Here is a 190,931-nt window from a genome sequence, read left to right as displayed (position 1 = left end):
CCTTCGGACTCTGGGGCATCGGTCCCGGCCTTTCGACCCGTGGGCTCTCAGCTCCCTGGCCCTTCGTCCCCGGCCCTCGGACTCTGGGGCATCGGTCCCGGCCTTTCGACCCGTGGGCTCTCAGCTCCCTGGCCCTTCGTCCCCGGCCCTCGGACTCTGGGGCATCGGTCCTGGCCCTCCGACCCGCGGGCCCTCAGGCCCCTGGCCCTCCGCCCCCGGGCCCCCAGGACTCTGGGCCATCGGCCCGCCGCCCCCCCCGGTCCCAGGCATTCGCTCTCCACCCCCCCCGGGCTCCCAGGCCCTGGCTCTCCAACCCCCTGGGCTCCCGGTCCTGGCTCTTCCGCCCCAGGCCTTGGTTCGATTCTTCGGCCTCGGGGCGGGAGGTCCGGCCCCGAGGCGGGCTCCAGGGGACCGCGCCTCGGAGCCGGGCCCGGTGGCGAGGGGGCCTGGCCGGTTTCCGTCGCCGGGTTCCGGGCGGGGTTCCGGCCGCCGGACCGAGGCTCCGGCCTCAAGCCGCGGGTCCAAGACCGTCCCGGCGCCGGTGCCACACGTCTCTCACCGCCCCCTCACCCCTCCGGCTCGAGGTCCTCCTCCTCGAAGACCAGGAGCGTGCGGGTGCTGAGGACCTCGGGGATGGCCTGGAGGCGGGTGAGGACCAGTTCGCGGAGGGCCCTGTTGTCGGGGGTGTGCACCAGGAGCAGGACATCGAAGTCGCCGCCCACCAGGGCGATGTGGGAGGCGCCCGGCAGCACCCTGAGCTGCTCACGGACCGTGCGCCAGGAGTTCTGCACGATCTTGAGGGTGATGTACGCGGACGTACCCTGCCCGGCGCGTTCGTGGTCGACGCGCGCCCCGAAGCCGCGGATCACACCGTCCTCGATGAGTCGGTTGATCCGCGCGTAGGCGTTGGCGCGGGACACATGCACCCGTTCGGCCACGGAGCGTATCGAGGCGCGGCCGTCCGCCTGGAGCATCTGCAGGATGTCCTGATCGATGGCGTCGAGCGGACGGGCGGGCGGCGGGACGGGGCCGGCCTCCGACGGCTCGGCCATTTGTTCAGGTGCCATGTCCCCCCGCCTCCCTACCATGGACGTACTGCGTCCATCTCAGGCTGTGCAGAACCGTTTGTCCACAGCCTGGCGGTGCCTGTAGCCAAAATGTGCCGACGACCGAACAATCGGTAGGTGAGGCGCCTCACACCCGTGCAGCGCCCAAGCCGCTCCCACGAGGAGGTGCCGTCATGACGGTCATGGAGCAGCGAGGCGCTTACCGGCCCACGCCGCCGCCCGCCTGGCAGCCCCGCACCGACCCCGCGCCGCTGCTGCCCGACGCGCTGCCCCACCGCGTCCTCGGCACCGAAGCCGCCGCGCAGGTCGACCCGGGCCTGCTGCGCCGTCTGTACGCGGAGCTGGTGCGCGGTCGTCGCTACAACGCGCAGGCCACCGCCCTCACCAAGCAGGGCCGCCTCGCCGTCTACCCGTCCAGCACCGGCCAGGAGGCCTGCGAGGTCGCCGCCGCACTCGTCCTCGAGGAGCGCGACTGGCTCTTCCCGAGCTACCGCGACACCCTCGCCGCCGTCGCCCGCGGCCTCGACCCCGTTCAGGCCCTCACCCTCCTGCGCGGCGACTGGCACACCGGCTACGACCCCCACGAGCACCGCATCGCACCCCTGTGCACCCCCCTGGCCACCCAGCTTCCGCACGCTGTGGGCCTCGCGCACGCCGCCCGTCTCAAGGGCGACGACGTGGTCGCGCTCGCCCTGGTCGGCGACGGCGGCACCAGCGAGGGCGACTTCCACGAGGCGCTGAACTTCGCGGCGGTCTGGCAGGCCCCGGTCGTCTTCCTCGTCCAGAACAACGGCTTCGCCATCTCCGTCCCGCTCGCCAAGCAGACCGCCGCCCCCTCCCTGGCCCACAAGGCCGTGGGCTACGGAATGCCCGGCCGGCTGGTCGACGGCAACGACGCGGCGGCCGTGCACGAGGTCCTGAGCGACGCCGTGCGCCACGCGCGCGCGGGAGGCGGTCCGACGCTGGTCGAGGCCGTGACGTACCGCATGGAAGCCCACACGAACGCCGACGACGCCACCCGCTACCGCGGCGACTCCGAGGTCGAGACCTGGCGGGCGCACGACCCGATCGCCCTCCTGGAGCGCGAGTTGACCGAGCGCGGCCTGCTCGACGACGACGGCATACGGGAGGCCCGCGAGGCCGCCGAGATCATGGCCGCCGACCTGCGCGCCCGCATGAACCAGGACCCGGTGCTCGACCCCATGGACCTCTTCGCCCACGTGTACGCCGAGCCCACACCACAACTGCGCGAGCAGGAGGCGCTGTTGCGCGCCGAGCTCGCGGCCGAGGCCGAGTCGGAGGGTACGGCCCGATGACCACCGTCGCGCTCAAACCCGCCACCATGGCGCAGGCCCTGACCCGCGCGCTCCGCGACGCCATGGCCGCCGACCCGACCGTCCATGTCATGGGCGAGGACGTCGGCACCCTGGGCGGCGTCTTCCGCGTCACCGACGGGCTCGCCAAGGAGTTCGGCGAGGACCGTTGCACGGACACCCCGCTCGCCGAGGCAGGCATCCTGGGGACAGCAGTCGGCATGGCCATGTACGGACTCAGGCCGGTCGTGGAGATGCAGTTCGACGCGTTCGCCTACCCGGCGTTCGAGCAGCTGATCTCGCACGTGGCACGGATGCGCAACCGCACCCGCGGTGCCATGCCGCTCCCGATCACCATCCGGGTTCCGTACGGCGGCGGCATCGGCGGCGTCGAGCACCACAGCGACTCCTCCGAGGCGTACTACATGGCGACTCCGGGACTCCATGTCGTCACGCCCGCGACCGTCGCCGACGCCTACGGGCTGCTGCGCGCCGCCATCGCCTCCGACGACCCGGTCGTCTTCCTGGAGCCCAAGCGCCTGTACTGGTCGAAGGACTCCTGGAACCCCGACGAGCCGACGGCCGTCGACCCGATCGGCCGCGCGGTGGTGCGGCGCGCGGGCCGCAGCGCCACGCTCATCACGTACGGGCCGTCCGTGCCCGTCTGCCTGGAGGCGGCCGAGGCGGCGCGGGCCGAGGGCTGGGACCTCGAAGTCGTCGACCTGCGCTCCCTCGTGCCCTTCGACGACGAGACCGTGGCGGCATCGGTGCGGCGGACCGGCCGCGCCGTCGTCGTGCACGAAGCCGGTGGTTACGGCGGCCCGGGCGGCGAGATCGCGGCCCGCGTCACCGAGCGCTGCTTCCACCACCTGGAGGCGCCGGTGCTGCGCGTCGCCGGATTCGACATCCCGTACCCGCCGCCGATGCTGGAGCGGCACCACCTGCCCGGCGTCGACCGGATCCTGGACGCCGTGGGGCGCCTGCAATGGGAGGCGGACAGCTGATGGCCCAGGTGCTGGAGTTCAAGCTCCCCGACCTCGGTGAGGGCCTCACCGAGGCGGAGATCGTCCGCTGGCTGGTGGAGGTCGGTGACGTCGTCGCCGTCGACCAGCCCGTCGTCGAGGTCGAGACGGCCAAGGCGATGGTCGAGGTCCCCTGCCCCTACGGAGGCGTGGTCACCGCACGCTTCGGCGAGGAGGGCACGGAACTGCCCGTGGGTTCCCCCCTGTTGACCGTAGCGGTCGGCGCGCCACCCTCCGGCGAAGAGACCGAGGGCTCCGGCAACGTGCTGGTGGGGTACGGCACCGGGGCACCGCCGGCGCGACGCAGAAGGGTACGGCCGACCGCCGGGGCGACCACACCGTCCGGGGCGCACACGCAGACCCGGCCCGCGCACCACCCCGTCGCCGACAACCACCCGGGCGCCCCGGCGCACGAACCCAGGCCGGCCCGCGACCACATCGCGTCGCCGGTACGCGCCGACGGCCCCGTACCGGTGATCTCCCCGCTCGTCCGCAGGCTCGCCCGGGAGAACGGCCTGGACCTGCGGACCCTGGTGGGTTCCGGCCCCGACGGACTGATCCTGCGGTCGGACGTGGAGCACGCGTTGCGCTCGGCCGGCACCCCGGTCCGGCAGCCGGAAACCCCGCTCGCCCCCGAACCAACCCCCGTGGCCCCCGCACCTGCCACGGCCGGCACCCGTATCCCCCTCCGGGGCATCCGCGGCACGGTCGCCGACAAACTCTCCCGCAGCCGTCGCGAGATCCCCGACGCGACCTGTTGGGTGGACGCCGACGCGACGGAACTCCTGCACGCGCGCAGGGCGATGAACGCCACCGGCGGTCCCAAGATCTCCCTGCTGGCGCTCCTCGCCCGCATCTGCACCGCCGCACTGGCCCGCTACCCGGAGCTCAACTCCACGGTCGACACGGAAGCCCGCGAGATCGTCCGCCTCGACCACATCCACCTGGGCTTCGCGGCACAGACCGAACGCGGTCTCGTCGTCCCCGTCGTCCGGGACGCCCACACGCGCGACGCGGAATCGCTGAGCGCGGAGTTCGCCCGGCTGACCGGGGCCGCACGCACCGGCACGCTGACACCGGCGGAACTCACGGGCGGCACCTTCACGTTGAACAACTACGGAGTGTTCGGCGTCGACGGCTCCACGCCGATCATCAACCACCCCGAGGCCGCCATGCTCGGCGTCGGCCGGATCGTCCCCAAGCCGTGGGTGTACGAGGGCGAGCTGGCCGTGCGCCAGGTCGTCCAGCTCTCGCTCACCTTCGACCACCGGGTGTGCGACGGCGGCACGGCGGGCGGCTTCCTGCGCCATGTGGCGGACTGCGTCGAACAGCCGGCGGTGTTCCTGCGTTCCCTGTGATCGCGGCGGCACGCATACTCGGGGGATGACCGCGTACGAGCCACCGGGCACCCCCGGCCCCGCCGCCCCGTACGACGCCGTCGTCCTCGCGGGCGGCGCCGCCCGCCGGCTCGGCGGAGCGGACAAGCCCGGTCTGCGCGTGGGCGGGCGCCCGTTGCTCGACCGGGTGCTCGCCGCCTGCACCACCGCCACCACCACGGTGGTCGTCGCCGAGCCCCGAGAGACCGCGCGCCCCGTGGAGTGGGCACGCGAGGAGCCGCCCGGCGGGGGGCCGCTCGCCGCGCTCGACGCCGGCCTGCGGCACATCTCGGCGGAACACGTCGTGGTGCTCTCCGCCGACCTGCCGTTCCTGGATCAGGCGACGGTACGGCGCCTGCTGGACGCCCTGCGGACGGGCGACGCCCCCCAGGATCCGGCGCGACCCGACGGCGTGCTGCTCACCGACCCCGACGGCCACGATCAGCCGCTCGTGGCCGCCTACCGCGCGGACGCCCTGCGCCGGGAGCTGACCGTGCTCACCGTCGCCCACGGCGGAGTCACCGGGCTGCCGCTGCGGCGGCTCACCGCCGCGCTCGACCTCACCCGCATCTCCGACCCCGTCGCGTCCTTCGACTGCGACACCTGGGACGACATTGCCGCCGCCCGGGCCCGCATCAGGGAGCATGGGAACGTGTTGGATGAATGGATTTCCGCAGTCAAGAACGAGCTGGGCATCGACCTGGACGTCGACACCGGCGCTCTGCTCGACGTGGCCCGCGACGCCGCGCACGGTGTGGCCCGGCCCGCGGCGCCGCTGACCACGTTCCTCGTGGGATACGCCGCCGCACAGGCCGGGGGAGGCCCCGAGGCCGTCGCGGAGGCATCCCGCAAGGCCGCGGCACTCGCGCTCCGCTGGGCGGCCGAGGACACCCCCGACGCCAAGCCGACCTCGGGCGCCATGCCGACCCCCGACGCCAAGCCGACCCCCGACGCCGGATGAACGCGCCCCGCGCCCGGCCCCTCGGTCAGGACGCCGACGACCTCGACGTGGAGGAGGCCCTGGCCTTGGTCAAGGACCCCCGAGGCGCGTCCGGCCCCCGGCACGGCCACGGCACCCCCGCGGTCCCCGCGCCCACATCGGAGGGCGAGAGCCGCCCCCACGCCCCCGACAGCGCCAAGGGCAAGGGCGACGGACACAGGGCAACCCCCTGGCCCCAGGCCCGTACGACCGCCGAGCGGGCCGCCCGTTCCGTCCCGCGGCGCGCCCCCGTCTCCGTGTCCCTGGACGCGGCGCTCGGTCTGGTCCTCGCCGCCCCGCTCGCCGCGCTCACCGACCTGCCCTCCTTCGACACCTCCGCGATGGACGGCTATGCGGTAGCCGGACCCGGCCCCTGGGACCTCCGCGAGGAGCGGGTACTCGCGGGCCACGCGAAGCCGGACCCGCTCATCGACGGCGAGGCGGTGCGGATCGCCACCGGCGCGCGCATCCCTCAGGACGCCACCGCCGTGCTGCGCAGCGAGCACGGGCGCCTCGACGACAAGGGGCGGCTGCACGCCACCCGGGAGGCCGTGCACGGGCAGGACATCCGGCCCCGTGGTCAGGAGTGCCGCAGCGGCGACCAGCTCCTGCCGGACGGCGCCCTGGTCACCCCCGCCGTGCTGGGCCTCGCCGCGGCCGCGGGCTACGACACCCTCACCGTGATTCCCCGCCCCCGTGCCGAAGTCCTCGTCCTCGGTGACGAACTGCTCACCGAGGGGCTCCCCCAGGAGGGCTTGATCCGGGACGCGCTCGGGCCGATGCTGCCGCCCTGGCTGCGCTCGCTCGGTGCCGAGGTCCTCGCGGTACGCAGGCTGGGCGACGACGCCAAGGCCCTGCACAAGGCGATCACCCGCTCCGACGCCGACCTGATCGTCACGACCGGGGGCACCGCCTCGGGCCCCGTCGACCACGTTCACCCCACCCTGAGCCGCATCGGCGCCCAACTCCTCGTGGACGGCGTCAAGGTCCGCCCGGGTCACCCCATGGTCCTGGCCCGCACCAAGGAGAACCAGCACCTCGTCGGCCTGCCCGGTAACCCCCTGGCGGCCGTCTCCGGCCTGCTGACGCTCGCCGAGCCCCTCCTGCGCGTCCTGGCAGGGCGGTCGGCACCGGAGCCGTACACGCTGCCGCTCGGGGACACGGTCCACGGGCACCCGTACGACACCCGGCTCATCCCCGTCGTGGTGCGTGCCGACCGGGCCGTGCCGCTGCACTACAACGGTCCGGCCATGCTGCGGGGCATCGCGGCGTCCGACGCCCTCGCGGTCGTACCACCCGGTGGCGCCCGTGCGGGCCAGGAGCTGGAACTCCTCGATCTGCCCTGGGCGTTGGCCGGTATGGGGAATGCCTGAGATGAGTGGGGGCATGAACCGGACGGTGAGCCGGATCGGGGAGTGTTTCACGTGAAACTGCCGGGCCATGACGCGATCGCCCGCCAAGCGGACGAGCATCTCGTGACCCACCGGGTGAACCTGCCGAGAAAAGTCGTGGAACGCCCCATCCGCCAGGTCGTCAAACGCCTGGCGATGGCCTTGTTCGTGCTCGCCGCGACCGCCTTCATCGTCTGGGCCGACCGCGATGGCTACCACGACAACGCGGGTGACGGCGTCGATTTCCTCGACTCCCTCTACTACGCCACCGTCACCCTCTCGACCACCGGATACGGCGACATCACCCCGGTCAGCGACGCCGCCCGGCTCACCAACATCTTCGTCATCACGCCGCTGCGCGTGCTGTTCCTGATCATCCTGGTCGGCACCACGCTCGAGGTCCTCACGGAACGCACCCGCGAGGAGTGGCGATTGAACCGCTGGAGTCAACGCTTTGCTCGATGTGCCACAGAGTCGCGACGCGAAGGACGCCTGCTGACAAGGCTGTGATCGTGCCAAAGACCCGTTGGAACTGCGAGCCCGATGGTTGAGCTGGCCTGGGCCGCTCATCGTGAGGCTTCCCCCGACTCTGCGTCGTTGAGGGATGTCTCCCTTTCGCCAGGATCACGCATGGCCCGGCGCGCACGATGCCATGAGGCGAAGAAGCCAGGGAGGGCATCGAGGAAGTCCTGTAGCTGTTGTACGAAGCCCTTCAACGACCAAATGAAGATAGCGAGCACGCCGAAAACGGCGAGTACTGCCAAAATGAGGAACCCATCCACCAGCTGAGACCTTTCCAAACATGGTGGCCTAGCTGGGGGCATGGCAGACCTCAGCCTTGGCCACTACGTGGACGCGCTTACGCGTACACGTGCGACTAAGAGCTGAGGCTCTGCCGACGCAGAACTTCAGTAGTAGACGACTGAAAGGCAGTCATCTAACTTTTGATCATCGAATCTAGGATGTCGCCCCGGTTGCTTGTGACTTCCGAGACGAAGTCCTGCGACGTTTCCTGTTGCGTCGGCTTCAGGAGTTCGCCGCCAGTGATTATCGGCTCTCGCCGTACTCGGTACTTTAGTGGTATCGGGAGCTTCTACGACGGCCAGGAGCAAAGATTCACCCGTTGGGGTCACAGACTGTGTGGGATCAACGCTTGGCAGATGTACCACAGAGCTTCAGTTCAGGTGAGTTGCCCGGCTGATCGTGACGAGGCGGTCCCCAAGCTTGAGGTTCCCGAGCTGGGGATCGGCGTAGTCCAGCACCTTCTTGTTGCGTACGACTGCCACGACAGGATCCACACACCCTCGGGGTGACCGCCCGACCTCATCTTGTGACACGGGGCGTTCTGTGAGGTCCAACCCGCTGCCCTGGGCCATGAGGTCCTCAAGTGTCTGGGCCGCAGCAGGGCTGACCACTGAGACCCCGAGCAATCGGCCGGCTGAGCTGGAGCTCGTGATCACGGCGTCCGCGCCGCTCTGCTTCAACAGCGGAACGTTCTCGTCTTCCCGCACTGCGGCGACGATGGTTGCTCGCTTGTTGAGCTGGCGCGCTGTAAGGGTGACCAATGCTGCTGTGTCGTCGCGCTGAGGGGCAACGATCACGTGGGCAGCACTCTGCAACTCGGCCTTTCGAAGGGTGTCTGAGCGGGTGGCGTCTCCGAGGACCGACACCAGCCCGTCGCTGCTGGCTGCCTCCACGGTCTGCCGCTGCGGGTCGACAACAACGATCTCGTCTCTGCGGATGCCTTGCCCTAGAAGCGTTTCGATGGCCTGCCGGCCCTTGGTCCCGTAACCGACGACGACCACGTGATCTCGCATGCGGGAGCGCCAGCGATGGACACGCACCTGTTGGCGGGTGCGCTCGGTGAGCACTTCGAGCGTGGTGCCGACCAGGATGATCAGGAATAGCACGCGCAGCGGCGTGATGACGAAGATGTTGGTGAGCCGGGCGGCATCGCTGACCGGGGTGATGTCGCCGTATCCGGTGGTTGAGAGGGTGACGGTCGCGTAGTACGCGGCATCGAGGAAGTCGACGCTGCCGTCGGAGTTGTCGTTGTAGCCGTCACGGTCGAACCAGACGAGAAACGTAGTGACGGCTAGTACCAATAGGGCCATGGCCAAGCGCCGTAGAACCTGCTGGAGAGGCGGCACGCTGCTCTCGATGGGCATGGTGATTGAACGTCCGGCCTCGGCATCATCCAGAGCCTCGGCTCGCGACCGGTACCAGAGAGACCGGAGAATCGAGAACTTGCCTGCTCTGTGCACTGGCTGCTTCTCGTCCTTCATGACATGTCCTCTGCGATGGGCGGTCAGGTAGTCAACTCGTGTCCTATCGTCGTGGATCAACGACGGCTGCGGTCGCCGAAGTGCCCAGCCCGTCGTGTGCTTGCCATACGGCTCATCCCTGGATCACCGAGGCCGTTTGGCTTTCCACGTTGGTGGCGCGTGCTACCTGTGCGATAAACGCCAAGCTAAGGGTCGGCCCGAAAAGTCAAAACGGTCCGCCGGGATCCGGCGGACCGTCATGAAATGCCGAGGCTAGTCAACCATGGGGCTCATTCGGTGAACCAGGGGCCCGAATGGTATACGTTGTCACCATTCCAAGAGACGCTCATCTGGTAGTCGTAGAGAGCGTTGATATCGTAGACCTTTGAGTCGCATCCGGAATCGCCGCCATCGTCTAGCGACAGGACAACCCTTTGAGTCCCGTGGATGTCTCTGCTAATCAAAATGGCTGATACACCATGGCCGTCAGCTTTGGTATCACAGACCGTGAAATGGTCACCGTTGTCTGCAAATTCGAAGTATCCTCGACCACTAGGCAGGGTGACGTACTTGTACGAGTCGGCGCTCGCTGGAGACGCCGAGAGGGTTATTGCAATGGTGGCCACTGCGCTGGCCGCGGCTATTCGGCCAACCCTCGACTTGGCCGCCGACCTAAGTGCACTACTCCTGGAGAACAAAACTCAACCCCTCCTGGTCGCGAATAGATGAATTCGCACATCAGTTCCATCGGGGTTGAAGTTATCACCGATTCGAGAGCAGTAGACTTCACTGTCAAATCTGGCTTGAATTAATATTGGGCGACCGAGCGGCGATCACATTGATGGTGATTTTTACCCATAAATTCCGTTCAAGTAACGACCGCGATATGAGGGGCGAGCTTCGGGTGTGGCGAGAATCGTTCACATCCCGGCCAGCTAGGCGCTACCGTCACGTCTCCGCGATCGGGGTGCTACCGCCCTTCGCGTGGATCGGCCTCACCTGTCGCGCTATGCGCAACCCATCAAACCGTCATTCGCCGTCCAGCTGGGCCAGCCCCCTGTTCCTTCACCTAGTTCTCATCTCGGCCCCTCACACTGCCCTTATGCACATCACAGGGGAGGGCGCCAGGTGGGCGTCCTGGCGCAGCAAGACTGTGCGGCTGGGGCTACTGCCCTGGCGTACTCGCCCGACCGCTACGCATGCGTGCCCAGCATCCGCGCCGAGGCGAAGTCGACATGACGAGACGGTGGGAGGCAAGCTGTGCACCCACACTGAAGGGCGCTCACTGCACAGGCGCTGCGCTACGGCCAAAACGCGGAAGAACGCCCACCGATGAAGACATATTCGCGACGTACGTCTCTGCGTACACGGCTTGGTCTACTCGCCGCAGCTGCTGTGGCCGTCGCCGTGACGGGGGCTGCAGTCGCGGCTTGGTTGCTCACCGAGCGGCAACTTAACAGTCAACTCGACTCCAACCTCCGCAGCGTCCAGGCATCACCGGCGTACGTCCAAGGCCTCCTGAGGACGTGTCAGTTCCCCGAGCCTCCGGCTGGCCAAAGCACGAGTGATCGCACGCCGACTCCCTACACGGTTCAAGTCGTCACCAGTGACGGGACTGTATGCACTGCTCCTGGAAGTTCCGCTATCAAGGTCAACGCCAGTGACCTTGCTGTGGCCCGCGGACTCCGACGAGATGCATTGCACAACGCCGAGTCTGAAAACGGGCAAGCTATGCGGGTCGTCACCTCGCAACCCGACCGCTTTGCAGAGTCAGGCGGGAACTACGCGGTGTCGATTGCACAACCTCTGAGCGTGGTTTCTAAGCCCTTGGACGGTCTCGCGTGGCTCCTCCTAGGGGTCACTGGGGTGGGAGTGCTAGGGGCCGCTACTGCCGGAGTCGGTATTGCCCGTGCCGGACTGCGTCCGGTGAAGCAGCTCACGGACGCCACCGAGCACATTGCCCGGACCGAGGATCTGTCGGTACGGATCCCAGTCGATGGTGGCGACGAGGTCGCGCGCCTCGCGGACTCCTTCAACGCGATGACAGTTGCCCTGGCCTCCTCTCGCGAGCGACAGCAGCAGTTGATCGCAGATGCAGGACATGAGCTGCGAACACCTCTGACCTCCTTGCGGACAAATATCGAGCTGCTGATCCGCAGCGAGAAGACGGGTAGGGAGCTTCCCGCCGGCGTGCGCGGGGATCTCCTGACTTCTGTTGAGGCCCAAATCGGGGAATTGGCCGGTCTCATCGGCGACCTTCAAGAGCTCTCCCGGCCAGACGCCACGCCAGGTAGTGCGTCCATGCAGCTTGTCGCGCTTCACGAGGTGGCCAGTCGTGCCCTTGCAAGGGCACGACTTCGAGGCAAGGAGCTGGAGTTCACCTGCAAGATGGAGGATTGGTTCATCTGGGCAGAGCCTGCCGCTCTTGAACGCGCTGTGGTGAACCTGCTGGACAACGCCGTGAAGTTCTCACCGGCCGGGAGCACGGTTTCGCTGCGTCTCGAAGCAGGACAACTCTCGATAGAGGACGAAGGCCCAGGTATCCCGTCAGACGAACTCCCGCATGTCTTCGAACGCTTCTGGCGCTCGCCCTCAGCACGCAGTCTCCCAGGGAGCGGCCTCGGTTTGGCCATCGTTGCCAGGGCGGTGCATGCATCTGGCGGAACTGTCGGACTTCACGCGGCGCCAGGTGGCGGCACCTTGGCAATCATGACCATTCCCGGGGCGCGAACTCCGCCGCCGAAAACCCCTCCGCGTGCGGTATAACCCTGGATCGAACAGCAGGGTCGTGACTCTTCGTCACACCCGACAGGCCCCAGGTCTCGCTGTGAACGTGTGAGGCCCTCAGTTGAGAGCCTCGGGTGCGATCGGGTCAGAAGGGAAGTTCGGGGCCGGCTGCGCCTCGCTTGATGGTCATGACCCGCTCGTGGAAGTCGCGTGAGGCGGGCTCGCGTGGGTACCGGGAGCGGAGTTCCTTGTCTAGCTCGTCGGCGACTAAAAGCAGTGACGGGAGAGATTTCCGGTCGGCTTCGAGAGCCGTAGTGCCCATGCCGATGGCTTCTTCGATCTCGCCGGTTCGTGCGGCGGCGACACCGAGTGTGAGGCGGGCCTCCGCGGCACGCATGGGAGAAATCTCGGTCCCGTCGGGGCCCGTGCTGATGCGGATCACTGACCGGGCGTGGGCGGCGGCGCGTTCGTCGTCTCCGAGTAGGCGGTACGCATCCATCTCGTAGAAGTCCCACTTGTCCGGATCGATGATGAAGTGGTGCTCGGGGTGGTCCGGGCGGGGCAGTCGATCCAGCCTCGCGCGTCCGGCGTCTAGGGAATCGCGGACCAGGCGAGCGTCTCCCATGCGGGCGGCGGCGCGTGCCTTGTGCGCGTACAGCTGTACGCCGACGGAATGCGATTGGTCGGCGGAGTGTCCGGCTTCAACGGCGCGGAGCATGTCGTCCCAGCGGCTTTGGGTGAGGGCGAACCACGCCTCGATCTCCCAGGCCCATGCCTTGATCTCGCCGTGTCCTGCTTCATCGCCGATCCGGAGCGCTGCGGCTTTGCTGAGGTTGGCGGCCTCCCGCTGGCCCCGGTCGTACTGAACGCATGCGTTCAGCAAGAACAGCCAGCCGGTGTCAACGAGAAGCTCTCGATGCTGGCGCAGGGTCATGCGGCCTTCGAGTTGCTTGGTGACGTACTGCAGGCCGTTCCGGGTGCGCTGGTGGAGATAGTCCGCGTCGGCGTAGGGATAGGCGCGGGCCAACTGGTCGATGCCTTGCTCGATCGACTCCAGGGCTGCGCTGTTGATGCTGGACATCTCGGTCCGCCGTAGCAACTCGGCGACGTCCCACAGTCCCGCACCGCCCTGGGCGAGCAGGGTGCTCGGGTCATCCGGCACCGAGATAGTTGCCCCTCGCTCCACTTCCCACGGTCGTGGAGTCAGTCCCGCAAGGTGGCCCGGAATGCGTAGTCCATCCACCATTTCAAGAATCTTGCGGTGCTGCGTGATCCGAGGGCGAACGCCCTTGCCGTCGGTCTCCGGCCGGGCCATCTTGCCGATGTGCTCGCGCTTGTAGCCGATTGCCTCGGCGATCTTGGCGTAGCTGACCTTGCCGTGGAGCCGGGCGAGTCTGAAGACCTCGCCGAAGTCGTGGTTGGCGATCGCTGAACGCACGTCCGCGCGTTCCAGCACGTGCGGCGGCAACGCGGCCGGCGTCGGAGCAGCTTCGGTCATTTCACTTCCCCATTGTGACTGACCTGACCTGATGTTCCTTCTGTGTCCGTCCCGCGAGTGTACCCACGAGGGGGGTCCCCAAGAGGGGGGAGCGACGGCCGGTACAAGGGGTGCACCCTCTGTCCACCCTGCCGGAACGCCCCGGCAGACGTGACCAGAGACGGGCGGCTGTGGGCATGGATGCGAGAAGAACAGAGCAGCGCAAACACGTGGTGAGCGAACTGGATGCGTTCGCTCACTGGTACGTGGCGCCTGATCCCTCCTCGGCCGGGCACTTCTTGACGCTGACGCTCTTCGCCGAGTTTCCTGACACGCTTCGCGTTGCGCGCAACATGACGGCCACGTTCCTTCAGGGGGCGGGCGCGGATGCGGCCGTGGATGATGCCCGGCTGATCGTCTCGGAACTCGTCGGCAACGTGGTGAACCATGCGGTGCCGGACCGCTGCTTGGCTCATCCCGGTGGAAATCGGCGCATCGATGTGACCTTCAAGTTGTGGCCGAAGTGGCTGTTCGTCGGGGTCACCGATGAGGACTCGACACCCCCTCTGCTCCCGTTGGGAGACACCTTCTCTCCGGGCCTGCTGGGGGAGCTGGCGGAAGCGGTGTTACCCGACAGCGGCCGGGGGCTGCTGATCGTTCAACGCTTGGCAGCGGCGGTCTGGTGGACGCCGGAGGAGCCGGGCGGCAAGACCGTTTGGTGCCGGTTCGACCTCGACAGCGAAACCGGAGACAGACAGCTTTGACGATCTCCGAGCCGTCGCGCCCTCGTTGCCCCCTGGCGATCGGGAGTGGACGGCGGCTCGGGGCCGGAGCCATCCCTCCGGCCAACGGGGCGCGGTCTCCTGGGCTTGATCCGCCGGGTTCCCCACCCGGTCCCTAGGGGGCCGCGCTTCACAACCTCATACCGAGACCGGACCACCCCCGCGCCTGGCAGCTACCGGGGTGGTCCGGGAGGGGACTCAGCGGTCCCCGGTGCCTGATGGTACCGGGGCCGCTGCGCTGCGCATCTGCCCTGAGCCAAAGAGAGTTGACGATCCGTTACTAGATCAGGGCAGAGGTGGGCAAGGTGACTGGCGTAGGTGACGACTGGCTGAGTGATGGTCTCGACGTCGCGGGCGGAGACTGCGGTCTGTGGGTGTCCGGCGTCGACTACGTGGCGGCCTGGCGCGGTGCGCGGGAGACAGCGGACCAGCTGAACCGAGCGTTTCTCGGTGTCGGGTTCGAGCTGTCGCAGTTGCGGGCGGTTGCCTCGACGGACGAGGGCGGGCGCGGGGTTGTGCGGGTGGCGGGCTGGCCGGATGCGGTGGAGCGGCTCGCTGTGCTCCTGGAGGCGGTCACGCCGGGCGGCGATGGCGGTGCGGCGTGAGGGGTGTCTTCGCTGGGGAGTGGCGCGCGTGGGCACGTCGCCGGCCGCAGAGACTTTGGGCGGTAGCTGCCATGGGGCGAGTGAATAGGGGGCCTTACGCTCGCCAGCGGATCGGGCAGTCCTTGGACCTGCCCGCAATAGCCCGATCGGCCCCCTGTTCTTCGAGGCTCGCCCCATGGGAGCTGCCTAAAGTCTCGGCGGCCGGCGACCCCCAGCCACGCACACCCCGGCCCACGTCGTGCGCTCGCCGCCTCGACTCCTTGGGCGTACTGCGGTCGGGGGCGCCCGGCGACCGGACGGGACCGGCGGCCACGCCGCACGCCCGGCCGGGGCGGCCGGGCGGCCCGGCGCGCCGCAGGCGCGCCCTTGAGGAAGTGAAGACGCATTCGACCGATCGCCATCGCTCCTCAGCCGCGGGCATGCTGCGCGGGCTCCTTGTCGGCGGTGATCCGGTAGGCGAGTTCGGCACGGTCCGCCCCGACGCGGAGCTCTTCGAGAATCAGCGGGCGGCCGCTGCTGCCGTGCGTGACGCGGGAGATGCGCAGGATGGGCGTCGCGTCCGGGAGCTGGAGGGCGGTCCGCTCGTCGGGCAGGGGCATGCGGGCGCGGACCGTTTCCGACCACCACAGCTTGTGTCCCGCTTGGGTAAGCAGCCAGTAGACGGATGCCGGGCGGCGGTCCGGGGCCTCGGCAAGCATCGGGATGCCCTCGGCGACCTCGAACGGGATCAACGTGCGGTGCATTGCCCGGGTGTTGCTGGCGGGGTCGGTGAGCAGCCGGTCGCAGCCGAAGAGGGCTTCCTCCTCGCTGAGTTCGAGGAGTTGGCCGGTGGCCGTCGTGGTGTGGGTGCGGTACGGGGTGGGCTCCTCGGCCTCGTCCCAGACAGCACCGTTCGGCATCACGAAACGCCCCTCCGACGTGCGGCTCACGCGGCGGTCGATGGTGACGGTCGGCTGGCCGTCGGAGCGTACGAAGCTGCCCTTGCCGTGCCGGACGTCGATCAGGCCTTCCGCGCGCAGAGCGGCAACCGCGTTGCGGACGGTGGGGCGGGAGACCTTGTAGCGCTCGATGAGCTGGGCCTCGGAGGGGAGCGGGGCGCCGGGGGCGAACTCGCCCTTGAGGATCGCTTCCCGGATCGCGGCGGCGACCTGCTGGTAGAGGGCTCCGGGGCGTTGGATCTCCGTCATCTCGGCACCTTCGGGTCGAAGTCGTAGGCACGTCGCACGCGCGACATCACTCGTCAGCATAAGTAGTTGACCCCTCGCCGTACAGAGCCACATAGTCGTCACTCGTAAGGACAAGTGACGTCTGAATATGTCAGGCGTCCCGACTGGCCAAGGAGGCCAAGCAATGCAGTCCATTCCCGTGGACACGGCACGACTGGGCGTACTGCGGTGCGCCATCGCGCCCGAAGCAAAGATCAGCAACTTCGAGACACAGGAGGTGAAGAAGGACCGGGACGGCAACACGGTCTACTCCGTGGCCGTCACGGTGCGGCAGGACGGACGGCGTATCTCCGTGATCGAGATCGCCGTGGCCGGTGAGCCGAAGGGCATCGAGGAAGGACAGATCCTCAAGGTCACCGGACTGACCGCGTTCGCCTGGGCCATGGGCGACCGGCACGGAATCAGCTTCCGCGCCGACGCCATCACCCCCGTACCCAGCATTCCCGCGCCGAACAAGACCGGCGGGGGTGCGTGATGGATCCGATCGCATTCGCCTTCGGGCTGGCCGCGCTGGCGTGGGTGCTCGTCGTCGGTGACCTGCTGCGGCGGCACCGTCCGGCCTGGCACTGGTACCTCGCCGGATACCCGACCACCGCCCTGCGGGTGGTGCTCACCTGGCACAAGGTCGCCCTGCTCAACGACCTCACCGTCTCCCGGCGTCCGTCCCGCGGACTGCTCGGGGACCTCATCGTGAAGGGCGATCCGCTGCGGCCGGTCACTCCGCGGCTCTCGTTCCCGCGGGCCAACCGCATGGGACTGACGGCGACCGTGCGCCTGCACGCGGGCCAGACCCCCGTGACCTACATGAAAGCGGCGGACGCCTTGGTGCACGCGTGGAGGGTCCACGCGGTCCGGGTCACCTCGCCGGAACGGGGCCTCGTGCTTCTGACCGCAACCGCGAATGATCCGCTGGCGAGTCCCGGCTTAGCCTCCGCGCCCGCCGCGCTGCTGTCCGCGCTCATCGGCGTCCTGGAGAGCGGCGGAGCGTGGGTCATGGACCTGCAGCTCGTACCGCACTGGCTCATCGTCGGCGCCACCCGCTCGGGCAAGTCAACGTTGCTCGCCCGGCTGATCACTCAACTCGCCCCGCAACCTGTCGCACTGGTCGGCATCGACTGCAAGGGCGGCATGGAACTCGGGCTCTTCGCCGCCCGGCTAAGCGCACTGACCACCTGTCGGCGCGAGGCGGTCGCCGTGCTGGCCGCGCTGGTCGACGACATGCAGGACCGCATGCGTGCCTGCCGCACGGCTGGGGTCCGCTCTATCTGGGAGCTCCCGGAGAAGCTGCGGCCCGTGCCGGTCGTGGTGATCGTCGACGAGATCGCGGAGCTGTACCTGTCCGACGGCAGGCGAGAGAGCAAGGCAGAAGCCGAACAGTGCTCCACGCTCCTGCTCCGCCTGGCCCAGCTCGGTGCCGCGCTCGGCATGCACCTGGTCGTCGCCGGACAACGCGTCGGCTCCGACCTCGGACCTGGCGTTACCGCCCTGCGGGCCCAGCTTGGCGGTCGTATCTGCCACCGGGTCAACGACCCCGGCACGGCGGAAATGACGCTCGGCGACCTCAACAAGGACGCCGTCGTCGTCGCCCAGTCGATCACCCCGGACGAGAAGGGGGTCGCCGTCTGCACCGGGCCTGAGGGCGGCTGGAGCCGGGCTCGCTCCCATCTCACCTCGACCGAAGAGGCCTCGGCAACGGCCCGCAAGCACGCGGCCCTCACCCCCGAACTGCCCGCCCTAGACCGTGCCCTCGCGGCGCTCGAAGGAGACGACAAGTGATCAGCACAGGTACCGCCGTGTCCCTCGTGGTGGTCTTCGGGATCATCACCTTCCTCCTCGTGCGCTCCCGGGACGTCCGGGCCTGGGAAGCGATCTGCATCGCCCTCTTCGGCATGTACCTCGGCCAGACCCCCGTCAGCCTCACCATCAACGGCTTCCTGACCTGGGTACTGAGCGGCTTCTCCCACTTCTAGACCGGCAGGAAGGACCAACGCCATGCCCATGCCCCGCGTGAGGTGCCCCCACTGCAAGGGCGACGGAGCCCGCAAAACCTGGACCGGACGGCTTCACCGCTGCCGCGTCTGCCGCGGCACCGGAACCATCCGCTGACCTCGCAAGCACCCCGACCACGCAAGGAGTGATCCCCATGGACGACTGCGCGCCACCAACCATCACCCGAGCCGCTGCGGCGGCCCACCCCGGAAGGTCACCACCATCACACCCGAGCTCACCCCGGCTGACAGGCGCGCCGCCCTCGACCGCGCGGCGCGCCTGCGTCAGCTCCCCGAAACAGACCGCGACGCCATCCGCATCGCCCAAGACCCGAGGTTCACTCGCTGGCTGGAGCAGATCACAGCAACGGGCGGCTGCGCCCACCCGGTCCACCTTTCCGGCTCGACCACCGCCCTGGAGTCGGACACTGGCGAGATCCTCCATCACTACGACACCCGCACCGAACCCGGCGAACGGCTCCTCGTCCGCTGCCGCAACAGACGCGCAACCGTTTGCGCACCCTGCTCCCGACTCCACGCGGGCGACACCTACCACCTCGTCCGCGCCGGACTCCTCGGCGGCAAGAACGTCCCTGCCACGGTCCGCGACCGACCCCGGCTCTTCATCACCCTCACCGCCCCATCGTTCGGGCCCGTGCATCGCGCCGGGGAGCGCTGCCGCCCTCGTCGCGACCGCGGACGGTGCGAGCACGACCGGCCCCTCGGCTGCGGCGCCGTCCATGACACGAACGACGTCCGCGTCGGCCAACCCCTCTGCGTCGACTGCTACGACTACCCGGCCCACATCCTCTGGCACGCGCACGCGGGCAAGCTCTGGGACCGCTTCGTCATCGGCGTCCGGCGCCAACTCGCCTCCTCGGCGGGTCTCGTACAGTCCCGATTCGCCGATCACACCCGACTGTCCTTCGCACGGGTCGCGGAGTACCAAAGGCGTGCGGCCGTCCACGTGCACGCTGTCGTACGTCTCGACGGCCCGGACGGACCGAACGAGGAACCTCCGGCGTGGGGCAGTGCCGACCGGCTCGCTGATGCCGTGCACGCGTCTGCTCGGCGGGTCCTGCTGCGCACTCCGTACAGTCCCGCCGTCGGAGAACTCGCCTTGCGCTGGGGCGCCCAAATCGACGCCCGTCCCCTGCGCGCCGATGGCCTCGGCCCGGACGACGACGCCGTAGCCGCGTACGTCGCCAAATACGTCACCAAGGGAGCGGGAGAGACAGGCGCCGGCGCCGACCACAGGCTTACGACCTGGGGCGACATCGCCGCGGTTCCCGTCACCGACCACGTGCGGGCGCTCATGCGCACCTGTTGGCGTCTCGGCGGCCTCCCCGAGTATGAGTCGCTCCGCCTGCGCGCCTGGACCCACACCCTCGGCTACCGGGGCCACATCCTCACCAAGTCCCGCGCCTACTCGACGACGTATGCCGCGCTGCGCGCCGACCGTGCCGAACACGTCGGACAGGAAACCAGGACCGATTCCGACACAGATGCCCAGTGGCGCTACGTCGGCTCCGGCCATTCGCCCGGTGCCGCGCTCATCGCCGCCGGCATTGCCGATGACCTTGCCGGGAATCGGGCGGCGGCACGCGAGGCGGCGAACTTGAGGCAGGGGAGACCGGATTGAACCTCCCCCTGGAAGGTGAGGATGACTGGGCCTGGGCGCGAGAACAGGCCCGTAAGGCACCGGCTTGGTCGGACGACGACTGGCGACGGGCGAACGCAATCCTTGGTCTGCCCGTCGCAACCGATCGAGGCCACCGTGTCCCGGAGATCACGGAGCCTCGGAGTCCGCTGCCTCCTCCGACTGATTCCCCTTCGGTCGCCAGACCGGGGTCAAACGATCGCGAACCGGCTTCCCGCGCCCGACTGCGGGTGAGACGAGTACGGCAAGGAGTAGGTCTTCGACGTAACCGCGCTTCTCGCTGAGCAGTAGGTCATTCCACTCCGCTGCGAGATCAACGGGAGCGCCTTGGGCGACGTGCTTGCTCCGCAGGAATCGGTTCCGCTCCGCCGTGAGGCGACGCTTCTCGGCTTCGTGTTCCGCGAGCTGCGAGAAGTACGTCTCGGCAGTGATGATCCGCGCTTTGCGGGCCTGCTTCAGGTCCCCAATGTCTTCGAGGACACGCTCCAACTCCTCTTCCTTCTCCCACGTCGTGGGCTCCGGACTGGCCTTCCGTTTGGCGGCCTCCTCCTGGTGCTTCGCGATGACTGACATGGAGACCGCCTTGTCCGTCTCCGGACCGGCGATCCTCGTACCTCCGCACCCTCCGTAGGCGCTGCCGCTGCTTGGGCAGGTGTAGTAGAAGTACCCGTCCGGCTTGTTGAGGCGCTTCTCTGCTTTGGAGACTCGCAGCAGTGCGCCGCAACCTTCGCGGTCGCACCGAAGAGTGCCGCGCAACAAGGACTTGCGCGCATTGCGGCCTTGGCCCGGCGCGGGATTCGAACCGAGTAGTTCCGTGACGGCCTCCCACTCCTCGACGGAGATCACGGGTTCCCACTGCCCGATCACGGGTTTGCCCTGGTCGTCCAAGACGATCTCGACTCGCGTGTTCGCCGTCCCCGTCACGGGGTCGACGTCGATCACCTGGCGCGGTCGGTACCCGCACAGGCGGGGATTGCGCATCACAGCCTTAAGCCCGGCGTGCGACCAATCGCGGCCTGTCGACGTGGTCACCCCGGCATCTTTCAGTTTCCTGATGACAGCAGAGATCGGCTTTCCCGCGAGCAGCCAGTCGACCATCTGACGTAGCCACTGGGCCTCGTACGGGTCGAGCGTGCGCTTGTCTTCCTTCCAGCCGAACGGCCTGGTCCCGCCCGTGGGGATCCCGGCCTGTTGCAGCGCTTGGTGCTTGCGTGCAACCCGTCGCGCCGTGTCGGCCGACTGCTTGTTGTTGGTCGCGGTCACGATGCGCGCGACGGTGCGGCCGTTGTCTGTCAGCAGGTCGAGAGTGCCCGTGATGTCGATGATCGGGCGCCCGAAGTTCTCGACGACCTCGATCGCGTCCTCAAGGTGCCGGTTGTCACGGGTGAGGCGGTCGATGTCGTAGACGATCAGGCCGTCCAGGCGTTCGTCGTTCGGTGCGGTCCCTCGCTTGAGGTCTTCCAACGCGCCCTCGAACACAGGCCGGATGACGCGGTAGCCGATCTCCCCGTTGGGCAGGCGCACACGCTTGCGCTTCCACGCGCTCGTGTCCGGTTCCTCGTACGTGTAGACGTACCGCCCGCCGCGCGACTCGACGAACGAGCGGTTGTCCTTCTCCTGCTCGTCTCGGCTCCTGATGTCCCGACCGGTCATCGGCCGGAACGAGGGCTTGGCGTCCGTGCTGCCAGTAGCGTCGTCACCAGCGGTAGCGAGATCCTCGTCGACCTCGAAGGACAGTCTGACCAGACCGGCCCAGTTCTGTCCCGCTAAGTCGCCCCAACGGGCCCGCTGCACAAGGTCGTTGTCCATGTTCTAAAGGTACTTTCAAGAAAACGCTGGAGGGCGGCTTTGCGCGACCACACCGTCGTTGTCGGGTTCGGGACCAAGGGGCGGTCGGCGGTGCAGACCGTCTGTGCGACCGGGCTGAAGAAGGAGCAGGTCGTGGTCGTTGACCCTAGTGCCAAGGCGGTCGAGGCGGCGACGGCCGAGGGGTACGCCGGGGTCATGGGGGACGCGACGCGCAGCGATGTGCTGATGCGGGCCGAGGTCCACAAGGCGCGGCAGATCATCATCGCGACCCAGCGCGACGACACGGCCGTGCTGGTCACGCTGACCGCACGTCAGCTCAACCGGCAGGCGAAGATCGTCGCCGCGGTGCGCGAGGAGGAGAACGCGCCGCTGCTCAAGCAGTCGGGTGCCGACGCCGTGATCACCAGTGCCAGCGCGGCCGGACGCCTCCTCGGGCTCTCCGTGCTCAGCCCCAGCGCTGGCATGGTCATGGAAGACCTCATCCAGCAGGGCAGCGGGCTCGACATCGTGGAACGGCCGGTCGTGAAGGCCGAGGTGGGCAAGGGCGTACGCGAGACGGACGACCTGGTGGTCAGCGTCGTACGGGGGCATCGTGTGCTCGGCTACGACGATCCGGCCATCGGGAAACTCCAGTTGACCGACCGGCTCATCACCATTGTGCGGGTCACGCCCGGCACCCGGGTGGCACCGCACAGTCGACCGCTGCCCCAGGACTGAATCCTCGGGACTGATCCTTCGGGGCGGAATCCCCGGGGCTGAATCCCCGGACTCCCGCCGACATCCACCCAGCGTGCGGGGACCACGCGACCACGCTCGTCGTCGTCCGCCGGGCCGAGCGCCGGCTGCGCGCCGCGGACCGGTACCCGCGGGCTTCTCACCGTGTGACGGGGGTAGCGTCAGCTTCATGAAGGCAGTGACGATCACCCAGCCCGGCGGCCCCGAAGTGCTCACCTGGACGGATGTGCCGGATCCCGTTCCCGGTGACGGGGAAGTTCTCGTCGAAGTAGTGGCCAGCGCCGTCAACCGCGCCGATCTTCTGCAACGGCAGGGCTTCTACAACCCGCCGCCCGGCGCCTCCCCGTACCCCGGACTCGAATGCTCGGGCCGGATCGTCGAGATCGGCCCCGGAGTCTCCGGATGGGCCGTCGGCGACGAGGTCTGCGCGCTGCTCGCGGGCGGCGGATACGGCGAGAAGGTCGCCGTCCCGGCCGGCCAGCTGATGCCCGTTCCCGAGGGCCTGGACCTCACGCGGGCGGCCGCGCTGCCCGAGGTGACCTGCACCGTCTGGTCCAACGTCTTCATGGTCTCCCACCTGCGTCCGGGCGAGACCCTGCTCGTGCACGGCGGCTCCAGCGGCATCGGCACCATGGCGATCCAGCTGGCGAAGGCCGTCGGTGCGAAGGTCGCCGTCACGGCCGGTACCAAGGAGAAGCTCGACTTCTGCGCCGAGCTCGGCGCGGACATCCTCATCAACTACCGCGAGCAGGACTTCGTCGAGGAGATCGAGCGGGCCACGGACGGCTCGGGCGCCGACGTCATCCTCGACAACATGGGCGCCAAGTACCTCGACCGGAACGTGCGGGCCCTCGCGGTCAACGGACGGCTCGCGATCATCGGTCTCCAGGGCGGTGCCAAGGGTGAGCTGAACATCGGCGCGCTCCTCACGAAGCGTGCCGCGATCAGCGCCACCTCGCTGCGTGCCCGCCCGCTCGGCGAGAAGGCGGCGATCGTCTCGGCCGTGCGCGAGCACGTGTGGCCGCTGATCGCCTCCGGCCATGTGCGGCCGGTCGTCGACCGCGAGCTGCCGATGAGCGAGGCGGCGACGGCCCACCAGGTCCTGGAGGAGAGCGGCCACATCGGCAAGGTCCTCCTCGTGGTCCCCGGCAAGGACTAGGAAAGGACCAGGAGACCAGGAAACGACCGGGACGGGACCGGGTCCCCGGGCGGTTCGCTCAGCCTCGTCGCAGGCGCAGGGCGAGGAAGGCGAGGCCCAGGCCGAGGCCGATGAGGATCAGCCCACCGCCGAGGGACAGGATCTTGAGGACCGGTTCGGGGGCGGTCGCCGGGCCGACCTCGTCGTGCTGGACGGGTACGGCCGCGGGCCGCGACGGCTCGGGGGCGCCGGTCGCGTCCGGGCCGTCCGACGCGGCGTTCTCCCCGGCGGGGTCGCGGTCCGTGTACGTCGGCGCGGTGTCCTCGTAGCTCCCGCTCCCGTCCTCGTCCCGCGCCGGGGGGTCCTCGCGCCCCGGATGCGTACGGCCCTGGCCCGCACTGCTCCCCGCGCGGGAGGCGCGGGCGCTCGGAGCGGGATCGGCGGCGTACGACACCACGTACGGGACGGCGCGCGAGACGGCGTACGAACGCGAGACGGCGTACGAAGGGGATACCGCGCCGGTCGTCAGGACGAGCAGCAGTCCGGTCACACGGAGCGCGCTGAGCCGTGGAGTCACGTGGGTGGCCCCCTCCCGGTGAGGAGTCCCATGATCAATGGGGCAAGCCTCACATGACCCCTTCTTCCCGGCATCTCGACGGTCACCTGAACGGTGGATCACGCTGTATGGGGGGCACCACCGTGATGGGGTGGAGGTGTGCGAGAGAATGGCGGCATGGAGATGCCGAGGAACGAAAGGTCGCCGGAGAACCCCCAGATCCTGGTCGTGGGCCAGGACGGGATGGCTCTCGGCGGCACCGGTGACGAGGACTCCCGCGAGGTCCCGGTGACAGAGATGGTCGAACAGCCCGCCAAGGTCATGCGTATCGGGAGCATGATCAAGCAACTTCTCGAAGAGGTGCGCGCCGCACCTCTGGACGAGGCGAGCCGGGTCCGGCTCAAGGAGATCCACGCCAGCTCCGTGAAGGAGCTGGAGGACGGCCTGGCGCCCGAGCTGGTCGAGGAGCTGGAGCGGCTCTCGCTGCCCTTCACGCACGACGCGACCCCCAGTGACGCCGAGCTGCGCATCGCGCAGGCCCAGCTGGTGGGGTGGCTCGAGGGTCTCTTCCACGGGATCCAGACGACCCTGTTCGCCCAGCAGATGGCGGCCAGGGCCCAGCTGGAGCAGATGCGCCGCGCGCTCCCGCCGGGCGTCGGCGGCCTGGACGGCGACGAGGACCCGCGCGCGGGTGGCCGCTCCGGCGGACCGTACCTGTAGCCCCGGGCGACCCCTTCTCTCGCATTCTCTCGAATTCTCACGAAACGGGCCCGGCACGTGAAGTGCCGGGCCCGTCTTATGGGTGCTTATGCGCGCTATGGGTACGCGTGAGTGTTACGGGGATTGCGGGGATTGTGTGTAGCGGTTCAGGCCGGGTTGCCCGAAGAGACGCTCAGCTCGATGTCGGGCATGTTCTTGGGATCGACGTCCTCGTCCGCGGACGGGAACTGATCCATGATCGTGTCCTGGCCGTAGGTGTTCTCGTCGACGCGCTTGATCTTCATGTGCCAGCCCGCGGCCTGGAAGCAGGACTTCACGGACGTCAGGTTCTTGTACTGGAAGTCCGGGATCTTGATCTTGTTCGGGTCGTTGTACGACTCCTGCGGAGACGTGCACTTCTCCTTGTCGATCGTCTTCGACGTGTCCGGACCCTTGTGCCCCGCCACCACGGACGGCGAGGGGCTGCTGCCGCCGCCTCCCTGGTTGTCGCCGCCGCCGTTGTTGTTCAGCGCGAGGGCGGTGATCAGACCGCCGATCGCGACGAGCGCGACCACGATCGAGCCGACGACGACCGCCTTGTTGCCCTTGCGGCCACCGGAACCGCCCGGGCCGCCCGGGACGGAGGTCTGGGGCTGGGGCGCGAGGTGGTACGGCGGCGGGGTCGACATGCCCTGCTGGGGGGCGTACACCGGGGCCCCCGGCGTCGGGTAGCCCCCCTGCTGCGGATACCCGTACGCCTGGGACGGCGCGGGCGGCGGGGTCGGTGCCCCGTAGGGATTGGGCTGGTACGGCGTCTGCACGGGGCCCGGGGCCGGCATCGCCTGGTCGACGGGCGGGAAGACGGCCGAGCCGACGCCCGCGCCGCTCGACGTCCTGGCCCCCGGCACGATGCTCGGCGCGGCGGCCTGCAGCGACTGGGACACCCGCAGGCACTCGTCGCGCATGATCTCGGCGCTCGGGAAACGCTCGTTCGGGTTCTTCTTCAGCGCGCGGGCGATCAGCGCGTCCACCGCCGGGGGCAGGGAGCGGTTGATCGAGGAGGGCGTGACCGGCTCCTCCTGGACATGCGCGTACGCGATGGCCAGCGGCGAGTCGGCCTCGAACGGCAGCCGCCCGGTGACCAGTTGGAACAGCATGATGCCGACGGAGTAGAGGTCGGACCGGGCGTCCACGCCCCGGCCGAGCGCCTGCTCCGGGGAGAGGTACTGCGGGGTGCCGACGACCATGCCGGTCTGCGTCATCGAGGTGACGCCGGACTGCATGGCGCGGGCGATGCCGAAGTCCATCACCTTGACGACGCCCCGCTTCGTCATCATCACGTTGCCCGGCTTGATGTCCCGGTGGACCAGGCCCATCTCGTGGCTGATCTCCAGGGCCGCCAGCACGTCCGCGGTGATCTTCAGGGCCTTGTCGGCGGGCATGGCGCCGTACTGCGCGATGTCCTGGTCGAGCACGGAGCCGAGCGGGCGGCCCTCGACGTACTCCATGACGATGTACGGCGTCGTCATGCCGCCCAGTTCGTCCTCGCCGGTGTCGAAGACCGAGACGATGTTCGTGTGCGTGAGTTTCGCCACCGCCTGGGCCTCGCGGCGGAAGCGCTCGCGGAAGGCCTGCTCGCGGCCGAGCTCGGTGTGCAGTGTCTTGATCGCGACCTGGCGGTCGAGCACCGAGTCGTAGGCGAGGTGCACCGAGGCCATGCCGCCTTCGCCGAGCAGATCACGCAGCTGGTAGCGGCCGCCGGCGACCGCGCGTCCCGCGTACCGGCCCTGTGCGCCGTCCTGGCTCATGTTCTGCGTCCCCCATTGGCGCGGATTGTTCTGCCTGTGCTGCGAGCCGTCCTGCACGCGCTCCGCGCGGTCGTGCCGTGATCCGCGCGGTGAACTGCGCTGTGATCCGTACCGAGTCCGTCCGGGTCCGTGCTGTGATCGATCTGTGTCTCAGTGATCGATTGGCTGATTCCCGGCCAAGTCTGCCGTAGGGCACTGACACGTCAAGCGCGGTGCCCGTTCCGTGACTGTCTGCGAAAGAAGCGTCGCGGAAGCGTTACAGGTGCCGTACGAGCGGTACACAGAATTTGCATGTCGACACCCTGGACAGGTTTCATGGCCGGTCCATCTCACGTCCATCTCGGGCCGGAGCCTTGCGCGAAGCCTGTAGCGTGGCCCGACGGAGACCGTAACAACCACCGCGCAGACCGCGGGCAGAAACGACGGCGAGGACTGATGGCACAGCAGCAGCGCGCTCAGGGCCCGTCCGACCCCGAGGCGACTGGCGGCGGTATGTCAGATGCGCCGGAGATGTGGGGTAATGGCGGACTTGTGGGGGACGGCCGATACCGGCTGACCCACAGACTAGGCCGGGGCGGCATGGCCGAGGTGTTTGCGGCCGAGGACGTGCGCCTCGGGCGCACCGTCGCGGTCAAGCTGCTCCGCTCCGACCTGGCCGAGGACCCGGTGTCCAAGGCCCGCTTCACGCGTGAGGCGCAGTCGGTGGCCGGACTCAACCACCACGCCGTCGTCGCCGTGTACGACTCGGGCGAGGACGTCGTCGGCCACGGAGTCGTGCCGTACATCGTGATGGAGCTCGTCGAGGGCCGCACGATCCGCGACCTGCTGATCAACGCCGAGGCCCCCGGGCCCGAGCAGGCGCTGATCATCGTGTCCGGTGTCCTGGAGGCGCTCGCCTACTCGCACCAGCACGGCATCGTGCACCGCGACATCAAGCCGGCGAACGTGATCATCACGAACACCGGTGCGGTGAAGGTGATGGACTTCGGCATCGCGCGCGCCCTGCACGGCGCGCAGTCGACGATGACCCAGACCGGCATGGTCATGGGCACACCGCAGTACCTCTCCCCGGAGCAGGCCCTCGGCAAGGCCGTCGACCACCGCTCCGACCTGTACGCGACCGGCTGTCTGCTGTACGAACTGCTCGCGCTGCGGCCCCCGTTCACCGGCGAGACGCCGCTGTCGGTGGTCTACCAGCACGTCCAGGACATCCCGGTGCCCCCCTCCGAGGTCGCGCACGGCGCGCCGCCGGAGCTCGACGGGCTCGTCATGCGCTCCCTCGCGAAGGAGCCGGACGACCGGTTCCAGACCGCCGAGGAGATGCGCGGACTCGTCCAGTACGGGCTGCAGATGCTGTACGACCAGGGCGGGCACACCGGCACCTGGAACACCGGCCCGGTCGCCCTGCACGAGGGGTTCCACACCCCGGCGTCCGGCTTCGCGGGGACGACCGCGCTGCCGCACCCCGGTGAGTCCGGCACCACGCAGATCCCGGCGCCGATCATCCCGCCGTACGGCAACGGCGGGGACGACGGCGGCTTCGAGGGGCACGGCAACCACGGCAGCGGCCGCGGCAAGCTGTGGATCCTCGCGGTCCTCGCGGTGATCGCGATCGCGGCGGGCGTCGCGCTCGCGCTCCACACCACCGCCGGCGGCGGGAGCGGCGGGAGCGGTACGACCCACTCGCCGGCCACCACGCCGTCCGCCACGGAGGACCAGCCCAGCGCGAGTCCCAGCGACAGCGCCACGGACACCGCGACGGACGACTCCACGGACGACAGCACCAGCTCGGGCGGCGGTTCGAACTACACGCCTTCGTACACGCCGTCCCCGAGCTACAGCAGCCAGCCCTCGAGCCAGCCGTCGGACACGGCCACGGACACGACGCCGACGGACACGACGCCGACGGACCCGGCGACCCAGAGCCAGGATCCGCCGACGCCGGTCAATCCGACGGACGGCGGCGACGGCGGCGACAGCCAGGGCAGCTCGACGGGCCCTTGAAGTACACCGACGGAAACGTCCGCCACGCGCGCGTGAAGCCCGAAACGGGCGCCACGCGCGCGTGGTGTTTCCCCATGGTCGCGGTGTTCGCGCCCCGGCCACTGTGTCTCCCCCGACCGGTGTCGGCGTCCCCGCCCGACCGGTGTCGGCGATCAGCTCGCGAACGCCTCGCACACCGTGTCGTACTCCCTCGTCCACCACACCGCCAGCGCCGAGGCCGCCGGGAACTGCGGATCGGCGCGGGTGTCGCCGCGCTCGTAGTGCCAGCGCAGCATCCAGAAGTCGTTGAGGCGCTCCCACCACACCCGGTGCACGGCGGCCGCCAGCTCGGCGGGGCCGGCGCCCGCGGTACGCCGGTACGCGCGCGCGTAGGCCCGCACCTTCGCCAGGTCCAGCGCGCCGACGGGGCGTACGAAGAAGATCACCGCGGCGCGTACGGCCTCCTCGGCGCGGGGATGGACGCCCAGCCGGTCCCAGTCGACGATCGCGGCCGGTTCGCCGTCGCGGTAGAGCAGGTTGAAGGGGTGGAAGTCGCCGTGCACCCAGCCCACCGAGCCGCCCTGCGGGGGCCGTCGGTCGGCATGCCGCTCCAGGAGGGCGCGCCGCTCCAGGAGCCGGTGCCGGGCCAGCTCGTCGAAGGCGTCGTACGGGCGGTGGCGGCGTACCTGGGCGAGCAGGCGGTCGATGAGTGCGAAGGTGTCCGCGGGGTCGGCTCCCCGGGCCGGATCGACCCCTTCCGCCGCCGCTGAGCCTCCCGCGCCGGCCTTCGCCGAGCCGCCCGCCCTTGCCGAGCCTTCCGTCGCCCCGGTGACGTCGGTCGCTCTCGCCGGGGTGCGGCCCTGCGTCGGCATCACCCGCTCCAAGCTCGCGTGGACGACACCCAGGAGCGCCCCCAGCCGTGCGCACTGCCGCGTGGTGAGCTGGCCGCCGTGCCGGTGCCGGCCGTCGATCCAGGGGTGCAGCGCGTACGCGTGGCCCCCGATGACGGCGACGGTACGCCCGTCGGTGCCGGTCAGCGGCGGGGCGACGGGGACGCCGAGGTCGGCGAGACGCTGGGTCGCCCGGTGCTGACGGGCGATGGCCGCGGGGTCGGCGGTCTCGGGGTCGAAATGGTGCTTGAGGAAATAGCGGCCGCGGGTGGTGCGCAGCCGATAGCCGCGATTGAGCAGCCCCTGTTCGACGGGGTCGCAGGTCAGCGCGGACCCGGCGGCGTACTGGCGGAGGAGGGCGCCCAGAGGGGGCGCGTGAGACACCGGGGGTGGTGCGGATAGGCGCGGCACGCGCCAGATGCTAGGGCACGAGCCGGGCCTCTGACCTCGGGTTTGTCACAGACAGTCGTCTTTGATCACGGGGCAGTCACAGGGTGCGCCGGAACTGGCGTTCCATGGCATCGTCCGCGGAATGGACGGTGCAGAACTGGGGCTCGATGCTCAGATGGACCGGGTCGAAGGGCTCGCCGTCCATGAACCGCGGCGCGGGCCCGAACAGCTCGCGGTGGGACGCGGTGGGCTCCACGGCCTCGCACCGGCCCACGATCTGTACGGACCACACGCTCTCGCCGGGCCCTGCCGTGGCCAGGTTGTCGGTGCCGTAGGCGACGACGCTCCCGAGGCAGGCCCGGTGGTAGCCGCAGCCCCGGTGCAGGCGCAACAGGACGCGGCCGTCCACCACGACGTGGCGGGCGAGGGTGAGGAAAGGCATGGCGCGCAGGCTGGCGGCCAGCCGGCCGTGGTCGGTACGGCCGAGGAGTTCCACGGCGAGCTCGTCGTCGATGGGCATGCCCCCAATCTCCGACACCCTGAAGGCCCCGAAAAAGAGGCACCCGCCCCTTGAAGAGGCGCCAAAGGTCCCGAAACGCAAGCAGGGCGGACGGCGGCTCCGCGCTCAGTGAGCCGTGTTCTGCGGCGCCGCGTTCAGTGGTGCTGCTTCTCCGCCTGGATGCGCGCCACATAGGCGGCGGCCTGTGAGCGCCGTTCCATGCCCAGTTTGGACAGCAGGCTCGACACGTAATTCTTGATCGTCTTTTCGGCGAGATGCAGCCGCTCCCCGATCACGCGGTTGGTGAGCCCCTCGCCGATCAGGTCGAGGACCTTGCGCTCCTGCTCGGTGAGGTGTCCGAGCTTGTCGCTGTCCCTGACAGCGCCGCCGCCGCGCCGCAGCCGCGCCAGGACCTGGGCGGTGGCCACGGGGTCGAGCAGCGACTTGCCGGCCGCGACATCGCGTACGGCCGAGAGCAGTTCGGCGCCGCGGATCGCTTTCAGCACATAGCCCGACGCGCCCGCCATGATCGCGTCGAAAAGCGCCTCGTCGTCGGCGAAGGAGGTCAGCATCAGGCACTTGATGTCCGCGTTCAGCGACCGGATCTCGCGGCAGACCTCCACTCCGCTGCCGTCCGGGAGCCGTACATCCAGGACCGCGACGTCCGGGGCCGTCGCCGGGATCCGCGCCAGCGCGTCGGCCGCCGTGCCTGCCTCGCCGACGATCTCGATGTCGTCCTCTCCCGAAAGCAACTCATGGACACCGCGGCGTACCACTTCGTGATCGTCGAGGAGAAATACGGTAATTTTTCCACCTTCGGGCACAAAGGCAGTGTCACACACCACCCTTGGCCCCGCCCGGGGTGAACTCTTCCCGTGCCCGGGGTGACCGGGATAACGTGCCCGTGTTCCGGCCCCCTGCGAGGCTGTGACCAGTGCTGTGACCAGCGACTGTTCCCGAGCTGCGTGCATTACTTGGAAATCCGACTAATAAGTAGTGGGAAGTCCAAGCAAAAACGCAGGTCAGGAGGGGTTTCACAGAATTGTGGAGCACTGGGTAACGTGGCCGTTGCAGGGCGCTCGCCGGGGCACCTGTCACGCCTGTTCCCGGCCGAGTGCACCCACCCCGTGCACGGGTACTTGGAACAGGCGAGCCGCACTGGCCACCCGGCAACCCCGGGGGCCGGACCGACGGAGGAGCACACGTGACCGTGGAGAGCACTGCCGCGCGCAAGCCGCGACGCAGCGCCGGTACGACCGCTGCGAAAAGCGGCGCCAGTACGACCGGTACGAAGAGCGCCGCGACCAAGCGCACCAGCGCGGCCGGCAAGAAGTCACCGGGCGTACCCGGCGCACCTGGCGCATCGGGCCCCGGTCCCGAGCTCGTCCAGCTGCTGACGCCGGAGGGCGAGCGGGTCGAGGACGCCACGTACGACCCGTACGTCGCCGACATCACCCCCGAAGAGCTGCGCGGTCTGTACCGGGACATGGTGCTGACCCGCCGCTTCGACGCCGAGGCCACCTCCCTGCAACGCCAGGGCGAGCTGGGCCTGTGGGCCTCGCTGCTCGGCCAGGAGGCCGCCCAGATCGGCTCCGGGCGGGCCACCCGCGAGGACGACTACGTCTTCCCGACCTACCGTGAGCACGGCGTCGCCTGGTGCCGCGGGGTCGATCCGACCAACCTGCTCGGCATGTTCCGGGGTGTGAACAACGGCGGCTGGGACCCGAACAGCAACAACTTCCACCTGTACACGATCGTCATCGGCTCGCAGACGCTGCACGCCACCGGCTACGCCATGGGCGTCGCCAAGGACGGCGCGGACTCGGCCGTGATCGCGTACTTCGGGGACGGCGCCTCCAGCCAGGGCGACGTCGCTGAATCGTTCACCTTCTCCGCGGTCTACAACGCCCCGGTCGTGTTCTTCTGCCAGAACAACCAGTGGGCGATCTCCGAGCCGACCGAGAAGCAGACCCGCGTCCCGCTCTACCAGCGTGCGCAGGGCTACGGCTTCCCGGGCGTCCGGGTCGACGGCAACGACGTCCTCGCCTGTCTGGCGGTCACCAAGTGGGCGCTGGAGCGGGCCCGCCGCGGCGAGGGCCCCACCCTCGTGGAGGCGTACACCTACCGCATGGGCGCGCACACCACCTCCGACGACCCGACCAAGTACCGGGCCGACGAGGAGCGCGAGTCGTGGGAGGCGAAGGACCCGATCCTGCGCCTGCGCGCGTACCTGGAGGCTTCAAACCACGCGGACGAGGGATTCTTCGCGGAACTTGAGGCCGAGAGCGAGGCGTTGGGCAAACGAGTACGCGAAGTCGTCCGCGCCATGCCGGACCCGGACCACTTCGCCATCTTCGAGAACGTGTACGCCGACGGGCACGCGCTCGTCGACGAGGAGCGGGCCCAGTTCGCCGCCTACCAGGCGTCGTTCGCGGATGAAGGGGAGGGCAAGTAGCGATGGCTGCGGAAAAGATGGCGTTGGCCAAGGCGATCAACGAGTCGCTGCGTACGGCCCTCGACGCCGACCCCAAGGTCCTGATCATGGGTGAGGACGTCGGCAAGCTCGGCGGTGTCTTCCGGGTCACCGACGGGCTCCAGAAGGACTTCGGCGAGGACCGGGTCATCGACACCCCGCTCGCGGAGTCCGGCATCGTCGGCACGGCGATCGGTCTCGCGCTGCGCGGCTACCGGCCGGTGGTGGAGATCCAGTTCGACGGTTTCGTCTTCCCGGCGTACGACCAGATCGTCACGCAGCTCGCGAAGATGCACGCGCGGGCGCTGGGCAAGATCAAGCTTCCCGTCGTGATCCGGATTCCGTACGGCGGTGGCATCGGCGCGGTCGAGCACCACTCCGAGTCCCCCGAGGCGCTGTTCGCGCACGTGGCGGGCCTGAAGGTGGTCTCCCCTTCGAACGCGTCGGACGCCTACTGGATGATGCAGCAGGCCATCCAGAGCGACGACCCGGTGATCTTCTTCGAGCCGAAGCGGCGCTACTGGGACAAGGGCGAGGTCACCACCGATGCCATTCCCGGACCGCTGCACAAGGCGGTCGTGGCGCGCCAGGGCAGCGATCTGACGCTCGCCGCCTACGGCCCGATGGTGAAGGTCTGCCTGGAGGCGGCCGCGGCCGCCCAGGAGGAGGGCAAGTCGATCGAGGTCCTGGACCTGCGCTCGATGTCCCCGATCGACTTCGACTCCGTCCAGGTCTCGGTGGAGAAGACCCGCCGCCTGGTCGTGGTGCACGAGGCCCCGGTCTTCCTCGGTACGGGCGCGGAGATCGCCGCCCGCATCACGGAGCGGTGCTTCTACCACCTGGAGGCACCCGTCCTGCGGGTGGGCGGCTATCACGCCCCCTATCCGCCGGCGCGCCTGGAGGAGGAGTACCTTCCGGGCCTGGACCGGGTGCTCGACGCCGTCGACCGCTCACTGGCGTACTGAGGAGAGGGTCGTGACGACGATGACTGAGAACGCGTCGGGGCTCCGCGAGTTCAAGATGCCCGACGTGGGCGAGGGGCTCACCGAGGCGGAGATCCTCAAGTGGTACGTCCAGCCCGGTGACACGGTCACCGACGGCCAGGTCGTCTGCGAGGTCGAGACCGCCAAGGCCGCCGTGGAACTGCCCATCCCGTACGACGGCGTGGTGCGCGAACTCCACTTCCCCGAGGGGACGACGGTGGACGTGGGCCAGGTGATCATCGCGGTGGACGTGGCCGGCGGATCGGCGCCCACCGGGCGGCCCCCCGTCGCCGTGGAAGCGCCCGTGGCGGAGACGCCCGCCGCCCCCACTCCCCAGGCACCGGTCGCCGAGGAACCCAAGCCCGAGGGCCGCACACCGGTCCTCGTCGGGTACGGGGTGGCCGAGGCCTCCACGAAGCGCCGCCCCCGCAAGGGCGCCGAGGTCCCGGCCCAGCAGCCCGAGACGTTCCTGGCGGCGACCGCGATCCAGGGCGAGCTCAACGGCCACGGCCACGGGGCCGCGCCGGTCGGGCAGCGCCCTCTGGCCAAGCCCCCGGTCCGCAAGCTCGCCAAGGACCTCGGCGTCGACCTGGCCACGATCACGCCGTCGGGCCCGGACGGGATCATCACGCGCGACGACGTGCACGCGGCGGTCGCACCTGCTCCGGCCCCGGAGCGGCCGGCGCTGCCGGCTGTGGCGGCGCCCCCGGTTCCCGCCCAGGCCCAGGCTCCCGCTCCGGTCGTCACGTACGACACGGCGCGTGAGACGCGTATCCCGGTCAAGGGGGTCCGCAAGGCCACGGCCGCCGCGATGATCGGCTCGGCGTTCACCGCGCCGCACGTCACCGAGTTCGTGACGGTCGACGTGACGCGCACGATGAAGCTCGTCGAGGAGCTCAAGCAGGACAAGGAGATGCAGGGCCTGCGGGTCAACCCGCTCCTGCTCATCGCCAAGGCCCTGCTGGTCGCCATCAAGCGCAACCCGGACGTCAACGCGTCCTGGGACGAGGCGGCCCAGGAGATCGTGCTCAAGCACTACGTGAACCTGGGCATCGCCGCCGCCACCCCGCGTGGTCTGATCGTCCCGAACATCAAGGACGCCCACACCAAGACGCTCCCTCAACTCGCCGGGTCCCTGGGCGAGCTGGTGGCTACGGCCCGTGAGGGCAAGACCTCACCCGCCGCGATGCAGGGCGGCACGGTCACGATCACGAACGTCGGCGTCTTCGGCGTCGACACCGGCACGCCGATCCTCAACCCCGGCGAGTCGGCGATCCTCGCGATCGGCGCGATCAAGCTCCAGCCCTGGGTACACAAGGGCAAGGTCAAGCCCCGCCAGGTGACGACGCTCGCGCTGAGCTTCGACCACCGCCTGGTCGACGGCGAACTGGGCTCCAAGGTGCTGGCCGACGTGGCGGCGATCCTGGAACAGCCGAAGCGGCTGATCACCTGGGCGTGAGCGCCGGCGCGTAGTCGGCGCGCGGCATGACGAAGGGGGCCCGTCGCGTTCGGCGACGGGCCCCCTTCGGCTGTGGTGCCCGGGAACTGCTCTGTCCGGGAACTACTTGGCGAAGCCGTAGTTCAGGAGCTTGGTGGCGTCCGTGGCGCGCTGGGTGATCGAGGTCGACGCGAGGACCGTGCCGATGATCGTCTTGCCGTTGCGGGTGGCCGCGAAGACGAGGCAGTACTTGGCCTCGGGGCCGGAGCCGGTCTTCACGCCGATGGTGCCGCTGTAGCTGCTGAGCAGCGTGTTCGTGTTGGTCCACGCCGCCATGGTGCGGGTGCTGCCGGTCTTCGTGACGGTCTTGGCCGTGTACGACTTGGTCTTCACGACCGTGCGGAACGTGGTGCTCTTCATCGCGCTGCTGGCGAGCTTCGTCAGGTCGCGCGGCGTCGAGTAGTTGCTGCCGTTGCCGATGCCGTCGAACGAGTCGAACTTCGTGTTCGTCATGCCGAGGCTCCTCGCCGTGCTGTTCATCTTGCCGATGAACGACTTCACACGGGCGGCACGGGTGGAGCCCGAGCCGAACTTGTCGGCGAGCGCGTAGGCGGCGTCACAGCCGGACGGGAGCATCAGACCGTAGAGGAGCTGACGGACGGTGACCTTGTCACCGACGATCAGGTGGGCGGAGGACGCGGTGTTGGCGACGATGTAGTCGCTGTACGCCTTCTGGATCGTGACCTTGGCGTCGAGGTTGAGGTTCGGCTGCGCGAGCACGACCTTGGCGGTCATGATCTTGGTGGTGGAACCGGTGGAACGCTTGGTGTCCGCAGCCTTGGTGTACAAGGTCTTGGCCGTGCCGTTGTTCATCACGTAGCCGCCGGCGGCGGCGATGGTGGGCGTCGTGACGGCCCCTGCGGGGGCGGCCCCGAAGGCTCCGGCCGCCAGTACGGCGCCGGTGGTAACGGTGACAGCGGCGGCTCGGCGGAAACGCGTGCCCTTAATGCCGGTAATCAAAATGAACGCTCCGAATGCGCGAAATGCCCCTGGGAGAACGGCACATGGCAGTGCCGTCTTACGTACGGACTCGTGAGGGACCCAAAGGGATGCACGGAAGATGGGCTGGAATTGTGTGACGTGGGTTACGCCGAGGGGCGGGCGTTGACCGCGTGAAGGCTATCGGTCCGCATCCTGGACGACGCACGACCATGTGTACGTGTTGTATCTATGATGTGCGCATGCCTGCCGCGCCGTCCGTGTCCGCTCCGCCCGCCACCAAGCAACCCCCCGCCGCCGACCGCGTCTACTCCCACGTCAAGCGGGGCGTCCTGGAACGCCGTTACGAGGGTGGGACGCTGCTCACCGAGGGCGAGCTCGCCGAGGCCGTGGGGGTCTCGCGCACGCCGGTGCGCGAGGCGTTGCTCCGGCTCGAGGTCGAGGGCCTGATCAAGCTCTACCCGAAGAAGGGCGCGCTCGTCCTGCCCGTCTCCGCGCAGGAGATCGCGGACGTGGTCGAGACACGGCAACTCGTGGAGGAACACTCGGTCCGCAAGGCCGTACCCGCGTCGCCGCATCTCATCGCGCGCCTGGAGGAACTCCTCGCGCAACAGAAGGAGCAGGCCGCCGCGGGAGACCTGGCCGGCGCCGCCGTCACCGACCGCTGCTTCCACGCCGAGATCGTCCGCAGCGGCGGCAACGAAATCCTCTCCCGGCTCTACGACCAGTTGCGCGACCGGCAGTTGCGGATGGGCGTCGCCGTCATGCACGCGCACCCCGACCGCATCACCAAGACGCTCACCGAGCACGAGGCGATCCTCGAAGCACTGCGGTCCGGCGACGCGGAGGCGGCGGTCGACATCGTCCACGGTCACGTCAGCTGGTTCTCGAACCTGGCGCGGGGAGAGGTCCGATGAGCTCCCACTCGGCCGTCTCGCTCCCCGGAGACCCGCCCGGCGGCCGCCGCGCGATCGGCGTCTGGGGCATCGGCGTCTCCGTCTACTTCGTCGCCGTCATCTTCCGTACCTCGCTGGGAGTGGCCGGGCTCGACGCCGCGGACCGCTTCCATGTGAACGCCTCCGCCCTCTCCACCTTCTCGATCCTGCAACTCCTTGTCTACGCGGGCATGCAGATACCCGTCGGACTGCTGGTCGACGGACTCGGCACCAAGAAGGTGCTGACCATCGGCGTCCTGCTCTTCACCGCGGGCCAGTTGGGCTTCGCGTTCTCCTCCACGTACGGGATGGCGCTGGCCTCGCGCGCGCTGCTGGGCTGCGGGGACGCGATGACGTTCATCAGCGTGCTGCGGCTGGGCACGCGGTGGTTCCCGGCGCGGCGGGGGCCGTTGGTCGCGCAGCTCGCCGGTCTTGTGGGCATGGCGGGCAACCTGGTCTCCACCCTCGTCATCGCGCGGCTGCTGCACGGGGTGGGATGGACGACGGCGTTCGCGGGCAGCGCGTTCGCCGGAGTGGTCGTCCTCGTACTCCTCCTTCTCTTCCTGAAGGACCACCCCGAGGGGCACGAGCCGGAACCGTTCCCGCACCAGGGGGCCGCGTATGTGCGGCGGCAGATCGCGGCGTCGTGGCGGGAGCCCGGTACGCGACTGGGGATGTGGGTGCACTTCACGACTCAGTTCCCGGCGATGGTCTTCCTGCTCCTGTGGGGCATGCCGTTCCTGGTCCAGGCGCAGGGGCTGTCGCGGGCGACGGCCGGTGAACTGCTCACCCTCGTGGTGCTGTCCAACATGTTCGTGGGTCTCGTCTACGGGCAGATCGTCGCCCGGCATCACGCGGCGCGGCTTCCGCTGGCGCTCGGGACGGTGACGGCGACGGCGGTGGTCTGGGCGAGTGCGCTGGCGTATCCCGGTGACCGGGATCCCATGTGGCTGCTGGTCGTGCTGTGCGCGGTGCTCGGGGCGTGTGGGCCGGCTTCCATGATCGGGTTCGACTTCGCGCGGCCCGCGAATCCACCGGAGCGGCAGGGCACCGCGTCCGGGATCACCAACATGGGCGGTTTCGTCGCCTCCATGACGACGTTGTTCGCGATCGGCGTGCTGCTGGACGCGACCGGGGACAACTATCGCGTCGCCTTCTCCGCCGTGTTCGTTCTTCAGGCGCTGGGGCTGAGCCAGGTCTTCCGGTTGCGGAAGCAGGCGGCGCGCAGGGAGCGTGAGCGGCTGGTGGCCAGCCGCGTGGAGACGGTACACGTCCCCGCGTAGCGCCCCTTCAGGAGCGCGGGGAACTGCCTGACCAGCAGCCCCCGCCCACCCGCGGTCCGAGAACCTCGCGCTACGGCGTGACCGTGAAGTTCCTCAGGATGGCCGCGGTCAGTTCCGGGTCGCCCTCCGTCTTGATGCGGTCGGAGACGGCGTCGGCCGTGACGCGGCCGCAGGCGAGACGGAAGTACGTCTCCCAGTCGAGGGTCAGGGTGGCGGCCGGGCCGAGAGAGGGGGCGCCGTCTATCGAGCCGCGCCCGTCCGCATCGACCCGCACCGTCCGCAGGAACTCCAGCGGCCCGTGGATGTCGAAGACGACCGCCGAGTTCGCGGGCGCCCCCGCGTCCTTGGCGACGACCTTCGGCAGGGCCCCGAGGAGCTCGTCGCGGACGATGTGCGCACCGGGAGAGTCGAGGTTGCCGGGCGCCCCGAGGGCCACCCGCAGGTCCTGTTCGTGCACCCATACGTCGAACGCACGCCTGCGCATCGCCTGTTCAAGGGTGATCTCGGTCCCGAGCGGTCCACGCACCTTGGCGTCCGGCTGCCGCGACTCGTTCCGCAGCTGACGGTTGCGGCGGATGATCGTGTACTCCAGCTCGGAGGTCATCTCCGGCGCCGTGTGGTGGCGGCGCACGTCGACCTGCATCTCCATGTACCGCTGGTGCTCGTTCGTCACATGGAACAGGTCGCGGGGGAGCGTGTGGATCGGCCGCGGATCGCCCAGCATCTCGCAGTCGAGCCCGATGACATGCGAGACGAGATCCCGCACCGACCAGCCGGGGCAGGGCGTGCGCCGGTTCCACTCGCCTTCCACCAGCGGCGACACCAACTCGGATATCGCATCGACGGAGTGGGTCCAGGCGTCGGCGTAGGACTGAAGGCTGGGATGCAGACTCACGGAACGGGACCCCTCGGGCGGTTGGACGCGGGCAGTGCACAGGCAGCGGGTGTCTTGGGACGCTAAGTTACGCTGCTGTGAGGCACCCCGGCAGTGCTTTCGTGTGACGATCGTAGGCCTGTATGGACGGCTCGAATGCCAGGACGGTGGTAGTGTGCGCGCCTCTCTCCTCCAGATCGACGTAAACGACGGCGAATCGGTCGATTCGCGTCGGCGGCGTGTGGCGGCTCTGGTACGAGAACAAGCCGGAGTCGATCTGATCGTGCTGCCGGAACTGTGGACCACCGGCGCGTTCGCCTACGAGGCGTTCGGTACGGAGGCAGAGTCCCTCGAAGGGCCGACGTTCGAGGTCATGGCGAAGGCGGCGAGCGACGCGGGCACCTGGCTGCACGCCGGGTCGATCCCCGAGCGGGACGCCGACGGCACGCTCTACAACACCTCTCTCGTCTTCACCCCCTCCGGCGACCTGGCCGCCGCCTACCGCAAGATCCACCGCTTCGGCTTCGACAAGGGCGAGGCCGTCATGATGGGCGCGGGCGCCGAACTGGTGACGGTCCGTCTGCCGGAGACCACCCTCGGCATCGCCACCTGCTACGACCTCCGCTTCCCCGAGCTCTTCCGCGGGCTCGTCGACGCCGGCGCCGAGACCCTCGTCCTCTCGGCCGGCTGGCCCGAGCGGCGCCGCTCCCACTGGACGCTGCTCGCCCAGGCCCGCGCGGTCGAGAACCAGGCGTTCGTCCTTGCCTGTGGAACGGCCGGCACACACGCGGGCGTTCCCCAGGCCGGTCACTCGATCGTGGTCGATCCGTGGGGGGAGGTCCTGGCGGAGGCCGGGGCCGGGGAGCAGGTGCTCACGGTGGACTTCGACCCCGGGAAGGTCGCGACCACGCGGGAGCAGTTCCCGGCGCTGAAGGACCGGATGCTGGGACTGCCGGCACCGCGCCGCTGAGCCGGTCCTTCTTTCCCGGTCTTCCGGCCGCTCCTCTCCTCCGGCCCCTCCTCGCCTCGGTCCGTCGAGTCAGTCCTCGCCCCGCTCCTTCTCCGCCAGGTGGATCACACACACCGCCACCGCGATCAGCAGCGCGGGGTCCGCGTCCTCGCGGACGACGTCGACGCCGTACGTCTCCCGTACGTGCAGCCAACGGCGTGAGATCACCGCCAGCAGCTCACCCTCGTACTCGACGGCGAACTCGCGGTCGAGGATCTTGCCGCTGACGTCGAGTTCCGTACCGTCCACCAGGGACACCCGGTAGTGGTTGCGGAGCAGGGACAGCCGCTTGCGTCTGATCGTCGCCAGCGGTTCCCCCTCTCGCCCGATCACCATCGTGTCCCGCAGGGCGAACATCTTCTGGTGGATGTCGATGAGGACACGCCCGCGGGTGTCCTTCAGCTCGAAGGTGTCCCGCAGTCGCATCGCCTTGCCGTCGACGAGGAACACCTTGTTGCCGTGGTCGTCCTCGATCCAGTAGTCGTCACCGAAGCCGAGGAGCCGGTCGCGTACGAGGAATCTCATACCGTCACCGGTTCCCGCTATCCGCAAGATCATCACGCCTTCACCCCTCCGAAGGCGGCGTCCGAGGCCTGGGGCGAGCAGGCCGGATCCCAGGCCACTTCACAGCCCGGTCCCGCTCCGTCCTCCTGAGGCCCGAAAACCCGCGCCCGGCTCCTACCTCGCGAAGGAGCCGGGGATCACCGCTTCTCCGGGGGCCGGCCCGAACCGCCGCCGGTACGCCGACGGGCTCAGCCCGGTCTCCCGCCGGAGCCGTGCCCGTAGGTTGGCCGCCGTGCCCAGGCCGCTCCGCTCGGCCACGACGTCCAGCCGCTCCTCTCCCCGCTCGATCAACCGGCACGCGACGGCGACGCGTTCCCTGGTGAGCCAGGCCAGTGGCGTGGTGCCCAACTGGGTTCGGAAACGGCGGTGGAGCGTGGCGGGGGAGACGGCCGCGTGGGCCGCGAGGTCCGCCACCGTGAGCGGCTCGCCCAGCCGTTCCTGCGCCCACGCGAGCAGCGGACCGAGCGACTCGTCCGGCACGTCGGGCACCGGCCGCTCCACGAACTGCCGCTGACCTCCGTCCCGGTGCGCCGCGAACACGAGCCGTCGGCTGACCGCGTTGGCGATCTCGGCGCCGTGGTCCCGGCGCACGACGTGCAGCCCCAGGTCGAGCGCCGAGGCGCTGCCGGACGCCGTGAGGATGTCGCCGTCGTCCACGAAGAGGACGTCCGGCTCCAGGCGCACCGCCGGGAAACGCGCCCGGAAGGAGTCCGCCCACATCCAGTGGCAGGCAGCCCGCCGCCCGTCCAGCAGCCCGGCCTCCGCGATCGTGAACGCGCCCGAGCAGAAGCCGAGTAGCCGTGCGCCGCGCGCGTGCGCCCGGCGCACGACATCCAGCACACGGGGTGAGCGCGGGGCCTCGGTGTCCGGCCGGTTCGGCACGATCAGCGTGTCCGCCTCCTCGGCCGCCTCAAGACCGGCGACACCGGTCAGCGTGAAGAAGCCGTCGCGCATCCGCGTGAGCGGCCCGGCGGCGCAGAGCCGGAAGTCGTACAACTCCCGCCCCAGTTCGGGCCGGGGCAGTCCGAAGACCTCGATGGCACAGCTCATCTCGAACGGGTTCGAGTTCTCGTCGACGATCAGCACGACACGGTGAGAGGATTCTTGCGCCATATGCGATTTCTAGCACTCGTGCTCTTGCCGCACCACCGCCGAGGATGACCGCATGTCCTCTTCGAGCAGCACTCGTACCACCTCCTCGAACAGCGGCGGTGAGCCCGTCGCCCTCGCCACCGCCCTCGCCTCCTTCGCCGACCTCTGGAGCCCCCGTATCGTCACCGCCGTCAACGACTACGACGTGCGCATCGCCAAGGTCGAGGGCGAGCACGTGTGGCACGTGCACGACCACACGGACGAGTTCTTCCTGGTCCTGGAGGGCGAGCTGACCATCGCGCTCCGGGAGACGGCGGGCGAGCGGACCGTCGTCCTCCCCCAGGGCTCCGTCTTCACCGTCCCCCGCGGCACCGAACACAGGCCGGCTGCCCCGACCGGCGCCGCGATCCTGCTCTTCGAGCCCACCGGAACCATCACCGTCGGCGACCGCCACGACGAGATCCCGGACCACGTGGACGCCACCACGGGGCACGCGCTGGGCTGACTGTCGGTGGCGGGTGGCACCCTTGTTTTCATGAACGACTCCGCCCCGCCCACCGCCTCGGCACCCACCCCCCGCCGCGTCCGCGTCCGCGCCCCCGAGCTGATCGGCAAGGGCGGCTGGCTGAACACGGGAGACCAGCAGTACACCCTCGCCGACCTGCGAGGGCGCATTGTCATCCTCGATTTTTGGACCTTCTGCTGCATCAACTGTCTGCATGTCCTGGATGAGCTGCGGGAGCTGGAGGAGAAGCATCGGGACACGGTGGTGATCATCGGGGTGCACTCGCCGAAGTTCGTGCACGAGGCCGAGCACCAGGCGGTCGTGGACGCGGTGGAGCGGTACGGGGTCGAGCACCCGGTGCTCGACGATCCCGAGCTCGCGACCTGGAAGCAGTACGCCGTGCGTGCCTGGCCGACGCTCGTCGTGATCGACCCCGAGGGGTACGTGGTCGCGCAGCACGCCGGTGAGGGGCACGCGCACGCGATCGCCCGCCTGGTGGAGGAGCTGGAGGCCGAGCACGCGGCCAAGGGGACGCTGCGCCGCGGCGACGGGCCGTACGTGGCACCCGAGCCCGAGCCCACGGCGCTCCGCTTCCCCGGCAAGGCCCTCGCCCTGCCGAGCGGGAACCTCCTGGTCAGCGACACGACCCGGCACCAGCTCGTCGAGCTGGAGGGCGACGGGGAGAGCGTCGTACGGCGGATCGGCTCCGGGGTGCGGGGGTTCGTGGACGGATCGGCCGAGGAGGCCGGGTTCAGCGAGCCGCAGGGGCTGGCGCTGCTCGACGACGGTTCGGTCGTCGTCGCGGACACCGTGAACCACGCGCTGCGCCGCCTCGACCTCGTGACCGGCGAGGTCAGCACCCTCGCGGGGACGGGACGCCAGTGGTGGCAGGGCTCGCCGACGTCCGGCCCGGCGCGCGAGGTGGACCTGTCCTCGCCGTGGGACGTGGCGCTGTTCGGCGGGAAGGTCTGGATCGCCATGGCCGGGGTGCACCAGCTGTGGGCGTATGACCCGCAGGGCTCCACCGTCGGGGTCGCCGCCGGTACGACGAACGAGGGGCTCGTGGACGGGCCGGGGGCCGAGGCCTGGTTCGCGCAGCCCTCCGGGCTCGCCGCCACCGCCGACCGGCTCTGGCTGGCCGACTCCGAGACGAGCGCCCTGCGCTGGGTGGACCTCGACGGGACCGTGCACACCGCCGTCGGCACCGGGCTGTTCGACTTCGGGCACCGGGACGGAGCCGCCGAACAGGCCCTGCTCCAGCACCCGCTGGGTGTCACGGCCCTCCCCAACGGCTCGGTTGCGGTCAGCGACACGTACAACCACGCACTGCGCCGCTACGACCCCGCGACGGGCGAGGTGACCACGCTGGCGACCGACTTGAGGGAGCCCAGCGACGCGGTTCTCCTCGGGGACGACATCGTGGTCGTGGAGTCGGCGCGGCACCGGCTGACCCGGCTGCGGCTTCCCGAGGAGGCCGTGCGGGTGGAGTCGGTGGCCCACCGCACCCAGCGCGCGGCGACCGAGGTCGCTCCGGGAGGGCTCCGGCTGGACGTCGTCTTCCAGGCCCCGACGGGCCAGAAGCTGGACATGCGCTACGGGCCGTCCACCCGGCTGCTCGTGTCCTCGACCCCGCCCGAGCTGCTGCTCACGGGCGAGGGCGCGGGAACCGATCTCTTCCGTGCCCTGGAGCTGAACCCGGCCGTCACGGAGGGCGTTCTGCATGTCTCCGCGATGGCGGCGTCCTGCGACGACGATCCCGCGAAGGAGTACCCGGCCTGCCATGTCCACCAGCAGGACTGGGGTGTGCCGGTCCGCCTCACCGAGGGTGGCACGGACCGGCTGCCGCTGGTGCTGGCGGGCATGGCCGACTGACCGTCCCCTGCTTCCGCAGCGTTGGCTGCGCGTACTTCCGTAGCGTTGGCTACACACCGTAGTCGCCCCGGTGGTGCCGCTCCTCCTCGATCACCGGGGTGCTGGGCGGCATGACCACCCGGCGCCTCCTGGCGATGCTGCTGAACGTCACCACGCCGATCAGCCCGACGATCATGAAGATGAGACCGACCAGGTCGAGGTTGACCCCCTTCATGTGCCAGTCGGTCGCGAATGTGAGGACCGCCCCCGCTGCGATCAGGATGATGCATCCTCCCCCATAGCCTTAAGGGCATGGGGGGACCCCCACCGACTCATGGGTGTCGCCTCCTTGTCACCAACTCGGCTTCTCTCAGGCCCGGTCCGGGTACCCGGCGGCGCGCCGGGCACGCGGAACTAACCTTCCAGGAACGCCACCAGCGCGTTGGCCAGCAGGAACGGGTCGTCAGCGCCGCAGAGTTCGCGGGCGCTGTGCATCGAGAGGATGGCCACGCCGATGTCGACGGTCCTGATGCCGTGGCGGGCCGCGGTGATCGGGCCGATGGTGGTGCCGCAGGGCATCGAGTTGTTGGAGACGAAGGACTGGAAGGGCACGCCGGCCTTCGCGCAGGCGGCGGCGAAGACGGCACGGCCCGAACCGTCCGTGGCGTAGCGGTTGTTGACGTTCACCTTGAGGATGGGGCCGCCGCCCGCGCGCGGGTGGTGCGTCGGGTCGTGCCGCTCCGCGTAGTTGGGGTGGACGGCGTGGCCGGTGTCGGAGGACAGACAGATGGTGCCCGCGAAGGCGCGCGCCCGGTCCTCGTACGAGCCGCCGCGCGCGAACACCGAGCGTTCCAGCACGCCGCCGAGCAGCGGACCGTCGGCGCCGGTGTCGCTCTGCGAGCCGTTCTCCTCGTGGTCGAAGGCCGCGAGGACGGGGATGTACGAGAGCCCCGAACCGGAACCCGAGCCGGAATCCGAACCGGAGGGGGAGCCGGAACCGGAGTCGGAAGGTGAGCCCTCGCCCGTCGCCGCCGCGATCAGCGCCGCCGTACCGGCGTGCAGGGACAGCAGGTTGTCCATGCGCGGTCCGGCCACCAGCTCCTTGTCGCGGCCCAGGTACGCGGGCCGCTCGACGGAGTGGGTCATCAGGTCCCAGCCGGCGACCGCACCCGCCGGCAGCCCCGACTCCTCCTCCAGGAAGGCGATCAGATCACCCTCGCCGGGGTCGCCCAGACCCCAGACGGGCTGCAGATGACGCTGCTTGTCGAGCTTGAGGCCGTCGGTGGAGACGGAACGGTCGAGGTGCACGGCGAGCTGGGGCACGCGCAGCAGGGGCCGGTCGATGTTCACCAGACGCGAGGAGCCGTCCTTCAGCGTCAGCCGTCCCGCCAGCCCCAGGTCCCGGTCGAGCCAGGAGTTCAGCAGCGGGCCGCCGTAGATCTCCACGGCGACCTGGCGCCAGCCGTGCGCCCCGCTGTCCGGCTGCGGCTTCACCCGCAGATTGGGGGAGTCGGTGTGCGCGCCCACGATCCGGAACGGGGTGTGCGGCTCGGCACCCTCGGGCACGTACCAGGCGACGATCGCGCCGCCGCGCAGCACGTACTTGCCGCCGCTCGTCCCCTCCCAGGCATCGGTCTCGGCGACCTGACGGAATCCGGCCTTCTCCAGCCGCTCGGCGGCGTTCGCCACGGCGTGGTACGGCGTCGGGCTTGCCGCCAGAAAGGTCATGAGGTCGTCGGTGTGGCCGCGATCGAAGCGGGCGCTTGTGCTCATGGGTTCACCTTAACGACGCCCGCGGGCCCGCTCCCGGCGATGGGGACGGCCCCTCGTAAGGGGGATGTGAAGGACGGACACCTGACTGGAGGGGTAGGTTCCGGTTCGCTCCCCGGGCGAGGAGCGGGCTGCCGCGAGCCCCTTGTGGCCGCGTACGGCGGCGGCCCGCCCCCGGAGATTCGCTCCGGGAACGGGCCGCCGACGGCGATGCCCTCAGGTCACGAGGATCAGAACGCCGCCTCGTCCAGCTCCATCAGGTCCAGGTCCACGCCCTCGGCGAGCTTGCGGGCGCCGGTGACGCCGGGCAGGACGTTGGCGGCGAAGAACTTCGCCGCGGCGATCTTGCCGGTGTAGAAGGGCCTGTCCTTCGCCGAGGCCGTCTCCAGCTTCTCGGTGGCCACGGCGGCACCGCGCAGCAGCAGGTAGCCGACGACCACGTCGCCGGAGGCCAGCAGCAGGCGGGTGGTGTTGAGGCCGACCTTGTAGATGTTCTTGACGTCCTGCTCGGTGGCCGCCAGGTCCGTGAGCATGAGGCCGACGATGGCCTCCAGCTCGACGGCCGCCTTGGCGAGCTGCTCGCGGGCCGCGGACAGGTCCTCGCCGCCCGTGCCGAGCGCCAGGAACTTCTTGATGTCCTCGGCGAGGGAGTTCAGCGCCGCGCCCTGGTTGCGGACGATCTTCCGGAAGAAGAAGTCCTGGCCCTGGATCGCGGTGGTGCCCTCGTACAAGGTGTCGATCTTGGCGTCGCGGATGTACTGCTCGATCGGGTACTCCTGCAGGAAGCCGGAGCCGCCGAAGGTCTGCAGCGACTGGGCGAGCTGCTCGTAGCCCTTCTCGGAGCCGTAGCCCTTCACGATCGGCAGGAGCAGGTCGTTGAGGGCCTCCAGGGCGGCGGCGTCCTCGCCGGCGGCCTCCTTGACCTGGATCTCGTCCTGGATCGCGGCGGTGTGCAGCACCAGGGCGCGCATGCCCTCGGCGTAGGCCTTCTGGGTCATCAGCGAGCGGCGCACGTCGGGGTGGTGCGTGATGGTGACCTTGGGCGCGGTCTTGTCCATGAAGTTCGCGAGGTCGGGACCCTGGACGCGCTCCTTGGCGTACTCAAGGGCGTTCAGGTAACCCGTCGACAGGGTCGAGATCGCCTTCGTGCCGACCATCATGCGGGCGAACTCGATGATCCGGAACATCTGGCGGATGCCGTCGTGCTTGTCGCCGATCAGCCAGCCCTTGGCGGGGTGGCGGTCGCCGAAGGTCATCTCGCAGGTGTTGGACGCCTTGAGGCCCATCTTGTGCTCGACGTTCGTCGCGTACGCGCCGTTGCGCTCGCCCAGCTCGCCGGTCTCGAAGTCGAACTCGTACTTCGGGACGAGGAAGAGGGACAGGCCCTTGGTGCCGGGGCCGGCGCCCTCGGGACGGGCGAGCACGTAGTGGAGGATGTTCTCCGACATGTCGTGCTCACCGGACGTGATGAAGCGCTTCACGCCCTCGATGTGCCAGGAGCCGTCCTCCTGCTGGACCGCCTTGGTGCGGCCCGCGCCCACGTCCGAGCCGGCGTCCGGCTCGGTGAGCACCATGGTGGAGCCCCACTGCTTGTCGACGGCGATCTTCGCGATGTGCTTCTGGACCTCGGTGCCCTCCTCGAAGAGGATGCCCGCGAAGGCGGGGCCGGAGGAGTACATCCAGACCGCCGGGTTGGCGCCGAGCACCAGCTCCGCGTACGCCCAGATCAGGGAGCGGGGCGAGGTGGTGCCGCCGAGCTCCTCGGGCAGGCCAAGACGCCAGTACTCGGAGTCCATGAAGGCCTTGTACGACTTCTTGAAGGATGCCGGTACGGGAGCCGTGTTGGTCTCCGGGTCGAAGACCGGCGGGTTGCGGTCGGCGTCCGCGAAGGAGTCCGCCAGCTCGTTCTCCGAGAGACGGGCCAGCTCGTCGAGGACGCTCTTGGCGGTGTCGACGTCCATCTCCGCGAACGGTCCGGTGCCGTACAGCTTGTCGCGCCCGAGCACCTCGAAGAGGTTGAACTCGATGTCGCGGAGATTCGACTTGTAGTGCCCCATGGCGACGGCTCCGTAAGGGATCGGGGAGGTGGAGGTACTCGCAGCCTCGTTACACGTACTGGCAAGTAGCTACGATGATGCTACCCGTCGGTAATAAGAATCAACCCCTGATGGCCCATATGTGGCCGACTACTCTTTGACCCATGTACGGCTACGACCAGAACGCGGGCGCCCAGCAGCAGTACGCCCCGCCGCAGCAGCAGATGCCCGGCGGTTACGGCCAGCAGCCGCCGCTCTACCCCGAGCCGTCCCCGCCCTCGCTGGCGGACGCGGTGCGTGCGTTCACCACGGGATCGATGTCCGCGGAGGACTTCCAGCAGGTCTTCGCGACGTCGAAGGTCTACTGCCCACGTGGCGACAACCCCGGATTCCTGGCGCTGCACAACACCCAGCAGCCGGTCATCCCGATGTTCACCTCGCTCAAGGAGCTGCGCCGGTACGCCGGCAAGGAGTCCAAGTACTTCGTGATCACCGGCGCCGAGGTGATCGACCTGCTCCCCACCGGCTACGGCTTTGTCCTCGACATGGAGGGGGAGCACCGTATGGTCTTCGACGCGAAGGCTGTGGAGCAGATGGTGGACTTCGCCATGCGCCGTATGTACGGGTAGCGCCCACTCCCCTACGACAGTCCGGACGCCCGGAGGGAATGCCCTCCGGGCGTCCGTCGTTGTGGGTGGCAGAAAGTTCAACAATCAACTAAACTCGAAGCACAAGGAGGTACCGACATGCCTGCAGTGACCGTCGAGAACCCGCTGACCCTGCCCCGTGTGGTCGCGCCGGCCGACGCCGTGGACCGTCCCGTGCTCACCGTGACGACCGCGCCCAGCGGATTCGAGGGCGAGGGTTTCCCGGTTCGCCGTGCGTTCGCCGGAATCAACTACCGCCACCTCGACCCGTTCATCATGATGGACCAGATGGGCGAGGTGGAGTACGCGCCGGGCGAGCCGAAGGGCACCCCCTGGCACCCCCACCGCGGCTTCGAGACCGTGACGTACATCATCGACGGCATCTTCGACCACCAGGACTCCAACGGTGGTGGCGGCACCATCACCAACGGCGACACCCAGTGGATGACGGCGGGCGCCGGCCTCCTGCACATCGAGGCCCCGCCGGAGTCTCTCGTCATGTCCGGCGGCCTCTTCCACGGCCTCCAGCTGTGGGTGAACCTCCCGGCCAAGGACAAGATGATGGCCCCCCGGTACCAGGACATCCGCGGCGGCTCGGTCCAGCTGCTGAGCACCCCCGACGGCGGCGCGCTGCTGCGCGTCATCGCGGGTGAGCTCGACGGCCACCAGGGTCCCGGCATCACGCACACGCCGATCACCATGGTCCACGCGACCCTGGCGCCCGGCGCCGAGATGACCCTCCCGTGGCGCGAGGACTTCAACGGTCTCGCGTACGTCCTCGCCGGACGCGGCAGCGTCGGTACGGGCCGTCGGCCGGTCCACACCGGCCAGACCGCCGTCTTCGGCGCGGGCGGCTCGCTGACCGTCCGCGCGGACGAGAAGCAGGACGCGAACACGCCGGACCTCGAGGTCGTCCTGCTCGGCGGACAGCCGATCCGCGAGCCCATGGCCCACTACGGCCCCTTCGTGATGAACACCCGCGAGGAGCTGCAGCAGGCCTTCGAGGACTTCCAGAAGGGCCGTCTGGGCACCGTTCCGGCGGTGCACGGAATGTCCGAGGGCGGGATGTAATCCCTTCCCGGCCCCTTCCGGCCTTCCTCCGCCCGACCACGAAAGGCCCCGTCCCCACCCCGGACGGGGCCTTTCGTGGTCGGGCGGGCCTCTCGCGCTGACGCCGTGTCACCCGGCCGTGTCACCCGGCCGGGCCGTTCCGGCGGGACGGCCCGGCCCTCGCGTGGTCGGGTGGAGGCGTGCAGCTACTCCCCGAGGGCGCCCGGCGGCTGGCCGCCTGGTGCGCCGTGATCCTGCTCGTCGCCGGTGTGGCGTGGGTCGGGATCCGGCTGTGCGGGGAGTTCCGTACGGCGATCGTGCCCGTGCTGCTCGCGCTCCTCGGCACCGCGCTGCTCGGGCCGATGTACCGGCGGCTGGTGCACGTCGGGGTCAACCGGTCGCTGGCCGCGGGGCTCACCTGTGTCGCGGTGGTCGTGGTCGTCGGCGGCGCCGTCTACATCGTGGTCGCCGCGCTCATCGACACCGGGGACCAGATCATCGCCTCCCTCAGGCTGGCCGCGCGCTCCGTCGCCCAGCACTTCGGTGCGGCGGGCACCTCGCTCGACGACCTTGCCGCCAACGCCAAGGACCTGCTGACCAAGTTCGGCGGGACGGCCGCGTCCAACGTCATCAGCGGCGTGAGCGTGGTGGGCGAGTCCATCGCCATGGCCGTACTGGCCCTGCTGCTCGTCTTCTTCTTCCTCCGCGACTCCCACCGCACCGCCGGGCTGGTGCGCTCGCTGGCGCCACGCGGCACCGCGGACACGGTGGAGGCCATGAGCCGCCGCGCCTTCGACGCCGTCCAGGGCTTCATGCGCGGGACCACGGTGATCGCCCTGATCGACGCCCTGTGCATCACGATCGGCCTGCTGATCCTGCGCGTCCCGGGCGCGGTCGGGCTCGGTGCGCTGGTCTTCGTGGGGGCGTTCATCCCCTATCTCGGCGCGTTCCTCTCCGGCGCGGTGGCCGTGCTGGTCGCGCTCGCCGACCGGGGGTTCGTGATCGCGCTGTGGGCGCTCGGGGTCGTGCTCGCCGTGCAGGTCCTCGAAGGGCATGTGCTGCAGCCGATGATCCAGAGCCGGACCGTGCAGATGCATCCGGCGGTGGTGATGCTGGCGATCACGGCGGGTGCGTCCGTCGCGGGCATCCTGGGCATGCTGCTCGCCGTACCGTTGACGGCCGCCGGATTCGGGGTCCTCGCGGAGCTACGGACCCACTACGAGCCGGCCCCACCGGCCTCCCCGTCTCCACCGGCCTCCCCGTCCCCACCAGACACCTCGTCCCCGCCAGACACCTCGTAGAACTCGAACCAGATGCTCTTGCCCTCGCCCCGTGGGTCGACGCCCCAGGCATCGGCGAGGAATTCCACGAGCATCAGCCCGCGTCCGGAGGAGGCCAGTTCGCCCGGATGTCGGCGGTGCGGCAGGTCGTCGCTGGCGTCGGTGACCTCGACCCGCATCCGGCGGTCGTCCGCACCGCCGGTCACCTCGGCGACGAGCAGCGCGTCGGTGTCGGTGTGGACGAGGACGTTGGTGAGCATCTCGGAGACGAGGAGGACCGCCGAGTCGCGCTGGTCGTCGGAGGCCCAGTCGTGCAGCATCTCGCGCAGCTGCTGGCGGGCCCCCGAGATCCGCTCGGGCTCGGCCTGCGCCACGGTCAGCGCGGTGCGTCGCACCGAGGGTGAGCGCGGGGCCGCGACCGTGTCGCCGTCCTCCTTGCCCTGCCGGCTCAGCAGCAGCACGGCTATGTCGTCCTCGCGCCGGTCGGCCAGCGGGCCCGGGGTGTGGTGCGAGGAGGGCCCGTGCACGCCCTGGACCAGCGCGTCGGCGAGCTCCTCCATGCCGCCGTCGTGGGATTCCAGGATGTGGCGGATACGGCGCCATCCGGTGTCGAGGTCGTGGCCGCCGGTCTCGATCAGCCCGTCGGTGCACAGCAGCATGGTCTCGCCGGGCTCCAGGGCGAGCCGGGTCGTGGGGTAGTCGGCGTCCGGGTCGATGCCGAGCGGCAGTCCGCCCGCCGTGGGCCGTATCAGCACCGTCCCGTCCGCCATGCGTATCGCGGGGTCCGGGTGCCCCGCACGGGCGAAGTCCAGGATGCCGGTCGCCGGGTCCACCTCGACGTACAGGCAGGTCGCGAAGCGCGGGTCCGAGGTGTTGCCGCCGCTCTCGCCGGTGGAGCCGTACGTCACCGAGTCCGTGATCCCGCACAGAAACCGTGAGGCCCGGGAGAGGACCGCGTCGGGCCGGTGGCCCTCGGAGGCGTACGCGCGCAGGGCGATACGGAGCTGGCCCATCAGCCCGGCGGCGCGCACGTCGTGGCCCTGGACGTCCCCGATGACCAGGGCGAAGCGGCCGCTCGGCAGCGGGATCACGTCGTACCAGTCGCCGCCGACCTGGAGGCCGCCGCCGGTGGGGACGTAGCGTGCGGCGACTCCCATGCCCGGCATCTGCGGGCCGAGGGTGGGCATCATCGAGCGCTGCAGGCCGTCGGTGAGCTCCCGCTCCGTCTCGGCGGCCACGGCGCGGGAGAGGGCCTGTGCGAGCATCCGGGCCACGGTCGTCAGCACGGAACGTTCGTCGGGCGTGAAGCTGACCGGGTAGGTGAAGGCCGCCATCCACGCGCCCATCGTGCGCCCGGCGACGGTCAGCGGCAGAAAGGCCCAGGACTCCCGCCCGAAGTGTTCGGCGAGCGGCCAGGAGACCGGATAGCGCTCCTTGTAGTCCTTGGGGGAGGAGAGATAGACGGCGCGGCCCGTGCGGACCACCTCCGCGGCCGGGTAGTCGGTGGCCAGGGACATATGGGTGAAGGGGCCCTCGTCTCCCGGCTTCTGCCCGTGGTGGCCGACGACGGTGAGCCGGTCCCCGTCCACGCCGAAGACGGCCAGCCCGTCCGGTGTGAACCCCGGCATCGACAGGCCCGCCGCGACCCGCAGTACCTCGGCCGTGGACCGCGCCTCGGCCAGCGCCCGCCCCGCGTCCAGCAGGAACGCCTCGCGCGAGCGGCGCCAGTCACCGGTGAGCGGGGTGCGCGCGGCGGTGGCCCCCGAGGTCTCGGTGACCTCCTGGAGGGTGCCGAACAGCACGAACTCCCCGGTCTCGGGGTCGACGCTCGGCCTGGAGCGGCTGCGCACGGTACGGATCACGCGTCCGTGCTCGTCCATGATCCGCAGCCGGACCTCGGCGAGTGTGTCCTCGGCGACGGCGAGCTGTACGACGCTGACGACCTCGTTCCAGTCGGCCGGGTGGAATCGGGAGCGCATGGCTACCTCGGTGACCGTCGTCCGTTCCGCGGGCAGCCCGAGGAGCCGGGCGGCCTCGGCGTCGATGGTGACCTGCCCGTGTGCGTTGTCCCAGCGCCACACGCCGGTCGCAAGGGCGGCCAGTACGTCCCCCACGGCGGGCAGGGGCTCACCAGTGCGCATTGACCCACTCTATGAAGAGGTGATCGGAAGGTGCCACCGAGAGTATTCGGGGCGGCGATCTTTGGGTGGCCGGTACCCTTGGGGGATCCGGGCGTCGGCCCGGAAGTTTCACGTGAAACAGACCCAAGCTCATGTGAAACAGACCCCGATCTGCGAAGACTGGATGAACGACGATGCATCGGTACAGGTCCCACACCTGCGGCGAGCTCCGCGCCTCTGACGTCGGCAGCGACGTCCGGCTGAGCGGCTGGCTGCACAATCGCCGAGACCTGGGCGGCATCCTCTTCATCGATCTGCGCGATCACTACGGCATCACGCAGCTCGTCGCCCGCCCCGGCACGCCCGCCTACGAGGCCCTCGACAAGGTCTCCAAGGAGTCGACGGTCCGCGTCGACGGCAAGGTCGTCTCGCGTGGCGCGGAGAACGTCAACCCGGACCTGCCCACCGGCGAGATCGAGGTCGAGGTGAGCGAGGTCGAGCTGCTCGGCGCCGCCGCCCCGCTGCCGTTCACGATCAACGCCGAGGACGGCGTCAACGAGGAGCGGCGTCTGGAGTACCGCTTCCTCGACCTGCGTCGCGAGCGCATGCACCGCAACATCCTGCTGCGTACGGCCGTGATCTCCGCGATCCGTCACAAGATGACGGCGCTGGGCTTCAACGAGATGGCGACCCCGATCCTCAGCGCCACCTCCCCCGAGGGCGCGCGCGACTTCGTGGTCCCCTCCCGTCTGAACCCGGGCAAGTTCTACGCCCTGCCGCAGGCGCCGCAGCAGTTCAAGCAGCTGCTGATGATCTCCGGCTTCGACCGCTACTTCCAGATCGCGCCCTGCTTCCGCGACGAGGACGCGCGCGCCGACCGCTCGCCGGGCGAGTTCTACCAGCTCGACGTGGAGATGTCCTTCGTCGAGCAGGAGGACGTCTTCCAGCCCATCGAGAAGCTGATGACGGAGCTGTTCGAGGAGTTCGGCGGTGGCCGTCATGTCACCTCCCCCTTCCCGCGCATCCCGTTCCGCGAGGCGATGCTGAAGTACGGCTCCGACAAGCCGGACCTGCGCGCCCAGCTGGAACTGGTCGACATCACCGACATCTTCGAGGGCTCGGAGTTCAAGGCCTTCGCCGGCAAGCACGTACGCGCCCTGCCGGTGCCGGACGTCGCCGGTCAGACCCGGAAGTTCTTCGACGGCCTCGGTGACTACGCGGTCGAGCAGGGCGCGAAGGGCCTGGCCTGGGTCCGGGTGGGTGAGGACGGCTCGCTGACGGGCCCGATCGCCAAGTTCCTCACCGAGGACAACGTCGCCGAGCTGACCAAGCGCCTCTCCCTGGCCCCCGGCCATGCGGTGTTCTTCGGAGCGGGCGAGTTCGACGAGGTCTCGAAGATCATGGGCGCGGTGCGGGTCGAGGCCGCGAAGCGCTCGGGCAACTTCGAGGAGAACGTCTTCCGGTTCTGCTGGATCGTCGACTTCCCGATGTACGAGAAGGACGAGGAAACCGGGAAGATCGACTTCTCGCACAACCCGTTCTCGATGCCCCAGGGCGGCCTGGAGGCTCTGGAGTCCCAGGACCCGCTGGACATCCTGGGCTGGCAGTACGACATCGTCTGCAACGGCGTCGAGCTGTCCTCCGGCGCGATCCGCAACCACGAGCCCGAGATCATGCTCAAGGCCTTCGAGATCGCGGGCTACGACCGTGACACCGTCGAGGAGCAGTTCGCCGGTATGCTGCGCGCCTTCCGCTTCGGCGCCCCGCCGCACGGCGGGATCGCCCCGGGCGTCGACCGCATCGTCATGCTCCTCGCGGACGAGCCGAACATCCGCGAGACGATCGCGTTCCCGCTCAACGGCAACGCGCAGGACCTGATGATGGGCGCGCCGACGGAGCTGGACGAGACCCGTCTGCGGGAGCTGCACCTCTCGGTGCGCAAGCCGCAGCCGAAGTAGTCCTCGCAGGGGCATTTCCAGGTACCCCTCCCTGCCTCAGTGGCTCGGAACCGCCGCCGGTTCCGGGCCACTTTTGCGTGTCCACGCAAAACCACAGTCCGCACCCATGTTGCTGACAGGCGGGGTCCCTAGCGTCCGTGCACATGACTGAGAAACAAGCACCGGCGCACAAGCGGGACATGACGCGACGTAAAGTCGTTGTCGCAGGTGGCGCGGCTGTCGCGGCCGTGGGCGTGGGCGGCGGACTCGCCGTGAACGCGTTCGCGGGCGAGACGACGGACGCCTCTGCCTCCGCCACCTCTTCCGCCACGGCGTCGGAGACGTGCTACACCCTCACCTCGGAGACCACCGAGGGCCCTTACTACATCGACGCGGACAAGATCCGTCAGAACATCACCGAGGGCAAGGAGGGCATTCCGATGACCCTCGAACTCAAAGTGATCGACGCTGACACCTGTAAGCCCGTGAAGAACGCGGCGGTCGACATCTGGCACTGCACCGCTCTGGGTGTCTACTCCGGCTACGAGGCGATGGGCAGCGGCGGTGGCGGTGGCGGCGGCACCCCGCCCTCCGGCGCCCCGACCGACGCCCCCTCGGGCACGCCCACGGGTGAGCCCCCGTCCGGCGGGCCCTCCGGCGGCACGGGTGGCGGCCACTCCGAGCCGACCGACGACGAGCGCTATCTCCGCGGCACCTGGAAGACGGACAAGCGCGGTTATGTGACCTTCAAGACGATCTTCCCGGGCTGGTACCAGGGCCGCGCCGTCCACATCCACACGAAGGTGCATGTGGACGGCACCTGGACCGACGCGGGCTACGAGGGCGGGCACACCTGCCACACGGGCCAGTTCTTCTTCGACGAGAAGTCGGTGCTGGCGTCGGCGAAGGTCTCCCCGTACTCCACCAACACCACCACGCGCACCACGCTCACCGAGGACACGATCTACCCCCAGAACGGCCACACGGGCGGCCTCCTGTACCTCAAGTACGACAAGAAGAACATCGCGAAGGGAGTCCGCGCGCACCTGACGATGGGCGTGGCCCCGGACGAGACGCACGACAGCACGGACACGCAGCCGAGCACGTCGGCGTCGCCCTCGGCGAGCTGACCCACCGGCTCGCTCGACCCGGGCCCGGAACTCCACTGGTTCCGGGCCCTTTGGGCCGTACGGCGCCGGTGTCCGGTGAGGTTCACCGTGCATGCACAGGCGGTTCGGCGGGGGTGCACAGTGGCGGGGCGTGTGATGGGGAGAGCCGGGTGAGGTCACCTCGCGCCGTACCGGAACACCGCAAGCGCCGGAGGAAGCCATGGGAGTCGTGCTGGTCGCAGTGTTGCTGATCGTCGGAGCGGTGGCCGCGGTCGCCTACCAGCGACGGTTGTCGCAGCCGTACGGCGCGGTGTCCGACCTCGACGCGGAGGCGGAGGCCCACCGGTGGGTGGAGCGGCTCGGTGGGAGCCTGTCCACGCTCGACGCGCGGGGCAACGCGGCGGCGGCGCAGGCCCTGACCGACGCGGCCGAACGCCACCGGGCCGCGCAGGGCCAGTTGGTCACGGCTCGCTCCGGCGCGCAGTACGCGATGGCTTCGCAGACGGCTTTGGAGGGCCTTCACTACATCCGCGCCGCCCGCACGTCGCTGGGCGTCGACCCCGGCCCCGCCCTCCCCGACCTGGGCACGGGCTCGGTCACCGCCCGGGACGGCCGCGTCACGATCGACGGCCGGACCTACGCGGCCTCGCCCCGCCCCGGTGACGGGACGCCGTACTACTACCCCGGCGGGGTCGTGGGTGGCCGGCAGATGCCGGGCGGTTGGTACAGCGCCCCTTGGTGGAAGACGGCCCTGGTCGCCGGCGCGGCCGGAGCCGGCGGGGTGATCCTGGCCGACGCCCTCCTCGACGGCCTCCGCCGCCCGCACGGGGGTGCCCCGATGGGCGGTCCCGGCGGATTCGGAGGCCTGGGGGACTTCGGCGGGCGCTTCTGAAGATCGGGCCCAGGCCTCGGGATTCGGCGCTCAGGCCCGGTCGGCGGTGCCCTCAGGATCCTCGGTGAACAGTTCCTCGGCCGTGGTGGCGGTCAGGGACCGGTCGAACCAGAGCGTGAGGGTGTCGAGGTCGGTGCATGAGGTGATGCGTTCCCGGACGTCCTCGGAGATCTCGACAGCGTGCTTCTCCAGCACGCGCAGGATGGCCGAGAGCACCGCCGGCCCCGGCCGCCGGGCCCCGGTCGACTGGTCCGTGATCTCCGGAACGGTCTGGGGACCGAGTACGACCGGGCGCGTGACCGAGCCCAACGCGACGCGGTCTTGGAGCGGTCGGAGGCTCCCGGTGTCACGGTACGAGTGATCCCGTTCGACGTGGACGGCTTCGCGGGAGCCAGTGCGGAGCTTCTCTATGCGGGCGGCAGGGTCCCCGAGCCGGACACGGCTCAGCGCGACACCCCGCAGGGTTCGGCATTCATGGACGCGGCCGCACAACTCCTGTCCATGCGAACGCTCTTTCGTAAGGTAGAGGCGGTGTCCCTCGACCCCTCCCGCTCCCGGGACTCCGTCCACCGTCCGGCGAAGGAGCTGTAGCACGTGATCCAGTGGCAGAAGTCGACCTTTTCCAGCGGCAGCGACGGTAGTGACTGCGTCGAACTCGCCCACCGAGACAGCACGTTGTTGCTCCGCACCCGTTTCCGCGCGGACCGTACGTCGTGACGGCCGACGACGCGTTCGGGCGCGCCCTGGATGCCGTGCTGCGGGACCTTCGGGCCCAGTGTTCCGTGCGGCCCGATGTCCGTGAGCCCGAGGACGACTACCCGGGGCTCATCCTCTACGCCCCCGACGGCTCCGGTCAGGGTGTGTACGGGGTGGGGCTTGCCGAGGTCGCGGACGGGGTGCAGGACTGGGCCGTGGAAGCGCTGTGGGCGGAGGGGGAGTCGGCGGTGTGGCCCCCGTGCCCGGCGCATCCGGACTCGCATCCGTTGAGTGCGACCGTCGTCGAGGGCGTGGCGGTGTGGGTCTGCCCCAAGGAGGACGAGGTGCCCGTCTGTCCCATCGGTGAGCTGCCCCCGCGTGACGCGAACGGGTAGCGGCGCCCTCTGTCCGATGAGTCGAAAGAAGATCGGCAACCTTTTCGGCCGTCGCGGCCACTGATGAGTCAGAAGCACCGTTCAGCGGGGCTTCGTGCACCACAACACGTGCTCCACCACCACGTAAGGACTCATCCGTGGCATCCCCCTCGCACCGCAGGTCCCTCCGCAAGCGTCGCGCCGTCATCGTCTCCGCCGCCGCCGTCACGGCCGCGGGCCTCGGCGCCGTCGCGTTCGTGATGAACGCGAACGCGGGTACGGTCGACCTCGCGCACCAGGTGCTGCCCGCCAAGGACGGCTGGGCGGCATCCGGAACCGGGACGACCGGCGGCTCGCAGGCCGGCTCCTCGCACGTCTACACCGTCAGCACCCGCGCCCAGCTCGTGAAGGCGCTGGGCAAGGCCGACAACTCCACGCCCAAGATCATTCAGATCAAGGGCGTCATCGACGCCAACACCGACGACTCGGGCAAGAAGCTGACCTGCGCCGACTACTCCGCCGGGACCGGCTACTCGCTGTCCGCGTATCTCAAGGCCTACGACCCCGCCACCTACGGCCGCTCCAAGCTGCCCTCCGGCACGCAGGAGAAGGCCCGCGACGCCGCGCAGCAGAAGCAGGCGAAGAACATCGTCTTCAAGGTGCCCGCCAACACCACCATCGTGGGTGTGCCGGGCACCAAGGCCGGGATCACCGGTGGCAGTCTGCAGGTGCAGAGCGTCGACAACGTCATCATCCGCAATCTGACCTTCTCCGCCACCGAGGACTGCTTCCCGCAGTGGGACCCGACCGACGGCGACAGCGGTAACTGGAACTCCCAGTACGACGCCGTCACCCTGCGCGGGGCGACGCACGTGTGGGCCGACCACAACACCTTCACCGACGCGTCGCACTTCGACAGCGCCAACCCGAAGTACTACGGCCGCGAGTACCAGATCCACGACGGTGACCTCGACATCACCAAGGGCTCGGACCTGGTGACCGTCGAGCGCAATCAGTTCACCAACCACGACAAGACCATGCTGATCGGCAGCAGCGACACCGACAGCGTCGGCAAGCTGCGTGTCTCCATCCACCACAACGTGTGGAAGGGGATCGTCCAGCGGGCTCCCCTGACCCGGATCGGCCAGGTGCACATTTACAACAACTACTTCGACACCACGACCGTCAACGGGTACGTGCCCCTCTACAGCATCAACTCCCGTGCCAAGGCCCAGGTCGTCGCCGAGGACAACTACTGGAAGGTCCCGGCGGGCGGGAAGATCTCCAAGCTGCTCAGCGGCGACGGCACCGGCTCGATCGCCGGCGGCGGCAACCTCGTCAACGGCACCTCGACCGACCTCGTCGCCGCGTACAACGCCGCGAACTCGAAGAAGCTGAAGGCGACGGTGAACTGGACGCCGACCCTGAACGCCGGGATCCAGTCCTCCGCGAAGAACCTGCCGACCGAGCTGGCCACCACCACCGGTGCGGTCCTGACCTCGTAGGGGACGGCAAGGGCGCCCGGGGTCGGAAGGTTCCGGGCGCCCGGTCCTCGGATGCCGCCGCGCGGCTCAGGTGTCGTACTGGCCGTTCCACGGCTCGGCGAACGCGAGACGGTCCGGGTAGAGCTCGGCCCAGGTCTCCTCCTCGTCCTCCCTGATCACCAGGCCGAACAGGACGCCGTCGACGGTGCGTTGGAAGGGACGGACCGCGATGTCCGTGTAGGAGCGGCGAGGCAGGCTCCGCAGGAGTTTCGCCAGATGGGCCCTGGCCCGGGACAGCACCGAGTCCGGTCCGTCCGGCGCCAGTTGCTGTTCGGCCCAGGTGCCCGCGCACCAGATCTCCGAGTCGCGGTAGCGGCCCGCGGCGTCGAAGGTGTGCAACACCGTGTAGAGGCGTTTGTGCTGTTCCCAGCCATCGTCGGGACGGTAGCCCTCGGGGAAGGCGTAGGTGATCGACGCCAGGAACTGGCCGTCCGCGTAGCGACCGATGCTCTCGGTGCGGGACTTCGGCTCGTAGGCGATCGGGATGACCGGAGGGACTGCCATGGCGAAACCATACGGGTGGTCAAGAGCATGTCACCAGCGGGGTCGGTTTCCGGCCGAGGAGTGAGACGGAGGGGGCTACGAAGAGGAGTGCGGCGGGCGGGGAAAGAGCGGGGCCCGGCACCATTTCGGTGCCGGGCCCCGCTCTACGCCGTCACTACTCCGGTGCGCCGCCGAAGCGCTCCTTGTACGACTCCAGGTCCTCGTCCGTGATCTTGGCGAACAGGACCGGGGGAACCGTGAAGGGGGTGCCCGCGGGGACGGCGGACAGGGACCTCGCCTCGTCCGCCGAAACCCACACCGCCGTGTCGTCCGTCAGCGCGAACGCCGAGCGCATCGCGCGGGAGGACGCGGGGATGAAGGGCTCCGAGACCACCGAGTAGAGGTGGATCAGGTTCATCGCCGTGCGCAGGGTCAGGGCCGCGCCGTCGGGGTCGGTCTTGATCTCCAGCCAGGGGGCCTTCTCCTCCAGGTAGGAGTTGCCCGCCGACCACAGGGCGCGCAGCGCCGCCGCGGCCTTGCGGAACTGGAGGGCCTCCATCTGGGTCTCGTACTCGGCCAGCAGGCCCGCGATCTCCTCGCCGAGCTTCGCCTCCGCCTCGCCCGCCCCGGTGCCCGCCGGGACCTCCTCGCCGAAGCGCTTCTTGGAGAAGGACAGGACGCGGTTGACGAAGTTGCCGAGGGTGTCGGCCAGGTCCTTGTTCACCGTGGCGGTGAAGTGCTCCCAGGTGAAGGACGAGTCGTCCGACTCGGGGGCGTTGGCGATCAGGAAGTAACGCCAGTAGTCCGCGGGCAGGATGTCCAGCGCGTGGTCGGTGAAGACACCGCGCTTCTGGGACGTGGAGAACTTCCCGCCGTAGTACGTCAGCCAGTTGAAGGCCTTGACGTAGTCGACCTTCTTCCACGGCTCGCGCACGCCCAGCTCGGTGGCCGGGAACATGACGGTGTGGAAGGGGACGTTGTCCTTCGCCATGAACTCCGTGTAGCGGACCGGGTTCTCGCCGGAGTCCGCCTCGTACCACCAGGACTTCCAGTCGCGGTTCTCCGGGTCCTGGTCCGCCCACTCCTTCGTCGCCCCGATGTACTCGATCGGCGCGTCGAACCAGACGTAGAAGACCTTGCCCTCCGCCGCCAGCTCCGGCCAGGTGTCGGCCGGGACCGGGACGCCCCAGTCCAGGTCACGGGTGATCGCCCGGTCGTGCAGGCCCTCCGTCAGCCACTTGCGGGCGATGGACGAGGCGAGCTGCGGCCACTCGTGCTCGTGGCGCGCCACCCACTCCGAGACCTCGCTCTGGAGCTTCGACTGGAGGAGGAAGAGGTGCTTGGTCTCGCGGACCTCCAGGTCCGTCGAGCCGGAGATCGCCGAACGCGGGTTGATCAGGTCGGTCGGGTCCAGCACACGCGTGCAGTTCTCGCACTGGTCGCCGCGGGCCTTGTCGTAGCCGCAGTGGGGGCAGGTGCCCTCCACATAGCGGTCCGGGAGGAAGCGGCCGTCCGTCGGGGAGTACACCTGGCGGATCGCGCGCTCCTCGATGAAGCCGTTCTCGTTCAGGCGGCGCGCGAAGTGCTGGGTGATCTCGCGGTTCTGCGGGCTTGAGCTGCGGCCGAAGTAGTCGAAGGCCAGCTCGAAGCCGTCGTACACCGCCTTCTGCGCGTCGTGCGCCTGTGCGCAGAACACGTCGACCGGCAGACCCTGCTCCTTGGCCGCCAGCTCGGCCGGGGTGCCGTGCTCGTCCGTCGCGCAGATGTAGAGGACGTCGTGGCCGCGCTGGCGGAGGTACCGGGAGTACACGTCCGCCGGGAGCATGGACCCCACCATGTTGCCCAGGTGCTTGATCCCGTTGATGTACGGAAGGGCGCTGGTGATGAGGTGTCGAGCCATCGCGGCTGCTCCCAAGTCGTTACGTGTCGTTACGTGGGGTGACGATCGTCGGTGCTGGTCGTACCGTCGGTCGTCTTGCGAACCTTGAAATCGTAGCCGACATGGGTGGGCCGCCCGTTTCCCTTTTCAAGGGGTGGGAAACGGGCGGCCTCCGGTTTGTTCTTGTTGGGCCTATGGGTGCTACGGGTGTTACGGGCGCCAGTTCTCCAGCACGCCCTCGTAGACCTCCGCGTCGGTCAGCTCGCGCGGGGTCGGGCCCGCGTGGAAGAAGGCCGTGTTGTCGGTCTTCAGCTTGCGGAGGTAGTCGAAGGCCTTGTTGTCGTGCTCACCGAACGCGACGAACGAGAAGAACACGGTGGGGTGGTCCTTCGCCGCGTCCGTGAGGGACTGGGTGGCGGGGGTCTTGGCGTCCGGGGCGCCGTCCGTCTGGAAGATCACCAGGGCCGGGTCGGTGGTGCCGGACTTCTGGTGGTGCGTGACGACTTCTTCCACCGCGATGTGGTAGCTCGTACGGCCCATGCGGCCGAGGCCGGCGTGGAGGTCGTCGATCTTGTTCTCGTGCTCGGGGAGGGTGAGCTCGCCGGTGCCGTCCAGTTCGGTGGAGAAGAAGACGACCTGGACCTTGGCCTCGGGGTCGAGGTGGGCGGCGAGGGCGAGGGCCTGCTCGCCGAGGGCCTGGGCGGAGCCGTCCTTGTAGTACGCGCGCATGGACGCGGAGCGGTCGAGGACGAGGTAGACCTTGGCCCGGGTGCCGGTGAGGTCCCTCTTCGCGAGGGCCGTTCCTGCTTCCTGGTAGGCGGTGGCGAGGTCGGGGGCGTGGGTCTTCACGTGGGTGAGGGGGGTGGCCGGGGTGCCGGTCGTTCCGGCCTCGGCTTCGCCTTCGGCCACGTCGTCTTCCCCGCCCGCACCACCCGTGACGCTCTCGTCGTCGGGTGCGGGTGGCCCTGCCGGGGGCTGATCGCCGTCGGCGGCGACCGGCTCGTTCGCCGAGTCGTGCACCGGCTCGTCCGTCGGCACGTCCACGGAGTCGGCCGCCGGCTCGTCCACCGAGGCCGCGACCGGTTCCGCGACCGGTTCGGTGACCGCTTCCGTGGTCGGTTCCGCGACCGGTTCGGCGACCGGTTCGGCGGGGGTGATCTCAGCGGTGACCGGGGCGGGGGTTTCCTCGGCGACCGGCTCCGAGGGCTCCTCGGCGACCGGCTCCGAGACCTCCTCGGCCGCGGGCGCGGGAGCCTCCTCGGCCACGGGCTCGGAGGCCTCCGCGGCGATCGGTTCCGGGGTGTCTTCGGTGACCGGCTCGGAGGGGTCCTCGGCGGCGGGCGCGGGGGCTTCCTCGGTGACGGATTCCGGCTCGGGCTCGGAGGCCTCCGCGGCGACCGGTTCCGGGGTCTCTTCGGCGACCGGTTCCGAGGGCTCCTCGGCGGTGGGCGCGAGGGCATCTTCGGCCGCGGGCTCGGGAGCCTGTTCGGCCTCGGGTTCGGGCTTCGGGGCGGACGCCTCGGGGGTCTCGGCGACCGGCTCGGACTCGACCACGGGTTCCGGCTCGGGCGCGGGCGCCTCCACCACGGCCTCAGCCTCTGCCTCGACCTCGGGCTCGGCCGGAACCTCGACCTCCTCGGCCTCGGTCTCGGCCACCGGCTCCGCCGTGGCCTCGGTCTCGGTCTCGACCTCGGCCGTGGCCACCGGCTCGGGATCCGGAGCCGGAGACGGAATCGAAGCGGAAGCCGAAGTAGAAGCGGAAGCGGAAGCGGCAGTCGGAGTCGGTTCCTCCTCGGCCTTCTCCTCCTCGGTCGCCTTCGTCTCGTCGGTCGTCTTCTCCTCCAGTACCGGCGCCGCCGGCTTGGGGACCGTGACGTTGTCGAAGGCCGCCGACACCAGCTCGTCCACCACGGACGGCTCCGACGAAGGTGCGGGGATCTTCGGCTCCGCCTCCTGAGCAGGAGCCGGCGTGGGCTCCGGCTCGGTGGCCGGGGCCGGGACCGTGGGGGCCGTAGCCTCCGTCGGCGAGGTCTCCGCGTCGGCGTCACGCCCCTTGCGTGAGCGGCCGAACGCGTTCCGCAGGAGAGTGAGAATGCCCATGTGCGCAACCCTTCGCATGAGTTGAAGCCGTCAATCCCTGGCCAGGACGGACACGTAAGGTTAGCGGCCGTCTCCGGCGATCTTGGGCAGGGTCGGGTACCGACAGGTAGCGGTGTCAAGAGCGTTATCAAGACCCCTGCGAGAGCGGGAGGTTCACACTCTGTTCACCCGGCCGCAGGGTGCTTGCACCCGCACCCCCCTAGCGTCACGCTCACACCAAGGTTTCGTAAGGGGAGAGTAAAATGCGCAGACTGCTGCCGTTGATCGGAACGCCCGGTTCACATCCCGGTGGGCGATCTGCCCTGACCTGTCGGTTCCGCTGTGGTGACGCCTGCTTCCACGAGGTGCCCAACACCAGCGACAACGCGTACGTCGGTGATGTCATCGCCGGTGCGATAGGCCGCCGTTCGATGATGCGGGCCGCGGCCGTCGTCACGGTCGCCACGGCGACGGGTGCGGCGGTCGTCGGCACAGGTGCCCAGGACGCGCAGGCCGCTCAGGGGGTGGAAGGGGGTGCCGCGGCCCGTGCCGGACACACGGCCGACAAGGCCGCGCGCGGGCTCCGGTTCAGCCCCGTCCCGCCGAACACCGCCGACGCCGTCACCGTCCCCGGTGGATATGGCCAGAATGTCGTCATCCGTTGGGGTGAGCCCATCCTGCGTGGCGCTCCCGCCTTCGACCCGGAGCACCAGACCGCCAAGGCCCAGGCCGGCCAGTTCGGTTACAACAACGACTTCCTCGCTCTCCTCCCGCTGCCCGGCGAGCGCGGACGGCAGCTGCTCGTGGCGAACCACGAGTACACCGACGAGGTGCTGATGTTCCGCGGGTACGACCCCGCGAACCCCACCCGTGAGCAGGTCGAGGTGGCGTGGGCCGCCCACGGTCTGTCCGCCGTCGTGGTCGAGGAGGACCGCGGGACCGGCAGGCTCACCGCCGTCACCCGGCACGCCCTCAACCGTCGGGTCACCGCCACCACCGAGTTCCGGCTCACCGGCCCCGCCGCCGGGTCCGACCTGCTCAAGACCTCCGCGGACCCGACCGGCCGCAAGGTGCTCGGCACGCTCAACAACTGCTCCGGCGGCACCACCCCCTGGGGCACCACGCTGCACGGCGAGGAGAACTTCAACCAGTACTTCGCCAACGGGAGCCGTGGCACCGACAAGCGGTACGGGCTCGGTACGGGCGCGACCGAGCGCAAGTGGGAGCGGTTCGACAAGCGGTTCGACGTGGCGCAGGAGCCCAACGAGTCGCACCGCTTCGGATACGTCGTCGAGTTCGACCCGTACGACCCTTCCTCCACGCCCCGCAAGCACACCGCGCTGGGCCGCTTCAAGCACGAGGCCGCGACCGTGCGGCTGACGGACGACGGGCGGCCCGTCGTCTACACCGGCGACGACGAGCGTTTCGACTACTTCTACAAGTTCGTCGGCAGCAAGCGGATGCGGCACGGTTCCTCGCGCTCCGTCCGGGAGTACAACCTCTCCCTCCTCGACGAGGGGACGCTCTACGTGGCCCGGCTGACCGGCGACTCCCCCGCCGCCGACATCGACGGGAGCGGGAAGCTTCCGGCGGACGGGGAGTTCGACGGCAGTGGCGAGTGGATTCCGCTGGCCACCGCGACCGCCCGCGGAGCCGTCTCGCACGTGGACGGGATGACGGCCGAGGAGGTCCTCGTCTTCACGCGGCTCGCAGGTGACAAGGTCGGCGCCACCAAGATGGACCGGCCCGAGGACATCCAGCCCTCCCCGCACACCGGCAAGGTCTATGTCGTTCTGACCAACAACACCAACCGTGGAAAGGCCGGGTCCGCGGGTGCCGACGAGGCCAATCCGCGCAATGCCAACAAGCACGGGCACATCCTGGAGCTCACCGAGCGCCGGGGCCGCGCGGAGGCGACCACCTTCGGCTGGTCGCTGTTCCTCGTCGCGGGCGACCCGGCCGACCCCGCGACCTACTTCGCGGGCTTCCCGAAGGACAGGGTCAGCCCGATCTCCTGCCCGGACAACGTGGCCTTCGACCCGCACGGCAACCTGTGGATCTCCACGGACGGCAACCAGCTCGGATCGCACGACGGCCTGCTGGGCGTGGCGACGAAGGGCGAGCGGCGCGGTGAGCTGAAGCAGTTCCTGACGGTGCCGACCGGCGCGGAGACCTGCGGGCCGATCATCCAGGACCGGCGGGTGCTCGTCGCGGTCCAGCACCCGGGCGAGATCGACGGCGCGTCGGTGGAGAAACCGGCGAGCAACTGGCCCGACGGACCCGGGAAGATCGTGCGCCCGGCGGTCGTCTCGGTGTGGCGCACGGACGGCTGCGACATCGGGGTCTGAGGCCGCGGGAAGTCGTCGCGGGAGTCGTCGCGAAAGCCGCGTACGGGTCTTGACGGGTCTCCTTGACGGGTCTTAGGGGAGGGCTGGGACGGGGTTGTCCACACCGCTGCGTTCCAGCCACTCCCGGTATGCCGGGGACTGCTGTGCCGTCTCCCGGTATGCCTCCGCCAGGTCCGGATAGACGCCGTCCAGCTCGGTCTCGGTGCGGGCGGCGAGCAGCAGGCGTACGCCGAGGGGGTCGCCGTACAGTCTGCGGACGACCGTCTCGGGGCCGGACTGCCGGGTCGGCTGGCAGACCGTGATGACCTCACCGGTCGCCACCAGGGACGCCGTCGTGTGGTAATCGCCGTGCAGGACACGGGGGTTGAGCCCGGCCGAGCGCAGCATCCGGTGCACCGCGTCCCACTCGCCGTCGACCGTCGGGTCGATCATCCAGCGGTCCTCGGCCAGGTCGGAGAGGCGTACGACGGAGCGTGCGGCGGCCGGGTGGTCGTTCGGCAGGGACACGAACTGGGGCTCGCGCTCGACCAGGACGCGCAGCCGCAGCCCGCTGGGGATGCGCAGCGGGCAGCCTTCGACCTCGTGCACGAACGCCACGTCGAGCCGGCCCTCGGCGACCAGGTTGAGCAGGGCGTTCGCGGACACGTCCATCTGGAGGACCGGTTCATGGCGGCGTTCGCGCAGTCGGCGCAGCCAGCCCGCGAGGGCACGGCTCGCGGTGGAGCCGATGCGCAGTTGGGGGTCGTCCGCGGCGGCGGCGCGGGCCTCCGCGACCAGGGACCGCATTTCGGCCACCAGCGGGCGGGCCCGGCCGAGCACGACCCGGCCGAGCGGGGTGGGACGGCAGCCGGTACGTTCGCGGGTGAACAGCTCCCCGCCCAGCTCCTGTTCGATCCGCCGCAGCTGGGTGCTCAACGAGGGCTGGGCAACGCCGAGCAGGCGCGCGGCGCGGTGCAGGCTGCCGGTGTCGGCGATGGCGCACAGCGCGCGGAGATGCCGGACCTCAAGCTCCATGCCGTCGGAGCCTAAGTCGCGGGCGTGGGTTGCACCAGACGCACAAACCCCTTGCAAGGCAGGCGAGTTGGACGCACCGGGACGGTGTTGGGCAGCTCGCCCCGATAGGGCTGTCCTATCGCCGATTGCCATCATCACAGCGGACGCACAGGCATCGACACTCACCGATGACGACTTCACCCCCCACACAAGGAGTCATCATGCGACTCTCCCTGCCCATGCTCTCGGCCGCGGTCGGGTTGGGCCTCACGGCCGCCACGTTCGGCGCGGTCCCGGCGACGGCGGCCCCGGCCCCCGCTCCCGTCTCCGCGTCGGCCCCGTATGCCGGTTACTCCGGATCGGCCGCGGAGGCCACGGCGAACCAGGCGTTCTTCCAGGCGGTCATCAGATCCGTCGCCGAGAAGCGCGCCGCGAACCCGAGCAGCGCCGCGGCCGTCACGGTCGTCTACAACGCCTCCCGCGCGCCGTCCTTCAGCGCGGAGATAGCCCGCAGCACCCAGATATGGAACAGCGCGGTCGCGAACGTCAAGCTCCAGTCGGGTTCGGCGTCGAGCGCCGACTTCACCTACCGCGAGGGCAACGACTCGCGTGGCTCCTATGCCTCCACGGACGGCCACGGCAGCGGGTACGTCTTCCTCGACTACGCGCAGAGCGAGCAGTACGACCCGATCCGCATCACCGCGCACGAGACCGGCCATGTGCTCGGTCTGCCCGATCACTACTCCGGTCCGTGCAGCGAGCTGATGTCGGGCGGTGGCCCCGGCCCGTCCTGCACCAACGCGATCCCCAACGCGACCGAGCGCTCGCGCGTCAACCAGCTCTGGGCCAACGGTCTCGCGCAGGCGCTGGACAAGGCCCTGAGCAAGACCAGCGCCCGCTAGGGCCTTTCCGGCGGATCATGCCGCGACGCGGGGCTCACCAGCGTCGATGAGGCATCGCCCGTTTCCTGCGACCTGATCCGGCGGTCAGGCCCTGGGCGGCCGAACCCGTAACAGCCAGTCCCCACCCCCCACAGGTGCGGGCCGTCCCCTGCACGGGCGGCCCGCACCCCCTGTGTGGGGACCGGTCGGTGCGGTGAGGCGATGGCGTGGGCCGCGGCGACCTCCTGGCGCAGCGGCTGACCGCATCGCCCCACCGATCCTGGGGCTCATGTGTGCTGGTGAAGGGTGATATCGACGACGAGCGCGCGATGGTCGCTGCCGGCGATGTCGAGGAAGGTGGCCGCGTTCGCGGAGAAGTCCGGGGAGACGAGGACGTGGTCGATCTGGGCGCCGAGGGTGGGGGCGGTGCGCTCGGGCCAGCTGAGGGTGCGCGGGGAGCCGGCCAGGCGGGCGCTGTCGCGCAGTCCGGTGTCGAGGATGCGGCGGAACGCGGCGTGGTCCTGGGAGGCGTTGAAGTCCCCGGCGAGGATGGTGGAGCCGTCCTTGCCCCCGGCGGCGTAGTCGCGCAGTTCGCCGAGCTCGTGCCGCCACAGTCCGACCTGCCCCGGCAGCGGCGGCATGGGGTGCGCGAGCTGGAGCCGTACGGCGTGCCCCTGTACGTCGGCCACGGCCCCCGGCATCCCCATCGTCCCGCGTACGCCGTCCGCCCTCGCGAGCGGGAACCGGCTGATGATCACGGAGCCGTCGGATCCGGCGCCCTCGACGGACACGCGGTACGGATAGGCGCCTCCCGGGCCCTGGAAGGCCTTCTTGAGCGCGGCGGAGCAGGTGTACTCGCACTCCTCCACGAACACGATGTCGGGCCGGTGCCGTCGGACGGCGGCGACGAGCGCGCGGGCACCCCTTCCGAACTGCACGTTCGACGTCATCACCCGCAGTTCGGCGACCGGACTCCCGGTCGGCTCGCTGGTCCTGCCGTAGGGCTCGATGTACCAGGCGAGCGCGCCCAGCACCAGCACCCCCCACACCAAGCCGGTCCGCCGGCGGGCGAACAGGGCGAGCAGGAGTCCGAGGCCGGTGGGTGCGAGGAGCCATGGCAGGAAGGCGAGCAGCTGGGGCACGGGAGTGATGCCGTCGCTGTCGGCGGCCCGGCATCCGACCACCGCGCTCACCCCGGACAGCAGCAGCCCGGCCGCCCAGGCCGCGGCCCGACGGCCCCCGGAGCGCGTCGGCCGGTCCTCGGAGGCCGCCGGGGCGGTCACCGCGGTCTCAGCAGTCTCAACGTCCCGGCCTGCCTTCCGCTCGTTCGCGTGGGGTGCCCGAATCCTCCCTCACCGACGGGCGGGGCGTCTGCTCAGGCGTCGAGTCCGTCCAGGAAGTCCGCCAGCGCCCCGTTGAACTCCTCCGGTCGTTCCAGGTTCGGCAGATGGGCCGCCGAGGCGATCACGCTGAGCGTCGAGTGCGGCAGCGCCGCGTGCATCGCCTCCGCGTCCGGGACCGGCGTGTACGCGTCGTCGGCGCCCACGACGACGAGGGCCGGCACGGTGACGCGGGTCAGCAGGTCGCGGTAGTCGGGGCGTTCGGCCCGTCCCCGCAGGGCCGCCGCCGCGCCCTCGGGCGGCGTGGCGGTCATCATGCGGTGCACGTGCGCCGCGACCTCGGCGTCCGCGTACGGCGCGACCATCTTGTACAGCACCTCGTCGGCGTAGCCGGCCATGCCCTCGCGCAGCAGGCGGTCCGCCATCGCGGCGCGCGCCTTCCTGCCCTCCGGGGTCTCGGCCGACGGGAACGTGTCGGCCAGCACCAGCCCCCGGATCCGCTCCGGGAACAGCCGGTAGCACTCCATCGCGATCTGGCCGCCCATGGAGAGTCCGGCGAGGATGAACCGGTCCACCCCGAGGTGGTCGAGCAGCGCCGCGATGTCCTCGGCGAAGGTGGCGAGTGGCGTGACGCCGGGGACCACAGGAGACGCGCCGTAGCCGCGCAGGTCCGGGGCGATCACTCGCCGTCGCGACGAGAACGCGACGATCTGGGGGGTCCACATCGTGCGGTCGAAGGGGTGGCCGTGGATCAGGACGAGAGGGAGCGCCGTGGCATCGACAGCGCCCCCTTTGTCCTCGTATACGAGGAAGGGTGCCATGGTCACGACCCTAGGTCCGGCCAACTCCTCGGTGCAATAGGATCTTTGCCCTCGGTGCAATCCAGGAGACGCGATCCAGGAGACGCACTCCGGGCAGTGCGATCCAGGCGGTGCGACCCGGTGCCGCGATCCGGAACGCGAACAGGGGGACTTCACGTGGTGGACGACTACCGGCGCATCGCCGACCGGCTCGCCGACGACATCGCCGCCGGGCGGCTCAGCCCCGGCGAACGACTGCCCCCGCAGCGGGCGTTCGCCCGGCGGCGCGGGATCGCCGGATCGACGGCCGGACGCGTCTACGCCGAACTGGTGCGGCGCGGACTGGTGGTCGGCGAGGTCGGGCGCGGCACCTTCGTCCGGGCCGCCCCGGTCCCCTCGGGACGCGCCCTCGCCGAGCCGTCCCCCGAATCCCCGGCCCCGCTCGTGAATCTGGAGCTCAACTACCCGTCCGTGCCGGGCCAGTCGGAGCTGCTCACGCCCGCCCTCGCCCCGCTGCTGCGCCCCGACGTCCTCACCGAGTCCCTGCGCACCGCTCCCGCCACCGGTACGCCCGCCGCCCGCGAGGCCGTCGCCGACCTCCTCGCCACCCCGGGCTGGCGTCCGGCCCCGTCCCGGGTGGCCTTCGCGGGCAACGCCCGCCAGGCCATCGCCGCCGCGTTCGCCTCCCTCGTCCGGCCGGGCGGCCGTGTCGGCGTCGAGGCACTGACGTACCCCCTGGTCAAGGAGATCGCGACGCGGCTCGGCGTCACCCTGGTCCCGCTGGCCATGGACGACGAAGGGCTGCGGCCCGAGGCGGTCACCGCGGCCCACCGCTCGGCGCCCCTGTCCGCCGTGTACGTCCAGCCCACCCTGCACAATCCGACCGGCGTGACGATGGGGGACGCGCGCCGCCGGCACCTGGCCGGCACCGCACGCGACCTGGACCTCCCGCTCGTCGAGGACCGCATCTGGTCCTTCCTCCACACCGGCCAGGACCCCCTCGCCGCGCACGCCCCCGAGCGCACCTACCTCGTCGACGGCCTCTCCAAGCGGGTCGCGCCCGGCCTCACCGTCGGCTTTCTCGTCGCGCCCGAGGACCGGGTCGAGGACGTGGCGGCGGCGCTGCGCTCCGGTGCCTGGAGCGCGGGGCGGTTCGCGCTGGAGGCCGCGGTGCGCTGGCTGGCGGACGGCACGGTCGACCGGCTGGTCACCGCCAAGCGGGCGGACGCGGAGCTGCGGCAGGGGCTGGTCGCCGAGCGCCTCGCCGGGTTCCGTGTGCGGGCCGATCCGCGGGCGTACCAGGTCTGGTGGGAGCTGCCCGCGCCGTGGCGGGCGGACACGTTCACGGCGGCGGCAGCGGCGCGCGGGATCGCGGTGACCCCGGGTTCGGCCTTCGCCGCCGCCCCGGCCGCCGCGGCGGGCGCTTCGGACGCCGTCAGGCTCGGACTTGCGTCGGTGGCTCCGCCGGAGCTGGCCCGGGCTCTGCGGACGCTCGCCGACGTCGCGCGTACGCGGCCGTGAGCAGGGCGGTCAGCGCCACCGTGAGGCCGAGGACGAGCAGCGCCCAGGAGACCAGGCGCAGGGTGTCGGTGAGGGCGTCGTAGACCGCGCCCACCGCCGTGGGGGACACATCGGGCGGCAGGTCGGCGAGGGTGAGCCGGCGGCCGACGGCGACCGCGACGCCGAGCAGCGCGGCGCCCAGCGCCGTGCCGAGCCCGGTGGCCAGCACCGCCTGTCTGCGGCACACCGCGACGAGGATGCCCGTCACGGCGAGGACGGCCGCCGAGACGGGCAGCCAGAATCCGGCGACTTCAAGCACGTGGAACCCCTTCCGGAGCTCGGCCAGATCCTCCGAGGGCAACACCGTGATCTCGGTGTGCTCGACGTGGATACGGTTCGCCAACGGCACGTGCGCGTCGGCGAGTTGACTCCTGACCTGTTCGGCGACCGGGGCGAGGTCGATCGTCACGGCCTCCTCCCGGTCACTGCGCAGCGCCCGCATCACCGCCTCGTGCGCGGCCCGGTTCGCCGCCTGCCACGCCGTGTGGAACGCCGGTGTCAGCGTGAACGAGCGCACCGCGTCCCGTACGAAGTGGTTCACCGGCCCCTGGAGCGGTGCCCGCACGTGGACTTCGCGCAGGATCCCGGTCGTGACGGCCGCGGCGATCGCCTCCCGTACGTCCGTGTCGGCGGCGAGCGGCTCCATCGCGGCCGCGTAGCGCTCGTCGTCGCCGATCCCGTACGCCGCCCAGGTCGACAGTGCGCCGAGCGGCGTGAACAGGCAGGCGAGGGCGATCAGGACGGCCGACAGGGCGCTGCGCACACGAGGGGACACCTCACCAGGCAAGGCCGCGTGGGCGGAGAGCGCGAGCGGTGTGACTCCATATGGGTGCAAACGACGAGCCGCTCCGGTGGAGAGCTCACCCGAACGGGTGTTACCTGGTTGTAGCGGCTCTTCCCCAGACTCCTGGGACTTGGTCCCAGGGGGTAGGTGAGTGAGGGAGGTGCACGAGGCCCCGGCAGCCTGCCGGGGCCTCGTGCACCATGCCGTAGCGTCGCGTCGGCGTGCCGCCGCCTCAGTTCACCGGATGGCCCGCCGCGTCCTCGTGCGTGTAGTAGTGGTAGAAGCTCGCCGCGAACACGAGCACCGAGGCCCCCAGCCCAATGAACGTGGAGCGCAGCACGGACTCACCGGTCGTGCTGAAGAGGAACCCGAACGCGATGCCCGCGAACGCGGTCCACACCAGCGCGTGCAGTTCACGCCTCAGCACCGGCGCCAGCATGCGCACGCCGATGTAGGCGGCCGCGAACACGATCGCGCACACGAACCCGAACAGGACGTTCCAGCCCGTGATCGATCCGGCGTCGCGCGCGTTGGCCGCCGCCCAGTACCCGTAGAGCAGCCCGCCGGCGACGGGCACCGCCCACCTCGCGACGGCGTGGGTGCGCGCGTCGAAGACATCGGGTGCGCGGTGCGTCCGCGCCGCCCAGGTCGAACCCGCGATGCCCGCCGTTCCCGCCGTACGCCCTGTCACCGCTCCGTGTCGTGCCCCTGACGCCTTCGAGACTGGTGCCACGTGAGTCATGGGAGCACTCCTCTCTCCTCGCCCCGCCTTCCAGGTCACACCCCGGCCGGGTGGCTGGCAAGTCGGGATGCGGGGGTTTTGGCCGCGTGTTTCGCTGAACTCCATGAAGGTCGTACTCTTCGGCGCCACCGGAATGATCGGCAGCCGTATCGCAACGGAGGCATCGGCGCGCGGGCACCAGGTCCTGGCGGTGAGCCGCTCCGGGCAGTCGCCGGTCCCCGGGGTCACGGCGACCGCCGCGGACGCCTCGGACACGGCGAAGGTGACCGAGCTGGTGGCGGGCGCGGACGTGGTGGTCTCGGCCTGCGTACCGCCGAGAGACGGGACGGATCCCCGGGGGCCGTTTCTGGCGCTGAACACGGCGCTGGTGGAGGCCGTCCGGGCGGCCGGGGTGCGGCGGCTGGTGATCGTGGGCGGGGCGGGCAGTCTGGAGGTCGCGCCCGGACAGGAGGTCGCGGACCAGCCCGGCTTCCCCGCGGCCGTGCTCCCGGAGGCGCTCGCCCACCGCGACGCCCTCAATTTCTACCGCACGGTCGACGACCTCGACTGGACGTACATCTCGCCCGCCGCCGACATCGCCCCCGGCGCCCGCACCGGCACCTTCCGCCTGGGCGGTGACCGGCTGCTCACCGACGACCACGGCAACAGCAGGATCAGCGCCGAGGACTACGCCATCGCCCTCGTCGACGAGCTGGAGACGCCCGCCCACCCGCGCGCCCGGATGTCGGTGGCGTACTGACGAGGAACGGATGGTACGGCGACGTGGGCGCCCTGCGACGCATCCGAGACCTGTCGCCGCTGCTCGGCCCGGTGCCCCCCGAGCAGCGCGACGTCTCCGTCCAGCGGCAGAAGACGCTGCGGCGGCGCGGCCACAGCGTCGCCTGGGTGCCGCCGCTGCTCCTGCTCATCGCCATCGGACTGGCCGACTGGAACACCTCCGGCGAGTTCCGGATCATCTCCTGGATCGTCCTCGTCCCCGCCATCGCGGCGGCGATCTGCGGGGTGTGGACCACGGCGGCCTTCGCCTGTCTGGCGGTCGTCACCTACGTCGAGATCGACGCGTCCTGGCAGCACCAGTACCAGACCGGCCTTCCCGACTTCATCCTCGTCACCGTGGGCGGCGTCCTCGCGGTCCTGGCCTGTGCGGTGCGGGTCCGCAGCGAACGGCGCATGCTGCACATGATGGACGTCGCCGAGACCACCCGGCGCACGGTGCTGCGCCCGATGCCGCCGGGCTGGGGCGGACTCGACCACGCGGCCGTGTACCTCGCCGCCGACAGCGAGGCCCGGGTCGGCGGGGACTTCTACGACATCCAGCCGGGCCCCCGCGGCACCCGGCTGCTCCTCGGCGACGTGCAGGGCAAGGGGCTGGGCGCGGTGGAGTCGGCGGCCGCGCTGCTCGGCACGTTCCGCGAGGCGGCGTACCACGAACCCCTCCTGCGGACGGTCGCCGACCGTCTGGAAGTGCGGATGCGCCGGCACGTCGGCTACCGCACGGCGATCGGCCGCGACGACCGCGACCGCTTCGCCACCGCCGTCCTGGTGGGCTTCCCCGACGACGCCCGGAACACCGTCGAGTTCGTCAACTTCGGCCACGATCCGCCCCTCGTGGTCGCGCCCGACGGCGTACGCACCCTGCCGCCGGACCACGGACTCCCGCTGGGCCTCGCCGACCTGACCTCCGACCGGCCGCTCGTCCTGACCGCCGTACTGGTACCCGGCGAGACCCTGCTCCTCGTCACGGACGGGGTGACCGAGGCCCGCGACGCCGACGGAGCGTTCTTCCCGCTCCTCGACCGGGTGACGCGCGCCCTGACCGAGGACCCGCGCACCGTCGAGCCGCAGCACCTCGTCGAACTCGTCCGCGACGGCACACTGCGGCACTGCGGCGGGCATCTGGCCGACGACACCACGATCTTCGCGGTACGGCGACGGGAGGACTCCAGGCCGGTGGTGTCACCGAACGTGGTCCCGGAGGGCACGGGCGGGGGCACAACCCAGTCATAGGCGGGCGTTTGCCCGGCTGCCGTCCCCCCTTCGCAGGCGCAGCGGTTACGGTGCTGGCGTACGTGATCGATGGGGAGGGAGGGAACCATGCCCGGAACCGTGCTGCTCCTCGCGGCCTCACCGGTGGGCAAGGGGTGTCTGGTGGACGCGGCGTCCGTGCTCCCCGTGCTCGCGGCGGTGTCCCCCGCGGTGCTGTCCGGCACGGACACCGCGAACGTGGTGGAACTGGCCGACCCCTTGGAGCCGCAGGCCGTGCTGACCCGGCTGCGCGCGGCCGCCACGGCCCCCGGCCCGCTGACGATGTTCGTGACGGGCCAGCTCCAACTGGACCGCCGCCAGCGCCTGCCGCACCTCGCGCTGGCCCGCACCACCCCCTCGACCGTCCGCTACACGGCCTTCCCCTGGCACTGGATCACCGAGGAGCTCCGGCTGCGCGCGCCGGGCACCACCGAGCTCCTGGTCGACCTGCACGCCGACGCGGAGACCTGGGAGTACCTCGCGACGAGCCCCCTCACCGCGGGCACGGGGGTCGGCCTGTACGGGCGCGTCGCCCCGCCGCCGCCCCGGCGCACGGTGGCGTCACCGGCGTACATGAAGGCCCTCGCCACGATCCTGCGCAGCGGCCGGCGGCCCGAACTCCCGCTGCTGCACCAGCAGTCGCTGGCCCGGATCGAGGCCGAGAGCGGGCCGTCGGGGATCGTGCTGGCGGCTCCCGCGCGGATACCCGTGGTCCCGGACCCGCACGCCGCGATCACCGCCGCCGCGCAGGCGGGCCGGCACGACGAGGCCGCGGCACTGGCCGCGCGCTGGGAGCAGGAGGCGGCCCGCACCTGGGGCGTCGCCTCCGAACAGGCCCTGCACTGGGCGGAGGTCCGCGCGGACCTGGCGATGCTCGCGGGCGACCCGGTCGGCAGCTGCCGCACCTGGCTGGCGATCGCCGGACACCGGCTGGACGCGGGCCAGCCCGCGGACGCCCCGGCCGTCGAGTCGGCCGTGGACCGGGCCCACCACCAGTGGGGACAGATCGGCGACTTCGCACGGGCCGTCGAACTCGGCTCCGCACTGGCCGAGTTGAGACTGCGCGTGCCCGGACGCCGACGGGGCGCACTCGACCACGTACAGCGGCACCTCAGCAGGCTCCAGACGCGGGTGTGACGCCCGGGTTCAGGGCCCGGAGGGCAGTCGACCCTGAACCGGGCGCCGTGACCGGAGGGTTCGCGCGTCACGGCGCCGAGGCATCAGCTCTGCTGGTGAATCAGCTGGTGAAGATGAAGTACTTCCAGTCGCCGTGCGTCGTCGAGTTCACGTTGTCGCCCGAGGTGCCGTTGTAGTACGAGGAGCGCACACGCATCCGGTAGCCCGTCTCATGGGTGCCGCCGAGCTGCACCCGGGACACGCCGGTGGAGCTCAGCTTGAAGTACTTGGTGCCCGCGTCGTACCAGGTGCCCTGGTAGTAGAGCTCCATCTCCAGCCGCTGCTGACGGTGCGGATACGCCGTCATCGTCGTGGTGAACTGCGGGTCCTTGGACTTGTGGAAGTAGTAGTACGTGTGGCCGTACACCGACTTCTTCTTGTACTGGCCGCTGATCGCCGTGGACACCTTCACCTTGGCGCCGACCGTGCTGCTCACGGACTTCGACTTGTAGCGCGAGTCGCCCGCGAACTTCGCGGTGACCTTCGCGTCGCGCGTGAGGTCGAGCGTCACGGTGAGGTTGCCCGAGGAGTTCACCTTGCCGGACTTCACCAGCTTGTTGGGCTTGTCGGAGCCGAACGGGTCGGACCAGATCTCGACCGTGCGGTTCTTGTACGTCGACCCCAGGTGCGCCGTGAACTTCACGTCGGTGCCGTACGCGTACACCTTGCGATCGTTGTTCAGGGTCAGCGTCGGGGTGGCGCGCGAGACCTCCACCGTGTCCGAGGCGGACGCCGCGGTGTGGGTGACGTCGCCCGCGTACTTCACCGTGTACTTCACCTTGCCGCCGGCCGGCGGGGTGTCCTTGAAGGAGAACGTCCCGCCGGAGCCGAGGGTCTTGGTGCCGAGCGACTTGCCGTCGGGCGACTCCATGTCGGTGCGCGTGACGGTCAGCGGAGTCCCGGCGGGCAGCGCCAGACCGGAGGTGAGCTTGCCGCTGACGGTGAGGGACTTGGCCCGGGTGGCGGTGGCGGGCGCGGAGACCGTCAGGGTGCCGGCGTACTTGCGGGGCTCGTCGACGGCGTGGAACTCGGTGGACTCGTTGGACCCGGTCAGCACGAACAGCTTCCCGCCGTCGGCCGACCAGTTCATCGAGTGCCCGAACCACGGCATCCAGCTGGACGACAGGTTGCGGACGCTGGCGGGCTTGTCGGCGCCGCCGCTGAAGACATACGTGTCGCCGAGGTTGTCGGTGTCGAGGACGGTCGCCGCGACCGTGCCGTCCGGAGCGACGCTGACCGTCTCCGGTTCGTCGCGCACGGGGTAGGTGCGCACCTGCTCCAGGTCGGAGAGCCGGTACTCGGTGAGTGCCCGGTTCCCGGGCCCGGCCACGACGACGTTCTGGCCGTCCGGGGTGAGCGCCGCGTCGCGGTAGAAGCCGCCCTTCTCGGCGGAGACGCGGATCACCGGGGTGCCGGAGGAGATGTCGTAGACGACGATCGGGGCGGAGCTGATGTGCGCGTCGAGCGCGAGCAGCGTGCCCGGGTTGTCGGGGTCGGCGTAGAGCTCGGGCGGGCTGGAGAAGTCGTGGCCGGCCGCCAGGTCGAGGGTCACCGTGGGCGTCTCGGCGGTCAGGTCGACCTCGCCGAGCCCGGACTCCCACTGGTCGCCGTAGCCGAACCACAGCTTGCCGTCGGCGTAGGCGAGCCGGGACGGGATGGTCTTCTCGCCGGTGGCGTACTCGGCGGTCTGGGTGAGCGTCGCCGTGTCGAAGGCGACGATCTTGTCGGCCCCCTGGACCGCCGCGTACAACGTGCCGGAGTCCGGGCTCAGTTCGAGGTCCCGGACCTGGGGCAGCCCGGTGAGCGAGGTGACGACCTTGCCGGTGTTGTCGGTGACGACGATCCGGTTCTGGTAACGGTCGCTGAAGTAGAGCCGCTGATGGACGCCGTCGACGACCGTGTCGTCCGCGTCCGAGACCGCGATGGGCCTGGTGGTGTCGGCGGACGCCACCGGTGCGGCGACGAGCACCGCGGAGCTGAAGAGGACCGCCAGCGCTGTGGCGGCGGGAAGAGTGCGCATACGCACGCTGATTCGAACCCCCCGGAACGAAGTGTGGACGCCACGGATACGGGTCGGGTGATGTCCTGGCCGGGTAGGACCGCGAGCCGTGGATGACCTGCGATCCGTGCAGAACCTGTGAGCCGTGTGTGGCGAGTGGGCAAAGGTTAAGTCATGCCACTGACAACAGGAGGCGCAGGGGTCCCTGGAATGCGTGGGCATGCCGTTCCGCCCCTGTCGAGAGCCTCCCCCGGCGTCAACTCCGGTGCCATGATGGTGAGTCATGACTGCTGAGGGGGACGGTGTGGCAGCCCGGGCCATCCGCGTGCGTCTGGACGGAACGGCGAGCGACAGCGATGTCGGCGCCCTGAAGAAATGGCTGGAGCGGGAGAGGCCGCTGGAGCAGCTGGTCAAACAGGGCGATCTCAGGATCGAGGAGCGCGCCGGGACCGATGAGCACGGCACGCCCATGGGCGTCGGCATGGACATCGTGCTGGTACTGATCGGGGCGGGCGCCGAGACGCTCTTCAAGGAACTGCTCGCACACGTCAAGAGCGCGGTACGGGCCTGGAGCGACAACCGCGGCTCCGTGGAGAACGGCGATCCGCCGGAGGCCCGTGTCGATCCCCTGGGTTCCGACGAGAGGTAGCCGGGTGGACCGCTTCGACCCGCGGGGAAAGGCGAACCGGGCGCTGCTGGTCGGTGTGTCCGAGTACGAGTTCACGCGACCGAAGCACCGCGACGGCGTCCCGGGCCAGCTGCCCGCCGTCGCCCACAACCTCGCCGTGCTCGTACGGGCCCTGGAGCGGGGCGGAGTCCTCCGTCCCCTGGAGATCACCGTCGCGCGCTCACCACGGCTGGCCGACTTCCGCCACTCCCTGCGCGCGGCCGCCGGCTCCGCCGAGGGGCTGCTCCTGCTCTACTTCGCCGGACACGGCGCCGTGCCCAGCGCGGGCGACGAACTGTGGCTGCAGATGCGCGACGCCGAGGTCGTCCGGGGCGAGACGGCGGGGTTCGAGGGCGCGGCCCGGTTCACCAACGTGCTGCGCATCCTCGCCAACAGCCACGCGGAGCGCATCGTGGTCGTCCTCGACTGCTGCAACGCGGGCAACGCCGCCCGGGTGTGGGAGGCCGTGGAGCGCCCCGACGTCCGACGGCGCGTCTCGGTGCTGATGAGCGTGCAGGCCAACCACCGCATCGACGCGGGCGACGCCGACACCCCCACGCCGTTCACCGCCCGGCTGGTGGAACTGCTGACGTCGGGCATCGAGGATCAGGAGGGCGAGGGGCAGGGCGAGGAGGGACGGGGCGACGAGGTTCACTTCCTGGCCCTCGCGGAGGCGCTCAGGGCCTACATGTCCACCCACCACCGGACCGAACGCGGCGAAGCATGGGAACCGCAGAGCCGCACGGAGAACCCTCCGGTGGACGTGGTGCTGGGGATCCGGGCGGGAGCCGGGAGAACCGTCGGCTCCAGGGCGGAGGCCGTCGGAGCGGGTCCGGCGAGCCTCCCCGCGTCCGGTCGCCGTCGGCGGCGCGCCTTCGTGGCCCGGGTGCGTGCGGCGGCGGCCCGGTTACGGTCCGCGGCCGTAAGCCCGGGCGCGCTCCGGCCCTCGGCTCCCGCCCCGAACCGGCCCCCCGGCCAGGCCCTCGGCTGGCGATCGACCCGCCGTGCCGCCGTCGTCCTCCTCGTCCTCGCCGCCGCCCTCGGTCTCGTCGGCTACTTCGTCGCCGACAACGCGGCCTCCGACCGGTCCACCTGCGGCCCGCCCGTGGAACTGCGGCTGCTCACGGACCCCGATCTCGAATCCACCGTCCGCAAGGCGGCCGACACTTATCTCACGTCGGCGGCGAACACCACGGGCGGCGGCTGTCGGCGCAGTGGGATCACGGTGTACGGCGCGGGCTCGGCGGCCGTGGTGGCGGGCCTGCGCGACCAGTCGGACCCCTGGCAACGGCCGGTGAGCGACGACACCGACCCGCAGCGCGACATCGGGCCCCAGCCGGACATCTGGATCCCGGGCACACTCGCGACCGCGGCCAGGGCACGCTCCTTCGGGGTGGCGCGGACCTACGTGACGCTGGTGCCGGACACGGTGCCGTTCGCGTACTCCCCGATGGTGCTGTCGCTGCCGCAGGGCATCGCCGAGGACACGGTGCGCGACCGGACCGGCGACTCGCTCGCGGGCCTGCGGGCGAAGCTGGCGCGCCGGGACAAGAGCGCCTCCGTGCGGCGCCCGGACCCGGAGTACACCGACTCCGCGCTGCTGGCCACGGTCGGCCTCTACGGCCCGGGCAAGGCCGACGTGGGCCGGGCGGAGGGGAGCGTGGCCCAGACCGGACCGCCCGCGCCCACTGCCGGTGACCTGCTGTGCACCCTGCCCGACAACGCGGACACCGACCGGAGCACCGCGGCCCTCGTACCGGAGTTCCTGATGGTGAGCGGGGTCGGCTGCGACCAGACGACACGCACCCCGCGGATGGCCGAGTACCCCGACGACGTGCCGGGCCTGACCCCCACCTTCGTCCGTGTCCGCTGGAAGGACGGCGACCATGACGAGGCGGCCCGGGACGACGCGGTACAGCGCTTCCACGACTGGCTCACGGGCACCGGTCTCGGGGTGTTCGGGCAGGACGGCTTCCGCGCCCCTTCCGGCGCCCGCGCCTTCCTCGCCGCCCACGACTCGGCCACCGGTCTGATCTCCGACCCCGGCCGGCCCGCCGTCGCCGCGGGCGCCGAGGCGATGGACACGGCCCTGAACCAGTACCGCAACGCCAAGGGCCCCGGCCGGGTGCTCTTCCTGCTGGACAGCTCCGGCTCGATGGCCGGCCTGTGGCAGGGGCCGGGCGGCGCCCCCGGGATCCTCAAGCAGTCCCTCGGCGGACTCGGCACCCAGGACGAGTACGGCGTCTGGTCCGTGGCCTCCCCGGGCCGGAGCCCGTACGCCGAACTGCTGCCCTTCGGACCCCACAAGCGCGGCGACGCCGAGCGGGCCCTCGGCCGGGCCGCGGTCAAGGACGCGGAGGCCGACCCGTACGGCGCGCTGAAGGCGGCGCTGGACACCATGGCCCAGAAGGGCAGGGACGACGACCGCCCCGAGCTGATCGTCTTCCTCACGGACGACGAGGACGACAACCACCTCACGGCGAAGGGCCACTTGGACGAGCTGCTCACCTCGGCTCGGACCAAGGGCGTCCCGGTGGTCATGGCGGCCCTCGACAGCGGCGGCTGCGCCAAGGGCAGGCCCGACCAGCGGATCTCCGACGCGAGCGGCGGGCGCTGCCTGGACACCAAGGGCGACCTCGTGGCGGGCTTGCGGGACGAGGTCGCGCGCACCGGAACGGGGGACGAGTGATGCGGCGACGGCGTCGGACATCCGGGCGGGGCCACGGGCGGGTCTACGGATACGGGCTGGCCCTCGCTCTGCTGCTGACCGCCTGCACCGGCGGCGGGCGGGCCGGACCCGGCGATACGGTCTCTCCCGGCATCTCCGGGGACATCGTCGTGGCCAGCGGGCGGGACGTGACCGGCAAGGGCGGCATCCGCCAGCAGCTCATCGACGCGTGGAACGCCCAGCAGGACAGGGAACACAGCGGCGTCCACGCCCGCCTGGTCGAACTCCCGGGCTCCGCCGACCAGCAGCGCAGCCAGCTGCTCGGCGCGCTCCAGTCCGGCGGCGCCCAGTACGACGTCGTCAACCTGGACGTCACCTGGGTGCCGGAGTTCGCCGCCGCGCACCTCATCAGCCCGCTGCCGGACGCCCTGGTCGACGCGGACGTCATCAAGTCGGTCGCGAGCACGGCCCGTTGGGACGGAAAACTCTACGCCGTCCCCTTCAACAGCGACGTCGGCCTGCTCTACTACCGCCGGGACCACCTCAAGCAGGCGCACGTCCAGGACACCGACCTGAGCAAGGGGATCACCTGGCGGCAGCTGCGGGACCTCATCGACGCCGTCGAGGCGCCGGGCCGGTCGCGGCCCAAGGGGTACGAGAAGGGCTGGACCACCCAGCTCGGCCCGTACGAGGGCCGCACGGTCAACGGGATCGAGGCGTTCCTGTCCGCCACGGACGGCGCCGGCCTCACCGACGAGGACGGCCGTTACACCGCCACCGTCCAGCAGCTGACGGACGGCCTCGCGGAGCTGCGCGCCCGCACCCAGCGCGCGTACACGCTCGGGGACGCGGTCCGCTCGGACGAGGGCGAATCGCTCACCGACTTCGCGGACGGGCGTACGGCGTTCCTGCGTCACTGGCCCTACGCCTACCGCACCCTGCACCAGTCCCTGAGCGACGCGCAGCTCGGCGTCGCTCCGCTGCCCGGCCGGGCGGTGCTCGGCGGCCAGAACCTGGCGCTGGCCGGAGCGTCCCAACAGGCTGACAAAGCAAGGGAGTTGATACGGTTCCTCACCAGCAAGGAGAGTGAACGCTGTCTGCTCGACGCGGGGTTCGCGGCCACCCGGGAGTCCGCGTACACGGCCGACGACGTGACCTGCGACGTGGCGAGGACACCCGGAGCGGCGTCCCCCTCGGCCTCCCCCTCCGGCGAGAGCGCCGACCGCATGCCGCGCGACGACCACGGGCGCCCCGCGTACGCCAGGACGATCCTGCTCCCCGCGCTCCGGCGCGCCGTCCAGCGCCCTCGCACCCCCTTGTACGGCGCGTTCACCCAGACCTTCGCCACCGAGCTGGGCAAGCTGTTCACCGACGACCCGCCGGGCGACGCGGAGTTGGCCGCCGAACTGGACAAGGAACTCAGGAAGGCTCTTCCGGGCTGACGAGGTACGCGAGTGCCCCCGACACCAGTGTCCGCACGCCGGGTGCCAGCGTCGCCAGGTCGGGCGCGAACTGGGGGCTGTGATTGCTGGGCACGGCCGCGAACTTCTCCATGAGGTCGTCCCCCGGGGCCGCGTCCCACACCTTTGCCGGGGTGCTGGTCACGAACCAGTAGGAGTACGGGATCTTCCCCTCCGCGAGCCGGGGGAAGTCCTCGCTGCCCATCGCCGGGCCCGGGTCGAGGATCGTCCCGGTGCCGAAGACCTCGCCGTGCACGGCCGCGACCCGGCGGTCGGTCTCCGGGTCGTTGACGGTGACCGGGAAGCTGTTGACGACGACGACGTCGGGCTCGCGCGGGCAGCCGGCGGCCAGGCACTCGCCCGCGGCGATCCGCCGGATCGCCGCGATCATCCGCTCACGGACCTCGTCCGACTGCGTACGGATGTTGAGGGCGATCCGGGCCTCGGCGGGGATGATGTTGTGCCGGGTGCCCGCCTCGATCCGTCCCACGCTCAGCACGGCCGACTCGCGCGCCGCGATCTCCCGGCTGACGACGGTCTGCAGCCGGGTCACGAGGTACGCGGCGGTGACGACCGGATCGACGGTCGACTCCGGACGCGAACCGTGCCCGCCCCGCCCGTGCACGACGATGTCCACGTCGGTGGAGGCGGACATGATCAGGCCGGGCGAGTGGGCGTAGAGCCCGGCGGGACCGGGGGCCGCGTGCTGGGCGAGCAGGACGTCCGGCCGCGGGAACCTCTCGTACAGTCCGTCCGCGATCATCCCCGAGGCGCCCTCGCCGGTCTCCTCGGCGGGCTGCCCGAGCACGAGGAGCGTGCCGGACCAGGTGTCGCGTCCGGCGGCGAGTGCCCGGGCCGCGCCCGCCAGCCAGGTGACGTGCAGATCGTGCCCGCAGGCGTGCATCACGCCGGGCACCCGGGAGGCGTACGGCAGTCCGGTCTCCTCCTGCACCGGCAGCGCGTCCATGTCGGCGCGCAGCAGCACGGTCGGACCGGGCCCGTTCCGCAGGACGCCGACGACTCCGGTGCCGCCGACGCCGGTGACCGTGTCGAACCCGGACGTGCGCAGCCGGTCGGCGAGCGCGGCGGCCGTCCGGTGTTCCCGCATCGACAGCTCCGGGTGCTGGTGCAGGTCGCGGTAGAAGTCCTCCAGGTCGGGAACCGGGAGGTCGGCGGTGAGGTCCAGTGCGATGCGTGCGGCAGGCGAGATCACGGAGCCAGCGTAGGGGCCGCCGACGGGACGGGGGAGTTCCCGTCGGCGGCCGGTCTAGCGAAGGGCCTGCGCGTGGCCCGTGAGGTGCTGGAGGTGCGGGGTGGTGGCTTCGGCCGCCCGGGCGGGGCCGGCGTTCGCTGCCAGGACCAGGGCGGCGACGGCGACGACGGCCGCACCGAATCCTCTGAAGTAGCGCGCGGAAATACGTCGGAGCATGGCGACCTCGCAACAACAGCGGCGTATTAAGCAGGCTTAATCCGCCGCTTAACGTAGGGGTTCGAAGCATCAAAGGGCAAGGGGCGCAAGGGGAGTTGGACAATAGTCAAAACTTGGCCGAGTGTAAGTCGGGTTAATGGCATGCTTAATCCATGGCGGAGCGTGACGGCCCGGAGGTCATCGGGCGCAGGGTTCAGCAGTTGCGTACGGAACGCGGGCTGACGCAGAAACAGTTGGCGGAACCGGCGTACACGCCCGCGTACATCTCCACGCTGGAGGCCGGGCGGGTGCGGGCCTCCGATCCCGCGCTGCGGCACATCGCCGAGCGGCTCGGGGTGGCGTACGAGGAGATCGCGACCGGGCGCCCCGCCCACCTCGCCACCGATCTGCGGCTGCGGCTCACCGACGCCCAGCGCACGCTCGCCACCGGCGAGGCGGAGGTCGCGGCGGAGCAGTACGACGCGCTCCTCGCGGAGGCGGACGCGCACGGGCTTGTCGCCGAGCAGGCCGCGGCGCTGCTCGGGCTCGGCGAATGCGCCCTGGAGACCGGGAACCTGGAGACCGCGCGGGAACGTTTCGAGGCCTCGGAACAGCGTCTTGGCGACGCGCCCCTCCCGAACCGGGTGCCCGCCCTGCGCGGCCGGGCCGTGTCCCACTACCTCGCCGGTGAACTCCGCTACGCCTGTTATCTGTTCGAGTCCACCCTCGACGAGCTCAACCGCACGGGAATGCACGACCCGGACGCGCTGCTGCTCCTCTACACGGGCGTCATCGCCCCGTACATGGACATGGGCGCCCATGCGCGGGCCGCGCAGGCGGCGGAGTTCGCGCTCGCCCTGGCGCCCCAGGTGGGCGATCCGGCCCTCGTCGCCCGGATGCACCGCTCCGTCGCCCGCACGATGATCGCCGAGGGCCGGGTCGCCGAGGCGGACGCCTCCCTCGCCAAGGCCTCCGAGCTCTACCGGCAGCTCCAGATCCGTACCGAGCTCGCCAACTGTCACTGGATGCGCGGCTATTTGTACGCCCAGAACGGTGAACTGGAGCGGGCGGAGAACGAGTTGCGGGAGGCGCAGACGATGCTCTCCGCGAAGCGCGCCGCGCTGTACACGAGCCAGGTCAACGTGGAGCTCGCGGACGTACTGCACCGGCGCGGGAAGTCGGCCGAGGCCGCCATCCTCCTCCACGAGGTGCTCGGTGACCTCAGTCCCGAGCGCGGCGCCGTGCACTCGGCCGGCGCGCACCGCCTGCTCGGCATCATCGCCGAGGACGCCCGGGACACGGAGTCCGCCGAGGAGCACTACGTGCGGGCGCTGAGTCTTCTGGAGCGGGCGGGAGCGGCGGGGGATCTCGCCGCCCTGTGCCGCCTCCTCGGGGACCTGTTGCGCCGCACGGGCCGGGTGGAAGCGGCCCTCGACGCCTACCGCACGGGCCTCGGCCACCGCACGGCCCCCGGCACCACCACCCTGGGCCCGGCCCCGGCCCAGCCCCCGCTGTAACGGACCCGCTCGCGGGGCGCGGCCCCCTGGGACGGGTAGGGGCGGCGGGGGCGAGGAAGCCGGAGAACCCCTAAGGGCGGCGGTGGGGCGCGGACTCCCGGACGGATGTCCCGGGGGCGGATATCTCGGAGGCGGGGATCTCGAAGATGGTTTCGAGGCCGTCCTCCTCGTCCCACTGTTCGCCGACCTCGGTGAAGCCGAACCCGGCGATCGTGGCCAGGGACGCGGCGTTGTCGGGACTGATCGTCACGCGCAGGGTCCGGACCCGGGCGTCGGCGGCGGCCCGGCGCATCAACGCGGCCAGGATCGCCCGTGCGTAGCCCTGGCGGCGGTGGGCGGGGTCAACGGAGTAGCCGATCTCCACCATGCCCGTCTCGTCCGGCGGCCCGTGGAACCCGGCGTAGCCGACGACCGTACCCTCCGGTTCGGCGATCACGACCTTGGACAGCCATCCCGCGCACTCGGGCCGCGTGGTCAGCTGGTTCAGCCGGTAGCGCCAGAGCCAGCGTGCGCTGTCGCTGAGGAAGTACTCGGTGAGTTCGGCCTCCACCTCGGCGCCGGCCCGGTCGAGGTCGGAGTCCAGCAGGGCGGTCATGGCCGCGCTCGTCACCTCGACGAACCGCACCGCCTTCGGGCCGGCGGGGAGGACGCGGGCGGCCCGCTCGGCGTTGTCTCTTGCAGCGTTGTCTGTCACAGCGCGGATCCTCATCCGGGGGAGCCGGACCTGTCGAACGGTTTTCCCCCGGCAGGCCCTCCCGGGGGCTTCACGGCGTCACGATCGGGAACGCCTTGTCCGGCTCGGAGACGTACGACAGCAGCCGGGCCAGCACGGTGGTGTCGCCGTCCGACTCGATGCCCGCGAGGCCCCGGCCCGACACGACCCCGAGCAGTTCCGGGCGGGTGAGGGTCAGGGTCAGGTCCGCGTGGGGCTTCGGGGTGTGATGGACCGGCATGGCGCGGTGGGTGAGGGCGCCGTTGTGGAGGTTCACGCGGTGGCGGCGCTGCTCGTCGATGACGACGAGGTCGAGGGTGAGGTGTTCGTTCCAGGCGCGGGGGCCCTCGATACGGACGGCGAGCGAGTCGAGGAGCATGCTCACGGTCAGCGCGGACGTCAGTTCGGGGCTCGTGGTGTCGACGGGGATGTCGGCGGTGCCCGCGCGCAGTTCCAGGGAGGCCGTGAGGTAGGCGTTGCGCCAGGTCCCGTTCTCCGCGCCGTACCCGAGCCGTTCGTAGACGCCCGCGAGGGTGTCCTTGGCCGCGTTGTTCGACGGGTCGGCGAACACCAGGTGGTTGAGGAGGGTGGCGGCGAACCGCAGGTCACCGGAGTCGATGTACGCCCGCGCCTTGACCAGGGTCTCCGCCTGGCCGCCCGCCAACTCCACGTACCGCCGCCCGAGTTCGACCGGCGGATGTTCCCAGAGGTGGGCGGGGTTGCCGTCGTACCAGCCCATGTACCGCTGGTAGACGGCCTTGACGTTGTGGCTGACCGAGCCGTAGTAGCCGCGGGCGTGCCAGGCCTTCTCCAGGGCGGGCGGCAGCAGCAGTTCCTCGGCGATCTCGGTGCCGGTCAGGCCCCGGTTGAGCATGCGGAGGGTCTGGTCGTGCAGGTAGGCGTACAGGTCCCGTTGTTCGCCGAGGAACCTGACGATGTTCGCCCGGCCCCAGATCGGCCAGTGGTGGGAGGCGAACGCCACGTCGTAGGTGTCACCGAACACGTCGATCGTCTCGTCGAGATAGCGGGCCCACACGTGCGCGTCGCGGACCGGGGCCCCACGCAGGGTGAGCACGTTGTGCAGGGTGTGGCTGGCGTTCTCGGCCACGCACAGGGCGCGCTGCTCGGGGAGCAGGAAGTTCATCTCGGCGGGCGCCTCGGTCCCGGGCGTGAGCTGGAAGACGAAGCGCACACCGTCGACGGTCTCCTCCTGTCCCGTCCGGGTGATGTCCACGTTCGGGGCGATGAGCGTGACGCTGCCGGTGGAGGTGATGGTGCCGAGTCCGGTGCCGATCTGGCCGCGCGGCGCCCTCGGCAGCCGGGAGCCGTACATGAACGCGGACCGGCGCAGCATCGCGTTGCCCGCGAAGACGTTCTCGCTGACCGCGTGCTCGAGGAATCCCTCGGGTGCGAGGACGGGCAGCCCGCTCTCGCTGCCGTGCGCCACCACTCCGCGGGCGCCGCCGAAGTGGTCGACATGGGAATGGGTGTAGACGAGCCCGGTCACGGGCCGTGAACCCCGGTGCTCGTGGTAGAGCCCCAGCGCGGCAGCGGCGCACTCCGCCGAGATCAGCGGGTCGATCACGATCACGCCGTGTCTGCCCTCGACGAGGGTCATGTTCGAGAGATCGAGGCCGCGCACCTGGTACACGCCCTCGGTGACCTCGTACAGGCCGTGGCGTGCGCACAGCTGTGACTGGCGCCACAGGCTGGGGTGTGCGGTGTCGGGGCAGTCCTCGTCCAGGAACGCGTACGCGTTCCCGTCGTAGACGATCTGTGTCTCGGCATCGGTGATCACGGGCGGGTCCAACGCCGCGATGAACCCCCGATCGGCGTTCTCGAAGTCCGTGAGATCGTCGAAAGGAAGGTCATCACGCGCCGGGACGGTCATACGTCCAGCCTCTGCCGACGAGCGGCGAGCGGCTAGTGGAGTGGGCCGTTCGTGAGGTGCGCGGTCGCGAGGTGTGGGCTCGTGACGTGCGTCAGAGCCGGTCCATCCGGGTGTAGGGGCTGAGGATGCGGGCCTGGCGGGAGCCGAAGTCGACGAGCATGGCGATGCCCTCTTCGACACCGATGATCGTGCCCAGGCCGAACTGGTCGTGGGTGACCCGGTCTCCGAGGCTGAATTCCTTGGCCACGGGGACGACCGGGGCGGCGAAGGGGCTGGTGGGCAGGTGGCGCCGGGGCGCGGAGGGTTTCGTCATCGTGTAGCCAGTATGGGCTTTGTTTGGCCGGTTGGAAGCCCCGGATTTGGTTCCGCAGCCGGATCGTGGCCTTCGGCGGTGCCGACGATCTTGGACCAGACGCCCTCGGAGACGGACAGTGAACGGTTCCCCGCCGTGTACGGGAGGGGTGCGGGCAGGGCCGCCTTCTTGCCCTTGGCCGGGTGTTCCGCGAAGAGGGCGACGGTGAGGGTGAGGCGTTCGTCGTAGGTCGTCTGCCAGAGCGTGCGCAGACCCGCGGCACCGGTCTGGATGGCCGGAGGAGCGTCCGGCCGGCCGTACAGGAGCTTGGCGGCCATCCCCGCGTCGGCGCGTGTCATGGCCGTACGGGTGCGGGGGTGGGCCTCGAAGAGGGTGCGGCCCGCGCGGGTGATCTTCGCGACCGTGTACGGCGTGGCATAGACGCCGTGCGCCGCCGCCGTGGCGTACGCGGAGGCGAGCCGGAGCGGGGTCGGCGCCGCGGTGCGGGTGAGGTCCGTGAGGGGGGCGAGCAGCTTCATGCCGGAGAACGGCTGGAGCGCGGTGCCCGCCTCCACCGCTCCGTCCCGCGCGTCGTTGAAGGGCTGACTGGCGTAGTCCGCGCCGCCGTACAGCACGCGGACCGCGCCGTCGCCGGGGACCAGCGCGACCACGGCCGTGTGGACCCGGACGTCCCCGCCCGTTCTCACCTCGGCCTGCTGCTTTCCACCTGCCTTCGCCTCGGCCGTCTTCGCCTCGGCCGCCTTCTCCCCGGTCTTCTTGTCGGTGCCGTCGGCCGCCAGCTCCGCCGTCGCGTCCTGCGCCGTCAGGTCGAAGGTCGTACGGACCGTGTAACCACCGCGGGCAAGCTGGTCCTCGGTGATGCCGAGCCGGTCGGCGGCCTCCGAGGCGGCCGCGTCGATGAGGTACTGGCGCTGGCCGTCCGTGTCGCCCGGCGGATAGAAACGGAAGGCCGGGAAACGGGCCGCCGCCTGCTGCGCGGACGTGATCGCGCCGCTGTGCGCCATCGCGTCCAGCACCCACTCCCAGCGGTCCACCAGCTTGGCCGTCACCTTCGGGTCGGAGCCGGCCTTCTCGTAGTACGACGGAATGTTGATGACGGACGCGAGCGCCGCGCCCTGGCTCACCGTGAGGTCCTTGGCGTCGACGCCGAAGTAGTTCCTGGCGGCGGACTGGATGCCGGCCGCGCCCCGGCCGAAGTACACCGTGTTGAGGTAGCCCTGCAGGATCTCGTCCTTCGAACGGGTGCGGTCCAGCTTGATCGAGATCAAGGCCTCGCGCGCCTTGCGGGACAGCGACTGCTGCGGGCTGAGCAGGGCGTTCTTCACGTACTGCTGGGTGATCGTGGAGCCGCCCTGCCGGCCGCCGCCGCTCACCGTCGACCAGGCGGCCCGGGCGATCGCCTTCGGGGAGATCCCGGTGTCCGTGCGGAAGGACCGGTTCTCCGCCGCGATCACCGCCTCCTGCACATAGCGGGGGACCTGCGAGAGCGGGATCTCCTGCCGGTCCACGGGGCCGCGCCGGCCCAGGTAGTCGCCGTGGTCGTCGACGAAGACCGTGCTCTGCATGGCCGTCTCCGGGTGCGGCTCGGGGATCTTCGTCAGGTGGTACGCCACCACGGCCGCGCCGACGAGGTTCGCGAGGAGCGCGAGCAGCACGATGAGCGCGCGGCGCAGCCGGCGCCCGCGGGTGCGACGGATACGGATCCGCCGCTTGACGAGCCCGCGTCGCAGGCCCGCCATGAGCCGGCCTCGCCCACCGGCGCCGTGGCGTCCGCCGCCGGGCCCGCGGCCTGGGCCCCCGCCGCTGCCGTGGTCATCGGCCGGCCCGGCGACGCCGGTGCCGACGGCGCCTGTGCCCTTGTCCACGTCCGCGGCGTTCACCGGCCGCCCCCCGTGCTCGCTGTCACCCCGCCCGCCGCGTCGTACACCGTGACTCTCCTGGTCACATCGACGGGCTTGCCGGGCGCGACCGACTTCGGCGTGCTCACCATCGCGTACCAGACTCCCCAGTGCGGTCCGCCCGCGAGGGTGAGGGCCGTGCCCGCGACCCGGCCCGCGGTGGTCTCGATCTCGACCCGTGCCGCCTCGCGCCCGCCGCGGTAGACACCGGAGAGGAAGTACCCCCAGTCCCCCGCGCCCTCCTGCTGGACGGTGACGCCGGGCTTGTCGGCGCCGTCCTTCACACTGCTGAACAGAGGCCCGGAGTCGGCGGCCGAGGACCAGTGCGCGCCGTCCTCGGTGAGCCAGATCTTGATGCCGTGCGCGACCTCGACCCGTTCGCCGGCGGTCACGACCCGCACCGTGGCCATGGGCGTACCGGAGGGGGCCGTCCCCCGTTCGTCGCCCGACCCCGGGGTCACGGCCGCGCGCAGGGCGATCACGGCCAGCGGGACCACGAGCAGCGCGCACGCGGACCCCGCCACCGCGGCCGTGCGACGCCGTCCGCGCCGCCGGCCCGCGCGCTCGATGGCGGCCAGCGGTACGGCCGAGGGGGTGACGTCGTAGGCGGCTTCGGCGAACACCTCGCGCAGCCGCTCGGACTCGGCCGAGGGACGCGGGAACTTGCGGTGACGTTTCATGAGCGGGCTCCGGAGACGGGGTGTCGGCGAGCGGGGGACGGGGCGACGGACGGGGCGGCGGAGGGGGCGGCGAGGCGGGCGGCGAGGGAGGGATGGGCGCGCAGGGCCGCGAGACCGCGCCGGGCATGCGCCTTGACCGTGCCGGCCGAGCAGCCGAGCAGCTGCGCGATCTCGGCCTCGCCGAGGCCCTCCCAGTGGCGCAGCACCACCACGGCCCGCCGCCGCTGGGGCAGCGCCGCCAGCGCCCGGCCGAACGCGTCCCGCCGGCCGGCGGCCCTCGCGGGATCCGGTAGGGCCCGGCGCGCCTGCTCGGGCAGGAGCGGCGTCAGCAGACGGGCGGCGCGTCTCCTCCGGGTCCGGCCGAGGTGGGTTCTGACCAGGGAGCGCCGTACGTAGAAGTCGACGTCGTCGCGCGGGATGCGCCGCCAGCGGGCACGGACCCGGGCGAGTGTGGTCCGCACGAGATCCTCGGCCTCGTGGAGGTCGCCGGTGAGCAGGTGCGCGGTGCGGACCAGACGGGGCCAGGCCGCGGTGGCGTACGGGGCGAACTCTCCCTTCCCGGCAGGCGCGGCGTCGGAGGATGCGGGGGAGGAGGTGTGGTGCACGGCCTGCGGTCCCTCGGAGTCGGGTACGTGGGGGGTGTGAGCGGGCGGGGGAGCCGGGACCTGAACACCCGGCTCTCCCGCCCGCACGCTCACTTCAGCGCGCTGCCGGCCCGCCACTGGGCCCAGTCCGCGTTCCAGTCGCCGTAGCCGTTGCCCACGGCCACCACGTCCTTGGAGCCGACGACGGTGATGACGTCGCCGGGGATGACCTCGTCGTAGAACTTCTTGGCGGTGCCGTCCGTCGCGAGTCCGACGCACCCGTGGGTGACGTTCTGGTGCCCGGCGTACGTATCGGCCTTCGGGTTCTGGTGGAGGTAGGTCCCGGAGGTGGTGAGGTGGACGGCGTAGTAGTAATAGCCCGCGTAGGCGTCGCCGTAGCCGACGGTCTGCGAGTTCATGAAGACCTTGGTCGCCTTGTCGGAGACGACCATCGTGCCGTTCCAGGTGTCCATGCCCGGGGCGCCCGCGGTGATGGGCACGTTCCGGGTCCGCCCGTCCTTGACGACTCTCATCAGGTGCGTGCGCACATCGACCGTGGCGACGAGCGAACGGCCCACGGTGAAGTGCCGGGTGATGCCCGAGCCCGCCCGTACCGTGACTTTGGTGCCCGGGCTCCAGTACGCGCGCGGCCGGAAGTCCACCCGCTGCCCCTCCAGCAGATCGCGGTCCTTCACCCAGCTCCAGGAGCCCTCGACATCGGCGTCGACCTTCAACTGCCGCTCCACCCCGGCCCGTTCACCGGCCGGTATCGCGTGGTCGAAGGTCACGGATATCGGCATGCCGACGCCCACGGTCTGCCCGTCGGCGATGTTGATGTGCGCGCCCGTGAGCTTCGCGAGGGGTGTGGTCTCGACAGGCCGGGTGGTGGGCTTCTGGCCGACGGCCGTCGTGTCCGGCTTCGCCGCCGTGTCCACCTCGGTGCCCGCGCTTCCCGTCACCGCCCCCTTCGAGCAGCCGGCGAGCGCGAGCGCGCACAGGGCGGCCGCCGTCCAACCGGCCGCGATACGACGGCTCCTGGCTCTCCTGGTCATCCTGATCCCCCTGCGGTGTGTTTCGATGTGCGGCGTACGGGACCTGTACGCACGGCACGGACCGCCGGGTTGCACGGGGCAGTTGAAATTCCGAAGTCTTCGGCGGGGGCACGACCGAGGAAGAGACGGGGGGCATGACCGAGGAAGAGTTCGACGCGTTCTACGCCGCCGCGTTCCCCCGGCTGACCGGCCAGCTGTACGCGTTCACCGGGGACCACGGCGAGGCGCAGGACGTCGTCCAGGAGGCGTTCGTCCGCGCCTGGGACCGGCGGCGGGATTTCCTCGCCGAAGGGGCGCCGGAGGCGTGGATACGGACCGTGGCGATGCGGCTCGCGGTGAGCCGCTGGCGCCGCGCGCGCCGCTGGCTCGAACTCGTCCGCCGCACCCCGCCGCCCGAGCACACGCCGGGCCCCGACCCCGAGCGCACCGCGCTGGTCGACGCGTTGCGCACGCTGCCCGAGGCACAGCGGAGGGCGCTGGTCCTGCACCATCTGTGCGACCTCAGTGTCGAGCAGGTAGCCTCCGAAACCGGTGCCCCCGTGGGCACGGTCAAGGCCCGGCTGTCCCGGGGCCGGGCGGCGCTGGCGCAGACGCTGTCGACGGCGGACGAGTGGGAGACCGTCGACGGGGGCAAGAAGAGCGCGGACAGGGGGAAACCGTCCGCGGGCTCCCCGGACTCGCCAGGCTCCGCGCGCTCGCTGAATCCGACGGACGAGGGGAAGAGGGAGGACGACCGTGTCCGATGAACTCGCCTCCGGCCTGAGAGAGTTGGCCCAGGACGGGCAGACTCCCCCGTCGGTGTCCGGCGCCGAGATCCGGCTGCGGGCCGTACGCCGCAGGCGCCGGCGTTTTCGATGGACCGCCGTGAGCGTCGCCGGTGCCTGCGCCGCCGCCAGCCTGGCCCTGGTCCTGGCCCTGAACCTGACCGGCGGCGACCGCGAGGACCGCCCCTCCCCGGCCTCGAGCCCCACCGCCCCGCCCAGCAGCCCCTCCCCGGCCGCGCCCGTCGCCACCGTCGACCTCTCGCGGCGTGTGCTGACGGTCGCGGGCCGCGAGCTGCCGATCTCCTCCGGTTCCGTCCGCTACCCCACGGCCACCGGACGGATGACGGTCGTCTCGAAGGACAGCGCCAGGGCGCTGGGCGTGTTCTCGGGCAAGTACGTGGAGAAAGTGGCCTGGGTGATCGAGCTGCGTGCCGCCGACGGGACGAAGAACTTCGTCGCAGCCCTCATCAACGACGAGAAGGCCCCCGGGAACTACGACCTCACGACCGGCTGGATCGGCCTGCGCCGCACGGACGCGCAGTGGCTGTACAAGAAGTTGGCGGTGGGCGCGGTGATCGAGATCAGGGGCGCGACCTCCCCGACCCCGGCGGTGGACCTGCCGCCGTCGGCGACCGAGGGCGCGATCCTGCCGGGCGGCACCGGCGGCGCCGCGTCCGATCCCGGTCGGACCGCCGGTACGCCCACGCCGTCAGTGCCCGCAACGCCTTCCGTGGTGGCGGTACCGGCCGGGTAGGTGCCCGTTGTTGCCCCGAACGGGAGTCCGGGGGGACGCGCTTCCCTAGGATCTGACTCCATGGGAACACTCGGCTTCTTCGTCCTCTCCATGATCGTCTTCGCGGCCTACGCGGGCCTGGAGAGCAGACTGAGCCGCAACGACCGCAGAATCGCCCGCGTCGAGAAGAAGCTCGACCGGATCCTCGACCACCTGGGCCTGGCGGAGGCCGACCCGGAGCTCGAAAAGGTCGCCGCGCTCGCCCGCGACGGCAGGAAGATCCAGGCGATCAAGGCGTACCGGGAGGCCACGGGCGCGGGCCTCAAGGAGGCGAAGGACGCGGTCGACCAACTGGCCTGACCGCCCCCGCGGGCAGGGTACTTCGGGTGGGCGGGGTATTCGGGGCGGAGCCCCGCCTCAAGGGGCGCGGGGAACTGCGCGATCAGCCCCCACGGGCCCGCGGGCAAGGCACTTCGGGTGGGCCGGGGATCGGGGCGGAGCCCCGTCCTGGTGTCGGGCCCCGGGGGTCAGCCCTCCTGGGCGGTGTCGGCGGTGTCGGCGGTGTCAACCGTGTCGGTGGTGTCGGTGGTGTCGGCCGTGGTGCTGTCGGTGGTGTTGTTGTCGGTGTTGGTGGGGCTCTCGGTGAGGGGTTCGGTGGGCCTGCTGGTGAGGGGGCGGCCCGGCCGGGTGGTGGGGGTGGCCGGCCCAGTGGTGGGGTCGCCCGGCCCGGTGGTGGGGGAAGCCGGCGCGGTGGTGGGGGGTCGGCCCGCCAGGACGTCCTGGAGTCGTTGCGTACCGACTTGGACGGCCTGCTGCGTGGAGTCCTGTGCCGCCCCGCCGAGCCCGCCGTTGGTGAGGGAGACCGCACGGTCCCCGACCCGCACGGCGGCGAAGTCCAGCGTCAGCATCGGCACCGCGCCGGAACCGTCACCGGCGTCGGCGGCCGACGCCCCGCTCATCGTCAGCCGCAGCCCCTCCCGCGCATCGCCCACCCCGGGCAACACCGTCGGCGCGACCGTCACGTTGAGCCGCCCACCCCGCACGTCCGTGGACGTGAACTGCGCGCACTTCGAGGGCAGCGTCCGCAACCAGGCCAGCTTGGCGTCCACCTCCGAAGGAGCGGCGTACGCGGCGACCTGGTAGCGCAGTTGCGCCGCGTTGCCGCTCTCGTCGAGGCCCACGACGGCCCGGGCCCCCGTCGGCTCGCCCAACAGATCCTCGGCGTACAGACCGTCGAGCAGTCGCTGACAGTCCGGCGCGTCCGTCCTGGTCTTGAGGAGCCCGTCCCGCCAGGTCGCCCCGCCCTGCGTCGCGGACCAGCGACCGCCCAGCTCGCCCTGGGTGATCAGCGCGGCCGAGGCCTGGGCGTCGGTGAGGGAGGGAGTGGCGGAGGTGGCGGGCGGCACGATGGACGGCGCGTCCGCGGACCTCATGACGCCGGGCAACGAGCACGCGGACGCCGACACCAGGACGCCCGCGGTCAGGGCGCGGGCGAGCAGACGGTACGGACCGTTCGGAGCGGTCGGACCGTTCGGAACCTTCATGGCGGGGGCCTCCAGGGGGCGGACGCGCGAGTGTCCCTCTCACGCCACCACCGGGCCCCGCGGCCCACCAGCCGTACCGGGCCGTCCGGGTGAGCGGCCCGGCCGATCACCCCGCCCCTGCCCGCACCGCCCCCTGCTCGCAGGGCCGCCCCGGAGAGGCTCTGTGGGCGCATATCTGTCATGACCGTGGTAGAAAATGAGCCGCCGTCCGGGCGGTTTTTTTATTCCCCGGGGTGGGGTGAGATAGTGCGCCGCCCTTCGGGAGCCGCACGTGCTAGTGTCGATATCAGTTGCAGTTGTGGTTCCCAAAGTCTTGGAGCGTACTTTCCGGTCCGTACCGGTCGGTCGCTTCTGAATTATCCGGAAGTTTTTCCGGATGGGGCAATCATTGCGGCGACGCGGACCCGCACAGTGTGGGTCCTCGAGCTTTGCCCCGAAGGAGATTTGACATGGCTACTGGCACCGTGAAGTGGTTCAACGCGGAAAAGGGCTTCGGCTTCATCGAGCAGGACGGCGGCGGCGCCGACGTCTTCGCCCACTACTCGAACATCGCCACCCAGGGCTTCCGTGAGCTCCAGGAAGGCCAGAAGGTGACCTTCGACGTCACGCAGGGCCAGAAGGGCCCGCAGGCGGAGAACATCGTCCCCGCCTAGTCCGGGACCCGCTGACGCCTGACTTCTGAGTCGGCCGACGCTTACAGGTGGCCGGGACCTGCACCCTGAGGTGCGGGCCCCGGCCACCTGCTTTTTTTCTTCCGTCCGGTTCGGCCCCGGTTCAGCCCCCGCCGTTCCCGGTCGTTCCGGATTGAATTTCCGGCGAATTTTCTGGCCGCTGTGCCCACTTTCCGGTCCGCCGTGCCCACCTTCCGGCGCCGTGAAACTTCATCCCGCGGAGACACCATGCGTTGTGTGATCGCCCGTTTCCCCTTCGACCTCATCAAGAGTGAGGTCGAGCACTCGATGGCGGGCCGCGAGCCCGAACCCGTCACCAGCGCGTCCGTGGTCATCGGCCCGCAGACCTACCCCGTCAAGCAGGTCGGGGAGGTCATCACCAAGCAGGACCGCCGTGACTTCACCGAGGTCGAGGTCGCCCGCGCCCTCACCCGTCTGGGTTTCGTCTGCAGTCCGGCCGTCACCCCGGCCCGCTCCGCCGTCCCCAGCTGGGCCGAGACCGCGTAACACCCCGTTCGGCCCAGCAGCCCCGGGCCTTTTTCCGGACCGGCCGGACCGGCGCAGTCGATGAAGGTCTCCTCAGCCCTTCATCCACGGGGCGCCGGGGACGCCCGTCCGCACCCTCGTCGCCACAAAGTCCACCGTCGCGTAGTGGCCCGGCGACATCCGCGCCGTGACGCGGCGGAGATTGCCGTCGGTGTCGATCCAGTAGGTGAGAGTCGAGTCGTCGACGGGGCTCGCGGAGGCGCTCGGGCCGGAGAAGACACCGTAACCGCGGCCGTCCAGGCGTTCGTCGCGCAGCCACAGCGGACCCGAACGGGCGAGGAGTGCCGCGTTGTCGGGCCGGTCCGCGGCCACGGACACCACCAGACGCAGGGCTCGGTCCAGAGGCGCCGTGGAGTAGGGGCGGCGGGTCCACTCCTCGCGCTTGAGGGTGCCGGCCCTGCGGACGGCCTGCGCGGCGCTCGTCACGATGTCCGGGGCGGGGGGCCCGGCCGTCGTCCGGCCGGGTTCGGCGCCGGGCGCGGCGGTCGGCGGGCGGGCCACGGCAATGCCCTCCAGGTCCCAGGCGAGCAGGCCCTGCACGGTCCGGGTGTCGTCGACGATCTCGTACGCGCCCACGGCCCGGTGCACATGGTGGTCGACCACCGCACGCACCGTGATCGTCCCGTCCCCCGACTCCGCCGCGGGCAGCCGCACCAGCACCTCCGCGGGACTCGCCTCGTACGCGCGGAACCGGGCCAGTGCCATGCGCTCGGCCTCGTCCACCGAGACCGGGTGCGGGGACGCGCCTCCGTTGCCGGAGAGCAGCAGCAGGAGGGCGGTCAGGGCGCCCGCCAGTGCCGTCGTGGCCGCGACCGCCACCACCCGGAACTTCTTGCGCGGCTTGCCTGGCGCGCGTGGCGCGCGCGGCTTGCCCGGCGCGCGCGGCGGTTGCGGCAGGCGGAGCTCGTGAGGCTCGTGAGGAGAGAAGCGCATGCTTGTCTCTACCTGCGGGCGGGCTCTCCACCGGTCGACTCCGCTGGACGGTTCGCCCCGGGTCACTCTCCCGGGTGAGGCGGGCGGGGCTACACCGCCAGGATCGCCCGGACCGTCTTGCCGCCGACGCCCGTGTTGACGACCTCGAAGCGGTGGGCGAGCTGCTGGACCATCGCGAGGCCGCGGCCGCTTTCGGCGTCGGTGTCCACCAGACCGACCCGGGGGCGGCCGGGGCTGTCGTCATGGACCTCGACGGTCACTTCGCCGCCCTGTCCCAGCTGCAGCCGCAGCCGGCAGCCCGTACGGCCGTGCCGGACGGCGTTGGCGACGAGCTCCGAAGCGATGAGCGTGGCGTCGTCGACCTGGTCGGCGGTCGGCGCCGCCGTCCGCGGACGCGGACGGGTCAGGAACGCCGAGGTCAACCTGCGGGCCCTGCCTGCCGAAACGGCCGCGCGCGGCAGTGTGTACTCCACGCGGGCGGTCAGTCGGACGGCGCGCTGCTGCGCACGCATGACAACCTCACTTCCCCTCCCAGGACAACCGGTACCCGGCGACCGGACCCCCGCCGGCCGGGACCCGCGCGAAACAGTGCGCGGCCGGTCCTGCCCTCGGGTGATGCCCGCCCCCGGCGATCGGCAACCAGGGGCGGAGGTCACAAAGCCGCTAAGGATGTACAGAGTTGCTGGTGGTTCACGGCAGAGTCGCCGGTGGTTCATGGCCCGTTGCCGAGGAGGCGGAAGTCGGCGTAGTCGAAACCGGGGGCCACCACACAGCTGACCAGGACTTCTTGGTCGCCGGCCGGGCGGGCGGACTGCCAGACGTGGCCGGGGACCAGGATCTGCGGGCGCTCGCCGCTTTCCAGGGCGGGGCCCAGACGCAGGACCGCCGGCTCCGCGTCCGGGGCTTCGCCGTCGCCGCCGAGGAGCAGGTCGAGGGGGCCGCCGCGGTGCCACAGCCACAGTTCGTCGGAGCGGACCGTGTGCCAGGCGCTGCTCTCCCCGGGGGACAGCAGGAAGTAGATGGCGGTGGCGGCGGCCCGGGGACCCGGATAGCCGTCGGGGTGGAAGTCCCGCGCCGCCCTCCACGTCTCCACGAACCAGCCGCCCTCGGGATGCCTCAGCATGCCCAGTGCGGCGGCCGTCGCCGGTTTCTCCGGATCGGTGCTCGTGTTCACTTTCCGTCCTTCCGCTCGAAAGTTCTCCGACCACTCCCGTGTCCCACAGGAGTCTGAAAGGGTGTGGGGATGCCGACCCTTTACAGAAGAATGCTCGGTCTGCTGCCCCGGATCGGGGTGCGGGTTCTTGATCTCGGTTCGGGTGCGGCGGTGGTCTACCGGCGCGGCAAACGTACCCGCGTCCCCTTGGGGCGCGCTGCCGATCTGATCACCCGCGGCAGCGGAACATACGTGGTCACACCGGTGGGCGCGGAGGCGAAGGCGGACATGTGGGTGGTCGCCCGGGAGCCGTCGGCGCCGGGTGACGTCTGGGGCAGTGTCTCCTTCGGCGAGTCCGGTGGGCGGCTGCTGGTCGACGAGACGGCCTCGGCGGCCGACGAACGTCGTTTCCAGCTGGCCGCCGCCGAGTATCTGTGTACCCAGCACGTTACGGCCCTGCTGGAGAAGTACCAGGTCAACTGTGTCTTCGACGTGGGCGCCAACTCCGGTCAGTACGGGCGGCGGCTGCGCAAGCTCGGCTACACCGGCCGGATCGTCTCCTTCGAACCCACCAAGGACGCCTTCGAGAAGCTGGAGCGCGCCGCCAAGAAGGACGACGACTGGTGGGTGTACAACGTCGGGCTCGGCCGCGAGGACTCCGCCCAGTCCATCCACGTGGGCTGGAACACCATGAACTCCCTTCTCCCGCCCAGCGACTACGGCAAGGACCGCTACCTCCGGTTCGCGAAGACCAACACCGAGGAGATCGAGATCCGGCGCCTCGACGGGATGCTGGAGAAGGCGCTGGACGGCATCGCCGACCCCCGGCCGTATCTGAAGATGGACACCCAGGGCTACGACCTGGAGGTGTTCGCGGGGGCCGGTGAGCGGATCGCGGACTTCGTGGGCATGCAGTCGGAGGTCGCGGCCCTGCGGCTCTACGAGGGCAGCCCCCGGATGAGCGAGTCGATCGCCACGTACGAGGGCAGCGGGTTCGAGATCTCGGGGATGTACCCGGTGACGCGTGAGGCGCGCACCGGCCGGGTCGTCGAGTTCGACTGCGTGATGGTCCGCGCGGACGCCGTACCCAAGGAGGAGTGACCCCTCCCCCTCCTGAGGCCTTGTTCTCAGGCCTTGTCAGGCCGGATACGCGTGCGTCTGGGCGGCCTTCACCGTCGCCCAGACCGGCGCCCCGGTGTGCAGGTCGAGCTCGGCCGCGGCGACCGTCGTCAGGTCCGCGGCGAGCGCGAGCTCTCCGGTGAGGTCCGCGCGGATCTGGTCGCCGTGCGTCTCCAGGCCCGCGACCTCGCACCGCCACAGGTTGCGCGCGCTGGAGCCGGTCGGACGGTCGCGGTACAGCGTGACGGCACTGGGCGGGAACGCCACGAAGACGGGACCGTCCAGGTCCTCGGTCGTGGTGATCGCCGGACCCGTGTCCAGTCGTACGGTGTGGCCCTCGGCCGCGCCCCGGTAGAGGTTGAGGCCGACGAGTTGGGCGATGTAGTCCGTGCGCGGGTGGCGGGCGATGTCCGACGGTGTCCCCTCCTGGACCACCCGGCCGTGTTCGACGACGACCAGCCGGTCGGCGAGCACCATGGCGTCCAGCGGGTCGTGCGTCACGAGTATGGCGACGGCCTCGAAGTCGCTGAGGTGGCGCCGGAGTTGGGAGCGCACATCGAGGCGGGTGCGGGCGTCCAGCGCGGCGAGCGGCTCGTCGAGCAGGAGCAGCCGGGGGTGGGTGGCCAGCGCGCGGGCGAGCGCGACGCGTTGCGCCTGTCCGCCGGACAGCCGGCGCGGCTTGGCGGCCGCGTGCTCGGCCAGCCCCATCCGCTCCAGCCACCGCGCGGCCCCCTCCCGCGCCGCCGCCTTCGGTACGCCCTGGCAGCGCGGCCCGAACGCCACGTTGTCGAGGGCGGACAGGTGCGGGAAGAGCAGATAGTCCTGGAAGACGACGCCGACCGGGCGGGCCTCGGGCGGCGTACGTCCCAGGTCCGCGCCGTCCAGCCGGATCCGGCCGCCGTCGGACAACGGCGTGAGCCCCGCCAGCGCCCGCAGCGCGGTGCTCTTGCCCGCCCCGTTCGGCCCGAGCAGCGCGACGACGTCACCGGGCGCGGCGGTCAGGGCGATGTCGAGACGGAAGGTGTCTCGGTGGACGACCAGGTGGGCGTCGAGGCCTTTGTCCGAGGCGGAGGGCTTACCCGGGGGAAGCGTCGGGTCCGTCATGACGGCGCCGCCGTCCAGCGGTCCCTGAGGCCCGCCAGGACCGCGATCGACACCGCCAGCAGGACCAGGCTCAGGGCGATCGCGGCGGCCGGGTCGTTCTGGAGGGCCAGGTAGACGGCGAGCGGCATGGTCTGGGTGCGGCCGGGGAAGTTGCCGGCGAAGGTGATCGTCGCCCCGAACTCGCCCAGAGCGCGCGCCCACGCCAGTACGGCACCGGCGGCGATCCCGGGCGCGATCAACGGCAGGGTGACCCGGCGGAATGCGGTGAACCGGGAGGCGCCGAGCGTCGCGGCGGCCTCCTCGTAGCGCGGATCGGCCGCCCGGAGCGTGCCCTCCACGCTGATGACCAGGAACGGCATCGCCACGAACGCCTCCGCGACGACGACGCCCGCTGTGGTGAACGGCAGCGTGATCCCGAACCACGAGTCCAGCCACTGCCCGACGACGCCGTTACGTCCGAGCGCCAGCAGCAGCGCCACACCGCCCACGACCGGAGGCAGCACGAGGGGCAGTGTCACCAGGGCCCGCACGAAGCCCCGGCCGGGGAAGTCCGTACGGGCGAGGAGCCAGGCCAGCGGCACGCCCAGCACCAGGCTCACTCCGGTCGCCGCCGTGGCGCAGACCAGGGACAGCTGGAGCGCCTGCCAGACCGCCGTACTGGTCAGCTGGTTCGGGAGGTCCCGCCAGGGGGCCCGTACGAGCAGGGCGAGCAGGGGGAGCAGGAGGAAGGCCAGGCCGACCAGGGCGGGGAGGAGGAGGGGGAGCGGTACCCCGGCCGGCCGGCCGCCCGTCCGGACGCGCCGGCGCCGCGGCCCACCGGTGAGGGTGTCGGCCGCGGCGTCGGAGGCGTCCAGCTCGGTCACGGCTGCAGGAACCCCGCGGCGGTGAGCACCTTCTGGCCCTCGGCGGACTGCACGAGCGCGATGAACGCCTTCGCCGCCTCCGCGTTGGGCGCGTCCTTGAGCAGGGCGATCGGGTACGCGTTGACGGCCTTGGCCGACTCGGGGAACTCCACGCCCTCCACCTTGTCACCCGCCGCCTTCACATCGGTCTTGTAGACGACGGCGGCGTCGGCCTCCTTCAGCTCCACCTTCGTCAGGGCGCTTTTGACGTCCTGTTCGTAGGAGACCGGGGTGAGCTTCAGCTTGCTCGCGTCCAGCGCCTTCTGCGCGGCGGCACCGCACGGCACCGTCTTGTCGCAGAGTACGACCTTGAGGCCGGACTTCGTGAGGTCCTTCAGGGAGGCGACCTTGTCGGGGTTGCCGGGCAGGGTCGCGATCTCCAGCTGGTTGCGCACGAAGGTCGCGGGCGTGGTCGCGGCGTCCTTCTTGTCCGTCACGATCGCCATCGTCTTGGGGCTGGCCGCGGCGAACACGTCGGCCGGGGCGCCCCCGGTGATGCTGGCGGCGAGGGTGTCGCTGCCGCCGAAGTTGAAGGTGACCTTCGTGCCCGGGTTGGCCTTCTCGAACTCCTTGCCCAGGGTCGTGAAGCTCTCCTTGAGCGAGGCGGCGGCGAACACGGTCACCGTGCCGGAGAGCTTCGGCGAGGAGGAGGCCGAGGTGTCCGACTTCGGGGAGGAGTTGGAGGAGGAGTCGGAGTCGGAGGACGAGCAGGCGCTCAGGGCCAGCAGTGCGGCGGCACCGACGCCGGCCACGCGCAGAGTGCGGGTGCGGGTCCGGCGCGTGGATCGGGTCATCACGGGTCTACTCCCTCGGAAGCCTCAGGCATGCTTACGCCGATCATACTTCCGCAGATGCAAGCCGGAAGTCTCCTGTCACATCGCATGAGCTGCACGATCGTTGCCTGGATGTATGCATGTGCGTTTGTACGGGACCGCCTCCTGGGTACGGACATGCGGGAGGTGGTGCCCAGTGGGCCAGTCCCTGACCCAGCCGCCCGCTCACTCGCTCGCGTCGGTCGCCCTGACCGGAGACCTCGCCCGCCCGGTCCGGCTGACCGTGCCCGACCTGCTGGCCTGGCCCCAGCACCGGGCCCGGGTCAGCTTCGAGTGCGCCACCAGCGGCGTACAGCACCACCGCTTCGAGGGGCCCCTGCTGCACGACGTCCTGCACGACGCCGGACCGGGTTTCGACCCCGCCCGCCGCAAGGACCGGCTGCGCTTCCTCATCGCGGTGACCGGGGCGGACGGCCACCACGCCCTCCTCACCTGGGCCGAGATCGACCCGGACTTCGGGCACGCCCCGGTCCTCCTCGCGGTCGGCATCGACGACACCCCGCTGGACCGGGCGGGCCCCCAGCTCGTGCTGCCCCAGGACCGCTGCGGCGCCCGGCACATCAGCGGCATCAACGCGATCCGCGTGGACGGGCACTACCCGTCGTGGACGTAGCCGGGCAGGGCATGGACGCCACGCACACGCGTCTGCGAGCCTGACCCGCCGGGGAGGTCGTGGATGCTGCTGCGTCAGCTGGAGTACCTGGTCGCGCTGGCCAGGGAGCGGCACTTCGCCCGCGCGGCAGCCGCCTGCTTCGTCTCGCAGCCCTCGTTGTCCGCCGCGATCCGCCGTCTCGAACACGAGCTGGACGTGCCGATCGTGCGCCGTGGCAGACGGTACGAGGGGCTGACCCCGGAGGGGGAGGTGGTACTCGCCTGGGCGCACCGCATCCTCGCCGAACGCGACGCCCTGCACCAGGAGTTGTCGGCACTGCGCGGCGGCCTGACCGGCACCCTGCGCCTGGGCATCGTCCCCACCGCGCTGCCCGCCGCCTCCCTCCTCACCACCCCGTTCTGCGAACGCCACCCGGGGGCCCGCGTCGGCCTGGAGTCCCTGTCGTCGGCCGAGATCACCCAGGGGCTCGCCGAGTTCGAGCTCGACGCGGCCATGACGTATCTCGACGACGAAGAGCTCCGTCACGTACGCCGCTTCCCGCTGTACGAGGAGCGGTATGTGCTCCTCACCCCGGTGACCGGTCCGCTCGGCGCGGCGACGACCGCGCGCTGGGCGCACGCGGCCGCCCTGCCCCTGTGCCTGCTGAGCCCCCGGATGCGCAACCGGCGGATCATCGACGAGTGCTTCGCGGCGGACGGCGCGAAGGCGACCCCGGCGATCGAGTCGGACAGTGTCGCCGGGCTGTACGCGCATCTGCCCAGTGGCCGCTGGTCCAGCGTGATCTCCCATGCCTGGCTGCACATGTTCGGGATGCCGGAGGGGATGCGGGTGGTTCCGTTGGAGGGGCCCGCGCACGGGCCGAGGGTGGGGCTCGTCGTGGCGCGGGACGATCCTCCCTCCGTCCTCGCGGAGGCGCTGTTCACGGTGGCGCGGGAGGCGCGGGTGAGGGACGCGCTGGACGCCCTGCTCCACACCTATCTGGGCGGGCGCGGTTGAGGGCGCGTTGATAGCCGCCGTCTATCCGGGCATAGCGACGTTCGCTTTGACCAGCGCGATCGGCTCCGAGGATCGTGACAGCACCGTCCGTTCAACGGAGCCCGTGATCAACGGAGTTGAGGAGAGCCGCGTCATGGCCAAGGTGCTCTGCGTGCTGTACGACGACCCGACCGACGGATACCCCACGACGTACGCCCGGGACGATCTCCCCGTCATCGACCACTACCCCGGCGGTCAGACCACGCCCACCCCGAAGGCGACCGACTTCACCCCCGGTCACCTCCTCGGCAGTGTGAGCGGCGAACTCGGTCTGCGCCGCTTCCTGGAGGAGCGCGGCCACACCCTGGTCGTCACCTCCGACAAGGACGGTGACGGCTGCGTCTTCGACCGGGAACTGCCGGACGCCGACGTCGTCATCTCGCAGCCGTTCTGGCCCGCCTATCTGACCCCCGAGCGGATCGCCGCCGCGAAGAACCTGAAGCTGGCGATCACGGCGGGCATCGGCTCCGACCACGTCGACCTCGACACGGCCATCGCGCACGGTGTCACGGTCGCCGAGGTGACGTACTGCAACAGCATCAGCGTCGCCGAGCACGTGGTGATGATGACGCTCTCCCTCGTCCGCAACTACCTCCCCTCCCACCAGGTCGTCCTGGACGGCGGCTGGAACATCGCGGACTGCGTGGCCCGTTCGTACGACCTGGAGGGCATGCACGTCGGTACGGTCGCCGCCGGTCGCATCGGCCTCGCGGTGCTGCGCCGCCTCGCCCCCTTCGACGTGAAGCTGCACTACACGGACCGGCACCGGCTGCCGACGGAGCTGGAGCGGGAGCTCGGGCTGACCTTCCACGCCACGGCCGCGGAGATGGCGCCGCACTGCGACGTCGTCACCATCAACGCGCCGCTGCACCCGGAGACGGAGGGCCTGTTCGGCGACGAGCTGCTCGCCACGATGAAGCGCGGCGCCTATCTCATCAACACGGCGCGGGCCCGGATCGTGGACCGGGACGCGGTCGACCGGGCGCTGCGCAGCGGGCAGTTGGCGGGATACGCGGGTGACGTCTGGTACCCGCAGCCCGCGCCGGCCGGCCACCCCTGGCGCACCATGCCGCACCACGGAATGACCCCGCACATCTCGGGTTCGTCGCTGTCCGCGCAGGCCCGCTACGCGGCGGGCACCCGGGAGATCCTGGAGTCCTGGCTCGACGGGACCCCGATCCGGGACGAGTACCTGATCGTCGACGGGGGTGCGCTGGCGGGGACGGGGGCGCACTCGTACTCCGTCACCCGATGAGCGGGTAGACCGACGGCCGCCGAGGCCACCGCCCGACGGGTCTGAATCGAAAGACAGGCCCTAGACCCGGTCGATGTGCACGTTCGTCGACTTCACGCGGGCGGTGGCCTCCATGCCGACCTCGAGGCCGAGTTCCTCCACGGCCTCCCGGGTCAGCAGGGAGACCAGCCGGTGCGGTCCGGCCTGGATCTCCACCTGGGCCGCCACGTCGCCGAGCTTCACGGCGGTGACGATGCCCGGGAACGCGTTGCGCACGGAGGTGTAGGAGGCGTCCTCCTCACCGCTGCCGCCCTTGGCGAGCTCGACGGAGAACGCGGCCAGATCCCGCCCGTCGATCAGCCGCCGCCCGCCCTCGTCCCGGTGCGTCGCCATCCGCCCGGCGTCCGCCCACCGCCGTGCGGTGTCCGGGCTCACGCCGAGCAGCCGGGCCGCCTGACCGATGGTGTAGGACTGCATGCGCGCCAAGATAGGCGCGAGATCCTTGCATATGCAAGCAAGCCCGTGGGGCGCGTCAGAGATCGCCCTTGACGTACGAGCGGGCCGCCGCCATGACGTCCTTGTGCCGGTCCTCGGCGATGGCCTGCAGCGGTGAGTCGTCCTCCAGCTGCGGATTCATGCCGATCATCCAGGCGCGTGCCGTGTGGCAGTTCTCCTGGAGCTCGATGATCTGGAACACCTGGTAGGCCGCCCTCAGGCGCAGCTCGGAGTCGATTCTCGGGCTGTTCTGGGCGTTGGACCACTTGCCGACCTGCTTCGGGTCCTCGATACCGGCGATGAACGCGGTGAGTTTCTGCCCGAAGTTGTCCTGGAGGAAGCGCGCTATGTCGGCGATCGACTTCTGGACCGTGTTGGCGTGCGCGGTGGTCTCGGTGACCGTGTCGGTGACGCTCGTGGTGACCGTCTTGGCCGCGGACTCTCGCAGTGGCTGCATGATTCCTCGCTTCCTGGCGGTCATGAAACGGGTAAGACACGGGATGGCGCGAGGGGTGACATACAGGGTGTCAACATGGCGTCTCCTCAGTTGTGTTGAAGGAAGTCTACCCGTCTGAGGGTCCCTCACTCCACCGTTTTCCCCCCTTCAATCCCCTGTGAAATCCCACCTCGAAAGTGGCGTGAGGGGTTTGACCAGGGATTTTCTCCGGTGTCGCCGATGGGTGCGGGACGGAGCACCGCTCGATCGGGCGACGCGGGTGCGGCCGAACGCCCGGGGGGCCGGCGCCGTTCGGCGGACCCGAAGACCCCGTTCAGAAGACACGCAGGCCGTACTCCGCCGCGACCGCGCGCAGTTCGGGGGACTCCGGCTGGATGGGGCGCCGCTCGGCCTCGACGAGATCGACGTCGTGGAAGATGGCCCAGCAGGTGCGCCCGCCGTATCCGGAGCGGTAGGCGATGCCCTGGGCCAGCCGGTGGCCGGCGTCGTTGCGCTGGGCGACCGTCCAGGCCGCGATCTGCCGGGCGAGTCTGCGGTCTCGCCCGTGGATGTGCACGTCGGTGAGCGGGGGCTCGATGTCCCACGCCGCCAGTTCGCCCCGGAGTTCGCGCGCGAGGACGGCCCGGGTGGCCTCGGCGTCGACGTCGAGGAACTGGGCGTCCTTGGCGGGTTCGAGCCGGACCAGGATGTGGTCCTCGCGCCAGCCCGAGGCCAGGTGGCCGAGCCTCATGTGGCTGGGCCGCTCGTCCCACTCGTGGCCGATGAGCCCGCGCAGCTTGGGGTGGACGCGGAAGGGCGCGAGCGCCTCGGCGTAACAGCCGGCTGGATCGCTGGCGCAGTACAGCATTCCGTAGGTGGCGAGGCTGAAGCGGCCCGCGCTGGAGCCCTGGCTGGTCTCGGGTTCGAGCCGGTTGTACTCCTTGGGGTGGTCCCTCTTGCCCAGCCGCCACACTCCGCGTTCCGGAGCGGGGACGAGAGACGGTAAGTGGGCTGTGGTCACCGCCGAAGGGCTGTTGTTCATCCTGGTCCTCGCTGCTGAGCCGATGGTCTGCGGCCGCAGCCGCACTGCCGGGGCGCCGCCCGGCGGGCCGAGGGACCCGGGTTCGTACGGCCCGCGCGGCCTCCGTGCCGTGCGGAAGGCGCCGCGCGGTCCGCGCGGTCCGCACGAGGCGCGTGTCCCTGTGTCCCGCAGGTTCCCGTGCCCGTACGTTTCCGTGGCTGTACGTGTCCCTCGCCCGCATGTTCCGCCGGAACATGCGGGCGATCATTCTCCCGTAGCGCGCGCCCCGGGATGCCCGGTTCCACGCCGTGGCGGGGGCGCGAGAGGGGGGCGCTGGGGCACACGGGAGGCGCACGCCCACGTTGGGCGGCCCGGCGGGCGCCGGATCAGCGCCCCTCCATTCGGACGTCGAACACGCATACGCCAGCGACTCCGGCCGCGAGGAGGACGGGGTGCTCGGGGTGCGGGCCGCCCGGCCGGTGGGCGTCGAGCGCGTCGAGGGTCCCGAGCGGGCTGCCCGTCACGATCCGCAGCAGGTGCGAGCCGGTGTCGGTGTCCCACAGGTGGATGGTTCCGCCGGGGCCCGTCGCCGCGAGGCAGGGGCGGCCGGTCGCGGTCCGGAAGAACGCCAGCGCGGCCACCGGCCCGTCGCCGATGTCCAGCCGTCGCCCGACCGGCCGCCCGGTGCCGGGATCCCAGAGCCGGATCGTGCCGTCCTCCCCGCCGGACGCGACGAGTTCGGCACCGTCCGGCTCGTCGACGGGCACGGCGGCGACGGCGTTGACGACCCGCTGCTCGCAGTGGAGCGGCGCTCCCACGGGCCGCAGCGTGACCGGATCCCAGAGCCGTACGGTCCCGTCGGTGCCCGCCGAGACGATCCGCGGACCCTGTGCCGTGTCGAGCACGGTGACGTCCCGGACGCTGAGCAGATGGTCCTCCCGGCAGGCCAGCGCACCCATCCGGTCGAGGTCCCACAGGCGTACGGTGCCGTCGGCGCCCCCGGTGACCAGCAGGGTCCGTCCGTCGTGCGGGAAGGCGGCCATGGACCGCACCGGCAGGCTGTGGCCGAGGAGTCCGGCCAGCCGCGCGGGGGCGGCGTGGGCGCCCCGGTCCAGTGACCACAGCTGGATTCCGGCGTCGTTGTGCGCGGTCACCAGCAGGGGTTCGCCCCGGACGCGCGCCGAGGCGAGGGCGGTCACCGGGGCGTGGCCCGCCGGGAGGAGGACCGGGCGACCGGTCCCGGTGTCCCACAGCGCCGTACCGGACTCGTCGGCCACGGCGATCAGCGGCGCGCCGGCGGTGGACCCCGGACCGGACAGCGCCGCCGCCGTGACGGGCCGCCGGACCGCGCGCCCGGCGCCGACGCCCGGGCCACCCGGCTTCCAGCGCCGCAGGGTGTGGTCCGCGCCGGCCGAGACGAGGAGTTCCTGCCCGGCCGGGGCGGAGAGCTCCTGCCCGGCCGGGGCGGGGAGTTCCCGCGCGGTGCCCGGCAGGGTGGTCAGAGCCACGGGAGGAGCGGTGTGCCCTTCCAGGGGGCCGCCGATCGCCGCGCCCGTCCGCGCGTCCCAGACCCGCAGGGTGTGGTCGCTGCCCCCGGACGCCACCGCCGCCCGGCCCGCCACGGTCAGGGCGGTCAGGGCGACGACGGGCCCCGCGGGCGGAGCGGGCGCGACGACCGTCTCCCGGCCCGTCGAGGCGTCCCGGAAGCCGATGTACCCCGAGTCGTCGCAGAGCGCGTACCGCCCCGGCGCCGCGAGGTCCACCAGGGCCCGCACCGCCCCCTCGTGCTCGTGCTCGTGCGTGTACCCGTCGGCCCGCCGCGGGTCCCAGACGCGCACCCGCCGGCCCTGGGCCACGGCCAGCGCCATCCCCTCCGCCCCGCCCAGACCGACCCCGCTCAGCAGGGCCGGCGCGGGGTCGAGGGAGGGCAGCGGGGTGTCGACGGGCCGGAAGGTGACGGGATCCAGGGCGCCGAGACGGCCGTCGCTGTGGGCGACGAGGACGACCTCCGGGGCGTCCCTCGCCGCGAAGAGAGTGAGGGCGCTGACCCAGGTGCCGGGGCGGTGGACGGGTTCGGCCAGCAGTTGGCCCCGGGTGAGGTGCCAGACGCGCACCGAACCGTCGGTGCCCGCGGAGAGCAGCAGATCGCCCGGGAGCGGCAGCAGATGCTGGACCGCCCCGCCGTACGTGTGCAGCGGCGCCATCGCCGGTACGCCGTGCGGCTCCCACATCCGGATCGTGCCGTGGTTGTCGCCGCTGACCAGCAGGGAGCGGCCGTCGCTGGTCGTGGTGCGGGTCAGCGATTCGAGGCGGGTCTCGGAGACCGCCAGTACGTTGTCCTGCGCCGTCCAGTCGCTCCACAGCGGGGTGATGCGCGAACCGGACACCCGCGCGGCGGACGTGTCGAGCGGGGTGCGGGGGCGGGTCGCCGCGTGATGGGCCAGGTGCAGGCTCGTCAGCCGGGAGTCCGGACCGGCGCCGCCGATGAAGGGCTCGATGCGGGCCCACGCCTCCAGCCACTCCTGTCGTCGCGCCGCGCTCACCGCGTCGCTCTGCCGCAGCAGGGTGCGCACGTTCGCGCTGGACTCCCAGGGCAGTACGGCGAGCGGTACATGGGCGTCGTCGAGGACCTCGCCCCGAGCCGCGTGATGGGCCAGGTGGCGGCTGAGATACGGGTGCGGCGGGATCGTCGGGTCCGCGGCGACGAGCCGGGCCAGCGCCTCGGCGATGAGCCGGTGCGCGTCCTTGGTGTCGGCCCAGGCCTTCGAGTCGTCGGCCCACGTCCTCGAGTCGCCCGTGCGGGAGCGGCCCGGACGGGGCGCGCGGTACGGGCTCTCCGCGTCGCTCATACGGCGTCGCCCCCGACGCCGGCCAGCAGGTCCTGGCGGGGATCCCGCAGGAGCTCGGCCAGGGCTTCGTGGGCCGGCCGGTACACCAGCCGGTCGTCCTCGTCGTCGTGGGCCAGATATCCGGCGAGCCTGCTCTTCAGCAGGTTCTCGATCATCCGGTCCGGCTCCTCGACCGGCCGGCCGAGCAGCGCCCCGGCGACGGCAGGCCACACGTCCGACCAGGGGATGCCCGCGCCCAACGCGAACGCGGCGGCCCGCAGCAGCGCGAGGGCCACCTCCGCGGGCAGCCCCTCGTCCTCGACGAGCGCCAGATCGCGCCGGAGCAGACCGATGGTGCCCGCCTGCAGCAGGTCGAGCCAGTCGGGGTTGCCCGCCAGCGCGTCGGGGTCGGACGCGTGGTGCAGCTGCTCGCCGGCCAGCCGGGCGTCCAGGAACGACGGCCAGACCCGCTTGGCGACGGTCTCGGCCGCCTGCCGGGTGCTGTCGCCGCCGGACGTCTCGGCGCCGACCAGCGCCTGGACGTAGTCGGCGATGTCGCTCTCGCTGTCCGTCTCGTCGGTACGCAGCACGGACGCCGTGGGAAAGACCTCCCGGAGCGCGCCGAGCAGCCCCGCCTCCCGCCCCGCGATGCCGGGAGGGGCGGCCCGGTCCGTACGGGGACGGCTGCTGCGTACGCCGATCAGCAGCCGCAGGGACCGCTGCCGCTCCGGACGGCGCTGGCCGGGCAGCGCGGGGGCGGCGCCGCAGTGGGCGGTGAGCGGGGCGAGGACGTCCCTGATCACGCGGAAGGGTTCGACGGACTCGTCCAGGCCGTCGAGGACGAGCGTGACCGGGTCGCCCGGCTCGTCCAGATGCGCCAGCAGCTGGGCGCGGCGCAGTTCCACCGGGTCGTCGGTCGGCCCGGCCGGGCGCGGTGGCAGTTCCAGGGCGCGCAGCAGGTCGCCGAGCACGTCGGAGGCGGTGCGGTGGCGGGCCAGTACGGCGGCGGTGACGGAGCCCTCGGGCGGGACGGTCTCGGGCGCGGCCGAGCGCAGCGCGCGGCCGTAGCGCGGGTCGTCGCGGAACAGCGGGTCGCTGAGCGTCACGGCCCGCGCCAGCACGGCCGACTTGCCGCTCCCGGCGGTTCCGGTCAGCAGCAGGACACCGCGGGGACGGCCGAGGAACGCGGTGACGGCGCGGCCCAGTCCCTCCCGACCGCTGAAGTACCAGCCGGGGTCGGTCTCCTGGGGGCGGCCGCTGGCGCGGTCGAGCCAGTGGTCGACCTCGTCGGCGGGGGTGGCGAGCTGGCGGCGCGCGGGCCCCACCAGTTCCCGTACGGGCCGGTAGCCGGGGTTCGGCAGACAGGGCGTCAGGGCGGTCTGGCCGCCGCCGTCCAGGACCCGCTTGAGCCGGTGCTTGCGCCGCTCGGTGTCGGTGCCGAGTTCGCTCTCGAACTCCGTCATCAGATGGGCGACGCTCAGCCAGGGCGTGGTGATCTGGGCGGTGGTGCGCAGCCGCTCCAGCACACGGCGCATCACCGAGGGGAACTGCCGTACCTGGACCAGCTGGTCGTGGGCACAGGTGGCGACGACGTCCAGGCTGCCGCCGGTGCGCCGGCTCGGCAGGATCTCCTGGTGCAGCTTCTCCAGCTCCTCGGCGATCCCGGCCGCGTAGCAGGTGTTGATGACGACCAGGACGTGTTCGGCGCGGGAGTCGAGGGCGGCGGCGACGATCTCGCTGGTGCGGATGGCCGTGGCCAGCTGGCGCCGGGGTTCGGTCCTCGGCAACTGGAGGAAGTGGGTGCGGGAGGCGCCCAGTTGGCCGTGTCCCGTGATGAAGACGACCAGGGCGCGGCCGCGCGTCTCGCGCACCCCGCTCTCGTGCAGGAAGCGCTCGACGTCGTAGCGCTCGCGCAGCTCCGGCGCGGGGACGTGGGTGAAGGGCTCCGATGCCCCCGGGGCGCACCACCAGTCGGCCACGACCGAGAGCTGTTCGTCGATGCCGGCGGTGAACTCCGCGTCCCCGTCGCCGTAGTCACGGACGGCGAGGGTCAACAGGGTGCGCCGCGCGGAGTCCTCCTCCACGGTGTTCACCGAGGCACGGCCCGCCGTGGCCTGCCCCGTATCGCCGGCGTCCCCCGGCTCCCCGATCCTGACAAGCCCGCCCGCCCGCCCTCGCATGGTCTCTATTGTTCCCGCCATGACCGAGTCGTCGCAGCCCAATACCGCAGGCCGCCGCCCGGACGAGCGGCCCTACAGCCTCCCCGGCCTCTCCCCGAACACGACGCAGGACGCCGTCGTCGTCGTTCCCGGCATCATGGGGAGCGAGTTGTACGACACGGAGTCCGGCGAGGTCGTCTGGGGCCTCGCGAACGCCGGATGGCTGCTGAAGGCGTGGACGGCGCCCCGGGGACTGCGCGCCCTGCGCCTCACGTCCGACGAACGCGAGGGCCGCCTCGGCCGCATCCGGGCCCGGCGCCTGCTGCGCACCCCCGCCTGGAGCCCGTTCCTGCGCGGCATCGAGCCCTACAACGACCTGGTCGCGACGGTCACCCGGAGCGTGGCCGACCCGGCGGCCGTGCTGCCCTTCGCCTACGACTGGCGGCTGTCCGTCGCCACGAACGCCCGGTTCCTCGCCGAGGCCGCGCGCGAACACCTGGAGCGGTGGCGGCGGCACCCCGCCCACGCGCTCGCCCGCAAGCACCGGGTCGACGAACGGGAGGGCCGGCTCGTCTTCGTCGCGCACTCCATGGGCGGACTGCTCACCCTCGCCGCTCTCACCGACGGCCCCGACGGCGACCTCGCGGCGGACACTCGTGGGGTGCTCACCCTCGGTACGCCCTTCCAGGGGGCGGTGGCCGCCGCCGCGATCCTCAACACCGGGCGGGGCACGCCGGTTCCGCTGCCGCACGGCAGGCTCAGGAGACTCGCGTACACCATGCCGGGCCTGCACGACCTGCTCCCGACGTTCCCCTGTCTCGACGAGGGCCTGAACATCCGCCGGCTCAGCCCCACGGATATCGCCGACCTGGGCGGCGACAAGGATCTGGCCGTCGACTCCCAGACCCTGCACGACACCCTGTGCGGGCGGGCGCTGCCCGGGCACCGGGCGCTGGTGGGCATCAGCCAGCCCACCCTTCAGTCCCTGGCGCTCCGGCAGGGCGTGGTGACCGCCTCCGAGCACTGCTACCGCGAGCACAGCGACGGCGAGCTGATGCGCGACGAGACCGGCGCCCCGCGCCGCTTCGACGTGGGCGGCGACGGCACCGTGCACAAGGAGTCCGCGACCTCCCCCTTGAACCGCGCCGTCGTGCCCCTCGCACTGCAGCACGGTGCGCTGGCCCAGGGGGAGGCCGCGTTGGAGGCGGTGACCTCGTTCCTGGAGGAGGACGAGCACCTCGGTCCCCCGCAGGCCGGGGCCCGGGTCGGCATCGAGGTCCCGGACCTCGTCGCGCCGGGCACGCCCTGGACGGTCCGGGTGCGCGGCGTCGACAGTCCCGCGGGACTGGACTGCGCGGTCGAGGAGGTCGGCGGGGCCTTCGCCGGACCCGCCCGGCTGTACGGCGACGACGACCACCTCGCGGCCCGTGTCACCGTGCCCGCGCCCGGCCTCTACCGGGTCACCCTGGACACGGGCGACCCCACTCCGCTGACCCAACTCGTCCTCGCGGCCCCTGACGAGCGGGACCCGGGCTGAGATTCCCCCGCAACCTGGGCCGACTATGGTGTCGACACGAATCGAACGCGCAATGGTTCGAACCGGTCCGGAGCGAGCGGTCCGGAAAAAACGGCAAGGGGCATGCGGTGGCGGACGAGGGGCGGCTGGTCGCCGGGCGCTACCGGCTGATCGAACAGATCGGCCGTGGCGGCATGGGCACGGTGTGGCGTGCCGAGGACGAGGTCCTCAACCGCGAGGTCGCGCTCAAGCGGCTGCATGTCCAGCGGCACCTGACCGACGACGAGCTCGTCACCCTCCACGAACGCACCCGCCGCGAGGCGCGCAGCGCCGCCCGTATCGCCCATCCCCACGTGGTCGTCGTGCATGACGTGGTGGACGACGAGGGGCTGCCCTGCATCGTCATGGAGTACGTGCCCTCCACCACCCTCGCGGCCCTGCTCACGGACGGCGGCGCGGTGCCGCCCAGCGAGGCCGCGCGGATCGGCCTCGGCATGGTCGCCGCGCTGCGGGCCGCGCACGCCGCCGGGGTGCTGCACCGTGACGTCAAGCCGGGCAACGTCCTGCTCGGCGCCGACGGCCGCGTCGTCCTCACCGACTTCGGCATCGCCATGGCGACCGGCACCTCGACGCTGACCAAGACCGGCGAGATCATCGGCTCGATCGACTACATCGCGCCCGAACGGATGCGGGGCAAGAAGCCCGGACCCGCCGCGGACCTGTGGGCGCTCGGGGCGACCCTCTACCAGTCCGTCGAGGGGCGGCCGCCGTTCCGCAAGGCCACGGCCGTGGAGACGGCGTACGCCATCGCGGTCGACCCGGTCGACCCCATGAAGCAGGCCGGGCCGCTGGAACCCCTCATCGACGCGCTGCTCGCGAAGGAACCGCAGGAGCGGCCGTCGGCGCAGGAGGTGGAGCGGGTCCTGAGGGAAGTGGTGTCGGGGGTACCGACGCAGCTGACGCCCACACGTCCGGTACCGGTACCAGCTCCGGTACCGGCACCGTCTCCGCGGACCGCGACCACAGTGGCACTGGCGCAAAAAGACGCACCGCCCCGGGCCCGTGGGCGCCGGGTGGCCGTCTGGAGCGCGCTGGCCGTGGTGCTGGCGGCCGCGACCGTGGCGGGCGCGTGGTCCATGACCCGGGACGGCAAGAGCGGCGGCACCCACCACAAAGCGGCCGCTTCCACCTCGGCGCCACCGGCCGTTCCCGCGGGCTACCACCTGGTCACGGACAAGAAGCTGGGCGTCTCCTTCCCGGTCCCGGACAGCTGGAAGCGCGGCAAGGCGACCTCCGAACAGGTCACCTACACCGACACGACAGGTCTCGCGGAACTCACGATCGGCATGGTCGAGCCGGCGGGCGCGAACCCCGAGTCGCACTTCACGAACATCGAGGCGAACACCAAGGTCAACTACCCCTCCTCGTACCGGAAACTGCGCATGCAGCGCACCACGTTCCAGGAGAAGCCCGCGGCCGTGTGGGAGTTCACCTTCAAGGGCCGGGTCCGGACGTTCCGCGCCATCGACCTGGGCTTCGGGCAGGAGGGCGGCCGGGAGTACGACATCTACCTCTCGGCTCCGGACCTCAAGTGGGACAGCTTCCGCCCGGTCTTCGACACGGTCTCGGCGGGCTTCCGGGTCGGCTGAGTCGGGACGGCGGGGCCGGGACGGCAGATCGGGACGACGGTTCAGGACAGCGGGTCGGGGGACCTGCCGTCCGTCAGTTCGCTGGCGTCGAGCGGCAGGCGCAGGCTGACCCGGCGGCGTACGGAGGCGAGTTCGCGGTGCAGCGGTGAGCGCGGTACGGCCAGCACCGGGCAGGCGGCGTGCGCGAGGCAGTAGCGCGCGACGGACGGGTACAGCGCCCGGCGCATCCGGCCGCGTCGCCCGCCGCCGATCACCAAGAGGTCGCCGATCCGGTCGGCGGTCCGCACCAGCGCGCGCCCCGGCCGGTCCCACACGACCAGCCCCCGGCACGGCACCCCGGGCCCGTCGGCGCCGAAGGCCGTGTCGAGGGCGGTGAGCAGCCGGTCGTCCGCCATCTGCCGGAACTCGGTCATCGGCGGCGCGAGCATCGAACTCGGGTGGGCGAGCGCGCCGCGCGGCGGTTCCCAGGCACCCACGGCCAGCAGCACGGCGCCGGTGCGGCGTGCCTCGAACGCGCCCCGGTGCAGCGCCGCCAGACTCCCCGGCGAACCGCTCACCCCCACGACGACCCGCCGCCGCTCTCCCTCGCCCATCGCTCGCTCACCCCTCGGCGTACGTCGACACGGGTATCCGCGTTCCATCGAACGCGGGGGGAGGGCGGCGGGCCAGGGTGTTGGCGTTCACCTGACGAGGTCCCGACCGTTCACGACACTTCGGCACACACCTCTGTCCTTGCCCCCTTCGGAGCGACGCCTCTGAAGTGATGCCTTGAAGCAGCCGATTTGAAGCAGTTGCTTTAGAGCAACGTCCAAGATCTCGGCCGGTGACGCTCAGGGTCTTCTGCGGATCGCACTACTCCGACATAGTGACGCCCACCACGATGTGGAATCGAGTTTCCACATGGCAGAAGTTGCTCTGGAGGAATACCGTGCCACCGTCCGTACCGTCCCTGCCGCGACGCGTCGCACGCACGCTGCGCACCTCACTGTTCGCGCAGGTCGCCTGCGCGCTCGTCCTCGGCATTCTCGTCGGAAGACTGTGGCCCGACGCCGCCACCGCCGCCCAGCCGCTCGGTGACGGCTTCGTCCGCCTCATCAAGGCGATGATTGCGCCCCTGGTGTTCTGCGTGGTGGTCGTCGGCATCACCAAGGCCGGTGACCTGAAGGCCTTCGGCCGGATCGGGCTCAAGGCCCTGGTCTGGTTCGAGGTCGCGACCACGTTCGCGCTGCTCGTCGGACTGCTCGCGGGCAACCTCGTCGCGCCCGGCACCGGCATGAACGTCGACCCCTCGAAGCTGGACGCCTCGGCGGTCGACGGCAAGACCGGCGGCGGCTCGCTCCCGTCGACCAGCGAGTTCATCCTGCACGCGCTGCCCGACAGCGCGGTCGGCGCGTTCGCCGAGAACTCCCTGCTCCAAGTCCTCGTCCTCGCCTGCCTGGTGGGCGCGGCCGTGCTGCATCTCGGCCACGGCAAGGTGCCCGCGATCCTGCCCGCCGTCGAACAGGCGCAGGAGGTCGTCTTCGCGGTCGTCGGCTTCATCATGAAGCTCGCCCCGCTCGCCGTGTTCGGCGCGACGGCCCATCTGGTGGGCCAGTACGGGGTCGGCGTCATGTCCACCTACGGCAAGCTCATCGGCGTCTGTTACGCGGCCGCGCTGATCTTCCTGCTCCTGCTGGCCCTCGCCCTGAAGGCGGTCACCGGCATCAGCCTGTGGAAGTTCGTCCGTTACACCCGCGAGGAAATGCTGCTCGCGCTCGGTACCGCCTCCAGCGAGACCGTCATGCCGCGCATGATGCAGAAGCTGCGCCAGGCGGGCTGCCGCGACGACGCCGTGGGCCTGGTCCTGCCCACCGGCTACTCCTTCAACCTCGACGGCGCCTCGATCTACCTGTCGATCGGCACGTTGTTCATCGCGCAGGCGGTGGGCGTGGATCTGAGCCTGGGCCAGCAGATCACGGTCGTCCTGGTCCTCATGCTGACCAGCAAGGGCATGGCGGGTGTGCCGGGTTCCGCCTTCCTCGCCCTCTCCGCGACGGCCTCCGCCCTCGGGGTCATCCCCGTCGGAGCGGTCGCCCTCCTCCTCGGCGTGGACCGCATCATGGACTCGATGCGCGTCGCCACGAACCTGCTCGGCAACTGCGTCGCCGTCTTCGTCGTGTCCCGCTGGGAGGGTGCGCTCGACACGGAACGGGTGAAGAAGGTGCTGGACGGCGAGATCGCGTTCGTACCCGAGCAGGCGGACGGGTCCGAAGAGGACGTACCGAAGCGGGCGGCCACCGAGGTGAGCTGACTCCGGCCGGCCGTCCGCCGTCCGCCCCGGTCGTCGGAGCTCGCGACGACCGGGGCGGGGGCGGTTCGGTTCGGGGCGGTTGAGGTGTCCTGGATCAGCCGGCGCAGAGGGCCAGGTTGATGGTGGCGCCGATGGACACCGTCTTCGGGCTGTGCGGGTCGACCGAGTGGACCGAGCCCGGCTTGCCGTTCTTGCCGCAGTCCACCTTGCTGACCGTGCCGAGCTTGAGCTGGCCCTTCAGCAGCAGTTGCTTGGCGAAGTCCAGGTCGAGGCCCGCGAACTCCAGCGGGAACTTACTGCCCTTCAGCAGCACGTTGGTGGCGTCGTTGCTGGTCGCGGTGGTCGTGGTGGCGGGCTTCTGGGAACCGTTGGTGACGACGGTGGCCAGGGCGGTGCCGCCGCCGGCCACGATCAGGGCGGCGGCGAGACCCGCGATGGCCGTGACGCGCTTGCGGCGGGTCTTGCGCACGATGCCGACGGTGTCGACGGGCGGCGCGTCGGCGGAGTTCGCGAATGCGTTCATGGCGTTCACCAGTTCCTCTTCGAAGGGTGTGTAACCGGTGCGGCTGGAAGGCCGTGCATCGTGTGAAGTCATCGGTTTCCTTCCGTGGGCCGCTGCGGTGAAGGGCCGGGGAGCGCGGGGAACTGGCTTCTCAGCTTCTCGATCCCACGAGCGAGCTGGGACCGTACGGTACTCGCCGAGATCTTCAGATCGGCCGCGATCTCCGCGTCCGACAGATCGTGGAAGTACCGCAGGACCACGACCGTGCGCATACGCATCGGCAGCTGCTGAAGGGCGCGAACGAGCTGGTCCCTGCTGTCTATCTGCCCGTACTCGTCCCCCGGAGCGGCCCGGTCGCCGCCGCTGTCGGGGTGCGGGGTCGTGCGGCGGAATCTTCGCCAGCGGTCGTTCGCCAGGTTCACCATGATCCGCCGCACATAGGCGTCGGGGGCGTCCTTGGCGGCGATCGTGCGCCACTTGCGGCAGGTCCGTTCCAGGGTTTCCTGGAGCAGGTCCTCCGCGGCTTCGCGGTTTCCCGTCAAGACGAGGGCGCCACGGAACAGGGCGGCCGACCGGGCGGCGACGAAAGAGGGAAAGTCCATGTCCAGCGACTCGGTCCCACCACGCTCGGCGCCCAGCTTCCACTCGGTTGCCAGATCCACACGCTCCTCCCTTCCTGTCACCCCTCCACGACGGGGAAGCCCCCTCATCTGCTGCACGGGGGAGATGAGAGCTGGGTCACAGGAGGCGTATCGGTTCAGCAAGCGGTCGGTATGCGGTCGGTATGCAGTAGGCATGCACTCGGCATGTACACGGCCCGGCAGCCTGACATAGCAGGATTTGCTCTGAGGGCCGGTCGTTAGGGTGAGCGCGCCAAAACGTCCAGCGCAAAGAGCGAAGAGCAAAGAGTAAAGGGGTGACGGCGGTGGGGGCGCCGATACGGTCGCACATTTCCGACTACGCCGGGATCAGGCCGACCGAGCCGTCGGCCGAGGCCGACTCCTCGGCCCTGGAACCTCGTTCGTCGAACCCGGAGCCGCGTCGTTCGCGCCTGCTCGACTACGCCGAGGCGGAGCCGCCCGTACGGCCGGACGCGGAGGGACGGCAGGCCCCGAAGCCCGGGGTTCCGGCCTACCACACCCCGGTGCTCGTCCCGGCCCATCCGCGCTACGTCGACGCGCTGGACGCGTCAGGGCGTCCCACCCGCGTGCCCTTCATCGCCTACGAACTCTTCGAGCACCCCACGGACGGGACCGTGGCCCTCGCCTTCACCACGCCGGCCCGGCTGGTGGCCGCGCTCGGCGAGGCCCAGCCGTGGGTCGCCACGTCGATCGGGCCGCTGGCCGAGGGAGTGCGCGAGCACGGCGTCACCGTCCGCGTCGACCCGAGCTTCGCGCCCGGACACCACAACTGGCAGCCGGACGATCTGGCCGCCTATGCACGGGAGATGCGCTGATGCCGCCCGACTTCAAGGCGGTCCTGAGCGACCTCACCTCGATGTCCAAGACCTTCCACGACGAGGCCACCCACTACCGGAACCTGCACGACCAGGTCGCCCCGCCCGTCGTCAGCGGCGGTGACAGCGGCCTCGACCACGCCATCAAGGAGGTCGCCGACCTCATCGTCGCCCTGCACACCGGCTTCGCCGACCGGCTGGACGACCACGGCGACAAGGTGACGTACGCCCGCGACTCGTTCCAGCGGCACGACATCGACGTACACGGTCTGTTCGAGGACCTGATGGTGGGGGACGGCTGATGAGCGACAGCTGGGTCGGCGGCGACATCGGTGGACTGCGCACGATGGCCGAGACGTACAAGAACGCCAAGAAGAAGCTCGAGGACGTCGTCCGTCCGCTCAGCAGCGCCGTCGAGGAGCTGGTCGGCGACGCGAGCTGGAAGGGCGACGCGGCCGAGGCCTTCCGCGCCACCTGGAGCGAGGACGCCCTCACGGCGGGCGCCTTCGCGGGCCTCGTCCACGACGCGGGCGACATTCTCGACACCCTCGTCGGTGCGCTGTCCGCGTGCGAGACCGCCCTGCAGAACGCCGAGCACGTCGCCGTGAAGAAGGGCGTACCCATGGGCGCCCAGGGCGCCCCGCTCCAGTTCGTCACGTCCGACCCGCCGAGCGCCGACGAACAGCGGACGATCTCGGCGTTCGGCGAGTACGACAAGGTGCGCACGGAGATCCTGCACACGGCGCAGCACGCGAGGTTGGTCGCGGCGGACAAGCTGCGGGGGTTGTACGCACAGGTCACCGCGGCGGTGTCGCCGGGCGACAAGATCACCCTTGCCGACTACCTGCGCGGCCTGTACGCCTATGACGCCGAGGACGCCCGGGCCGGCGGCGCCAAGGCCCGCACCGAGCTCGATGACGCCAAGGCCGAGGAGCAGGCGGCCAAGAAGGAACTCCGCGCCGAGCGCAAGGCCTTCCAGAAGGCAGGCCGCGCACTGCCCAAGGACCTCCCCGCCAAGAGCGCCTACCGCGACGCGATGACGAAGGTCGACTCGCTGGAAGAGGACATCGCCCGCGCCGATCACGGCAGCACCAAACTCCCCTACGACCGGGCCCTGAACGTCAAGCTGACCGACGCCGCGGCGGCGCTGCGCGCGGGCGAGAGCGTCGACAAGCTGCCCGACTTCCTCAAGGAGGTCCCGGTCCTGGACGTCGCCGCGGCTGGCGCCTGCGGGATCCTCGAAGCCTCCGACGACCATGACAAGGGCTGGTCCTGGCAGCACTCCGTCACGGTCGACGGCGGCGCCAACCTGGCTGGCCTGGCCGCCGGTACGGCCATCACGGCGGGCCTGGTGGCGGCTGCGCCCTTCGAGGCACCCGCGATCGTGGTGGCCGGGGTCGGCGGCGCGGTGGTGGTCGGCGCGACCGGGGTCATCGACCACGCCTTCCACGAGCACTGGAGCGAGGACATTCACGACCACGGCGTCGTCGGCGGGGTGCTGCACGGCACCGGCCATGTCTTCACGGAGACCGGGCACGATTTCGTACGACTGAAGGATGACGTCTGGCATGGCATCAAGAGCATCTTCTGAAGCCCCCGCCTCCGGAACGCCCGCCCGCATCCCGGCGCTGCCGGGGCTCGGCACCACCTGGTACGAGCGTGGTGCGCGCTACTGGCTGCGCCGCGTCTCCGGAGCCGTCCTCTGGTTCGCCGTGCTGGCCTTCGCCTGCTACATCGCGCTCGTGCTCTACCGGTCGTTCCGCGGCGACCTGCCGTCGGGCGTGCGCACGGTGTGGGACTGGGCGCAGGTGGCCGCCTCCTGCGTGGCCTTGGTCTGGGGGTGGGTGGTGCAGCGTCGGGGCCACCGCAGGGACCTCCTGGACCCGCCGACCCCCAGCGAGGCCCGCGGCCGTAAACGTGACCAGACCCGCCGCTCCACGGGGCTGGCCCTCGCCGGCCGCATCCTCTTCCTGATCGCGGCGCCCGTCCTGCCGGCCCTGCTCGCGTACGTCGTCGGCTGGGTCCTCGCCGCGTTCACCGTGCGCGAGTACCCCAGCGAGGTCGGCGCGCGGCGGTCCATGCAGGGCGGATGACATCTGACATGGCGTCAAGGGCATCGTCCAAGGCTTCCGTCTCCGGGGTGCCCGCCTGCATTCCGTCCCTGCCCAAGCTCGGTACCACGTGGTACAAGCGTGGCGCGCTCTATTGGCTGTGCCGTGCCCGTACGACGGTCTTCCTGCTGGTCGTGATGGCCATGGTCTGCTTCTTCTCGATCAGCCTCTACCAAGGGTTCACCAGTGAGTGGCCGTCGACCGTGCGCACCGTGTGCGACTGGGCACAGGTGGCCGCGTCCTGCGTGGCCCTGGTCTGGGGGTGGGTGAAGCAGCGCCAGGGCCATCGTGAAGGCCTCCTGCACCCGCCCACCCCCGAGCAGACCCGTCGGGCCAAGCGCGACCACGACAGGCGTGCGCCCGGACTGGCCGCCGCCGGCCGGGGCCTCGTCCTGCTCGCGGCGCCCGTCATGCCGGCGTTCGCCGCGTACATCGTCGGCTGGTTGGCCGCCTGGCTCACCGTGCGTGAGTACCCCAGCGAGGTCGGTGCCCGGCGGTGGTTGCGGGAGCACGGGGCCGCAGGGTGACGACGAAGCCGTCCGGTGGCGGGCGGGTCACATGGGGGGCAGGTGGAGCAGGCGGGTGATGGTGTGCAGGACGCCGTTCTCGTTGTTGGACGGGGCGAGGTGGCGGGCCCGGTCGATGATGGCGGGGTGGGCGTTGGCCATGGCGAAGGACCACTCGGCGGTGTCGAGCATTTCGAGGTCGTTGAGGTAGTCGCCGAACACCATCGTCTGGGCGGGTGTGATGCCCAGGTCGTCCTGGAGACGGCGTACGGCGGCGCCCTTGTCGGCGGTGACGTTCATGATGTCGACCCAGTGTTCGCCGGAGACGACGACCTGGTGGGTCGAGGTGAAGGGCCGCAGGGCCGGGGCGGTGGTCCGCTCCACCGGTCCGAAGTCGAAGAGGGCGACCTTGAGGATCTCGTCGTCGACGGCGGTCGCGTCGGGGACGGGCTGGAGCCGGGTGTAGTACTGCCGCGCCTCGGCCAGGAACGCTTCGTCGGTCCGTTCGACGTAGGCGGACCGCTTGCCGCAGACCACCGCGCCGACGTCCACGCCCTCGGCCCGCAGCCCCCGCGTCGTGGTGACGATGCGCGCGGCGACGGACGGATCCAGCGGGTCGGAGCTGAGCTCCACGCCGTCCCGTACGACGTAGGTGCCGTTCTCGGCGATGAACACCATGCCCTGCCCCGCGTCGGCGAACTCCTTGGCCAAAGTGGCGTACTGACGGCCGCTCGCCGGGCAGAAGAGCACGTCCCGTCGGCGCAGCTCGGCCAGGAGCGACCACAGGCCGTCGGGTATGCGCTTGGCGTCGTCCAGGAGCGTGCCGTCCATGTCGGTGACGATGAGCCGGATGTCGGCGGCGGCTCCCTCCGGGGGCTGGGGCGCGGTGACGGTCAGGGGGGTGGTCGCGGGGGTGGCGGTTGCGGGGTGAGAGAGGGGCATGTTCTTTCCTGTGGCGGGGGGTGCGGGGGCGACGGGCGGCAGGGGGCGTGCGGGGCCGTTGGGCCGAGTGACCTTCGGGCGGTTCAGCAGGGGTCGCCCAGCGCCCCGGCTTCGGCCGACGGCGGTGGTGGAGCCGGTGTGTTCACGGCGTCCTGTACGGGTTCCGGCAGGGCGGCGCCGGCCGTCGCTCGGCGGATCTCCATTTCCGCCACCCTACCCGGGGGATATGAGCAAGGCCTTTTGCCTTACCAAAAGGCTCATTCCGGGCATGCCCGCGCTCGCTTCAGGCTCACCCCGGGTTCGGTGACCGAAGCGGAAGTGGTCCGCCGGGCGGAGCTGACCAGTTCCTCACAAGTCACCCCCAGGCTGACGATCATGGCTTCCTTCATCCGTCGCCCGGCCTCCCCCCGACAGCGTCTCCGTACGCCGTCGATCGCCGCCGGGGCTCTGGTCCTGTCCGTCACGCTCGCCGGATGCGGAAGCGCCGGCGCCGAATCGGCCGGCGGTGCCCGGGAGTCGACCGGCGCCCCTGGTACGACGCAGGCCAGACCCGGGCGGCCCGCACCGGACAGCGCGGAGTCCGCCGCGCCGGTCGTGCCGGCGCGGCTGCCGGGTGTCGGCCCCGGGACGCTGGCCGGGATACCCGGGAACGCGCGGCAGGTCGTCCTGGTCACCGGCCGGGGCAAGGACTCCCCGCTGTCGCAGGTGGCGCTGTACCGGCGTACGGGCGCGAGCTGGGAGCGGGGAGCGATCTGGCCGGCCCACAACGCCCTCAAGGGCTGGACGGACGACCATCACGCCGGTGATCTCCGCTCGCCCATCGGCGTGTTCACCCTCACCGACGCGGGCGGACTCCGGCCCGACCCCGGTACGAAGCTGCCCTACGACCGGTCGGTCGGGTTCACCATCGCCGGCACGGGCTTCGAGGGGGAGTCGCTGGCCGGCTCCTTCGACTACGTCGTCGCGATCGACTACAACCACGTGCCGGGCACTTCACCCCTCGACTGGACTCGCCCGCTCGGCGCGGGCAAGGGCGGCGGTATCTGGCTGCACGTCGATCACGGGGGCCCCACGCACGGCTGTGTGAGCCTGGCCGAGCAGCACATGCGGGAACTGATGCGCACGCTGGATCCCGCCCGGCACCCGGTGATTGTCATGGGCGACGCCACGTCCCTCGCCCGCTGACGCCCCTCCGGCCCCGGGGCGCTTGTCAGCGCGCTCCGCCGCCGAGGAGGCCCGTGACCACCCCGACCACCGGCGACAGCAGGCCGGTCACCGTGCCCAGCGCTCCCGTCAGGGCCTTGACCAGCCCGTCGACCGTCGACTGGAGCTGGGCGAGGAGATCCGCGACCGGATCGGCGACCGCGACTGGATCGGCGACCGCGGCCGAATGGGCGACCGCGACCGGATCGGCGACCGCGGCCCTGGCCCGATCGGTGACGCCGGGGGCGGCGGACGTGGCGGAGGCCCGCTCCTTCAGCCGCCGTTCGAGTGACGCGTTCGCCGTCTCCAGGGCGCGCGCGAAACCGGCGGCCTCGGCCGCGTCGAGACGGCCGCCCCGTTCGGCGACGGCGGACAGTACGTCCAGCAGCGGGTGGAACACGGCGTCGTGGTCGGTACTGCCGACCGGGCCGCGGACCGGCGGGGCGCCGCCCAGGGGCGGCAGGAGGATTCCGCGGGATCGGGATATGCGGGATCGGGATATGTGGGCATCCATACGTGGTCCTTTCGGCGGCTGCTTCCGCTTGGGCCCACCGTGAGATCCACGACCCCCCGCCGCAACCCGCCCCACGCCCCCGCCGGGCCCCCCGCTCCTTCCCCGGTACGGCACTGAACAGCGCCTTTCCCCCGATGCGCCGCGACCGCCCCGGCCCGTCGCCGTTCGGCTGTCAGGGGAGCCGGCGGGGCGAGGCCGGTAGGTGAAGGTGTCGAGGGGCCAGTCGGCGGTCAGCCAGGCCGTGACGGCCTCGTGCAGGGGCGCGTCCAGGTGGGCCCTGTCCGCTCGGACCCAGGAGCTCACGTCGGTGCCGTGGGCGTGGTCGCGGGACGGGTAGATGTAGACGCACCCGATCACCTCGCCCCTCACGGTGTCGAGGACGGTGTACGTGAATCCGCGTCTGCGAGCGAAGTCGTCCGCGTGCCGTCGCAGATCGGCGAGGTTCGCCTCCAGGGTCATTCCGTCCGTGGGGGGCCATTTCCCGTCCTCGAAGCCCGGGGTCGCACGGATGTGTTCGACGCTGCCGGACCAGGCGGTGAGGTCGGAGGCGTTGTGCCGAGGTCCCAGGGGTTCCAGACGGAAGTGCGGGGTGATCAGTTCGGTGGGGACGGCGAAGTCGTCGGGGACGAGGGGGTGGTCGGTCATGCGGGGGAGGCTATGACGCCCGGCCGCGATCGCAGCTGGATTGAACTCGGCCCCTGCCGCATCGATCGCGGTCCCCGCCGCATGGGGCACGGTCTTCGCCGCATCGGTCACGGTCTTCGCTCCTGGTGTCACCAGCCGGTCAGCAGCAGGTGGTTGAGGAGCAGGGCCAGGGTGGCCTGGGCGGTGAGCCAGACACGGGGGCGGGGCAGGAACGCGCAGGTCGGCAGGAGCCACATCGCGAACGGCAGCCAGATCCGTTCCGTCTCCGCCTTGCTCATACCGGAGAGGTCGGCGGCCAGGAGGGCGAGCAGGGCGGCGAGCGCGAGGAGGGCGAGGCGCGGCTCGGGGGAGAGGGCGTGCGGACGGCGGACGGCGCGGGGGCCCTCGCGTACGGCCGTCGCGACCGTCCGGCGCAGGCCCGCCACCGTCGCCGGGCCCACGATCAGCGCCGTACAGGCGAGATTCGCCCAGACCCAGTAGCCGTACGGCCGTACGCCGCCGACCCCTTCGTAGTAGCGGGTGACCAACAGGCGGTACGCCTCCCACCAGTTGAAGCCGAGCAGCGTGAACAGGAGGGGGACGACGGCCAGTCCGGCGAGGACGTACGGGAGGGGGCGCAGGCGGCGGGAGCCGAGCAGCAGGACGGCGGCGGCGATCACGGCGAACAGCGTCAGGCCGTACGAGAGGTACGCGGTGAGGCCGAGGAGGAGCCCGGCGGCGAGGCCCGTCGCCCGGGGCCGGGGTCCGGTGACCGCGAGGGCGAGGAGGGCGAGGGCCCAGGCGGCGACCGCGGCGAAGTAGCCGTCGGCGGAGGCGCCCACCCATACGGCGGCCGGGGCGAGGACCAGGAAGGGGGCGGCGCGGCGGGCGAGCTCCTCGGCGGCCAGCGCCCTTACGGCGACCAGGACCGCGGCCGGCGCCGCCGCCCCGGCCACGATGCACCAGACGCCCGCCCAGCCGCCGCCACCCAGCCCGACCCGGTCGAGGAGCACGAAGGTGACGGTGGCCCCCGGCGGGTGGCCGGCGATGTGCGCGGGCCAGGGGGCGGGGGAGTGACTGACGATGTGGTGGGTGAAGTCCCGCAGGGTGGCGGGGATGTCGTGGAAGCGGTCGATGACCGTGAGGTACTCGTTCGTGGCCGTCAGCCGCCCGGCGATCCCCCGCTGCCACCCGTCGACCAGCGCGAGGGAGAACGTCCAGGCGGTGGCGGTGCCCCAGGACGCCCACAGCAGCGCCCGCCACGGCAGCCGTGCGGCGAGGAGCGGCCCGTAGGCGACGACGGCGACGGCCACGGCGAGCGCGGCCGGGGTGCCGGGCCCGAGATGCGGCTCCCACTGGGCGAACAGGGGAGGCCAACGGACGAAGAGCGAGTGGTGGCGGCGTTGGATCGACGTGCCGATGAGCGCGGCCACCGTGACGAGCAGGGCGGCGACCAGGACCGCGGCCAGGTCGAGGAGCGGATCGCGGCGCCGGTCGCGGCGCCGGTCGAGCTTCGGGGGAAGGTCCTGAGGAAGGCCCGGAGGAAGGCCCTGGGGTAGATCGCGGTTCACATGCGCACGCTAGGCCGCGGACCGGCCGCCGGAGCCGTCACAGGAGTGGACGTCAGAGTTTCGTCATGGTTCGCGGAGCCGTTCGGGGGGTGTCGCGGTCCTACGGTCGAGGCATGCCACGGTCTCCCTCCTCCCCCGCGTTCTGGCGCAGCCCGCTGCGTGGCCCCTGGTTCACCTCGGTGCTCGGTGTCGTGCTGCTCGGCGGGATCACCGTGCTGTTCGTGACGGGTCTCGTGTCGTACGCCGCGTACAACCCGAACCTGTCACCGGTGAACGACATGACCCCGGACAAGGGTCTGCTCGGCTTCTATCTCTTCTCCTGGCCGACGAGCCCGTCCTGGCTCTACCGCCTCACCCAGGGTGTCCACGTCACGCTCGGGATCACGCTGATCCCGGTACTGCTGGCGAAGTTGTGGTCGGTCGTGCCGAAGCTGTTCACGCTGCCGCCGGTGCGGTCGCTCGCGCACGGGCTGGAGCGCATCTCGCTGCTCCTGCTGGTCGGGGGCGCCCTGTTCGAGTTCACGACGGGTGTGCTGAACGTCCAGCTCGACTACATCTTTCCCGGCTCCTTCTATCCGCTGCACTTCTACGGGGCCTGGGTGTTCTTCGCCGCGTTCGTGGCACACGCCGTGCTGCGGGTGCCCATGGCGCTGCGCAATCTGCGCCAGCTCCGCGATGAGGATCAACGTCCGCAGCCGGGTGATGAGTTGGTGGCGCCGGATCCCGACCCGCCCACCGTCTCGCGGCGTGGTGCTCTCGGGTTTGTGGGCGGGGGATCGCTGGTGCTGTTCGCCACGACGGCCGGGCACAGCTTTGATGCGCCGCTGCGGGAGACGGCCGTGCTCGCGCCGCACGGCGGCCCCGAACCCGGCAGCGGACCCGGCGGCTTCCAGATCAACAAGACGGCCGAGGCGGTCGGCATCGACATGCGGGAGACGACGGGTGAGGTGTGGCGGCTGGTCGTCGAGGGGCGCGGGCGCACGCTCCGGCTGAGCCGGGACGAGCTGCTGAAACTCCCGCTTCACAGCGCCGCGTTGCCCATCGCCTGTGTGGAGGGCTGGTCGACCTCCGACCAGTGGTGGCGGGGCGTGCGGCTGCGGGACCTCGCGGCGCTGGTGGGATACGAGGCGGGTGCGGCGCCCGATGTGCTGGTGGAGTCGTTGCAGCGGCACGGGGCGTTCCGACACGCGGCCCTGCGCTACAACCAGGTGCGCGATGAGCGTTCCCTGCTGGCCCTGTTCGCCAACGGCGAGGACTTGACCCCCGACCACGGCTATCCCGCGCGGATCATCGTCCCCGCGGCGCCCGGCGTGCTCAACACCAAGTGGGTGGCCCGGATGACGTTCGGAGAACTGTGATGCGACCACTTGCGATGTGGAGACCTGCGATGCGGAGACCTGTGATGCGGCGATCGTTCGGGAAGCCCGTTCTGGGCAGTCCGTTGCAGATCCTGCTGCTGGCCTGTTCGTTCGCGCTCGCCGGGTATGCCGGGGTGCGGCTGCTCGCGGGGGACTGGTTCGGGGTGGTGCTGTGGTTCGTGGGCGCGGCGGTCCTCCACGACCTGGTGCTCGTTCCGTTGTACGCGGGGGTTGACCGGGCCCTTGCGCGGGGGTTGGACGCGGTCGGCCGCCGGGAGTGGATGCTCTACGTCCGGTTCCCGGCCGCGTTCTCGGCGCTTCTGCTGCTGATGTGGTTTCCGCTGATCAGCGGGCAGATGTCGGAGCACTACCGGTTGGCCACCGGTCTGTCGGGCGACGGCTTCCTGGCCCGCTGGCTGTTGATCACGGCGGTGCTGTTCGGGGGTTCCGCCGCGCTGCTCGTGCTGCGCTCGCTGAGGTCGGCGAGGTCGGCGAGGTTGGAGCGGTTGCGCAGGGCGACGAAGGAGCGGCCCCCGGCCGACCACTGAGCGTCTCGGTGCCAGCCTGCTCGGCGGGCATGTCGCAGCAGGGCCGGGGTGCCGAGGCGGGCCCACGGGAAGGCCGGCCCCGCCGTGCTCCGGGGGTCGGCGAACCGGACGATGTGGACGCTGACCCGTTCGTCGACGTCCACGTCCGCGAGGGTCTCGGCGATCAACAGTCCGCCGGGGGTGAGGAGTTGGGTCATCCGGTGGAGCAGGGTGGCCGGGTCGCCGCCGATGCCGACATTGCCGTCGAGGAGGAGCGCGGTGTCCCACCGGCCCTCACCGGGGAGCGGCTCGAAGACGGAGCGCCGCAGGGCCTGCCCGCCGAGCCGGGCGGTGTGCGCGACGGCCGCCTCGCTGACGTCGATGCCGAGCGCGGGCCGTCCCCGGGCGGCGAGTTCGGCGACGAGCCGCCCCGGCCCGCAGCCCACGTCGAGCACGGTCCCCTCGCAGCGCGCGAGCACCGTCAGGTCGACCGCGTCGGCCCGTGCGCACCAGCGCTCCACCTCCAGGGGCAGCAGCCAGCCGTCGGTGCGCCGGAGGAAGAGCGGGCCCCGGCCGGTGACCAGGGCGTCCGAGTAGGGGTCGGCCGACCAGGGGCGCGGCCCGGGCACCCCCGGCGGTGTCGTCGTCCCGTGCGCGGTACTCATCGTCCGGTGGCCGTCCGCAGACGTCCGAGCTCGGCGGCGAAGCGGCTGCCGGGCGGCGCGAGGGCGGCGACCGCCTCCGCGTCGGCGACCGTGTCGACGTCCCGGAGGCGGGGCAGGTCGCGCACGCGCAGCCCGGCGGCGACGAGCCGCTCCCGCTGCACCGCACCCGTCGTGGGCGTCGACATCGGCACGCCCCGCAGAAGTTCCGGGTCGGGGGCGGCGAGCCCGAGGGCCCAGAAGCCGCCGTCCTCGGCCGGGCCGAAGTACGCGTCGCAGCCGGCGAAGTCCACGGTGAGGAGCGCCGGCGTCACCTGCGGGGTGTCCATGCCGATGAGCAGCGCGGGCCCGGCGCAGCCCGCGAAGGCGGCGGCCAGCCGTTCGTCGAGGCCGCCCGCGCACTGCGGTACGACGTCGAAGCCGGCCGGCAGCCAGTCGCCGGCCGCCCCGTCGAGCACGAGCACCCGGCGCCGTGCCGGGGTCGCCGCCACCGTGCGCAGGGTGTCCGCGAGGGACGCCTCGGCGAGCAGCGCCGCCTCCCGGGGTGTGAAGGGCGGGGAGAGGCGGGTCTTGACCCGTCCGGGGCGCGGTTCCTTGGCGATGACGAGGAGCGTCGTCACTGGCTGGTTCCTCCCTGGGAACGGGAATCCGTGGAGGCGAGGGAAGGCGTGCGGGCGGCGTGGGCGTGGCGCGACGGTGCGGGCGGTTCGGCGAGGACGCGGCGCATGTCCCGTACCGCCTGCCAGGTGCCGCGCCAGGTGCCGGTGACCTTGGAGGCACCGGTGCGCGGCAGATACGGCACGTCGTGCTCGGTGACGTGCCAGCCGGCGTCGGCGGCGCGCACGACCATCTGGAGCGGGTAGCCGCTGCGGCGGTCGGTGAGGCCGAGGGCGAGCAGCGGTTCGCGGCGGGCGGCACGCAGGGGGCCGAGGTCGTGCAGGTGCAGTCCGGTGCGGCGGCGGAGCATCCGGGCGAGGGCGAGGTTGCCGGCCCGGGCGTGCGCGGGCCAGGCGCCCCGGCCCTGCGGGCGGCGCCGCCCGAGCACGAGGTCCGCCCTTTCATTGTGGACCTCGTGGACGAAGGCCACGAGTTGGGCGGGGTCGAGCGAGGCGTCGCAGTCGCAGAAGCACACGATGTCGGCGGTGGCGGCTCGCAGACCGGCGTGGCAGGCGGCGCCGAACCCGCGGCGCGTCTCGCGCACGACGGTCGCGCCGAGGCCGCGGGCCAGTTCCGCCGAGCCGTCCGTGGAGCCGTTGTCCACGACCAGCGCGCGCCACCCGGCGGGGATGCGGGCGAGGACCCAGGGGAGGGCCTCGGCCTCGTTCAGACAGGGGAGGATCACGTCGACCGGACAGGGGAGGGCCGCGTCGATCGGGGAGGGGAGGACCGCGTCGACGGGCGCCGGGTCCGTGTCCGGGGCCTTGTCCGGCTCGGGTTGGGGAGAGGTCGTCACGGCTTTCACCCTACGAACGCGAAAGGGAGATATCGGACTTCAGGTCCTTACGAAACGCGGACGTCGCGGCGGGATCGCGGCAGGCGGGTGCGGCCGGTGGGACGCTGGATCCATGCAGCAGCCGTACGAATCCGCAGGTACCGGACCCGCCCCGGGTGGGCCCGGGCGGAGCGCCCGCGTCCTCGTCGTCGACGACGACCCCACCGTCGCCGAGGTGGTCTCCGGTTACCTCGACCGCGCCGGGTACGTCGTGGACCGTGCCGCGGACGGACCCGCCGCGCTCGCCCGGGCCGCCGCGCACTGGCCCGACCTGGTGGTGCTGGACCTGATGCTGCCGGGGATGGACGGCCTGGAGGTGTGCCGCAGGATGCGCGGCCAGGGGCCCGTGCCGGTCATCATGCTCACCGCGCGTGGTGACGAGGACGACCGGATCCTCGGCCTGGAGGTGGGCGCCGACGACTACGTCACCAAGCCTTTCAGCCCCCGTGAACTGGTCCTGAGGGTGGAGTCGGTACTGCGCCGCAGCCGCCCTGCCGAGGGCACTCGCCCCCTCCGGCTGGCCGGTCTCGCCGTCGACCCCGATGCCCGCCGCGCCACCAGGAACGGCGAGGATCTCGCCCTCACCATCCGCGAGTTCGACCTGCTCGCGTTCTTCCTCCGCAATCCCGGCCGGGCGTACAGCCGCGAGGACCTGATGCGCGAGGTGTGGGGCTGGGACTTCGGCGACCTGTCGACGGTCACGGTCCACGTGCGCCGGCTGCGGGGCAAGGTCGAGGAGGATCCGGGCAGACCGCGGCTGATCCAGACGGTCTGGGGGGTCGGCTACCGCTTCGAGGAGCCCACGCCCCACGGGGCCCCGACTCCCCACGAGGAGGCGGTCTGACCATGCACTCCACGCACTCCATGCAGGTCACGCACTCCATGCAGGTCACGCAAGCCATGCAGACCGTGCACTCCACGCACGACATGCTGCTCATCGCCCTGTACGCCTTCCTCGGCGCCGCCGCGGCCGGGCTGCTCGGCGCGGGGACGCTGTGGCTGATCCGGCGGCGGTCGCTGACCGTGTCCCTCGCCGTCGTCGCCGCCGTGGCGGTCACCGCGATGCTCGCGGGGACGCTGGCCGTCGCTTGGGCGATGTTCCTGTCCTCGCACGATCTGGGCGTGGTCACGACCGTGGTCGCCATGGCGGCGGTGGTGTCCCTGGCGACGGCGCTGTTGCTGGGCCGTTGGGTGGTGGCCCGCAGCAGGGCGCTCACCCTCGCCGCGCGCTCCTTCGGCGACGGCGGCGACTTCGCGGCCCCCGACGGCGCGGCGACCGCCGAACTCGCCGCGCTGAGCCGGGAGTTGCAGGCGACCAGCGCGAAGCTCGCCGAGTCCCGCGACCGTGAACGCGCGCTGGAGAGCTCCCGCCGTGAACTCGTCGCCTGGATCTCGCACGACCTGCGCACCCCGCTCGCCGGACTGCGGGCGATGTCGGAGGCGCTGGAGGACGGGGTGGCCGCCGACCCGGACCGCTACCTCCGGCAGATCCGCACCGAGGTCGAACGCCTCAACGACATGGTCGGCGATCTCTTCGAACTCTCCCGCATACACGCCGGGACCCTCGCCCTGTCGCCCTCCCGCATCTCCCTCTACGACCTCGTCGGCGACGCCCTCGCGGGCGCGGACCCGCTCGCCCGCGAGTACGGCGTACGCCTGGTCGGGGACCGTATCGAGCCGGTGCCGGTCGAGGTGGACGGCAAGGAGATGAGCCGGGTGCTGGGCAATCTCCTCGTCAACGCGATCCGGCGGACCCCGGCCGACGGCACGGTCGCGGTCGCCGCCGAGCGCTCGGACGCGGGGGTCGTCCTGTCCGTCACCGACGGCTGCGGCGGCATCCCGGAGGAGGACCTCCCGCGCGTCTTCGACACCGGCTGGCGCGGCACCCACGCCCGTACACCCCCCGCCGGAGCGGGCCTGGGCCTGGCCATCGTCCGGGGCATCGTCGAGGCGCACCAGGGCCAGGCCGCCGTCCACAACGTCCCCGGAGGCTGCCGCTTCGAGGTCACACTGCCCATGGCGGGGGCGTGAAGGGGCCGCCCACGGTGAGGGCGTGAGGAGCGCCCCGGCCGCCGCTCCCCTACCCCCTTACTCCCCTACTCCCCGCGCAGCCTCGCCGTCGCGAACTCCCGCATTCCCTCCGCGAAGCCGGTCTCGGGCTTCCAGCCCAGCTCGGCGCGCAGCCGTGCGGAGTCGGCCGTGATGTGGCGTACGTCGCCGAGGCGGTACTCCCCGGTCACCACGGGCTCGGGTCCGCCGTGAGCGGTGGCCAGGGCCCGGGCCATCTCGCCGACCGTGTGCGGCTCGCCGCTCCCGGTGTTGTAGACGGTGAGGGCCCCGGAGCGCGAACCCGCCTCCAGGGCAGCCGCATTGGCCGCGGCCACATCCCGTACGTGTACGAAGTCCCGTCGCTGCCCGCCGTCCTCGAAGACCCGCGGCGCCTCGCCCCGGGCCAGCGCGGACCGGAAGAACGAGGCGACCCCCGCGTACGGGGTGTCGCGCGGCATCCTGGGCCCGTACACGTTGTGGTAGCGCAGTGACACCGCAGAACCGTCCGTCGACCGGGCCCAGGCCGCCGCCAGATGTTCCTGGGCCAGCTTGGTCGTCGCGTACACGTTCCGGGGGTCGACCGGAGCGTTCTCGCGCACCAGGCCGGGTGTCAGTTCCTCGCCGCACCGCGGGCAGCGGGGCTCGAACCGTCCCGCGTCGAGATCGGCGACGGTCCGGGGCCCGGGACGTACCGGCCCGTGCCACTCACACCCGTACGCGCCCTCGCCGTACACGACCATCGACCCGGCGAGCACGAGGCGGCGCACCCCCGCGTCGGCCATCGCGGTGAGCAGCACCGCCGTGCCGAGGTCGTTGCGCGACACGTACTCGACCGCGTCGTCGAACCCCTTCCCCAGCCCCACCATCGCCGCCTGATGGCACACGGCGTCCACGCCCGTCAGCGCCGCGCCGACGGCCTCGGCGTCCCGTACGTCCAGGCCGTCGCGCAGGTCGAACACGAACGCCTCGTGCCCCCGCGCGGTCAGCGCCTCGACGACATGGGACCCGATGAACCCGGCACCGCCGGTGACCAGTACTCGCATACGCCGAACGCTAGGACCGCGACGGCCGCGCACGGCAGTACCGCGCCCGTCACGTCACGGGTCCGTAAGACCCCGGCGCCGCGAGGGGGCGGGCTCGGCGGCGTCGTACACCGGCCGGATGACATGCGTATGGGACGGAAGTACTAACCGCCGGGCCGTATTCACCTCCGGAGTGCCGCCGAGTGGCGACAGGGCGTTCCTAGCCTGGCTTCAGGAGGTCACGAAGGCCTCTCTTCCCCGCTCCGGGAGTCATTCGTGGCCACGTTCCTCTATCGTCTCGGCCGGTTCGCGTTCCGGCGGCGACGACTTGTCCTCATGCTGTGGATAGCCGTCCTGGCGGCCGTCGGTATCGGTGCCGCCAGTGTGTCGGCCGGTACATCGGACTCCTTCACCATTCCCGGAACCCAGTCCCAGAAGGCGCTGGACCTGCTGGGGAAGGAGTTCCCGCAGGCCTCGGCCGCCGGAGCCACCGCCCGCGTCGTGTTCGAGGCCCCGGACGGGCGGAAGCTGACGTCCGGCGGCGACAAGGCCGAGGTCGAGGCTCTCGTCGCCGGCCTCGCGAAGGCCTCCCAGGTCGCGAACGTCGCCGACCCGTTCACCAGCGGCACCGTCAGCAAGGACGGCTCCGTGGCCTACGCCCAGGTCACGTACAAGGTCGCCCAGGCCGATGTCACCGACCGGGCCCGCGAGGACCTGAAGTCCGTGGCTGACCGGGGCGACAAGTCGGGGCTCGCGGTGAGCATGGGGGGCAACGCCGTCCAGGTGAAGTCCGAGCAGAGCGCCGGTGAGCTGATCGGCCTCGCGGTCGCGGCCGTCGCGCTGGTCATCACCTTCGGTTCGCTGCTCGCGGCCGGGCTGCCCCTGCTGACCGCGGTCTTCGGCATCGTGGTGGCGGTGTCCGCGATCACCCTCACCAGCGCGTTCGTGGACCTGAGTTCCTCCACCTCGACGCTGGCGCTGATGCTCGGCCTCGCGGTCGCCATCGACTACGCGCTGTTCATCGTCTCCCGCTACCGCGGCGAGATCAGGGAGGGGCACGAACCGGAGGAGGCCGCGGGACGCGCGCTCGGCACGGCCGGCTCCGCGGTGGTGTTCGCCGGTCTGACCGTGGTCATCGCGCTCGCGGGGCTCAGCATCATCGGCGTCGGCCTGCTCACCGACATCGGTCTCGGTGCCGCGGGCGCGGTCGCGATCGCCGTGCTCATCGCGCTCACCCTGCTGCCCGCCCTGCTGGGCTTCGCCGGTCCCCGGATCATGAAGGGGAAGCTCAAGACCCGCCGGATGCGGGCGATCGAGGAGCGCGGCGAGGGCGAACCCGCGGGCGTGCGCTGGGCGCGGTTCGTCACCCGCAACCCGGTCAAGGTCCTCGCTGTCGCGGTGGCCGCCCTGTCCGCCCTGGCCATTCCCGCCCTGTCGCTGCAACTGGCCATGCCCAGCGACAGTTCGGCCGCCCCCGGCTCCACCCAGCGCATCGCCTACGACACCATCACCAAGGGCTTCGGGCCCGGCTACAACGGGCCGCTGACCGTGGTCGTCGACGCCCGTACGAGCGACGACGCCAAGGGCGCCGCCCAGGACGCGGTCACCCTGCTCGGCACGATGCCGGGCGTCGCCTCGGTCAGCCCCGCCACCTTCAACCAGGCCGGTGACGTCGCCCTGATCCGCGCCGTCCCGAAGAGCTCACCCAGCAGCCAGGACACCGTCGACCTGGTCTCCGCCATCCGCGACCGCGGCACCGCCCTGCACGCGGACACCGGTGCCGAACTGATGGTCACCGGCACCACCGCGCTCAACATCGACATCTCCGCCAAGCTCGGCGACGCCCTCGTGCCCTACCTCGCCGTGGTCGTCGGCCTGGCCCTGGTGCTGCTGCTTCTGGTGTTCCGCTCGGTCCTGGTCCCGCTCAAGGCCGCCGCCGGGTTCCTGCTCAGCGTCCTGGCGACCCTCGGCGTCGTGGTCGCCGTCTTCCAGTGGGGCTGGTTCGCGGGCGCCCTCGGCGTCGACGAGACCGCGCCGATCGTGAGCCTGCTGCCGATCTTCCTGGTCGGTGTGGTGTTCGGGCTCGCGATGGACTACCAGGTCTTCCTCGTCACCCGGATGCGGGAGGAGTACGTCCATGGTGCCGAGCCCACCGAGGCGGTGGTCGCGGGCTTCCGGCACGGCGCCCGCGTGGTCACGGCCGCGGCGGTCATCATGATCTCCGTGTTCGCCGGGTTCCTGCTCAGCGACACCGCGCTGATCAAGTCGATCGGCCTCGGTCTCGCCGTCGCCGTGCTCCTCGACGCCTTCGTGGTCCGGATGACGATCGTGCCCGCCGTCATGGCGCTGCTCGGCCGCCGCGCCTGGTCGCTGCCGGGATGGCTGGACCGCGTCCTGCCCAACGTGGACGTCGAGGGCGAGAAACTGCGCCATCTGCTGGCGGAGGCGAAGACGCAGACGGAGAACACCGAGGGCGTACGGGACTCCGAGCCCCTTCCCACCGTGAGGCGCTGACCTGTCGGCCGTACGATCCGCGACAGGACGTACGGCCGCACCGGCCGTGACCATCGCGCCCCGTCCGCCGGTCCCCACTCCCCCGGGGGGCCGGCGGACGGCTCCCCGTACCGAGAGGGCGTACGACGTGACCGCACCGACCGCGCCCGGGCCGACGACGCGCCCCGTCACGCCCGAGGCACTGCTGGGCGGGGCGCAGCACCGCTCGGACGTCGCGGTCCTGCAGTGGCTCACCCGGGTGAGACAGGCCGACCTGGCCCATCCGTGGGTCAGACGGGGGACGGGGCCACTCCTCTGCGCGGCGCTGGGCATCCCGGCCCTGCGGGACGCGGCGGACGGCGCCGCACCCGGCCCCCTCGTGGTACTGGCGGTGATCGCCGGATTCTGCTTTCCCCTGCTGTGGCGGCAGCAGCGCCCTGTCCTGGTCTTCGCCCTCACCTCCGCGGTCGGCGCGGTGGGCCTCGCCATGGACGTCAGCACGGGCTCCGAGGCCGCGCGGATCGTCGCGCTGCTCAACGTGGGCCGCACGGTCGGGCCCGCCCAGTTGGTGGTCTGTATGGCGATCGCCGTCGCGCAGACATCCGTAGGGGTCGTGGTCCGCGCCGCCGGCCAGCCGGACAGCTCGTTCCTGGAGACCGCCGTGCTGGCGATCGTGCAGGCGGCCCTCGTGGCGGCCGTCGCCGCGGCGGGCCTGGTCGGCCGGGTCGTGAACGCGTACATCGGGGCCCTGCGCGAACGCGCCGTCCGCCTGGAGGTGGAGCGCGACCAACGGTCCCGGCTCGCCGCCGCCGCCGAACGCGCCCGTGTCGCCCGGGAGATGCACGACATCCTCGGCCACACCCTCGCCGTCATCGTCGGCCTGGCCGGTGGCGCCGCCGGGCTCGCCGAGAAGTCCCCCAAGCGCGGCGCCGACACCCTGCGGATCATCGCCGACAGCGGACGCGGCGCCCTCGGTGAACTCCGCCGCCTGCTCGCCGTCATCGGTGAGGAAGGGGACGGGAACGACGAACCGGGCGGCACCCCGCTCGCCCCCCAACCGGGCCTCGCCGACCTCGCCGCCCTCCTGGAACGGGTCCGGGCCGCCGGCCTCACTGTCACCCTGGACACCGAGGGCGACCTGACGGGCCTCGCCCCCGGTATCCAACTCGCCGTCTACCGCATCGTTCAGGAGGCGCTGACCAACACGCTCAAGCACGCCGCGCCCGACACCACCGCGCAGGTCGGCGTCACCGTGGACCGCGAACGCGTCCGCCTCACCGTCGACGACACCGGCCCGCCCCGCACCCCGCGCGCCGACGGCGCCCGGGACGACGCACGCGGTCTGGTCGGCATGCGCGAGCGGGCCGCCCTCTACCAGGGGACCGTCACCGCGGGCCCGAACACCCGCGGCGGCTGGACCGTTCGCGCCCTCCTGATCCCCACCACCGCTCCCACGGAGAACCATCCGGCATGACCACCGTGCTCATCGTCGACGACCAGGCCCTGCAACGCCTCGGCTTCAGCATGCTCCTGGAACAGCACCCCGACCTGACCGTGGTCGGCGAGGCCACCCACGGCGCCGAGGCGGTCCGTTCGACCGCCGAACTGCGCCCCGACGTCGTCCTGATGGACGTCCGGATGCCCGGCATGGACGGCATCGAGGCCACCCGTCACATCGTGGAGTCCGGCGGCCGCTCCCGCGTCCTCGTCCTGACCACCTTCGACCTCGACGAGTACGCCTACGCCGCGCTGCGCGCCGGGGCCAGCGGCTTTCTCCTCAAGGACGCGCTGCCCGACGAACTCGTCGCCGGAATCCGTGCGGTGGCCGCCGGGGACGCCGTGATCGCCCCCGGCCTGACCCGCAAACTCATCGACGCCTACACCGAGCGGCGCCCGGGGCACACCCCCGAGCAGGAGCGCCGGCTCGACGCCCTCACCGACCGCGAACGCGAGGTCCTCACCGCCATCGCCTCCGGCTGGAGCAACGCCGAGATCGCCGACCGCCTGTCCCTCGCGGAGTCCACCGTCAAGTCCCACGTCAGCCGCGTCCTCGCCAAGATCGGCGTACGGGACCGGGTCCAGGCGGTGATCTTCGCGTATGACGTGGGCCTGGTACGGCCGGCGTAGCGGGACGGCCGGCCTAGAACAGCGGGAGGGCGTCCGTGTACGCGTTCACCGGCTTGGCGACCTTCTTGACGGTACGGGCGTCCAGCGCGGCCGGGGCGGAACTCGTGCCCAGAGTTCCGCCGGGGTGCCACGTCCCGGTGACGGTCACCCAGGTGTCGGCGGGCAGCGCCGCTGCCCCGTGGATCCGCACCTTCACGGACTGGGCGTCCGCCGCGCAGCAGGTGAAGATGATCCTGGTCAGGTACCAGCCGTCGGCCCCCTTGTCGGGCGTGACGAAGCCGGTCATCCGGACGCTACGGCCGCCGATGTCCCGCTTGTGGTCCTGCTGCACGCGGCTGGTGAACTGGGTGAGCGTCAGCGGGACCGGCGAGGTCGCGGGCAGCGGATCGAAGTACCTCTGCTCCGTGACGGCCTTGGGCGCCTCGCGCGCGGCGGTGTACGCGCCGAGGGCCGGCGGGGCGTAGAAGAGCAGACTCAGCGCGGGGAGGAACAGCAGCCAGGCGATACGGGGCACGGTGGAGTGGTCGTGGCTGTGGCCGTGGTCTTGTTCATGGCCGTGGCCGTGGCCGTGGTCTTTGTCTTTGTCTTGGTCGTGACCGTGGCTGTCGGCGGCGTCGCCGCTGCCCGGCTTCTGGCTCGACCACGCCTCCGCCACGCCCAGCACGAGCAGCAGCACCCCCGACGCGACCAGCATCGGACGCATCCCCTCCTTGACGAACCTGAGGCTCAGGTCGGTGAAGAGCGAGGCGTGCAGCAGGCCGAGGCCGCTGAGGACGAGCAGGGTCACCTGGAGGGGGCGTTTCACAGCAGGACTCCTCCGATGAGCGCGCTGCACAGGATCGCGACGACCGTCGTGGCCGTGGAGAAACGGACCGCGAAGGCCCGGCCGAAGGTGCCCGCCTGAAGGGCGATCAGTTTCAGGTCGACCATCGGCCCGACGACCATGAACGCCAGCCGGGCGACGGGCGAGAAGCCGGTGAGCGAGGCCGCGACGAACGCGTCGGCCTCGGAGCACACCGCGAGCAGGATGGCGAGCGCGGCCAGGAACAGCACCGACAGCCAGGGAGAGCCGGAGAACGCGTCGAGCACGGTGCGCGGGACCGCCACGTTGAACGTCGCCGCCGCCATGGCCCCGAGGACCAGGAAGCCGCCCGCGTGCAGGAAGTCGTGCTGGAAGCCGCGCCGGAACTCCCGCAGGCGGCTCTGCTCGGGCTGGTGCCCGGTGTGCCGTACGACAGGCTTGAGCCATTTGTCGCGGCCCAGGAAGAGCCACAGCCAGCCCATCACGGCGGCGGTGGCGAGCGAGGCGAGCAGCCGGGCCAGGACCATCTCGGGGTGGCCGGGGAAGGCGATGGCGGTGGCGGTCAGTACGACCGGGTTGATGGCGGGCGCCGAGAGCAGGAACGCGAACGCGGCGGCCGGGGTGACACCCCGGCCGATCAGGCTGTTGGCAACCGGCACCGACGCGCATTCGCAGCCGGGCAGGACGACTCCGGCGACTCCGGCGACCGGGACGGCGAGCGCGGGCCGCCGGGGCAGCAGCCGGGTGAACACCCGGGCCGGCACGAACGCGTTGATCGCGCCGGACAGCGCCGTGCCGAGCAGCAGGAACGGCAGCGCCTGCACGGTGACGGCGAGAGCGACGGTCCGCCAGGCCTGCATGGCCGGTTGTTCCATCCACCGGCTGAGGACGTAGAGCGCGGGCCCGGACAGCGCGCACGCTCCGAGCAGAAGGGGCCAGTGGCGGGGCCAGTCGCGCCGGGGACCGCTGGCACTCGCCCTCGCCGCGGGGACCGCGACGGCCACGTCCGCCGCCGCCGTGGACGGTTCGTCCGCACCCACGGCCCGTTCATCAGTCTTCTGCACACCGGCTCCGCATCTCGGATGATCGCACCGAACATAGCGGGCCCGGACCCCCCTGCTCACCACGACTTCACCACATCTCGGTCATGAGTCGGGACCGCTGTGACGACCGATGACTCGGGACGTCGGAACGCCCGCGCGTCCGGAGCCCTCTCTAGGGGTGGTGGGTGGGAGCCGCGCCGGATCTCAGGCCGGGTTGTTATATTGCGCAACCGTGCAAGTGAGGCGTCCCCGCAACGCCTGACGTATGCCTGAACGGCCCGACCGTCGTGGGAGTGCGAACATGACTGACCCTGGGGACGCCCCCGCCGGCAACGCCACACGCAGCCACGCACGCGGGCTGCCCCGGCAGCGCCGCACCTCGGGTTCCGCGACCTCGGGTTCCGCGGCCTCCGGTCATGCGTCCTCCCGTTCCGCGCCCTCCCGCACGGGATCCCGCGCGCGTCCCAAGGCCGGCGCGGGGCGCCGGGCCCGGCCCGTGGGCCGGGGCAGGCGGATCCTGCGGACGGCCGCGATATCGCTGTCGGTGCTGGTCCTGGCCACCGCGGGGGTGGGGTGGTGGTTCTACGAGCATCTGAACGGCAATCTCCACAGCGTTCCGTTGACCGACGGCTCGGGCGACAGCGCGGGCAAGGAGAAGGCCGACTCCTTCGGCAGGACCCCGATCAACCTCCTGGTGATGGGCAGCGACGGCCGTACCAACGCGAGCGACTGCAAGCTCGGCGGCGGCTGTTCACAGACCGGTGTGCAGTCCGGGTCCAACGCGGACGTGGAGATGGTGATGCACATATCCGCCGACCGCTCCAACGCCACCGTGATGAGCATCCCCCGCGACACCGTGACCACCGTCCCCGCCTGCAAGGACTCCGAGACCGGCGTCTCCACGAACGGCTACACCGGCATGGTCAACAGCGCCCTGCAGTACGGGCCGGCCTGCCAGGTGGCCACCGTCCACCGGCTCACCGGCATCCCCATCGACCACTTCGTCAAGCTCGACTTCTCCGGCGTGGTGAAGATGTCCGACGCGGTGGGCGGGGTGTCGGCCTGCGTCGACAAGGACGTCTACGACACCTACTCCCACCTGAAACTCGCTGAGGGCACACACACCCTCAAGGGCGTGGCGGCCCTGGAGTTCGTCCGCTCCCGGCACGGCTTCGGCGACGGCAGCGACCTGGGGCGCACCTACTCCCAGCACCTCTTCCTCAGCTCGATGATCCGCAAGTTCAAGAGCGCCGGCACCCTCACCGACCCCACCGCCGTCTACCGGCTGGCCGACGCCGCGACCAAGGCCCTCACCGTCGACACCGGTCTGGGCAGCATCAGAAAGCTGATGGGGCTCGCCGCCGACGTGGACAAGGTCCCGGCGAAGCGCATCACCTTCACCACCATGCAGACGGCGCCGGACCCGGGCGACAGCAACCGGCTCGTGCCCGCCGCCACGGCCCAGAGCCTGTTCGCCACCATCGCGAACGACCAGTCCCTGACCAACTCGTCGGGCGACAAGACCGCCGCGGCCTCCGCGACAGCCAAAGCCCCGGCCTCCGCCTCCGCGGTCCCCGCCGCGCAGATCGCGGTCACCGTGGAGAACGGCACCACCGTCACCGGCCGGGCCTCGGCCGTCGCCACCGCCCTGCTCGACAAGGGCTTCAGTTCCGCCACCACCACCGGCAATGCCGCCGGCACCACGTCCACGACCACCCTCACCTACGGCAGCGGGCACAAGGCCGAGGCCCAGACCGCCGCCAAGGCCCTGGGCCTGTCGTCCTCCCACCTCAAGCAGAGCGACGCCACGGGCACCGGTCTGACCCTGGTCATCGGCACCGACTGGACCAGCGGCACCGCCTACCCCGCCCCCGCCGACACCAAGACCGCCACCGCCAACGCCCACGCCGAGACCGCCGACCAGTCCAAGACCTGCGCCAAGGTCAGCCCCTACAGGACCGTCAGTCTCGACGGCGTCGCCATGACCCCCACCCAGGCCTACCGCTCAGCCACCGGAACCAAGGACTCGGCACCGTGAGCAGCTGCCGGTTCGGCGGCGGCGCCCTGGGGACGGGCGCCTAAACTGGGTCGGCGCGGACGCGGGCACGGATGCCCGGGGCGGGACGGGAGAAGAGACTGTGACGGCATACGCCGGTGGCTTCGACGATCCGCCCGCCGAGGTGCTGGCGGACGCGGCCGCCGCGTTCGGACTGCTGGCCTCCTCGCCCCGGCTGCACATCATGTGGGCCCTCGCGCAGGGCGAGAGCGACGTGACCCACCTCGCGGAGCGTGTCGGCGGCGCTCTGCCCGCCGTCAGCCAGCACCTGTCGAAGCTGAAGCTCGCGGGCCTCGTCCGCTCCCGGCGCGAAGGCCGCCGACAGGTCTACTACGTCGACGATCCCGATGTCGTGACCGTGGTGCGCGTGATGGTCGGACAGCTGGCCGCACGGGCCGAGGAGGCATCGGCACCCGTACGCAGGCTGCGCGGGATCGGTGGCTGAGACGTCCGCGACGGCGGGAGGGGGCGCCGAGCGCTCCGCCTCCGCGGACGGCCCGGCGGCGGAGAAACCCCGGCTCCTTCAACGAACTTCGGGCGGGGAGGAACACGGCGAGCCGACCGCGCTCCAGCTGCTCCGGCGGCTGGACAGCGGCCCACGGGGGCTGACGCAGACGCAGGCCGACGAACGCCTCGCCCGGTTCGGGGAGAACACTCTGCCGGCCCGGCGGCCCGTTCCCTGGTCCGAGCGGTTCCTGCGCAGTCTGCGGGATCCGTTCACCGCCGTACTGCTCTGCCTCGGCCTGGTCTCGGCGCTCGTGGCCTCCTGGGGCACCGCGAGCGTGATCACCGTACTGGTCGTGGTCAGTTGTGTGCTGCGGTCGTCCGGTGAGCACCGGGCCGACCGTTCGATGGCGGCGCTGCGCGACCTGGTGGCCAGCACCGCCACCGTGCTGCGCAGGACCGACGCGGACGCGGTGCCCACCGACCGTGACCTCCCGGTCGACCAGCTGGTGCCGGGGGATGTGATCCTGCTCGGTCCCGGCGACCTGGTCCCCGCCGACGTACGGCTGCTGCGGGCCGGTGGGCTGACCGTGTACCAGGCGGCGCTCACCGGAGAGTCGGCGCCGGTCGCCAAGTACCCGGTCGACGCGCCGGGCCCCACGGCGGGTGAGCTGTTCGAACAACCGCAGCTGTGCTTCCAGGGCAGCAGTGTCGCCTCCGGCAGCGGCACCGCCGTGGTCGTGGCGACCGGCGCGCACACGCGGTTCGCCGAGGGCCACCGGGACCCGGGGCGGCGGGAGGCGAGCGCCTTCGACCGGTCCGTGCACGGCATCTCCTGGATCCTCATCCGGTTCATGCTGCTCACCCCGCCGCTGGTCCTGATGGCGGGCGCGGCCCTGCGCGGGCGGGGCCTGGAGACCCTGCCGTTCGCCGTCGCGGTGGCGGTCGGGATGACTCCGGAGATGCTGCCGGTCATCATCACGACCTGCCTGGCCCGCGGGGCGTCGCTGCTGGCCCGTACGCACGGAGTGATCGTCAAGCGGCTGCCCGCGCTCCACGACCTCGGCGCCATCGACGTGCTCTGCGTGGACAAGACCGGCACCCTCACCCAGGACCGGCCGGTCGTCGACCGCGCGCTGGACGCGGACGGCAAGGACGCGCCCGAAGTACTGCGCCAGGCGGCCGCGGCCGCCTGGTGGACACTGCAACTCGCCGACCTGCCGGCACCCGACGCCCTCGACGAGGCGCTCCTGCACACGGCCGACGAGGACGACCTGACGGCGTACGACGGGATCGCGGCGCTGCCCTTCGATCCCGTACGCCGCCTCACCACCGCCGTCGTACGCACCCCCGGCACCCTCGGCTCCCACACCCTCCTGGTCAAGGGCGCCGCCGAAGCCGTACTGGAGCGCTGTGCGCTGGATCCGACGGAGCGCGCACGGCTGCTCGCCCGCGCCCACGAGCTGACGGACGACGGGCTGCGTGTCCTGGCGGTCGCCACCGCCGTACGCCCCGCCCGCCACCGCGACTACACCCCGGCCGACGAACGCGGCCTGACCTTCGAGGGGTTCGTCACGCTGCGGGACGCACTGGTGCCGAGCGCGGCCGACGCGCTGCGGGTGCTCGCCGACCGGGGCGTCGCCGTACGGGTACTGACCGGGGACCACCCGGGCACGGCCGCCCGCGCCTGCCGCGACCTGGGCCTCGACCCCGGGGAGGTACGCACCGCCGCCGACCTCGACGGTCTCACGGACACCGAACTCGGCGAACTCGCCGACCGCACCACCGTCTTCGCCCGCTGCACGCCCGAGCACAAGGCGCGTATCACCGTCGCACTGCGCGAACGCGGACATGCCACCGGCTACCTCGGCGACGGCGTCAACGACCTGCCCGCGCTGCACGCCGCGGACGTCGGGATCTGCCCGCGCGACGCCACGGACCTGGCCCGGGAGAGCGCCGACGTGGTGCTGGCCGACAAGGACCTCACCGCGATCTCGCACGCGATCACCGCGGGCCGCTACTCCAGCGGCAACATCGGCACCTATCTGCGGGTCACCCTCTCCTCCAATCTCGGCAACGTGATCGCGATGCTCGCGGCGGGCATCCTGCTGCCCTTCCTGCCGATGCTGCCGACGCAGGTCCTCGTGCAGAACATGTGCTTCGACGCGGCCCAGCTCGCCTTCGCCTACGACCGCCCCGCGCCGGGCACCCTGAAGCGCCCCACCGTGCTGCGCTCGCGCGACCTGCTGGGCTTCATCACCGGCTTCGGCCTGCTGAACGCCGTCGCCGACCTCGCGACCTTCGGCGTCCTCGCGCTCGCCGTGCACGGGCCGGGGACGGCGAACGACGAGTCCGTGTTCCACTCCGGCTGGTTCACCGAGAACCTGCTCACCCAGGCCCTGGTGATGCTCCTGCTGCGGCTCGGCCGCCGGGGCGCCGAGGGCCGACGGAAACCGGGTCCCGTCGGCTGGGGCGCGACCGCCCTCACCGCCGCCGGCCTCGCGCTGCCACTCTCCCCGCTCGGCCCGCCGCTGGGCATGACCGCACTGCCCGCCCTCTACTACCTGCTGCTCGCCGCGGTCCTCGGCCTGTACGCGGTGGGGCTGGTGGCCGCCCGGTCACGCTACGAACGCCGTCGCTCCGAGGACGACGGCATGATCTCCCACAGTGATCAAGGGGCGCACGGCGAGCGCAGCCACGACGGAGGGTGACGCGGGCTTACTCTTCCCTCCAGCGCTTCGCCTCGGCGCACCGGTGAACGGGCGGAAGAGAGAAGGCGGGACATGGCCGCATCCTGGACGCGGTGGCGGTGGGTCACTCTGCTGGTCCTCGCCCTGGCCCTCTACGTCATCGTGCGGGCGGCCAACACCCCGCAGGCCACCCCTTCGCACGTCGCCCCTCCCCGTGCCACTCCTTCACCCGCCACTGCTTCACCCGCCGCCCCCTCGTCCGTCACGCCTTCGTCCACCACTCCTTCGTCCGGGACCACTCCGTCCGGGACCACTCCGGCTCCGGCGGACGCGGTCTATCCGTAGGACAGGTTGGAACACACGTCGTCGTCGGCGGAGCGCGCGTCGCGCGCCACCGAAGTGGGCAGGGCGGTGGGCGTGGACGCGCGTGAGGCCGGGGCCGACGTGCTGCCCCCGGCGGCGTAGGTCCGGCCCAGGACGACGTCGACGCCCGCGCCCGGCACGGAGTTCAGTTCGGCGCCGGGAAAGAGCCGGGCGACCGTCTGGGCCCGGGTCCGCAGGCCCGCGCCGTACTCGATCACCGTGTCGGCGCGGTCCCGGTCGACCGCGTTCGCGGTACGGGTGACGGTGAAGCCGTGCTCGGTGAGGGCCGTCGCGGCGCGCGAGGCCAGGCCGCGCGTGGTGGTGCCGTTGTAGACGGCGACGTCGATACCGTCCCCCGAGACCTCCACGGCGGCGTGGGGCGAGGTGGCCGCGGTGGCGGTCGGCCCGCCCTGTTCGCCCTTCTTGCCACCGGCGTCGGTGCCGTCGAGGGTGCGGTCGGCCTTGAGCGCGGCCCACAGCTGATCGGCGTCAGGCTGGACGATCGCGACCCGCTCCCCCTGGTAACGCCACGGGATGGTCGCGAACTTGGTGTCGTGCAGGTCGATGTTCTTCAGGGACATCGCGAACGAGATCAGCCGCTTGGCCGTACCCAGCCCCGGATCGACGGTCAGCGACTTCGTCGCGGCGTCGGCGAGCGGCAGCAGTCCGGTGGCGGTGAGCCCGTCGCTCTTCACCTTCTTCACCAGGCTGGCGACGAAGGCCTGTTGGCGTTTGATGCGGCCGATGTCGGAGCCGTCGCCGATGCCGTGCCGGATGCGGACGTAGTCCAGCGCCCGCTGCCCGGAGAGGTTCTGCTCACCCTTCCTGAAGAGCAGTCCGCCCCGGGTGACGCGGTTGGGGTTGAGGTCCTTCTCGTACACGTCCTGCGGGAGGCACACCTTCACCCCGCCGACGACCCGCGTCAGTGCCGCGAAGCCCTTGAAGTCGATGACGACGGTGTGGTCCACGCGCAGGCCGGTCAGCTTCTCGACCGTGTTCTGGGTGCAGGCCGGATTGCCCTTGGCCGTCTGCCCCACGGAGTACGCCTCGTTGAACATCGTGTTCGGCCGCGCCCTGGTCCACTTCCCGTCCGGGAGCTTGCACGGGGGGAGGGTGACCAGTGTGTCGCGGGGGATCGAGACGGCGACGGCGTGCCGGTGGTCGGCGTAGACGTGCAGCAGGAACGCGGTGTCGGAGCGGCCGATGTCGCCCTTGTCGCCGCCGCCCAGCGCGCTGTTTCCGTCCGTGCGCGCGTCCGAGCCGATGACGAGGACGTTCTCGCCCTTCGTCGAACCGGCCGGGCGGTCCTTGGAGAGACCGTCGGCGCCGAACGTGTCGATGTTGCCGTTCAGCTTCAGATAGATCCAGCCGAGTCCGGCCGTGCCGAGCAGGAGCAGGGACAGGGCCACGACGAGGGCGATCCGCAGAGGGCCCCGTCTGCGGCGCGGCGGCCGCGCCTGGTCGCTGGTCGTCACACGTGTGCTCTCATCCGTCCGACTCATACGTAGGGGACGCTCGGCACCGCCCGATGGTTGTAAAGTTGCGCAACGTAGCAACAGTGAAGGGAAGAGGTGGGCGGGATGCTCCGCAACGGACTGGAACCCTGGCACCTGCTGATCGTGGCGATCGTGATCATCGTGCTGTTCGGCTCGAAGAAGCTGCCCGACACCGCCCGCGCGCTGGGCAAGTCGATGCGCATCCTCAAGAGCGAGACCAGCGCCATGAAGCACGACGGCTCCGCACCCTCCACCGTGCCCTCCGCCGCGCCCCGGTCCGAGAGCGCGCCCGAGGCCGTGTCGGCCCGCCCGGTCGACGAGGGCACCGCGACCCGCTGAGCGTCCTCGACAGGCGTGCCCTGCGGCCTGATTGACCGGGCCGCACCCCTGGATGTCTACGAGGCGGGCTCCTCGGTCCATGTCTCGGCGGTCCACGTGATGCGCGGGGGTTCGACCCGCGCGCACAGGGGGTTGCCGTGAGCGTCGGTCAGCCCGAGGCGCCCGACCAGCAGGCCCTCACGCGCGGCGGCCGCGAGCACGTCGGCGGGGACGACGTCGAGCATGAGCTTGGCGCGCCGGAACATGCTGAAGACGCCCGACTCGTCGACCGTGCCCCACGACAGGTAGATGAACCGGCGGCCCAGACGGTCCTGCACGTAGGGCCCTTTGACGTCCGTGCCGGTCGCCGAGGCGAGCGCGGTGCACTCCAGGGTCCAGGTCGCGGACGCGGCGTCGCCGGGCTGCGGTTCGAGGAGTTCGGCCGGACGGTCCCGGCGTTGTACGGCCACGTGGATGTTGCCGTACGTCGGCGCACCGCTGCCGACGGGGGCCGGACAGGTGCGGCCGGGCAGGTCGACGGCGTCGATACGGATGCGCATGCCGACCATCATCCCGCCATTCCGGCGACGGTTCTCCACGAGCCGCCATGCGACGGCACTCACGTTCGTGGCCGTCCCCGCACTCGGGCTGGGCCCCGCGGTCGCCGCCCACGCCTCGCCCGCCACCGCGCCAGGCGCCGCGTCCCGCGCGACCTGCGCTCCAGCACGGGCACCGTCTCGACGGACCACACGGAAAGGTTCGACGTCGACGGTCTGAGCGGAAGCAAGTTCGTCGTCAGGACGGCCCACGGGAAGACGACGCTCACCTGCGCCAAGGTCAGTCACTGAGGTCTGCGCGCGCCGCGCGGTTCTGGCGCACCGTCCGCCCACCGGCCGCGCGTCGACGAACCCCCAGGTCCCCGACCTGGGGGTTTCGCGCGGGGCGAGACGCCATGGGGGACGGGACGGACCTCTAGTCGGTGCCGGTGCCGGTGCCGACGTCGGCGCGGATGCCCCGCGCGAACCGCTCGAAGATGTGGCTGAAGGTCCAGGTGTCCTGGGCGATGCCGGAGCAGGAGTTGGCGCCGGCCGTGCCCACGCAGCCGCCGTTGTCACGCTGGAGGGCCCAGAAGGAGAGCGTGTCGATGCCCTTGGCGACCGCCCAGTTCTCCACCTTCACCGCGTCCTGCGGGGTGAAGGTCTCCTCCGGCCCGTAGTCGTCGATGCCGGGCATCTCGGTGACGCCGATCATGTGCCAGAGCTTCGCCGGGTTCTTCTTCGGGTAGAGCGCGGCGAGTTGGTCGTGCAGCCCGGAAGCGGCGGTCCTGGTGTCGGCCGCCATGTCGTGGGTGGCGCCGTCCCAGTAGTCGAACGTCATGATGTTGACGACGTCCACGCGCGCGCCGTTGTCGACGGCGTTTCGCAGCAGCGCCACGCCGTTGGGTGCGAGGCCGGTGGCGGTGGTCGGCAAGGTGTAGGAGAACTGCACGCTGTGGCCGGTCCGTTCGGCCCAGCGCTCCACCTTGGCGATGGCCTTGTTGCGGCGGTCGATCCCGGCGGTGTTGTTGATGGAGTCGGCCTCGATGTCGAGGTCGATCCGGGTGACGCCGTAGGTCTTGACGAGGCTTTCGTAGACCGAGGCGATGGCGTCGACATCGGTGCAGCTGTCGGCGAGTTCGGTGCCGGTGGTGTCGGCGCTGTAGCCGCCGAAGGACGGGATGACGTTGCCGCCGCGCGCCTGGATCGCGGCGATGTCCCTGCCGAAGGTCGCCCTGGCGATCGGCTGGGTGGAGGCGCCGTTCCAGTACGCGGTGCACGAGCCCGCCGCGGCCGTCTGGAGAAAGGCCATCGTGAGGTACTTGTTGCCCGACTCGGCGGCGAGCGCGGCGGGGCTCTCGCCCGTCCACGCCTCGAAGTACGGCGCCATCACATGCGCGGGCATGTGCCGCGCGGTGTGCGAGGGTGCTCGCTCCGCGGCGAGCGCGCCGCCTCCGCCGAGCGCGACCAGCCCGGCTGCGAGAGCGGTCGCGGTGGCGCCGGACAGCAGCGCGCGAAGTGGCCCAGATCGTCTCATTGACGCTCCCATGGTGAAGGAAGAGCAGGTGGGACAGCGGGAATCCGGAAAGGTTCGTGCGATGTCCACCGGTCGGTACACGCCGGAGAGCTCTCCATGACCAAGGGCGAACAGGGACCATGGTTGGACTAGACCAATTGTCTGTCAAGGTTCTTTACAGTTAACGGTTCAGAACATGACGCCGCCGCCCCGGAACCGGGCTGTCCGGCGGGGTGGGGGGCGTGGATACGGCGCCCGGGATCACGGCCGGGGCGTCATCCGCTTCAGCGGGTGGTCAGCAGCCGGTGCCGGCCGGGGTGAACTCCAGGCGGGCGCGCTCGTCCGCGCCGCGGGCTTCGGTGTAGGTGGCCGGGGTGACCTGGTACCAGACGTCGTCCCTGGCGGTGTCGCCCTCGACGTCGTCCAGGCGCACGCACCACCGCTGCGAGCGAACGGTTCGCGTGTACGTCTCGGTGCCCGCGCGGACCTTCTTGCAGCTCTGGTACCGCTCCGTGGTGTACCAGGTGCGGGTCGTCCTGTGCGTGCCCGTGCCCGTGCGCTGCGTGTGCCTGACCTGCCGAGTGGCGGACGTGCACTTCCTGACCAGGTGCGGGCGGGTGGCCCTGGTGGTCCTCGCGGCGAGGTGGCGGACCGCGTCCTTGAGTCCGGAGACGGTGTCCGGGCTCGGCGAGGCCTCCTGGGCGGTGCCCGCACCGCCCTGACCGGCGTCGGTCACGGCTCCCGGGTCCACGCCGCGTGCGCCGCCCCCACCCCCGCCGCACGCGCCCAGCCCGGCTATGAGAATCGCGGTCGCTCCGGCCACCAGCAGCCGCTTGCCGAACATGTCTCCCCCTGAGGTCAGCGGCGGTCAGCGTAACGGATCACCGGACACGCGGCACTTGGGGGAGCATGGGGAATCCTGCGTGGTCAGAAGACCTGGGTGAAGCAGCCGAAGCCGATCACCAGCACCGCCAGGATCGCTGTCAGCGCTTTGAGGACCTGTGGTGTTCTCGTCGTCATCCCGGACTCCTTTCTGTTCACAGGCAGTAACGGACGAGCCACTCGTCCGCGCTGTACGCGTCTCGCGCCGGGTCGGGCACCGTGGCGGGCCGCTCCTCGACCGTGTCCTCGACCCGAACGCGCTCAGGCAGCGTGCCGAACCGCGCCCGGCGTGCCGCCTCCGCGGCGTCGGGGGCCGTCTGCGTCCGCTCTGTCCGTGTCATCTCGCGTACCTCGCTTCGGTAGGTGCACCCCGGCCGTCGACATCGACCAGTCACCTACTCAACTGGTGATGATGCCCAGATGTTCCGGCCTCGCGCATCACCTGTCAAGATGGTGATGTGAATCTGGATCACGTCTTCGTCTGCGGAAACCCGGCCCTCGACTTCGCCGCGACACTCCGCGCCCGCCGCTCGCTACGGTTCGAGATGTTCGCCTCGCCGGACCGTCTCGACGCCTGGTACCTGGAGTCCGGAGTCGTCGACTCCGTCTCCGGGAGCCAGGACTCCGACGTCGGGCGGGCGACGGCGGTACGGGAGGCCGTCTACACGCTGGTCACCGCCCGCCGGCTGGGCGACGCGTACGACGACGAGGCCCTGGCCGTGCTGAACGCCGCGGCCCGGAACGCCCCGGCGGCACCGCAGCTCACCCCGGCGGGCCGGTGGACGGCGGCGACCCCGGAGGAAGCACTGTCGACCGTGGCGCGGCTCGCCGTCGAGCTGCTGAGCGGACCGGATGTGCCGCTGCTCAAGGAGTGCGGCAACCCGGAGTGCACCCGGATCTATGTCGACCGCTCGCGAGGCATGCGTCGGCAGTGGTGCGGCATGGAATCCTGCGGCAACAAGATCAAGGCCGCGGCCTACCGCGCCCGTAAGAGGGAGACGCGGGCGGTCGCGACCGCCTGAGGGGGATGCGCGCGGTCGCGACCGCCTGACCGACGGCCGGCGCCGCGCGCCGGCTCAGTCGGAGGCGGGTGACTCCTGCGGCGAGGATGTCTCCGCCGGCAGTTGGAACCACATGGTCTTGCCGGTGGCGGTACTGGTGCTGCCCCAGGCCTCGGCGAGCAGATCGAGCAGGTCGATGCCGCGCCCGCCTTCCGCGTCGGCGTCGACGACACGCCGTACGGGCGCGGTGGGGTCGGTGTCCTCGACCTCGCACCGCAGGCGGGAGTCGCGCACCTGCAGATTGAGCCGCAGCGGGCCGCGCGTGTGACACAGGGCGTTGGTGACCAGTTCGCTGACCAGGAGCTCGGCCGTGTCGGCCAGGTCCTGCAGACCCCAGTCGCCCAGTTGCGCGGTCACCAGGCGTCGGCCCCGGCGGACCGAGGTCAGCTCCCGCGGCAGGGGCCAGGAGGCGTCCCAGTCGGTGGCACAGCCGCGCGGCGCGTCAAAGGGGCGTACGGGTGCCAGCGTGCGCGCCCAGAGAGCCTGCTGCCGGGCGATCCATGAGGCGAGTGCGGTCTTCCGCCCCGACTCTTCCTGTCGGCGGCGGCAAAGCCGGGCAAGGAGTCCCCTGCGCGGGGTCGCGGTGAGGCCGACGGCCTGGAAGGCCATGGAGAACCAGTCCCTTCTGAAGCGTCGGCGGCCGTGTTCGCCGCGGCGGAAGTGCGCCGCTGACCGGGCAGGGTGTGGCCGGCCCCGCATTCGCGTAGCGTTCGCTACATTTTCAATATACGCGTAGCGGGCGCTACAGTAAATACCTTGGCAAAAATCAATAAAAAGAACATTTCAACCCCGACCGCACCGGGAGCCCTCATGCCGCGCCCACCCGACCCGGCCAAACGACGCGACCTGCTGGACCAGGTCCGCGAGTACATGATCGGCAATGGCCTGGCGGACCTGTCCCTCCGCCCGCTGGCCCGGGCCCTGGGCACCAGCGACCGCATGCTCCTGTACTACTTCGGCACCAAGGAACGCATGGTCGCCGAGGCGCTCGCCGTGGACGAGCGGCGACCGCTCCTGCGTGTCCGGAGCCTGCTCGACGCCGGTGACGCTCCCAGGGACCCGGCGTGGGTCCGCCGCTTCATGGAGGAGGTCTGGCGGCAGTTCGCCGACCCCGACGTGCGTGTCACGCTCCCCCTCTATCTCGAGATCATGGTCAGCGGTCTGCTCCACCCCGACCGGTACGGACCCGTCATGCGCGACACGCTCGCCGAGTGGACGGGCCTGCTCACCTCCGTCTTCCGCGACATGGGCCTGCCCGAGGCGCGAGCGCGCACGGAGGCCGTCCTCCTGGTCGACGCGTGCTTCGGTCTCGTCGTCGGACCCCTCGTCGACGGCGACTGGGACGAGGCCGACGCGGCCTTCCGTGTCCTCCTCGACCGCCTCGAACCCGGCTGGCGAGCCTCGTAGCGAACGCCGCCCCGCTGTGCGCCTCGCTGCGGAAGGCGCTGCGGGTGATCCCGTGGGCGACGTCGCGCGAGGGGACGTACGAACCGGTACGTTGGGAAGGAAGGGCACATATCCGCCCCCTGTGGGAGACCCACCATGCGCAGGATCAGTCAGCGCTGCCTGAGTGCGGTCGCGGGCCTGGCCGCCGCCCTCGTCGTCGCCCCGCCGGCGTCGGCCGCGACATCGACCCCGCCCAGCCGTCCGGACACCCAACAGCGCACGCAGACATTCCAGTTGGTCGCCAAGCAGACCCAGTCCGAATCCATCGACCTGGGCAAGGACGGGCTCAGCCGGGGTGACGAGCTCGTCATCACCGAGGACCTGTACCGCGGCGACCAGAAGATCGGCGACCACAGCGTGCTGTGCGTCTACGTCCACCTCGATCCGAGCGAACTCCAATGCGTCGGCACCTTCGCTCTGCCGAAGGGGCAGATCACCTCGCAGGCGCTGCTCCGGCTGCCGCCGGCCCGCTCCATCGACGTCGCCGTCACCGGCGGTTCGGGTGCCTTCAGTTCGGCGCGGGGTTACGTCCACACCGTCCCCGCCGGGGAGGCGGTACGGAACCTCACCTTCCACATCACCCTTGACGCCTCATCAGGCAGCTGAGTCCGTCGAGGAGAAGGACATCCGCGTGGACCTGGAACTCGAAGTCATCGTGTTGGCCTACGCCCAGGAAGCCGGCCCCCGGCCGCTGACACCACGTGCCCGCTGACACCACGTGCCCGCGACCGCAGAACCAGGCCGATATCCGGAGGCAGGGATGGCAGACAGCAACTATGGCCACAGCCATGGCGCGACCGTTCTCGACGACGGACCCTCCTCATGACCGCCGCACCCGGTGTTCCCGGCACCCACCGCCGGTCCGACCTCGCCGACCGGACGGTCGTGGTCATCGGCGCCAGCGCGGGAATCGGACTCGAGGCCGCCCGCCAGATACGCGCGGACGGCGGCCGGTTGGTCCTGGTCGGCCGTAACCCCGAACGGCTGCGGAAGGCCGCGCTGGAGCTGGAACCCGTCGGCACGGCCGCGTTCGACGCGACCGACACCGACCGCCTCCAGCGGTTCTTCCAGGATCTGGCCGGACCGGTCGACCATGTACTGGTCACAGCAGGCGGCCCCTACTACATGCCGTTGGAGAGCATGGACCTCGCCGACGCCCGCCGCGCCTTCGACGAGCGCATCGCCCTGGTCCTCGGGGTCGCCCTCTACAGCCGTGACAAGATCCGCGCCGGTGGCACCCTGTTGTTCATCGGAGGCACCGGCGGCCGACGCCCCGGTGTCGGCATGGCCGTGGCGTCGGCCGCCACCGCGGCTCTGCCTGCCCTCGTGGCCAATCTGGCCCTCGAGATGGCGCCGGTCCGGGTGAATCTCATCGCCGCCGGATTCGTCGACACACCCCTGTCGGCCTCGCTGCTGGGGGACCGGCTCGATGCACGGCGCGAGGAACTGCGGACCACGCTTCCCATCCGACGGGTGGTCGGCCCGGCCGACGTCGCGGCCCTCGCCGTACACATCATGTGCAACGACGCGCTCACCGGCGCGACGTACGACGTCGACGGCGGCCAGCAACTTCTCCCGAACTGAGCACCGCCCGGGGCCGGTTGCCCGGTGGCCGGTCCGTGACCGGCCTCCCCACCACGCCGATCGGTGACACCGTCGCCGAGGTGGCCGGCGGCCTCGGCCTCTCCTGACCCGCAGTCAGTCGTCGGGGTGTGGTCAGGGTTCGCTCAGGGGCGTTCCCTGATGAGCCGGGGTGCCGGGGCGGAAGAGACTCGTGACCGGGCCGTTCGTCCGCCGGCCCGGTCGCCGTCACTCTGGAGAGCCTCACTGTGAACTCCTCTGCCGCCCGCACCCGTTGGTCCACCGTGGCCGCGTCCGGCGCTGTGCTGGTCGCCCTGGCCGCGGGTACGGCTGCTCCCGCCGCTGCCGTCACCCCGGCACCAGCGCCCGCCACCGTCGCCGCGACCGGCGCGCCGTTGCCCGGGCTCGATCCGGTAAAGCTCCAGGCGGCCATCGGTGGCCTGCCGAACGCGGATGTCACCGGCGCGCTGCTGCGGATCACCGGCAGCGCGGGCCACTGGTCGGGCACCTCGGGCGTGGGCGACCTGGAGACCGATCGGGGCGTCCCGCCCGGCGCCCACATCCGGATCGGCAGCATCTCCAAGGTCTTCACCGCCACCGTCGTCCTCCAGCTCGCCGCCGAGCACCGGATCGACCTGGACAAGCCCGTTCAGCAGTACCTGCCGGGTGTCCTGCCCGCCGACCTGCCGCCCGTCGAGGTCGGTCAGCTGCTCAACCACACCAGTGGCCTGCCGCGCGGCGTCACGAGTCCGGACTTCGGCGACGGCAGCCCCGAGTGGTTCGCCGCCAACCGCCTCAAGAGCTTCACCCCGCGGCAGGTGGTCGACCTGATGGCGGGCCAGCCGATGCAGTTCGCGCCGGGCACCGCGCAGCAGTACAACGGGATGAACTACTACGTCGCCGGCCTGCTCGTGGAGAAGATCACCGGGCACACCTTCGCCCACGAGGTGCGATCCCGTATCACCCGGCCCCTCGGACTGCGCGACACCTACGTCCCCGACGCAGACGACCCCCGCCTGCCCGGCCCGCACTCCCACGGCTACCTGACGGTCATGTCCCCGGACGGCACCACGCACCCGGTGGACGTCACTGAGCAGAGTCCCTGGCCCTGGGCCGAGGGCGGCATGATCTCCACCCCCGCCGACCTCGACCGTTTCATGACCGCCCTCTTCCGTGGCCGCTTCCTCCCGTCGGCCCAGCAGGCCGAGCTCTTCACCGTCCCCGACGTCCCCAGCTTCCACAGCAGCCAGTGCCGCACCGAGGCCGACGCAGGGCGGGCCTGCATGACCATGGGCATCATGAGGGTGACCGCCTCCAACGGTGTCGTGGTCTGGGGCAAGACCGGTTCCCGCCCCGGCTGGACCGGCGGCGTGTTCGCCACCCGCGACCTCTCCCGCAAGATCATCTACTCCGTCAACCCGACCACCCTCGACGGCACCGAGATCCGCTACGTCCAGCAGATCGCCGCCGCCTCCTTCGGCACCGTGGTCCCGGCCACCTCCGCCGCCGCGTACAGCCCCTCGGTGAAGGACACCGTGCGCTGACCGCGGTGCTCCGTTTTGGCTGGTCGTGGCAGTGACCGCGCGGCGTGCGCCGGGAGGATGCGCTGCCTGTAACAGGGGTACCGTGAAATCGTGACCTACGGCGCAAATGCGGAAAAAACTGAAGTGTGATGCCATGCCTCGCCGCCGCACCGATTCGTCCAGTGGGACCGCAGAGCTGCTGAACACGCTCGGTGATCTCACCGGCCGGATACTGGACCGGATCAAGGTCCAGCAGGCCCGCGTGGAACTGGCTGCCGCGCTGCAGCGCCAGGTCCTCGCCGCCGAGTTGCCGGTCCTGCCATACCTCCACGTGGCGGGACGGTACGCACCTGCACGGGACGGCCTGGACATAGGAGGCGACTGGTACGACGGCTTCCTCATGCCGGACGGCTCGGTGGGATTCGTGATCGGAGATGTACAGGGCCACGATGTCGAGGCCGCGGCTCTCATGGGGCAGGTGCGCACCTGCCTGCGCGCCGTCGCCACCGCCACCACGGACCCGGCGGAAGTGCTCCGGCGCACCAACGACCTGCTCGTCGCCATGGATTACGGGCTGTTCGTGACCTGCTCGTTCCTGCGCTTCGACCCGGTCACGAGCGAGCTCGCCGACGCCCGCGCCGGGCACATCCCCGCCGTCTGGGCCATGGCGGACGGCTGCTGCGACATCGTCCTGAACGACGGCGGTCTGCCCCTGGGCATCCAGGCCGGCGAGAGCTACCCGTCGACCCGCCGACCGCTCACCGGCGTGGGCGCCTTCGTGCTGCTCACCGACGGCGTGGTGGAAGGCCCCAGCTATCCGATCGACCAAGGCCTCGACCAGGTGGCCGGCCTGGTCAACGGCGCCTGTCGCACCGACCCCGACGAGCTGGCCGCGCAGGTGATCAAGGTGGCGGATCTCACCGGCCACAGCGACGACGCCGCGGTCCTCGTCCTCCGTTACGGAGGGCTCCGGGACGAGTGGTGTCCCGGAGGGCCCCAGGAACAGCGGCAGGGCGAAAGATGAGCGGCAGGCGTGGCAGATACGACCCCGGTGCGGCACGCTTCGCCCGGTGTGACCGCTGTGGTGGGCGAGGATGAGCGATGCGGCGAGCGGCGAGCGGCTCCGGCGGTACACCGTCAAGGGCCTGCAACTGGCTGCCGTCGCGGCCGCCTACTACGTCAGTGCCAAGATCGGTCTGGAGCAGCAACTGGTACGAGGGCAGGTCACGCCGCTCTGGCCGCCCACCGGCGTCGCCGTCGTCGTCCTGATGCTCTGGGGCCTTCGCATGTGGCCAGGAATCGCTCTCGGAGCGTTCGTGGTGAACGTGCTGCTCGGGCCGTCGATCCTCCCCGTGCTCGCCATCGCGGCCGGCAACACCCTCGCCCCGGTCTGCGCCTACCTCCTCCTGCGGCGTGTGGGGTTCCGTACCGCACTCGACCGGTTGCAGGACGCGCTGGCGCTGGTCTTCCTCGGGGCCCTGAGCGGGATGGTGATCAGCGCGACGGTCGGTACGGCGGCCCTGGTGGCCTCCGGTGCGCTGCCGGCCCATGCTTTCTGGCCGACCTGGTCGGTGTGGTGGACGGGCGACGCGATGGGGGTCCTGGTCATCGCGCCGTTGCTGCTGGCCGCGCGCACCGTCCGATGGCCACGCGGCGCACCTGTCCTGCGCTGGGTCGAGGCGATCGCCCTGCTCGGTGGCACGGCCGCGGTCAGCGTGCTGGCCACGCACAGCACGGTCGCCCTTCTCTTTCTCGTCGTCCCCTTCCTGATCTGGGCAGCCTTCCGTTTCCAGCTGGTCGGCGCCGCACCCTGTGTGCTGATCGCTTCCGTGATCGCGATCGACGCGGGTGCCGCCGGTGCGGGGCCGTTCGCCGGTCAGGATCTCCTCGCCAAGATGGTCATCCTGCAGGCCTTCAACGGCACCGTGTCACTGACGGCCCTGCTGCTTTCGGCGGTCATCACCGAGCAGAAGCGCACCCTCCAAGAGATCGAAGAGGCCTGCGGGCGCCTGAGGGAGGCACTCTCCCGGCTCGCGCCGGACGAGACACTCGACAAGTGGCCGCCTTCCCGCCCGGAGGGACGGGACCATCAGAAGTAGTACCGCCCTTGTCGCCACCGCCCCCCAGCGCGGCGCGTCAGGTGCCTCGTGACCGACGGGCCAGGAGCTTGCCCAGTTCCCACAGGAGCAGGAGTGCGACGGCGGCCAGCAGCGCCCAGCCGAACTGCCGCGCGTTGATCTGCGTCGTCCCGAGGATGCGGCGGAAGCCGTCCAGCTGGGTCACCAGCACCGCGAGGGCGAACTGGGCCAGTGCCACCCAGTTCATCTGCTTGCTGTCGAAGGTGGACGTCGTCAGCACCGAATCCGTCTCGCTGCGGCACTCGAACGCGGCCACGATCAGACAGAGGGCGAAGGCGGTGAACGCGATCGACCGACCGATCTCGACGCTCTCGAAGTGGGCCTGACCGAGCTTGATCAGTCCGAGCAGCACGACGGTGATCGCCAGCCCGCCGATTCCGACCGTGACCAGTACGGGCCGGGTGAGCACCGACTCCCCTCGGGGGCGCGGCCTGCGTCGCATGAGCCCGGGGCTCTCCCGGTCGAAGCCGAGCGCGAAGCCGAAGGAGGCGTTGACCACGAAGTGGATCCACAGCACCTGCGGCGGGGTGAAGGGTTCACCGGCGGCGATGTTGAAGACGGTGGCGCCGAGAAAGGTCAGTACGAAGGTGACCAGCAGGAGCAGGACGAATCGGATGTACTTGGTGAGGTTGTCGTAGATCCTCCTGCCCTGCTCCACGGCGTAGACGATGGTGGCGAACTTGTCGTCGGAGAGGATCATGCGTCCGGCGTTCTTCGCCACATCCGTGCCGCTGCCCATGGCGATGCCGATGTCGGCGGCCTTGATGGCGGGCGCGTCGTTGACGCCGTCCCCGGTCATCGCCACGACATCGCCCTTCTTCTTGAGCGTGTCGGCGAGCAGCACCTTGTGCTCCGGCGCGACGCGCCCCACCACACCGATGCCGTCGATACGGGCGAGTTGCTCGTCCTCGCTCATGGCGGCGAAATCGGTGCCGAGGACCGCCTCGCCGGGAATGCCGAGCTGCCGCGCGATCGCCGCACCGGTGGTGACGTCGTCACCGGTCACCATGCGGACCCGGATGTGCCCCGCCCGGGCGCCGGCGATGGCGGCCCTGGCGTCCTCGCGGGGCGGATCGACCATGCCGACGAGACTGGTCATCCGCAGCTCGGTGACGTACGCGAGGAGGTCGCCGTCCGGATCGAAGCCGGCCGGGTCCAGGTCACGGGTGGCCGCGGCCATCACACGGCGACCCTCGCCGCCCATCCGTTCGGTCTGCTCCTCGGCACGTGCGGCCAGTCCGGCGTCCCACGGGATGGTCTCGCCCGCCGCGAGCGCGGTGGCGGCCCGCGCCACCACCGCCGGGACCGCGCCTTTCACGAAGCATCGGACGACCTGCCGCCCGGAGGCGTCGACCGCCGAGTGGAAGGTGGCCATCAGCTTGTAGCCCGGGTCGAACGGCAGCGTGGCGAGCCGGGGAAGGCTCTCCCTGGTGGCGTCGATGTCCAGCCCGGCCTTGTGCCCGAGCACCAGCAGCGCGCCCTCGGTGGGATCACCCACCACCTTGCCGTCCACCAGCTTCGCGTCGCTGGCCACCACATACGGCAGGATCGCGTCCTCGATGCCCGTGGCGGACCCCGCGGCATGATGGATCTTCCCCTCGAGTCCGTAGCCCGTGCCCGAGACGGTGTAGCGGTCGGTGGGACTGACGACTTCGACGGCGGTCATCTGGTTCATCGTCAGGGTGCCGGTCTTGTCCGAGTTGATCGCCGACGTGAACGCCAGGGTCTCGACCGACGGCAGTTCCTTGACGATGGCGTTCCACTTCGCCAGGTTGAGGCTGCCGACGGACAGGATCGCCTGGGTCACGGTCGGCAGGGCCTCGGGGATGGCGGCGATGGCCAGCGAGACCGCGCTGACGAACAGAACGTCCCAGGCCTGGTCCCGTTGCCGTCCCAGGGCGAACATCACGATCATGGTCAGGCCCGCCGCCCCCGTGATCCACAGGGTCAGGGCGTCGAGCTCCTTGGTGAGCGGCGGTACCTCCTTCTCGGTGGCCGACAGCATCCCGGAGATCTTGCCGACTTCGGTTCCGGCGCCGGTCGCGGTCACGACGAGTACGCCGCTGCCGTGGGTGACCGGGGTGTTCATGAACGCCATGTTCGTCTGGTCGGCGGGTGCCGGTCCCAGGCCCGGCAGCGTGCGGGCGTCTTTCGAGACGGGAACGCTCTCGCCGGTGAGCGCCGACTCGTCGATCTGCAGGGCACTGGCCTCGATGATGCGTCCGTCCGCCGCCACCTGGTCCCCGGCGGCGATGAGCACGATGTCGCCGACGACCAGGTGTTCGGAGGGGATCTCGGACTCCGTCCCGTCCCTGCGCACCCGCGCCGTGGCCTTCATCATCGACTGCAGCGCGTTCATCGCGCTCTCGGCCTTGCCCTCCTGACGCAGGCCCACGACCGCGTTCAGCAGGGTCAGGACGATCAGCAGGATCCCGGTGGTCCACTGCTCGATGAGCAGTGAGACGACCGCCGCCGCCACGAGGACGATCTGCATGTAACTGCGGTACTGCCTCAGGAACCGGTGCCAGGCCGGAATTCGCCTTTCCTCGGGCAGCGAGTTCGGGCCGTGCGCGCTCAGGAGCTGCGCGGCCCGTCCCGCGGAGAGACCGCCCGCGGGATCGACGCCGAACGCCGCTAAGACCTCCTCGGGAGCGTGCGTGCACCAGCTGTCCCCCGAAGCCCGAGGCTGTTCTCCCACGGAATCCGACCGCACCGTCATCGTTCTGCCTCCGATCCGTGGCCGCGGATGCGTCCGGGCCGGTCGTCCGCCGATCCGGCAGGTCCCCTAGCCGTGCTGCTTCTTCGTCGTCTTCTTCGCCTTCGCGTTCTTCTTCGTCGGCCGGCCGGTGGCTTGAGCGGCCGACGGATGCCGGGAGGCGTACGGATCGGCCGGGGCCCCGGCCGGGGCTTCCTGCTCCAACTCCCGTTTGGTGACGAGCAGCTCGTTCCGCGCCTCTTCCCCCACCTCGGGGTACTGAGGATCGATGTCCATCAGGGCGTGCGCGAGGACCGCCGCCGCACAGATCCGCGCGAACCACTTCCGGTCCGCCGGCACGACGTACCACGGCGCCCACTTCGTACTCGTGGCCGACAGCATGTCGGAGAACGCGTGCTGGTAGTCGTCCCACCGGCGCCGCTCCCGGACGTCGGCCGCGGAGAACTTCCAGTTCTTCTCCGGCAGGTCGATCCGCTTCAGGAAGCGGGTGCGCTGCTCCTCCTTGGACAGGTTCAGGAAGATCTTCACCACCTTGAACCCGTTGTCCGTGAGGTAGCGCTCCCAGTCGTTGATCTCCCGGTAGCGCCGGTCCCACACGCCCGGCCCGAGTGTGTCGCCCGGCAGCTTCTGCCGGACGAGGTTCTCGGGGTGGACTCGCACGACGAGAACCTCCTCGTAGTGCGAGCGGTTGAAGATGGCGATCTCGCCGCGGGTGGGCAGCCGCTGGGCGTAACGCCACAGGTAGTCGTGGTCGAGTTCCTCGGTGGAGGGCACCTTGAAGCTGCTGACCCGTACGCCCTGGGGATTGACGCCGCTCATCACGTGGCGGATCGTCCCGTCCTTGCCTCCGGCGTCGAGTGCCTGGAGGCAGAGCAGTACGCCATACGTGTCCTGGGCGGCCAGCCGCTCCTGGTACTCGGCCAGCAACGACACCCCGGTCCGCAGCAGCTCGATCCCGTCCCGCTTCTTCAGACCGGCCTTGTAGCGAGGATCGAAGTCCCGGGCCAGACGTACCTTCGACCCCGGTTCCACCCGTAGTGGCCCGATCAGTGGCCCGATGAAATCCGCTATGCGTTCGGCTCTCTCGTCCGACATCACCTGAGCACCCTCCGGGACCGGCGTTCGACCGAGGGGCAGGCGGCCCTCAGCCGCGCCACCACGCTCCGGCTTCCCTCGCGCTCATTGTCTGCTCGCCTGGACAAGATCGCCCCCTGAGACCGGGGCGGGAGGCCGTGGTCCAGGTCGGCACCATCGGCCTGTTCCGTCTCTTCGTTCCCCGCGGCACCCTCCGGTCCGCCGCCCCAATGTGCTGTGAGAACCCTCGACTTGGGAAGCGACGGCACGTGCGCCGCGGACCGGCTCCTGACCTTCACCCCCTGCCGGGACCCGGCCTTCCCCGTGCTAGGTTGCGCTCCTTGATCGTGAAGGTTATGTGGGGGCCTTTCATGAAACTGGTGCGCTTCTCGCCGCCGACCGCCGCGGCGCTGCTCCTGGGACTGACGACCGTCATCGGTCCCGGCGCGGTCGACGCGTACGCGGCGTCGGACGTACCGTTGCCGATCGCGCACTTCGCGCACATGGTCGTGGACGCTCCGCACGGACACCTGTTCATCAGCGGCGGCGCCGGCACCGACGGCATTCTCGTCACCGACCTGGACGGCGGGAACCCGACGATGATCGGCGGTGAGCCGGGGGCCACCGGTCTCGCCCTGTCCGGCGACGGATCCGCGCTGTACGCGGCTCTCCCGGACCAGGGCGCGATCGCGGCGATCAGCACGGAGAACCTGACCGAGTCGGCTCGCTACGGCACGGGCGCGGGCACCCGTCCGGACTCGCTGGCCATCGCCGGGGGCACTGTCTGGTTCGGGTACGGCACGGCAGGCGACGGCGGCATCGGGTCCGTCGACGAGTCCGGTACGGTCACTTTGCGGCAGGATTCCGGCAGTTGGCCGGCATCACCGACGCTGGCGACCACCCCGACACCCTCCGGCGTACTCGCGGCCGCCGTGCAGACGGGCGACACCTCCTCCTTCGTCACGTACCAGACCGAGGGTGGCGCGCTGACCCGGCAGGCCGCGAAGGCGCTGCCCGTCCCCGACCTGAGCGACTTCGCGGTCACGGCGGACGGGCTGCACCTGGCGGTCTCGTCCTGGTTGGGCGCGAGCGACGATCGGTACCGCACCTCGGATCTGGCGGTGGACGGGCGATTCGCCACGGTGGTGGGTCCCAGCGCTGTCGCCGTGGCCCCGGACGGCACCGTGGCCGGCGGCGAGAACTACTCCGCGTTCGAGACATTTCCGGAAACGGGCGAGGGCTCCTACGAGCAGTACGAATTCGGGTATCGGGTGAGGCTGGCCGTACACGGCCTCGTCTGGGCACCGGACGGGAGCCGGCTCTACGCCGTGGGCGTGGACGCCTCCGGGGGAGCACCGAGGCTCCGGACGGCTCGCAACACGGAAACCGCGTGGGTCCATCTCTACGGACGAGCGATGGCCACTCCGCTCGCCCCCGGTGAGGCCTACTCGTTCCGGGCGGGCTTCGATTCGCCCCTCAGCCTCGGCGCCGGAGAATCCATGATTCCGGGCGCCGTCCGGATCACCCGCTACGACGCCGCCGATCCGGACGGCGTGCTCGTCCCGGACCCGACGGCCACCCCGGCACGCGTGCCGTCCGACTTCTTCGGCTCCTACTACGTCTCCGGCACCGCTCCCCTCACCGGTCCACTGAGCTTCCGCGTCGACTACTCCGGAAGCGGCCACTACGGCCCGGCCGCCCAGACCTTCGACCTGCCCGTCGCGAAGTACGCGCCCACCATGACGGCGACCGCCCCCTCCACCGCCGGCCGAGCCGCGCCGACGACCGTCACCGGGCGTCTGACCTGGCCGCACGCGCATGTGAGGACCGGCGCGGTCCACGTCGTCAAGACCGACCTGGCACACCCCTCGGGCTACTCGGTGGGCACCGTGCCCCTCGCCGCCGACGGCAGCTTCGCCTTCCACGACACCCCGCAGGTCGGCGGTGCGAACACCTACGCCTTCAGCTACGACGGTGGCACGTCCTACCTACCGGTCACGGCGTCGGCGAAGGTACAGGTGTCCCGAGCCACGCCGGGCCTGAGCGTGGCGACCGACGCGAAGTCGTACCACTCCGCCGCGACCGTCAAGGTCACCGCGCACCTGGGGACCACGTACAACTCCCGTCTCGTGACGCTGTACGACCAGCCTGCGGGCAAGCCGCGGGCGCAGCTCAAGAGCGGCAAGGCTGACGCGCACGGGAACCTCGTCGCCTACTACAAGGTCACCCGCAACACCGTCTTCAGCGCGGCCTTCGCGGGTGACTACCACTACGGGCCGCGTACGACGACGACCACCGCGACCCTCACGCCGACGGTCCGGACGGAGACGCAGTGGCCGCTTGTGACCACCCGCATCGGATCCACCACCTACCAGGTCTTCTACAAGTCCGAAGTCAACATGGGCTTCAACCTCCAGGCCACTCCCCATCAGTCCGGTGGCTGCACGACGGTGTACCTCGAGCACTACTACTCGGGGGCCTGGCATCAGGCCACCTCACAGAGTTGCGTGCCCTTGTACGGCGACGGGTGGTACGGCTACGGCCGAGCCCTGAAGCTCTTCGCGAGCAACGACCGCTACCGGATCCGCGGCCACTACACCCCACCGGCCAAGGACGCACAGACCACCGGCGTATGGAGTCGGTGGACCTACCTCACGATCCGCCCCGGCAGCCCTTCATGAGGCCGAAGCCCTCGGGTCCGTCCCGCGGATCCGAGGGGTCCCGGGACACCGAATGACTCCGCACCCACCCCTCTGCGCCTTCTGACGCATCAGATGGCGTCGATCCGCCAGGCGATCACGCCGGTCGACCCCTTGGCGCCGTCGACATCGAGGCGTACCGGCTCGTGCACGGTGATCCGCTGCTGGACCACTGACCGATCGCACGGCACCTCGGTGTCCGTGCCGGTGCTCGCCGGTGTGAAGGTCAACCGCGCACTGCCACTGCCGACGCACACCAGGTTGAGCCGGTAGGTCCTGCCCTCACTCAGACTCGGCTCGGTGTGGACGCCGTCGATCACCCGCTCGGAGCCGGCCTCGACCATCTTCCCGCTGTGAACGGCGCCCAGGGCCGCCAGAGCCTGCTCGGTGAGCTTCTTCCCGGACGACCCGGTTGCCGCCCGCGACCCACGCGCAGCAGGCGACGAGAGATCTTTGGAGGCCTTGCCGTCACCGCTGCCGGACGTGCACGAGGTGAGCAGGATCGCTGACGCCGCCACGGCGCATCCGGCGAGCCATGCCCGCGGGTTCGAACAGGTCATGACGAGGCTTCCCCGTACTTCCAGCCGGTCTCGGACGTGGGCGGCGTCGCCGACCCATGAGCGGTCCCGACGCCACCACAGCTGTCACCGCCGGCGGAACGCTACCGCCTCCAGACCGGCTCGTACCCGAACAAACCCCAGACCAGGGTGGATTCGTCGCGCGGGCGCCGGCGCGGTCGCCTGCGCCGCGGGCTGTGCCCGACATCCCGAAGCCCTCGTTCGTGCGAAACAAGATCCCGCCGCTGGGCAGGGCGGACCTCTGTGTGAGAATCCCCGCCTTGACGTTCGAGTAGAGATCGGGCTGCCATGCCTTCCCACAGACGCCGCTTCCTCGCTGTCCCGGTGGCCGCCCTCACGGCGCTCGCCGTGGCGCAGGCCGTCACCCCTTTCTCGGCGGTCGCCGTGCCCGCGACGGACGTGGCGGCCACGCTGGCCGCGCGGACGACCTCCGCGCCCACCGCGGACGACATGTCCGGTTCCGGCCCAGCGGTCGTCTGGCGTCAGAAGACCTCCGCCGACACGTCGGCACACGGCTGGCTCGCCGTCTCCGGAGGCACCCCTCAGGACCTCGGCCGGCTCGCGGACGACGGCGAAACGGTGAACGTCGACGCGGTGTCCGTCCAGGACGGAGTGGTGGCCGTAGCCACCTCCGCCAACCCGAACGGTGCGCTCGCCGACCATGTCACGCTGCGCCACCTCGACTCCGGTGACGAGGACGTTCTTCCGGTCGCCTACGACAGTTCGGGAGCCGTAGGGGACGAGCGCTACCGCGGGCAGGCCGGCAACGGCATCCTCGTCCAGCAGAGCTACGACGACGCTTCCGGCCACCGGGTGCGCCTGGTGCTGCGCACACCCGACGGTGCGGACCGGACGCTGCTGTCCGACGACGAGCAGTACGAAGTCCTCGCCTCGGACGCACAGGGCGCCCTGGTGCTCCGGCGGACCGCGCCCGGCTGGGGCCACGAGATCGTGTACGTCGACTTCGCCACCGTCAGCGCGGTCACCGTGGCCGAGCCCTCGACCGACGAACTGCCGCAGGGCCTGGAGTTCACCCCCGGCCATGTCGGGGTCATCGACGGGGCGACCCTGACCGAGTGGCGGCGGTCGGCACCCGGGGACGGCCCGTCCACGGTCACCCTGCCCGTCAGCGGGGCGCGCTGGATCAGCGATGACACCCTCGCCTGGTACCAGTGGAGCGCGGCGGACGGATCGAACGAGCTGTTCGCGATGTCCAGGGACGGATCCACGCCGGCGAAGGACCTCGGCGGGACCTTCACCGACCTCGCGGTCGGCGACGACGGCAAGATGCGCGTGACGCTCTACCGGCCCGACGTGGACGCCGCGATCCAGACGCTCGCCGACGGCCGGGTCTCCACCGCCGCGGGTGAGGCCACCACGATCCCGGCCGGCCCCGCCAGGCTGGACGCGCTGGCGCTGTCCGGCGGTGCGCTCTACACGGCCGACGACTCCTCCCGGCGGCAGGGCGTCCTGCTCCGCTCGCGCCTGTCGGCCGGCCCGGCCGGGGCCTCGGCGGGCACGCCGTCCCGGGTCCTGGCCTACTCCGGCGGCCTGGTGCACCAGACCCTGGCCGCAGCCGGGGGACGGGTCCTGGTCGAGCAGGGCGGCGCCTACGAGCCGGGCCACTTCCAGGTGTACGAGGACGGCAAAGCGGTCGGCACCACGCTGGACTACAACGACGTCTCGGCGGTGTCCGTCGTGGACTTCGACGGTGAGCGGGTCCTGGTGTCGGACAAGACGACCGCGTCCGACGGCACGCTTCTCCTCCACACCTTCGCGGACGGGCACATGCAGCGAGTGCCTTCCGGCTCCGCGCTGAACGGCGGCGCCGTGTACTCCCCGGTGCGCAACGGCACCACGTCCACCTGGTCGATCCGCCGAACCGACCTGGCCACCGGCACCGCCACCACCGTCGCCACCGTGAACTGCCTTCCCGGCGGCCTCCAGGTGCGCGCCTCCCGGATCCTGCTGACCACCTGCGGGGCCGCCTCCACCACCGGCCTGCTGCTCAAGGAGGGCAGCTCGTCCGGCACCACCGTGGACGCCTCCGTCCACACGCCGATCCTCGGCGCGGACGTCCTCTACACGTTCACCAAGCCCTCGGACGGCGGCGCCATCACGCTGAACGCCCAGCCGCTGAGCGGGACGTCGACCACGGCCCAGCCCCTGTTCACCCTCCCGGGCAAGGCCGACTCCGCCGCCGCCGAACGCTGGGCGGTCGACCGTGACGCACCCTGGGCAGCCTGGATGGACGACGCCGGTGTCACCCACGTGACCTGGGCAGGCGTTCCCACCGCTGCCCCGGCCGCCGCCCCGGCCGGCTTCAGCCCCAACGGCGACGGCACGGCCGACACCTGGGCCCCCACCTGGACCTACAACCGGCCGGTGAGCTGGACGCTCACCCTCAAGTCCGGCACCACGCAGGTGCGTTCCCTGACCGGTACCGCCCCCGGCGGCAAGGTCGCACCGGTGTGGAACGGAACGACACAGACGGGCGGAGCGGCCACCGAGGGCGCGTACACCTGGACGCTGACCCTGCGTGACACGGTCACCGGCCGGGCGGCGGCCGACGTCACCGGCAAGGTGACCCTGCGCCGGGCCGCCCCTGCCGCCACCGTCACCGCGCCGACCGTCGCGAGCGTCGCGGCGACCACCGCGTCCGTGCCGGTCACCTGGTCGGCGAAGACCGCGGGCGTGAAGTCGTACGACATCGGCTGGCGCGTCGCCACCCGTGACAGCGCGGGTGTCTGGAAGCTCGGGCCGCTCCAGACCTGGCGCACCGGTACCACGGCCACCTCCGCGGTCTTCGGCAAGGCGGGCAGCCCCGTGAAACCGGTGGCCGGACTCACCTACCGCTTCTCCGTCCGCGCGCACGACGACGCCGGCCAGATCGGCGCCTGGAGCAAGGCGGCGACCACCGGCATCCCGGTCGACGACCGTGCGGCGGCACTGCGCTACACGGGCAGTTGGAAGTCGGTGGCGGCATCCGCCGCATGGTCGGGCACCGAACGTACCTCCGCCGCCAAGGGGGCGTACGTGTCCTTCTCGGCGGACGGCACCCAACTGCGCATAGTGGCGACCCGGAAGGCGAACGGCGGGCGCTTCGCGGTCGTGGTGGACGGAAAGACGGTCGGTACGGTGAACACCTACGCCGCGAAGACCGCGTACCGGCAAGTGGTGTTCACCCGCGCACTCGGCACCACGATCACGACCCACAAGGTGCAGTTGCGGATCCTCTCCGGCAGCACGCCCGGACGATCCACCGTCGCCCTGGACGCCGTGATGGTCACCCGCTGACCCGACCGCCCGGACCGTGAGCCGCCATGTACCGAAGGGAGGTCGAGCGGCCTGACCGAGCGTCAGCCCGCTCGATCTCCGAGCTGTCCTGCCGCGTCCTGCCCGTCGCCTTCGTCGCGGCCGTCTTCGAGGACGAAGAGCGGTTTCGCGCCATGTGCGGGTGCTTCGGCGAACGAGATGGCGTCAAGGAAGCGTTCGAGCGGGAACGGCTCGCCTTGGGGGATGCTCAGCACTTCATCAGCGACGAGACCGCGGACCTCGGACAGCGCGTGCAGCGCATCCGCGGGTGAGGTGGTGCCGAACCAGCGGTTCAGCCAGAAGCCACGGACTGCTTTGGTCTCGTAGATGACCGAGCGTGCCGACAGCGGGATCGTCAGCGCTGCCGGGTCGGTCTGCCGATGGGTGGAGAGCGCGCCGTAGACCACGAGCTCCCCTCCCGGAGCCAATGCCTGGGACACCTGGGCACCCACATGGCCCGCGACACAGTCGATGGCCTTGCGCACACCGGCCGGTTCTGCGATCTCGGCCACACGCTGCAACAGGTCCTCGTCCTCGGTGCAGATGACCTCGTCGCCGCCAAGCGCCTTGATCTCCTCGACGGCATCGCGCCGCCGCACGACATTGATCGTGCGTACACCCAGATGCCTGGCCAGCTGAATGACGAGCCGGCCGACGGTGGAGCCCGCGGCCGTCTGCAACAACCATTGGCCCGGCTGTACGTCGAGTTCGCGCGTCACCAGGAGCAGCGCGGTCAACGGGTTGACGGCGAGCTGACAGGCGCTGGAGTCGCTCAGATGACCGGGGACCGGCAGGAGCCTTCGCGTATCGGCGACCAGGTACTCCTGCCAAGTGCCGGCCACATGCGGTCCGGGTACCGCCGGGACGGCAACGGCCACCACGCGCTCGCCGATCTTCAGTCCCTCGGTATCCGGGCCCAGGGCCTCAACACGGCCCACGCATTCCATGTGACCCCCGACAGTGGGGAACTCGGGGGAGAAACCGTAGCGGCCGCGCAGCACGTGCAGATCACTGGCGTGAATCGGAGTCGCCTTCACGCGGATCAACGCCTGACCGGCTTCTGGCATGGGAACAGGACGGGATTCCAGCCGCAGGACATCGGCCGGCTCGCCGACCGTTCCGGCTACGAGCGCGCGCATGGATTGTGGCATGAGCGACCTTTCGTCCGTACGCACCGCACCCGAGAGCCCCTGGGGTCCCCTCCATCACGCTAAGCGCCACTGACAGGCTCTGCAATCCAGCCTCCGACGGTGTGCTGGGGTGGCTTCCCGGCACGGCATCGTGAGGTGCGGCAGCGGTGCGAGGAGGACACCGGGCCGGTACTGGGCCGGTTCATGGCCGACAACCGTCGCGGTGGCGCGGGCATTTGGTTCACCATGAGGTGTGCGATTCGATTCCGTTCCCATGCCGGCGACCGTCGAGGCCCGACCTCGTGACAGCCGTGGCTATCCCGTACCCGCCATCACCCCGTGGGAGGGCGACGAGCCCCAGTTCGCGATCACCGACTACGGGCGCAGCGCCGAGTGCGCGCGACAGCGTCTGTGTTCCGTCTGCAACACCCTGATGCCCAAGGGTCCGGTGTGGCGGGTGGTCGGTGCCGCGGAGAGTTCCGCGATCCACGAGGCGCTTGCCGCCGGGCGGCCGTACCGCAACATGGCGGCGACACTGGAAGGTCCTGGGCACCGCGCGTGCATGCTCTACGCCTCGATGGTCTGCCCGTACCTGGCTCGCCCCAACGCGCGCCGGGGGCTGACAGCGGAAAGCCCGGACGACATGACTGCGCATGTCGTCCGGGGTGCCGTCCGGGGGGAGCTGGGTGCCGTGGTGGGGTTCGGCGACTACGAGTTCGCCGTCACCCCGTCCCAGGTCCTGTTCCGTTTTCTCGATGTGGTCGAGTACCTGCCGCATGACACGGCCGACGAGCACCTGGCGGAGCTACGGGCCGAACTCACCTGCTCCGGCGGCAGGTTGGGTGGCGGTCAGCCGCGGTAGGCGGGCAGGCCGGTGTGCTGGGAGACCTTGACGGGCTTGCCGAAGCCGTGGGCGGTCTTGGTGACGGTGTACGTGCCGGTGGGAGCGCGGAAGGCGATGGTCTTGCCGTTGGGCGACCAGGTGGGCTCGGTGTAGTTGGTGGTGGCGCCGGGGGTGATGTCCTTGACGACGTTGGTGCTGCCGCCGAAGTTCTCGACGAAGAGGTGGTCGTGCCCGTGGACGGAGCGGACGAAGACGACCTCCTCGTTGTCGGGGGAGAGCGCGGGCTCGGAGCCCTTGGTCAGCGCGCCGCCCTGCTGACGCAGGTAGTCGTCGCGGATGTAGACCTCGCCGGTGTGGGTGTTCTCGTAGACGGCCGTGCCGTAGGCCCCGCCGACGTTGGGCCAGGCGTTGTCGGTCTGCGGGACGGCGCCGTCTCCCGCGTAGCCGTTCAGGCTGATCCTGGCCGGCTTGCCGTGGTTGCTGGTGGCCTTGACGCCTTCCAGAACGGTCTTGCCGTGGATCTTGGCGGCGAAGATGAGGTTGTTCTTCGCGGGGATCTGGTTCGTCCTGTCGGCCGCGGCGACCTGCCAGGTGGGGTGGGACCAGGTCTGCCCGCCCGGGTTGGCGGCGACGGTGACGCGGTGGCTGCCGTCGGGGTTGGAGACGACGAGGTTGCCGTGGCCGTCGATGAAGGCGGCCTTGCTGCCGCTGGGGTTCCAGGCCAGGTCACGGACTACGGTGCCGAAGTCGATCGACTTGCCGTTGACGACGACGTGGCGGGTGCCGTCGCTGACGGTCAGCCCCCTGGGCACGGTGACCGTCCGGGCGGACGCGGCTTCGGCCGTGCCGCACAGGGTGAGCAGTGCGGCGGCACCCGCGGTGATGACGGCTGCGGTGCTGCGACGGTTACGAGCGGACATCGAGGTTCCCCCAGGGAAGTGAATGACGCTGCGACGAGAGTGCGCGGGAACCGCCTGCCGTCCCCGGGACCTGAACCGGTCCGCTCGGCTTGCCGCCCTTCGCGATGAGAGGAGTCTTCCCACAGAGGGTGCTGGAGCTGTGCGCTCACTGTCACAGCTGTGCAATAGCGTGCAGATGAGATGAAGACAGCGGCCGCGAAGGACCTCGCGGACAGCCGCCTCGCCGATCGCGAACTTGGAAGAGGCCCGCCGCGCCCTCACCGCACCGACCACCCGCCTGAGCGTCTCCGAACTCGCCGCCCACGGGCAGTTCGCCGACAGCAGCCACTTCAGCCGGGTCTTCAAGCAGCGGGTTCTCCGGTACACCGAACCTCCCCCGGGCATCGCACATCTTCAGGTGTGCAGGCGCGCACTGACCTCGCGCGCCGGTTCGTATGAGAGCCGATTCGTATCAGAGGGGAACCCGAAACTTCATGAAGAGCAAGCTGACCGCCGTGGCCCTTGCAGCGATCGTCGTCGCCGGCACTGCCGCTACGGCCATCCCGGCCTCGGCCGCCCCCGCCAAGGCCGCACCGCCCCGCTGCCACACCGCCGACCTGAAGGCCGGCTTCGCCACGGGGGATGACGCGAAGCCGGAGATGGGGCAGACCACGAAGCAGACCCAGGCGTACATCTGGTTCACCAACCAGAGCAAGCACACCTGCACCCTGTCCGGCTTCGCCGGTGTCGACATGATCGGCGCCCAGAAGACCGACGGCACCTGGTCGCTGGCGCGCTCCTCCAAGAAGCCCGAGAAGATGACCCTGGAGCAGGGGGACACGGTGGACTTCAGCATCACCCTGCTCCCGGTGACCGGGTCCACGCCGCAGAAGGAGAAGTTCGTTCCGGCGAAGTTCCTGGTCACCCCGCCGAACGAGACGACGCACTTCACCCTGAAGTGGCCGTTCGGCGGCCAGATCCTCAAGCAGGACGGCGCCACCCACCCGGCTACCTACCTCAACCCGGTCGGGCTGTAACCAACTGGGCGGCCGCTGAACCTCCCCTCGGCGTCAGGCCGATGGGTTGCTCGGCCGCCCGCGGGCGCTGCCAAGAGCGCGCCACTGAGGCGACCCTCGCGACCACGGGCGGGGCCGAAAGCCCCGCCCGCTTCCGTCATGGCCGCGCCCGCACCGCCGACGCCCTCGCCCCGACCACCCTCCCGCCGGCCGCCGCCCCGCACGCCGCCGCCTTCGTGGTGCGACGGGTACTCCCTGGGACGCGACCTGTCACGGACGGTCAGTACAGGGCCTTGTAGCCCTGCCACCCAGCGGCGATCCCGGTGCGCGGACCGAAGGAGCCCTTGCCGTCGCCGTTGTTGCGCCACAGCTTGCCGGAGGTGTCGCGGGAGACGATGTCCGCCCTCCCGTCCCCGGTGATGTCGCCGGCGCCCACCACGACGTTGTAGGAGGCACCCCAGTTGTCGGCCACCTTGACCCGCGCCCTGAAGCCGCCGGTCGCCGTGCCCGCGTACCGCCACAGTTTGTTCGACGTGTCCTGCGCCAGCAGGTCTCCGTACCCGTCACCGTTGAGGTCGCCGACGCCGATGATCTTCTTGTAACCGGACCACTTGGAGAAGATCTTCACCCGTGCCGAGAGCTTTCCGCTGCTCGTGGCCTTGTACAGGTAGATGTCACCGGTGGACGCCTGGCGGGCGATCAGGTCCGCCCGGCCATCACCGGTGACATCGCCCGGTGAGGTCAGCACGTTGTACTGGTTCCAGCCCGACGTTCCCAGCGTGGTGTACGACGTGGAGGTCGTCAGGGCCTTGCCGCACCCCGGGCGGTACTCCCGCAGCGCACCGCTGCTGAACCGCACGAGCACGTCATTGCAGCGGTCCCCGTTCAGGTCTCCGAACGGCACCACCGTGATCGAGGCGGGCCATCCCGAAGCCGAGGTCTTCGTCGAGAACTTCCCGGCGCCGTCGCCCCGATGGAAGGAGAGTGCACCCTGGGAGGTGAGCGTGAGCAGGTCACCGACGCCGTCGGACCCGACATGGTCGCGTCTCACCGCGGCACCACCGGTCAGCTTCAGCGTGCCGGACGCCGTCGCCGACGCACCGTGCCGGTCGGCCGGGGCCACCGTCAGCGTCCAGCTGTACGTGCCGTTCGGCACATACGCGCCCGTCGACGTCCTGCCGTTCCAGGACGCATGGAACGCGTCGTGCGCGGTGCCGCCGGACAGGGTGCGCACGGTGGCCCCGGTCGCCTTGTTCCTGAGCACCAGCGTCCACGACGCGGCCGGCTTCGACAGCCACCACGTGCCGTCCCACGAGGACGACGAGTCCACCAGGCCGACCGAGGCGTCCGTCCTCGCTCCCAGGACCGCGAGGTCCGTGGCGGGGACGCCACTGCGCAGGACGTGGATGTCCTGGGAGGCCGGGTCCACGTAGCCGACCAGGCCGGTGTACGGATCGACGTCCCACTTTCCGGCCTTGGCCGCCAGGGTCCGGCTCACCGCGGAGCCGCTCGTGACGTCCGTGAGGGTCAGCGCTCCGGATGTGGAGTCACGCGTGACCAGGAAGCCGTCGCCCAGGCGCGGCTCTCCGCCGGTGGGCACGGCGACGAGCGCCTTCCTGCGGGTGTCGTACACGAAGGCCTTCCGCACGCTGCCCTGGGGAGAATCGCACGAGCCGGACCAGTACACCCAGCGTCCCACCGCCTGGAAGGCGCTCACACCACAGCCGCTGCCGACCATCCGGAACGACGTGATCGTGGTGCCCGAACGCACCTCCGTGGCCGTGACAGTGCCGTCCGCGGCCGCCGTCCACAGCGTTTCCCCCCACAGGGCGGAGGGGACCGCACCGGCCGCGCCCGTATGGGTGAGCACGATCTTCCGTGTGTCCAGATCCGCCACCACCAGGCCGTCTCCCGCGGGCGTGGGCCCATCCCAGGCCGCATACCGGCCCGCGACGTCCACGAGGCCGTGGTTGTCCCGGAGGCCCGAGGCCAACACGGTGCTGGGAAGGAACTGACCCCGGTCCAGGACGGAGACCTCTCCAGCCGTGTTCCGGATGACCGCCCGGCCGTCACCCGTACCCATCAGGTCGGGACAGCTCCCGTAGTCCCCGGCCATGACCCCGCACCTCTGGGTCGCTCCCCGGTCCGTGCGCGTGCCCGCCGTCAGAGCTCCCGCCGTGCCCAGCGAGCGGCTGTACAGGTGTGTCGCCCCGTCGCCGGACTCGTAGGTCATCAGCTCGCCGCCGCTCAGATCGAGTGACTCGATCCCGACGGGCACCGGCGGAAGGTCCACGATCCGGCGGACCCGGGGCAGACCGTCGGCCCCCGCATCGACCTTGGCGATGCCGTAGTCCAGAGAGGACTCCCCGCCGGCGAGGACGAGGCCGCCGTCGGGGGTCATGACGGTGGCGGGATCCGCCCGCTTGAACAGGGGCAGCTCCGCGGAGCCGTCGAAGGGCAGTGCTGACACACTCCAGACGGAGGAGCCGCTGCGCCGCGCGACGACGAGCGTGTCACCGGCGACGCCGAGGATCTTGTTCTCAGAGGTGTGGGGGAACGCGACCTCGTGAGCGGGCGCGTCGTAGGCACCCTTGGCGTACACCCGCACCCGGGACGTGCCGTACCAGCTCACCAGGTAGTCGGATCCCACCACGGTGTCCAGGTTCGCCACCAGGGGAGGCAAGTTCGTGGCGGCACCGGTCTCCGCATCCACCCAGGCGTACTGGAGGACCCGGTCCGGGCCGTAGTAGTTGACGAGGATGCCGGAGGCGGAACCCGTGGGAAAGAAGGGGAAGACCGTTCCGTCCGGGAGTCCGGTCACGGGCTTCTGCACCGTGCTGCCGTTCTCGTTGTGCAGCAGGAACAGCTGAGTTCGTTCCCCACCTGTCGACATACTGGTCAGGACAGTACGTCCGTACGTCTGCAGATAGCTCTGGCCCGCCGGGACGGCCACGGTCTCCGTCGTACCGGTTCCCATGTCCCGCAGCAGGACTTGCCCACCACTGCTCTGGGACGGGCGTAGCGCGACGACGTCCGAACCGGTGCCGTACGCACCCGCACTGCGCGGCCCGAGTCGCTCGCTACCTTCCACCGGCTTTCGGCTGCCGTCGTAGCCGGTCCACCAGAGACCGGAACCCTCGGCGGTGGAGCGGTACTCGAGGAAGCCGGAAGCTCCCGCGCTCTGCAGATACGCCGTGCGCGGAGCCGTGCGCATGGTGGCCGGAACGATGACCTCCGCTGCGGTATCCGCGTGCGCGGGCGCCACCAGCGGCACAGCGGACACAGAGAGCGCCAACCCGATGAACGTGACAAGGGAGCCACGCATGAAGGTACGACGAATCACTTGCTTCCCCTCCCCGACGGAGGGCCCCATCCCCCCGAACAAGCGGGCGGATACTAGCACTGGTTCACGACGAATGACCGCGGAAGATCCCCATCGGAAGCCAGGCCCCCGAACCCCCAGTTCAATGCCCTGGGGTTTCACATGGAGCGGGTGACGAGAATCGAACCCCGCATCTGAGAACCCGCAATCGGAACTGCTCGTCTCTAGCCGTCGTACGGGACCCAGGCACGTCCGCCTGCGTCGTTCGTGCCGTACCAATAGTGCGGCAATGCCTTGATGCTGGTGGTGTGGAACGGGCGGCCATGGTCGTCGATGCGGATCGTGCCGGTGCGGCCCTGGGAGGACCAGTCGAGTTCGAGGTACCAGCGGGCGTCGTAGTCCTGTGTCGTCGCGTCGACCAGCAGCACCTCCGGGTCCTCGGCGGAGACGCGGTAGGGGAAGTGCACGGCGGGGATGGTGCGTCCGGTGTCGGAGCCGTCCTTCGGGCGGGTCACGGGGCGGTCGGCGTCGAGGTTCACGGTGAAGCGGCGGGGCGCGAGGTCGCCGCCGCAACCCCCGCCCATGGCGTATGCGTTCCCGGGGAGCGGGCTGCCGCGGCTGACGATGCGTACGTGGAGCGCTGTCAGGACCACGGCCGTGGGGGACCGCCCCTGCACCGAGATCTGCACCATCGTATGCCGCCCGTGCACCGCGCCCTGCGTCGCCGCCCACACTCCGGCGTCCTGCTCCACCGGCGGCGGAGGCACCTGTGCGGGCGGCTTGTCGATGACGTAGTCGTGGTCGCAGCCCTTGTCCCAGACCAGGGAGTCGGTGCTCCAGGCGAGGGGCAGGCCGGTGGTCTGCTTCGCGGCCGGGGTGGGGGTCTTCTGCCGGGGGCTGGGCGACGCTGAGCTCCGGGCAGGGGAGGGGGAGGCGATGGCCGACGGTTCCGTGGAACGGTGGGGTGCGCCGGGGGCGGTCGTCCGCGAGCCCGTGGGGTGGGAGGCGTCCGCCTCGGAGGAGCGGTCGTCCGACAGGACGGACATGCTGGCCAGAGTGGCGAGCAGCGCGCAGGCGACCGCGGTGGACGTCAGGACCCGTCGTCGGCGATACCAGGGGCCGGCAGCGGGGGAAGGGGCGGGGTCGTCCGGGGCGGGACCATCCCCGGGCTGCTCCTCGGAGCTGCTCTCCTCGACGAGTGCCCCGTCCGGTGCCGGCACCGCCGCCGCCGAGCCGGCCGTACTCACCCGCTGCCGAGCCGCCACCGCCGACAACCACAGCCGGTGCAGCTCGAGCCGCTCCTGCGGTGTCGCCTCGCAGAAGGCCGCGAGCCGCTCCACGGGCGCGAAGTCCTGCGGCACCGTCTCGCCCGCGCAGTACCGGTGCAATGTGGAGGTGTTCATGTTGAGGCGGCGGGCCAGGGAGCCGTAGCTCCGGTCCGTGCGGTCCTTCAGCCGGCGCAACAGCGCCGCGAACTCCTCGACATCGTCCGGCATCGACACCCTTCCTCCGTCCTCCGCCCGCGATCCCGTATCCCAGGTACTCATATCTCTGCACGTCAGATGGGCTGGGATGGTTCCACCGTCGCCAAAAGGGCGGCAGTCGTTGCGCCGGACTCCGGTGACCGCTGATGCTCTTGGTGTCGCACCGGCCACGGCTGTGGAGGACCAACCGGCGTTGAGCGACATCCGACACACATGCACTCACGGTTGCCTCCATGGGCACCGCGCTTGACACGTCGTCACACACGCTCACGATGCCGGCTGCCGTACTCGGCGCGGTAGTGGCCTCACCCCCGCTGAACGGCGGCATCAGCAACGGATCACGATCCACAGCTGTCGTGTCAGACGATCCACCTGATTCTTGGAGGTTTGATGAAGTCCGTCATCCGAAAGGCGGCAGGCCTCGCGGGCGCGGTCGTGGCCGCCGCGGCCATGTCCGTGACCGGCGCATCGGCAGCCCATGCGGAGGCCCCCACCCACGGCTGCCCGTACCCCTATGTCTGCTTCTACGTGGACGAGCACGCCTATGACGCAGGCACGCCGATCACGAAGTACCGCGATGTCACCAGCTCTTACCAGACGGTCAGATCCCGCCCGCACTACCACGTCGTGAACACCCGGAACGACGACGTGGCGTATCTACGGCTCCAGGACGGGACCTCGATCTGCCTGCCGCCAAATTTCGAGACCGTGTTCACGAACGCTTACAGCGTCACCGGAATAAAGATCTCCAGCAGTTCCACCTGCTGAATCTGCTCGAACGGTCGGCGGGCGCTTTCGCAGTTCGGCAGGGGTGGGACGGTTCCGCCGTCAGGCGCCTTCGGCGCGAAAACCGCAACGGGCCGAGAGCAACCACATACAAACCACGAAGAGGAAGACCCACATGAGCAGGAAGTCCCTCGCACACCGTCGCCCGAACCGCCGGGCGGCCGTCGCCGCCGGCCTCGTCCTGGCTGTCGGACTCGCTGTGTCGACACAGATGTCGGCACAGGCGGCCGTCCATGCCCCCGCGAAGAGGTCCACCGCCGCGGTGCAGTCGGTCAGCGGCACGTCCGGCCAAGCTGTGACCCGGGTCGCCGACTTCTACGGCGCGTACATCGACGCGAAGGGCGACTACACGGACCCGGACATCACGCTGGCCACGGCGCTTCGCAACCACTACCTGACACCCGACTTCGCCAAGCGGCTCACGACCTGGGAGAAGAAGAACGGGGCGGACGGCGTCCTGCGTGCCCAAAACGTCCCGAGGAAGTGGACGGCGACCGACAACGGCACCGTGGGTAACGGCCATGAGGTCATCGTCACGCTGACCTTCGGCAGCGGGGAGACGACGCAGAAGATCAAGCTCTTCGTGCTGGTGGAGCGTTACAACCACATCGTCGACATCGACACCACGAGCGCCCGCTGACGACGCAGCCGCTCAGCCCGGTCGTCCCGGCCCGGACAGGGCACCGGGCTGGAAAGCCGGCGGATGCCCTCCCGGGGTGCGACGAGAATCGAACTCGCACCCTCCCCTAGCCCGGCGCCCGGTGCGCGGAGGAGTTCGGCGTCGAACCCGTCGTGCGGCGTCTCCCCCGAGCCCGAGACCGCGGCCATGAACGCATCGTCACTCAGGTCCCACTCAGCAGAACCCAGCAACTCGATGATCTGTTTGCCCATGACGCCCGGCACCCCAGGAGTATCAACTGCGCCCTGGCATGAGGGGGGATGAGCATAGGCGCCCGGTGGCATCAAGCCACCGGGCGCCCTTGGAGGGCCGAACTCACCGCCTACGAAAGGAACTTGTAGCCGTTCCAGCCGTTCGCGATCTGCGTGCGCGGGCCGAACGAGCCCTTGCCGTCGCCGTTGTTGCGCCACACCTTGCCGCTGGTGTCGCGGGAGATCAGGTCCGGCCTGCCGTCGTCCGTGATGTCGCCGACCCCGACGACCGCGTTGTACGAGCCACCCCAGTTCGACAGCACCTTGACGCGGGCCGCGAACGTGCCGTCGCCCTTGCCGTTGTAGCGGTAGACGTTGTTGGACGTGTCCTGGGCCAGGAGGTCGGCCTTGCCGTCGCCGGTGATGTCACCGGTGCCGATGATCTTCTTGTAGCCCTTCCAGTTGTCGTAGAGCTTGACGCGGGAGGCGAGCTTGCCGTTGCTCGTCCCCTTGTAGAGGTAGACCGCTCCGGTGGACGAGTTCCTCGCGATCAGGTCCGGGCGTCCGTCACCGCTCACGTCGCCGGGCGAGGTGAGCGCGTTGTACTGCGTCCAGCCGCTGGTCGCGAGGGTCGTGTACGACGTCGACGGCTTGACCGCCGCCCCGCAGCCCGGCTTGTACAGCCGCAGCGCGCCGCTGCTGTAGCGGACGAGGACGTCGTTGCAGCGGTCGCCGCTGAGGTCGCCGAAGGGGATCGCCATGATGGTCGTGGGCCAGCCGGTGCCCGTGTACTTGTCGCCGAGCCTGCCCGTCCCCGAGCCGCTGTGGAAGGTCAGCCCGCCCGAGGAGTTCAGGGTGAGCAGGTCGCCGCGGCCGTCCGGGCCGTCGGGGCTGACGAAGTCACGGCGCACCGCGGCTCCGCGCTGCAGGAAACCCTTGCCGCTGGTCACCGTGGTCGGCGTGGTGGTGCCGAGGCCGGTCGCCTTCAGGGTCCAGGTGAAGTGGCCGTTGGGGAAGTAACTCCCGCTCGCCGTCCTGCCGTTCCAGGTCGCCGTCACCCGGCCCGGGGTCGCGCCGCCGGTGAGTGTACGGGTGGCCTTGCCGTTCGCGCCGCTCTGGACCGAGGTGAAGGTGAGCGACCAGGAGGTGACCGGGCGGGACAGCACCCAGGCACCCTCGAAGGGCATCCCCGGGTCCACATAGCTGCCGGCCGACGCCTCGAAGGCCGTCACGGCGGACGGGGCGATGCCCGTGGTGGTGACGTGGGTGCGCTCGTAGTCGTCGAACCAGGCGACCAGACCGGTGTACTCGTCGACCGTCCAACGGTAACGGCGGTCCACGGTCAGGCCCTTGTCGGCCAGGCCGGAGGCGATCGTGCGCGTGGTGCCGGTGGCGGCCTCGGTGAGGACCAGCGTGCCCGCGCCCTGGTCGTGGCGGACGGTGAAGCCGTCGCCGAGCAGCACGTCGCCGGGGGTGACCGCCTTCGACGTACCGGCCTTGGTGTCGTACACGCCCGCCGAGTCCGTCCCGCAGGCCCAGTACACCCAGCGGCCCGCCGCCTGGAGTTCGCTCGGCACGCAGGCCAGGCCTGGGACGGTCACCGTGGTGAGCGTCTTCTCCTGCGGGATGCTGTACGAGGTCAGCTTGCCTACGGTGCCGGCGCTCCACAGGGTGGAGCCGTTCAGGGCGGCCGCGCGCACGGACCGCTTCAGCTTCTGGCCCTGGCCGAACTCGCCGACGTACTGCGCCGGGGTGGTGCCGCCGGAGTCGAAGACGGCGTAGTCGTCGGAGACGTCGACGATGCGGCCGCCCTGGCTGCCGAAGTCCAGATCGTGGCCGCCGATCTCCACCAGCCGGTCGTCGCCGAGACCCTCGCCCTCGTCGGTGCCGCCGTTCGCGTCGAGGTAGACGTCCCGGGCGTCGAGGTTCCCCCACAGCGCCGAGCACGTGGTGCTCTCGTACGGGCAGAGGGCGGCGTAGATCGAGCGGCTCGCCGTGGCCTCGGACGCCGTCAGCGTGGCGGAGCCGTCGGTGGTGAGGGTGCGCACGGACGTGGTGTCCGCGACGGCCTTCGGGTCGTCCTCGGCGACCCGCAGGCTGCCGCGGCTGAGCGCGATGCCCGTCTTGGCGTTCTCCACCGCCGGGGACTGCTGGACCTTCTCCAGCTTGAGCGTGCCGTCCTCGGCCTGGCTCACCCGCCGCACCCACCAGTCGGTGGCGTCGGTGCCGCCGGTGACCAGCGCACTGCCGTCACCCGCCGTCAGCGTGTACTCGCCGGCGCTCGCCAGCAGGGTCTGCTGTACCGAGGGATCGTCGACATTGACCGCGAGCAGCCGGGAGCCGAGCGCGCTGGAGGACAGCGGCAGCAGCAGCCAGTCGCCGACCAGGGCCGGGTCGCCGTCGAGCATGCCCGGGTCGGTGGGCAGCGCGACGACCTGCTCGGCGGCGGTGAGGTCGGTGCGGGACTTCAGGTGCAGCTCGGCGGTGCCGGTCTGGTACCAGCCGATGCGGTCCTCGCTCATCACGTAGTGCGAGGCGTAGGTGGCGTCGGTGAACGCATAGGTGTTCACGGCCGAATCGACGTCGATGTAGCCGATCCTGCCGGCGTCGACCGACCAGAGCACGCCGGCGGAGTCCGCCGCGAGGACGTCCTCGGTCCCCACGCCCGTCCAGTCACCGGTGACCTCGCGGGTGCGCCACTCGCCGTCGGCCTTGTCGATCAGGGAGTGCGTGGTGACGATCGTGTCGCCGGCGAGGGCACGGTAGTAGCCCTGGCCGTAGGCGACGGAGCCGTTCCAGCTCACCTTCTTGGAGGTGGCCGTCGCCGGATCCCACAGGGTGGCGTACGCGTCGTTGGCCGTGGCCGGCAGGGCGACCAGGTCGCTGTCCGAGCCGTACCAGGCGTTACGGCACGCGGAGCCGATGTTCGTGCAGCCGGTGCCCGGGGTGTAGACGCCGGCGGCGTTCTCCACGGTCACGGTCCTGCCGGTCGCGTAGTCGGTCCACAGCAGCCCGGTCCTGCCGGTCTGCCGGTGCAGGAAGCCGGAGTCGCCCGCGACGTACGGGCGGTCGGTGCGCGGTGTGGTGGAGCTGGGGTCGGCCAATGTGATCGCGGTGGCGCCGGCCTCGGTCTCGGCCGCTTCCGCGGAGCCGCCGCCCTCCGACAGGACGACGACGGACGCGGCCACGACGGCGACCGCGAGTGAGGAGACGGCGGCGGCCAGACCGCCCCGTCTCAGGGCGTGTCTGCCCACGTGATGTTCCCTCCCCTACGAGGGTCCGTGCCCTCGCACAAGTGGCCGGATCTTACCCGACTCTTACCAAGGGGTGCGGACGGCAAGGGGACGCTCGCGCAGATGAGAGGGGGTGGGCAGGCCACCCGACACAGGCAGGCGGCGGCTTGATCACGCTGACAACAACAGAGCCCAGGCCACCGACCTGGGGTTTCTCTCTGGAGCGGGTGACGAGAATCGAGCTCGCACTCTCGGCTTGGGAAGCGACGGCGCTTGGGGAGCTGGATCGCTTCCGACCTGGGTGTATGTGCTCTGGCGTGGCGCCCGCAAGCGCGGGAACACACCGTTGTCGACCGTGGTTCACCGGCCTTCAGGGCACGCTATGGGCGCACGCCGTCGCGAGCGTTGACCGGAAGGTCTCCGTTGCAAGAGCACGTCGTCGGTCCCGGTACGCCGTTGACCGCCGCGCAGTCGACGCGGATCGAACCGCTGCTTCCGGACCGGACACCGAAGCGAGGGAGTGGTGCGCAAAGGGCGGCTACGCGCTGCCATTGCCCGGGGCGTCGGCGCCGGTGTTGCCCGTGGTGGCGGGAAAGAGGCGCTGGACGGCCGCGACGACGGCGGCACGCCGGGCCGTCGGCGAAGGGTCGCGGACCTGGTCGGCCGCCGCGTCCAGGAGATCGAGCTGGCCGGCCCAGGCCATGGCGATCTGGTTGACGAAGACGAGGATGTCGATGGGCTCCCAGACGGGATCCAGGTGGCCGGCTTCCTGGGCCTTGCGGAGCTGCTCGACCTTCCGGCGGACGGCTTCCTGGGTGGCGGCGTCTGCGTCGTCGCCGGCGAGTTCCAGTCGGCCCCAGCTCATGAGCCGGAAGCGGTCGGGGTGGCGGATGAAGTAGTCGTGCACGCGCCCGGCGTATTCGGGCAGGTCGGTGGGGTCCAGGCGAGTCGCCTCGGCCACCGCGGCCATCTCCTGTTCGGCGACGAACCCGTAGAGGGCCTCCTTGCTGCGGAAGTACGCGTAGAGGCGTTCCGAGCTGGTCCTCGCGGCCCTGGCGATGCGCGTGATCCGTGCGCCGGCGATCCCGTACCGGGCGAACTCGGCCCGGGCCGCGGCGACGATGCGGTCACGGGTCGAGTCTGCGCTGGTCGAAGAGGCCATGTCGTAAGCCTACCTAACCAAAAAGATCTGTTTGGCAAGGGCCACTCGCAGGGCGTACGGTCAAAGCAAACATTTTGGTTTGACCTGAGGAGCGCGTCATGCAGCACAGGACACTTGGTGGCCAGGGCCTGGAGGTCTCGGCGATCGGCTACGGCTCGATGGGCCTGACCATGGCCTACGGCCCCGGCGACGAGCGGGAAGGCGTCGCAGCCATCCGGCGCGCCCACGACCTGGGCGTCACCTTCTTCGACACCGCCGAGCTCTACGGCTGGGGCACCGGCTCCAACGAGATCCTGGTCGGCAAGGCGGTCAAGGACTTCCGCGACGAGGTGGTCCTAGCCACCAAGTTCGGCTTCGACCTGTCCAACCCGTCCGAGGGACTCGGCCTCGACAGCCGCCCCGACAACATCCGCAAGGTCACCGACAACAGCCTGCGTTACCTCGGCACCGACCGCATCGACGTCCTCTACCAGCACCGCGTCGACCCGGACGTGCCCATCGAGGACGTCGCCGGCACCGTCAAGGAACTCATCGACGCGGGCAAGGTGAAGTACTTCGGCCTGAGCGAGGCCGGCCCGGAGACCATCCGTCGCGCGCACGCGGTGCAGCCGGTCTCCGTCCTGCAGACCGAGTACTCCCTCTTCGAGCGGGACGTCGAGCAGCTCTTCCCTGTCCTCGACGCACTCGGCGTCGGCTTCGTCGCCTACTCCCCGCTGGGCCGCGGCTTCATCACCGGCACCGCCAAGCCCGCCGGAGCATACGACGCCACGGACATGCGCAACTCCGACCCGCGCTGGGCTCCGGGCAACTTCGAGAAGAACGTCGAGGCCGTCAACCGGCTCGCCGACCTGGCCGCGTCCAAGGGCGTCACTGTCTCCCAACTGGCCCTGGTGTGGCTGCTCACGCGCGGCGAGCACGTCGTGCCCATCCCCGGCACGCGCAGCCCCCGGCGCATAGAGGAGAACGCCGGCGCCGCCGACGTCACCCTGACCGAGGCCGACCTGGCCGCCATCGACGAGATCCTGCCCCATGGCGGCTTCGGCGCCCGCTATGCCGAGGGGCACGTGCCCACCTGGATCTGACCGCCGCTCCGGAGGCCGAAAGCGCCGCCGCTCTTCGGCACCGTTCGAAGATCGGGTACGCGGATGGCGGTCAACGGCAAGCGCCGGGGCGCCCAGTTCGGAAGTATGGTTCGACACCATCGTGGTCCAGAACGGCACGGATTGGCAGACGACATGCTGAGGGTCGAAGAGTTGGAGGCCGCGCTTCCGTCGATGACACGGTGGCGTGTGCCTGGGGGACACAGCGTGGACTGGGCTGCCCTCGAGGCGGTCCTCGGGACGGCGCTGCCCTCGGACTTCCGCTCTCTGGCGGAGGCGTACCCGGTGTTGGTGGTCGACGACTTCCTCATGGTGTCCGTTCCCCTGCCCGGCACCGAGGTGTCATGGGCGTCCGCGGCAAGGGAGGACGAGATCCTTCAGGATCTGTACGAGATGGGCGACACCGAGGGCTACGTTCCCTTCCCGCAGCCGGGAGGCCTGATCGGCTGGGCGGATTCCAATGCGGGGGATTCTTTCTACTGGAGGACGATCTCCCCGGACCCGGACGCATGGCCGGTGGTCGTCCGCACGGACAACGCGGACTGGATCGAGTTCCCGGTCGGCGCCGTCGAGTTCCTGGCCGGTGTGTACGGGCGCACCATCGACGTGCCGGGCATGCCCGGAGACTTCCCCAGCGACTTCCCGAAGGTGCTGGGCCTGAGCGACCGCATCGACTGATCGGCCCTTCGGCAGCCGGCATGAGTGTGAGCGATCGCACCGCCCCGACCGGTCGTACCTGAGGGGCATGGCGCTCATGGTGACTTGACCGCTCTTTGCTCGCGTTGCGGTGCGGGTCGCACGAAATGCATCTCACCATGTGAGGCGGATGGGGTGCGAGTGGCTTGGAGTGGCACCTGAGCACCCCTCGGGCGGCCCACATGCCGCAACGATGGCCGCGGCCGGTCAGGTGGGCCCGTCCGGGCTCCGGGAGAAGGCCGTGTCGCCGGCCGTCGCCACGATCGCGTCCTTCACGAGCAGCACGCGCGGCGGGTAGTCCTGCGTTTTGTCCCCAGGGTGGTCCAGTGCGGAGGTGCTCCAAACCTCCGCTCCGGTGCGGCTGTCCAGTGCCAGCAGACGGCCGAAGCGGTTCGAGAAATAGACCCGCTTGTACGTCGCCGACACCGCGGGCGCGGACAGACTCTCCACGTCCGTCACCTTCTGCCAGAGTTGTTTGCCGCTGTCCGCCGACACCGCGGTGACCGAGCCGTTGGACCGGACGAAGTAGACGACGCCGGCCACCAGGGTGGTCGCGCCGGTCAGCGGATGTGCCAGCGGTATCCGTCGTATCTGCCCGGTTTCCGGGGCCACCCGCAGCAGCGCGTTGTACGGCCGTTCGTACCCGGCTTCGTACACGTCCTTCGCGGTCTGGGGGGCGATGAACAGGGGTTGCCCGCCGACAGCGCCGAGCGCTTCCGCCTTCTTGGGCAGTGTGGCGGTTTCGGTCAGGCTGCCGGGTCCGAGCTTCATCAGCTCGACCGGGGCCTGGCCGGGCTCGGTGCCCTTCGAACACAGGGCGTAAGGGACGCCTCCCAGCGCCGACGGAGTGCAGTACTCGTCCAGTGAGGGCGCCCGCCACAGTTCCTTGCCGGACGGCTCGTAGGCCACGAACGACGAGTAGTCGGGAGACAGGGTCAGCAGTCCGCCGTCGTACAGGACCGCCGGCTCGGACAGGTTGATGTCGCGTTGCCACCGCCGGTGCCCGGTACCGGCGTCGAGGGCCACCACGCGTCTGGTCCTGTCGTCCGGTTCCTCGTACATGTAGACCAGCCCGTCGCGAACACCGATCGGCTGCACCCCTTGAGGGCGGGTGCCGGTCCGCCACCGGGTGCGGCCGGAGGCCACGTCGATCCTGGCGACCGTGAAGCCCGCACCGCCACAGAACAGGGAGCTTCCGTCCGCTACGCATCCGGGGCTGTCGTAGTCGAGAGGGACACCCTTCACGTCGTACCGCAGCTCCGTCTGCCACGGTCGCCAGCCATCGGGCAGTGACGCGGTACGGGCGGTGGCCGTGGCGGAGGCGGCAGTCCCGGATGCGGTGTTGGTGTCCCGATCGGACACGAAGGCACCCACCCCGATGGACAGCCCCGTGACGGCCAGCACCGCGACGAGGCCCGTGAGCAGCATCCGGACTCGCCGTCGTTTGCCGGTGCCGATGCCGGTCGCGGCGCCCGCGGGGGTGGTGGCCGCGTTCCGAGAAGTGGGGCGACGCCGAGGTTTCGCGGACCGCCCGGTCTTCGGGGACGCGGTGGCGTCGGATTCCGGCAGCGCCTGGAACATGCGGTGTACGTCCGTCAGTTCCGGCCGTGCCGCCGGGTCCTTGTCCAGGCAGCGCTCGACAATGCCCAGGAGCGCTTCGGGCACCCCGTCGAGGTCCGGGGTCCCGAACGCCACCTGATACCCGGTTATATACGGGCTGTCGGTGTCGAACGGTCCCGTACCGACGGCCGCGAACACCAGCAGCGACCCCAGCGAGAACACGTCCGAGGCCGGGGTGACCTCTCGGGGAGAGGCCAGTTGTTCCGGCGACATGAAGGGCGGAGTGCCGATCATCCGCCCGGTCGTGGTGAGGTTCTGGTTGTCGGAAGCGCGCGATATGCCGAAGTCGATGACGCGCGGCCCGTCCTCGGTCATCAGGACGTTGCTCGGTTTGAGGTCCCGGTGCACCAGGCCCGCCCGGTGGATGTCGCGCAGCGCCTCGGTGAGCCCCAGCCCCAGCGCGCGCAGTTCCCGCTGGCTCAGCGGGCCGTCCTTCTCCACGACTTCGGCAAGGTTGACCCCCGGCACGTAGAGCGTCGCCATCCACGGCCGGTCGGCGTCCGGGTCGGCGTCCACGACAGGCGCGGTGAAGGCGCCGCTCACTCTGCGCGCTGCCGCGATCTCCTGCCGGAAGCGCGTTCGGAACTCCTCCTCCTGGGCGTACGGCCCGTGCACGAGCTTGACCGCGACCTGCCGTCCCGAGGCGGAGACTCCTCGATAGACGACTCCCATGCCGCCCGCCCCGAGCCGACCGAGAAGGGTGTACCCGCCTATGGACTCCGGGTCCCCGGTGCTCAGGGGCGTCATTGCCGATCGTCCTTCCCAGCGGCTGCCTGCCTCACGGGGATCACAGTAGGGCCTGCGACGGCTCGTCCGCCTTGGCGGGGGCTCAACTCCTCGCCGTCCAGGGCGATGTCGAAGTCGTGCCGGTCATTCCGTTCGGCGTCCCAGGAAGGTCATGTTTCTGCAGTTCAGAGCTGGTGCGAGCATTCCGGCATCCCGAATCTCCCGAGGGTAATGGCGGTTGGGACGCCGTAGGGCACAGGCTTGGGTCATCCGAACGCGGCGCCTCGCCGGACACGGTGATCGGACCCGTTCAACTCCGCGTTCATGACCCGTACTTCCGGTGTTCCCATGCACAACCGGAAGCTCGTCTCCTTGTGTTCAGAGAAAGCAGTCCACTCATGCGTAGCACTACTCGTTTCGTCTCCCGCACGGCCGTCTCCTCCATGGTCGTCGCCGCCCTCGCGCTCGTCGGCTTCCAGGCCGCCGAGCAGACCGCCTCCGCCGCCACCGAGAAGGCCCCCTCGGTCGTCACCTGCACCACGGCGAACACCACGCTGACCGTCACCAAGGTGTCCCGCCCGATCAACCACCTGCTGCTCAAGGCCACCAACACCGGCACCAAGCCCTGCTACGCCTACATCGCCCCCTACCTCAGGGCCGGCGCCGACGCTCAGGCCCCGCTGCCGTGGGCCGAGGAGACCACGCCGCAGGCCGTGGTGACGCTCAAGCCCGGCCAGTCCGCGTACGCGGGCATCACGACGTCCACCCCCGACGGCGAAGGCGGGGCCAAGGAGAAGACCCTGGGAGTGTTCTTCGCCGACAGGAAGGGCAACGCGACCAACAAGGAGAAGACCCTGAAATTGCCGAAGGCCGGCGTCTTCTTCAACAGCGCTGCCACCGTCACCTACTGGCAGGACAACGCGAAGGACGCCCTCTCCTGGTAGCCGCCCTGGCGCCCACAGCCGGTCCACCTCGCCGCCGACGACGATGGCACACGACCCACGCGGGGACGCAGTACGGGGGCTCGACTGCTCCGTCGCGGTGCTGCACCTGTGGGTGCGGGATGTTCCGACATGTCGGCTTGCAGATGCACAATCCTGTGGCGGCGCAGGTGGTCCGAGGGCGGTGGGGGGCCAGCGTCACGTTCGGCTAAAAGGTCATCTCAATTGGTGAGTCGGCGGTAGCAGATGAGGGTGCTGGCGATGCTGGCGAAGGCGAGGAAGTGGACGGCTTTGCGTTCGTAGC

At 70.8% G+C, this 190,931-nt stretch carries 164 protein-coding genes and 5 pseudogenes; 90 read left to right on the top strand and 79 right to left on the bottom strand.

All coding sequences use genetic code 11. From position 1 onward, the window contains the following. Positions 1-566 precede the first annotated feature (566 nt). Complete coding sequence (locus ACZ7M2_RS32160) at positions 567-1,067, bottom strand: Lrp/AsnC family transcriptional regulator (RefSeq protein WP_373306538.1); 501 nt, start codon at positions 1,065-1,067, stop codon at positions 567-569. Between the two features lie 173 nt (positions 1,068-1,240). Between ACZ7M2_RS32160 and pdhA (ACZ7M2_RS32155) the strand changes: the two genes are divergently transcribed. The 6 genes and pseudogenes from pdhA (ACZ7M2_RS32155) to ACZ7M2_RS32130 all read left to right on the top strand — a co-directional run. Further along, entirely contained in the window at positions 1,241-2,383 is a 1,143-nt protein-coding gene (pdhA, locus tag ACZ7M2_RS32155; protein ID WP_470050088.1) for a pyruvate dehydrogenase (acetyl-transferring) E1 component subunit alpha, read from the top strand. After that, positions 2,380-3,384, top strand: a complete 1,005-nt coding sequence (locus ACZ7M2_RS32150; protein WP_316733725.1) for an alpha-ketoacid dehydrogenase subunit beta — start codon at positions 2,380-2,382, stop codon at positions 3,382-3,384. The genes pdhA (ACZ7M2_RS32155) and ACZ7M2_RS32150 overlap by 4 nt, the downstream gene beginning before the upstream one ends. Next, on the top strand, positions 3,384-4,760 hold the full coding sequence (locus ACZ7M2_RS32145; RefSeq protein WP_471598402.1) for a dihydrolipoamide acetyltransferase family protein: 1,377 nt from the start codon (positions 3,384-3,386) through the stop codon (positions 4,758-4,760). The genes ACZ7M2_RS32150 and ACZ7M2_RS32145 overlap by 1 nt, the downstream gene beginning before the upstream one ends. Before the next feature lie 25 nt (positions 4,761-4,785). Further along, on the top strand, positions 4,786-5,739 hold the full coding sequence (locus tag ACZ7M2_RS32140; protein WP_471598302.1) for an NTP transferase domain-containing protein: 954 nt from the start codon (positions 4,786-4,788) through the stop codon (positions 5,737-5,739). Next, positions 5,736-7,130 (top strand): molybdopterin molybdotransferase MoeA, encoded by a 1,395-nt coding sequence (locus ACZ7M2_RS32135; RefSeq protein ID WP_471598301.1) that lies wholly within the window; start codon positions 5,736-5,738, stop codon positions 7,128-7,130. The genes ACZ7M2_RS32140 and ACZ7M2_RS32135 overlap by 4 nt, the downstream gene beginning before the upstream one ends. Positions 7,131-7,181: 51 nt before the next feature. Continuing rightward, positions 7,182-7,592: pseudogene (locus ACZ7M2_RS32130) on the top strand (potassium channel family protein); the annotation flags it as partial. 731 nt (positions 7,593-8,323) lie between these two features. On the opposite strand, the gene ACZ7M2_RS32125 reads toward ACZ7M2_RS32130, so the two are convergent. Then, the gene (locus ACZ7M2_RS32125) at positions 8,324-9,433 is read right to left on the bottom strand and encodes a potassium channel family protein (protein WP_471598300.1); all 1,110 of its coding nucleotides are present in this window, start codon (positions 9,431-9,433) and stop codon (positions 8,324-8,326) included. 269 nt (positions 9,434-9,702) lie between these two features. Continuing rightward, positions 9,703-10,038: a hypothetical protein gene (locus tag ACZ7M2_RS32120; protein WP_471598299.1), complete on the bottom strand. Its 336-nt coding sequence runs from the start codon at positions 10,036-10,038 to the stop codon at positions 9,703-9,705. A 706-nt stretch (positions 10,039-10,744) separates the two neighbouring features. Between ACZ7M2_RS32120 and ACZ7M2_RS32115 the strand changes: the two genes are divergently transcribed. Then, positions 10,745-12,178: a sensor histidine kinase gene (locus tag ACZ7M2_RS32115; RefSeq protein ID WP_471598298.1), complete on the top strand. Its 1,434-nt coding sequence runs from the start codon at positions 10,745-10,747 to the stop codon at positions 12,176-12,178. 106 nt (positions 12,179-12,284) lie between these two features. Here the strand turns inward: ACZ7M2_RS32115 and ACZ7M2_RS32110 are convergent, their stop codons facing one another. After that, positions 12,285-13,637 carry a tetratricopeptide repeat protein gene (locus tag ACZ7M2_RS32110; RefSeq protein ID WP_471598297.1) on the bottom strand — a complete coding sequence of 451 codons (1,353 nt, stop codon included), beginning with the start codon at positions 13,635-13,637 and terminating at the stop codon, positions 12,285-12,287. Positions 13,638-13,813: 176 nt separating this feature from the next. On the opposite strand from ACZ7M2_RS32110, the gene ACZ7M2_RS32105 reads away from it, so the two are divergent. Further along, positions 13,814-14,380 (top strand): ATP-binding protein, encoded by a 567-nt coding sequence (locus ACZ7M2_RS32105; RefSeq protein ID WP_471598296.1) that lies wholly within the window; start codon positions 13,814-13,816, stop codon positions 14,378-14,380. 323 nt (positions 14,381-14,703) lie between these two features. Continuing rightward, positions 14,704-15,003 carry a hypothetical protein gene (locus ACZ7M2_RS32100; protein ID WP_471598295.1) on the top strand — a complete coding sequence of 100 codons (300 nt, stop codon included), beginning with the start codon at positions 14,704-14,706 and terminating at the stop codon, positions 15,001-15,003. Between the two features lie 407 nt (positions 15,004-15,410). Here ACZ7M2_RS32100 and ACZ7M2_RS32095 read toward each other — a convergent pair whose 3' ends face one another. Then, the gene (locus ACZ7M2_RS32095; protein ID WP_471598294.1) at positions 15,411-16,190 is read right to left on the bottom strand and encodes a GntR family transcriptional regulator; all 780 of its coding nucleotides are present in this window, start codon (positions 16,188-16,190) and stop codon (positions 15,411-15,413) included. A 163-nt stretch (positions 16,191-16,353) separates the two neighbouring features. Here ACZ7M2_RS32095 and ACZ7M2_RS32090 point away from each other — a divergent pair, with 163 nt between their 5' ends. The 4 genes from ACZ7M2_RS32090 to ACZ7M2_RS32075 all read left to right on the top strand — a co-directional run bounded on the left by ACZ7M2_RS32090 (position 16,354) and on the right by ACZ7M2_RS32075 (position 19,859). After that, a complete protein-coding gene (locus ACZ7M2_RS32090) occupies positions 16,354-16,704 on the top strand; it encodes an SCO3933 family regulatory protein (protein WP_471598293.1) in 351 nt (116 codons plus the stop codon). Beyond that, positions 16,704-18,005, top strand: coding sequence for an FtsK/SpoIIIE domain-containing protein (locus tag ACZ7M2_RS32085; RefSeq protein WP_471598292.1), 1,302 nt, complete (start codon positions 16,704-16,706; stop codon positions 18,003-18,005). The genes ACZ7M2_RS32090 and ACZ7M2_RS32085 overlap by 1 nt, the downstream gene beginning before the upstream one ends. Then, positions 18,002-18,199, top strand: coding sequence for a hypothetical protein (locus tag ACZ7M2_RS32080; protein ID WP_471598291.1), 198 nt, complete (start codon positions 18,002-18,004; stop codon positions 18,197-18,199). The genes ACZ7M2_RS32085 and ACZ7M2_RS32080 overlap by 4 nt, the downstream gene beginning before the upstream one ends. A 298-nt stretch (positions 18,200-18,497) precedes the next feature. Further along, positions 18,498-19,859, top strand: coding sequence for a replication initiator (locus ACZ7M2_RS32075; protein WP_471598401.1), 1,362 nt, complete (start codon positions 18,498-18,500; stop codon positions 19,857-19,859). Positions 19,860-20,006: 147 nt separating this feature from the next. Here the strand turns inward: ACZ7M2_RS32075 and ACZ7M2_RS32070 are convergent, their stop codons facing one another. Beyond that, a complete protein-coding gene (locus tag ACZ7M2_RS32070; RefSeq protein WP_471598290.1) occupies positions 20,007-21,401 on the bottom strand; it encodes a recombinase family protein in 1,395 nt (464 codons plus the stop codon). Between the two features lie 309 nt (positions 21,402-21,710). On the opposite strand from ACZ7M2_RS32070, the pseudogene ACZ7M2_RS32065 reads away from it, so the two are divergent. Together ACZ7M2_RS32065 and ACZ7M2_RS32060 are read left to right on the top strand one after the other, a co-directional pair. Further along, positions 21,711-22,403: pseudogene (locus tag ACZ7M2_RS32065) on the top strand (potassium channel family protein); the annotation flags it as partial. 187 nt (positions 22,404-22,590) lie between these two features. Then, positions 22,591-23,580 carry an NAD(P)H-quinone oxidoreductase gene (locus tag ACZ7M2_RS32060; RefSeq protein WP_352049487.1) on the top strand — a complete coding sequence of 330 codons (990 nt, stop codon included), beginning with the start codon at positions 22,591-22,593 and terminating at the stop codon, positions 23,578-23,580. A gap of 58 nt (positions 23,581-23,638) precedes the next feature. On the opposite strand, the gene ACZ7M2_RS32055 is transcribed toward ACZ7M2_RS32060, so the two are convergent. Beyond that, entirely contained in the window at positions 23,639-24,136 is a 498-nt protein-coding gene (locus ACZ7M2_RS32055) for a hypothetical protein (RefSeq protein WP_471598289.1), read from the bottom strand. A 156-nt stretch (positions 24,137-24,292) separates the two neighbouring features. Here ACZ7M2_RS32055 and ACZ7M2_RS32050 point away from each other — a divergent pair, with 156 nt between their 5' ends. Continuing rightward, positions 24,293-24,835, top strand: a complete 543-nt coding sequence (locus ACZ7M2_RS32050) for a bacterial proteasome activator family protein (RefSeq protein ID WP_054234194.1) — start codon at positions 24,293-24,295, stop codon at positions 24,833-24,835. Positions 24,836-24,981: 146 nt separating this feature from the next. Here ACZ7M2_RS32050 and ACZ7M2_RS32045 read toward each other — a convergent pair whose 3' ends face one another. Continuing rightward, positions 24,982-26,622 carry a protein kinase domain-containing protein gene (locus tag ACZ7M2_RS32045; RefSeq protein ID WP_471598288.1) on the bottom strand — a complete coding sequence of 547 codons (1,641 nt, stop codon included), beginning with the start codon at positions 26,620-26,622 and terminating at the stop codon, positions 24,982-24,984. A 435-nt stretch (positions 26,623-27,057) separates the two neighbouring features. Here ACZ7M2_RS32045 and ACZ7M2_RS32040 point away from each other — a divergent pair, with 435 nt between their 5' ends. Beyond that, a complete protein-coding gene (locus ACZ7M2_RS32040) occupies positions 27,058-28,626 on the top strand; it encodes a protein kinase domain-containing protein (protein ID WP_471598287.1) in 1,569 nt (522 codons plus the stop codon). A 152-nt stretch (positions 28,627-28,778) separates the two neighbouring features. On the opposite strand, the gene ACZ7M2_RS32035 is transcribed toward ACZ7M2_RS32040, so the two are convergent. The 3 genes from ACZ7M2_RS32035 to ACZ7M2_RS32025 all read right to left on the bottom strand — a co-directional run bounded on the left by ACZ7M2_RS32035 (position 28,779) and on the right by ACZ7M2_RS32025 (position 31,208). After that, on the bottom strand, positions 28,779-29,879 hold the full coding sequence (locus ACZ7M2_RS32035; protein WP_471598400.1) for a phosphotransferase: 1,101 nt from the start codon (positions 29,877-29,879) through the stop codon (positions 28,779-28,781). A 103-nt stretch (positions 29,880-29,982) separates the two neighbouring features. Continuing rightward, entirely contained in the window at positions 29,983-30,405 is a 423-nt protein-coding gene (locus ACZ7M2_RS32030) for a pyridoxamine 5'-phosphate oxidase family protein (RefSeq protein ID WP_471598286.1), read from the bottom strand. A gap of 134 nt (positions 30,406-30,539) precedes the next feature. Further along, entirely contained in the window at positions 30,540-31,208 is a 669-nt protein-coding gene (locus ACZ7M2_RS32025) for a response regulator (RefSeq protein WP_471598285.1), read from the bottom strand. A gap of 380 nt (positions 31,209-31,588) precedes the next feature. On the opposite strand from ACZ7M2_RS32025, the gene pdhA (ACZ7M2_RS32020) reads away from it, so the two are divergent. The 3 genes from pdhA (ACZ7M2_RS32020) to ACZ7M2_RS32010 are packed head-to-tail and all read left to right on the top strand — an operon-like array spanning position 31,589 to position 35,299. Then, complete coding sequence (gene pdhA / locus ACZ7M2_RS32020) at positions 31,589-32,839, top strand: pyruvate dehydrogenase (acetyl-transferring) E1 component subunit alpha (RefSeq protein WP_403691367.1); 1,251 nt, start codon at positions 31,589-31,591, stop codon at positions 32,837-32,839. A 2-nt stretch (positions 32,840-32,841) separates the two neighbouring features. Beyond that, entirely contained in the window at positions 32,842-33,822 is a 981-nt protein-coding gene (locus ACZ7M2_RS32015) for an alpha-ketoacid dehydrogenase subunit beta (protein WP_352049480.1), read from the top strand. A gap of 10 nt (positions 33,823-33,832) precedes the next feature. Beyond that, the gene (locus tag ACZ7M2_RS32010; RefSeq protein WP_471598284.1) at positions 33,833-35,299 is read left to right on the top strand and encodes a dihydrolipoamide acetyltransferase family protein; all 1,467 of its coding nucleotides are present in this window, start codon (positions 33,833-33,835) and stop codon (positions 35,297-35,299) included. A gap of 102 nt (positions 35,300-35,401) precedes the next feature. Here ACZ7M2_RS32010 and ACZ7M2_RS32005 read toward each other — a convergent pair whose 3' ends face one another. Next, a complete protein-coding gene (locus ACZ7M2_RS32005; protein WP_471598283.1) occupies positions 35,402-36,298 on the bottom strand; it encodes a D-alanyl-D-alanine carboxypeptidase family protein in 897 nt (298 codons plus the stop codon). Positions 36,299-36,519: 221 nt separating this feature from the next. Here ACZ7M2_RS32005 and ACZ7M2_RS32000 point away from each other — a divergent pair, with 221 nt between their 5' ends. After that, on the top strand, positions 36,520-37,194 hold the full coding sequence (locus ACZ7M2_RS32000; protein ID WP_471598282.1) for a GntR family transcriptional regulator: 675 nt from the start codon (positions 36,520-36,522) through the stop codon (positions 37,192-37,194). Then, entirely contained in the window at positions 37,191-38,495 is a 1,305-nt protein-coding gene (locus ACZ7M2_RS31995; RefSeq protein ID WP_471598281.1) for an MFS transporter, read from the top strand. The genes ACZ7M2_RS32000 and ACZ7M2_RS31995 overlap by 4 nt, the downstream gene beginning before the upstream one ends. A gap of 70 nt (positions 38,496-38,565) precedes the next feature. On the opposite strand, the gene ACZ7M2_RS31990 is transcribed toward ACZ7M2_RS31995, so the two are convergent. Further along, entirely contained in the window at positions 38,566-39,390 is an 825-nt protein-coding gene (locus ACZ7M2_RS31990) for a maleylpyruvate isomerase family mycothiol-dependent enzyme (protein ID WP_471598280.1), read from the bottom strand. Between the two features lie 154 nt (positions 39,391-39,544). On the opposite strand from ACZ7M2_RS31990, the gene ACZ7M2_RS31985 reads away from it, so the two are divergent. Further along, the gene (locus ACZ7M2_RS31985; RefSeq protein ID WP_352049474.1) at positions 39,545-40,339 is read left to right on the top strand and encodes a carbon-nitrogen family hydrolase; all 795 of its coding nucleotides are present in this window, start codon (positions 39,545-39,547) and stop codon (positions 40,337-40,339) included. Positions 40,340-40,408: 69 nt separating this feature from the next. Here ACZ7M2_RS31985 and ACZ7M2_RS31980 read toward each other — a convergent pair whose 3' ends face one another. Both ACZ7M2_RS31980 and ACZ7M2_RS31975 read right to left on the bottom strand, forming a co-directional pair. After that, the gene (locus ACZ7M2_RS31980; protein ID WP_471598279.1) at positions 40,409-40,903 is read right to left on the bottom strand and encodes an LURP-one-related/scramblase family protein; all 495 of its coding nucleotides are present in this window, start codon (positions 40,901-40,903) and stop codon (positions 40,409-40,411) included. Positions 40,904-41,056: 153 nt separating this feature from the next. Beyond that, positions 41,057-42,055, bottom strand: a complete 999-nt coding sequence (locus ACZ7M2_RS31975) for a GlxA family transcriptional regulator (RefSeq protein ID WP_471598278.1) — start codon at positions 42,053-42,055, stop codon at positions 41,057-41,059. 52 nt (positions 42,056-42,107) lie between these two features. Here ACZ7M2_RS31975 and ACZ7M2_RS31970 point away from each other — a divergent pair, with 52 nt between their 5' ends. Next, positions 42,108-42,539, top strand: a complete 432-nt coding sequence (locus ACZ7M2_RS31970; RefSeq protein WP_471598277.1) for a cupin domain-containing protein — start codon at positions 42,108-42,110, stop codon at positions 42,537-42,539. Positions 42,540-42,569: 30 nt separating this feature from the next. Then, positions 42,570-44,411 (top strand): thioredoxin-like domain-containing protein, encoded by a 1,842-nt coding sequence (locus ACZ7M2_RS31965; protein WP_471598276.1) that lies wholly within the window; start codon positions 42,570-42,572, stop codon positions 44,409-44,411. Positions 44,412-44,460: 49 nt separating this feature from the next. Here ACZ7M2_RS31965 and ACZ7M2_RS31960 read toward each other — a convergent pair. From ACZ7M2_RS31960 to ACZ7M2_RS31950, 3 genes and pseudogenes are all read right to left on the bottom strand, one after another. Further along, positions 44,461-44,685, bottom strand: a pseudogene (locus ACZ7M2_RS31960) (hypothetical protein); the annotation flags it as partial. A gap of 119 nt (positions 44,686-44,804) precedes the next feature. Further along, positions 44,805-46,163 (bottom strand): M18 family aminopeptidase, encoded by a 1,359-nt coding sequence (locus ACZ7M2_RS31955; protein WP_471598275.1) that lies wholly within the window; start codon positions 46,161-46,163, stop codon positions 44,805-44,807. Between the two features lie 227 nt (positions 46,164-46,390). Continuing rightward, positions 46,391-48,217: an acyl-CoA dehydrogenase gene (locus ACZ7M2_RS31950; RefSeq protein WP_471598274.1), complete on the bottom strand. Its 1,827-nt coding sequence runs from the start codon at positions 48,215-48,217 to the stop codon at positions 46,391-46,393. 143 nt (positions 48,218-48,360) lie between these two features. Here ACZ7M2_RS31950 and ACZ7M2_RS31945 point away from each other — a divergent pair, with 143 nt between their 5' ends. The 3 genes from ACZ7M2_RS31945 to ACZ7M2_RS31935 all read left to right on the top strand — a co-directional run bounded on the left by ACZ7M2_RS31945 (position 48,361) and on the right by ACZ7M2_RS31935 (position 51,194). Then, a complete protein-coding gene (locus tag ACZ7M2_RS31945) occupies positions 48,361-48,825 on the top strand; it encodes an SseB family protein (protein WP_054234175.1) in 465 nt (154 codons plus the stop codon). 117 nt (positions 48,826-48,942) lie between these two features. After that, positions 48,943-49,914, top strand: a complete 972-nt coding sequence (locus ACZ7M2_RS31940; RefSeq protein WP_403691386.1) for a pirin family protein — start codon at positions 48,943-48,945, stop codon at positions 49,912-49,914. A gap of 179 nt (positions 49,915-50,093) precedes the next feature. Beyond that, on the top strand, positions 50,094-51,194 hold the full coding sequence (locus ACZ7M2_RS31935; RefSeq protein ID WP_471598273.1) for an AI-2E family transporter: 1,101 nt from the start codon (positions 50,094-50,096) through the stop codon (positions 51,192-51,194). On the opposite strand, the gene ACZ7M2_RS31930 is transcribed toward ACZ7M2_RS31935, so the two are convergent. Next, positions 51,110-53,314, bottom strand: coding sequence for a SpoIIE family protein phosphatase (locus ACZ7M2_RS31930; protein WP_471598272.1), 2,205 nt, complete (start codon positions 53,312-53,314; stop codon positions 51,110-51,112). The genes ACZ7M2_RS31935 and ACZ7M2_RS31930 overlap by 85 nt on opposite strands. Before the next feature lie 173 nt (positions 53,315-53,487). On the opposite strand from ACZ7M2_RS31930, the gene aspS reads away from it, so the two are divergent. The 3 genes from aspS (at position 53,488) to ACZ7M2_RS31915 (ending at position 57,231) form a co-directional block, all read left to right on the top strand. Further along, a complete protein-coding gene (gene aspS / locus ACZ7M2_RS31925; protein WP_352049464.1) occupies positions 53,488-55,251 on the top strand; it encodes an aspartate--tRNA ligase in 1,764 nt (587 codons plus the stop codon). Between the two features lie 143 nt (positions 55,252-55,394). Then, positions 55,395-56,360 (top strand): intradiol ring-cleavage dioxygenase, encoded by a 966-nt coding sequence (locus tag ACZ7M2_RS31920; RefSeq protein ID WP_471598271.1) that lies wholly within the window; start codon positions 55,395-55,397, stop codon positions 56,358-56,360. 199 nt (positions 56,361-56,559) lie between these two features. Further along, positions 56,560-57,231 carry a hypothetical protein gene (locus ACZ7M2_RS31915; protein ID WP_471598270.1) on the top strand — a complete coding sequence of 224 codons (672 nt, stop codon included), beginning with the start codon at positions 56,560-56,562 and terminating at the stop codon, positions 57,229-57,231. Positions 57,232-57,261: 30 nt separating this feature from the next. Here the strand turns inward: ACZ7M2_RS31915 and ACZ7M2_RS31910 are convergent, their stop codons facing one another. Next, positions 57,262-57,540, bottom strand: coding sequence for a hypothetical protein (locus ACZ7M2_RS31910; protein ID WP_471598269.1), 279 nt, complete (start codon positions 57,538-57,540; stop codon positions 57,262-57,264). On the opposite strand from ACZ7M2_RS31910, the pseudogene ACZ7M2_RS31905 reads away from it, so the two are divergent. From ACZ7M2_RS31905 to ACZ7M2_RS31890, 4 genes and pseudogenes are all read left to right on the top strand, one after another. Beyond that, positions 57,517-57,822, top strand: a pseudogene (locus ACZ7M2_RS31905) (Scr1 family TA system antitoxin-like transcriptional regulator); the annotation flags it as partial. The gene ACZ7M2_RS31910 and the pseudogene ACZ7M2_RS31905 sit on opposite strands and share 24 nt — an antisense overlap. 3 nt (positions 57,823-57,825) lie before the next feature. After that, on the top strand, positions 57,826-57,948 hold the full coding sequence (locus tag ACZ7M2_RS31900; protein ID WP_471598268.1) for a DUF397 domain-containing protein: 123 nt from the start codon (positions 57,826-57,828) through the stop codon (positions 57,946-57,948). Further along, complete coding sequence (locus ACZ7M2_RS31895; protein ID WP_471598267.1) at positions 57,945-58,322, top strand: hypothetical protein; 378 nt, start codon at positions 57,945-57,947, stop codon at positions 58,320-58,322. The genes ACZ7M2_RS31900 and ACZ7M2_RS31895 overlap by 4 nt, the downstream gene beginning before the upstream one ends. Positions 58,323-58,459: 137 nt before the next feature. Further along, positions 58,460-59,806 (top strand): pectate lyase family protein, encoded by a 1,347-nt coding sequence (locus ACZ7M2_RS31890; protein WP_471598266.1) that lies wholly within the window; start codon positions 58,460-58,462, stop codon positions 59,804-59,806. Positions 59,807-59,872: 66 nt separating this feature from the next. Here the strand turns inward: ACZ7M2_RS31890 and ACZ7M2_RS31885 are convergent, their stop codons facing one another. The 3 genes from ACZ7M2_RS31885 to ACZ7M2_RS31875 all read right to left on the bottom strand — a co-directional run bounded on the left by ACZ7M2_RS31885 (position 59,873) and on the right by ACZ7M2_RS31875 (position 64,307). Further along, the gene (locus ACZ7M2_RS31885; protein WP_471598265.1) at positions 59,873-60,349 is read right to left on the bottom strand and encodes a hypothetical protein; all 477 of its coding nucleotides are present in this window, start codon (positions 60,347-60,349) and stop codon (positions 59,873-59,875) included. A 154-nt stretch (positions 60,350-60,503) separates the two neighbouring features. Beyond that, positions 60,504-62,228 carry a methionine--tRNA ligase gene (gene metG / locus ACZ7M2_RS31880; protein WP_471598264.1) on the bottom strand — a complete coding sequence of 575 codons (1,725 nt, stop codon included), beginning with the start codon at positions 62,226-62,228 and terminating at the stop codon, positions 60,504-60,506. Between the two features lie 189 nt (positions 62,229-62,417). Then, the gene (locus ACZ7M2_RS31875; protein WP_471598263.1) at positions 62,418-64,307 is read right to left on the bottom strand and encodes a VWA domain-containing protein; all 1,890 of its coding nucleotides are present in this window, start codon (positions 64,305-64,307) and stop codon (positions 62,418-62,420) included. Between the two features lie 242 nt (positions 64,308-64,549). Between ACZ7M2_RS31875 and ACZ7M2_RS31870 the strand changes: the two genes are divergently transcribed. Continuing rightward, positions 64,550-66,634 carry a PhoX family protein gene (locus ACZ7M2_RS31870; RefSeq protein WP_471598262.1) on the top strand — a complete coding sequence of 695 codons (2,085 nt, stop codon included), beginning with the start codon at positions 64,550-64,552 and terminating at the stop codon, positions 66,632-66,634. Positions 66,635-66,706: 72 nt separating this feature from the next. Here the strand turns inward: ACZ7M2_RS31870 and ACZ7M2_RS31865 are convergent, their stop codons facing one another. Further along, the gene (locus tag ACZ7M2_RS31865; RefSeq protein ID WP_471598261.1) at positions 66,707-67,648 is read right to left on the bottom strand and encodes a LysR family transcriptional regulator; all 942 of its coding nucleotides are present in this window, start codon (positions 67,646-67,648) and stop codon (positions 66,707-66,709) included. A gap of 200 nt (positions 67,649-67,848) precedes the next feature. On the opposite strand from ACZ7M2_RS31865, the gene snpA reads away from it, so the two are divergent. Next, positions 67,849-68,529, top strand: coding sequence for a snapalysin (gene snpA, locus ACZ7M2_RS31860; RefSeq protein WP_471598260.1), 681 nt, complete (start codon positions 67,849-67,851; stop codon positions 68,527-68,529). Between the two features lie 266 nt (positions 68,530-68,795). On the opposite strand, the gene ACZ7M2_RS31855 is transcribed toward snpA, so the two are convergent. Both ACZ7M2_RS31855 and ACZ7M2_RS31850 read right to left on the bottom strand, forming a co-directional pair. After that, positions 68,796-69,791: an endonuclease/exonuclease/phosphatase family protein gene (locus tag ACZ7M2_RS31855; RefSeq protein ID WP_471598259.1), complete on the bottom strand. Its 996-nt coding sequence runs from the start codon at positions 69,789-69,791 to the stop codon at positions 68,796-68,798. 92 nt (positions 69,792-69,883) lie between these two features. After that, on the bottom strand, positions 69,884-70,669 hold the full coding sequence (locus ACZ7M2_RS31850; RefSeq protein ID WP_471598258.1) for an alpha/beta fold hydrolase: 786 nt from the start codon (positions 70,667-70,669) through the stop codon (positions 69,884-69,886). Between the two features lie 159 nt (positions 70,670-70,828). On the opposite strand from ACZ7M2_RS31850, the gene ACZ7M2_RS31845 reads away from it, so the two are divergent. Next, positions 70,829-72,169: an aminotransferase-like domain-containing protein gene (locus tag ACZ7M2_RS31845; protein WP_471598399.1), complete on the top strand. Its 1,341-nt coding sequence runs from the start codon at positions 70,829-70,831 to the stop codon at positions 72,167-72,169. On the opposite strand, the gene ACZ7M2_RS31840 is transcribed toward ACZ7M2_RS31845, so the two are convergent. Beyond that, positions 72,084-72,983 (bottom strand): hypothetical protein, encoded by a 900-nt coding sequence (locus tag ACZ7M2_RS31840; RefSeq protein WP_471598257.1) that lies wholly within the window; start codon positions 72,981-72,983, stop codon positions 72,084-72,086. The genes ACZ7M2_RS31845 and ACZ7M2_RS31840 overlap by 86 nt on opposite strands. A gap of 241 nt (positions 72,984-73,224) precedes the next feature. After that, positions 73,225-73,683, bottom strand: coding sequence for a hypothetical protein (locus ACZ7M2_RS31835; protein WP_471598256.1), 459 nt, complete (start codon positions 73,681-73,683; stop codon positions 73,225-73,227). A gap of 154 nt (positions 73,684-73,837) precedes the next feature. Here ACZ7M2_RS31835 and ACZ7M2_RS31830 point away from each other — a divergent pair, with 154 nt between their 5' ends. From ACZ7M2_RS31830 to ACZ7M2_RS31820, 3 genes are all read left to right on the top strand, one after another. After that, positions 73,838-74,473 carry an NAD(P)-dependent oxidoreductase gene (locus ACZ7M2_RS31830; RefSeq protein ID WP_471598255.1) on the top strand — a complete coding sequence of 212 codons (636 nt, stop codon included), beginning with the start codon at positions 73,838-73,840 and terminating at the stop codon, positions 74,471-74,473. A 71-nt stretch (positions 74,474-74,544) separates the two neighbouring features. Further along, positions 74,545-75,741: a PP2C family protein-serine/threonine phosphatase gene (locus tag ACZ7M2_RS31825; RefSeq protein ID WP_471598398.1), complete on the top strand. Its 1,197-nt coding sequence runs from the start codon at positions 74,545-74,547 to the stop codon at positions 75,739-75,741. Between the two features lie 87 nt (positions 75,742-75,828). Further along, positions 75,829-76,896, top strand: coding sequence for a hypothetical protein (locus ACZ7M2_RS31820; protein WP_471598254.1), 1,068 nt, complete (start codon positions 75,829-75,831; stop codon positions 76,894-76,896). A gap of 100 nt (positions 76,897-76,996) precedes the next feature. Here ACZ7M2_RS31820 and ACZ7M2_RS31815 read toward each other — a convergent pair whose 3' ends face one another. Next, positions 76,997-78,955: an Ig-like domain repeat protein gene (locus ACZ7M2_RS31815; protein WP_471598253.1), complete on the bottom strand. Its 1,959-nt coding sequence runs from the start codon at positions 78,953-78,955 to the stop codon at positions 76,997-76,999. Between the two features lie 262 nt (positions 78,956-79,217). Here ACZ7M2_RS31815 and ACZ7M2_RS31810 point away from each other — a divergent pair, with 262 nt between their 5' ends. The 3 genes from ACZ7M2_RS31810 to ACZ7M2_RS31800 are packed head-to-tail and all read left to right on the top strand — an operon-like array spanning position 79,218 to position 83,711. Continuing rightward, the gene (locus ACZ7M2_RS31810; protein WP_471598252.1) at positions 79,218-79,583 is read left to right on the top strand and encodes a hypothetical protein; all 366 of its coding nucleotides are present in this window, start codon (positions 79,218-79,220) and stop codon (positions 79,581-79,583) included. Between the two features lie 4 nt (positions 79,584-79,587). Next, positions 79,588-82,290 (top strand): caspase family protein, encoded by a 2,703-nt coding sequence (locus tag ACZ7M2_RS31805; RefSeq protein WP_471598251.1) that lies wholly within the window; start codon positions 79,588-79,590, stop codon positions 82,288-82,290. Then, complete coding sequence (locus ACZ7M2_RS31800) at positions 82,290-83,711, top strand: extracellular solute-binding protein (protein WP_471598250.1); 1,422 nt, start codon at positions 82,290-82,292, stop codon at positions 83,709-83,711. Before ACZ7M2_RS31805 ends, ACZ7M2_RS31800 begins: the two co-directional genes overlap by 1 nt. On the opposite strand, the gene ACZ7M2_RS31795 is transcribed toward ACZ7M2_RS31800, so the two are convergent. Together ACZ7M2_RS31795 and ACZ7M2_RS31790 are read right to left on the bottom strand one after the other, a co-directional pair. Further along, on the bottom strand, positions 83,689-84,942 hold the full coding sequence (locus ACZ7M2_RS31795) for an amidohydrolase (RefSeq protein WP_471598249.1): 1,254 nt from the start codon (positions 84,940-84,942) through the stop codon (positions 83,689-83,691). The genes ACZ7M2_RS31800 and ACZ7M2_RS31795 overlap by 23 nt on opposite strands. Positions 84,943-84,996: 54 nt before the next feature. Further along, entirely contained in the window at positions 84,997-85,158 is a 162-nt protein-coding gene (locus ACZ7M2_RS31790) for a hypothetical protein (RefSeq protein WP_162489364.1), read from the bottom strand. A gap of 152 nt (positions 85,159-85,310) precedes the next feature. On the opposite strand from ACZ7M2_RS31790, the gene ACZ7M2_RS31785 reads away from it, so the two are divergent. Next, a complete protein-coding gene (locus tag ACZ7M2_RS31785) occupies positions 85,311-86,654 on the top strand; it encodes a helix-turn-helix domain-containing protein (protein ID WP_471598248.1) in 1,344 nt (447 codons plus the stop codon). 70 nt (positions 86,655-86,724) lie between these two features. Here the strand turns inward: ACZ7M2_RS31785 and ACZ7M2_RS31780 are convergent, their stop codons facing one another. The 7 genes from ACZ7M2_RS31780 to ACZ7M2_RS31750 form a co-directional block, all read right to left on the bottom strand. Beyond that, complete coding sequence (locus tag ACZ7M2_RS31780) at positions 86,725-87,348, bottom strand: GNAT family N-acetyltransferase (RefSeq protein WP_471598247.1); 624 nt, start codon at positions 87,346-87,348, stop codon at positions 86,725-86,727. 70 nt (positions 87,349-87,418) lie between these two features. Continuing rightward, the gene (locus ACZ7M2_RS31775; RefSeq protein ID WP_471598246.1) at positions 87,419-89,257 is read right to left on the bottom strand and encodes an alkyl/aryl-sulfatase; all 1,839 of its coding nucleotides are present in this window, start codon (positions 89,255-89,257) and stop codon (positions 87,419-87,421) included. Between the two features lie 91 nt (positions 89,258-89,348). Further along, a complete protein-coding gene (locus ACZ7M2_RS31770) occupies positions 89,349-89,570 on the bottom strand; it encodes a hypothetical protein (protein ID WP_054234148.1) in 222 nt (73 codons plus the stop codon). Further along, positions 89,567-91,450, bottom strand: a complete 1,884-nt coding sequence (locus tag ACZ7M2_RS31765) for a transglycosylase domain-containing protein (protein ID WP_471598245.1) — start codon at positions 91,448-91,450, stop codon at positions 89,567-89,569. Before ACZ7M2_RS31765 ends, ACZ7M2_RS31770 begins: the two co-directional genes overlap by 4 nt. Continuing rightward, complete coding sequence (locus tag ACZ7M2_RS31760; RefSeq protein WP_471598244.1) at positions 91,447-92,148, bottom strand: hypothetical protein; 702 nt, start codon at positions 92,146-92,148, stop codon at positions 91,447-91,449. The genes ACZ7M2_RS31765 and ACZ7M2_RS31760 overlap by 4 nt, the downstream gene beginning before the upstream one ends. After that, positions 92,145-92,753 carry a SigE family RNA polymerase sigma factor gene (locus ACZ7M2_RS31755; RefSeq protein ID WP_471598243.1) on the bottom strand — a complete coding sequence of 203 codons (609 nt, stop codon included), beginning with the start codon at positions 92,751-92,753 and terminating at the stop codon, positions 92,145-92,147. The genes ACZ7M2_RS31760 and ACZ7M2_RS31755 overlap by 4 nt, the downstream gene beginning before the upstream one ends. A gap of 89 nt (positions 92,754-92,842) precedes the next feature. Continuing rightward, a complete protein-coding gene (locus ACZ7M2_RS31750) occupies positions 92,843-93,784 on the bottom strand; it encodes a L,D-transpeptidase (RefSeq protein WP_471598242.1) in 942 nt (313 codons plus the stop codon). A gap of 134 nt (positions 93,785-93,918) precedes the next feature. On the opposite strand from ACZ7M2_RS31750, the pseudogene ACZ7M2_RS31745 reads away from it, so the two are divergent. The 3 genes and pseudogenes from ACZ7M2_RS31745 to ACZ7M2_RS31735 form a co-directional block, all read left to right on the top strand. Next, positions 93,919-94,413 (top strand): annotated as a pseudogene (locus ACZ7M2_RS31745) (SigE family RNA polymerase sigma factor); the annotation flags it as partial. A 106-nt stretch (positions 94,414-94,519) separates the two neighbouring features. Next, positions 94,520-95,302, top strand: coding sequence for a L,D-transpeptidase (locus tag ACZ7M2_RS31740; RefSeq protein ID WP_471598241.1), 783 nt, complete (start codon positions 94,520-94,522; stop codon positions 95,300-95,302). A 60-nt stretch (positions 95,303-95,362) separates the two neighbouring features. Continuing rightward, the gene (locus ACZ7M2_RS31735) at positions 95,363-95,641 is read left to right on the top strand and encodes a ribosomal protein L7/L12 (protein WP_471598240.1); all 279 of its coding nucleotides are present in this window, start codon (positions 95,363-95,365) and stop codon (positions 95,639-95,641) included. Between the two features lie 167 nt (positions 95,642-95,808). On the opposite strand, the gene ACZ7M2_RS31730 is transcribed toward ACZ7M2_RS31735, so the two are convergent. Then, positions 95,809-96,825 (bottom strand): hypothetical protein, encoded by a 1,017-nt coding sequence (locus tag ACZ7M2_RS31730; RefSeq protein WP_471598239.1) that lies wholly within the window; start codon positions 96,823-96,825, stop codon positions 95,809-95,811. A gap of 449 nt (positions 96,826-97,274) precedes the next feature. Between ACZ7M2_RS31730 and ACZ7M2_RS31725 the strand changes: the two genes are divergently transcribed. Both ACZ7M2_RS31725 and ACZ7M2_RS31720 read left to right on the top strand, forming a co-directional pair. Next, positions 97,275-97,478 carry a cold-shock protein gene (locus ACZ7M2_RS31725; RefSeq protein WP_010986199.1) on the top strand — a complete coding sequence of 68 codons (204 nt, stop codon included), beginning with the start codon at positions 97,275-97,277 and terminating at the stop codon, positions 97,476-97,478. A gap of 246 nt (positions 97,479-97,724) precedes the next feature. Next, a complete protein-coding gene (locus ACZ7M2_RS31720; RefSeq protein WP_471598238.1) occupies positions 97,725-98,003 on the top strand; it encodes an SCO5918 family protein in 279 nt (92 codons plus the stop codon). Between the two features lie 72 nt (positions 98,004-98,075). Here the strand turns inward: ACZ7M2_RS31720 and ACZ7M2_RS31715 are convergent, their stop codons facing one another. From ACZ7M2_RS31715 to ACZ7M2_RS31705, 3 genes are all read right to left on the bottom strand, one after another. Next, the gene (locus ACZ7M2_RS31715; protein ID WP_471598237.1) at positions 98,076-98,975 is read right to left on the bottom strand and encodes a hypothetical protein; all 900 of its coding nucleotides are present in this window, start codon (positions 98,973-98,975) and stop codon (positions 98,076-98,078) included. Positions 98,976-99,064: 89 nt separating this feature from the next. Next, positions 99,065-99,487 (bottom strand): ATP-binding protein, encoded by a 423-nt coding sequence (locus ACZ7M2_RS31710; protein WP_229889357.1) that lies wholly within the window; start codon positions 99,485-99,487, stop codon positions 99,065-99,067. A 200-nt stretch (positions 99,488-99,687) separates the two neighbouring features. After that, positions 99,688-100,149 (bottom strand): cupin domain-containing protein, encoded by a 462-nt coding sequence (locus ACZ7M2_RS31705; RefSeq protein ID WP_471598236.1) that lies wholly within the window; start codon positions 100,147-100,149, stop codon positions 99,688-99,690. A gap of 69 nt (positions 100,150-100,218) precedes the next feature. On the opposite strand from ACZ7M2_RS31705, the gene ACZ7M2_RS31700 reads away from it, so the two are divergent. Further along, on the top strand, positions 100,219-101,229 hold the full coding sequence (locus tag ACZ7M2_RS31700; RefSeq protein ID WP_471598235.1) for an FkbM family methyltransferase: 1,011 nt from the start codon (positions 100,219-100,221) through the stop codon (positions 101,227-101,229). A 36-nt stretch (positions 101,230-101,265) separates the two neighbouring features. On the opposite strand, the gene ACZ7M2_RS31695 is transcribed toward ACZ7M2_RS31700, so the two are convergent. The 3 genes from ACZ7M2_RS31695 to modA are packed head-to-tail and all read right to left on the bottom strand — an operon-like array spanning position 101,266 to position 104,047. Next, positions 101,266-102,351 (bottom strand): ABC transporter ATP-binding protein, encoded by a 1,086-nt coding sequence (locus ACZ7M2_RS31695; protein ID WP_471598234.1) that lies wholly within the window; start codon positions 102,349-102,351, stop codon positions 101,266-101,268. Then, positions 102,348-103,214 (bottom strand): molybdate ABC transporter permease subunit, encoded by an 867-nt coding sequence (gene modB / locus ACZ7M2_RS31690; RefSeq protein WP_352049426.1) that lies wholly within the window; start codon positions 103,212-103,214, stop codon positions 102,348-102,350. Before modB ends, ACZ7M2_RS31695 begins: the two co-directional genes overlap by 4 nt. Next, a complete protein-coding gene (gene modA, locus ACZ7M2_RS31685) occupies positions 103,211-104,047 on the bottom strand; it encodes a molybdate ABC transporter substrate-binding protein (protein ID WP_352049425.1) in 837 nt (278 codons plus the stop codon). The genes modB and modA overlap by 4 nt, the downstream gene beginning before the upstream one ends. Positions 104,048-104,222: 175 nt before the next feature. Here modA and ACZ7M2_RS31680 point away from each other — a divergent pair, with 175 nt between their 5' ends. From ACZ7M2_RS31680 to ACZ7M2_RS31670, 3 genes are all read left to right on the top strand, one after another. Further along, positions 104,223-104,699, top strand: coding sequence for a molybdopterin-dependent oxidoreductase (locus tag ACZ7M2_RS31680; protein WP_471598233.1), 477 nt, complete (start codon positions 104,223-104,225; stop codon positions 104,697-104,699). A gap of 63 nt (positions 104,700-104,762) precedes the next feature. Beyond that, positions 104,763-105,695 (top strand): LysR family transcriptional regulator, encoded by a 933-nt coding sequence (locus ACZ7M2_RS31675; RefSeq protein WP_352049423.1) that lies wholly within the window; start codon positions 104,763-104,765, stop codon positions 105,693-105,695. Positions 105,696-105,828: 133 nt separating this feature from the next. Then, positions 105,829-106,989 carry an NAD-dependent formate dehydrogenase gene (locus ACZ7M2_RS31670; RefSeq protein WP_471598397.1) on the top strand — a complete coding sequence of 387 codons (1,161 nt, stop codon included), beginning with the start codon at positions 105,829-105,831 and terminating at the stop codon, positions 106,987-106,989. A 60-nt stretch (positions 106,990-107,049) separates the two neighbouring features. Here the strand turns inward: ACZ7M2_RS31670 and ACZ7M2_RS31665 are convergent, their stop codons facing one another. From ACZ7M2_RS31665 to ACZ7M2_RS31645, 5 genes are all read right to left on the bottom strand, one after another. Next, on the bottom strand, positions 107,050-107,445 hold the full coding sequence (locus ACZ7M2_RS31665; RefSeq protein ID WP_054234136.1) for a TOBE domain-containing protein: 396 nt from the start codon (positions 107,443-107,445) through the stop codon (positions 107,050-107,052). Positions 107,446-107,500: 55 nt separating this feature from the next. Continuing rightward, positions 107,501-107,920 carry an XRE family transcriptional regulator gene (locus ACZ7M2_RS31660; protein ID WP_352049421.1) on the bottom strand — a complete coding sequence of 140 codons (420 nt, stop codon included), beginning with the start codon at positions 107,918-107,920 and terminating at the stop codon, positions 107,501-107,503. Positions 107,921-108,233: 313 nt separating this feature from the next. Further along, entirely contained in the window at positions 108,234-108,941 is a 708-nt protein-coding gene (locus ACZ7M2_RS31655; protein WP_471598232.1) for an RES domain-containing protein, read from the bottom strand. Positions 108,942-109,306: 365 nt separating this feature from the next. Further along, entirely contained in the window at positions 109,307-111,769 is a 2,463-nt protein-coding gene (locus tag ACZ7M2_RS31650; RefSeq protein WP_471598231.1) for a WD40 repeat domain-containing protein, read from the bottom strand. Continuing rightward, positions 111,766-113,928, bottom strand: a complete 2,163-nt coding sequence (locus tag ACZ7M2_RS31645; protein ID WP_471598230.1) for an AAA family ATPase — start codon at positions 113,926-113,928, stop codon at positions 111,766-111,768. Before ACZ7M2_RS31645 ends, ACZ7M2_RS31650 begins: the two co-directional genes overlap by 4 nt. Before the next feature lie 19 nt (positions 113,929-113,947). Here ACZ7M2_RS31645 and ACZ7M2_RS31640 point away from each other — a divergent pair, with 19 nt between their 5' ends. Continuing rightward, entirely contained in the window at positions 113,948-115,444 is a 1,497-nt protein-coding gene (locus ACZ7M2_RS31640; protein WP_471598229.1) for a lipase/acyltransferase domain-containing protein, read from the top strand. A gap of 107 nt (positions 115,445-115,551) precedes the next feature. After that, a complete protein-coding gene (locus ACZ7M2_RS31635) occupies positions 115,552-117,072 on the top strand; it encodes a serine/threonine-protein kinase (protein ID WP_471598228.1) in 1,521 nt (506 codons plus the stop codon). A 41-nt stretch (positions 117,073-117,113) separates the two neighbouring features. On the opposite strand, the gene ACZ7M2_RS31630 is transcribed toward ACZ7M2_RS31635, so the two are convergent. Further along, the gene (locus ACZ7M2_RS31630) at positions 117,114-117,665 is read right to left on the bottom strand and encodes a universal stress protein (protein ID WP_403691472.1); all 552 of its coding nucleotides are present in this window, start codon (positions 117,663-117,665) and stop codon (positions 117,114-117,116) included. Between the two features lie 335 nt (positions 117,666-118,000). On the opposite strand from ACZ7M2_RS31630, the gene ACZ7M2_RS31625 reads away from it, so the two are divergent. Continuing rightward, positions 118,001-119,362, top strand: coding sequence for a cation:dicarboxylate symporter family transporter (locus tag ACZ7M2_RS31625; protein ID WP_352049415.1), 1,362 nt, complete (start codon positions 118,001-118,003; stop codon positions 119,360-119,362). Between the two features lie 94 nt (positions 119,363-119,456). Here the strand turns inward: ACZ7M2_RS31625 and ACZ7M2_RS31620 are convergent, their stop codons facing one another. Both ACZ7M2_RS31620 and ACZ7M2_RS31615 read right to left on the bottom strand, forming a co-directional pair. Beyond that, a complete protein-coding gene (locus ACZ7M2_RS31620; protein WP_471598227.1) occupies positions 119,457-119,957 on the bottom strand; it encodes a hypothetical protein in 501 nt (166 codons plus the stop codon). Beyond that, positions 119,954-120,526 carry a SigE family RNA polymerase sigma factor gene (locus ACZ7M2_RS31615; protein ID WP_471598226.1) on the bottom strand — a complete coding sequence of 191 codons (573 nt, stop codon included), beginning with the start codon at positions 120,524-120,526 and terminating at the stop codon, positions 119,954-119,956. The genes ACZ7M2_RS31620 and ACZ7M2_RS31615 overlap by 4 nt, the downstream gene beginning before the upstream one ends. Positions 120,527-120,789: 263 nt before the next feature. On the opposite strand from ACZ7M2_RS31615, the gene ACZ7M2_RS31610 reads away from it, so the two are divergent. The 5 genes from ACZ7M2_RS31610 to ACZ7M2_RS31590 are packed head-to-tail and all read left to right on the top strand — an operon-like array spanning position 120,790 to position 123,958. Further along, the gene (locus ACZ7M2_RS31610) at positions 120,790-121,320 is read left to right on the top strand and encodes an SAV_915 family protein (protein WP_471598225.1); all 531 of its coding nucleotides are present in this window, start codon (positions 120,790-120,792) and stop codon (positions 121,318-121,320) included. Beyond that, a complete protein-coding gene (locus ACZ7M2_RS31605) occupies positions 121,320-121,622 on the top strand; it encodes a DUF6317 family protein (protein WP_075031705.1) in 303 nt (100 codons plus the stop codon). Before ACZ7M2_RS31610 ends, ACZ7M2_RS31605 begins: the two co-directional genes overlap by 1 nt. Beyond that, a complete protein-coding gene (locus ACZ7M2_RS31600; RefSeq protein WP_471598224.1) occupies positions 121,622-122,911 on the top strand; it encodes a WXG100 family type VII secretion target in 1,290 nt (429 codons plus the stop codon). Before ACZ7M2_RS31605 ends, ACZ7M2_RS31600 begins: the two co-directional genes overlap by 1 nt. Beyond that, on the top strand, positions 122,889-123,413 hold the full coding sequence (locus tag ACZ7M2_RS31595) for a hypothetical protein (protein WP_471598223.1): 525 nt from the start codon (positions 122,889-122,891) through the stop codon (positions 123,411-123,413). Before ACZ7M2_RS31600 ends, ACZ7M2_RS31595 begins: the two co-directional genes overlap by 23 nt. 8 nt (positions 123,414-123,421) lie before the next feature. Then, positions 123,422-123,958 carry a hypothetical protein gene (locus tag ACZ7M2_RS31590; protein WP_471598222.1) on the top strand — a complete coding sequence of 179 codons (537 nt, stop codon included), beginning with the start codon at positions 123,422-123,424 and terminating at the stop codon, positions 123,956-123,958. Positions 123,959-123,985: 27 nt separating this feature from the next. Here ACZ7M2_RS31590 and ACZ7M2_RS31585 read toward each other — a convergent pair whose 3' ends face one another. Beyond that, positions 123,986-124,879: a Cof-type HAD-IIB family hydrolase gene (locus ACZ7M2_RS31585; RefSeq protein ID WP_471598221.1), complete on the bottom strand. Its 894-nt coding sequence runs from the start codon at positions 124,877-124,879 to the stop codon at positions 123,986-123,988. 375 nt (positions 124,880-125,254) lie between these two features. Between ACZ7M2_RS31585 and ACZ7M2_RS31580 the strand changes: the two genes are divergently transcribed. Continuing rightward, the gene (locus tag ACZ7M2_RS31580; RefSeq protein WP_471598220.1) at positions 125,255-126,064 is read left to right on the top strand and encodes a L,D-transpeptidase family protein; all 810 of its coding nucleotides are present in this window, start codon (positions 125,255-125,257) and stop codon (positions 126,062-126,064) included. Between the two features lie 25 nt (positions 126,065-126,089). Here ACZ7M2_RS31580 and ACZ7M2_RS31575 read toward each other — a convergent pair whose 3' ends face one another. Both ACZ7M2_RS31575 and ACZ7M2_RS31570 read right to left on the bottom strand, forming a co-directional pair. Next, a complete protein-coding gene (locus ACZ7M2_RS31575; RefSeq protein WP_471598219.1) occupies positions 126,090-127,241 on the bottom strand; it encodes a GNAT family N-acetyltransferase in 1,152 nt (383 codons plus the stop codon). 128 nt (positions 127,242-127,369) lie between these two features. Beyond that, positions 127,370-128,791: a hypothetical protein gene (locus ACZ7M2_RS31570; RefSeq protein ID WP_471598218.1), complete on the bottom strand. Its 1,422-nt coding sequence runs from the start codon at positions 128,789-128,791 to the stop codon at positions 127,370-127,372. 113 nt (positions 128,792-128,904) lie between these two features. Between ACZ7M2_RS31570 and ACZ7M2_RS31565 the strand changes: the two genes are divergently transcribed. Next, entirely contained in the window at positions 128,905-130,149 is a 1,245-nt protein-coding gene (locus ACZ7M2_RS31565) for a molybdopterin-dependent oxidoreductase (RefSeq protein WP_471598217.1), read from the top strand. Between the two features lie 367 nt (positions 130,150-130,516). Here the strand turns inward: ACZ7M2_RS31565 and ACZ7M2_RS31560 are convergent, their stop codons facing one another. From ACZ7M2_RS31560 to ACZ7M2_RS31550, 3 genes are read right to left on the bottom strand one after another with little or no spacing between them, the layout of a single operon-like run. Next, positions 130,517-131,341: a class I SAM-dependent methyltransferase gene (locus tag ACZ7M2_RS31560; protein WP_471598216.1), complete on the bottom strand. Its 825-nt coding sequence runs from the start codon at positions 131,339-131,341 to the stop codon at positions 130,517-130,519. After that, complete coding sequence (locus ACZ7M2_RS31555) at positions 131,338-131,958, bottom strand: TIGR04282 family arsenosugar biosynthesis glycosyltransferase (RefSeq protein ID WP_471598215.1); 621 nt, start codon at positions 131,956-131,958, stop codon at positions 131,338-131,340. The genes ACZ7M2_RS31560 and ACZ7M2_RS31555 overlap by 4 nt, the downstream gene beginning before the upstream one ends. After that, positions 131,955-132,710 carry a glycosyltransferase family 2 protein gene (locus ACZ7M2_RS31550; protein WP_471598396.1) on the bottom strand — a complete coding sequence of 252 codons (756 nt, stop codon included), beginning with the start codon at positions 132,708-132,710 and terminating at the stop codon, positions 131,955-131,957. The genes ACZ7M2_RS31555 and ACZ7M2_RS31550 overlap by 4 nt, the downstream gene beginning before the upstream one ends. Positions 132,711-132,903: 193 nt before the next feature. On the opposite strand from ACZ7M2_RS31550, the gene ACZ7M2_RS31545 reads away from it, so the two are divergent. Then, positions 132,904-133,674 carry a response regulator transcription factor gene (locus ACZ7M2_RS31545; RefSeq protein WP_471598214.1) on the top strand — a complete coding sequence of 257 codons (771 nt, stop codon included), beginning with the start codon at positions 132,904-132,906 and terminating at the stop codon, positions 133,672-133,674. Between the two features lie 56 nt (positions 133,675-133,730). After that, positions 133,731-134,861, top strand: coding sequence for a sensor histidine kinase (locus ACZ7M2_RS31540; protein WP_471598395.1), 1,131 nt, complete (start codon positions 133,731-133,733; stop codon positions 134,859-134,861). A gap of 65 nt (positions 134,862-134,926) precedes the next feature. Here the strand turns inward: ACZ7M2_RS31540 and ACZ7M2_RS31535 are convergent, their stop codons facing one another. Beyond that, complete coding sequence (locus ACZ7M2_RS31535) at positions 134,927-135,922, bottom strand: NAD-dependent epimerase/dehydratase family protein (protein WP_471598213.1); 996 nt, start codon at positions 135,920-135,922, stop codon at positions 134,927-134,929. Between the two features lie 255 nt (positions 135,923-136,177). Between ACZ7M2_RS31535 and ACZ7M2_RS31530 the strand changes: the two genes are divergently transcribed. The 3 genes from ACZ7M2_RS31530 to ACZ7M2_RS31520 all read left to right on the top strand — a co-directional run bounded on the left by ACZ7M2_RS31530 (position 136,178) and on the right by ACZ7M2_RS31520 (position 140,521). Further along, on the top strand, positions 136,178-138,415 hold the full coding sequence (locus tag ACZ7M2_RS31530) for an MMPL family transporter (RefSeq protein WP_471598212.1): 2,238 nt from the start codon (positions 136,178-136,180) through the stop codon (positions 138,413-138,415). Positions 138,416-138,542: 127 nt separating this feature from the next. After that, positions 138,543-139,868 carry a sensor histidine kinase gene (locus tag ACZ7M2_RS31525; RefSeq protein WP_471598211.1) on the top strand — a complete coding sequence of 442 codons (1,326 nt, stop codon included), beginning with the start codon at positions 138,543-138,545 and terminating at the stop codon, positions 139,866-139,868. Next, positions 139,865-140,521 carry a response regulator transcription factor gene (locus ACZ7M2_RS31520; protein ID WP_352053537.1) on the top strand — a complete coding sequence of 219 codons (657 nt, stop codon included), beginning with the start codon at positions 139,865-139,867 and terminating at the stop codon, positions 140,519-140,521. Before ACZ7M2_RS31525 ends, ACZ7M2_RS31520 begins: the two co-directional genes overlap by 4 nt. A gap of 13 nt (positions 140,522-140,534) precedes the next feature. Here ACZ7M2_RS31520 and ACZ7M2_RS31515 read toward each other — a convergent pair whose 3' ends face one another. Beyond that, a complete protein-coding gene (locus tag ACZ7M2_RS31515) occupies positions 140,535-141,326 on the bottom strand; it encodes a TIGR03943 family putative permease subunit (protein ID WP_471598210.1) in 792 nt (263 codons plus the stop codon). Next, positions 141,323-142,387, bottom strand: a complete 1,065-nt coding sequence (locus tag ACZ7M2_RS31510; RefSeq protein ID WP_471598209.1) for a permease — start codon at positions 142,385-142,387, stop codon at positions 141,323-141,325. Before ACZ7M2_RS31510 ends, ACZ7M2_RS31515 begins: the two co-directional genes overlap by 4 nt. A 280-nt stretch (positions 142,388-142,667) precedes the next feature. Here ACZ7M2_RS31510 and ACZ7M2_RS31505 point away from each other — a divergent pair, with 280 nt between their 5' ends. The 4 genes from ACZ7M2_RS31505 to ACZ7M2_RS31490 all read left to right on the top strand — a co-directional run bounded on the left by ACZ7M2_RS31505 (position 142,668) and on the right by ACZ7M2_RS31490 (position 147,901). Next, a complete protein-coding gene (locus tag ACZ7M2_RS31505; protein WP_471598208.1) occupies positions 142,668-144,404 on the top strand; it encodes an LCP family protein in 1,737 nt (578 codons plus the stop codon). 100 nt (positions 144,405-144,504) lie between these two features. Next, positions 144,505-144,867, top strand: a complete 363-nt coding sequence (locus ACZ7M2_RS31500; RefSeq protein ID WP_054231278.1) for an ArsR/SmtB family transcription factor — start codon at positions 144,505-144,507, stop codon at positions 144,865-144,867. Then, the gene (gene mgtA, locus ACZ7M2_RS31495; RefSeq protein ID WP_471598207.1) at positions 144,860-147,577 is read left to right on the top strand and encodes a magnesium-translocating P-type ATPase; all 2,718 of its coding nucleotides are present in this window, start codon (positions 144,860-144,862) and stop codon (positions 147,575-147,577) included. The genes ACZ7M2_RS31500 and mgtA overlap by 8 nt, the downstream gene beginning before the upstream one ends. 72 nt (positions 147,578-147,649) lie before the next feature. Beyond that, complete coding sequence (locus ACZ7M2_RS31490; RefSeq protein ID WP_471598206.1) at positions 147,650-147,901, top strand: hypothetical protein; 252 nt, start codon at positions 147,650-147,652, stop codon at positions 147,899-147,901. Here ACZ7M2_RS31490 and ACZ7M2_RS31485 read toward each other — a convergent pair. After that, positions 147,892-149,421: an LCP family protein gene (locus ACZ7M2_RS31485; protein ID WP_471598205.1), complete on the bottom strand. Its 1,530-nt coding sequence runs from the start codon at positions 149,419-149,421 to the stop codon at positions 147,892-147,894. The two genes, ACZ7M2_RS31490 and ACZ7M2_RS31485, sit on opposite strands and share 10 nt — an antisense overlap. 78 nt (positions 149,422-149,499) lie before the next feature. Here ACZ7M2_RS31485 and tatA point away from each other — a divergent pair, with 78 nt between their 5' ends. Next, positions 149,500-149,754: a Sec-independent protein translocase subunit TatA gene (tatA, locus tag ACZ7M2_RS31480; RefSeq protein ID WP_471598204.1), complete on the top strand. Its 255-nt coding sequence runs from the start codon at positions 149,500-149,502 to the stop codon at positions 149,752-149,754. A gap of 56 nt (positions 149,755-149,810) precedes the next feature. Here the strand turns inward: tatA and ACZ7M2_RS31475 are convergent, their stop codons facing one another. The 4 genes from ACZ7M2_RS31475 to ACZ7M2_RS31460 all read right to left on the bottom strand — a co-directional run bounded on the left by ACZ7M2_RS31475 (position 149,811) and on the right by ACZ7M2_RS31460 (position 153,008). Continuing rightward, positions 149,811-150,293 carry a DUF5990 family protein gene (locus ACZ7M2_RS31475; protein WP_471598203.1) on the bottom strand — a complete coding sequence of 161 codons (483 nt, stop codon included), beginning with the start codon at positions 150,291-150,293 and terminating at the stop codon, positions 149,811-149,813. 412 nt (positions 150,294-150,705) lie between these two features. Further along, a complete protein-coding gene (locus ACZ7M2_RS31470; RefSeq protein ID WP_471598202.1) occupies positions 150,706-151,806 on the bottom strand; it encodes a chitinase in 1,101 nt (366 codons plus the stop codon). A 274-nt stretch (positions 151,807-152,080) separates the two neighbouring features. Continuing rightward, positions 152,081-152,629, bottom strand: coding sequence for a hypothetical protein (locus ACZ7M2_RS31465; RefSeq protein ID WP_471598201.1), 549 nt, complete (start codon positions 152,627-152,629; stop codon positions 152,081-152,083). Between the two features lie 193 nt (positions 152,630-152,822). After that, positions 152,823-153,008, bottom strand: coding sequence for a hypothetical protein (locus ACZ7M2_RS31460; RefSeq protein WP_352053548.1), 186 nt, complete (start codon positions 153,006-153,008; stop codon positions 152,823-152,825). Between the two features lie 117 nt (positions 153,009-153,125). Here ACZ7M2_RS31460 and ACZ7M2_RS31455 point away from each other — a divergent pair, with 117 nt between their 5' ends. Further along, positions 153,126-153,689, top strand: a complete 564-nt coding sequence (locus tag ACZ7M2_RS31455; protein WP_471598200.1) for a CGNR zinc finger domain-containing protein — start codon at positions 153,126-153,128, stop codon at positions 153,687-153,689. A gap of 54 nt (positions 153,690-153,743) precedes the next feature. Here ACZ7M2_RS31455 and ACZ7M2_RS31450 read toward each other — a convergent pair whose 3' ends face one another. Beyond that, positions 153,744-154,337: an ATP-binding protein gene (locus ACZ7M2_RS31450; protein WP_471598199.1), complete on the bottom strand. Its 594-nt coding sequence runs from the start codon at positions 154,335-154,337 to the stop codon at positions 153,744-153,746. Between the two features lie 201 nt (positions 154,338-154,538). On the opposite strand from ACZ7M2_RS31450, the gene ACZ7M2_RS31445 reads away from it, so the two are divergent. The 6 genes from ACZ7M2_RS31445 to ACZ7M2_RS31420 all read left to right on the top strand — a co-directional run bounded on the left by ACZ7M2_RS31445 (position 154,539) and on the right by ACZ7M2_RS31420 (position 160,377). Continuing rightward, entirely contained in the window at positions 154,539-155,135 is a 597-nt protein-coding gene (locus tag ACZ7M2_RS31445) for a TetR/AcrR family transcriptional regulator (protein ID WP_471598198.1), read from the top strand. A gap of 135 nt (positions 155,136-155,270) precedes the next feature. Then, positions 155,271-155,780: an allene oxide cyclase barrel-like domain-containing protein gene (locus ACZ7M2_RS31440; protein WP_471598197.1), complete on the top strand. Its 510-nt coding sequence runs from the start codon at positions 155,271-155,273 to the stop codon at positions 155,778-155,780. 216 nt (positions 155,781-155,996) lie between these two features. After that, a complete protein-coding gene (locus ACZ7M2_RS31435) occupies positions 155,997-156,758 on the top strand; it encodes an SDR family oxidoreductase (protein ID WP_471598196.1) in 762 nt (253 codons plus the stop codon). Between the two features lie 245 nt (positions 156,759-157,003). After that, positions 157,004-158,299, top strand: a complete 1,296-nt coding sequence (locus ACZ7M2_RS31430) for a serine hydrolase domain-containing protein (protein ID WP_471598195.1) — start codon at positions 157,004-157,006, stop codon at positions 158,297-158,299. A gap of 133 nt (positions 158,300-158,432) precedes the next feature. Then, complete coding sequence (locus ACZ7M2_RS31425; protein WP_471598194.1) at positions 158,433-159,302, top strand: PP2C family protein-serine/threonine phosphatase; 870 nt, start codon at positions 158,433-158,435, stop codon at positions 159,300-159,302. A 70-nt stretch (positions 159,303-159,372) separates the two neighbouring features. After that, complete coding sequence (locus tag ACZ7M2_RS31420; RefSeq protein ID WP_471598193.1) at positions 159,373-160,377, top strand: MASE1 domain-containing protein; 1,005 nt, start codon at positions 159,373-159,375, stop codon at positions 160,375-160,377. 37 nt (positions 160,378-160,414) lie between these two features. Here the strand turns inward: ACZ7M2_RS31420 and ACZ7M2_RS31415 are convergent, their stop codons facing one another. Together ACZ7M2_RS31415 and ACZ7M2_RS31410 are read right to left on the bottom strand one after the other, a co-directional pair. After that, positions 160,415-163,135 (bottom strand): cation-translocating P-type ATPase, encoded by a 2,721-nt coding sequence (locus ACZ7M2_RS31415; RefSeq protein ID WP_471598192.1) that lies wholly within the window; start codon positions 163,133-163,135, stop codon positions 160,415-160,417. 66 nt (positions 163,136-163,201) lie between these two features. Continuing rightward, positions 163,202-164,227 carry a polyphosphate kinase 2 family protein gene (locus ACZ7M2_RS31410; RefSeq protein ID WP_471598191.1) on the bottom strand — a complete coding sequence of 342 codons (1,026 nt, stop codon included), beginning with the start codon at positions 164,225-164,227 and terminating at the stop codon, positions 163,202-163,204. Between the two features lie 350 nt (positions 164,228-164,577). On the opposite strand from ACZ7M2_RS31410, the gene ACZ7M2_RS31405 reads away from it, so the two are divergent. Then, positions 164,578-166,887, top strand: coding sequence for a hypothetical protein (locus tag ACZ7M2_RS31405; protein ID WP_471598190.1), 2,310 nt, complete (start codon positions 164,578-164,580; stop codon positions 166,885-166,887). An 89-nt stretch (positions 166,888-166,976) separates the two neighbouring features. Here ACZ7M2_RS31405 and ACZ7M2_RS31400 read toward each other — a convergent pair whose 3' ends face one another. Beyond that, complete coding sequence (locus tag ACZ7M2_RS31400) at positions 166,977-167,465, bottom strand: hypothetical protein (RefSeq protein ID WP_471598189.1); 489 nt, start codon at positions 167,463-167,465, stop codon at positions 166,977-166,979. A gap of 306 nt (positions 167,466-167,771) precedes the next feature. Here ACZ7M2_RS31400 and ACZ7M2_RS31395 point away from each other — a divergent pair, with 306 nt between their 5' ends. Continuing rightward, complete coding sequence (locus tag ACZ7M2_RS31395; protein ID WP_471598188.1) at positions 167,772-170,780, top strand: hypothetical protein; 3,009 nt, start codon at positions 167,772-167,774, stop codon at positions 170,778-170,780. Positions 170,781-170,842: 62 nt separating this feature from the next. On the opposite strand, the gene ACZ7M2_RS31390 is transcribed toward ACZ7M2_RS31395, so the two are convergent. Beyond that, the gene (locus ACZ7M2_RS31390) at positions 170,843-171,937 is read right to left on the bottom strand and encodes a zinc-dependent alcohol dehydrogenase family protein (protein ID WP_471598187.1); all 1,095 of its coding nucleotides are present in this window, start codon (positions 171,935-171,937) and stop codon (positions 170,843-170,845) included. Positions 171,938-172,202: 265 nt separating this feature from the next. Between ACZ7M2_RS31390 and ACZ7M2_RS31385 the strand changes: the two genes are divergently transcribed. Next, positions 172,203-172,790, top strand: coding sequence for a hypothetical protein (locus tag ACZ7M2_RS31385; RefSeq protein ID WP_471598186.1), 588 nt, complete (start codon positions 172,203-172,205; stop codon positions 172,788-172,790). Here the strand turns inward: ACZ7M2_RS31385 and ACZ7M2_RS31380 are convergent. After that, complete coding sequence (locus tag ACZ7M2_RS31380; protein ID WP_471598185.1) at positions 172,778-173,692, bottom strand: TolB family protein; 915 nt, start codon at positions 173,690-173,692, stop codon at positions 172,778-172,780. The genes ACZ7M2_RS31385 and ACZ7M2_RS31380 overlap by 13 nt on opposite strands. A gap of 473 nt (positions 173,693-174,165) precedes the next feature. Between ACZ7M2_RS31380 and ACZ7M2_RS31375 the strand changes: the two genes are divergently transcribed. Then, entirely contained in the window at positions 174,166-174,708 is a 543-nt protein-coding gene (locus ACZ7M2_RS31375) for a DUF4232 domain-containing protein (RefSeq protein WP_471598184.1), read from the top strand. A gap of 259 nt (positions 174,709-174,967) precedes the next feature. Here the strand turns inward: ACZ7M2_RS31375 and ACZ7M2_RS31370 are convergent, their stop codons facing one another. Then, on the bottom strand, positions 174,968-178,012 hold the full coding sequence (locus ACZ7M2_RS31370) for an FG-GAP-like repeat-containing protein (RefSeq protein WP_471598183.1): 3,045 nt from the start codon (positions 178,010-178,012) through the stop codon (positions 174,968-174,970). 221 nt (positions 178,013-178,233) lie between these two features. Beyond that, positions 178,234-179,505 (bottom strand): helix-turn-helix domain-containing protein, encoded by a 1,272-nt coding sequence (locus tag ACZ7M2_RS31365; RefSeq protein WP_471598182.1) that lies wholly within the window; start codon positions 179,503-179,505, stop codon positions 178,234-178,236. Between the two features lie 378 nt (positions 179,506-179,883). On the opposite strand from ACZ7M2_RS31365, the gene ACZ7M2_RS31360 reads away from it, so the two are divergent. Both ACZ7M2_RS31360 and ACZ7M2_RS31355 read left to right on the top strand, forming a co-directional pair. Continuing rightward, entirely contained in the window at positions 179,884-180,261 is a 378-nt protein-coding gene (locus tag ACZ7M2_RS31360; RefSeq protein ID WP_471598181.1) for a hypothetical protein, read from the top strand. A gap of 133 nt (positions 180,262-180,394) precedes the next feature. Continuing rightward, entirely contained in the window at positions 180,395-180,919 is a 525-nt protein-coding gene (locus tag ACZ7M2_RS31355; RefSeq protein WP_471598180.1) for a hypothetical protein, read from the top strand. Here ACZ7M2_RS31355 and ACZ7M2_RS31350 read toward each other — a convergent pair. The 3 genes from ACZ7M2_RS31350 to ACZ7M2_RS31340 form a co-directional block, all read right to left on the bottom strand. Next, entirely contained in the window at positions 180,877-181,170 is a 294-nt protein-coding gene (locus ACZ7M2_RS31350; protein ID WP_471598179.1) for a hypothetical protein, read from the bottom strand. The genes ACZ7M2_RS31355 and ACZ7M2_RS31350 overlap by 43 nt on opposite strands. A gap of 110 nt (positions 181,171-181,280) precedes the next feature. Further along, complete coding sequence (locus ACZ7M2_RS31345) at positions 181,281-184,403, bottom strand: FG-GAP repeat domain-containing protein (protein WP_471598178.1); 3,123 nt, start codon at positions 184,401-184,403, stop codon at positions 181,281-181,283. 517 nt (positions 184,404-184,920) lie between these two features. After that, the gene (locus tag ACZ7M2_RS31340) at positions 184,921-185,544 is read right to left on the bottom strand and encodes a TetR/AcrR family transcriptional regulator (RefSeq protein ID WP_471598177.1); all 624 of its coding nucleotides are present in this window, start codon (positions 185,542-185,544) and stop codon (positions 184,921-184,923) included. 98 nt (positions 185,545-185,642) lie between these two features. Here ACZ7M2_RS31340 and ACZ7M2_RS31335 point away from each other — a divergent pair, with 98 nt between their 5' ends. Both ACZ7M2_RS31335 and ACZ7M2_RS31330 read left to right on the top strand, forming a co-directional pair. Beyond that, a complete protein-coding gene (locus tag ACZ7M2_RS31335) occupies positions 185,643-186,626 on the top strand; it encodes an aldo/keto reductase (protein ID WP_471598176.1) in 984 nt (327 codons plus the stop codon). A gap of 225 nt (positions 186,627-186,851) precedes the next feature. Then, positions 186,852-187,322 carry a hypothetical protein gene (locus tag ACZ7M2_RS31330; RefSeq protein ID WP_471598175.1) on the top strand — a complete coding sequence of 157 codons (471 nt, stop codon included), beginning with the start codon at positions 186,852-186,854 and terminating at the stop codon, positions 187,320-187,322. A 225-nt stretch (positions 187,323-187,547) separates the two neighbouring features. On the opposite strand, the gene ACZ7M2_RS31325 is transcribed toward ACZ7M2_RS31330, so the two are convergent. Beyond that, positions 187,548-189,707, bottom strand: a complete 2,160-nt coding sequence (locus ACZ7M2_RS31325) for a protein kinase domain-containing protein (protein WP_471598174.1) — start codon at positions 189,705-189,707, stop codon at positions 187,548-187,550. 377 nt (positions 189,708-190,084) lie between these two features. Here ACZ7M2_RS31325 and ACZ7M2_RS31320 point away from each other — a divergent pair, with 377 nt between their 5' ends. Further along, on the top strand, positions 190,085-190,630 hold the full coding sequence (locus ACZ7M2_RS31320) for a DUF4232 domain-containing protein (RefSeq protein ID WP_471598173.1): 546 nt from the start codon (positions 190,085-190,087) through the stop codon (positions 190,628-190,630). Positions 190,631-190,931: the final 301 nt, after the last annotated feature.

This window comes from Streptomyces sp. NPDC111507 (assembly GCF_055638955.1).
Note: the sequence above shows the minus strand (reverse complement) of the source record. Positions and strands in the feature narration are given on the sequence as shown.

What these genes read in the sequence shown, in the direction of transcription:
- ACZ7M2_RS32160 (WP_373306538.1), bottom strand. Translation starts at nt 1,067, where the DNA reads ATGGCACCTGAACAAATGGCCGAGCCGTCGGAGGCCGGCCCCGTCCCG.
- pdhA (WP_470050088.1), top strand. Translation starts at nt 1,241, where the DNA reads ATGACGGTCATGGAGCAGCGAGGCGCTTACCGGCCCACGCCGCCGCCC.
- ACZ7M2_RS32150 (WP_316733725.1), top strand. Translation starts at nt 2,380, where the DNA reads ATGACCACCGTCGCGCTCAAACCCGCCACCATGGCGCAGGCCCTGACC.
- ACZ7M2_RS32145 (WP_471598402.1), top strand. Translation starts at nt 3,384, where the DNA reads ATGGCCCAGGTGCTGGAGTTCAAGCTCCCCGACCTCGGTGAGGGCCTC.
- ACZ7M2_RS32140 (WP_471598302.1), top strand. Translation starts at nt 4,786, where the DNA reads ATGACCGCGTACGAGCCACCGGGCACCCCCGGCCCCGCCGCCCCGTAC.
- ACZ7M2_RS32135 (WP_471598301.1), top strand. Translation starts at nt 5,736, where the DNA reads ATGAACGCGCCCCGCGCCCGGCCCCTCGGTCAGGACGCCGACGACCTC.
- ACZ7M2_RS32125 (WP_471598300.1), bottom strand. Translation starts at nt 9,433, where the DNA reads ATGAAGGACGAGAAGCAGCCAGTGCACAGAGCAGGCAAGTTCTCGATT.
- ACZ7M2_RS32115 (WP_471598298.1), top strand. Translation starts at nt 10,745, where the DNA reads ATGAAGACATATTCGCGACGTACGTCTCTGCGTACACGGCTTGGTCTA.
- ACZ7M2_RS32110 (WP_471598297.1), bottom strand. Translation starts at nt 13,637, where the DNA reads ATGACCGAAGCTGCTCCGACGCCGGCCGCGTTGCCGCCGCACGTGCTG.
- ACZ7M2_RS32105 (WP_471598296.1), top strand. Translation starts at nt 13,814, where the DNA reads ATGGATGCGAGAAGAACAGAGCAGCGCAAACACGTGGTGAGCGAACTG.
- ACZ7M2_RS32095 (WP_471598294.1), bottom strand. Translation starts at nt 16,190, where the DNA reads ATGACGGAGATCCAACGCCCCGGAGCCCTCTACCAGCAGGTCGCCGCC.
- ACZ7M2_RS32090 (WP_471598293.1), top strand. Translation starts at nt 16,354, where the DNA reads ATGCAGTCCATTCCCGTGGACACGGCACGACTGGGCGTACTGCGGTGC.
- ACZ7M2_RS32085 (WP_471598292.1), top strand. Translation starts at nt 16,704, where the DNA reads ATGGATCCGATCGCATTCGCCTTCGGGCTGGCCGCGCTGGCGTGGGTG.
- ACZ7M2_RS32060 (WP_352049487.1), top strand. Translation starts at nt 22,591, where the DNA reads ATGAAGGCAGTGACGATCACCCAGCCCGGCGGCCCCGAAGTGCTCACC.
- ACZ7M2_RS32050 (WP_054234194.1), top strand. Translation starts at nt 24,293, where the DNA reads ATGGAGATGCCGAGGAACGAAAGGTCGCCGGAGAACCCCCAGATCCTG.
- ACZ7M2_RS32045 (WP_471598288.1), bottom strand. Translation starts at nt 26,622, where the DNA reads ATGAGCCAGGACGGCGCACAGGGCCGGTACGCGGGACGCGCGGTCGCC.
- ACZ7M2_RS32040 (WP_471598287.1), top strand. Translation starts at nt 27,058, where the DNA reads ATGGCACAGCAGCAGCGCGCTCAGGGCCCGTCCGACCCCGAGGCGACT.
- ACZ7M2_RS32030 (WP_471598286.1), bottom strand. Translation starts at nt 30,405, where the DNA reads ATGCCCATCGACGACGAGCTCGCCGTGGAACTCCTCGGCCGTACCGAC.
- ACZ7M2_RS32015 (WP_352049480.1), top strand. Translation starts at nt 32,842, where the DNA reads ATGGCTGCGGAAAAGATGGCGTTGGCCAAGGCGATCAACGAGTCGCTG.
- ACZ7M2_RS32000 (WP_471598282.1), top strand. Translation starts at nt 36,520, where the DNA reads ATGCCTGCCGCGCCGTCCGTGTCCGCTCCGCCCGCCACCAAGCAACCC.
- ACZ7M2_RS31995 (WP_471598281.1), top strand. Translation starts at nt 37,191, where the DNA reads ATGAGCTCCCACTCGGCCGTCTCGCTCCCCGGAGACCCGCCCGGCGGC.
- ACZ7M2_RS31980 (WP_471598279.1), bottom strand. Translation starts at nt 40,903, where the DNA reads ATGAGATTCCTCGTACGCGACCGGCTCCTCGGCTTCGGTGACGACTAC.
- ACZ7M2_RS31975 (WP_471598278.1), bottom strand. Translation starts at nt 42,055, where the DNA reads ATGGCGCAAGAATCCTCTCACCGTGTCGTGCTGATCGTCGACGAGAAC.
- ACZ7M2_RS31970 (WP_471598277.1), top strand. Translation starts at nt 42,108, where the DNA reads ATGTCCTCTTCGAGCAGCACTCGTACCACCTCCTCGAACAGCGGCGGT.
- ACZ7M2_RS31965 (WP_471598276.1), top strand. Translation starts at nt 42,570, where the DNA reads ATGAACGACTCCGCCCCGCCCACCGCCTCGGCACCCACCCCCCGCCGC.
- ACZ7M2_RS31955 (WP_471598275.1), bottom strand. Translation starts at nt 46,163, where the DNA reads ATGAGCACAAGCGCCCGCTTCGATCGCGGCCACACCGACGACCTCATG.
- ACZ7M2_RS31950 (WP_471598274.1), bottom strand. Translation starts at nt 48,217, where the DNA reads ATGGGGCACTACAAGTCGAATCTCCGCGACATCGAGTTCAACCTCTTC.
- ACZ7M2_RS31945 (WP_054234175.1), top strand. Translation starts at nt 48,361, where the DNA reads ATGTACGGCTACGACCAGAACGCGGGCGCCCAGCAGCAGTACGCCCCG.
- ACZ7M2_RS31940 (WP_403691386.1), top strand. Translation starts at nt 48,943, where the DNA reads ATGCCTGCAGTGACCGTCGAGAACCCGCTGACCCTGCCCCGTGTGGTC.
- ACZ7M2_RS31930 (WP_471598272.1), bottom strand. Translation starts at nt 53,314, where the DNA reads ATGCGCACTGGTGAGCCCCTGCCCGCCGTGGGGGACGTACTGGCCGCC.
- aspS (WP_352049464.1), top strand. Translation starts at nt 53,488, where the DNA reads ATGCATCGGTACAGGTCCCACACCTGCGGCGAGCTCCGCGCCTCTGAC.
- ACZ7M2_RS31920 (WP_471598271.1), top strand. Translation starts at nt 55,395, where the DNA reads ATGACTGAGAAACAAGCACCGGCGCACAAGCGGGACATGACGCGACGT.
- ACZ7M2_RS31915 (WP_471598270.1), top strand. Translation starts at nt 56,560, where the DNA reads ATGGGAGTCGTGCTGGTCGCAGTGTTGCTGATCGTCGGAGCGGTGGCC.
- ACZ7M2_RS31885 (WP_471598265.1), bottom strand. Translation starts at nt 60,349, where the DNA reads ATGGCAGTCCCTCCGGTCATCCCGATCGCCTACGAGCCGAAGTCCCGC.
- metG (WP_471598264.1), bottom strand. Translation starts at nt 62,228, where the DNA reads ATGGCTCGACACCTCATCACCAGCGCCCTTCCGTACATCAACGGGATC.
- ACZ7M2_RS31875 (WP_471598263.1), bottom strand. Translation starts at nt 64,307, where the DNA reads ATGGGCATTCTCACTCTCCTGCGGAACGCGTTCGGCCGCTCACGCAAG.
- ACZ7M2_RS31870 (WP_471598262.1), top strand. Translation starts at nt 64,550, where the DNA reads ATGCGCAGACTGCTGCCGTTGATCGGAACGCCCGGTTCACATCCCGGT.
- ACZ7M2_RS31865 (WP_471598261.1), bottom strand. Translation starts at nt 67,648, where the DNA reads ATGGAGCTTGAGGTCCGGCATCTCCGCGCGCTGTGCGCCATCGCCGAC.
- snpA (WP_471598260.1), top strand. Translation starts at nt 67,849, where the DNA reads ATGCGACTCTCCCTGCCCATGCTCTCGGCCGCGGTCGGGTTGGGCCTC.
- ACZ7M2_RS31850 (WP_471598258.1), bottom strand. Translation starts at nt 70,669, where the DNA reads ATGGCACCCTTCCTCGTATACGAGGACAAAGGGGGCGCTGTCGATGCC.
- ACZ7M2_RS31830 (WP_471598255.1), top strand. Translation starts at nt 73,838, where the DNA reads ATGAAGGTCGTACTCTTCGGCGCCACCGGAATGATCGGCAGCCGTATC.
- ACZ7M2_RS31820 (WP_471598254.1), top strand. Translation starts at nt 75,829, where the DNA reads ATGCCCGGAACCGTGCTGCTCCTCGCGGCCTCACCGGTGGGCAAGGGG.
- ACZ7M2_RS31815 (WP_471598253.1), bottom strand. Translation starts at nt 78,955, where the DNA reads ATGCGCACTCTTCCCGCCGCCACAGCGCTGGCGGTCCTCTTCAGCTCC.
- ACZ7M2_RS31810 (WP_471598252.1), top strand. Translation starts at nt 79,218, where the DNA reads ATGACTGCTGAGGGGGACGGTGTGGCAGCCCGGGCCATCCGCGTGCGT.
- ACZ7M2_RS31800 (WP_471598250.1), top strand. Translation starts at nt 82,290, where the DNA reads ATGCGGCGACGGCGTCGGACATCCGGGCGGGGCCACGGGCGGGTCTAC.
- ACZ7M2_RS31790 (WP_162489364.1), bottom strand. Translation starts at nt 85,158, where the DNA reads ATGCTCCGACGTATTTCCGCGCGCTACTTCAGAGGATTCGGTGCGGCC.
- ACZ7M2_RS31785 (WP_471598248.1), top strand. Translation starts at nt 85,311, where the DNA reads ATGGCGGAGCGTGACGGCCCGGAGGTCATCGGGCGCAGGGTTCAGCAG.
- ACZ7M2_RS31775 (WP_471598246.1), bottom strand. Translation starts at nt 89,257, where the DNA reads ATGACCGTCCCGGCGCGTGATGACCTTCCTTTCGACGATCTCACGGAC.
- ACZ7M2_RS31770 (WP_054234148.1), bottom strand. Translation starts at nt 89,570, where the DNA reads ATGACGAAACCCTCCGCGCCCCGGCGCCACCTGCCCACCAGCCCCTTC.
- ACZ7M2_RS31760 (WP_471598244.1), bottom strand. Translation starts at nt 92,148, where the DNA reads ATGAAACGTCACCGCAAGTTCCCGCGTCCCTCGGCCGAGTCCGAGCGG.
- ACZ7M2_RS31750 (WP_471598242.1), bottom strand. Translation starts at nt 93,784, where the DNA reads ATGACCAGGAGAGCCAGGAGCCGTCGTATCGCGGCCGGTTGGACGGCG.
- ACZ7M2_RS31735 (WP_471598240.1), top strand. Translation starts at nt 95,363, where the DNA reads ATGGGAACACTCGGCTTCTTCGTCCTCTCCATGATCGTCTTCGCGGCC.
- ACZ7M2_RS31730 (WP_471598239.1), bottom strand. Translation starts at nt 96,825, where the DNA reads ATGAAGGTTCCGAACGGTCCGACCGCTCCGAACGGTCCGTACCGTCTG.
- ACZ7M2_RS31725 (WP_010986199.1), top strand. Translation starts at nt 97,275, where the DNA reads ATGGCTACTGGCACCGTGAAGTGGTTCAACGCGGAAAAGGGCTTCGGC.
- ACZ7M2_RS31720 (WP_471598238.1), top strand. Translation starts at nt 97,725, where the DNA reads ATGCGTTGTGTGATCGCCCGTTTCCCCTTCGACCTCATCAAGAGTGAG.
- ACZ7M2_RS31715 (WP_471598237.1), bottom strand. Translation starts at nt 98,975, where the DNA reads ATGCGCTTCTCTCCTCACGAGCCTCACGAGCTCCGCCTGCCGCAACCG.
- ACZ7M2_RS31710 (WP_229889357.1), bottom strand. Translation starts at nt 99,487, where the DNA reads ATGCGTGCGCAGCAGCGCGCCGTCCGACTGACCGCCCGCGTGGAGTAC.
- ACZ7M2_RS31700 (WP_471598235.1), top strand. Translation starts at nt 100,219, where the DNA reads ATGCCGACCCTTTACAGAAGAATGCTCGGTCTGCTGCCCCGGATCGGG.
- ACZ7M2_RS31695 (WP_471598234.1), bottom strand. Translation starts at nt 102,351, where the DNA reads ATGACGGACCCGACGCTTCCCCCGGGTAAGCCCTCCGCCTCGGACAAA.
- modA (WP_352049425.1), bottom strand. Translation starts at nt 104,047, where the DNA reads ATGACCCGATCCACGCGCCGGACCCGCACCCGCACTCTGCGCGTGGCC.
- ACZ7M2_RS31675 (WP_352049423.1), top strand. Translation starts at nt 104,763, where the DNA reads ATGCTGCTGCGTCAGCTGGAGTACCTGGTCGCGCTGGCCAGGGAGCGG.
- ACZ7M2_RS31670 (WP_471598397.1), top strand. Translation starts at nt 105,829, where the DNA reads ATGGCCAAGGTGCTCTGCGTGCTGTACGACGACCCGACCGACGGATAC.
- ACZ7M2_RS31665 (WP_054234136.1), bottom strand. Translation starts at nt 107,445, where the DNA reads ATGCAGTCCTACACCATCGGTCAGGCGGCCCGGCTGCTCGGCGTGAGC.
- ACZ7M2_RS31660 (WP_352049421.1), bottom strand. Translation starts at nt 107,920, where the DNA reads ATGCAGCCACTGCGAGAGTCCGCGGCCAAGACGGTCACCACGAGCGTC.
- ACZ7M2_RS31655 (WP_471598232.1), bottom strand. Translation starts at nt 108,941, where the DNA reads ATGAACAACAGCCCTTCGGCGGTGACCACAGCCCACTTACCGTCTCTC.
- ACZ7M2_RS31650 (WP_471598231.1), bottom strand. Translation starts at nt 111,769, where the DNA reads ATGAGCGACGCGGAGAGCCCGTACCGCGCGCCCCGTCCGGGCCGCTCC.
- ACZ7M2_RS31645 (WP_471598230.1), bottom strand. Translation starts at nt 113,928, where the DNA reads ATGCGAGGGCGGGCGGGCGGGCTTGTCAGGATCGGGGAGCCGGGGGAC.
- ACZ7M2_RS31640 (WP_471598229.1), top strand. Translation starts at nt 113,948, where the DNA reads ATGACCGAGTCGTCGCAGCCCAATACCGCAGGCCGCCGCCCGGACGAG.
- ACZ7M2_RS31630 (WP_403691472.1), bottom strand. Translation starts at nt 117,665, where the DNA reads ATGGGCGAGGGAGAGCGGCGGCGGGTCGTCGTGGGGGTGAGCGGTTCG.
- ACZ7M2_RS31620 (WP_471598227.1), bottom strand. Translation starts at nt 119,957, where the DNA reads ATGACTTCACACGATGCACGGCCTTCCAGCCGCACCGGTTACACACCC.
- ACZ7M2_RS31605 (WP_075031705.1), top strand. Translation starts at nt 121,320, where the DNA reads ATGCCGCCCGACTTCAAGGCGGTCCTGAGCGACCTCACCTCGATGTCC.
- ACZ7M2_RS31600 (WP_471598224.1), top strand. Translation starts at nt 121,622, where the DNA reads ATGAGCGACAGCTGGGTCGGCGGCGACATCGGTGGACTGCGCACGATG.
- ACZ7M2_RS31595 (WP_471598223.1), top strand. Translation starts at nt 122,889, where the DNA reads ATGGCATCAAGAGCATCTTCTGAAGCCCCCGCCTCCGGAACGCCCGCC.
- ACZ7M2_RS31590 (WP_471598222.1), top strand. Translation starts at nt 123,422, where the DNA reads ATGGCGTCAAGGGCATCGTCCAAGGCTTCCGTCTCCGGGGTGCCCGCC.
- ACZ7M2_RS31585 (WP_471598221.1), bottom strand. Translation starts at nt 124,879, where the DNA reads ATGCCCCTCTCTCACCCCGCAACCGCCACCCCCGCGACCACCCCCCTG.
- ACZ7M2_RS31580 (WP_471598220.1), top strand. Translation starts at nt 125,255, where the DNA reads ATGGCTTCCTTCATCCGTCGCCCGGCCTCCCCCCGACAGCGTCTCCGT.
- ACZ7M2_RS31575 (WP_471598219.1), bottom strand. Translation starts at nt 127,241, where the DNA reads ATGACCGACCACCCCCTCGTCCCCGACGACTTCGCCGTCCCCACCGAA.
- ACZ7M2_RS31565 (WP_471598217.1), top strand. Translation starts at nt 128,905, where the DNA reads ATGCCACGGTCTCCCTCCTCCCCCGCGTTCTGGCGCAGCCCGCTGCGT.
- ACZ7M2_RS31560 (WP_471598216.1), bottom strand. Translation starts at nt 131,341, where the DNA reads ATGAGTACCGCGCACGGGACGACGACACCGCCGGGGGTGCCCGGGCCG.
- ACZ7M2_RS31545 (WP_471598214.1), top strand. Translation starts at nt 132,904, where the DNA reads ATGCAGCAGCCGTACGAATCCGCAGGTACCGGACCCGCCCCGGGTGGG.
- ACZ7M2_RS31540 (WP_471598395.1), top strand. Translation starts at nt 133,731, where the DNA reads ATGCAGACCGTGCACTCCACGCACGACATGCTGCTCATCGCCCTGTAC.
- ACZ7M2_RS31535 (WP_471598213.1), bottom strand. Translation starts at nt 135,922, where the DNA reads ATGCGAGTACTGGTCACCGGCGGTGCCGGGTTCATCGGGTCCCATGTC.
- ACZ7M2_RS31520 (WP_352053537.1), top strand. Translation starts at nt 139,865, where the DNA reads ATGACCACCGTGCTCATCGTCGACGACCAGGCCCTGCAACGCCTCGGC.
- ACZ7M2_RS31505 (WP_471598208.1), top strand. Translation starts at nt 142,668, where the DNA reads ATGACTGACCCTGGGGACGCCCCCGCCGGCAACGCCACACGCAGCCAC.
- ACZ7M2_RS31490 (WP_471598206.1), top strand. Translation starts at nt 147,650, where the DNA reads ATGGCCGCATCCTGGACGCGGTGGCGGTGGGTCACTCTGCTGGTCCTC.
- ACZ7M2_RS31485 (WP_471598205.1), bottom strand. Translation starts at nt 149,421, where the DNA reads ATGAGTCGGACGGATGAGAGCACACGTGTGACGACCAGCGACCAGGCG.
- tatA (WP_471598204.1), top strand. Translation starts at nt 149,500, where the DNA reads ATGCTCCGCAACGGACTGGAACCCTGGCACCTGCTGATCGTGGCGATC.
- ACZ7M2_RS31475 (WP_471598203.1), bottom strand. Translation starts at nt 150,293, where the DNA reads ATGCGCATCCGTATCGACGCCGTCGACCTGCCCGGCCGCACCTGTCCG.
- ACZ7M2_RS31470 (WP_471598202.1), bottom strand. Translation starts at nt 151,806, where the DNA reads ATGAGACGATCTGGGCCACTTCGCGCGCTGCTGTCCGGCGCCACCGCG.
- ACZ7M2_RS31465 (WP_471598201.1), bottom strand. Translation starts at nt 152,629, where the DNA reads ATGTTCGGCAAGCGGCTGCTGGTGGCCGGAGCGACCGCGATTCTCATA.
- ACZ7M2_RS31460 (WP_352053548.1), bottom strand. Translation starts at nt 153,008, where the DNA reads ATGACACGGACAGAGCGGACGCAGACGGCCCCCGACGCCGCGGAGGCG.
- ACZ7M2_RS31450 (WP_471598199.1), bottom strand. Translation starts at nt 154,337, where the DNA reads ATGGCCTTCCAGGCCGTCGGCCTCACCGCGACCCCGCGCAGGGGACTC.
- ACZ7M2_RS31445 (WP_471598198.1), top strand. Translation starts at nt 154,539, where the DNA reads ATGCCGCGCCCACCCGACCCGGCCAAACGACGCGACCTGCTGGACCAG.
- ACZ7M2_RS31440 (WP_471598197.1), top strand. Translation starts at nt 155,271, where the DNA reads ATGCGCAGGATCAGTCAGCGCTGCCTGAGTGCGGTCGCGGGCCTGGCC.
- ACZ7M2_RS31435 (WP_471598196.1), top strand. Translation starts at nt 155,997, where the DNA reads ATGACCGCCGCACCCGGTGTTCCCGGCACCCACCGCCGGTCCGACCTC.
- ACZ7M2_RS31425 (WP_471598194.1), top strand. Translation starts at nt 158,433, where the DNA reads ATGCCTCGCCGCCGCACCGATTCGTCCAGTGGGACCGCAGAGCTGCTG.
- ACZ7M2_RS31420 (WP_471598193.1), top strand. Translation starts at nt 159,373, where the DNA reads ATGAGCGATGCGGCGAGCGGCGAGCGGCTCCGGCGGTACACCGTCAAG.
- ACZ7M2_RS31415 (WP_471598192.1), bottom strand. Translation starts at nt 163,135, where the DNA reads ATGACGGTGCGGTCGGATTCCGTGGGAGAACAGCCTCGGGCTTCGGGG.
- ACZ7M2_RS31410 (WP_471598191.1), bottom strand. Translation starts at nt 164,227, where the DNA reads ATGTCGGACGAGAGAGCCGAACGCATAGCGGATTTCATCGGGCCACTG.
- ACZ7M2_RS31405 (WP_471598190.1), top strand. Translation starts at nt 164,578, where the DNA reads ATGAAACTGGTGCGCTTCTCGCCGCCGACCGCCGCGGCGCTGCTCCTG.
- ACZ7M2_RS31400 (WP_471598189.1), bottom strand. Translation starts at nt 167,465, where the DNA reads ATGACCTGTTCGAACCCGCGGGCATGGCTCGCCGGATGCGCCGTGGCG.
- ACZ7M2_RS31395 (WP_471598188.1), top strand. Translation starts at nt 167,772, where the DNA reads ATGCCTTCCCACAGACGCCGCTTCCTCGCTGTCCCGGTGGCCGCCCTC.
- ACZ7M2_RS31390 (WP_471598187.1), bottom strand. Translation starts at nt 171,937, where the DNA reads ATGCGCGCGCTCGTAGCCGGAACGGTCGGCGAGCCGGCCGATGTCCTG.
- ACZ7M2_RS31385 (WP_471598186.1), top strand. Translation starts at nt 172,203, where the DNA reads ATGCCGGCGACCGTCGAGGCCCGACCTCGTGACAGCCGTGGCTATCCC.
- ACZ7M2_RS31380 (WP_471598185.1), bottom strand. Translation starts at nt 173,692, where the DNA reads ATGTCCGCTCGTAACCGTCGCAGCACCGCAGCCGTCATCACCGCGGGT.
- ACZ7M2_RS31375 (WP_471598184.1), top strand. Translation starts at nt 174,166, where the DNA reads ATGAAGAGCAAGCTGACCGCCGTGGCCCTTGCAGCGATCGTCGTCGCC.
- ACZ7M2_RS31370 (WP_471598183.1), bottom strand. Translation starts at nt 178,012, where the DNA reads ATGCGTGGCTCCCTTGTCACGTTCATCGGGTTGGCGCTCTCTGTGTCC.
- ACZ7M2_RS31365 (WP_471598182.1), bottom strand. Translation starts at nt 179,505, where the DNA reads ATGCCGGACGATGTCGAGGAGTTCGCGGCGCTGTTGCGCCGGCTGAAG.
- ACZ7M2_RS31360 (WP_471598181.1), top strand. Translation starts at nt 179,884, where the DNA reads ATGAAGTCCGTCATCCGAAAGGCGGCAGGCCTCGCGGGCGCGGTCGTG.
- ACZ7M2_RS31355 (WP_471598180.1), top strand. Translation starts at nt 180,395, where the DNA reads ATGAGCAGGAAGTCCCTCGCACACCGTCGCCCGAACCGCCGGGCGGCC.
- ACZ7M2_RS31350 (WP_471598179.1), bottom strand. Translation starts at nt 181,170, where the DNA reads ATGGGCAAACAGATCATCGAGTTGCTGGGTTCTGCTGAGTGGGACCTG.
- ACZ7M2_RS31340 (WP_471598177.1), bottom strand. Translation starts at nt 185,544, where the DNA reads ATGGCCTCTTCGACCAGCGCAGACTCGACCCGTGACCGCATCGTCGCC.
- ACZ7M2_RS31335 (WP_471598176.1), top strand. Translation starts at nt 185,643, where the DNA reads ATGCAGCACAGGACACTTGGTGGCCAGGGCCTGGAGGTCTCGGCGATC.
- ACZ7M2_RS31325 (WP_471598174.1), bottom strand. Translation starts at nt 189,707, where the DNA reads ATGACGCCCCTGAGCACCGGGGACCCGGAGTCCATAGGCGGGTACACC.
- ACZ7M2_RS31320 (WP_471598173.1), top strand. Translation starts at nt 190,085, where the DNA reads ATGCGTAGCACTACTCGTTTCGTCTCCCGCACGGCCGTCTCCTCCATG.